The 173,719-nt window shown below is 71.7% G+C and carries 155 protein-coding genes and 6 pseudogenes (1 of these 161 running past the window's edge); 59 read left to right on the top strand and 102 right to left on the bottom strand.

Annotation, left to right across the window (positions count from 1 at the left end; translation table 11 throughout):
* The 7 genes from ACFYPJ_RS21380 to ACFYPJ_RS21410 form a co-directional block, all read right to left on the bottom strand.
* Positions 1 to 43 carry the 5' end (the start) of a sugar ABC transporter ATP-binding protein gene (locus tag ACFYPJ_RS21380; protein WP_389019297.1) on the bottom strand. Its footprint begins 1,475 nt before the window's first position, so 43 of the gene's 1,518 nt are visible here — the first part of the coding sequence; it begins with the start codon at positions 41 to 43; its stop codon lies beyond the left edge, outside the window.
* 122 nt (positions 44 to 165) lie between these two features.
* Entirely contained in the window at positions 166 to 1,347 is a 1,182-nt protein-coding gene (locus ACFYPJ_RS21385) for an ROK family protein (RefSeq protein ID WP_389019300.1), read from the bottom strand.
* Between the two features lie 403 nt (positions 1,348 to 1,750).
* Positions 1,751 to 2,596 carry an alpha/beta fold hydrolase gene (locus ACFYPJ_RS21390; RefSeq protein ID WP_389019303.1) on the bottom strand — a complete coding sequence of 282 codons (846 nt, stop codon included), beginning with the start codon at positions 2,594 to 2,596 and terminating at the stop codon, positions 1,751 to 1,753.
* A gap of 155 nt (positions 2,597 to 2,751) precedes the next feature.
* Positions 2,752 to 3,429 carry a GntR family transcriptional regulator gene (locus tag ACFYPJ_RS21395; protein ID WP_389019306.1) on the bottom strand — a complete coding sequence of 226 codons (678 nt, stop codon included), beginning with the start codon at positions 3,427 to 3,429 and terminating at the stop codon, positions 2,752 to 2,754.
* Between the two features lie 175 nt (positions 3,430 to 3,604).
* Complete coding sequence (locus ACFYPJ_RS21400) at positions 3,605 to 4,552, bottom strand: beta-ketoacyl-ACP synthase III (RefSeq protein ID WP_389019309.1); 948 nt, start codon at positions 4,550 to 4,552, stop codon at positions 3,605 to 3,607.
* A 134-nt stretch (positions 4,553 to 4,686) separates the two neighbouring features.
* Positions 4,687 to 4,815, bottom strand: a complete 129-nt coding sequence (locus ACFYPJ_RS21405; RefSeq protein WP_389019311.1) for a hypothetical protein — start codon at positions 4,813 to 4,815, stop codon at positions 4,687 to 4,689.
* Positions 4,790 to 6,121, bottom strand: coding sequence for an OFA family MFS transporter (locus ACFYPJ_RS21410; protein ID WP_389019314.1), 1,332 nt, complete (start codon positions 6,119 to 6,121; stop codon positions 4,790 to 4,792). Before ACFYPJ_RS21410 ends, ACFYPJ_RS21405 begins: the two co-directional genes overlap by 26 nt.
* 204 nt (positions 6,122 to 6,325) lie before the next feature.
* Here ACFYPJ_RS21410 and ACFYPJ_RS21415 point away from each other — a divergent pair, with 204 nt between their 5' ends.
* The 4 genes and pseudogenes from ACFYPJ_RS21415 (at position 6,326) to ACFYPJ_RS21430 (ending at position 10,858) form a co-directional block, all read left to right on the top strand.
* Positions 6,326 to 7,297 (top strand): 2-dehydropantoate 2-reductase, encoded by a 972-nt coding sequence (locus tag ACFYPJ_RS21415; protein ID WP_389019316.1) that lies wholly within the window; start codon positions 6,326 to 6,328, stop codon positions 7,295 to 7,297.
* A 170-nt stretch (positions 7,298 to 7,467) separates the two neighbouring features.
* A pseudogene (locus tag ACFYPJ_RS21420) lies at positions 7,468 to 7,583 on the top strand (Fe-S-binding domain-containing protein); the annotation flags it as partial.
* A gap of 4 nt (positions 7,584 to 7,587) precedes the next feature.
* Positions 7,588 to 8,475, top strand: a complete 888-nt coding sequence (gene fdhD / locus ACFYPJ_RS21425) for a formate dehydrogenase accessory sulfurtransferase FdhD (RefSeq protein ID WP_389019319.1) — start codon at positions 7,588 to 7,590, stop codon at positions 8,473 to 8,475.
* Positions 8,476 to 8,899: 424 nt separating this feature from the next.
* Positions 8,900 to 10,858 carry an exo-alpha-sialidase gene (locus ACFYPJ_RS21430; protein WP_389019323.1) on the top strand — a complete coding sequence of 653 codons (1,959 nt, stop codon included), beginning with the start codon at positions 8,900 to 8,902 and terminating at the stop codon, positions 10,856 to 10,858.
* A gap of 18 nt (positions 10,859 to 10,876) precedes the next feature.
* Here ACFYPJ_RS21430 and ACFYPJ_RS21435 read toward each other — a convergent pair whose 3' ends face one another.
* Positions 10,877 to 11,893, bottom strand: coding sequence for a bile acid:sodium symporter family protein (locus tag ACFYPJ_RS21435; protein ID WP_389019695.1), 1,017 nt, complete (start codon positions 11,891 to 11,893; stop codon positions 10,877 to 10,879).
* 172 nt (positions 11,894 to 12,065) lie between these two features.
* Here ACFYPJ_RS21435 and ACFYPJ_RS21440 point away from each other — a divergent pair, with 172 nt between their 5' ends.
* Both ACFYPJ_RS21440 and ACFYPJ_RS21445 read left to right on the top strand, forming a co-directional pair.
* Positions 12,066 to 12,935, top strand: a complete 870-nt coding sequence (locus ACFYPJ_RS21440; protein WP_389019326.1) for a LysR substrate-binding domain-containing protein — start codon at positions 12,066 to 12,068, stop codon at positions 12,933 to 12,935.
* 345 nt (positions 12,936 to 13,280) lie between these two features.
* The gene (locus ACFYPJ_RS21445) at positions 13,281 to 15,107 is read left to right on the top strand and encodes an AMP-dependent synthetase/ligase (RefSeq protein ID WP_389019329.1); all 1,827 of its coding nucleotides are present in this window, start codon (positions 13,281 to 13,283) and stop codon (positions 15,105 to 15,107) included.
* Here the strand turns inward: ACFYPJ_RS21445 and ACFYPJ_RS21450 are convergent.
* From ACFYPJ_RS21450 to ACFYPJ_RS21460, 3 genes are read right to left on the bottom strand one after another with little or no spacing between them, the layout of a single operon-like run.
* Positions 15,007 to 15,321: a PQQ-dependent sugar dehydrogenase gene (locus tag ACFYPJ_RS21450; protein ID WP_389019332.1), complete on the bottom strand. Its 315-nt coding sequence runs from the start codon at positions 15,319 to 15,321 to the stop codon at positions 15,007 to 15,009. The genes ACFYPJ_RS21445 and ACFYPJ_RS21450 overlap by 101 nt on opposite strands.
* Positions 15,322 to 15,343: 22 nt before the next feature.
* Positions 15,344 to 16,132: a Tat pathway signal sequence domain protein gene (locus ACFYPJ_RS21455; protein WP_389019334.1), complete on the bottom strand. Its 789-nt coding sequence runs from the start codon at positions 16,130 to 16,132 to the stop codon at positions 15,344 to 15,346.
* Positions 16,133 to 16,136: 4 nt separating this feature from the next.
* A complete protein-coding gene (locus ACFYPJ_RS21460; RefSeq protein WP_389019337.1) occupies positions 16,137 to 17,303 on the bottom strand; it encodes a glycoside hydrolase family 105 protein in 1,167 nt (388 codons plus the stop codon).
* 445 nt (positions 17,304 to 17,748) lie between these two features.
* On the opposite strand from ACFYPJ_RS21460, the gene ACFYPJ_RS21465 reads away from it, so the two are divergent.
* Positions 17,749 to 18,582, top strand: coding sequence for an aldo/keto reductase (locus ACFYPJ_RS21465; RefSeq protein ID WP_389019340.1), 834 nt, complete (start codon positions 17,749 to 17,751; stop codon positions 18,580 to 18,582).
* Positions 18,583 to 18,686: 104 nt separating this feature from the next.
* Here the strand turns inward: ACFYPJ_RS21465 and ACFYPJ_RS21470 are convergent, their stop codons facing one another.
* Positions 18,687 to 19,301: a hypothetical protein gene (locus tag ACFYPJ_RS21470; RefSeq protein WP_389019343.1), complete on the bottom strand. Its 615-nt coding sequence runs from the start codon at positions 19,299 to 19,301 to the stop codon at positions 18,687 to 18,689.
* 217 nt (positions 19,302 to 19,518) lie between these two features.
* Here ACFYPJ_RS21470 and ACFYPJ_RS21475 point away from each other — a divergent pair, with 217 nt between their 5' ends.
* Positions 19,519 to 20,217, top strand: a complete 699-nt coding sequence (locus ACFYPJ_RS21475; protein WP_389019346.1) for a glycoside hydrolase family 75 protein — start codon at positions 19,519 to 19,521, stop codon at positions 20,215 to 20,217.
* A 109-nt stretch (positions 20,218 to 20,326) separates the two neighbouring features.
* Here ACFYPJ_RS21475 and ACFYPJ_RS21480 read toward each other — a convergent pair whose 3' ends face one another.
* The 3 genes and pseudogenes from ACFYPJ_RS21480 to ACFYPJ_RS21490 all read right to left on the bottom strand — a co-directional run bounded on the left by ACFYPJ_RS21480 (position 20,327) and on the right by ACFYPJ_RS21490 (position 22,048).
* Positions 20,327 to 21,232 carry a class I SAM-dependent methyltransferase gene (locus ACFYPJ_RS21480; RefSeq protein ID WP_389019349.1) on the bottom strand — a complete coding sequence of 302 codons (906 nt, stop codon included), beginning with the start codon at positions 21,230 to 21,232 and terminating at the stop codon, positions 20,327 to 20,329.
* Positions 21,233 to 21,497: 265 nt separating this feature from the next.
* Positions 21,498 to 21,737, bottom strand: a pseudogene (locus ACFYPJ_RS21485) (methyltransferase domain-containing protein); the annotation flags it as partial.
* Between the two features lie 5 nt (positions 21,738 to 21,742).
* Positions 21,743 to 22,048 (bottom strand): 4a-hydroxytetrahydrobiopterin dehydratase, encoded by a 306-nt coding sequence (locus tag ACFYPJ_RS21490; RefSeq protein ID WP_389019352.1) that lies wholly within the window; start codon positions 22,046 to 22,048, stop codon positions 21,743 to 21,745.
* Positions 22,049 to 22,420: 372 nt separating this feature from the next.
* Between ACFYPJ_RS21490 and ACFYPJ_RS21495 the strand changes: the two genes are divergently transcribed.
* The 5 genes from ACFYPJ_RS21495 to narI all read left to right on the top strand — a co-directional run bounded on the left by ACFYPJ_RS21495 (position 22,421) and on the right by narI (position 30,002).
* Positions 22,421 to 23,284 carry a helix-turn-helix domain-containing protein gene (locus ACFYPJ_RS21495; RefSeq protein ID WP_389019355.1) on the top strand — a complete coding sequence of 288 codons (864 nt, stop codon included), beginning with the start codon at positions 22,421 to 22,423 and terminating at the stop codon, positions 23,282 to 23,284.
* Positions 23,285 to 23,489: 205 nt separating this feature from the next.
* Positions 23,490 to 27,185 (top strand): nitrate reductase subunit alpha, encoded by a 3,696-nt coding sequence (locus ACFYPJ_RS21500; protein ID WP_389019358.1) that lies wholly within the window; start codon positions 23,490 to 23,492, stop codon positions 27,183 to 27,185.
* Positions 27,185 to 28,789 (top strand): nitrate reductase subunit beta, encoded by a 1,605-nt coding sequence (gene narH / locus ACFYPJ_RS21505; RefSeq protein ID WP_389019360.1) that lies wholly within the window; start codon positions 27,185 to 27,187, stop codon positions 28,787 to 28,789. Before ACFYPJ_RS21500 ends, narH begins: the two co-directional genes overlap by 1 nt.
* Positions 28,789 to 29,283: a nitrate reductase molybdenum cofactor assembly chaperone gene (narJ, locus tag ACFYPJ_RS21510; protein ID WP_389019363.1), complete on the top strand. Its 495-nt coding sequence runs from the start codon at positions 28,789 to 28,791 to the stop codon at positions 29,281 to 29,283. The genes narH and narJ overlap by 1 nt, the downstream gene beginning before the upstream one ends.
* Positions 29,280 to 30,002: a respiratory nitrate reductase subunit gamma gene (gene narI, locus ACFYPJ_RS21515; protein WP_389019366.1), complete on the top strand. Its 723-nt coding sequence runs from the start codon at positions 29,280 to 29,282 to the stop codon at positions 30,000 to 30,002. The genes narJ and narI overlap by 4 nt, the downstream gene beginning before the upstream one ends.
* Positions 30,003 to 30,033: 31 nt before the next feature.
* Here the strand turns inward: narI and ACFYPJ_RS21520 are convergent, their stop codons facing one another.
* From ACFYPJ_RS21520 to ACFYPJ_RS21560, 9 genes and pseudogenes are all read right to left on the bottom strand, one after another.
* Positions 30,034 to 30,543, bottom strand: a complete 510-nt coding sequence (locus ACFYPJ_RS21520) for a shikimate kinase (protein ID WP_389019369.1) — start codon at positions 30,541 to 30,543, stop codon at positions 30,034 to 30,036.
* A complete protein-coding gene (aroC, locus tag ACFYPJ_RS21525) occupies positions 30,540 to 31,724 on the bottom strand; it encodes a chorismate synthase (protein ID WP_389019371.1) in 1,185 nt (394 codons plus the stop codon). Before aroC ends, ACFYPJ_RS21520 begins: the two co-directional genes overlap by 4 nt.
* Positions 31,721 to 32,125 (bottom strand): annotated as a pseudogene (locus ACFYPJ_RS21530) (3-phosphoshikimate 1-carboxyvinyltransferase); the annotation flags it as partial. The gene aroC and the pseudogene ACFYPJ_RS21530, both read right to left, overlap by 4 nt.
* A complete protein-coding gene (locus ACFYPJ_RS21535) occupies positions 32,098 to 32,391 on the bottom strand; it encodes a hypothetical protein (RefSeq protein WP_389019373.1) in 294 nt (97 codons plus the stop codon). The pseudogene ACFYPJ_RS21530 and the gene ACFYPJ_RS21535, both read right to left, overlap by 28 nt.
* Before the next feature lie 85 nt (positions 32,392 to 32,476).
* Entirely contained in the window at positions 32,477 to 34,486 is a 2,010-nt protein-coding gene (locus tag ACFYPJ_RS21540) for an anthranilate synthase family protein (RefSeq protein ID WP_389019376.1), read from the bottom strand.
* A complete protein-coding gene (locus ACFYPJ_RS21545; RefSeq protein WP_389019379.1) occupies positions 34,483 to 35,160 on the bottom strand; it encodes an isochorismatase family protein in 678 nt (225 codons plus the stop codon). Before ACFYPJ_RS21545 ends, ACFYPJ_RS21540 begins: the two co-directional genes overlap by 4 nt.
* A gap of 50 nt (positions 35,161 to 35,210) precedes the next feature.
* Complete coding sequence (locus tag ACFYPJ_RS21550) at positions 35,211 to 36,413, bottom strand: 3-deoxy-7-phosphoheptulonate synthase (protein ID WP_389019698.1); 1,203 nt, start codon at positions 36,411 to 36,413, stop codon at positions 35,211 to 35,213.
* A gap of 410 nt (positions 36,414 to 36,823) precedes the next feature.
* Positions 36,824 to 38,014, bottom strand: a complete 1,191-nt coding sequence (locus tag ACFYPJ_RS21555; protein ID WP_389019382.1) for an IS701 family transposase — start codon at positions 38,012 to 38,014, stop codon at positions 36,824 to 36,826.
* Between the two features lie 516 nt (positions 38,015 to 38,530).
* Complete coding sequence (locus ACFYPJ_RS21560) at positions 38,531 to 39,913, bottom strand: MFS transporter (protein ID WP_389019701.1); 1,383 nt, start codon at positions 39,911 to 39,913, stop codon at positions 38,531 to 38,533.
* Between the two features lie 266 nt (positions 39,914 to 40,179).
* Between ACFYPJ_RS21560 and ACFYPJ_RS21565 the strand changes: the two genes are divergently transcribed.
* From ACFYPJ_RS21565 to car, 3 genes are all read left to right on the top strand, one after another.
* Positions 40,180 to 40,800: a TetR/AcrR family transcriptional regulator gene (locus ACFYPJ_RS21565; RefSeq protein ID WP_389019385.1), complete on the top strand. Its 621-nt coding sequence runs from the start codon at positions 40,180 to 40,182 to the stop codon at positions 40,798 to 40,800.
* A gap of 87 nt (positions 40,801 to 40,887) precedes the next feature.
* Positions 40,888 to 41,700 carry an aminotransferase class IV family protein gene (locus tag ACFYPJ_RS21570; RefSeq protein WP_389019388.1) on the top strand — a complete coding sequence of 271 codons (813 nt, stop codon included), beginning with the start codon at positions 40,888 to 40,890 and terminating at the stop codon, positions 41,698 to 41,700.
* 279 nt (positions 41,701 to 41,979) lie between these two features.
* A complete protein-coding gene (gene car, locus ACFYPJ_RS21575; protein WP_389019704.1) occupies positions 41,980 to 45,489 on the top strand; it encodes a carboxylic acid reductase in 3,510 nt (1,169 codons plus the stop codon).
* Positions 45,490 to 45,558: 69 nt separating this feature from the next.
* Here the strand turns inward: car and dnaK are convergent, their stop codons facing one another.
* From dnaK to ACFYPJ_RS21595, 4 genes are all read right to left on the bottom strand, one after another.
* Positions 45,559 to 47,439, bottom strand: coding sequence for a molecular chaperone DnaK (dnaK, locus tag ACFYPJ_RS21580; RefSeq protein WP_389019391.1), 1,881 nt, complete (start codon positions 47,437 to 47,439; stop codon positions 45,559 to 45,561).
* A gap of 131 nt (positions 47,440 to 47,570) precedes the next feature.
* Positions 47,571 to 47,996: an OsmC family protein gene (locus ACFYPJ_RS21585; protein WP_389019394.1), complete on the bottom strand. Its 426-nt coding sequence runs from the start codon at positions 47,994 to 47,996 to the stop codon at positions 47,571 to 47,573.
* A 185-nt stretch (positions 47,997 to 48,181) separates the two neighbouring features.
* Positions 48,182 to 50,362 (bottom strand): phage holin family protein, encoded by a 2,181-nt coding sequence (locus tag ACFYPJ_RS21590; RefSeq protein ID WP_389019397.1) that lies wholly within the window; start codon positions 50,360 to 50,362, stop codon positions 48,182 to 48,184.
* Positions 50,363 to 50,478: 116 nt separating this feature from the next.
* Positions 50,479 to 50,880: a hypothetical protein gene (locus ACFYPJ_RS21595; RefSeq protein WP_389019400.1), complete on the bottom strand. Its 402-nt coding sequence runs from the start codon at positions 50,878 to 50,880 to the stop codon at positions 50,479 to 50,481.
* Between the two features lie 85 nt (positions 50,881 to 50,965).
* Between ACFYPJ_RS21595 and ACFYPJ_RS21600 the strand changes: the two genes are divergently transcribed.
* Positions 50,966 to 51,739: an MBL fold metallo-hydrolase gene (locus tag ACFYPJ_RS21600; RefSeq protein WP_389019403.1), complete on the top strand. Its 774-nt coding sequence runs from the start codon at positions 50,966 to 50,968 to the stop codon at positions 51,737 to 51,739.
* Positions 51,736 to 52,386: a DedA family protein gene (locus ACFYPJ_RS21605; protein WP_389019406.1), complete on the top strand. Its 651-nt coding sequence runs from the start codon at positions 51,736 to 51,738 to the stop codon at positions 52,384 to 52,386. The genes ACFYPJ_RS21600 and ACFYPJ_RS21605 overlap by 4 nt, the downstream gene beginning before the upstream one ends.
* Before the next feature lie 154 nt (positions 52,387 to 52,540).
* On the opposite strand, the gene ACFYPJ_RS21610 is transcribed toward ACFYPJ_RS21605, so the two are convergent.
* The 3 genes from ACFYPJ_RS21610 to ACFYPJ_RS21620 form a co-directional block, all read right to left on the bottom strand.
* A complete protein-coding gene (locus ACFYPJ_RS21610; protein WP_389019408.1) occupies positions 52,541 to 53,602 on the bottom strand; it encodes an MBL fold metallo-hydrolase in 1,062 nt (353 codons plus the stop codon).
* The gene (locus tag ACFYPJ_RS21615) at positions 53,599 to 54,846 is read right to left on the bottom strand and encodes an aminotransferase class I/II-fold pyridoxal phosphate-dependent enzyme (protein ID WP_389019411.1); all 1,248 of its coding nucleotides are present in this window, start codon (positions 54,844 to 54,846) and stop codon (positions 53,599 to 53,601) included. Before ACFYPJ_RS21615 ends, ACFYPJ_RS21610 begins: the two co-directional genes overlap by 4 nt.
* A gap of 189 nt (positions 54,847 to 55,035) precedes the next feature.
* The gene (locus ACFYPJ_RS21620; protein WP_389019414.1) at positions 55,036 to 55,905 is read right to left on the bottom strand and encodes a hypothetical protein; all 870 of its coding nucleotides are present in this window, start codon (positions 55,903 to 55,905) and stop codon (positions 55,036 to 55,038) included.
* A 298-nt stretch (positions 55,906 to 56,203) separates the two neighbouring features.
* On the opposite strand from ACFYPJ_RS21620, the gene ACFYPJ_RS21625 reads away from it, so the two are divergent.
* Positions 56,204 to 56,587, top strand: coding sequence for a DUF2795 domain-containing protein (locus ACFYPJ_RS21625; RefSeq protein ID WP_389019417.1), 384 nt, complete (start codon positions 56,204 to 56,206; stop codon positions 56,585 to 56,587).
* A 201-nt stretch (positions 56,588 to 56,788) separates the two neighbouring features.
* Here the strand turns inward: ACFYPJ_RS21625 and ACFYPJ_RS21630 are convergent, their stop codons facing one another.
* The 3 genes from ACFYPJ_RS21630 to ACFYPJ_RS21640 all read right to left on the bottom strand — a co-directional run bounded on the left by ACFYPJ_RS21630 (position 56,789) and on the right by ACFYPJ_RS21640 (position 59,687).
* A complete protein-coding gene (locus ACFYPJ_RS21630) occupies positions 56,789 to 57,046 on the bottom strand; it encodes a DUF6158 family protein (RefSeq protein WP_389019420.1) in 258 nt (85 codons plus the stop codon).
* A 114-nt stretch (positions 57,047 to 57,160) separates the two neighbouring features.
* A complete protein-coding gene (locus tag ACFYPJ_RS21635) occupies positions 57,161 to 58,780 on the bottom strand; it encodes an ABC-F family ATP-binding cassette domain-containing protein (RefSeq protein WP_389019423.1) in 1,620 nt (539 codons plus the stop codon).
* A gap of 193 nt (positions 58,781 to 58,973) precedes the next feature.
* Positions 58,974 to 59,687: a histidine phosphatase family protein gene (locus tag ACFYPJ_RS21640; RefSeq protein WP_389019426.1), complete on the bottom strand. Its 714-nt coding sequence runs from the start codon at positions 59,685 to 59,687 to the stop codon at positions 58,974 to 58,976.
* 300 nt (positions 59,688 to 59,987) lie between these two features.
* Between ACFYPJ_RS21640 and ACFYPJ_RS21645 the strand changes: the two genes are divergently transcribed.
* Complete coding sequence (locus ACFYPJ_RS21645) at positions 59,988 to 60,809, top strand: class I SAM-dependent methyltransferase (RefSeq protein WP_389019429.1); 822 nt, start codon at positions 59,988 to 59,990, stop codon at positions 60,807 to 60,809.
* Between the two features lie 42 nt (positions 60,810 to 60,851).
* Entirely contained in the window at positions 60,852 to 61,028 is a 177-nt protein-coding gene (locus ACFYPJ_RS21650) for a hydrophobic protein (protein ID WP_389019432.1), read from the top strand.
* 247 nt (positions 61,029 to 61,275) lie between these two features.
* Here ACFYPJ_RS21650 and ACFYPJ_RS21655 read toward each other — a convergent pair whose 3' ends face one another.
* Both ACFYPJ_RS21655 and ACFYPJ_RS21660 read right to left on the bottom strand, forming a co-directional pair.
* A complete protein-coding gene (locus ACFYPJ_RS21655) occupies positions 61,276 to 63,123 on the bottom strand; it encodes a transketolase (protein ID WP_389019435.1) in 1,848 nt (615 codons plus the stop codon).
* Positions 63,120 to 64,487, bottom strand: a complete 1,368-nt coding sequence (locus ACFYPJ_RS21660; protein ID WP_389019438.1) for an NAD(P)/FAD-dependent oxidoreductase — start codon at positions 64,485 to 64,487, stop codon at positions 63,120 to 63,122. Before ACFYPJ_RS21660 ends, ACFYPJ_RS21655 begins: the two co-directional genes overlap by 4 nt.
* A gap of 381 nt (positions 64,488 to 64,868) precedes the next feature.
* On the opposite strand from ACFYPJ_RS21660, the gene ACFYPJ_RS21665 reads away from it, so the two are divergent.
* Positions 64,869 to 65,216: a VOC family protein gene (locus ACFYPJ_RS21665; protein WP_389019440.1), complete on the top strand. Its 348-nt coding sequence runs from the start codon at positions 64,869 to 64,871 to the stop codon at positions 65,214 to 65,216.
* A 35-nt stretch (positions 65,217 to 65,251) separates the two neighbouring features.
* Here ACFYPJ_RS21665 and ACFYPJ_RS21670 read toward each other — a convergent pair whose 3' ends face one another.
* Positions 65,252 to 67,213 carry a DUF5107 domain-containing protein gene (locus ACFYPJ_RS21670; protein WP_389019443.1) on the bottom strand — a complete coding sequence of 654 codons (1,962 nt, stop codon included), beginning with the start codon at positions 67,211 to 67,213 and terminating at the stop codon, positions 65,252 to 65,254.
* A 218-nt stretch (positions 67,214 to 67,431) separates the two neighbouring features.
* Here ACFYPJ_RS21670 and ACFYPJ_RS21675 point away from each other — a divergent pair, with 218 nt between their 5' ends.
* Complete coding sequence (locus ACFYPJ_RS21675) at positions 67,432 to 67,779, top strand: DUF6204 family protein (RefSeq protein ID WP_389019446.1); 348 nt, start codon at positions 67,432 to 67,434, stop codon at positions 67,777 to 67,779.
* Here ACFYPJ_RS21675 and ACFYPJ_RS21680 read toward each other — a convergent pair.
* The 5 genes from ACFYPJ_RS21680 to ACFYPJ_RS21700 all read right to left on the bottom strand — a co-directional run bounded on the left by ACFYPJ_RS21680 (position 67,751) and on the right by ACFYPJ_RS21700 (position 73,524).
* Complete coding sequence (locus ACFYPJ_RS21680; RefSeq protein ID WP_389019448.1) at positions 67,751 to 68,302, bottom strand: GNAT family N-acetyltransferase; 552 nt, start codon at positions 68,300 to 68,302, stop codon at positions 67,751 to 67,753. The genes ACFYPJ_RS21675 and ACFYPJ_RS21680 overlap by 29 nt on opposite strands.
* Before the next feature lie 122 nt (positions 68,303 to 68,424).
* Positions 68,425 to 69,348 (bottom strand): LD-carboxypeptidase, encoded by a 924-nt coding sequence (locus ACFYPJ_RS21685; RefSeq protein WP_389019451.1) that lies wholly within the window; start codon positions 69,346 to 69,348, stop codon positions 68,425 to 68,427.
* On the bottom strand, positions 69,345 to 71,351 hold the full coding sequence (locus ACFYPJ_RS21690) for a prolyl oligopeptidase family serine peptidase (protein WP_389019453.1): 2,007 nt from the start codon (positions 71,349 to 71,351) through the stop codon (positions 69,345 to 69,347). Before ACFYPJ_RS21690 ends, ACFYPJ_RS21685 begins: the two co-directional genes overlap by 4 nt.
* Before the next feature lie 15 nt (positions 71,352 to 71,366).
* Positions 71,367 to 72,698 carry a M20/M25/M40 family metallo-hydrolase gene (locus ACFYPJ_RS21695; RefSeq protein WP_389019456.1) on the bottom strand — a complete coding sequence of 444 codons (1,332 nt, stop codon included), beginning with the start codon at positions 72,696 to 72,698 and terminating at the stop codon, positions 71,367 to 71,369.
* Positions 72,691 to 73,524: a M55 family metallopeptidase gene (locus ACFYPJ_RS21700; protein WP_389019459.1), complete on the bottom strand. Its 834-nt coding sequence runs from the start codon at positions 73,522 to 73,524 to the stop codon at positions 72,691 to 72,693. The genes ACFYPJ_RS21695 and ACFYPJ_RS21700 overlap by 8 nt, the downstream gene beginning before the upstream one ends.
* A 195-nt stretch (positions 73,525 to 73,719) precedes the next feature.
* Here ACFYPJ_RS21700 and ACFYPJ_RS21705 point away from each other — a divergent pair, with 195 nt between their 5' ends.
* The gene (locus tag ACFYPJ_RS21705) at positions 73,720 to 73,968 is read left to right on the top strand and encodes a hypothetical protein (RefSeq protein ID WP_389019462.1); all 249 of its coding nucleotides are present in this window, start codon (positions 73,720 to 73,722) and stop codon (positions 73,966 to 73,968) included.
* Between the two features lie 114 nt (positions 73,969 to 74,082).
* Here the strand turns inward: ACFYPJ_RS21705 and ACFYPJ_RS21710 are convergent, their stop codons facing one another.
* The 4 genes from ACFYPJ_RS21710 to ACFYPJ_RS21725 form a co-directional block, all read right to left on the bottom strand.
* The gene (locus tag ACFYPJ_RS21710; RefSeq protein WP_389019465.1) at positions 74,083 to 74,814 is read right to left on the bottom strand and encodes a class I SAM-dependent methyltransferase; all 732 of its coding nucleotides are present in this window, start codon (positions 74,812 to 74,814) and stop codon (positions 74,083 to 74,085) included.
* 270 nt (positions 74,815 to 75,084) lie between these two features.
* Positions 75,085 to 77,598 carry a SpoIIE family protein phosphatase gene (locus ACFYPJ_RS21715; protein ID WP_389019468.1) on the bottom strand — a complete coding sequence of 838 codons (2,514 nt, stop codon included), beginning with the start codon at positions 77,596 to 77,598 and terminating at the stop codon, positions 75,085 to 75,087.
* A gap of 176 nt (positions 77,599 to 77,774) precedes the next feature.
* Positions 77,775 to 80,222 (bottom strand): MFS transporter, encoded by a 2,448-nt coding sequence (locus ACFYPJ_RS21720; protein WP_389019471.1) that lies wholly within the window; start codon positions 80,220 to 80,222, stop codon positions 77,775 to 77,777.
* 151 nt (positions 80,223 to 80,373) lie between these two features.
* Positions 80,374 to 80,817, bottom strand: coding sequence for an SRPBCC family protein (locus ACFYPJ_RS21725; RefSeq protein WP_389019474.1), 444 nt, complete (start codon positions 80,815 to 80,817; stop codon positions 80,374 to 80,376).
* Positions 80,818 to 80,975: 158 nt separating this feature from the next.
* Here ACFYPJ_RS21725 and ACFYPJ_RS21730 point away from each other — a divergent pair, with 158 nt between their 5' ends.
* The 4 genes from ACFYPJ_RS21730 (at position 80,976) to ACFYPJ_RS21745 (ending at position 84,566) form a co-directional block, all read left to right on the top strand.
* Positions 80,976 to 82,034 carry an Rv2578c family radical SAM protein gene (locus ACFYPJ_RS21730; protein WP_389019477.1) on the top strand — a complete coding sequence of 353 codons (1,059 nt, stop codon included), beginning with the start codon at positions 80,976 to 80,978 and terminating at the stop codon, positions 82,032 to 82,034.
* A gap of 135 nt (positions 82,035 to 82,169) precedes the next feature.
* Complete coding sequence (locus ACFYPJ_RS21735; RefSeq protein WP_389019480.1) at positions 82,170 to 83,774, top strand: alpha/beta hydrolase; 1,605 nt, start codon at positions 82,170 to 82,172, stop codon at positions 83,772 to 83,774.
* Positions 83,775 to 83,843: 69 nt separating this feature from the next.
* Positions 83,844 to 84,242, top strand: a complete 399-nt coding sequence (locus ACFYPJ_RS21740; RefSeq protein ID WP_389019483.1) for a RidA family protein — start codon at positions 83,844 to 83,846, stop codon at positions 84,240 to 84,242.
* Positions 84,243 to 84,296: 54 nt separating this feature from the next.
* Entirely contained in the window at positions 84,297 to 84,566 is a 270-nt protein-coding gene (locus ACFYPJ_RS21745; RefSeq protein ID WP_389019486.1) for a GNAT family N-acetyltransferase, read from the top strand.
* 7 nt (positions 84,567 to 84,573) lie between these two features.
* Here the strand turns inward: ACFYPJ_RS21745 and ACFYPJ_RS21750 are convergent, their stop codons facing one another.
* On the bottom strand, positions 84,574 to 85,149 hold the full coding sequence (locus tag ACFYPJ_RS21750; RefSeq protein ID WP_389019706.1) for an adenylosuccinate lyase: 576 nt from the start codon (positions 85,147 to 85,149) through the stop codon (positions 84,574 to 84,576).
* A gap of 501 nt (positions 85,150 to 85,650) precedes the next feature.
* Here ACFYPJ_RS21750 and ACFYPJ_RS21755 point away from each other — a divergent pair.
* The 9 genes from ACFYPJ_RS21755 to pssA all read left to right on the top strand — a co-directional run bounded on the left by ACFYPJ_RS21755 (position 85,651) and on the right by pssA (position 96,681).
* Entirely contained in the window at positions 85,651 to 87,456 is a 1,806-nt protein-coding gene (locus ACFYPJ_RS21755) for a 3-hydroxyacyl-CoA dehydrogenase family protein (RefSeq protein WP_389019489.1), read from the top strand.
* A gap of 130 nt (positions 87,457 to 87,586) precedes the next feature.
* Positions 87,587 to 88,420 (top strand): TetR family transcriptional regulator, encoded by an 834-nt coding sequence (locus ACFYPJ_RS21760; protein WP_389019492.1) that lies wholly within the window; start codon positions 87,587 to 87,589, stop codon positions 88,418 to 88,420.
* A 463-nt stretch (positions 88,421 to 88,883) separates the two neighbouring features.
* Positions 88,884 to 90,221 (top strand): crotonyl-CoA carboxylase/reductase, encoded by a 1,338-nt coding sequence (ccrA, locus tag ACFYPJ_RS21765; RefSeq protein WP_389019709.1) that lies wholly within the window; start codon positions 88,884 to 88,886, stop codon positions 90,219 to 90,221.
* Between the two features lie 9 nt (positions 90,222 to 90,230).
* Positions 90,231 to 92,276: a protein meaA gene (locus tag ACFYPJ_RS21770; protein ID WP_389019495.1), complete on the top strand. Its 2,046-nt coding sequence runs from the start codon at positions 90,231 to 90,233 to the stop codon at positions 92,274 to 92,276.
* Positions 92,273 to 93,271 (top strand): HpcH/HpaI aldolase/citrate lyase family protein, encoded by a 999-nt coding sequence (locus ACFYPJ_RS21775; RefSeq protein WP_389019499.1) that lies wholly within the window; start codon positions 92,273 to 92,275, stop codon positions 93,269 to 93,271. Before ACFYPJ_RS21770 ends, ACFYPJ_RS21775 begins: the two co-directional genes overlap by 4 nt.
* Before the next feature lie 5 nt (positions 93,272 to 93,276).
* Positions 93,277 to 93,801: a MaoC family dehydratase gene (locus ACFYPJ_RS21780; RefSeq protein WP_389019501.1), complete on the top strand. Its 525-nt coding sequence runs from the start codon at positions 93,277 to 93,279 to the stop codon at positions 93,799 to 93,801.
* Positions 93,802 to 93,803: 2 nt separating this feature from the next.
* Entirely contained in the window at positions 93,804 to 95,012 is a 1,209-nt protein-coding gene (locus tag ACFYPJ_RS21785) for an acyl-CoA dehydrogenase family protein (RefSeq protein WP_389019504.1), read from the top strand.
* 171 nt (positions 95,013 to 95,183) lie between these two features.
* Positions 95,184 to 95,840: a phosphatidylserine decarboxylase gene (locus ACFYPJ_RS21790; RefSeq protein WP_389019506.1), complete on the top strand. Its 657-nt coding sequence runs from the start codon at positions 95,184 to 95,186 to the stop codon at positions 95,838 to 95,840.
* Between the two features lie 22 nt (positions 95,841 to 95,862).
* Complete coding sequence (pssA, locus tag ACFYPJ_RS21795; RefSeq protein WP_389019712.1) at positions 95,863 to 96,681, top strand: CDP-diacylglycerol--serine O-phosphatidyltransferase; 819 nt, start codon at positions 95,863 to 95,865, stop codon at positions 96,679 to 96,681.
* Positions 96,682 to 96,764: 83 nt separating this feature from the next.
* On the opposite strand, the gene ACFYPJ_RS21800 is transcribed toward pssA, so the two are convergent.
* Complete coding sequence (locus ACFYPJ_RS21800) at positions 96,765 to 97,901, bottom strand: glycerate kinase (RefSeq protein ID WP_389019715.1); 1,137 nt, start codon at positions 97,899 to 97,901, stop codon at positions 96,765 to 96,767.
* Positions 97,902 to 98,050: 149 nt separating this feature from the next.
* Between ACFYPJ_RS21800 and ACFYPJ_RS21805 the strand changes: the two genes are divergently transcribed.
* Together ACFYPJ_RS21805 and ACFYPJ_RS21810 are read left to right on the top strand one after the other, a co-directional pair.
* Complete coding sequence (locus ACFYPJ_RS21805) at positions 98,051 to 99,124, top strand: ADP-ribosylglycohydrolase family protein (RefSeq protein ID WP_389019508.1); 1,074 nt, start codon at positions 98,051 to 98,053, stop codon at positions 99,122 to 99,124.
* Positions 99,125 to 99,145: 21 nt separating this feature from the next.
* The gene (locus ACFYPJ_RS21810) at positions 99,146 to 99,640 is read left to right on the top strand and encodes an NUDIX domain-containing protein (protein WP_389019511.1); all 495 of its coding nucleotides are present in this window, start codon (positions 99,146 to 99,148) and stop codon (positions 99,638 to 99,640) included.
* A gap of 32 nt (positions 99,641 to 99,672) precedes the next feature.
* On the opposite strand, the gene ACFYPJ_RS21815 is transcribed toward ACFYPJ_RS21810, so the two are convergent.
* From ACFYPJ_RS21815 to ACFYPJ_RS21825, 3 genes are read right to left on the bottom strand one after another with little or no spacing between them, the layout of a single operon-like run.
* Positions 99,673 to 100,893 carry a cytochrome P450 gene (locus ACFYPJ_RS21815; protein WP_389019513.1) on the bottom strand — a complete coding sequence of 407 codons (1,221 nt, stop codon included), beginning with the start codon at positions 100,891 to 100,893 and terminating at the stop codon, positions 99,673 to 99,675.
* Positions 100,894 to 100,923: 30 nt separating this feature from the next.
* Positions 100,924 to 102,297 carry an NAD(P)/FAD-dependent oxidoreductase gene (locus tag ACFYPJ_RS21820; protein ID WP_389019516.1) on the bottom strand — a complete coding sequence of 458 codons (1,374 nt, stop codon included), beginning with the start codon at positions 102,295 to 102,297 and terminating at the stop codon, positions 100,924 to 100,926.
* A complete protein-coding gene (locus ACFYPJ_RS21825; RefSeq protein WP_389019519.1) occupies positions 102,287 to 102,496 on the bottom strand; it encodes a ferredoxin in 210 nt (69 codons plus the stop codon). Before ACFYPJ_RS21825 ends, ACFYPJ_RS21820 begins: the two co-directional genes overlap by 11 nt.
* A gap of 176 nt (positions 102,497 to 102,672) precedes the next feature.
* Here ACFYPJ_RS21825 and ACFYPJ_RS21830 point away from each other — a divergent pair, with 176 nt between their 5' ends.
* On the top strand, positions 102,673 to 103,407 hold the full coding sequence (locus tag ACFYPJ_RS21830; RefSeq protein WP_389019522.1) for a Sir2 family NAD-dependent protein deacetylase: 735 nt from the start codon (positions 102,673 to 102,675) through the stop codon (positions 103,405 to 103,407).
* A 172-nt stretch (positions 103,408 to 103,579) separates the two neighbouring features.
* Here the strand turns inward: ACFYPJ_RS21830 and ACFYPJ_RS21835 are convergent, their stop codons facing one another.
* The 3 genes from ACFYPJ_RS21835 to ACFYPJ_RS21845 form a co-directional block, all read right to left on the bottom strand.
* Positions 103,580 to 104,062: a methylated-DNA--[protein]-cysteine S-methyltransferase gene (locus ACFYPJ_RS21835; RefSeq protein WP_389019525.1), complete on the bottom strand. Its 483-nt coding sequence runs from the start codon at positions 104,060 to 104,062 to the stop codon at positions 103,580 to 103,582.
* A 9-nt stretch (positions 104,063 to 104,071) separates the two neighbouring features.
* Positions 104,072 to 105,541: an AlkA N-terminal domain-containing protein gene (locus ACFYPJ_RS21840; protein WP_389019717.1), complete on the bottom strand. Its 1,470-nt coding sequence runs from the start codon at positions 105,539 to 105,541 to the stop codon at positions 104,072 to 104,074.
* Between the two features lie 163 nt (positions 105,542 to 105,704).
* Positions 105,705 to 106,307 (bottom strand): GPP34 family phosphoprotein, encoded by a 603-nt coding sequence (locus ACFYPJ_RS21845; RefSeq protein WP_389019528.1) that lies wholly within the window; start codon positions 106,305 to 106,307, stop codon positions 105,705 to 105,707.
* A gap of 254 nt (positions 106,308 to 106,561) precedes the next feature.
* Between ACFYPJ_RS21845 and ACFYPJ_RS21850 the strand changes: the two genes are divergently transcribed.
* Both ACFYPJ_RS21850 and ACFYPJ_RS21855 read left to right on the top strand, forming a co-directional pair.
* Positions 106,562 to 106,816 carry a hypothetical protein gene (locus tag ACFYPJ_RS21850; protein WP_389019531.1) on the top strand — a complete coding sequence of 85 codons (255 nt, stop codon included), beginning with the start codon at positions 106,562 to 106,564 and terminating at the stop codon, positions 106,814 to 106,816.
* Between the two features lie 107 nt (positions 106,817 to 106,923).
* Complete coding sequence (locus ACFYPJ_RS21855) at positions 106,924 to 107,625, top strand: MFS transporter (RefSeq protein ID WP_389019720.1); 702 nt, start codon at positions 106,924 to 106,926, stop codon at positions 107,623 to 107,625.
* A 126-nt stretch (positions 107,626 to 107,751) separates the two neighbouring features.
* Here ACFYPJ_RS21855 and ACFYPJ_RS21860 read toward each other — a convergent pair.
* From ACFYPJ_RS21860 to ACFYPJ_RS21895, 8 genes and pseudogenes are all read right to left on the bottom strand, one after another.
* Positions 107,752 to 108,042, bottom strand: a pseudogene (locus tag ACFYPJ_RS21860) (asparagine synthase-related protein); the annotation flags it as partial.
* A 248-nt stretch (positions 108,043 to 108,290) separates the two neighbouring features.
* On the bottom strand, positions 108,291 to 108,917 hold the full coding sequence (locus ACFYPJ_RS21865) for a hypothetical protein (protein WP_389019533.1): 627 nt from the start codon (positions 108,915 to 108,917) through the stop codon (positions 108,291 to 108,293).
* Positions 108,914 to 109,180, bottom strand: a complete 267-nt coding sequence (locus tag ACFYPJ_RS21870) for a hypothetical protein (protein ID WP_389019536.1) — start codon at positions 109,178 to 109,180, stop codon at positions 108,914 to 108,916. The genes ACFYPJ_RS21865 and ACFYPJ_RS21870 overlap by 4 nt, the downstream gene beginning before the upstream one ends.
* Positions 109,164 to 109,487: a cupin domain-containing protein gene (locus tag ACFYPJ_RS21875; protein ID WP_389019538.1), complete on the bottom strand. Its 324-nt coding sequence runs from the start codon at positions 109,485 to 109,487 to the stop codon at positions 109,164 to 109,166. The genes ACFYPJ_RS21870 and ACFYPJ_RS21875 overlap by 17 nt, the downstream gene beginning before the upstream one ends.
* A 271-nt stretch (positions 109,488 to 109,758) precedes the next feature.
* The gene (locus ACFYPJ_RS21880) at positions 109,759 to 110,268 is read right to left on the bottom strand and encodes an O-acetyl-ADP-ribose deacetylase (RefSeq protein WP_389019541.1); all 510 of its coding nucleotides are present in this window, start codon (positions 110,266 to 110,268) and stop codon (positions 109,759 to 109,761) included.
* Positions 110,265 to 111,674: a phytoene desaturase family protein gene (locus ACFYPJ_RS21885; protein ID WP_389019543.1), complete on the bottom strand. Its 1,410-nt coding sequence runs from the start codon at positions 111,672 to 111,674 to the stop codon at positions 110,265 to 110,267. The genes ACFYPJ_RS21880 and ACFYPJ_RS21885 overlap by 4 nt, the downstream gene beginning before the upstream one ends.
* A gap of 297 nt (positions 111,675 to 111,971) precedes the next feature.
* The gene (locus ACFYPJ_RS21890) at positions 111,972 to 112,892 is read right to left on the bottom strand and encodes an inositol monophosphatase family protein (protein WP_389019545.1); all 921 of its coding nucleotides are present in this window, start codon (positions 112,890 to 112,892) and stop codon (positions 111,972 to 111,974) included.
* Between the two features lie 86 nt (positions 112,893 to 112,978).
* Entirely contained in the window at positions 112,979 to 114,790 is a 1,812-nt protein-coding gene (locus ACFYPJ_RS21895) for a gamma-glutamyltransferase family protein (RefSeq protein WP_389019546.1), read from the bottom strand.
* 262 nt (positions 114,791 to 115,052) lie between these two features.
* Between ACFYPJ_RS21895 and ACFYPJ_RS21900 the strand changes: the two genes are divergently transcribed.
* On the top strand, positions 115,053 to 115,367 hold the full coding sequence (locus ACFYPJ_RS21900; RefSeq protein ID WP_389019547.1) for a hypothetical protein: 315 nt from the start codon (positions 115,053 to 115,055) through the stop codon (positions 115,365 to 115,367).
* Between the two features lie 443 nt (positions 115,368 to 115,810).
* On the opposite strand, the gene ACFYPJ_RS21905 is transcribed toward ACFYPJ_RS21900, so the two are convergent.
* On the bottom strand, positions 115,811 to 116,530 hold the full coding sequence (locus tag ACFYPJ_RS21905; protein WP_389019549.1) for an ANTAR domain-containing protein: 720 nt from the start codon (positions 116,528 to 116,530) through the stop codon (positions 115,811 to 115,813).
* Positions 116,531 to 116,705: 175 nt separating this feature from the next.
* Between ACFYPJ_RS21905 and ACFYPJ_RS21910 the strand changes: the two genes are divergently transcribed.
* Positions 116,706 to 117,044 (top strand): helix-turn-helix transcriptional regulator, encoded by a 339-nt coding sequence (locus ACFYPJ_RS21910; RefSeq protein ID WP_389019551.1) that lies wholly within the window; start codon positions 116,706 to 116,708, stop codon positions 117,042 to 117,044.
* Between the two features lie 88 nt (positions 117,045 to 117,132).
* Here ACFYPJ_RS21910 and ACFYPJ_RS21915 read toward each other — a convergent pair whose 3' ends face one another.
* From ACFYPJ_RS21915 to ACFYPJ_RS21980, 14 genes and pseudogenes are all read right to left on the bottom strand, one after another.
* A complete protein-coding gene (locus ACFYPJ_RS21915; RefSeq protein WP_389019552.1) occupies positions 117,133 to 118,200 on the bottom strand; it encodes an iron-containing redox enzyme family protein in 1,068 nt (355 codons plus the stop codon).
* A complete protein-coding gene (locus tag ACFYPJ_RS21920) occupies positions 118,143 to 118,361 on the bottom strand; it encodes a CDGSH iron-sulfur domain-containing protein (RefSeq protein WP_389019554.1) in 219 nt (72 codons plus the stop codon). The genes ACFYPJ_RS21915 and ACFYPJ_RS21920 overlap by 58 nt, the downstream gene beginning before the upstream one ends.
* Positions 118,345 to 119,031: a HemK2/MTQ2 family protein methyltransferase gene (locus ACFYPJ_RS21925; protein WP_389019556.1), complete on the bottom strand. Its 687-nt coding sequence runs from the start codon at positions 119,029 to 119,031 to the stop codon at positions 118,345 to 118,347. Before ACFYPJ_RS21925 ends, ACFYPJ_RS21920 begins: the two co-directional genes overlap by 17 nt.
* Before the next feature lie 113 nt (positions 119,032 to 119,144).
* On the bottom strand, positions 119,145 to 119,399 hold the full coding sequence (locus ACFYPJ_RS21930) for a Rho termination factor (protein WP_389019558.1): 255 nt from the start codon (positions 119,397 to 119,399) through the stop codon (positions 119,145 to 119,147).
* A gap of 197 nt (positions 119,400 to 119,596) precedes the next feature.
* Positions 119,597 to 119,746, bottom strand: a pseudogene (locus tag ACFYPJ_RS21935) (hypothetical protein); the annotation flags it as partial.
* Positions 119,747 to 120,014: 268 nt separating this feature from the next.
* Positions 120,015 to 120,506 (bottom strand): hypothetical protein, encoded by a 492-nt coding sequence (locus ACFYPJ_RS21940; protein WP_389019568.1) that lies wholly within the window; start codon positions 120,504 to 120,506, stop codon positions 120,015 to 120,017.
* Positions 120,507 to 121,340: 834 nt separating this feature from the next.
* A complete protein-coding gene (locus ACFYPJ_RS21945; protein ID WP_389019571.1) occupies positions 121,341 to 121,577 on the bottom strand; it encodes a CsbD family protein in 237 nt (78 codons plus the stop codon).
* Positions 121,578 to 121,857: 280 nt separating this feature from the next.
* Complete coding sequence (locus tag ACFYPJ_RS21950) at positions 121,858 to 122,130, bottom strand: gas vesicle protein K (RefSeq protein WP_389019573.1); 273 nt, start codon at positions 122,128 to 122,130, stop codon at positions 121,858 to 121,860.
* Positions 122,127 to 122,336, bottom strand: coding sequence for a gas vesicle protein (locus ACFYPJ_RS21955; RefSeq protein WP_389019575.1), 210 nt, complete (start codon positions 122,334 to 122,336; stop codon positions 122,127 to 122,129). Before ACFYPJ_RS21955 ends, ACFYPJ_RS21950 begins: the two co-directional genes overlap by 4 nt.
* Positions 122,333 to 123,151, bottom strand: a complete 819-nt coding sequence (locus ACFYPJ_RS21960; RefSeq protein WP_389019578.1) for a GvpL/GvpF family gas vesicle protein — start codon at positions 123,149 to 123,151, stop codon at positions 122,333 to 122,335. The genes ACFYPJ_RS21955 and ACFYPJ_RS21960 overlap by 4 nt, the downstream gene beginning before the upstream one ends.
* A gap of 24 nt (positions 123,152 to 123,175) precedes the next feature.
* Positions 123,176 to 123,493: a gas vesicle protein gene (locus ACFYPJ_RS21965; RefSeq protein WP_389019580.1), complete on the bottom strand. Its 318-nt coding sequence runs from the start codon at positions 123,491 to 123,493 to the stop codon at positions 123,176 to 123,178.
* Positions 123,490 to 123,738, bottom strand: coding sequence for a gas vesicle protein GvpG (locus tag ACFYPJ_RS21970; protein ID WP_389019583.1), 249 nt, complete (start codon positions 123,736 to 123,738; stop codon positions 123,490 to 123,492). The genes ACFYPJ_RS21965 and ACFYPJ_RS21970 overlap by 4 nt, the downstream gene beginning before the upstream one ends.
* A gap of 9 nt (positions 123,739 to 123,747) precedes the next feature.
* Positions 123,748 to 124,509 (bottom strand): GvpL/GvpF family gas vesicle protein, encoded by a 762-nt coding sequence (locus ACFYPJ_RS21975; RefSeq protein ID WP_389019586.1) that lies wholly within the window; start codon positions 124,507 to 124,509, stop codon positions 123,748 to 123,750.
* Between the two features lie 401 nt (positions 124,510 to 124,910).
* The gene (locus ACFYPJ_RS21980) at positions 124,911 to 125,657 is read right to left on the bottom strand and encodes a Rieske 2Fe-2S domain-containing protein (protein WP_389019588.1); all 747 of its coding nucleotides are present in this window, start codon (positions 125,655 to 125,657) and stop codon (positions 124,911 to 124,913) included.
* Between the two features lie 582 nt (positions 125,658 to 126,239).
* Here ACFYPJ_RS21980 and ACFYPJ_RS21985 point away from each other — a divergent pair.
* Positions 126,240 to 127,034, top strand: coding sequence for a SigB/SigF/SigG family RNA polymerase sigma factor (locus tag ACFYPJ_RS21985; protein WP_389019591.1), 795 nt, complete (start codon positions 126,240 to 126,242; stop codon positions 127,032 to 127,034).
* 200 nt (positions 127,035 to 127,234) lie between these two features.
* Here the strand turns inward: ACFYPJ_RS21985 and ACFYPJ_RS21990 are convergent, their stop codons facing one another.
* From ACFYPJ_RS21990 to ACFYPJ_RS22010, 5 genes are all read right to left on the bottom strand, one after another.
* Positions 127,235 to 128,374 carry an SRPBCC family protein gene (locus tag ACFYPJ_RS21990; protein ID WP_389019594.1) on the bottom strand — a complete coding sequence of 380 codons (1,140 nt, stop codon included), beginning with the start codon at positions 128,372 to 128,374 and terminating at the stop codon, positions 127,235 to 127,237.
* Positions 128,371 to 129,039, bottom strand: coding sequence for a DNA primase (locus ACFYPJ_RS21995; protein WP_389019597.1), 669 nt, complete (start codon positions 129,037 to 129,039; stop codon positions 128,371 to 128,373). The genes ACFYPJ_RS21990 and ACFYPJ_RS21995 overlap by 4 nt, the downstream gene beginning before the upstream one ends.
* A 138-nt stretch (positions 129,040 to 129,177) precedes the next feature.
* Complete coding sequence (locus tag ACFYPJ_RS22000) at positions 129,178 to 129,951, bottom strand: GvpL/GvpF family gas vesicle protein (protein WP_389019600.1); 774 nt, start codon at positions 129,949 to 129,951, stop codon at positions 129,178 to 129,180.
* Positions 129,948 to 130,382 carry a gas vesicle structural protein GvpA gene (locus ACFYPJ_RS22005; protein ID WP_389019603.1) on the bottom strand — a complete coding sequence of 145 codons (435 nt, stop codon included), beginning with the start codon at positions 130,380 to 130,382 and terminating at the stop codon, positions 129,948 to 129,950. Before ACFYPJ_RS22005 ends, ACFYPJ_RS22000 begins: the two co-directional genes overlap by 4 nt.
* Positions 130,383 to 130,438: 56 nt before the next feature.
* Entirely contained in the window at positions 130,439 to 130,810 is a 372-nt protein-coding gene (locus ACFYPJ_RS22010; protein ID WP_389019722.1) for a gas vesicle protein, read from the bottom strand.
* Positions 130,811 to 131,170: 360 nt separating this feature from the next.
* Between ACFYPJ_RS22010 and ACFYPJ_RS22015 the strand changes: the two genes are divergently transcribed.
* Positions 131,171 to 131,854, top strand: coding sequence for a GAF and ANTAR domain-containing protein (locus tag ACFYPJ_RS22015; RefSeq protein WP_389019606.1), 684 nt, complete (start codon positions 131,171 to 131,173; stop codon positions 131,852 to 131,854).
* Between the two features lie 494 nt (positions 131,855 to 132,348).
* Here ACFYPJ_RS22015 and ACFYPJ_RS22020 read toward each other — a convergent pair.
* The 4 genes and pseudogenes from ACFYPJ_RS22020 to ACFYPJ_RS22035 all read right to left on the bottom strand — a co-directional run bounded on the left by ACFYPJ_RS22020 (position 132,349) and on the right by ACFYPJ_RS22035 (position 138,875).
* A pseudogene (locus tag ACFYPJ_RS22020) lies at positions 132,349 to 133,370 on the bottom strand (SDR family oxidoreductase).
* A 47-nt stretch (positions 133,371 to 133,417) separates the two neighbouring features.
* Positions 133,418 to 133,966 (bottom strand): enolase C-terminal domain-like protein, encoded by a 549-nt coding sequence (locus ACFYPJ_RS22025; RefSeq protein ID WP_389019608.1) that lies wholly within the window; start codon positions 133,964 to 133,966, stop codon positions 133,418 to 133,420.
* Complete coding sequence (locus ACFYPJ_RS22030) at positions 133,959 to 135,767, bottom strand: thiamine pyrophosphate-requiring protein (protein ID WP_389019611.1); 1,809 nt, start codon at positions 135,765 to 135,767, stop codon at positions 133,959 to 133,961. The genes ACFYPJ_RS22025 and ACFYPJ_RS22030 overlap by 8 nt, the downstream gene beginning before the upstream one ends.
* Before the next feature lie 42 nt (positions 135,768 to 135,809).
* Complete coding sequence (locus ACFYPJ_RS22035) at positions 135,810 to 138,875, bottom strand: FAD-binding and (Fe-S)-binding domain-containing protein (RefSeq protein ID WP_389019614.1); 3,066 nt, start codon at positions 138,873 to 138,875, stop codon at positions 135,810 to 135,812.
* 563 nt (positions 138,876 to 139,438) lie between these two features.
* Here ACFYPJ_RS22035 and ACFYPJ_RS22040 point away from each other — a divergent pair.
* Positions 139,439 to 139,834, top strand: coding sequence for a hypothetical protein (locus ACFYPJ_RS22040; protein ID WP_389019617.1), 396 nt, complete (start codon positions 139,439 to 139,441; stop codon positions 139,832 to 139,834).
* A 48-nt stretch (positions 139,835 to 139,882) separates the two neighbouring features.
* On the opposite strand, the gene ACFYPJ_RS22045 is transcribed toward ACFYPJ_RS22040, so the two are convergent.
* Positions 139,883 to 140,662, bottom strand: a complete 780-nt coding sequence (locus tag ACFYPJ_RS22045; RefSeq protein ID WP_389019620.1) for a hypothetical protein — start codon at positions 140,660 to 140,662, stop codon at positions 139,883 to 139,885.
* Between the two features lie 544 nt (positions 140,663 to 141,206).
* Between ACFYPJ_RS22045 and ACFYPJ_RS22050 the strand changes: the two genes are divergently transcribed.
* A complete protein-coding gene (locus ACFYPJ_RS22050; protein ID WP_389019623.1) occupies positions 141,207 to 141,884 on the top strand; it encodes a hypothetical protein in 678 nt (225 codons plus the stop codon).
* Positions 141,885 to 141,914: 30 nt separating this feature from the next.
* Here the strand turns inward: ACFYPJ_RS22050 and ACFYPJ_RS22055 are convergent, their stop codons facing one another.
* Positions 141,915 to 142,667, bottom strand: coding sequence for a thioesterase II family protein (locus ACFYPJ_RS22055; RefSeq protein WP_389019626.1), 753 nt, complete (start codon positions 142,665 to 142,667; stop codon positions 141,915 to 141,917).
* 332 nt (positions 142,668 to 142,999) lie between these two features.
* Here ACFYPJ_RS22055 and ACFYPJ_RS22060 point away from each other — a divergent pair, with 332 nt between their 5' ends.
* Positions 143,000 to 144,067: a glucose-1-phosphate thymidylyltransferase gene (locus ACFYPJ_RS22060; protein ID WP_389019724.1), complete on the top strand. Its 1,068-nt coding sequence runs from the start codon at positions 143,000 to 143,002 to the stop codon at positions 144,065 to 144,067.
* Positions 144,064 to 145,050 (top strand): dTDP-glucose 4,6-dehydratase, encoded by a 987-nt coding sequence (rfbB, locus tag ACFYPJ_RS22065; RefSeq protein ID WP_389019629.1) that lies wholly within the window; start codon positions 144,064 to 144,066, stop codon positions 145,048 to 145,050. The genes ACFYPJ_RS22060 and rfbB overlap by 4 nt, the downstream gene beginning before the upstream one ends.
* 66 nt (positions 145,051 to 145,116) lie before the next feature.
* Here rfbB and ACFYPJ_RS22070 read toward each other — a convergent pair whose 3' ends face one another.
* Genes ACFYPJ_RS22070 through ACFYPJ_RS22095 form a run of 6 tightly spaced genes read right to left on the bottom strand, consistent with a single transcriptional unit; the run spans position 145,117 to position 152,256 of the window.
* Positions 145,117 to 146,142, bottom strand: a complete 1,026-nt coding sequence (locus tag ACFYPJ_RS22070) for an LLM class flavin-dependent oxidoreductase (RefSeq protein WP_389019632.1) — start codon at positions 146,140 to 146,142, stop codon at positions 145,117 to 145,119.
* On the bottom strand, positions 146,139 to 147,113 hold the full coding sequence (locus tag ACFYPJ_RS22075) for a monooxygenase (RefSeq protein ID WP_389019635.1): 975 nt from the start codon (positions 147,111 to 147,113) through the stop codon (positions 146,139 to 146,141). The genes ACFYPJ_RS22070 and ACFYPJ_RS22075 overlap by 4 nt, the downstream gene beginning before the upstream one ends.
* On the bottom strand, positions 147,106 to 148,755 hold the full coding sequence (locus tag ACFYPJ_RS22080; protein ID WP_389019637.1) for a dipeptide ABC transporter ATP-binding protein: 1,650 nt from the start codon (positions 148,753 to 148,755) through the stop codon (positions 147,106 to 147,108). Before ACFYPJ_RS22080 ends, ACFYPJ_RS22075 begins: the two co-directional genes overlap by 8 nt.
* Positions 148,752 to 149,666: an ABC transporter permease gene (locus tag ACFYPJ_RS22085; protein ID WP_389019640.1), complete on the bottom strand. Its 915-nt coding sequence runs from the start codon at positions 149,664 to 149,666 to the stop codon at positions 148,752 to 148,754. Before ACFYPJ_RS22085 ends, ACFYPJ_RS22080 begins: the two co-directional genes overlap by 4 nt.
* Positions 149,663 to 150,604, bottom strand: a complete 942-nt coding sequence (locus ACFYPJ_RS22090; RefSeq protein ID WP_389019643.1) for an ABC transporter permease — start codon at positions 150,602 to 150,604, stop codon at positions 149,663 to 149,665. The genes ACFYPJ_RS22085 and ACFYPJ_RS22090 overlap by 4 nt, the downstream gene beginning before the upstream one ends.
* A complete protein-coding gene (locus tag ACFYPJ_RS22095) occupies positions 150,601 to 152,256 on the bottom strand; it encodes an ABC transporter substrate-binding protein (RefSeq protein WP_389019645.1) in 1,656 nt (551 codons plus the stop codon). Before ACFYPJ_RS22095 ends, ACFYPJ_RS22090 begins: the two co-directional genes overlap by 4 nt.
* Positions 152,257 to 152,499: 243 nt before the next feature.
* Here ACFYPJ_RS22095 and ACFYPJ_RS22100 point away from each other — a divergent pair, with 243 nt between their 5' ends.
* From ACFYPJ_RS22100 to ACFYPJ_RS22115, 4 genes are all read left to right on the top strand, one after another.
* Positions 152,500 to 153,579, top strand: coding sequence for a 3-dehydroquinate synthase family protein (locus ACFYPJ_RS22100; protein ID WP_389019647.1), 1,080 nt, complete (start codon positions 152,500 to 152,502; stop codon positions 153,577 to 153,579).
* Complete coding sequence (locus ACFYPJ_RS22105; RefSeq protein ID WP_389019649.1) at positions 153,576 to 154,394, top strand: shikimate dehydrogenase family protein; 819 nt, start codon at positions 153,576 to 153,578, stop codon at positions 154,392 to 154,394. The genes ACFYPJ_RS22100 and ACFYPJ_RS22105 overlap by 4 nt, the downstream gene beginning before the upstream one ends.
* A 128-nt stretch (positions 154,395 to 154,522) precedes the next feature.
* The gene (locus ACFYPJ_RS22110; RefSeq protein ID WP_389019651.1) at positions 154,523 to 157,300 is read left to right on the top strand and encodes an AAA family ATPase; all 2,778 of its coding nucleotides are present in this window, start codon (positions 154,523 to 154,525) and stop codon (positions 157,298 to 157,300) included.
* Between the two features lie 68 nt (positions 157,301 to 157,368).
* On the top strand, positions 157,369 to 158,736 hold the full coding sequence (locus tag ACFYPJ_RS22115) for a 3-deoxy-7-phosphoheptulonate synthase class II (RefSeq protein ID WP_389019654.1): 1,368 nt from the start codon (positions 157,369 to 157,371) through the stop codon (positions 158,734 to 158,736).
* Between the two features lie 86 nt (positions 158,737 to 158,822).
* On the opposite strand, the gene ACFYPJ_RS22120 is transcribed toward ACFYPJ_RS22115, so the two are convergent.
* Positions 158,823 to 160,283 carry an NDP-hexose 2,3-dehydratase family protein gene (locus tag ACFYPJ_RS22120; RefSeq protein WP_389019657.1) on the bottom strand — a complete coding sequence of 487 codons (1,461 nt, stop codon included), beginning with the start codon at positions 160,281 to 160,283 and terminating at the stop codon, positions 158,823 to 158,825.
* A 268-nt stretch (positions 160,284 to 160,551) separates the two neighbouring features.
* Between ACFYPJ_RS22120 and ACFYPJ_RS22125 the strand changes: the two genes are divergently transcribed.
* Genes ACFYPJ_RS22125 through ACFYPJ_RS22140 form a run of 4 tightly spaced genes read left to right on the top strand, consistent with a single transcriptional unit; the run spans position 160,552 to position 165,257 of the window.
* Complete coding sequence (locus tag ACFYPJ_RS22125; RefSeq protein ID WP_389019660.1) at positions 160,552 to 161,532, top strand: Gfo/Idh/MocA family protein; 981 nt, start codon at positions 160,552 to 160,554, stop codon at positions 161,530 to 161,532.
* A 22-nt stretch (positions 161,533 to 161,554) separates the two neighbouring features.
* Entirely contained in the window at positions 161,555 to 162,856 is a 1,302-nt protein-coding gene (gene rfbH / locus ACFYPJ_RS22130; protein ID WP_389019662.1) for a lipopolysaccharide biosynthesis protein RfbH, read from the top strand.
* Between the two features lie 42 nt (positions 162,857 to 162,898).
* Positions 162,899 to 164,101, top strand: a complete 1,203-nt coding sequence (locus ACFYPJ_RS22135; RefSeq protein ID WP_389019664.1) for an acyltransferase family protein — start codon at positions 162,899 to 162,901, stop codon at positions 164,099 to 164,101.
* Between the two features lie 58 nt (positions 164,102 to 164,159).
* Positions 164,160 to 165,257 (top strand): Gfo/Idh/MocA family protein, encoded by a 1,098-nt coding sequence (locus ACFYPJ_RS22140; protein ID WP_389019667.1) that lies wholly within the window; start codon positions 164,160 to 164,162, stop codon positions 165,255 to 165,257.
* 64 nt (positions 165,258 to 165,321) lie between these two features.
* Here the strand turns inward: ACFYPJ_RS22140 and ACFYPJ_RS22145 are convergent, their stop codons facing one another.
* The 4 genes from ACFYPJ_RS22145 to ACFYPJ_RS22160 form a co-directional block, all read right to left on the bottom strand.
* Positions 165,322 to 166,497 carry a macrolide family glycosyltransferase gene (locus tag ACFYPJ_RS22145; protein ID WP_389019670.1) on the bottom strand — a complete coding sequence of 392 codons (1,176 nt, stop codon included), beginning with the start codon at positions 166,495 to 166,497 and terminating at the stop codon, positions 165,322 to 165,324.
* 10 nt (positions 166,498 to 166,507) lie between these two features.
* Positions 166,508 to 166,753, bottom strand: coding sequence for a ferredoxin (locus tag ACFYPJ_RS22150; RefSeq protein WP_389019673.1), 246 nt, complete (start codon positions 166,751 to 166,753; stop codon positions 166,508 to 166,510).
* Positions 166,750 to 167,952 carry a cytochrome P450 gene (locus ACFYPJ_RS22155; RefSeq protein WP_389019676.1) on the bottom strand — a complete coding sequence of 401 codons (1,203 nt, stop codon included), beginning with the start codon at positions 167,950 to 167,952 and terminating at the stop codon, positions 166,750 to 166,752. Before ACFYPJ_RS22155 ends, ACFYPJ_RS22150 begins: the two co-directional genes overlap by 4 nt.
* 247 nt (positions 167,953 to 168,199) lie before the next feature.
* Complete coding sequence (locus ACFYPJ_RS22160) at positions 168,200 to 169,687, bottom strand: MFS transporter (RefSeq protein ID WP_389019679.1); 1,488 nt, start codon at positions 169,685 to 169,687, stop codon at positions 168,200 to 168,202.
* Positions 169,688 to 169,771: 84 nt separating this feature from the next.
* Here ACFYPJ_RS22160 and ACFYPJ_RS22165 point away from each other — a divergent pair, with 84 nt between their 5' ends.
* The gene (locus ACFYPJ_RS22165; protein WP_389019681.1) at positions 169,772 to 170,215 is read left to right on the top strand and encodes a winged helix-turn-helix transcriptional regulator; all 444 of its coding nucleotides are present in this window, start codon (positions 169,772 to 169,774) and stop codon (positions 170,213 to 170,215) included.
* Between the two features lie 133 nt (positions 170,216 to 170,348).
* Here ACFYPJ_RS22165 and ACFYPJ_RS22170 read toward each other — a convergent pair whose 3' ends face one another.
* Genes ACFYPJ_RS22170 through ACFYPJ_RS22180 form a run of 3 tightly spaced genes read right to left on the bottom strand, consistent with a single transcriptional unit; the run spans position 170,349 to position 173,705 of the window.
* Positions 170,349 to 171,974, bottom strand: a complete 1,626-nt coding sequence (locus ACFYPJ_RS22170; protein ID WP_389019684.1) for a bifunctional 3-(3-hydroxy-phenyl)propionate/3-hydroxycinnamic acid hydroxylase — start codon at positions 171,972 to 171,974, stop codon at positions 170,349 to 170,351.
* Between the two features lie 17 nt (positions 171,975 to 171,991).
* A complete protein-coding gene (locus ACFYPJ_RS22175) occupies positions 171,992 to 172,765 on the bottom strand; it encodes an arylamine N-acetyltransferase (RefSeq protein WP_389019686.1) in 774 nt (257 codons plus the stop codon).
* A complete protein-coding gene (locus ACFYPJ_RS22180) occupies positions 172,758 to 173,705 on the bottom strand; it encodes an acyltransferase domain-containing protein (protein ID WP_389019727.1) in 948 nt (315 codons plus the stop codon). Before ACFYPJ_RS22180 ends, ACFYPJ_RS22175 begins: the two co-directional genes overlap by 8 nt.
* Between the last annotated feature and the right edge of the window lie 14 nt (positions 173,706 to 173,719).

Raw genomic sequence — 173,719 nt, forward strand, 5'->3', positions numbered from 1 at the left:
TGGTGATTTTGGACATGGTGAGCAGCGGTGGTTCTGGTGCCATGTGTGTTCCCCTCGGCGGGCGTGCGGAGCCTGAGTCAGGGTGAAGCCGCCTGGGTGTCAGGCGTGGTGGCGCGGGGCTGGCAGAGCGGGCGCTGTACGGGTCGAGGCCGGGCAGGCGGTCGGCTATGCGGGTGAGAACAGGTGGTCGCTGATGAGGCGGGCCGCGCCGATGACGCCGGCGTTCGGACCCAGTTCCCCGAGGACGATGGGCAGATTGCCGGTGGCCAGGGGCAGTGACTGGCGGTAGACCTGGGTGCGGATCGCGGCGAGCAGGGTGTGGCCGAGGCCGGTCACCCCGCCGCCGATCACCACCAGGCCGGGGTTGAAGAACGAGACGAGTCCGGCGATGACCTGGCCGACGTGGTTGCCGCCCTCGCGAATCAGGCCGAGCGCCACGGCGTCGCCCGCGGCGGCAGCGGCGGAGACGTCGACGCCCGTGAGGGTGCCGTTCGCCGCGAAGCGCGCCGCGAGCTCCGTCGACTGGCCCTGCTGGGCCGCCTCCAGTGCGTCGCGGGCGAGTGCCGCGCCGCTGAAGTGGGCTTCCAGGCAGCCCCGGTTGCCGCAGGCGCACGGCCGGCCGTCGGGTACCGCCTGGATGTGTCCGATGTCGCCCGCGCTGCCCGTCACCCCGCGGTGGACCTCACCGCCTGCGACGATGCCGCAGCCGATGCCGGTTCCGATCTTGATGCAGAGGAAGTCGCCCACGGAGCGCGCGACGCCGGCGTGCCGCTCCCCCATCGCCATCAGGTTCACGTCGTTGTCGACCATGACCGGGCAGCCGAGTTCCTGGCTGAGCGCCTCTCGTACCGGGAAGCCGTCCCAGCCGGGCATGATGGGCGGTGCGACCGGAACGCCCTCCGGGAAGCGTACCGGGCCCGGTACGCCTATCCCGGCGCCGTCGAAGCCCTCCGCGAGTCCGGAGGCCCGCAGCTTCGCCGCCATGGCCAGCACCTGTTCGAAGACCGCGACGGGGCCTTCGCGTACGTCCATGGGCTGGTTGAGGTGCCCCAGCACTTCCAGTTCGGCGTTGGTGACGGCGACGTCGACCGAGGTCGCGCCGATGTCGACGCCGAGGAACCGGAGGTTCGGGGCGAGCCGGATGTTGTGGGACCGGCGTCCGCCGCGCGAGGCGGCGAGGCCGTCGGCGATCACGAGGCGGGTCTCCAGCAGGCGGTCCACCTCGACGGCCAGTTTGGACCGGGAGAGGTCGATCTGGTCGCCGAGTTGCGCACGGGAGTTGGGACCGCCGTCACGCAACAGCTTGAGCAGGCGGGCCTGATGGGCGTTCGCGGGTCGTGCGGTCATGCGTCTCACGTGCCCCTCCCCGCCTCAAATCGGCCATCCGGGTGTGTCTTTCGAGGGGAACGTAGCAGTCACCGCCACACCTGGGAAGAAGCTGTGCACGGATTGGCGCCTACTTTTCCCACTCACAGGACAAAGCCGTATGACCTCCGACTGTGAAAAGCGCACCTCGACAGCCGCGGCGGCCGTATCGCAGCCGGGCCGCCGCGTATCGACGCCGCCTTCGCGGCCGGGCATGGCCGAGTCGTCTGCGACCAGCTCCTGCAATCTCTGCGCATCGGCTGCTCTGACGAGGCGATTGCCGACACGGCTTGCCCGGCCACCACGATCCACAGCCGCCGCGACAAGCCGAACCCTCTGAAGGATCACACGGCGGCGTCAGTCACGACCGGAGTGGATCATTCGCTCACGCCACGATGGCAGCAGCAAGTTCGCGCCTCCGGGAAGCGAACGGGCTGTGGTCGCCGGGGAGAGTACGCACGGTGAACGCGTTGTCGGGAAAGGACGTGTCGGCTTCCGCGATCATCAGATCCTGCGCCGCAGGTGTCAGGGCACGGTCCTGCGCGCATCGCAGGTAGGTCCGCGGTATCCGCCCCCAGCGTGGCGCAGTCAGCGTGATGGGGGTCACGGGGATGGCCAGCGGCAGGTCGGGGGTCAGCGCGGAGCGCCAGGGGTCGAAGCGGTCCGCGGGCGTCTCGTGGTAGTAGGTCTTCCTCAGTCCCTCGACGTAGGAGGGGTCTGGTGAGAGCGGATTGATGCGGAGGGCGCCGATCGCTTCGAGATCACCGAGGTACGCGTCCTGCCCGGACGCGGTGGCATTCTCCGGCGAGCCGAAGTAGTCGATGAACCTCGGCCGTCCGGCGGGGACGAACGCGGACAGGTAGACGATTCTGTCGACGAGTTCGGGCGCTCGCTCTGCGGCCAGGGAGGCGGGGCCGCCGCCGGCGCTGTGCGCGACAAGTACTACCGTGTGGTAGCGGCGTACCTGACGCAAGGTGGTCACGACCGCGTCGGCACAGGCGTCCATCGTCACGCCGGCGACCGGCGACTTCTCGGTCAGCAGACCGGGCTGGCCCGGCAGCAGGTAACCGGACGGCAGTTGCGCGTCGAACCCGTGCCCCGGCAGGTCTACAGACACGCTGGCCGCACCCAGCTCGGCGAGTGCCCGCTGTGTCGGCGCCCACTGCGCTGAGCTGTGCCAGGCTCCGTGTACGAAGACGTACACGGTGCTGTGCAAAAGGAATTCTGTCATGGCTGCACATTAAAACCTGTTGTGGATCGGCATCATTTCGACATCCGTTCTGGATGCCGGCTCAAGATTCTGGCCTTGGTGACTGTGAGCCGCAGCCGACGGTTGCCGCCCGGCATGGACCGCTGGTGACGTGAGCGGGCCTGCCGGTGGCGGGGTCAGGACGTCGTGCGCTCGTGGTACGAGTGGCGGGTGTGTTCGGTGTGTTCGCGCATCAACTGCGTGGCGAGCTGTTCGTCGTGGTCGGCCACTGCGGCGATCATGGCGCGGTGCTCCACCCAGGACTCCCGGCCGCGCTGCCGGGCCACCGGGGTGTAGTACCAGCGCACCCGGCGGTCGACCTGCCCGGCCAGCTCGGCGAGGACCGCGTTGCCGGCGAGTTCCATGATCTTGGCGTGGAAGGCCGCGTTCAGGGCGACGGCGGCGTCCACGTCATCGGCGGCGACCGCCTTCTCGCCCTGCGCGCACAGTTCGCCCAGCGCCTCGATCCCGGCGCTGCCCGCGTTCGCCGCGGCGAGCCGGGCCGCCTCGGCCTCCAGCAGCGTCCGCACGGTGAGCAGTTGATCGGCCTCTTCCTCCGTCGGCTCGTGCACGAACGCGCCCTGGGCCGGCCGCAGATCCACCCAGCCCTCGGTGTTGAGCCGCTGCAGCGCTTCGCGCACCGGTTGCCGGGAGACGCCCAGATGCCCGGCGAGTTCGCTCTCGACCAGGTGCTGGCCGGGCTGCAGCGCACGGGTGGTGATGAGTTCGAGCAGCGCCTCGTACACGCGGTCGCGCAGCGGGCCGGGCCGTTCGAGTCTGGGCACGGCACCCTGTGGCAGTCCGGTCGACAACATCGCGGTCCCCCTCCTGGCAGGGCCGTGCACGGCGGACGAGATTCGTGCGCGCACTTCCGTCCAGTATCAATTGTCTTTCGTCTACAGTCTACGGCGCACGAATGCCAGGGACACGCACGGTTGATCGGGTCACATCAGGTCGGTCGGCTCGGCGCGCGGCACGGCTCAGGGCGCGTCACGGGCACCGGACGACCTGCCCGGCGTAAGACAGATTGCCGCCGAAGCCGAACAGCAGGACCGGGTCGCCACTGCGGACCTCGCCCCGTTCGACGAGCTTGGACAGGGCGAGCGGGATGCTGGCCGCGGAGGTGTTCCCGGACTCGGTGACGTCCCGGGCGATCACGGCACGCGTCGCGCCCAGCTTCTCGGCGAGGGGCTCGATGATGCGCAGATTGGCCTGGTGCAGCACGACCGCGGCCAGGTCGGCGGGGGTGATGCCGGCCTTTTCGCAGGCGCCGCGGGCGAGGGCGGGCAGCTGGGTGGTGGCCCAGCGGTAGACGCTCTGCCCCTCCTGGGCGAACCGCGGCGGGGTGCCCTCGATGCGCACCGCGTGCCCCATCTCCGGCACCGATCCCCACAGCACGGGTCCGATCCCGGGCTCCGCACCCGGTGCGCAGGGCTCGACGACCGCGGCCCCCGCCCCGTCGCCGACCAGGACGCAGGTGCTGCGGTCGGTCCAGTCGGCCACGGCGGACATCTTGTCGGCGCCGATGACCAGGGCCCGGCCGGCGGCGCCCGCGCGAACGGTGTGGTCGGCGGTGGCCAGGGCGTGGGTGAACCCGGCGCACACGACGTTGACGTCCATCGCGGCGGGTCGCGGCATGCCGAGCCGGGCCGCGACCCGGGCGGCGGTGTTCGGGGAGCGGTCGATGGCGGTGGAGGTGGCGACCAGGACCAGATCGATGTCCGCGGGAGTGAGACCGGCCGCGGCGAGGGCCTTGGCGGCGGCGTGCGCGGCGAGTTCGTCGACCGGTTCGTCGGGCCCGGCGATGTGCCGCGTCCGGATCCCCACCCGGGACCGGATCCACTCGTCGCTGGTCTCGACCAGGCCCGCGAGTTCCTCGTTGGTGAGAACCTTGGCTGGCTGGTAGTGGCCGACGGCGGCGATGCGCGAGCCGATCATCTGGTCCCTCTCGTGGACGCGGGCGGCGGGAGGTCCCAGTGTGTTGGGTGACTCGCGGGTACGACGGCAGGTGAAGCCACAGGATTAGGGCGCCCGGGTTGTCGGCTTCCATCATCCCCCGGGCGCCCCGCGCGTCACCCCGTGAACAGCTGTGTCGCCTTCTGGACCAGCTCGTACAGGCCGTAGACCAGGGGTGCGCCGACCCACACCCAGGCGAGGACGATCAGGCCGCGCCGGTCAGGCGGGCTGTTCTCGTTGGACATCGGTGGCCTCCTTCGGCGCGGTGACGTGGTGGCGGGCATGGACCGGGCGGACGAGTTCGTTGGCGACGAACCCGATCACCAGCAGTCCGATCATGATGGTGAAGGACAGGCCGTACAGGGACGCGCCGTGTTTGCCGGCCGATTCCTGGCGGTCGGCGATCCAGTTGACGATCAGCGGGCCCAGCACGCCCGCGGTGGACCACGCGGTGAGCAGCCGGCCGTGGATGGCACCCACCTGGTAGGTGCCGAACAGGTCCTTCAAATAGGCGGGGACGGTCGCGAAACCGCCGCCGTAGAAGGAGAGGATCACCAGCGCGCACAGCACGAACAGCGGCTTGGCGGAGTCTCCGAACAGGGCGATCGCCAGGTACATCAGGGCGCCCACGCCCAGGTAGACGCGGTAGATGTTCTTACGTCCGATGAGGTCGGAGGCGGAGGACCAGCCGATGCGGCCCGCCATGTTGGCCGCCGACAGCAGGGCGACGAACCCGGCCGCCGCGGACGCCGAGACAGGTGTGCTGGAGTCCGCGAAGAAGTCCGTGATCATCGGCGCCGCCTTCTCCAGGATGCCGATGCCCGCGGTCACGTTCGTGCAGAGCACGATCCACAGGAGCCAGAACTGCGGCGTGCGCACCGCGCTGCGGGCCGACACCTGAACCCCTTCGACGGGGCCCGGACCCTCGTCCGCCGCCGCACGCTCCGTGGGGCGCGGCACCCGGACGAGGAACACGCCGAGCGCCATGAACACGGCGTACGACAGCCCGTGCACCAGGAAGGCGAGCGCGATCCCCGTGTGGTCGGAGCCGAAGGAGTCCAGCATCTGCGCCGACCAGGGCGAGGCGATCAGCGCGCCGCCGCCGAAGCCCATGATGGCGATGCCGGTGGCCATGCCGGGCCGGTCCGGGAACCACTTGATCAGGGTGGAGACGGGCGAGATGTAGCCGATGCCCAGACCGATGCCGCCGACGAAGCCGTAGCCGAGGACGATCAGCCAGTACTGCTGCGTCCAGGCGCCCAGGGCGGAGATCAGGAAGCCCGAGGAGAAGCAGACGAGGGCCACGGTCATCGCCCAGCGCGGTCCGTTGCGCTCCACGAGGGTGCCGCCGAAGGCCGCCGACAGGCCGAGCATCACGATCGCCAGCTGGAAGGGCAGCGCGCTCTGGGTTCCGTCGAGGTGCAGCGCGGATTCGAGCGGTGGCTTGAAAACGCTCCAGGCGTAGGCCTGGCCGATGGACAGGTGCACGGAGAGTGCCGCGGGCGGAACGAGCCAGCGGCTCCATCCCCGCGGTGCGAGAGGGGGGCTCATGATCGCGAACCATAAGGAGGGCACCCGCGAGTTGAGAAGGAGCCGGTCGATCGTATGCGGTGAGCGGTATGCGACCTGCGTTGAACGGTCACCGCCCGTCCCCTTGCTGACCCCCCTTCCATACTGTAGACAATATTTCGTCGACAAGATTCACCGTCCACCCCCCACCTCCGCGGTATCCCTCAAACCGAACGGAGTGTTCCCGTGAAAGTCGCAGTTCTCGGCGCCGGAGCGATCGGCGCCTACGTCGGTGCGGCGCTCCATCGCGCCGGCGCCGATGTGCATCTCATCGCCCGTGGACCGAATCTCGCGGCCATGAGGCAGGACGGAGTACGGGTGCTGAGCCCGCGCGGTGACTTCACCGCGCGGGCGCACGCCACCGACGACCCGGCCGACGTCGGCCCGGTCGACTTCGTCTTCCTGGGTCTGAAGGCCAATTCGTATGCGGCGTGCGGGCCGCTGATCGAACCGCTGCTGCACGAGCGGACGGCCGTGATCGCGGCCCAGAACGGCATCCCGTGGTGGTATTTCCACCGGCACGGCGGCCCTCACGACGGGCACCGGGTCGAGAGCGTGGACCCCGGCGGCACGGTCAGCGCGGTGCTCGCGCCCGAACGGGCCATCGGCTGCGTCGTCTACGCCGCCACCGAACTCGAAGGCCCCGGAGTGGTGCGGCACTTGGAGGGCACCCGGTTCTCCATCGGCGAGCCCGACCGGAGCGTCTCGCCACGCTGTCAGGACTTCAGCGAGGCGATGCGGGCCGGCGGCCTGAAGTGCCCGGTGGAGCCGGACCTGCGCAACGACATCTGGCTCAAGCTGCTCGGCAACATCTCCTTCAATCCGATCAGCGCGCTGGCCCGGGCCACGATGCGGCAGATGTGCCTGCACGGCGGCACCCGGCGGGTCATCGAGATCATGATGCGGGAGACCCTCTCCGTGGCCGAAGCCCTCGGCTGCGAGGTCGGGGTCTCCATCGAACGCCGGCTCGCGGGTGCGGAGCGCGTCGGCGACCACCGCACCTCCACGCTCCAGGATCTGGAGCGCGGCAAACCGCTCGAACTCGACGTGCTGCTCGCGGCCGTCGTCGAACTGGCGGAGATCACCGAGGTGGACGTGCCCACCCTGCGCACCGTGCACGCGATCTCGGACCTGCTGGCGGTGCGGAGCGCCGCGTGAGCGCACGGCTACCGAGCGCCTCCTCCCGGCTCGCCCGCCCGCTCGTCGCGACCTGCGCGACGAGCCGACGCGGCGAGCGGGCTGCGAGGAGGCGCCGGCACGCCCCGGCCGCAGCGGCCCGGACGACGACCGCGTGCGTCTGCCGCCGGGCGGGCCGCGACGCCGCCCCGCGCGTGCAGGACAATGAGACGGTGAAAGTCACTTCGCCGTACGACAGCCGGTGACCCACGAGAACCTCCGCATCCAGGGCCGTTTCGGCCGCCAGCACGTACAGAACCGGGGCTGATCACATGGGACGAGTCACGGAACGGCGCAAGGTGATCCGGATCCGCGAGGGGGCCGTCTCCACCCGGCCGGACACACTGGTCGCCGAGGAACCGATGGAGATCAGGCTCAACGGCAGACAGCTCGCCATCACCATGCGCACACCCGGCGACGACTTCGCGCTGGCCGTCGGCTTCCTGGTGAGCGAAGGCGTCCTGGCCACCGCCGCCGACCTGCAGAACATCGTGTACTGCGCGGGCGCCACCGACGGGGGCGGTGATCCGTCCGAGGGAAGCACAGGACTTCGCGGCGGGTCCAACACCTACAACGTGGTGGACGTGAAGACCGCGCCCGGCGTCGTGCTGCCCGACATCACGCTGGAACGGAACGTGTACACGACGTCCTCGTGCGGGCTGTGCGGCAAGGCCAGCCTGGACGCGGTGCGTACGACGGCCCGCTGGCCGATCGCCGACACTCCCCCGGTCCGGGTGGACCCCGATCTGCTCGCCTGCCTCCCCGACCGGCTGCGGGCGGCCCAGCGGGTGTTCGACCGGACCGGGGGTCTGCACGCGGCCGCCCTGTTCACCGAGGACGGGGAACTGCTGGACGTACGGGAGGACGTGGGCCGGCACAACGCGGTCGACAAACTGGTCGGCCGAGCGCTGCAGAACGGAACCCTGCCGCTGTCCCGTTCGATCCTGCTAGTCTCCGGCCGGGCCTCGTTCGAGCTGGCGCAGAAGGCCGTGATGGCGGGCATTCCGGTGCTCGCGGCGGTCTCGGCTCCGTCGTCGCTGGCAGTGGACCTGGCCGCCGAGACCGGCCTGACCCTGGTGGGTTTCCTTCGGGGCAGGTCCATGAACGTGTACGCGGGTGAGGCCCGGGTCGCTCTGCGGACCGCGGCCGCCAAGGGCTGACCGGTTCCCCGCGTCACGGCGGCGGGGCCCCCGGCGGGGAGCGCCCCCTGCGCCGACGGGCCCCGCCGCGCCTGGCCGCCCGGCAATTGCTGACGTGCGGCGGGTACGGCACCAGCTCGGTGGTGATCGTGGACGGGGACGGGCCGCTGGTCCGAGACCGGGTGGTGCGCCGGGGCACCGGTGTCCGCCGACCCGCCACCCGCCGCCCGGTCCGTTACCCGGTTCAACAGGTCCGTACGCGGGTCGCGTTCGGCGGCCGGCGGCAAGTCAACGGCGTGCGCCGGGCGCGTACCCCCCGAATGGCCGCACCGTTCTTGTGACCCGGAGCCGACGCCAACTAACGTCTGAGAGGCGCACGTTGGACGTCGGATGTCCGAATGTCCCGATGCCCGTACGGCTCGACGCAGGAAGGGACTGGCCACACATGCCGCCGAGAACCGGTGCACTCCCCCTGGGCCTCCGGCTGCGCAGGAGCAGGGGACATCGCGCGAGAACCGCTCTGGCCGCCGTCGTCACGGCGGCCACGCTGTTGCTGCTGCCCCATCCCGCGCTCGCCCAGGCGACGCACGCCGAGGCTGCGCAGGCCCGCACGACACAGGCCCGGACGGCCCCCGGGGCCCGCAGCTTCGAGCAGCAGGTCCTCTTCAAGGCGGCCCAGGACCCGGGGTACGCCTGCTTCCGTATCCCGGCGATGGTCCGGACGGCCCGCGGCACGCTACTCGCGTTCGCCGAGGGCCGGGTCCTCAACTGCGGCGACGCGGCGGACATCGACATCGTCCTGAAGCGTTCCACCGACGGCGGCCGTACCTGGGGCCCGCTCCAGGTGGTCAACCAGGGCGCGGGCGACACCCACGGCAACCCGGCGCCGATCGTGGACCGCAGGACGGGGCGGGTCCTGCTCGCTCAGACGTACAACACGGGCCGCACGGACGCCGGGAGCTGCTCCGTGCCCTGCGACCGCACTCCGCACCTGCAGTACAGCGACGACGACGGCCTGACCTGGTCGGCGCCGCGCGACCTGAGCCCCGAGATCCTGCCTGCCGACTGGAACTCCTGGTACGCGACCGGTCCCGTGCACGGTCTCCAGCTCAGCCACGGCCGGTACGCCGGACGGCTCGTCTTCGGCGTCAACACCGAGACCTGGAACGGCAGCCGGGTCACGGCCAACCACGCGGCGCTCATCGTCAGTGACGACGGCGGCGGCCACTGGCGGATCGGTGCCACGGACAGCTGGCCGATCGCCGCCGACGGCACCTTCCGGCAGAAGCCGTCCGAGATGGCGCTCGCCGAACGCGCCGACGGCTCGATCCTGGTCAGCGGCCGGGAGCAGGACGGCACCGACCTCGGCCACCGCACCCAGGTGGTCAGCAGCGACGGCGGCACCGGCTTCACCGCCCCCTTCCGGGACCTCCCGGACCTGTACGCGCCCCAGGTGCAGTGCTCGACGCTGCGACTCGGCGGCCGGCTGCTGCTGGCCTGCCCCGGCGACCCGGACCGGCGCCGCACGATGATGATCCGCTCCTCCTACGACGGCGGCCGCACCTGGGACAGCGTGGACCGCGGCACGGTCGTCACCACCGACTGGTCCGGCTACTCCGACCTGGCCGCCGTCGCGGACAACACGGTGGGGCTGCTGTACGAGGGCGGGGCGGCCGACGCCCGCGACGAGATCCGCTTCGCCCGCTTCACCGAGGGCTGGCTGCGTCCGCGCCGCGGCCCCGACCCCACCACCCGCGACCTCGCCCCCGGCGCCCCGCGCGCCGCGGTGCTGGGCGGCGCCACCCGGACGGCCGGGGTGGCGGGCGGCGCGTTGGAGTTCGACGGCGTCGACGACGCCGTACGCCTGCCGTACCGCGACCGGCTCCCGCTCGGCACCCGGGACTTCACCGTGTCGCTGTGGTTCCGCACCAAGGCGGCGGGCGGCGAGCAGCCGCTGCTGTGGATGGGCGGCATCGGCACCGGTCAGCCGCAGGTGTGGCTGCGCGGCGAGCCCGCGAGCGACCGGGTCCGCGGGCTGATCACGGTGCGGGAGGGCGCGACGGCGGTCCGGACGGCGGCGGTCGCCGCGCCCGGCGCCCACAACGACGGCCGCTGGCACCACCTGGTGCTGCGCCGCGGCAACGGACGGCTGACCCTCGTCCTGGACGGTGCGGCATCGTCCGTGGCCGATGTGCCCGGCTCGGTGAGCCGCAACTCCCCGTTCGGTGTGCACATCGGCCAGCGCATGGACGGCCGGGCCTTCTACTCCGGCGCGATCGACGACGTCCACGTCTGGGACCGGGCGCTGGCCGACGCGGAGCTGTCCGACCCGCGCGTGCTGCGCTCCGCCCGGGACACCGTGCTGTGGCTGCCCCTGGACCAGGTGGCCGGCGCCGCTCCCTGAGGCCTCGGGCGGCGGGCGTCAGCCGTGACGCGTCCCCGGGCCGACCGCGGCGGGTGCCGCCCCGGCCGGCCCGGCGTCGGCCGTCAGCTCCGCGTCGGGGTCACGCGCCCGCCGCTTGGCGATGACCGCGCAGACCATGAGCTGCATCTGGTGGAAAAGCATCAGGGGCAGCACGGCCAGCGAGGCGTGCGCGCCGAACAGGACGCTCGCCATGGGCAGCCCGGAGGCGAGGGACTTCTTCGAACCGGCGAACTGGATCGCGATCCGGTCCGCGCGTCCGAACCGCAGCGCCTTGGCCCCGTACCAGGTCAGCAGCAGCATCACGGCGAGCAGGGCGGCCTCGACGACCAGCAGGCCGCCCAGCCGGGCGGGGCTCACCTGGTGCCAGATCCCCTGGACCACGCCCTCACTGAACGCGGTGTAGACGACCAGGAGGATCGAGCCGCGGTCGAAGACGGCGAGCACCTTCTTGTGCCGGGTGACGAAGTCGCCGATCCAGGGACGCAGCAGCTGTCCGGCGAGGAAGGGCACCAGCAGCTGGAGCACGATCTTCAACAGCGAGTCGGCGGAGAACCCGCCGCCGCTGTTGCCGAGCAGCGCCGCCGCGAGCAGCGGGGTGAGCACGATGCCGACCAGCGAGGAGAAGGAACCGGCGCAGATCGCGGCGGGCACGTTGCCGCGGGCGATCGAGGTGAACGCGATCGACGACTGGATCGTCGACGGCACCAGGGTGAGGAACAGCAGTCCCTGGTAGAGCGAGGAGCTGAGCAGCACCGGCACCAGCCCGCGGGCGGCCAGCCCGAGCACCGGGAAGAGGACGAAGGTGCAGGCCAGGACAGTGATGTGGAGCCGCCAGTGGCGGAGCCCGTCGATCGCCTCGCGGGTGGACAGGCGGGCGCCGTAGAGGAAGAAGAGGAAGGCGATCGCGGCGGTGGCGGCGCCGGAGGCCGCGGTGGCGCCCGCACCCCGGGCGGGCAGTATGGCCGCGAGCCCCACCGTCCCGAGCAGCAGCAGGATGAACTTGTCGATCGGCATCCAACTCGGCCAGTGCAGGCGTCTCACGGTGCTCCACTTGCTGTGCGTCATGGCGGTGATCAAGGGTCGCAGGACCCCTCTCCATCGTCCTCTCCGGAACGGCGATCGGGAATCCGGCATACTGCTCTCACTGTCATCATGTCCCGCGATATCCTCGCGATATCCTGACGCCGTGTACGAGCCCTCCCACCTTCGGACCTTCCTCGCGGTGGCCCAGACGCTCAGCTTCACGCAGGCCGCCAGGCGGCAGGGGCTGCGCCAGTCCACCGTCAGCCAGCACGTGCGGCGGCTGGAGGACGCCACCGGACGCCAGCTGTTCACCCGCGACACCCACTCCGTGGAGCTGACCGAGGACGGCGAGGCGATGCTCAGCTTCGCGCGCCGGATCCTGGAGGTGCACGAGCAGGCGACGGTCTTCTTCACGGGGACGCGGGTGCGCGGCCGGCTGCGCTTCGGCGCGTCGGAGGACTTCGTGCTGACCCGGCTGCCCGAGATCCTGGAGGGCTTCCGGTACGACCACCCCGAGGTCGACCTGGAGCTGACGGTCGAACTGTCCGGCACGCTGCACGAGCAGCTGGCCGCCGGGAAGCTGGACCTGGTGCTGGCCAAGCGGCGGCCGGACGATCCGCGGGGCGAACTGGTCTGGCACGACGAACTGGTGTGGATCGGCGCGGAGCGGCTCCGTCTGGACCCGGACCGGCCGGTGCCGCTCATCGTGTTCCCGCCGCCGGGCATCACCCGCGCCCAGGCGCTGGAGGCGCTGGAGCGGGAGGGCCGTCCGTGGCGCATCGTGTGCACCAGCGGCAGCCTCAACGGCCTCATCGCGGCGGCCCGGGCCGGGCTCGGCGTGATGGCGCACTCACGGGGCCTGGTCCCGCCCGGACTGTTCCGGGTGCCGGACCGGGCGGGACTGCCGGAACTGGGCAACGTCGACTTCGTCCTGCTCCACGGCCGCGACCGCACCCCGGCGCGGAACGCGGCGGACGCACTGGCGTCGGCGATCCTGAGCGGCGGAGAACGCCTGCACCGGCGCGGCGCCTGAACCCTCCGGCCGCGCGAAGGGCCGAGAAGGCGCAGCTCCGGACCACCGGTCGTCCGCGGCCTGCTCCAGGCGCTTGAGGTGTGTGCTGCCGCCCGGCCGGGACGACGATCACGCGTCCTCAAACCCCCGTAATCGGGCCGTACAGATTCAGTGGAGATTACGCCACCGAGACTTACTCAACCGTAAGTAAACTGTCCGCCCCTTCCCCGTGTGCGTGTTTTCTCCCGGGCGCGACCGTACGGAAAAGGCGCATTGGCCGCTTTCGCGCCCCCTCCCATTCGGCCAAACGGTGGGGTAGCTTTCACGGCGCCGTACGGAGCGCCACCGAAGGAGCGGGAGCGGGGTTTGCGCAAGTTCACCAACCCTCCGTTGGCGTCGGCGCCACCGGTGGGTGGTCTGGCCGACGTCGTTTTCGAGCATGCCGTCCGGGACCCCCTCCATGTGGCGCTCGGGCGCAAGGACGATTCGGGGCAGTGGCGGGACGTGACCTCCGCCGAGTTCCGTGACGAGGTCCTCGCCCTCGCCAAGGGAATGCTCGCCCGGGGCGTCCGGTTCGGCGACCGGGTCGCGATCATGTCCCGCACCCGCTACGAGTGGACCCTCTTCGACTACGCACTGTGGGCGATCGGCGCCCAGGTGGTGCCGGTCTACCCCACCTCGTCGGCCGAGCAGTGCTTCTGGATGCTGTACGACGCGGAGGTGTCCGCGGCGATCGTCGAGCACGAGGACCACGCGATGACGATCGCCACCGTCATCGACCGGCTGCCTCGGCTGCGCCAGCTGTGGCAGCTGGACTCGGGCGCCGTGCAGGAGCTGTACGACGCGGGCGCGCACCTCGACGACGAGATGGTGCACCGGCACCGCCGTGCGGTCACCCCGGACTCGGTCGCCACGATCATCTACACCTCGGGGACGACGGGCCGCCCCAAGGGCTGCGTCCTCACGCACGGCAACTTCGCGTTCGAGGCGGAGACCGTCATCGAGCGCTGGGAGCCGGTGTTCCACTCCAAGAAGGGCGACGAGGCGGCGACCCTGCTGTTCCTGCCGCTCGCGCACGTCTTCGGACGGATGGTGGAGATCGCCGCGATCCGCGGCGGGGTGCGCTTCGGACACCAGCCGCAGCTCAACGCCGCCGCCCTGCTGCCCGATCTGCAGGCGTTCAAGCCGACGTTCATCCTCGCGGTGCCGTACATCTTCGAGAAGGTGTTCAACGCCTCGCGGCGCAAGGCCGAGAAGGAGGGCAAGGCCGGGCCGTTCGAGAAGGCGGTCGAGATCGCGGTGCGGTACGCGGACGCGATGGAGGCGAAGGCATGGGGCACCGGTCCCGGGCCCTCGGCCTCGTTGCGCGTGCAGCACCAGATCTTCGACAAGCTCGTCTTCGCCAAGGTCCGTGCGGCCATGGGCGGCCGGATCCGGAACGCGATGTCCGGCGGCTCGGGCATGGACCGCAGGCTCGGGCTGTTCTTCGCGGGCGCGGGCGTGCAGGTCTACGAGGGCTACGGCCTCACCGAGTCGACGGCCGCCGCCACCGCCAACCCGCCCGAGCGCACCCGCTACGGCACCGTCGGCCAGCCCATCCCGGGCATGACCGTGCACATCGCGGACGACGGGGAGATCTGGCTGCACGGGGACAACGTCTTCAAGGGCTACCTCAACAACCAGAAGGCCACCGACGGGACCCTGCACGACGGCTGGCTGGCCACCGGCGACCTGGGTGCCCTGGACGAGGACGGCTATCTGACCATCACCGGCCGCAAGAAGGAGATCCTGGTGACCTCCGGCGGCAAGAGCGTCTCGCCCGGGGTGCTGGAGGAGCGCGTCCGCGACCATCCGCTGGTCAACCAGTGCATCGTTGTCGGCAACGACCGGCCGTACATCGCCGCCCTGATCACCCTCGACCACGAGGCGATCGAGCACTGGCTGTCGATGCGCGGCAAGCCGCAGCTGTCGCCCGCGCAGCTGGTCCGCGACGCGGATCTGGAGACCGAGGTGCGGCGCGCGGTGGTGGCCGCCAACACCCTGGTCTCGCAGGCGGAGTCGATCCGTACCTTCCGCATCCTGGCCCAGCCGTTCACCGAGGAACACGGCCTGCTGACACCGTCGATGAAGCTGAAGCGCAAGGCGATCGAGAACGCGTACGCGAACGAGGTGGAGGCGCTGTACCGGGCGTGAGCCGGCACAGAGCGCCCCGGGGAACGGACCGTACGGAGTCCGCCGCGGACGGGCGGCGCCGCGGCAGCCGGCCGTCCGCGGCTGAGCTGTTGCCGAACTCCGCCTCCCACAGCCGTCCGTTGCGGTCGAGGACCAGACCCTGCGGGTTGCGGTGGCCGTAGCTGTAGACGTAGGTGCCGAACGGGTTGCCGGGGGCCGGCGCACCGTCCGTCACTCCTCGGCGTCAGGTCCGCCGCTCAGCTCAGTCGGTAGCCGTGCAGGTTGGTGAGCAGGAGATAGGTGTCCTGCAGCGAGCCCGAGGTGTCGCCGAGGGAGCGGTAGATGCCCCACTTCGGCCGGACCCGGTCGGCCAGGAAGGTGTCGACGCCGGTCAGCGACTTGTCGATGACGGTCGTGGAGCCGCTCTTGAGGATCCAGCGGACCGAACCCGCCGTCCCGTCGCCGACCTTGATCTGGAAGTCGACGTCGGTCCAGGTGTCGTGCAACGGCGCCAGATCGGTGCGTCCGACCAGGATGTCGTCGATGGCGAGCTTCAACTCGATGGTCTGGACGCCGTTCACCCGGCGCAGCGACTGCACGACGATCGGCGAGGTGCCGGTGCCGGGCTGCTTCATCTGCATGATGTGGGTGAAGGTGGTGGTCGCCTTGAGCGAGCTGGGAATGTACATCGAGTACGTGACCCGCCAGGTCTGGCCCTCGGTCCACTTGAGGTAGTCGCTGCCGCTGCCGTTGCGCAGGCCGGTGACCTCCTGGCGCTGCCGGTCGGTCGAGGTGTCCCGGTCGGCCGTGTGCATGTTGAAGCGCCAGTTGTCGCCGGTCGCGTGGATGTGGGGCTGTCCGGCCGGGTGGGAGTCGGCGCGGTCGTCCTCGACGGTCTCGAAGGCACCGAGTCCGTCGTCGCTCGCCGACGGCGACCATACGAGCTGCCAGGACGCCGCCGCGGCCGGCTGGGCCGGCAGACCGACGGCGGCCGTGGCCGCACCGCCGAGCGCGGCGCCCAGCAGCGCCCTTCTGGATGTGCTCATGACACTAATCACCTCGCATCTGCTCGTTCATGATCAGAAATGCGCCGAGTCCGTGGAAGTCGTTCACGGCCCGGCCACGGGCGACGTAGTACGCGTAGTCGCCCACGTTGGTCCCGACGGAGATGTCGGCGAGGTTCGTGCGGCCGTCCGCGCCGACCGACAGCTTCGCGAGGACGCCCGCGTAGCCGCGCCGGGCGACCGCCTCGAAGTGCGGCTGGAGGTAGCCCTGTTGCACACCGCGGTCCAGGGCGTAGGTGAACATGCTGGAACAGGACGTCTCGGTCCAGTTGTCGGCGCGGGCGCCCGCGTCCATCACCTGGAACCAGCGTCCGCTCGCCGGATCCTGGTACTTCTGCAGACCGGCGGCCAGCTTCTTGAAGATGCCGAGGAGTTCGGGCCGCCGGGGGTGGTGGGCGGGGATCGCGTCGAGGACGTCGACGAGCGCCATCGAGTACCAGCCGACCGCCCGGCACCAGTGCTCGGGGGCGAGCCCGGTGGCCGGATCGGCCCAGGCCGTGGTCCTCGACTCGTCGTAGGCGTGCCGCAACAGGCCGTTCGCGACCTGGAGATGGCCGCCGTAGACGGCCAGTTGCCGGGCCGCCTCGTCGTCGACGCGGGCGCGGTCGCCGAACTCCGCGCCGTACTCGACGAGGAACGGGTTCACCATGTAGACGCCGTCCGCCCAGAGCTGGTGGGCGCGGCTCGCGGTGTCGGCGTGCCAGAAGCCGCCGTCATCGGTGCGCGGGTAGGCGGCCAGCCTGGTGACGATCTTTTCGGCCGCCGTGCGGTAGCGCTCCTCGCCGGTCTCATGGTGCAGGATCACCAGGAGCCGGCCCGCCTGCATGCTGTCGAGGCTGCCGAAGGACTGGTTGATGGAGCCGTCCGCGGCCACGAAGCGGTCCACGTACTCCTTGAGGTAGGCGAGGTAGCGGGGCTCGTGGGTGCGCCGGTAGGTGAGGTACTGGCCGTAGAGGTAGAGCCCGACCGGGTACGACCAGCCGCCGATGGTGCTCGGCGTGTAGCGGGCCATGGTGGAGTCGACCATGGCCGTGGACCAGTCGGGGGCGGCGGGCCGGGCCGGGGCCGCGGGGGCGGCCGTGGGCAGCGCGACCAGCGCGGTGGCAGTGAGCGCGACGGTCGTCAGGGCCGCCCGCAGACGTCGGCGTGTCATGGTCCTCCTTCGCGATGGGCGTATGCGCACCCCGCGGCGGTGTCAGCAGGGCGGAAGCCGGGCCTTTTCATCCGATGTCTGCGCACCGGGCTGTTCCGTCCGACGGTCCCCGAAAGGGAGGCCGGGGCAGGATGTCGTTCATGTGCACGTACCCGCTTTCCTGAGGTGGGGGATCTCAGTGCGCAGAGAGGCGCTGGGCTCACGGGAGAGTTCACATACGTGTATCGAATTCAACATTGCGTCCGACGATGCGATACAGAGTCCCGGTACGGCTGCCCCCGGTCAATGGTCCGGAACGCTGACATCGGATGCGTTCCGGCCATTCTTTCCGGCCCTTCGGCCCTGGGGGGCGGCCGCCGCCTCCAGGAGTGCGGGTCCGCCGGTACTCGTTCACGATGGAAACGGTGGAAGCAGCCCCTGTCGGCAACCGAAGGGTCGAGAGACCGTGAGCAGCAAGGTTCCCCCGGTCGTCCTCAACAACGGCGTCGAGATGCCCCAGCTGGGGTTCGGTGTCTGGCAGGTGCCCGACGACGAGGCCGAGCGGGCCGTCGCGACGGCGCTCGAAGCCGGGTACCGCAGCATCGACACGGCGGCGGTCTACGGCAACGAGGAGGGCACCGGCCGGGCCGTCGCCACCTCCGGCGTGCCCCGTGAGGACGTCTTCGTCACCACCAAGCTCTGGAACGCCGACCACGGGTACGAGGCCGCGCTGCGCGCCTACGACGTCACGCTGGCGAAACTGGGCCTGGACTACGTCGACCTGTACCTCATCCACTGGCCGCTGGCGAAGCGGGGCACGTTCGTCCCGACGTACAAGGCGCTGGAGAAGCTGTACGCCGACGGCCGTGTCCGGGCCATCGGCGTCTCCAACTTCCTGCCGGAGCACCTGGAGCGGCTGACCGCCGAGACATCGGTCATCCCCGCGGTCGACCAGATCGAACTCCACCCCCAGCTCCAGCAGCACGCGGCCCGCGAGTACCACGCCGAACTGGGCATCACCACCGAGGCGTGGTCGCCGCTCGGCCAGGGCAAGGGCCTGCTGGAGGTGCCGGCCATCGTCGCCGTGGCACAGAAGCACAACCGCACTCCGGCCCAGGTCGTCCTGCGCTGGCACGTCCAGCTGGGCAACATCGTTATCCCCAAGTCCGTGACGCCGTCCCGGATCAGGGAGAACATCGAGGTCTTCGACTTCAGCCTGGACGTCGAGGACCTCGCGGCGATCCGCGCGCTCAACGAGGACCGCCGACTGGGCCCGGACCCGGCGACGTTCGGCAACTGAGGCTTACGCGCGCCGTGTCAGGCGCTCAGTCGGCTCTACCGTCTCGATCGGGTTGATCGAGCCATTCGTAGGGTTGGGTCGCCCAGGGGTGCTGGGTGTGGCTATCAGTCGGCTGCGTGCACGTCCGCGTACACGACCTCGAACTCCTCCAGCCCGGTCACGGTCGCGTGCGCCTTCGCCACCCCTTCGTGCCGCACCACCGCCAGGCCCGCGCGGGACGCGGCCAGCGACTCGCGGTCGACGAAGACGAAGCAGGACATGGCGCGTCCGCGCTCCGGGTCCACGAACAGGGACGCACCGGCGATGCCGCGCAGCGTCTCCAGCCGGGGCAGCACCGACGCCCGGAACACGTCGGCGAGCAGATTCGCGTCCGCCGGGTCGAACTCCAGCCGGGTGATGCGCAGTCCGCCGCCCGCCCTCGGGTGCTGGAACGCGTGAAAGGCCGCCACGTCGTAGTTGTCGACGGTCACCGTGCCCGCGAACGGCCCGAGGAGTCCGGCACGCCGCACGCTCATCACCTCGTCGCTGTTGTGCCGCTCCGCCGCGGAGGACCACCAGCTGGCCGAGAGCAGTTTGCCCAGCTCCCGGTCGACAAAGACGCTCGCTCCGCGGTAGCCGGGACGCTCCACGAGCAGGTCCCGCCCCACGGTGTTGAGGGCACGGAGCGCCGCATCGATCTTCGTGGGATCTCCGGTCGCGTACACCGTGCGGACGAACATGACGACTCGCCTCCCCAGTAGAAACAGGCAATGGTTCGGACATATTCGAACCAAAACCATGAAATGTCCCTATTGACCAGTCTTGCTGCCGGGGCGAGCCCATGCAAACGGCATCGGTGGCACGGGCTTGCGCCGAGGGACTTGACGAGGCCACGTAAAGAGGCCACCTTGTACGGCACCCGGTAAGGAAACTTTCCTAACAGAAGGGTCCCCCACAGTGCGCATGCGACCACTGACCCTCGCCGCGGCCTCCGGGGCCGCACTGCTCGCGACCGGAGTGCTCCCCGCGAGCGCCTCAGGCGCCCCCACCGCCCCGACGTCGACCCAGGAAGGCACGGTCAGCGCGGCCGACCTGCTCGCCAAGGTGACGTCATGTCAGCAGATCTCGAACGGCAAGTACAGGACCGACGAGGAGACTTCGGCCACGATCCCCGTGTGCGGCAAGAACGGCGCGGTGTTCTGGAAGGCCGACATGGACATCGACTGCGACGGCCAGCGCACCTCCAACTGCAATGAGAACACCGACCCCTGGTACCAGGACGACACGGCCTTCCACCAGTCCGACGACCAGCCGCTGCGGGCGGACACCCTGCCGTACGTCGTGGTACCCAGCTCCAGCAGCATCTGGAACTACTCCGGCGCCGGCATAAAGGGCGGCGGTGTGGTCGCCGTCATCTACAACAACAAGGTCCAGTACGCGGTCGTCGGTGACACCGGCCCCACGCAGATCATCGGCGAGGCGTCGTACGCCACCGCCAACGCGCTGGGCATCGACCCCGATCCGGAGACCGGCGGCGCCGAGTCCGGGGTGACCTACATCCTGTTCAAGAATTCCCAGGTGTCCCCCATAGAGAACCACAGCGCCGCGGTCAGCCGCGGCGACCAGTTGGCCAAGCAGTTCCTGCTGGACAACTGAGGCGGGCGGCAGGCCGGTCGGGCTCGCGCGGCCCCGTGTCTCCGTCAGGGTGCGGTGCGACGCCCTGACCGGGAACGCGGGGCCGCACGCACGGCGTCGCGGCCGGCGGTCAGGCGGGCCGGACCGCCGTGTACACCGTGTACGCGCCCAGGAGGAACACGTCCGGGCGGCGGTGGACGCTCGCCGGATCGGCCGGGTCGAGAAGGCGGCCGAGCGTCGCCCGGTCGTCGGCGTCGAGGCCGTCGGCGACCAGGTCGCGCAGCCGGCCGAGGGTGGCGGCGGCGTGGGCGCGGGCCCGGTCGGACGCCGGTGCGGGCAGGTCCAACAGGAAGCTGCGGGTCCGGGTGTGCCGCAGACCGGCGGAGGCCAGCAGCGCCGGCCAGTCCTCCCGTTCGGCGACGCTGCCCGGCAGTTCGGCTCGCATCTGCGTGAACCGCTCCTCCTGCACCACGTCGAGCCTGGCTTCCAGTCCCGGCCGTCCGATGCCGATGTCCCGGGGCAGGAACCGGCTGGGCAGGCCGCCCTCCAGCAGCGCGAGCAGGCCGCCCGGCGCCAGCCGGGCCGCGAACGCGGTGAGCGCGGCGCGCTGGTCGGCGAGGTGGTGCAGGCTGCGACTGGCCCACAGCAGGTCCGCCGGGTAGGGCAACTCGTCCAGCACCATGGGGAGTTCGCCGGCGAGCGTGCCGAAACGGTCGGCGACGCCCTGCCGGGCGGCCCGGGCGCGGGCCCGCTCAAGGAGCGGCTCGGTACCGTCCACGGCCAGCACCCGCGCGCGTGGGAACGCCTCGGCGAACAGGCACGACACCACGCCGGGGCCGCTGCCCGCGTCGACGATCAGCCCCGGTTCGGCCGCCTCCTCGGCGAGCCAGGTCATGGCCTGCCGGTACACCGGCTCGGTCAGCTCCGCCTGTGTCTCCAGCAGCGTGGCCATCTGTGCCCAGTCGATGTCGGTGCCGCGCTGCTCGTGCCCGTGGCCGTGCTGGTGTCCGTGGTGATGGTGGTGTCCGTGCGCCATGGTGGTCAGCCTCTCGTCCTGGTTGCGGCCAGCCTGCTCCGGCGCACCGCACGCGGGCCAGTCCTGTTGCCGGGACCGCAAAGTCCGCACCGCCCGGAAACGGGACGGAAGAAGCAAGAAGGAAGAAGCAGGACCAGGAACAGCAGCAGGCCGCGCGGGGCGTCGACGCGTCAGGACAGCGGCGGCGGCCCCGGCCTCATCCGTCCGTCGGCTTGGCGAAGGAACGGAGCGTGAACCGCGGGTCGGCGCGCGGCCGGTCCTGGTCGGGCAGCCGGGCCGCGGCCGGCCGCACCATGGCACCGGCCAGGTCGGTGCCGGTGACCCGCAGCCGGGGCCGTGCCGCCGTCGGCCGCCGGGTCACGATCCCGGTCCCGCAGCCCACGTCGAGGAGGCGGCCGGCGGCCACCGGGACCAGGCCGAGCACCGCGCCGGCCGCCGCCCTGGCTCTGGGCTCACCGCCGCGCGACGCGTCGTGGCCGCCGGCCTCTTCGTCGTAGTCGGGCAGGTACCTCAGCTTGCCCCGTGGCCCGGGGCGAGATCCGCCACCCGGCGGGCCAGCCGGAAGTCCAGCTCGGTGACGGCGCCGCCCACGCTGTGCGTGTTCACGCTCAGGGACACCGAGTGGTAGCCGAGGGTGAGATCGGAGTGGTGGTCCAGTTCCTCCTGGACCTGGGCGATGTGCACGACCATCGCCGCGGCGGCGAAATGCGAGCCGAGCCGGTACGTACGGGTGATCCGGTCCCCGTCGAGCGACCAGCCCGGCAGCTCGGCCAACCGGCCCTTGATCTCCTGCTGCGACAGCGGTGCGACGGCCATGGCCCGGCTCCCTTCGTGGCGGTGCCGCCCCGGCCGGCCCGGTGCGGTCGTCCTCCGCGTTCAGCCTGCCACGCCCGCCCGGCCCGTATGCCACCACGCGGACCCACTCGGGGCGGCGCGCGGGACCGCTGCCGCCATGGGCGACCGCCGGCCCCGCGGACCCGGCCCCCTCGACCACCGTCGTCGGTACGGCCGTCTCCGGCTCCGCGGTCTCCGTGGGACACTCCTGCCCGCGCATCCGGCCATGGCCAAGTACCGAGGCCGGCTGACGGGTTGGCGGGTTGCGACACCCGCCGCGCGACCGGCATGTGTACTCGGCCGTACGGCGTGACACACTTCTCGCATGCAAGGGCGCACAGGGGAGGACGTGGCGTGAGCGAGCGGCGGCCCGCGCCCACCGTGGGCCAGGTGGTGCTGGGCAGACGGCTCCAGGAGCTGCGGGAGGCGGCCGGACTCGGGCGCGAACAGGCCGCCCGGGTGCTGCGGGTGGCACCGGCGACCGTGCGGCGGATGGAACTGGCCGAGGTCGCCCTGCGGATCCCGTACGTACAGATGCTCCTCAGCGCGTACGGCGTGGCCGAGGAGGAGGCCGCCGCGTTCGTCCGGCTGGCCGAGGACGCCAACCGGCCGGGCTGGTGGCAGCGGTTCCACGACGTGCTGCCGGAGTGGTTCAGCATGTACGTCAGCCTGGAGGGCGCCGCCCGCCTCATCCGCTCCTACGAGCCGCACTTCGTGCCCGGCCTGCTCCAGACCGAGGGGTACGCGCGTGCCGTGATGGAGACCGGGACGGTCGGCCAGGACGGACCGGACTCCATCGAGCGCCATGTCTCCCTGCGCATGGCCCGGCAGCGGCTCCTGGAGCGGGACGACCCGCCCCACCTGTGGGCGGTCATCGACGAGACGGTGCTGCTGCGCCGGGTGGGCGAGCGCGCCGAGGTGATGCGCGAGCAGGTCGACAAGCTGCTGGAGTTCGCCGAGCGGGACCGGATCACGATCCAGCTCGCCGAGTTCGCGTCCGGCCCGCACCCGGGGACGTACGCGCCCTTCTCCCTGTTCCGGTTCGCCGAGCCCGAACTGCCCGACATGGTGTTCACCGAGTACCTGACCGGAGCCCTGTACCTGGACTCCCGCAAAGAGGTCTCCGTGCACCTGGAGGTCCTCGACCACATGACGGCGCACGCCGCGTCCGCCCAGCGCACCATGAAGATCCTGCGGGAGTACCGCGAGAACCTCTGAGCCGGGTCCCGGCGTCCATCGGGATCGCTGAGGTTCCGGCCGTATTCCCTGGCGTTCGGGCCTGGTTCCAGGGTGTTCCGGCCGGGTTCTCCGGCACGCGGCGGCGTGCCGCCGTACCCGGTTCTGACCCGTACGGGTGCCGTGGACGGGTGCTCTCGCCCGTCCCGCCCTAGGTTCGAAGCCACGGGTGACCGAGGGAGCGGACGTGACCGACACGCGGACACCGCCCAGGGAACCGGGCGCGGCACTACTGGGCGCAGGCCGGTTCTTCCGGCGCGGCACCGCCGCCGGCGACCTGCACAGTGTGCGGTTGACCGGCGGCCGGGAGGCGGACTCCTTCTACCGGGACCGCTGGAGCCACGACAAGGTGGTGCACTCCACGCACGGGGTGAACTGCACCGGCTCGTGCCGCTGGAAGGTGTACGTCAAGGACGGGATCATCACCTGGGAGACCCAGGAGACGGACTATCCGACGGTGGGCCCGGACCGGCCCGAGTACGAACCCCGCGGCTGCCCGCGCGGCGCCGCGTTCTCCTGGTACACCTACTCCCCCACCCGGGTCCGTCACCCGTACATCAGGGGCGTCCTGCTGGAGATGTACCGCGAGGCCCGGCGGCGGCTGTCCGACCCCGTGCTGGCCTGGGCGGACATTCAGTTGGACCCCGAGCGACGGCGCCGCTACCAGCGGGCCCGCGGCAAGGGCGGCCTGGTGCGGGCCTCCTGGGACGAGGCACTGGAGCTGGTCGCCGCCGCGCACGTCCACACCATCAAGGCGTACGGACCCGACCGGATCGCCGGATTCTCCCCGATTCCCGCGATGTCGATCGTGTCGCACGCGGCCGGGGCCCGGTTCCACTCCCTGATCGGCGCCCCGATGCTGTCCTTCTACGACTGGTACGCGGATCTGCCGGTGGCCTCGCCGCAGGTGTTCGGCGACCAGACGGACGTGCCGGAGTCGGGCGACTGGTGGGACGCCGCCTATCTGATGATGTGGGGCTCCAACGTCCCGGTGACCCGCACCCCGGACGCGCACTGGATGGCGGAGGCCCGCTACCGCGGCCAGAAGGTCGTGGTGGTCTCGCCCGACTACGCGGACAACACCAAGTTCGCCGACGAGTGGCTGCATCCGCACCCGGGCACGGACGGGGCACTGGCGCTGGCCATGGGCCATGTCGTGCTCAAGGAGTTCTTCGTCGACCGGCAGACGCCGTTCTTCGCCGACTACGTGCGGCGCTTCACCGACCTGCCGTTCCTGGTGACGCTCACCGAGCGGGACGGGGCGTACGTACCGGGGAAGTTCCTGCGCGCCGCCGACCTGGGGGTGGCCGGCGAGGGCGTCGAGTGGCAGACGGTCGTCCTGGACACGGCGTCCGGCCGTCCGGCCGTACCGAACGGTTCCCTGGGCTTTCGCTGGACCGAGTCGGGGCGGGGCCGCTGGAACCTGGACCTGGGTGACCTGGAACCGATGCTGAGTCTGCACGGCGCCGCGTCCGCCCGGCCGGTGGAGGTGCTGCTGCCGCGGTTCGACACCGAGGGCGGGGAGCACGGGCAGGGACGCGGCGAGGTACTGCGCCGGGGTGTGCCGGCGATGCGGCCAAACGGACCGGGCGGCCCGCTGGTGACGACGGTGTTCGATCTGCTGCTGGCGCAGTACGGGGTGGCCCGGGACGGGCTGCCCGGTGACTGGCCCGACGGCTACGAGGACACCCGTACACCGGGCACGCCCGGCTGGCAGGAGGTGCACACCTCGGTCCCGGCGGCCGCCTGCGTGCGGATCGCCCGGGAGTTCGCGCGGACCGCCGAACGGTCCGGGGGACGCTGCATGATCCTGATGGGCGCGGGCACCAACCACTGGTTCCACTCCGAGACGATCTACCGCGCCTTCCTCGCCCTGCTCCAGCTGACCGGCTGCCAGGGCCGCAACGGCGGCGGCTGGGCGCACTACGTCGGCCAGGAGAAGTGCCGTCCCCTCACCGGCTGGGCGACCCTGGCGGCCGCCTCCGACTGGGCCCGGCCGCCGCGGCAGATGATCGGCACCGCGTACTGGTTCCTCAACACCGACCAGTGGCGCTACGACCTCTTCGGCGCGGACGTGCTGGCCTCACCGCTGGGCGAGGGCCGGTTCGCCGGGATGACGGCCGCGGACTGCCTCGCCCTGTCGGCCCGGGTGGGCTGGATGCCGTCGTACCCGACCTTCGACCGCAATCCGCTGGAGCTGGGCGAGGTTGACGGCGATCCGGTGGCCCGCGCGGTGGCCGAACTGCGGGCGGGCACACTCCGGTTCGCCTGCGAGGACCCGGACGCCCCGGAGAACTGGCCGCGGGTGCTGACCCTGTGGCGGGCCAATCTGCTCGGCTCGTCGGCGAAGGGCGCCGAGTACTTCACCCGGCACCTGCTGGGCACCCACTCCTCGCTGCGCGCCGAGGAGGCCGGGCCCGGTCAGCGCCCGCGCGAGGTGACCTGGCGTGCGGAGGCCCCGGAGGGCAAGCTCGACCTGCTGCTGTCGCTGGACTTCCGGCAGACTTCCTCGACGCTGCTGTCGGACGTGGTGCTGCCCGCGGCGACCTGGTACGAGAAGCACGACCTGTCGTCGACGGACATGCACCCCTATGTGCACGCGTTCACCCCGGCGGTGGATCCGCCCTGGCAGGCCCGTACCGACTTCGAGACGTTCAAGGGCCTGGCGGAGAAGCTGAGCGAGCTGGCCGTCGGCCATCTGGGCGTGCGCAGGGACCTCGTCGCCGCGCCGCTCCAGCACGACACCCCGGGCGAGACCGCGCAGCCCGGCGGGGTGGTGCGGGACTGGAAGCGCGGGGAGTGCGAGCCCGTGCCCGGCCGGACGATGCCGCATCTGACGGTGGTCGAGCGGGACTACCCGGCGGTCGGCGCCAAGTTCGCGGCGCTCGGCCCGCTGGTGGAGCGCCTCGGCCTGCCCGCGAAAGGCGTCGTCCTCAGCCCGGACGAGGAGGTCGCCCGGCTGCGGGAGTCCAACGGCAGCGCGCGCGGCGGTCCGGCCGACGGCCGCCCCCTGCTCGACACGGCCGTGAAGGCGGCCGACACCGTCCTGGCGCTGTCCGGCACCACCAACGGCCGGCTGGCCGTCCAGGGGTTCCGCGTCCTGGAGCGCCGCACCGGACGGCCGATGGTCCAGTTGGCCGCCGAGCACGAGGGCAGACGGGTCGACTACGCCGACACCGAGGCCGCGCCGGTGCCCGTGATCACCTCGCCGGAGTGGTCCGGCAGCGAGTCCGGGGGCCGGCGCTACACGGCGTTCACGCAGAACACCGAGCAGCTCAAGCCGTGGCACACCCTCACCGGCCGCCAGCACTTCTTCCTGGACCACGACTGGATGCACGAGCTGGGCGAGGCGCTGCCGGTGTACCGGCCGCCGCTCGACATGCACCGGCTGTTCGGCGAACCGCGGCTCGGCCCCGACGGGCAGCGGGAGGTGACGGTCCGCTACCTCACCCCGCACAGCAAGTGGTCCATCCACTCCGAGTACCAGGACAACCTGTTCATGCTGACCCTCTCCCGAGGCGGTCAGAACATCTGGATGTCCCCCGACGACGCCGACGCCATCGGGGTGCGCGACAACGACTGGGTGGAGGCGGTCAACCGCAACGGCGTGGTCGTGGCGCGCGCGGTCGTCTCGCACCGGATGCCCGCCGGCACCGTGTACATGCACCACGCGCAGGAGCGCACGGTGAACGTGCCCCGGACCGAGACCACCGGGATGCGGGGCGGCACCCACAACTCGCTCACCCGGCTGCTCCTCAAGCCGTCCCATCTCATCGGCGGCTACGCCCAGTTGTCCTGGGCATTCAACTATCTGGGCCCGACGGGCAACCAGCGCGACGAGGTGACGGTGATCCGCCGCCGCGGCCAGGAGGTCGAGTACTGATGCGTCCGATGGCCCAGCTCGCGATGGTCATGAACCTCGACAAGTGCATCGGCTGCCACACCTGCTCGGTGACGTGCAAGCAGGCGTGGACCAACCGGCAGGGCATGGAGTACGTCTGGTTCAACAACGTCGAGACCCGGCCCGGGCAGGGTTATCCGCGCCGCTACGAGGACCAGGAGAAGTGGCGGGGCGGCTGGGAGCTGAACCGGCGCGGCGCGCTGCGGCTGAAGGCGGGCGGCCGGCTGCACAAACTGGCCGGGATCTTCAGCAATCCCCGGCTGCCGGAGATCAAGGACTACTACGAACCCTGGACGTACGACTACCGCACGCTCACCGACGCCCCGCTCGGTGACGACTACCCGGTGGCCCGGCCCGTGTCGCAGCTCGACGGCAGGCCCATGTCGATCGAGTGGTCGTCGAACTGGGACGACGACCTCGGGGGCGCCCCGGCCTACGGCGATCTCGACCCGATGGTGGAGCGCACCCGGCAGCAGGTCTCGGACAAGGTGCGGTTCGAGTTCGAGCAGACCTTCATGTTCTATCTGCCGCGGATCTGCGAGCACTGCCTCAACCCGTCCTGCGTGGCGTCCTGCCCGTCCGGCGCGATGTACAAGCGGAGCGAGGACGGCATCGTCCTGGTCGACCAGGACCGCTGCCGGGGCTGGCGGATGTGCGTGACCGGATGCCCGTACAAGAAGGTGTACTTCAACCACCGCACCGGCAAGGCCGAGAAGTGCACGTTCTGCTATCCGCGGACGGAGGTCGGGCTGCCGACGGTCTGCTCGGAGACCTGCGTGGGCCGGCTGCGCTATCTCGGGGTGCTGCTGTACGACGCCGACCGGGTGACCGCCGCCGCCGAGGTCGAGAACGAGCAGGACCTGTACGAGGCCCAGTTGGGCGTCTTCCTCGACCCTCAGGACCCCGAGGTGCGGCGGGCGTGCGAGGCGGCGGGTATCCCGGACGACTGGCTGGCGGCGGCCCGCCGCTCCCCCGTGCACACGCTGATCAGCCGGTACCGGGTGGCGCTGCCGCTGCATCCGGAGTACCGGACCCTGCCGATGGTCTGGTACATCCCGCCGCTGTCGCCGGTGGTGGACGCACTGACCGGGACCGGGCACGACGGCGAGGACGCCGAGAACCTGTTCGGCGCGATCGACACGCTGCGCATCCCGGTGGAGTACCTGGCGGAGCTGTTCACCGCGGGCGACACCGAACCGGTGCGGGCCGCACTGGAACGCCTGGCGGCGATGCGCTCCCACATGCGGGCGGTCAACCTCGGTGAGGAGCCCGACGGCCGGATCTCCGCGGCCGTCGGCATGGACCCATCGCAGATCGAGGAGCTGTACCGGCTGCTGGCCATCGCCAAGTACGAGGACCGGTACGTCATTCCGACGGCCGCCGTCGGCGACGCGGACCGGCTGGAGGAATCGGCGCTGCCGGAGGGCTGCGCCCTGGACGGGGAGGGCGGGCCCGGCATGGGCGGGGACGGTCCGTTCGGCGGCGACTCCGGGCGCCGCCAGCTGCCACTGGTGTCGGTGGAGACCTTCCACGCCCTGAGCAGACGGCAGAAGTCCGACCGTCCCGACGACGCCCGGGAGGTCTGATGCCCTCGGACGCGGTGCTGTACCAGGCGGCGGCGCTCTGTCTGACGTATCCGGACGACGACCTGGTGGCCCGGCTGCCGCTGATCCGGGAAGCCGCCCCGCAGCTGCGGGAGTTCACCGACCACGCGTCGGTGACCCCGCTGAGCGAGCTGGCCGCGCACTATGTGCGGGTCTTCGACTTCAAGAACCGGCACAGTCTCTATCTGAGCTGGTGGCGCGACGGCGACACCCGGCGGCGCGGGATGTCACTGGTCCGCTTCAAGGAGCTGTACCGGCAGCACGGCCTGGAGTTCTGTGACGAGGAACTGCCGGACTTCCTGCCGGCGGTCCTGGAGTTCACGGCCCGCACCGGCAGCACGGACCTGCTCACCGGCCACCGCGACGTCCTGGTGGAACTCCGCACCAGGCTCACCGATTTCGGCACGCCGTACGCGTCCGTCCTGGGCGCGGTCTGCGCGGCGCTGCCGCCCGCCCGGACCAGGAGGCGTCCATGAGCACACTGCTGTGGGGTGCGCTGCCCTACGTCGCCTTCGCCCTCCTCGTCGCCGGACTGGTCTGGCGGCACCGTTACGACCGGTTCGGCTGGACCACCCGTTCCTCGCAGGTGTACGAGTCCCGGCTGCTGAACATCGCCTCGCCCGCGTTCCACTACGGCATCCTGTTCGTACTCGCGGGTCATCTGATCGGGCTGTTCGTCCCGGCGTCCTGGACCGGGGCGCTCGGGGTCGGTGAGCACACCTACCACCTGTTCTCCCTGTACGGCGGGACGGCGGCCGGGGCGCTCGCGGTCGCCGGGATCCTGCTGCTGATCTACCGCCGGCGCACCCGGGCCCCGGTGCTGCGGGCGACGACGGCCAACGACAAGCTGATGTACGTCGTACTGCTCGCCGCGATCGTGCTGGGCATGACCGCCAAGCTCGCCCACACCTCGGGGAACGGCTACGACTACCGCACCACGATCGCCCCGTGGGCGCGCAGCCTGTTCACGCTGCGCCCGCGGACGGAGCTGATGGCGGGGGTGCCGGTGCTGTACCAGGTGCACGCGGTGGTCGGCATGCTGCTGATCGCGTTCGTCCCCTACAGCCGCCTGGTGCACATGTTCAGTGCGCCCGTGCAGTATCTGTTCCGGCCGTACATCGTCTACCGCAGCCGCGATCCCCGGCAGCTGGGGCCGCGGCCGGAGCGCCGGGGCTGGGAGCGGGCGGATTCCTGAGCCGGACGCCCGCCCGGCCGCCGGGTGTTCCTCACAACTCCAGTACGTCCAGGACCGCCTGGGCGACTTCTTCGGGTGTGCGACCGTCCGTCGCCACCACCGCCACGGCGACCTCCTCGTACAGGTGCCGCCGCGCCTCCATCAACTCACGCCACTGCCGACGTGGATCGACCGCGAGCAACGGCCGGGCCGCGTTCAGACCTGTCCGCCTGACCGCCTCCTCCACGTCCATCGACAGATAGACCACCCGGTGCTCCGACAACAACGCGCGGGTCTCCCCGTCGAGAACCGCACCACCGCCCAGAGCCACCACACCCCCGTGCTCCGCCAATGCCCGCCGCACCGACCGCCTCTCCAACTCCCGGAAAGCGGCCTCGCCCTCGTCGACGAAGATCTCCGCGATGGCCCGCCCCTCCCCCGCCACGATGTCCTCGTCCGTGTCCCGGTAGACGACCCCCAGCCGCTCCGCCAGCAACCCCCCGACGGTGGACTTCCCCACACCCATCGGACCCACCAGCACGATCACAGGCACGACGCTCACCGGATCACGAGACTGTCGAGGTACGAGCAGACGTTGCGGCGAGTCTCGGGCACGCTGTCGCCACCGAACTTCTCCGCAACCGCATCCGCCAGCACCAACGCCACCATCGCCTCCGCAACGATCCCGGCCGCCGGCACCGCACACACATCCGAGCGCTGATGATGCGCCTGCGCCGCCTCACCCGTCACCACGTCGACCGTGCGCAGCGCCCGCGGCACCGTCGCGATCGGCTTCATCGCCGCCCGCACCCGCAGCACCTCGCCCGTCGACAGGCCGCCCTCCGTACCACCGGAACGACCCGACGCCCGCCGGATCCCCTCCGGCGTCGCCACGATCTCGTCGTGCGCCTGCGAACCCGGCACCCGCGCCAGCCCGAACCCGTCACCGAGTTCCACACCCTTGATCGCCTGGATCCCCATCAGCGCGGCGGCCAGCCGGGCATCCAGCTTCCGGTCCCAGTGCACATGCGAACCCAGGCCCACCGGCACCCCGTACGCCAGCACCTCCACCACACCGCCCAGCGTGTCCCCGTCCTTGTGGGCCCGGTCGATCTCCGCGACCATCGCCTTCGACGCGCCCGCATCCAGACAGCGCACCGGATCCGCGTCCAGCCGCTCCACATCGGCGGGCGTGGGGCAGACACCGTACGGCGCCCTCGCCGCCGCCAGCTCCACCACATGCGAGACGACCTCGATGCCCGCGGTCTCCTTCAGATACGACCGGACCATCGCACCCAGCGCCACCCGCGCCGCCGTCTCCCGTGCCGAGGCCCGCTCCAGCACCGGACGCGCCTCGCCGAACCCGTACTTCTGCATCCCCGCCAGATCCGCATGACCCGGCCGCGGCCGGGTCAACGGCTCATTCCGCGCCAACCCCGCCAGAATCCCGGGGTCGACGGGATCGGCCGCCATGACCTGCTCCCACTTCGGCCACTCCGTGTTCCCCACCATCACCGCGACCGGCGACCCCAACGTCAGCCCGTGCCGCACCCCGCCCAGAAACGTGACCTCGTCCCGCTCGAACTTCATCCGCGCGCCCCGGCCGTATCCCAGCCGCCGCCGCGCCAGATGGTCCGCCACCATCTCCGTGGTGACCGGCACACCGGCGGGAAGCCCCTCCAGCGTCGCGACGAGTGCGGGACCGTGGGACTCCCCCGCGGTAAGCCAACGCAGCCTGCTCAACGGTGCTCCTCTGCCGGTCCGATGGGGTTCAGCGGGCGCCGGTGGCCGGGGAACAGCCGCCGCAGCTCCTCGTGGAACCCCGGGAAGGTCTTCGCGACACAGGCCGGGTCGTCCAGCGAGACCGTCCCCGGCACCGCGAGCCCGAGGACCGAGAACGACATGGCGATCCGGTGGTCACGCCTGCAGACGACATGGGCACGGCGCGGCACCCCGGGACGAACGGTGATCCAGTCCGGCCCCTCGGCGGTGTCGATGCCGCACGCGCGCAGGTTCTCCGCGACGGCGGCGACCCGGTCGGACTCCTTCAGCCGCGCGTGCGCGATACCGCGGACGGTGACCGGTGCGTCGGCCAGCGGCGCGATGGCGGCGAGGGTCATGAAGGTGTCGGAGATGTCACCCAGCACTCGTCGCGCGGAGTGCTGCGCACCGGGACGCCGAGGTCGGTCAGGGCGGTGCGGAACGCGAGGGTGTCGTCGCTGACCAGCGGGGCGTGCAGCCGTGTCGTGCCGGATGCGGCGGCGGCCAGCAGCAGGGCCCGGTTGGTGATGCTTTTCGAGCCGGGAATGCGGGCGGTCAGGACGGCGCTCCCCGGTGCGGGCGGTGCCGTGGCGGTGGCTGAAGCGAGCGGTGTGGTGACGGTGGCTGGTGCGGGCAGGTCGGTGCTCATCGGGGGTCCTTCGGCAGGCGGGGGTGCGGGAAGCGGTGGAGCGGCCGGGCGGAGTGCGCTCGGTCGCCCGCCGCCCGGCCGGGTCTCAGGTCGTCCGCGCGGACAGCACCTCGCTCGACAGCGCGGCGACGAGGCGTACGCCGTCCTCGGTGAGCAGTGATTCGGCGTGGAACTGCATCGAGGCGAAGTGCGGGCCCCGCAGTGCGTGCACCTCGCCGGTGCCGGGGTCGCGGCTCACCTGTACCGGGCCGACGCCGTCGCACCGTGCCTCGTCCTCGGCGCTGTGGGCCGCGAACGTGTTGTAGAAGCCGACGCGTTCCCGGCTCCCGAAGAAGTCGATCTCCCGCTGCACGCCCTGGTTGGGGACCTCCCGGCGGACCAGCGGGAAGCCCAGCCGGGTGCTGAGCACCTGGTGGCTGAGGCAGACGGCGAGGAACGGGCGGCGTTCGCGCAGCAGGGTGTCGACGGCGCCGCGCAGGTGCGCGATCTTCGGGTCGTCGGTCTGCCGGGGGTCGCCGGGACCGGGGCCCATGATGACGAGGTCGTGCCCGTCGAAGTCGTACGGCTCGTCGAAGCGGCGGACCGTCACCGTGAGCCCCAGCGAGCGCAGTTGGTGGTCGAGCATCCAGGTGAAGGTGTCCTCGGCGTCCACCACCAGGGTGCTGCGGCCGCTGAGGTCCGGTACGGCACACCGGCGAGCGGTGTCCTTGGCCAGCCAGAAACCGGCGAGCGTGGCGTTGCGCCGCTCCAGGACCGACCGGACCTCCGGGTGGACCGCGAACCGGACCGGCACGGCCGGGTCCGGGGTCCGGGCGCGCGTGGCCCGCGGGTCCTGGCCGGGTTCGCCGCCCGCGGCCGGGGGGTCCGGGCGGGCAGGTCCCGCATCCGCCCGGAGGGCGGCGAGCAGGCCGGCCGCCTTCGCCCGGGTCTCAGCGACCTCCGAGGCGGCGTCGGAGTGGCGTACGAGGGTGGCGCCGACGCCGATCCGCACCCGGCCCGCCGCGTCGATGTCGGCGGTGCGGATGACGATGGACGAGTCGAGCGCGGGTGCGCCGTTGGTGTCCCGGCCGATGAGGGCCAGCACGCCGCTGTAGTAGCCGCGGCCGTGCGGCTCGTACCGGCTGATGACCCGGCAGGCGCTCTCCAGTGGGCTGCCGGTGACGGTCGGGGCGAACATCCCCTCGCGCAGGATCAGGCGCGGGTCGAGTTCGCTGTGGCCCTCGATGAAGTACTCGGTGTGCGCGAGCCGTGCCATCTCCTTGAGCTGCGGGCCCGCCACGCGTCCGCCGGCCCGGCAGATCCTGGCCATCATCTTCAGCTCTTCGTCGACGACCATGTACAGCTCGTCGGCCTCCTTGCGGTCGGCGAGGAAGTCCAGGACGCCGGAGAGGGTCGGGCCGGTGGCCGGATAGCGGTAGGTGCCGCTGATGGGGTTCATGACGGCGGTGCCGCCGGTGAGGCTGATGTGCCGTTCGGGGGTGGCGCCCACGAAGGTGCGTTCCCCGGTGTGGACGACGAAGGTCCAGTAGGCGCCCGACTCCCCGAGCAGCAGCCGCCGGAAGAACGACAGCGCGCTGTGGTGGGTGTAGTCGGTGATGTCCGCGACGAAGGAGCGCTTGATGACGAAGTTGGCGCCCTCCCCCTCGCCGATCTCGTCGGCGATGACCTTGCGGACGATCCCGGCGTAGGCGTCGTCCGTGATGTCGAAGTGCTCGCCGGTCAGGGCGATCGGCGTGACCGGCAGCCGGTGCAGCGCCTCGGCGACCGGCAGTCGCCCCTGGCCGGTCACGGTCATCGCGAGGAGCGGTGCGCGGTCGTCCACGCAGGCGAAGCCGCGTTCGGCGATCTGCCGGTACGGGATGAGCGCCAGGACCTCGTGGTGTGCGGTGCCGGGGAGGGGCAGGTGTGCCGGATCGGGGAGGTCGGCGAGGGTCGCGGGGGCCGAGATGTCGCCGACGAGCACGTCCAGCGTGGCCGGGCCGGTGGCCTCCGGCCGGTGCAGCAGAGCGTAGGCGGGGGGCCGGGGGGCCAGGATCCGGTCGAGCAGTCCGGCCGCCGGGACGGTGGGCCGGGCTGCCGTCCGGTCCACCGTCATGCGGTCACCTCGGGGGCGTCGGCGAGGCGGACCGTGGTGGCCGCCTCCAGGGCGGCGACGACGGTGTCGGTGGTGGTGACCACGGCGCAGCGCTGGGCCGCGTACTCGACGGCGAGGCGGTGGCGGTCGGCGGAGAAGTCGCCGACGGCGTCGGCCACCAGGAACGGCTGGATGTCGTGGGTGAACGCGTCGACGGCGGTCATCAGTACGCCGACGTGCGCGTACACACCACACAGGAGGAGCTGGTCGCGGCCGTGCCCGCGCAGCCAGCCCAGCAGTCCGGAGCGGAAGAAGGCGCTGTAGCGCCACTTGGTGAACACCGCGTCCCGCGGAGCGGGGGTGAGCGGTTCGACCACCTCGCGGTCGGCGAGGTCGACGCGCATGCCCGGCCCCCAGAAGTCCTTCAGCAACCCGCGTTCCGATTCCGTCATGCCGCCGGGCTGGGCCGTGTAGCCGACCGGTATGCCCAGCTCGGCGGCCAGGCCGCGCAACCGGGTGGCGTTGTGCACGAGCGGGCCGCGGACGGCGTCCGGGAACGGTCGCAGGAAGTAGCGCTGCATGTCGTGGACGAGCAGGGCCGCCCGGTCGGGGTGCACGGTCCAGCGCGCGGTGTTGGGCGGCAGGTCCTGGGCCCGCGGCAGCGGGTAGGGCTCGATGGGGGGTATGCCCGCCATGTCATTCCTTTCCTGGGGTTCCTGGTCGGTGCCGGAGGTGTGCGCCGCGGTCAGGCGGCGACCGCGGGCGCCGCCTGACGGCTCACCCACCAGGCGCCGACCGCGGCCAGGGCCTGGGCGGGGTTGAGCCGCGGGTCGCAGAAACTGGTGTAGTCGGAGCCGACGGTGTCGAGGGCGGACTCGTCGGTGACGCACTCGCTGACGTCGTCGGGGGTGGTCTCCAGGTGCAGGCCGCCGGGTACGCCGCCCGCGGTCACGACCGCGGTCTGGAACCGTTCGATCTCCTGCGTGACCGTGCGGACGAGGCGGGTCTTCAGCCCGCCGGGAGCGGTGACGGTGTTGCCGTGCATGGGGTCGCTCAGCCAGATCACCGGGTGCCCGGCGGCGCGTACGGCCTCGACGAGCCCGGGCAGCCGCGCGACCACCGCGTCGGCGCCCATCCGGGCGATCAGGGTGAGCCGGCCGGGAGTGCGCGCGGGGTCCAGGCGCTCGCACAGGGCGAGGAGTTCGTCGGCCGTCATCGTGGGGCCGACCTTGCAGGCGACGGGGTTGGCCACCTGGGCGAGCAGGGTCACGTGGGCGCCGTCGACCTGCCGGGTCCGCTCGCCGATCCATGGCCAGTGGGTGGAGGTGAGCAGCGGCCGGCCGGCCGTGTTCCGGCGGACCAGGGGGATTTCGTAGTCCAGCAGCAGGGCCTCGTGGCTGGTCCAGACGGGGGCGCCGATCGGGGCGGTGCCCCGCGGGCCGTGCCGGTCGAGGTGGCCCATGACGGCGGCGGCCGCCCGGTAGGCGGTGAGGATGCGGTCCGGGTCGGGGACGCGCAGGACCGGGTCGGGCAGCGGGCTGTTGACCATGTGGCCGCGGTAGGAGGGGAGTTCGAGGCCGCCGACGGTCTCGAAGGGCTGCGAACGAGGTTTGGCGTACTGGCCGGCGATCCGGCCGACGCGCACCACCGGTCTGCCGCTCTCCATCTCCAGTGCGCCGGCCAGCATGTTGAGCAGTCCCGCCTTGCGTGCGACGTGGTCGGCGGTGCTCTCCGCGGTGTCCTCGGCGCAGTCGCCCGCTTGCATCACCTGGGCCTCACCGGCCGCGACCCGGGCGAGCAGGCCGTGCAGGGTGTCGACGTCCTCGGCGGCCACCAGCGGGGGAAGTCCCGCCAGTTCCTCGCGGACCTGTCTGAGGCGGGTGGTGTCCGCCCAGGGCGGCTGCTGGAAAGCCGTCTCGTAGCTGATGTCGAGCAGCACGTCGTCCACTGTTTCTCCGATCATGGATGGCCGTTTGGAAAAACCTTTCCGCCACTTTCCGTTCATACGGCATCAATGGCGGCTGGCAGGGAAATGAAAGAAGAACAAGCAATCGGCCACGGCGCCGGACTCGAACCCCCCGTCCAAGGCCGACGTGTCCCGTCGGCACCACCGAGCATGTACAGCGCGGAATGGGCTGCCAATGATTTCCGCTGTGATGTGTCAGGTGCCCGGAAGTCCGTCAAGTCCCGCGTTTCGTACGGGTGCCGGATGCTTTGCTCCCCACGGCCGTTGCGTTTGTCGTGGGTGGTGACGCGCTGAAATCAAAGAAGGCAGGCGGTACGCGGACCGCCTGCCTTCATGATGTGTACGCGAATGAAAATCCGGAGAAAGGGCCGGAGACAGGGAAACGGGGAATGTCAGCGGGGCCGGCAGGAGAGCGCGACAACGGTGTGCGCGGCCGAGGCGAGGGTGACGTGCCGGTGCCATCCGCCGAAGGACCGTCCGGTGAAGTCACGGATGCCCACGCCGTCGGAGATCTCCGTGACGTCCCGGTCGACCTTCTCGGTGAGTTTGCTCAGGCGTACCAGCACACCTGGTTGCGCATGGGTCATGTTGGTCAGCCACAGCCGGGTCCGGCCGCGCCGGCGCTTGTCCTGCACGCCGAGCAGGGCCAGGTCGCCGCAGCCGGTCTGCCCCGGGGCCGAGACGGGCAGGGCGACCCGTACCGTGGCCGCCAGGTGGGTGTGGCGTGCGAGGTCGAGACGGGAGTCGGTCCAGCTGGCGGGGCGCCGCAGATCCCGGGCGAGGTCCATGATCTGGGCCGCTGGCAGCACCCTGCCGCCGCTCGCGGGCAGCAGTGGATCGGTCACGGTCAGGCACAGGTCGCGGGCGGCGCGCACCATGAGGGGCACACCGGAGGCGACGAACTCCTGGAAGATCGTCGCCGTGTGGCCTTCGCAGGTGTCAACGACCAGGGGCCGCGTCGGGAGCCCCCAGCCCAGCACGGTCTCGGCACAGGCCCCGACCAGGCATTCGGTCAGGGTCTCGGGTCTCATGCCGTCGGGTATCGCGACCTGAGTGCGCCGGTGACTGTCCTTGAGCCAGGTCTTCGGCAGGTGCAGGCGCCAGTTGAGCGGTGCGGTCAGTTCGTCCGAGGCGGCCCATACGCCGATCGCCCGCTGGGCGTTGAGCACTTGTCCGAGGTCCGGGAAGAAATGCCGGTCCACGCCGACGGAATGACGTCCGGATTTCGGGATGATCATGGGTTGGGCGACCCATGCCTGAGGCTGCGCCATGGCCAGCAAATGACCGGCCAGCGCCTGCCGCATGGGCACCCAGTCCCAGGTGGAGGAGGAAATGAAATGGTGCAGGTTCTGTTCCGAGACGTGGTCTTCGAACAGTGCCGCGATGGCGCGTATGGATTTCCGCCCCTCGGCCTCCAGAAGGCCACGTAAATAGTAGATGCCCTTCCGGTACTGGTCACTTCGGGGCAGTGAGGCGAAGAGCCGGGAGCAGAGTTCGGCGAAGGTCACGTCGTGTGCGTGTGCCGGAGGTACGGGGATCGTTCCACGCCCCGTGGTCGCGGGAAGCAGGTCTACGTAGGTCACGGGTCTCCTTGTTGCCGCCTGGCTGCGAAGGATGGGCAGGCTTCGGCGTGCCGCCGGCGGCCGAAACCGGTTCGCCCCGGCCGCCTCGGACGGACGTGACTCGGAAGGACTCGGGAACCGGCTCCGCGGGCTGGCCCGGCGGGCGGCGTTCGCGGGCGGCACCCGATCCACGCGTGCGACGACATCGTTGCCGCGCCGGCAGGTCCCCCCGTACCGGACACGCCTGCCGACGGCCGCGCCGCGGCCCCGGCGTCGCATGCGTGACCTGCGACACCATCCCCTCCTCCAGGAACTGCCGTGACGTCACCCCCATGACGGCCCTCCAGACTGTAACGACCACAGATGGTGACGGCCACCATACGGAACGAGAGTGTCAAGTCGGGGTCAAGCGCACCCGTTTCCGGACCTGGATCAAGCCACCGACGCGGCGGGCGGCCTGACGCGACGGCAGCGGCCGGTCCGGCCGGGCCCGGCGAGCGCCGCGGGAACGCCAGGCCGCCGGACCGGCCGTGCGGGCTACTCGGCCGCCGCCTGCCGCGGCACCCAGCGCACCGCCAGACAGCCGAGCCCCAGCGACAGGGCGCTCGCCACCGCGATCGCCACGTGCATGCCGGAGACGAAGGCGTCCTTGGCCTCCCGGGCCGCGGCCGCGGTGATGCCCGGCGCCTCCAGCGTCTCGCCCAGGGTGCCGGCGAGGTCCGGCCCGAGGAGCCGGAAGCAGACGGCCGCCAGGGAGCCGAGCAGCGAGATGCCGAGGGCGTTGCCGAGTTCGTTGCTCATCTCGGCGATGGACGCCGCCGATCCGGCCCGCTCGGCGGGCACGGCCGCGACGGCGGTCTCCGCGACGAGACTGAAGGACAGGCCGTAGCCGATGCCCGCGATCATCGTGGAGGCGATGAACGCCGCCACCCCGCCGCCGACCCCGGCGAACAGCATCAACAACAGGCCGACGCCCATGGCGAAGTGCGAAGCGATGAGGGCCGCGCGCTTGCCGACGCGGTCGACGATCGCGCTGGTGCCGACGCAGGTCACGGTGAGGACGACCGCGCCGGGCACGGCCAGCAGGGCCGAGGCGAGCACGCTGTGGCCGAGAACCGACTGGAGGTAGACGCCGCTGAGGTAGCCGGCCGCGGCCCAGGCGACCAGCGAGAGCAGACCGGTGAGGATCGCGACGGTGAAGACCCGGTCGCGGAACAGCCTCAGGTCGAGCAGGGGGTACTCCAGGGTGAACTGCCTGCGCACGAACAGCACCACGATCACCAGGCCGACGGCGCCGATGAGCAGCTGGGACATGGAGAAGCCCGACGCGGCGGCCGACTTGACGGAGTACACGGTCAGCAGGATGCCGACGGCGGACAGCAGCACGCTCAGCGCGTCCACCCGTCCCGGGCTCGCCTCGCGCACCTCCTTCAGCAGCACGGGCGCGAAGGCGAGGAACAGGACGACGACCGGGATGTTGATCAGGAAGACGGATCCCCAGGCGAAGCGGTTGAGCAGCAGACCACCGACGATGGGACCGACCGCGAACCCGGCGGCGAAGGTCGCCGCGAAGATGCCGATGGCCTGGGCCCGCTGCTTCGGGTTGCGGAAGATGTTGCTGATGATCGCCAGGCCCGAGGGCAGCAGCGTCGCGCCGCCGAGTCCCATGAGGGCCCGGCAGACAATGAGCACCTCGGGGTTCGGGGAGAACGCCGCGCCGACCGAGCCGGCTCCGAAGACGACCGCCCCCACGAGCAGGAACTTGAGCCGGCCGTAGCGGTCACCGAGGTTGCCGAACGCGATGAGCAGCGACGAGACCACGAAGCCGTAGATGTCGAGGATCCACAGGGCCTGGTCGGTGGTGGGGGTGATCGCGGAGGTGATGCTCGGCATCGCGAGGTAGAGCACGGAGCCGTCCATCGCGACGAGGGCGACCGGACCGAGCACGATCAGGAGGCCCAGCCAGGCACGCCGGTCGGCACGCTCCGCGACTAAATCCAGGGAAGTCACGGGCAACCTTTCAAGGGAAGGTGCGAAGTTGTTCACGCAAAGTCGGACACGTTCGTCGGCACACCATGCATACGGTGTACGCGAATATCACGCGTATGGCGTACGCGAAACGCCTGGCGTACGCCGTACGCGTGATTGTGCGTACGGCGTACCCATACCGCTGGTTAGACTACAGCATGGCCATCAAGACGCAAGGCGGGCAGGCGAGTTCACTCGGACTCACCCGACGCGCCATCATCAGCGCCGCGATCCGCATCGCCGACGCGGAGGGCATCGCCGCACTCTCCATGCGGCGCCTAGCCCACGACCTCGACTCCGGGGTCATGTCCCTGTACCGGCACATCGCGAACAAGGACGAGCTGCTCACGGCGATCACCCGCTCGGTCTGTGAGGAACACCCCTATCCGTCCCCACCACCACCGCACTGGCGCGACGCCGTACGGCTCGCGGTCGAACTCGACCGGGAGGTCTACCGCAAGCATCCGTGGACCCTCGTCACCCAGGCGTCCGCCCGCCACTTCTCCGACACCACGTGCCTCGACTGGATGACGGACGCGCTCGCCGATCTGACCGACGACCCCGAGCTGGCCCGCACGCTCACCCTCACCGTCTGGTCGTATGTGCAGGGCGCCTCCATCCAGCGCGTGGCGCAGCAGCTCCTGCCCGGCGACGACGAACCCGGCCAGTCACCGATCAGACCCACCGAGGACGACTTCGCGGTGGGCCTGGAGGTACTGCTCGACGGCTTCGCACAGCAGGCCGCGAACGCCTGGCCCCGGCCCCGGCGGAGTCCGTAGCCAGGACGTTCGGCGGAGTCCGGGGCCAGGGCGCTCGGCGGGCCGCTCCGGAGAGTGTCCGCCCGGAAATCCCGTCGTTGTCCCGGTATGGCACTTCCTCAGGAATTCCTGGTCCGGCACAACGGCGAGACACCCACCGCGCAAGCCCTGGTTCCGCTCGCCTTCATGGGGTACGCCCACTTCACGGCGATGCAGGTGCGCGGGGGCCGGATCCGCGGCCTCGACCTGCACCTGGCGCGGCTGCGGCACGGCTCGCTGGAGCTCTTCGGCCGCACCACGCCCGATGACCGGGTACGGGCCCAACTGCGGGACGCGCTACGGGACGCACCCGCCGACCTCTCCCTGACGGTCACGCTCCACGACCCGGCCGGCGAGTTCACCCCCACCGACCCCGGCACCTTCCCTCACGTGCTGATCCGCACCGCGCCACCCGCGAACGGCCCCAAGGGGCCGCTGGCGCTCTCGGCGGTGCGCCACGAACGGTTCCTGCCGTCGGTGAAACACGTCGGCGAACCGGCCAAGACGTTCTTCCTGCGCCAGGCGGTGGCCCAGGGCTTCGACGACGCCGCCTTCCTCGACCGCCGGGGCCGGCTCAGCGAGGCGTCCATCTGGAACCTCGCGTTCTGGGACGGTTCCGGTGTGGTCTGGCCGTCCGCCGAGATGCTCCACGGGGTCACCATGGGCATCGTCCGCAGGCAGTTGGACCGCCTGGACGTCCCGCAGCGCGAGGCGGACATCACCCTCGCCGACCTGCCCTCACTGGCCGGCTGCGCCGTGCTGAACTCCTGGACCCCGGGCGTCGCGGTGCACCGGATCGGCCAGGTACCGCTGCCGGAGGCCCCCGCCTTCCTCGACCTCCTGCACCGCGCCTACGAGGCCGAACCCCTCGGCACCGCGTGAGCACCGCCGCAGGACGACCACCGCGAACCGCCGATTGAACACCGGCGTATGAGCACCGCCGCATGAACGGCACATGACGAGCACCGCCGCGTGAGCGGCGCCGTACGAGTACCGTACGGAACGGCCTCAGGCCCTGCGCCGGAATACCCGCGCGGGGCCCTTCTTCTCTTCCGGTATTCCGTGGCCGGGAATAGCACGCCGCCGCACCCGACCTGACGGATCCGTGGTGTTTTTCTCCGCGCGTCCGATCCGGTCTGCTTAGCATCTGGGCGGGGATCCCTGACCGGCGCTTTTTCTCGCGGATCCCCGAGGACGAACCGCTCTGCCGATGCGCATCTTTCCTTTCCCCCCACGACACCGATCCGCCAACTATGCGACGCGGAGGCAACATTGCGACTTGCGCAAGTAATGGAAGACGTCTTTGAGCGCCATGCGGACCGGCCCGCCGTCGCTGAACGCGCGAAGGAGTTCGTGCGGGACGCCCGGACCGGACGGGTGTCGGTCCGGCTGCTGCCACGCTACGCAACGACCAGCTACCGCGAACTATGGGACCGCATCCGTGCGGTGGCGAGCGAATGGCACCGCCATCCCGAGCGGCCGCTGAGCGCGGGCGACCGGGTGGCCCTGCTCGGCTTCACCAGCCGGGACTACGCGACCCTGGACCTGGCCTGCGTCCATCTCGGCACGGTCAGCGTGCCGTTGCAGACCAGCGCCCCGGTCGAGCAGCTGGCGTCCATCGTGGCGGAGACCGAGCCGTTCCTCGTCGCCGCGAGCGTCGAGCGGCTGGACGCGGCGGCCGAACTGGCCCGGCGCACGACGTCGGTGCAGCGCCTGGTCGTCTTCGACCACCACCCGGGCGCCGAGGACCAGGCGGACCGGATCTCCGCCGCCGCCGCACTCCTCGCCGAGGCGGGCCGGGACGTGGACGTGGTCGCCCTGTCGGACGTCCTCGCCCGCGGCGCAAAGCTGCCGCACGCGCCGCTGTACGCGCCCGGCGACGACGAGGACCCCCTCGCGATGCTCATCTACACCTCGGGGAGCACCGGCACCCCGAAGGGCGCCATGTACACCGAGCGGCTGGCCAGGGCGATGTGGGGCGGTGCCTGGTCGAAACTGTTCGCCGGCACCGAGGTCGTCACCGTCAACTACATGCCGATGAGCCATGTCGCCGGCCACTCCTCACTGAAGAACGCGCTGGTGCGCGGCGGTGTCACCTGCTTCACCGCCACCAGCGACCTGTCGACGTTCTTCGAGGACATCGCCCTCATACGCCCCACCGAACTGTCTCTCGTGCCCCGCGTGTGCGAAATGCTCCACCAGCGCTACCGGAGCGAGCTGAACCGGCGCACGGACGCGGGCGCCGACCCCAGGACGGCCGCGGCCGAGGCGCGCGCCCACCTGCGCGACGACGTCCTCGGCGGACGCGTCACCTGGGCCAGCAACAGCTCCGCGCCGCTGTCCGCCGAACTGACCGAGTTCATCGAGGCCCTGCTCGGCATACCGCTGCACATCGTCTACGGGTCCACGGAGGCGGCGGGCATCTCCGTCGACGGCGAACTGCTGCGCCCGCCGGTGACCGACTACAAGCTGGCCGATGTGCCCGAACTGGGCTACTTCCGCACCGACACCCCGCACCCGCGCGGTGAGCTGCTGCTCAGGACCGACGCGGTCATCCCCGGCTACTACCGGCAGCCCGAACTCACGGCGGACCTGTTCGACGCGGACGGCTACTACCGGACCGGGGACATCGTGGCGGCGACGGCGCCGGACCGGATCGCCGTCGTGGACCGCCGCAAGAGCGTCCTCAAGCTGTCCCAGGGCGAGTTCGTGGCGACCTCCCGGCTGGAGGCGTTCTTCGCGGCCGCGCCACTGGTGCGGCAGATCTTCGTCCACGGCAACAGCGAGCGCTCGTACCTGCTCGCCGTCGTCGTGCCCACCACGGACGCCCTGGCCCGGTACGGGGAGGAGAGCGGCCGTCTCGAACAACTGCTCAGCGAATCGTTTCAGCAGATCGCGAAGGACCGGGGCCTCAACTCGTACGAGATTCCCCGTGGCCTGCTCCTGGAGACCGAACCGTTCAGCCAGGCCAACGGGCTGCTCTCGGACCACCGCAAACTGCTGTGGCCCAAGCTCGTGGAGCGGTACGGCGAACGGCTGGAGCAGATGTACGCCGACCTCGCCGAGCGGGAGAGCCAGGAACTGCACGACCTGCGCCGTACGGGCGCCGGCCGGCCGGTCCTTGAGACGGTCCAGCGGGCGGCACGGGCACTGCTCGCCGGTGCCACCGCCGAGGTGAGCCCCGCCGCGCACTTCCGGGACCTCGGCGGCGACTCGCTCTCGGCGGTGTCGCTGTCCGACCTGCTGCACGACACCTTCGGCATCCGGGTGCCCGTCGACGTCATCATCAGCCCGGCGCACGACCTGCGGCAGCTCGCCGCGTACGTCGAGGCCAAGCGGGCGACCGCCACGACCCGGCCCGCGTTCACGTCGGTGCACGGCGCGGACGTCACCGAGGTGTACGCCAAGGACCTCACCCTGGACCGGTTCCTCGACACCCGCACCCTGGACGGCGCCCGGTCGCTGCCGCGCACCGAGGGCGAACCGCGCCATGTCCTGCTGACGGGTGCGAGCGGATACCTGGGCCGGTTCCTCGCCCTGGAGTGGCTGGAGCGGCTCGCCCCCGCGGGCGGCACGCTGACCGTCGTGGTCCGCGGCAAGGACGCGACGGCCGCCCGGCAGCGTCTGACCGACGCCTTCGGCACCGCCGACGCCCGGTTGACCGGACACTTCGCGGAGTTGGCCACCGGGCACCTGGAGGTCCTGGCGGGCGACATCGCCGAGCCCGGACTCGGTCTGGACGAGGCGACCTGGGACCGGCTGGCCGAGCAGGTGGACCTGATCGTCCACGCGGGTGCGCTGGTGAACCACGTCCTGCCCTACAACCACCTCTTCGACGCGAACGTGGTCGGCACCGCCGAACTGATCCGGCTGTCCCTGACCGGCCGGCTCAAGCCGTTCACGTACATCTCCAGCGTGGCCGTGTCCGCGTCCCGGGCAAACGGGCCGCTCGACGAGGACTCCGACGTCCGCGCCGCGCTGCCCGCCCAGCCGGTCGACGACGGGTACGCCAGCGGGTACGCGACGAGCAAGTGGGCCGGTGAGGTGCTGTTGCGCGAGGCGCACGACCTGTGCGGACTGCCGGTGACGGTGTTCCGCTCCAACATGATCCTGGCGCACAGCCGGTACGCCGGGCAGCTCAACGTGCCGGACATGTTCAGCCGGCTGCTGTTCAGCGTCCTCGCCACGGGCCTGGCCCCGCGGTCCTTCTACCGGGCCGCGGACGGCGGACGGCCGCGGGCCCACTACGACGGACTGCCCGTCGACTTCACCGCCGCCGCGGTCGTCGCGCTGGGTCCGGCCGCCGCCGGGTACCGCACCTTCAGCCTCGTGAACCCGCACGACGACGGCGTCTCGCTGGACACGTTCGTGGACTGGCTGGCCGAGGACGGCCACCGCGTCGAACGCATCGAGGACCACCGTGACTGGCTGATCCGCCTGGAAGCCGCCCTCCGAGCCCTGCCGGAGGCACAGCGGCAGCACTCGGTGCTGCCGCTGCTGCACGGCTTCCAGGAGCCGGAGCCGCCGGTGCCCGGCTCGGTCGTGCCGTCGGCCCGCTTCCGGGCGGCCGTCCAGGAGACCGGTATCGGCGCCCTGCGCGACATCCCGCACCTCTCCGCGTCCCTCGTCCGCAAGTACGCCGCGGACCTGCGACGCCTGCTGACCGTCTGACCGGGCGCCCCCCGCCCGGGCCCTCGCCGTCCGCGTACGCCGCGGCCCGGCGAGGGCCGCCGGCCCGGCTCAGGCGGCGCCGCCCTTGGTGTTCCGTTCGTCGTCGACGATCTCCGCGTCGACCACGTCCTCCTCGTCCGCCGGTGGGGGGTGCTCGGTGGTCCGGGCCGAGGTCTGCTGCCCGGCCTGCTCGTACATCGCCTGGCCCATGCGCTGGCTGACGGAGGCCAGCTTCTCCACTCCGGTGCGCAGGGCGGCGGTGTCGGCGCCGTCCGCGCTGTTCGCGTGCTGCTCCAGCAGCGTCTTCAGCTCCGCTGTCGCCGACTCGACCTCGGACTTGGTGTCGGCGGGAATCCGGTCCTGGTTCTCCCGGAGGAACTTCTCCGTCTGGTAGACGAGTTGCTCGCCCTGGTTGCGGGTCTCGGCGGCCTCGCGGCGCCTGTGGTCCTCCTCCGCGTACTGCTCGGCCTCCCGCATCATGCGGTCGATGTCGTCCTTGGGGAGGGCGGAACCGCCGGTCACCGTCATCTTCTGCTCGCGGCCGGTGGCCAGGTCCTTCGCCGAGACATGCATGATCCCGTTGGCGTCGATGTCGAAGGCCACCTCGATCTGCGGCACTCCGCGCGGGGCGGGCGGCAGTCCGGTGAGGTCGAAGACGCCCAGCTTCTTGTTGTACGCGGCGATCTCCCGTTCACCCTGGTAGACCTGGATGCCCACGGAGGGCTGGTTGTCGTCGGCCGTGGTGAAGATCTCCGAACGGCGGGTCGGAATGGTCGTGTTGCGTTCGATGAGCTTCGTCATGATGCCGCCCTTGGTCTCGATGCCCAGGGACAGCGGGGTGACGTCGAGGAGCAGCACGTCCTTGACGTCGCCGCGGATCACCCCGGCCTGGAGGGTGGCACCGACCGCCACCACCTCGTCGGGGTTGACGCCCTTGTGCGGTTCCTTCCCGGTGAGTTCCTTGACCAGGTCGGTGACAGCGGGCATCCGGGTGGAGCCGCCGACCAGGATCACGTGGTCGATGGCGGAGAGCTTCACTCCGGCGTCCTTGACCGCCTGGTGGAAGGGGGTCTTGCAGCGGTCGAGCAGATCGGCGGTGAGCTCCTGGAACTGGGCGCGGGTCAACTTCTCGTCCAGGTGCAGCGGGCCCGCGGCGGATGCCGTGATGTAGGGGAGGTTGATGCCGGTCTCGGACGAGGACGACAGCTCGATCTTGGCCTTCTCGGCGGCCTCACGCAGCCGCTGCCCGGCCATCTTGTCGGCCCCGAGGTCGATGCCGTTCTCCCCCTTGAACTTCTTGACCAGGTGTTCGACGACCCGCTGGTCCCAGTCGTCACCACCTAGATGGGTGTCGCCGTTGGTGGCCTTCACCTCGATGACGCCGTCGCCGATCTCCAGCAGGGAGACGTCGAAGGTGCCGCCGCCGAGGTCGAAGACGAGGACGGTCTGCTCCTCGCCGCGGTCGAGTCCGTAGGCCAGGGCCGCCGCCGTCGGCTCGTTGATGATCCGCAGCACCTTCAGACCGGCGATCTCGCCGGCTTCCTTGGTCGCCTGCCGCTGCGCGTCGTCGAAGTACGCCGGTACGGTGATCACCGCGTCGGTGACGTCCTCGCCGAGGTAGGACTCGGCGTCCCGCTTCAGCTTCTGCAGCACCCGCGCCGACAGCTCCTGGGCCCGGTAGCGGGTGCCGTCGACGGTGCCGCTCTCCGGGAAGCGCCAGTCCGCGTCGCCCATGTGCCGCTTGACGGAGCGCGCGGTGCGCTCCACGTTCGTCACGGCCTGCCGTTTGGCGACCTCACCGACCAGTACTTCACCGTTCTTGGCGAAGGCCACGACCGACGGGGTGGTCCTCGCTCCCTCGGCGTTGGCGACGACGGTGGGCTCACCGCCCTCCAGGACGGCCACCACCGAGTTCGTCGTACCGAGATCGATCCCGACCGCGCGTGCCATCTCCGTCCCCTTCCGCCCGGGCGTGCCCCCAATCCAGCACAAAACTTGAGTGCGCTGTTGTCAATGCCGGGTACCCCGAAAGGGCGGTGCCGCACCCCCTGGAGGGCGCGGCACCGTGGAACGTGGCGGCGTCAGGCGAGCTTCGCCGACAGCGTGATGGTCGTGCCGGCCAGGGCCTGGCTGACCGGGCAGTTCTTCTTGGCGTCCTCGGCGGCGGCGACGAAGGCGTCATTGTCCAGGCCCGGAACCGTGCCCTCGACGGTCAGCTGGATGCCGGTGATGCCCTGGCCCGGCTGGAAGTCCACGTCGGCCGAGGTGACGAGCCTGGTGGGCGGGGTGCCCGCCTTGGTCAGGCTGTTCGACAGCGCCATGGAGAAGCAGCTGGAGTGCGCGGCGGCGATCAGCTCCTCCGGGCTGGTCTTGCCGTTCGCCTTCTCGGAACGCGACGCCCACGACACCGGCTGCTCGCCGATGCCGGAGGAGTCGAAGGTGACGACTCCGTTGCCCTCGATCAGGTTGCCTTCCCAGACGGTGTGTGCGGTGCGCGTGGTAGCCACGGTTGTTCCTTTCGCGTGTGGTCCCGGAGCGGGGCGCCCTCTTCCCGGCGCGGGCCGGGGGGAGTTCACGGCCCATCCGATCACATCCGCGCTCACCGCACCCTGAAGACCTGGCCTTGCGAGGTGAACGGCAGGCGACGGCCCTGCGGGACCAGGCAGGCGGGCTCCCGGCGCACCGGCGGTGTTCAGGCCGCCTGGCTGTCCGAATCCGGGTCCGAGCCCGAGCCCAACACCGTCTCGGTGCTCGCGCCCCTCTTCGGGCCCGCGTTCCTCGCCGCGTCCGTGTCTCTCTTCGCGTCCGCTTCGGTGTCCGTGGGAAGGGGCACCTGGGGACCGTTGGACTCGCTCAGCCAGCGGCGCAGGACACGATGGACCTCTTCGGCGCCGACCAGGAGCCGGCCGTCGGCGGCCGGTGCGGACAGCTCGACGGGTGACAGCAGGAACGGCCGGGACTGGGCGCCGCCCAGCCCGCCGTGCGACCCGATCTGCTCCTCGAAGGCGAGGACTTCGCCGTCGTCCGGCTCGTACGCGGAGTTGACCATGATGTCGGCGGTGTGCGGGAAGGAGTGGGTGCGGCGCACGGCGTCGGCGGCGCCGGGTCCGAACCGGTCGAGCAGCCCGGGCTCGTCGTCGAGCCGGTCGAGCGGGATCTCCACGCCGTACGCGCCGAGCACCACCCCGCCGTGCTGCGCGCTGCGCACCAGCAGGAAGCCGATGCCGGGGTGGTTGGCGAGCGCGCCGAGCAGGGCGGGATGGCGGGCGTCGATCTCCTCCTTGGTCAAGCGGTGCGGCACGTCCGGGAAGGAGACCAGGCCGAGGTTGCCGGAGGCGAGGACGATCGGCTCGGAGCGGCGGCGCACCGGACGGCGCTGTTCGCCGCCCTCCTCGACCGGCCTGCGCAGGGCGGCCCGTACGGCGGCCCGTGCCTCCGTGCCGCTGCGGGTCTGATCGGCGCGGCGCGGTACGTGCAGCCCGCTGCCGGCCCGGACGAGGTCGCCGAGGGTGAGGCCGTAACGGGCGCGGAAGGTCTCGCCGGGGCTCTGTCCGTGGTCGGAGAGGACGACGATCCGGTAGGGCCGCGGGGTGTGCTCGGCGACCTTCGCGATCAGCGCGAGCGAGCGGTCCAGCCGGCGCAGCACCATCGCGGCGTCCTGGCTGTGCGGCCCGGAGTGGTGGGCCACCTCGTCGTAGGCGACCAGGTCGGCGTAGACGGCGGTGCGGCCGACGAGCATGTCGCCGACCACCGCGGCGACCACGACGTCCCGTTCGACCACGGTGGCGAAGGCGCGCACCAGCGGGTAGAGGCCGCCGCGCCCCACCCGCGGCCGCTGCTTCCCGATCCGGGCCCGGGTGGACTGGAAGATCTCGCGGCCGACCTCCGCGAAGAAGGACAGGGCGGTGCGGACGGCGTTGGCGGGGTCGGAGAAGTAGGCGAAGTAGCCTGACCGGGAGCGGTTCTCCCGGCCGCGGCGGCGGACGGCGATGGACAGCACGAGGGCCTGCTCGTCGGCCCCGCCGCTGAACAGGTTGCCGCGACTCGCGCCGTCCGCGCCGAGCAGTCCGCCGTCGCCGGTGCGGGCGACGGCGCGGCGCTGGAGTTCGGCGGCGCTGGCCGGGCGGTTGCAGACCATCACCTCGCGGTGCTCCTTCTCGTACCAGCGGAAGGCGGGTATGTCGAAGGTGCTGCCGTGCAGGATGCCGAGCTGGCTGGCGCCCGTCTGGCTGGACCAGTCGGTGCGCCAGCAGGTCAGCCGGTGGCTGGGGTTCCGCCCGTCGCCCGTGCCGAGCCAGCGGGCGGCGGTCGGCATGAGCCCCTTGGCGACGGCGTCGGTGAGCACGTCGTGGCCGACGCCGTCGAGTTGGATGAAGACGGTGCCGGGGGTCACCGGGCACGGCGGTCGGAAGCGGCCGCGCCGGTCGGCGAGCCGGTGCAGCCGGCGCCGGTACGCCTCGTCGTCCCGGACGACCAGGGCGGCGCTGGTGGCGGAGGCGACGGCGGACATCACGGCGGCCACGATCACGGCGGTCTCGGGGGCCACGGCGCCCCGGCCGGTGGGGTTGATGCGCAGCGCGAGCAGCAGCAGCGAGCCGTTGAGGAAGAAGACGAGCAGTCCGAGGACGAGCGCGGGCACGAGCAGCAGCAGCCGCACGAGGACGGGCCAGACCACGGCCGACAGCACACCGAAGGCGCCCGCGCCGAGCGCGGCGGTGACGGCGATGCGGGTGGCGCTGTCGCCGTCGGCCGACTGGAGCTGGAAGTCGGGCAGGATCGCGGCGAGCACCAGCATGGTGAGCGTGGAGACCGCCCACACCGTGACGCTCCGCCCGACCTGGCTGAGTAGTCGCCGCCACCGCCCGCCACGCACGCCCCGTACCCCTCACGTTCCGGCCCGTCGCCGCGCGGGCCCGTCCGCCCACCTTGTCATACGGCCGGTACGGCCGGACCCGGCGGCGTCGGGCCGGTGCCGTCCCGGTGCTGCGGCTACCTGCCGTCGTATCCGGCGGTGGGCATGGACAGCCGGCGGTGCACCCGGGCCTTCATCTGGGCGTCGTAGCGTGGTTCGGCCCGGCCGACGGTCTCGACGCGCACCCCGCGCCGCGCGCACTCCGCGGTGAACTGCTCCACCGAGAACAGCGCGCTCTCCAGGACCCGGCGGCTCGGTGCCACGAAGACGTCCACGCCGGGCCGCACCCCCTCCCACAGCACGCCGTGGTCGGTCCTGAGCCCCCGCACCAGCAGTTCCCGGGTGACGACGTAACCGCGTTCGGCGGCCCAGTGTGCGCACATCGCGTGCTGACTGCGGGAATCCACCAGGAAGGGATCCGCCTCCAGTTCCTCCAGCGGCGTCAGACTCGCGATCGCCGTGACCCGAACCGGTCCCATGGAGCCCCCCTCACCTCCGGGTTTCCCCGCCGACCCTACTCCTGCCCGTAGGCTTCGGGGGAGTCGCGCGAAGGAGGCGAAGAAGGTGCCGGTGGAGGTCACCTGGTGGGGTCACGCGACCTGCACGATCAAAGATTCGAACATACGTGTACTTACCGACCCACTGTTCGCACGACGGCTCGCGCATCTGCGCCGCCGCCGGGGCGCCCTGCCGCCCCCGGACGCCCACCGCGCGGACCTGGTACTCGTCTCCCACCTGCACGCCGACCATCTGCACCTGCCCTCGCTGGCCCGGCTCACCCCGGGCACGCGCCTGCTCGTGCCCCGGGGCGCACCACGGGCGGTGCCCGGGCTGCGACGGCTCGACGGGCTGCGGGTCACCGAGGTGTCCCCCGGTGACCGGATCGAGGTCGGTGACCTGGTCGTCCGCGCGGTACACGCGCTGCACGACGGGCGCAGGCTGCCGGTCGGCCCGCACCGCTCCCCCGCGCTCGGGTACGTCGTCGAGGGCCAGGCACGGACGTACTTCGCCGGGGACACCGGGCTGTTCGACTCGATGGCCGCGGAGGTCGGGCCGGTGGACCTGGCCCTGCTGCCGGTGGGCGGCTGGGGTCCGCACCTCGGTGAGGGGCACCTGGACGCCGGGCGGGCCGCGCGGGCGCTGGCCGGGCTCGCGCCGCACAGCGCGGTGCCGGTGCACTACGGCACGTACTGGCCCATCGGGATGGACGCCGTGCGCCCCCATGAGTTCCATGCGCCGGGCGACGAGTTCGTGCGCCTCGCTGCGGAGGCCGCGCCCCAGGTGGCGGTGCACAAGCTCGGGCACGGGGAGAGCGTACGGCTGGAGGTCGCGCGGTGAGCTGGCTCGCGGCCGCGACGACCACGCCGCCGCCGGAGGCCGCGCAGCAGGCGATCGGGTATCCGACGCTGTTCCTGCTGGTGCTGATCGGGGCGCTGGTGCCGGTGGTGCCGACCGGGGCGCTGGTGAGTTCGGCGGCGGTGGTCGCCTTCCACCAGACGGCCCCGTTCGCGCTGGCGCTGGTGTTCGCGACGGCCTCGCCGGCCGCGTTCCTCGGGGACGTGGCGCTGTACTGGCTGGGCCGGCGCGGGATGGGGTCGAGGAACGGCTCGCGCTGGCTGGAGGCGATCCGGGCCCGGGCTCCCGAGGACCGGCTGACCCAGGCACAGCAGAAGCTGGCCGACCACGGGGTGGCGGTGCTGGTGCTGTCCCGGCTGGTCCCGGCCGGCCGCATACCGGTGATGCTGGCCTGCCTGATGGCCGGGTGGCCTCTGCGCCGCTTCGCCCGCGGCAACCTGCCGGCCTGTCTGGCCTGGGCGGTGACGTATCAGCTGATCGGCATCCTGGGCGGTTCGCTGTTCGCCGAGCCCTGGCAGGGGGTGGTCGCGGCGGTCGTGCTGACCGTGGCGATCAGCGGGGCACCGGGCGTGTGGCGCCGGATCCGCGGGACGGCCCGGGCCCAGACGGACACCCATGGACCCGTGTGAGCCCCGTACTCGCCGTACTCGGGGGGCGAGCAGCCGTGTTCCGGGCGGGGGCGGGCGCCCGTGTTCCGGGCAGGGCGGGCCGCGCGGTCGCCCGTGTGCAGGATCGTCGGCGTGCAGGATCGCCGGTGCGTCACGGGGTCTGACCGCGGAGGGCTCAGCCGAGCACTCGTGAGCCGCCCACCGGCAGGTCCCACAGATCCGCGCGGTCCAGGCCCGCTCTCTGCCACTCGGCCCGTACCCGGGTGAGCGGTTCGAGAACGGGCTCGGCGGAGAGGACGAAAGCACCCCAGTGCATGGGCGCCATCCGGCGGGCGCCCAGGTCCTGGGCCGCGCGCACCGCCTCCTCCGGGTCGCAGTGCACGTCGCTGAGCCACCAGCGCGGGTCGTAGGCGCCGATCGGGAGCAGGGCGAGGTCGATGTCCGGGTAGCGACGGCCGATGCGGGAGAACCAGTGGCCGTAACCGGTGTCGCCGGCGAAGTAGACCCGCTGTCCCTCCGGGTCGGTGAACACCCAGCCGCCCCACAGGCTCTGGCAGGTGTCGGTGAGGCTGCGCTTGGACCAGTGGTGGGCGGGCACGAAGTCGAAACGGACGCCGGACAGTTCGGCCGCCTCCCACCAGTCCAGTTCGGTCACGGTGGTGAACCGGCGCCGCCGGAACCAGCGGCCGAGGCCCGCGGGCACGAACACCGGCGTGTCGCGCGGGAGTCGGCGCAGCGTCGGGGCGTCCAGGTGGTCGTAGTGGTTGTGGCTGATCACGACGGCGTCGACCCGCGGCAGTGCACTCCAGGCCACGCCCACCGGGGTGATGCGGGCCGGGGTGCCGAGGATGCGACGGGACCAGACCGGGTCGGTGAGCACGGTCAGGCCGCCGATCCGCACGACCCAACTGGCGTGGCCCGCCCAGCTGACGGCGATGGTGCGCGCGTCGACCCGGGGCAGCGGGCCGGGTTCGTAGGGCAGCCGCGGGATGTCGGCCAGGCCCTCGGGCGAGGGCCGCACGGAGCCCTCGCGGGCGAAGCGGGCGAGGGACCTGAAGCCGGGCAGGGGCGAGGTGAGCCGGTCGTGGAAGGACCGCGGCCAGAACCGGTGTTCGCCCAGGGCGCGGGGTTCGGCGAGCGGCGGGAACGGGGGTGCGACGGCAGCCGGGACGCCGGGTGACCCGGTCGGCGTGGTGGTCGTGGTGGTCGACCCGGACTGCGGCGTCTGCTGCGTCATCGAGGAGGCTCCCATCGCTGGGCGTCGTCGCGGAGATCGCCGAAGACCGATCTCACGGACATCAACGCGCGTTGCACGTGTGGCAGTTCCAACGGTGAGGGTGACGTGAGGCATTCCGTGCGTTCCTCGTCCGTGCCGTCCAACAGCGGCCCGGTGGCCAGCCGCACCCGCAGCGCCCCGAGGTCGTCGCCGAAGCGGTGGCCGCCGGGCGCGGGCATACCGAGCCGGGCGGTGAGGAAGTCCTCCAATTCCTGGGCGTCGCCGACCCCTTGCGCGACCAGCGCGGCGTGCAGCGGACCGAGATCGGTGTACAGGTGGCGTCCGGCCTGCGGCGGGCGGGCCAGGGCGCCCGCAGCGACCACGACGGCGTGCAGGGCGCCGGCCACGCGCGCGTGCAGGCATACGGTGGCGGCGCGGCGTACGGCGACGGGCTCGGGTTCGTCGAGCGCGTACGCGGCGGCGGCCGCGACCGGGTCCGCGACAGCGGCGCCCAGCGCGGTGAGCACGTCGAGCACGCGCGCGTGAAGCCCCTGCCCGGCCGGGCCCTCCGGGAAGCGGGCGACGGCGGCGGGCCAGCCGGGCGGCAGCAGGGCGCCCGCCAGGTCGGTGACCACGGTGACCCGGTCGGGCAGCATCTCGGCCGGGCTGAGCAGCACGGTCTCGCGCGGGGCGTGCAGGGTGTCGCGCCAGGTCTCGTCGCTGATCAGGTGCAGTCCCTCGCCCTCGGCCGCCTCGACGGCCTCGTGCACCAGTTCGGGCGGGGCGACGGTGCCGGTCGGGTCGTCGGCCACGGAGAGCACCAGCAGCCGGGGGTCGCCTCCCTCGGCCCGTACCCGGCGCACCGTCTCCAGCAGGGCGGCCGAGTCCGGGACGCCACCGCTCTCGGCCGGTGTCGCCACATGGAACACGGGCCGGCCCAGCAGGCGCGCGTACGGCGCCCACCAGGCGGCGCAGGGCCGCGGTACCAGCACGTCGCCGCCGAGTGCGGCGGTCAGCGCGTGGACCAGGGAGGCCGCGCCGGGTCCGGCGGCCACCCGGTCGGGCCCGGCCGGCAGGCCGCGCCGTGCCCAGTAGCCTGCGGCCGCGCCGAGGAGCCCGGGTGCGCCGCCCACCGGCTCTCCCCCGGCGTGCCGGGCGTGCGCGGCGAGCACCTCGGCCAGTTCCGGCAGGACGGGCAGCCCGTCGTCCGGCAGGGACGGACCGTACCGGACGGGACCGTGGCCCTCGGGGTCCGTCCGCCGCATCTCCGCCTCCGCGCAGTCCGTGGTGCCGTGTCCTGTCCCCGTGCGGTCCGGTCCGTACCGCGCACGCCTCGCGTGCGCGTCCCGTCGTCGTCCGTGTCCGTGTCCTGTCACGTGTGCCGTCGTCACGTGTGCCGTCGTCACGTGTGCCGTCGTCACGTGTCCGTGTCCGGGGTGCGGTCCCGTGCGGCGTCAGCCGTCCGTGCCCGGCTTCCGGCGCCACAACCGGTGCACGGCGGCGCCGAACGCGCCCGCGATCAGTACTCCGCCGGTGACGAGCGCCGGTACGGACTCGTTGAAGGCGCCTCCCGCCCCGGCGTTCGCGCCGCGCGGCCCGTCGGACGGTTCGCAGGCGGTGTCTGCCCGCGCATCGTCACAGGTGCGCCCGTCGCCGCACTGCTTCGTGGATCCGCACGCGTGCGCGCCGTCCTCCTGAGCGCCGCCGTCCTGCGCGCCGCTCTCCTTCGTTCCGTCCTCGTACCGGCCGGTGCCGGGCGCGCGCGTGGTGCCGTGGGGCGTGCCCGTGTCGTGCCTGCCCGGGTCCGGGGCGCCCGTGTCGTACGGGTCCGTGTACGGGGCGCCGGTGTCGTGCGCGCCGGACCGCGCCGGATCGGGGATCCCCGTCTCGGCGGGCGCCGGCTCGGCAAGGCCCGGATCGGGAAGCCCGGACCCGTCGCCGCCGGTGATCCCGTTCCCGCCGGTGAATCCGTTCCCGCCGGTGGCCGTCCCGGTGTCGTCGAGCCGGCCCGCGCCTTCCCGGGGCACACCGGGGGCCGTCGTACCCGGTGCCCGCCCCCGCGTGGCCGTCCCGCCTGCGCACTCGCCGTCGGCCGCCGGGCGGTCCTCGCCGAGCCCGCCCGCCGTGATCCGCGTACCGGTCAGGATGTCGGGGGTGACGGCGGCGTCCGGGGCGGCCCCGCCGGTGGCGGCGGGGCACGGCAGGGACGCGGCGACCGTGCCGTCGGGCCGGCCGGGGGCCGGAGCCGCGGACCCGGCCGCGGCGGTGCCCACGACGACGCCGGTCAGGGCGGCCACGGCGAGGGCACGGGCGGTGCGACGCATGAGCGGACTCCTTGGCAGCGGTGGCCGCGGGAGCACGGTGGCCGTGTCCCGGCGGGGGCACGGCGGTCATGCCCTCCGCTGCCATCACAGCCCGCCGGGCCGCACCCCGCGCGCGGCCGGACCCCATTAGCGGGACGCGAACGGCCGGGCGGGTGACCTCGGCGGGCCTGTCCTTCCGGCGCCGAAAACGGCCGACCGGCCGTTGCGGCAGCGGCCGGCCGGCCGCTGCCGCAACCGTGTGTCGGCCGACCCGCCCCGGGTACGCGGTGCACAACCCGTGAAAGATGTGGAGGGAGACATGCAGCGAGGCAGTGACCGGCTCAGCGTGCACCGGGACGACGAGATGAAGCCCGAGCTGAAGGACCTGCTCAGGTCCGGACACCCCGTCCGGACCGAGGAGTGGTACGACCCGGAACCCTCCGCGGAGGACGGCCCGGAGATCTGGCGCGGCCCGGTGCGGCCGGGGACCGCCGCCAGGACGTCCCTGGAGTCGGTGCGGCTGGAGCTGGCCAGGCTCCTGGGCCGTCATCTCTTCCCGGCCGGTCCGGGCGAGCTGTCGAACGCCCTGCGCCACGGGCGCGCGCACGACGACCTGATCAAGGCGGTACGGCGGCTGCCGCGGTCGGCGCGCTACGGCAGCGTGCAGGAGCTGGCCGAGGCGATGACCCTGCGGCGACGCTGACCGCGTCCCGCGACGGCCGCAACCGAGCGACCGGTCGCGGCCCGGTCCGCACACCGCGGCCTCCGCGTGACGGGCGGCAGACGGGACGGACGAGCGCTCCGGCGGCGCGCTCCGGACGTCCGGCGTGCCACGGTCCGTACGGCGGGGCCCGGCACTCCGGTCACCGGTCACCGGTGCCGGCCCGGAGGTCCCAGGACCGCCTCAGGTGGCTGTGACGTCGGGGGTCACCGCGCCCCCGCAGCGCCGCTCGCGCGCGCCCTCACGGGTGCGGCCCGCGACGACGGGACGGCGCGGGTTGCGGCGCAGATACTCGCCTTCGAGCTGCGCCATGCGCTCGTTGTGGGCGCGCAACGCGTCGTTCGATCCGTACAGCAGCGTGTCGTGACGCGTGCGGTGGATCGTCTCCAGTTCCTTCATGAGCTGCTGGTCGTCGAGACGGTCCGGGTCGACTCCGGTCATGGTGTGCCCCGCTCGTCGTGTCTGACGTTCCTGAATCCGCTGGTCCCTGGGATCAACTGCTCTCTGGGATCAACTGGTCCCTGGAATCCACTGTACGAACATCCGGCCGGGCCGCTAGCGCGCCCGCTCCACCCGGCGCTCGTCCCAGACCGGCTCAGAGGTCTCGCGTACCCGGCCGTCGCTGCCGAAGACCAGGTAACGGTCGAAGGAGCGGGCGAACCAGCGGTCGTGGGTGACCGCGAGGACGGTCCCATCGAAGGCTTCAAGGCCCTCCTGCAGTGCCTCTGCGGACTCCAGGTCGAGGTTGTCGGTGGGCTCGTCGAGCAGCAGGGCGGTGGCACCGGCCAGCTCCAGCAGGAGGATCTGGAAACGGGCCTGCTGCCCGCCGGAGAGCCGGTCGAAGGACTGCTCGGCCTGGTTGGTCAGCTCGTAGCGGCGCAGCCGGGACATGGCGGCGCCCCGGTCCTGGGCGTGGTCCTTCCACAGGATGTCCAGCAGGGTGCGGCCGGCCAGCTCGGGGTGCGCATGGGTCTGCGCGAAATGGCCGGGGACGACCCGCGCGCCCAGCTTCCACTTCCCCGTGTGCGCCACCTCGTCGCCGGCGAGCAGCCGCAGGAAGTGTGACTTGCCGGAGCCGTTGGAGCCGAGCACGGCGACCCGTTCGCCGTAGAAGACCTCCAGGTCGAAGGGTTTCATCAGGCCGGTCAGCTCAAGACCCACGCAGGTCACGGCCCGTACCCCGGTGCGGCCGCCCTTCAGCCGCATCCGGATGTCCTGCTCGCGCGGCGGCTCGGGCGGCGGTCCGGCCTCCTCGAACTTCCGCAGCCGGGTCTGCGCGGCCTGGTAGCGGGAGGCCAGTTCGTGGCTCTTGGTGGCCGCCTGACGCAGGCTCAGCACCAGCTTCTTCAGCTGCGCGTGCTTCTCGTCCCAGCGCCGGCGCAGTTCCTCGAAGCGGGCGAAGCGTTCGCGTCGGGCCTCGTGGTAGGTGGTGAAGCCGCCACCGTGCACCCAGGCGTCGGCGCCCGCGGGAGAGGGTTCGACGGAGACGATCTTCTCCGCGGCGCGGGCGAGGAGTTCGCGGTCGTGCGAGACGAACAGCACCGTCTTGCCGGTCTCCCGCAGCCGTTCCTCCAGCCAGCGTTTGCCGGGCACGTCGAGGTAGTTGTCCGGCTCGTCGAGCAGCAGCACCTCGTCGGTGCCGCGCAGCAGCGCCTCCAGCACGAGCCGTTTCTGCTCGCCGCCGGAGAGAGTGCGCACCTCCCGCCACTGGGCGCCTTCGTAGGGCACGCCGAGGGCGGCCGTGGTGCACATGTCCCACAGGGTCTCGGCCTCGTAGCCGCGCGCCTCGGCCCAGTCGGCGAGGGCCTGCGCGTACTGGATCTGGGCGGCCTCGTCGTCGACGGTCATGATGGCGTGCTCGGCCCGGTCGACCGCCCGGGCGGCCTCGCGGATACGCGGCGGGGCGACGGACACCAGCAGGTCGCGCACGGTCGTCTCGTCCCGTACGGACCCCACGAACTGGCGCATCACGCCCAGGCCGCCGGAGACCGTGACCGTGCCGGCGTGCGGCTTCAGCTCCCCGGAGATCAGCCGGAGCAGGGTGGTCTTGCCCGCGCCGTTGGGGCCGACCAGGGCGACTGCGGCGCCCTCGCCGACCCGGAAGGAGACGTCGCCGAGCAGCGCCCTCCCGTCGGGAAGGTAGTACTCCAGGTGCGCGGCTTCCAGATGTCCCATGGTGAGGAATTCTGCGGGCCGCCACCTGTTTGCGGCAAACGCTTATCCAGCCGTGTCCGGGCGAGCCGTCCAGCCAGGTTCCGGCCGGCCGTGCGGTCCCCTCGGCGCCCGGCCGTCCGGCCGGGCCCGGGCGGGGCTCTCGGCGACCGGGGCGCCGCTCCCGCAGGCCGGCCGGCCGGGTTCGCCGGGTCGGTCAGGTCCCATCAGGTCCGTCGGTGCGGCGGGTGCCGTCCACGCCGGGCTCCGCGGGCCCGGGTCGCACCGGTTGCGGCTCGCCGGTCGGGCCGCTCGCCCCGGCGGGCGCCAGTGCCGCGCCCTCCCAGGACAGCACCTTCCAGCCGTCGGCCGGGGAGCCCTCCAGGACGACCACGGCGGTGTTCTCCAGCGGGTGGTCGGCGACGAAGGGGACGTCGACGTTGTGCGCGCGGGCCGCCGTCCACATGCGGATCGCGGCACCGTGGCTGACCAGGACGACCGTCCCGGTGGCAGCGTCGGCGGCCTCCTCGACCACAGCGTCGAACCGGGCCAGCGCCTCGGCGCCGGTCTCCGCGCCCGGCATGCGCAGCGCCGTGTCGCCGCCCGCCCACGCGAACACCGTCCTCATGTACGCGAGGCCCGGTTCGGTGTCGCCGGGCAGCATCTCCAGGTCGCCAGCGGCCAGCTCGCGGAGGCCGTCCCGGATCCGGACGTCCAGGCCGCGGGCGGCGGCCAGCGGGGCGGCCGTCAGCTGGGTGCGGACCAGGGTGGAGACGTACACGGCCTCGATGTCCTCGTCGGCGAGCGCCATCGGCAGGGCGGCGGCCTGCCGCTGCCCGAGGGGGGTCAGACCCGCTCCGGGCACCGTGGTGTCGAGCAGTCCCTCGACGTTGGAGGGGGTCTGACCGTGCCTGACCAGGAGCAGACGCATACCGGTTTCCTCTCCGTTCCTCCCGCTGAGCGCCCCGCCCGGAGGCGGGAAACGACCGGTCCAGGCTACCCGGCGTCCCCTGGCCCCAAGCGTCCCCCGTTGTTCCGCGGCCCGGCCGGTACACCGAGCGGGCCCTCCCCCATCCCCCTTCACCGGCTCGCCTTTCACCCACCCGCTTGTCCGTATCCTGAAACGTGGGTCTCACCATTCGAGTGGCGCGCGTACGGTGATGCGTACCGCCGACCGGGGCCGCGGGTCCCGGCGGGCCGGTACGGAGCGACGACGCGAAGGAGCAGGACCATGCCGACACCGCGGGAGACCGCCGTCTACACCCACGGGCACCACGAGTCGGTGCTGCGGTCGCACACCTGGCGGACTGCGGCCAACTCCGCGGCGTACCTGCTCGGTTCGATCAAGCCCCACATGAAGATCCTGGACATCGGCTGCGGCCCGGGGACGATCACCGCCGATCTGGCGGCACTGGTCCCGGACGGGCAGGTCACCGGCGTCGACCAGGCACCCGGCATCCTGGACCAGGCCCGGGCCACGGCCACCGAACGCGGACTGGCCAACGTCGACTTCGCGGTCGCCGACGTCCACGCCCTGGACCATCCGGACGACACGTTCTGCGTGGTCCACGCCCACCAGGTGCTCCAGCACGTCGGCGACCCGGTGCAGGCGCTGCGCGAGATGCACCGGGTGACCGCTCCCGGCGGCTTCATCGCCGTCCGCGACGCGGACTACGCGGCGATGACCTGGTACCCGCAGCTGCCCGGCCTGGACGACTGGCTGGACCTGTACCGGCGGGTGGCCCGTGCCAACGGCGGCGAGCCGGACGCCGGGCGGCGCCTGAAGTCCTGGGCACGGGCCGCGGGGCTGCGGGACATCACGGCCGGTTCCGGGACCTGGACGTTCGCCGCACCCGAGGAGCGGGCGTGGTGGAGCGGGCTGTGGGCGGAGCGGACCGTGGCCTCGTCGTACGCCGAGCGAGCCGTCCGGGGCGGCCACGCGACGGCCGGGCAACTGCGCGCCGTGGCCGATGCCTGGCGGGACTGGGGAGCGCGGGAGGACGCCTGGTTCGCGGTGCTGCACGGGGAAATCCTGTGCCGCAAGGACGCCTGATCCGCGGCTACCGGGAAACCCGGCGCGCAGGAGGTGCCCCTGATGATTCCCATCCTGCTGGTCCTGCTTGTGGTACTGATCCTGTTCGGCATCGGATTCGTGGTGAAACTGCTCTGGTGGATCGCGCTTGCGTTGCTGGTCGTCTGGCTGCTGGGCCTCCTGGTCCGCGGCCTGCTCCACACGGGAGGCCACGACCCCGGCCGCCGGCACCGTTGGTGATGTCCGGCGCGTTCCCGTCCGTCGTACCGCCCCGCCGGGGAATCGGCGGGCACGCCGCGGCCGGGGCGGGCCGGCGCACGTCGACGGACCGGCCGGCCTACATCGGCGCGCGGGCCGGCCCGCACCGGCACCCGGCCCGCCCGCCTCGCCGCTCCGGCCCAGGCCCGCCCACGTCGTCCCTCCGGCCCAGGCCCGTCCGCCTGTCCCGCCTCACCCCCCTCGTCCCGCCGCTCCGCCCCCGTCCCGCTCAGCCCGGGACCGTCTCCCGGGCCAGCAGCCGGGCCGCCGTCGCGATCGCCTGGGCGTCGATGCCGGCGGCGTGCAGCTGCTCGTCGGACTCGGCCGATCCCGGCATCGTGCGCACCGCCAGCCGGACCAGGCGGGGCACCGCCCTGCCGTCGAGGAAGGCGTCGAGCACCGCGTCCCCGATGCCGCCCTCCTCGTGGTGGTCCTCCACGGTGAGCAGGCAGCCGGTCTCCTCGGCGGCCAGGCGCAGGGTCGGCCGGTCGACGGGCTTGACGGAGTACAGATCGACGACCCGGATCGCGATGTCCTCGCCCGCCAGCTGGTCGGCGGCGGCCAGCGCCTCGGGCAGGGTGACGCCCGCGGCCACCACGGTCAGCCGGTCCGCGGCGGAGGAGCGCAGCACCTTGCTGCCGCCGATCGGGAAGTCCTCGTCGGGGTCGTAGACGACCGGGCCCGCGCCGCGCGAGGTGCGCAGATAGCGGACGCCGGGCAGACCGGCCATGGCGGCGACCAGCTTGGCGGTCTGGTTGGCGTCGCACGGGTACAGCACGGTCGAGCCGTACACGGTCCGGAACATCGCCAGATCCTCCAGGCCCATCTGGGAGGGCCCGTCCTGACCGATCGAGACGCCCGCGTGCGAGCCGATCAGATTGATGCCGGAGCCGCCGATCGACGCCATGCGCACGAAGTCGAAGGCGCGCGTGAAGAACGCCGCGAACGTCGAGGCGAACGGTACCCAGCCGCGCACCGCCATGCCCACCGCGGCGGCGACCAGCTGCTGTTCGGCGATGTAGCACTCGAAGAACCGGTCGGGGTGCGCCTTGGCGAAGAACTCGGTACGGGTGGAGTCGCCGACCTCGCCGTCCAGGGCGACGACGTCCCCGCGGGCGGTGCCCAGCGCGGCGAGCGCCTCGCCGAACGCGTCCCGGGTGGCGATCCGGTCGCCCCGCGCGTACCGGGGCAGTTCCAGCACCTCCGTCGGGACGAAGCGCGAGGGGCGGGCGGTGCGTGGCTCGTGCACCTGTACCCGCAGGTCACGCTGGCCGCCCAGCTCGGCGACGGCCTCCTCCGGGTCGGGCAGCGGCTTGCCGTGCAGGCCCTCGCGGTCCTGGACGGAGGCGACGCCCTTGCCCTTGAGGGTGCGGGCGAGGATCACGGTGGGCTGTCCGCTGGTGGCCTCGGCCTCGGTGAAGGCACGGTCGACGGCCTCCACGTCGTGGCCGTCGACCTCCACCGTGTGCCAGCCGAAGGCGCTGAACCGGCGGGCGTAGGCGTCGAGGTCGTGGCCGTGCCGGGTCGGCCCGCGCTGGCCGAGCCGGTTGACGTCCACGATCGCCGTGAGGTTGTCCAGGTGCTCGTACGCCGCGTGTTCCGCGGCCTCCCAGATGGAGCCCTCGGCGAGTTCGCTGTCCCCGCACAGCACCCAGACGCGGTAGCCGGTGCGGTCCAGCCGCTTGCCGGCCAGCGCGATGCCGACGCCCACCGGCAGCCCCTGGCCGAGCGAGCCGGTGGCCGTCTCCACCCACGGCAGCCGCCGCGGGGTGGGGTGGCCCTCCAGGCGGCTGCCGAGCGCACGGAAGGTCAGCAGTTCGGCGTCGTCGACGAAGCCGGCCGCCTTGTACGCGGCGTACAGCAGGGGCGAGGCGTGTCCCTTGGACAGCACGAAGCGGTCGTTGGCGGGATGGGCGGGACGCTCGAAGTCGTAGTGCAGATGGCGGTCGAGCAGCACCGCCATCAGCTCCGCGGCGGACATCGAGGAGGTGGGGTGCCCGGAGTCGGCCGCGGCGGCGGCGCGCACGCTGTCCACCCTCAGCTGCTGGGCCAGCTCGGTGAGTTCGGCGGTGTTCATGGGGCTCCTTCGGTGGAGGTGTCGGGGCCGGGGGCGGAATGGCTCCCGGTGCTCGGCCCGGGTCCGCCCGGCACCCGGGCCAGTTCGGGGGAGGAGGTGTCCAGCGGCACCGACCAGGAGCGCACCAGCCCCAACTGGACGGCCTGCGGAGGCAGTACGGTGTCCAGGAGCCAGTCGGCCGCGACCCGGACCCGGTTGCCGGGCATCGCCGCCAGGTGGTAGCCGCGGGTGACCGCCGCGGCCGGGAGGCCGGAGAGCGGCACGCCGAGCGGGTCGGCGGCGGCCCGGGTCCCCCCGAGGTCCACGACGAAGCCCAGGTCGCGATGGCGGTAGGGGCGGCGCTGTCCGACGCCGAACGAGGCGGCCACGTTGCCGGCGGCGACCGCGCCCTGCCGCCAGGCGTGCTGGGCGGTCATCGGCGTGAGTTCACCGGGCCGTTCCAGGTCGGGCACCGCTGCCGCGTCGCCGCACGCGAAGACGTCCGGCTGCCCGGGCACCTGCAGATGGGGATCGACGATCAGCCGGCCACGCTCCAGCGGGCGGCCGACGTCCTTGACCAGCGGATCGGGCCGGACACCCACGCACCACACCAGCGTGCGGGTCTCGACGAACTCGCCGTCGGTGAGCCGGACCCCGTCGTGCGTGGCCTCCTGCACGGAGGTACCCATGCGGACGTCGACGCCCCGTCGGCGCAGCACGCGGTCGGCGGTGCGCGAGAGGTGCTCGTCCAGTTCGGGCAGCACCCGCGGCGCGATGTCCAGCAGCAGCCAGCGGGGCTGCACCCCGTCCGGCAGTGCCTGTCTGCGGGCCAGCTCCGCGGTGGACCGCTGCATGTGCGCGGCCACCTCGGTGCCGGTGTAACCGGCGCCGACCACGACGAACGTGCAGCGTGCCGCGGCGCCGCGCGGGTCGTCGTCGGCGGCCAGCTCCAGTTGCCGGGTGACGTGGTCACGCAGGTACAGCGCCTCGGGCAGGCCGCGGAAACCGTGCGCGTACTCGGCGACACCGGGCACCGGCAGCAGTTTGTTGACGCTGCCGACGGCGAGCACGAGCCGGTCGTAGCCGAGGGTGGCGGTCCGGCCCTCGGGGTCGGTGTAGCGCACGGCCCGCCCGGCGAGGTCGATGCGGTCGGCGACGCCGAGCACCAGGCGCACACCGCGCAGGGTGCGGGTGAGCGAGACGGTGACACGGCGCGGCTCCAGGATGCCCGCGGAGACCTGTGGCAGCAGGGGCAGGTACAGGAAGTAGTCGGTCGCGTTCAGCAGGGTGACGTCGGCGTGATGTCCGATGCGCCGGGACAGCGTGCGGGCCGCACGGTACCCGGCGAATCCGGCACCGACGATCACGATGCGGGGTCGGCTCACGGGGGCCTCCAGCAGTGCGACGGGTCCGAGACCTCCGCGTCCCCCCGAGCGCCGCACTCAAAACGGGAAATGTCCGGCTGGCGGGCCGGTGATCACGGCACCTGCCGGGCGGGATCGCCCGCCGGAGCCGACCTGCCGGCGACACGCCTCGGACGACTCGGACACCACGGACAGCACGAACACCGCCCCCGACGGGCACCGGCCGACCAGCAACCCGCCCCAGACACCACCCAACAGGCACCGGGCGGCGCCGTTCACCCGGCCGACGGCGTGCCCGGCCGGGCACGCCGTCCGAGCGTCTTGCGGGCGACCTGGCGGGGTACGGTGCGTGATCGGAGGAAGCGATCTCATCGGCCGGGCGGTCCAACTAGGCTCGTGACCATGGAGATTCTGGGCGCCTCACTGCGTATCTGCGTCGACGACCTCGACACCGCGATCCCCTTCTACGAACGTCTCGCGGGCGGCAGGGCCATGCGGTCCGAACGCGGTGGCGTCCAGGTCGCCGCGGTCGGTTCCTTTCTTCTGATGAGCGGCCCCGAGGCCGAGCTGGAGCTGCTGCGCAAGGTGACCGCGACCATCGCCGTCAAGGACGTGGACGAGGCCCAACGGCTGCTCACGGACCTCGGCGCACACGTCCTGGCGGGTCCGGTGCCGACACCGGCGGGCAGCATGCTGCTCGCGATGCACCCCGACGGTTCGGTGTTCGAGTACGTCGACCACCGGAGCTGACCCGACCGCCCCGCCGCCCGCGCCGCGGCGGCGGCTCAGGGCGTGGCGGGCCGCATGCGGAAGTCGTAGCGGGCGGGCAGCGGCTCGTCGGCGAGGCGGGACCAGAGCACGCCGATGGTCTCCGCCCCCTCCCTCAGGTCGGCCACCTCGAAGCCCGCGTCGAAGACGGCGCGGGCCTCGGCGGGCCGGCCCTCGGCGAGCAGCAGCCCGGCCTCCAGGAGCCGGAACCGGCCGCGCCGCCGGGTCGCCGGGTGCAGCCGCTGCCACACGGCACGGGCCTCGGCGACGCGCCCCGCCGCCAGCAGCGCCTCCAGGGCCTCACGGCCGAGCGCGGCGGTGGCGGCGGTCCACGACGGACCGTCGTCGCGCCGCTCCCGGCACAGGTCGTCGAAGGCATCGGCGTACCGGTCGGCGGCCCGCTCGTGGTGGCCGGACTCCTGGTCGGCGACGGCGAGGCAGCGCAGCAGCGGCCAGCCGGAGGAGGCGAGCGGCAGGGCCCGCTCCCAGCTGCGCACCGCCTGCGCCCGGTCGCCTGCGTGCCACTGGGCGATGCCGAGGTGGTACTCGCTGAGCGGGGTGGCGGGCGCGTTCTCCAGCAGGTCCCGCCAGTGCGCGGCGACGAGGGTGGGGTGCGGTGGCCGCACCCGCAGCGGCTCGGGGAAGGAGCCGGTGCGCAGCAGGTCCAGCCAGGGCGCCTGGGCCTCGCCGAGAGTGGACTCCTCGAAGGGCGTGCCGGGCAGTTTCCACCCGCCGGACAGCACTTCGAGCGCGCCCCAGCCGGAGCCGGTGGCCAGGATCTCGCCGGGGGCGGTGTCGGCGCACGGCCGCCAGGCGGCGTAGGCGGCTTCGACGTCGGCCCGTGGCAGCAGGGTCTCCAGCCGTTCCTCCGCGCCGCTCGTCACCGCGGGCCACGCTCCGTCGGACGGCGCGTCCAGCGGTCCGTACGCCTCCAGCCAGGACACCTCGCCCGCCGCCTCCAGGCGGACGTGTTCCAGCTGGGTGCGGGCGAGCCCGGCCTGGATCTCGCAGTAGCCGCCGGTGCCGGGTTCGGTCAGCCACTGCTGCCAGCGGCGGCCACCGGGCTGGGTGCCCCACACGAACAGCTTGCGCCCGCGCAGTACGTCGGTCGAGGTCTGCACCAGCCCGTGCCCGTCGGCGTCGAGCGCGGCGATCCAGCGGCGGCGGCCGTCGGGGACCTCGTAGAAGAAGTCGGCGGCGTGCGGGCTGTTCAGCGGGTACGTCCGGTCACTCCCCTCGTACGAGGGCACGGGCACCCGGCGCAGGCGGCGCTCGTAGCCGAAGTACCAGGCTTCGTCGGCGGGGGCGAGCACCCGGCACTCCTCGGGCACGGCGATGTTGGACCACCAGTAGAGAGGCGCGGGCCGCTCGTGCGGGTTGCGGACGCGCACGCCGACGTAGAGGAAGTCGGAGCCGTCCGGCAGCCACAGGTCCACCTGGAAGGGCAGGTCGCGCAGCCGCTCCCATTCCCACAGCCGCAGCATCTCCCCGCCGTCCGGGGCGGCGACCCGGGCGGCGTGCAGGGGCGCGCAGGACAGGGTGGTGTGGCCGGTGGCGCCGATGTTCCACTCGATGCCACCGGAGTACCAGGCGTCGTTGAGGGCGAAGTTGGCGGGCTGGAACACCGGGTTGCGGTAGAGGAGTTCACGGCCGGTCGGCAGGTGGACCAGGGAGGCGACGCGGCCGCCGAGGCCGGGCAGGACGGTGGCGCGCAGCCGGTCGTTCTCGATCACGAGCGCGTCGGTCTCGCGCGGTGCGCGCGCCCGCTCGTAGCCGTCCCTGACGGGGACCGGCAGCAGGCTGTGCAGCGGCTCGTAGCCGATCTGCCGGGCCATGTCGCGGGGCATCTCGTCGCGGTCCCGGTCCTCGATGCGGTGCATCTCGTCGAGGGGGCGCATCGGGGGCAGCGGGTTGTCCTCGCCCAGTTCCGCGGCGGGCAGCGTCAGTACCTCACGTCGGATCGTCGTCACGATCACCATGGAACCGGGCCGGACGCGAGCCGACCAGGGGCGCTGCCGGTCAGGATTGCGCAAAGGCGGCGAGCAGGGCGCCGGGCCCGGCCCGGAGGCCGGCGGCCCTCTTGCCGGGCCGCGGAGGACATGACGGGGTGCCGGGCGCCGTGAAATTCCGCATGCGGTCGGAGTCGGCCGACGTAGAGTCGGTCGTCCACCGGAGCACATGAGGGACGGAACGGCACATGAGCGAGCAGCACACCTACCGGGTCATCGTCCGGGGCACCTGGGCGGAGCTGACCGAGCAGTCCCGGGACCGGCTGCTGGCCGAGGCCGCCCAACACGGCATGGCCAGCATGCGGTTCACCGAGGAGGGGTCGCTGTCGTACGAGGCACGGCCGCTGAAGCACTTCTCGTTGCGGTACGTGGTGGTCTCGGACGCGGCCGACGGGGAGGAGATGGCGGCGGCGCTCGCGGAGGAGCGCGCCGAAGCCCACCTGACCGGTCTCGGCCACGGCTTCACGGGCCTGAAGTCGACCGTCACGGACCTGGACACCATGAAGATCAACCGGAAGTCCGCGTCTCGGCGGTGATCGCCCAGCGCTCGTGGTCCCGCCAGGCCCCGTCAATGAAGATCATCTTCGGGGAGAAGCCCTCCAGGCGGAATCCGGCGCCACGGGCGAGGGCGATGGAGGCGGCGTTGCCCGGCTGGACATTGATCTCCAGCCGGTGCAGCCGCAGCGGCCCGAACGCGTACCCGATCACGAGGTCGAGCCCTTCGCGCATCAGCCCGCGCCCGGCCGCGTGCGCGAAGGCGCCGTAGCCGAGGGCACCGCACTGGAAGCCGCCCTCGACGATGTTGTTGATGTTGATGAAACCGGCGATGTCCCCGCCGTCCCGCTCGCAGACCAGGAACCCCGCTCTGGCCGGGTCCTCGATCAGCACGCCCGCGTACGCGGCGTAGGCGGCATCGGTGACCGGCGGGAACAGCCAGGGATGGTGCAGGTCCTTGCTCTCCCGGGCCCGGGTGGTGAACTCCGGCCCGTCACCGTAGGTGAAGTGCCGTATGCCCACCCGGGGCCCCTCGGCGAGAAAACGAGACACGGTATGCGGCATCCAGCCACCCTACGCCGTGCCGGGCCCCCGGACCCCGGGGGCCGACGACGGTCCCCGGCCCGCACTCCGCCCTCCTGGCGGACGGTGCCTCGTGCAGCGCGCCGCCCGGCCGTCCACCCCGGTCAGCGCAGGGCCGGTTCGTCGAGCGTCAGGGTGCCCGCGTCGGCGTCCAGTTCGGCCGCCACGCCGAACGGGACCGTCAACGCCCCGTCGCAGTGTCCGAAGCCGATCTCCTCCAGGACGGGGACGCCGAGACCGCCGAGGCGGTCGGCGAACACCGCGCGCAGTTCCTCGTACGGACCGCACCTGGCCCAGGATCCGAGCCCGACGCCCGCCACGCCGTCCAGCCGTCCGGCGCGCAGGAGTTGGGTCAGCAGCCGGTCGACGCGGTACGGCTGCTCGCCCACGTCCTCCAGCAGCAACAGCCCGCCCCGGGCGACCGGCGGGGCGAACGGTGTGCCGAGGTCGGTGGCGAGCAGGCTCAGGCAGCCGCCCAGGGTGATCCCGCGAGCCCTGCCCGGCACCAGCGCCGGGCCGCCGGCGGTGACGGTGCGGACCGTCTCCGGAGCGAACAGGGTCGCCCGGAGGTGTTCCTGCGCCCGCGGGTTCTTGATGAAGTCGATGCCCGCCGCGGCCGGCCCGTACAGCGTGACCAGGCCCAGCCGGTCGGCGAAGGCCCGGTGCAGCACGGTGACGTCGCTGAAGCCGACCAGCACCTTCGGGCCGGCCGCCCGCAGCGCGTCCCAGTCGAGCAGGTCGACGATGCGCTGGGCGCCGTAGCCGCCGCGGGCGCACAGCACCGCGGCCACGTCCGGATCGCACCAGGCCCGCTGAAGGTCGGCGGCCCGGTCGGCGTCCGTGCCCGCCAGGTGACCCAACTCGGCGTGCCGGTCCGGCACGTGGGGCTGCACGACCGGATCGAGGTCCCAGCCGCGCAGCACGTCGAGCCCCGCCTCCAGGCGGTCGGCTTCCACCGGCCCGCTCGGGGCGATGACCGCGACCCGCGCCCCGGGGGCGAGCCGCGGCGGCCGGACGAGCTCCCTCATCCGTTCAGCTCCAGCGTGCGGATCCCGGGCACGTCCATCCCGAACGTCTGGGCGTACAGGGAGAGTTCGGCCTCCAGGGCGCGCACCATCGTCTCCGCCCTGCGGAAGCCGTGCCCCTCTCCCTCGAAGGTGAGGTAGGCGTGCGGCACGCCGCGCCCCGCGATCCGGGCGAGAAAGCGTTCGCACTGGACGGGCGGGCAGATCACGTCGTCCAGGCCCTGCAGCAGCAGGAAGGGCGCGGAGACCTTGTCGGCGTGCTCGGTCGGCGACCGGTCCGCGTACCGTTCGGGGACCTCGGCGAACGGCCCGACCAGGCCCTCCAGGTACCGCGACTCGAAGTCGTGGGTCTCCCCCGTGCCCCAGCCGGTGAGGTCGAGGATGGGGTAGAGGATCGTGCCGCACACGTAGACGTCGGTGCTCGCCAGGGAGGCCGCGCTGGTCCAGCCGCCCGCGCTGCCGCCGCGGATCGCGAGCCGGTCGCGGTCGGCGGTGCCCTCCTGGGCGAGGGCCAGCGCGACGGCGGCGCAGTCCTCGACGTCGACGACGCCCCACTGCTCGCGCAGCCGGTCGCGGTACTCGCGGCCGTATCCGGTCGAGCCGCCGTAGTTGACCTCGGCGACGCCGATGCCCCGGGAGGTGAAGTACGCGATCTCCAGGTCCAGCACCAGCGAGGCCCGGCCGGTGGGGCCGCCGTGCGCCCAGACGACGTACGGCGCCGGCCGGCCGGCGGGCGCCTCGACGCCCGGGTGGTGGGGCGGGTACACGTGGGCGTGCACGTCGCGTCCGCCGGGGCCGGTGAAGGTACGCACCTGCGGTTCGGGGTAGTAGGCCGGGTCGACCGGGTCGGTGTGCCGGGCGGCGACCGCCCGGGCCCGGCCGGTCCGGACCGTCAGCTCGACGATCTCGTACCCGCTGCGCGGACCGGCGCCGACGGTGACGACCCGGTCGCCGTACACCGCGAGCGTCGCCTCGAACTCCGACCAGGGTCCGGCCGCGTCGGCGATCTCGCCGGTCCGCGGGTCGAGCACCCCGAGGGCCTTGGCGCCACGGCCGTGCACGACCGCGATCAGCCCGCTGTCCAGCGGGGCGAACCAGCGGTGGCCGAGCTTCCACAGCGGGCCGCCGAACTCCTCCTCGCGCGGGCACAGCGGTGTGCCGTCGCGGTACAGGTTCCACCAGCCGCTGCGGTCGCTCGCGTACAGCAGGCTGCCGTCGGCCGCCCAGTCGGCCTGGGCGACGGACTCCGCCGGTCCGCCGGCGACCGTCCGGGCCCCGCGCAGGGTGCCGTCGGCCGTGACGTCGGCGACGATCAGCTCCGTGCCGTCCCAGGGCATGCGCGGGTGGTCCCAGGCCAGCCAGGCGGCACGGCGGCCGTCCGGTGACAGCCGTGGGCCGGTCACGAACCGGTGCCGCTGTGCGGTGAGTTCGCGTACGGCACCACGGTCCTCGGCGGCCGAACCGTCCAGCGGCACGGCGGCCGCGACGCGCCGCAGGTCGCCGGGCCCCTCGCCGGTGAACTCCTCCAGCACGCACCACACCTCGCCGCGTTCCAGGTCGATCCGCGGCTCGGCCCAGCGCAGTCCGCCGCCCACCGACGAGAGGGGTGTCAGCGGGCGCGGCTCGCTCCCCGGCTCGTAGCGGTACAGGCGCTGGTCGGCGAAGTTCACGAAGACCACGAGCGGCCCGTCCGCCGGCATCACCGCGGCCCAGGGCCGGCCGCCGTACTCGATGACGCGGCTGCGCACGTTCCAGGGCGCGGGCAGCAGCGACTCCTCCGTGCTCTCCGCCGCCGGCCCGCCGTCGCCCTGCGGCGGAGAGGCCGCGTGCCCCGTCTCCCGGCCACGCCGCCGCACCAGGGTCCGGCGACCGCCCTCGGCCGGCCGCGGCTCGGTCCACCAGACCTCGTCGCCGACGAAGTCCACCCACTCCGGGTGGCCGTCGTGCGCGGCGGCCAGGGCCGCGTCGATGGGCGAGGGCCAGGAGCCGTACGCCATGGTCGTCATGTGATCCCCCATCGTCTATGCCGTCCGCAGGAAGCGGTCGAGGACGCGGACGCCGAAGTGCAGGGCCTCGACCGGCACCCGCTCGTCGACCCCGTGGAACATGGCCGCGTAGTCGTAGCCCTCCGGCAGCTTCAGCGGGGTGAAGCCGTAGCCGGTGATGCCGAGCCGGGAGAACTGCTTGGCGTCCGTGCCGCCCGACATGCAGAACGGCACCACGTGCCCCTCGGGCGCGAACTCCTCGATGGCGGCCCGCATCCCGGCGAACGTCGGCGAGTCGACCGGCGCCTGGAGGGCGACCTCCCGGTGGTGGAACTCCCAGTCCACGTCCGGCCCGGTCAGCCGGTCCAAAGTGGCGCGGAACTCGTCCTCGCCGTCCGGCAGGTACCGCCCGTCGACGAAGGCGACGGCCTGCGCCGGGATCACGTTCACCTTGTAACCCGCGCCCAGCATGGTCGGGTTGGCGCTGTTGCGGACGGTCGCCTCCACCAGCCCCGCGGCCGGGCCGAGCTTCGTCAGCAGCCCGTCCACACCGCCGGGGGCGTCGAGGTTGGTGTCGATGCCGTACAGGGCGGCGAGTTCGGTGAGCGCGGCCCGCACGGTCGGGGTGAGCCGCAGCGGCCACTCGTGGTCTGCGATGCGGGTGACGGCGGCGGCCAGCCGGCTCACCGCGTTCTCCCGGTTGACCTTGGAGCCGTGTCCGGCCCGGCCGTGCGCGGTCAGTTTCAGCCAGCCCGTGCCGCGCTCACCGGCGGCGATCGGGTAGATCTGGCGGCCGGCGCCGTCGTGGAAGGTGTACGCGCCCGACTCGCTGACGCCCTCGGTGCACCCCTCGAAGAGGTGGGCGTGCCGGTCGGCGAGGTACCCGGAGCCGTCCTCGGCGCTGTCCTCCTCGTCGGCGGTGAAGGCGATGACGACATCGCGCCGCGGACGCAGCCCCTGCCGCGCCCAGGACCGGACCACCGCGAGGATCATCGCGTCCATGTTCTTCATGTCGACCGCGCCCCGGCCCCAGACGACCCCGTCGCGGATCTCGCCGGAGAAGGGGTGCACGCTCCACTCGCCGGCCTGTGCCGGGACGACGTCCAGATGGCCGTGGACCAGCAGGGCCGTGGCCGACGGGTCGGTGCCCGCGACACGGGCGACGACGTTCGTCCGTCCCGGGGTGCGTTCGAGCAGCGCGGGTTCCAGGCCCGCGCCCGCCAGTCGCTCGGCCGTGTACTCGGCGGCGGGCCGTTCCCGGCAGTCGCCGCCGCCCCGGTTGGTGGTGTCGATCCGGATCAGCTCGGAGGTGAACCGGACGACCTCGTCCAGCGCCTGCCCGTCCGCCGCCCTGTGCTGCTCAGCCATACTGTTCCTCCACCGCGGCCGAGGCGATCGTGGTGACCGCCTTGAAGCTGCGGATCGCCTCGTACATGGTGTCGCTGGTGTACGCGACCTTCCGCTCCCCGGTCCGCTCGACGCCCGGCACCACGGTGGCGGCCTGGGCCAGGTGCTCGGCGTCGAACTCCAGCGCGATGGTGAACGGGCCGCCGCGGACCGGTTCGTGGCGCACCGCCAGCGCGGCGGCCTCCTTGGCCGCCGCGTGGATGTCGGCGGCGGTCCTGGCGGGTGTGCGGCACACGGCCGCGTACCGCGACACATGGTCCTTCACCGCGACCTTGAGCGCCTGCGGCGCGTATCCGAGCGCGTCCTCGCAGGCCACGTCGTCCCCGGTGACGAGGACCACGGGCACCCCGTACTCGGCGACGACATGGGCGTTGAGGAGTCCCTCGCTGGCCCGTTCGCCGTTCAGCCACACCCCGGTGATGGAGTTGGCGAGATACGTGTGGGCGAGGACACCCTCCATGCCGGCGCCCGCGTGGTAGCCGACGAAGGCGATGCCGTCCACGTCCCCGTGCTGCACGCCCTCCACCATGGACAGGGACTTGTGGCGTCCGGTGAGCATCTGGGCGCGTTCGTCGAGCTGCTCCAGGAGCAGGTTGCGCATGGTCCAGTGGGCCTCGTTGACGAGGACCTCGTCCGCCCCGCCGTCCAGGAAGCCGCGCACCGCGGCATCCACGTCGGAGGTGAACATCGACCGGCACCGCTCCCACTGCGGTGTCCCCGGCAGCACGTCGGCCGGCCAGGTGACGCCGGTGGCGCCCTCCATGTCCGCACTGATGAGGATCTTCATGCCGCGCACGTTACGCGGTACGGCGCTTACCGGCCATGATCAGCAGGCAGAAAACCGTCGGATCCTCCGGGAACAGCGGTCCTTCACCCCGGGCGGGAACATTCCGGATCCGGCCGACGCTGTTGTCCATACCCCGCCGGGTACCGCGACGTACCCCGTCGGGAGTGACGACGGCCGAGGAAGGGCGTGGGAGTAATGACAGGTCAGGAGCGGTCCGGCCAGGGCGAGGGCGTGTCCCTCGTGACGGGCTGCGGACGGCGGATCGCGGTGAAGTGCCTCCGGCTCGCCTCACCGGAGAATCCCATCAGCCGGGTCACTCTGAACGTCGGCAAGGAACGGTACGGAGAGCCGGGCACCTGGGCCTCGCTGACCGCCGACGAGGCCCGCGGCCTGGCCCACCTCCTGCTCGCCGAGGCGTCCCGCGCGGAGCGGGCCGGCCGGTGAGGGACGGCGGGGCCGGCCGTTGCGCGGATCCGGCACCCGGGGAGCGACCGGACCGCGGGTCAACGGGCCACGCCCCTGTTCCGACGGAACAGGCCGGCGATCGGCCGGCCAGGGTCAGGCCCCCGCCCCCGCCCCCGCCACCAGCCACTTCGACGGCAGCTCGATACGGCTGCCGTCCGGCGCGGACTCGGTGGTGACCAGCGGCAGTTCGCCGCTCGCCAGGACCACCAGCCCCGCCGACCGCAGGTATTCGGGCACCGCATCGTCGGCCACCGCACCGGGGGCGATGCCGTGGCGGAAGATCGGGACGACCTTGGGGGGCGGGCCCGCCGGGCCCTGGGTCAGGCTCCGCAGGACCCCGCCTGCGGTCTCGGACGGTTCGACCAGGAAGACCCGGCCGCGCGCGCCCACCAGGGTGGCTATCCCGTCCGCCAGCGGTTGCCGGTCGTCGGGTTCCGCCTGGTGCAGCACGCCCCGCATGTAGACGTTCGCGTCGCCGAGTTCCCCGTGCAGCGTCTCGGTCTCGCTCTGGTCGACGGCGTTCAGCTGCCGGTACCTCGCCCGGCCCGCGGGGTCGGCGTGCCGGGCGTGCTCCAGGGCCGCCTCGGCTATGTCCACGCCCAGCACCCGCGGGAACCGGCCGGCGAGGAACCGGGACTGGGTGCCGTTGCCGCAGCCCAGGTCCACCAGCGGCAGGGCGGGGTCCGTCAGGTACGGTGCGAACAGGCCGAGGTGGACCGCGGCGGTCAGCGCCGGTTCCGCGTCCCAGAACACCGCCCCCGGCTCGTCGGGCGCCTCACGCCAGAACCCCTCCCAGGCCGCCCGGTGCCGACTCGTCACGCTCATGCCCAACTCCCCAGGATGCGAGGCCCGTCCGCCATGGAAGTGGCGAATTCGTACGGTCTATCGCGTGCGGGTCCCGGCGACAAGCGCGTGGCGCGTTCCTTCACCACGCACCTGTCACTCGTACGCCGTCGTGCGCCTCCCGCACCCGCGCGCGCCCCGAACTGCCCCGAGCCGTCCCTCGAACCCTTGAACGTCCCTTGAACTGTCCCTTGAGCTGTTCCTTGAACTGCTACTGAGCCGTTGAACCGCGTCCGAGCCGTCCCCGGACGGTCAACGACGCCGTGCCGTCAGTTCGAACCAGACGGTCTTTCCGGCGTTCGTACGGCTCGTGCCCCACTCCCGAGCCAGCGTGCTCACCACCCGCAGCCCGCGCCCCGCCTCGTCGTGGCGTCCCGCGCTCAGCAGGGCCGGCAAGGTGTGATCGTCGTCGTCGACCTCGCACAACAGGGTTTCGCCCCGCACCAGCCGCAGCTGGACCGGGCGACTGTGCGCATGCCGTACGGCATTGGTGACCAGCTCGCTGACCAGCAGCTCCGCACTGTCGACGAGCGAGGAGAGGCCCCACTCGTGCAGTTGCTCGCGGACCACGGCGCGGGCCCGGCCGACCTCAGCCGGGTCGAGGCCGAGCCGCCACTCGGCGACGTCCTGCGCCCCGATGCCGACCAGCCGGGCCATCAGCAGGGCCACGTCGTCCTTGCGTCCGCCGCCCGAGTTGAGGGCGCGGATGATCGTGTCGCAGGCGTCGTCCATGGAGGCGGCCGGGTGGGCCGCGGACTCGCAGAGCGTCGCGAGGCCCACGCCGATGTCCTCGCCGCGCACCTCCACGAGCCCGTCGGTGCACATCACCAGCCGGTCCCCGGGCGCCACCGGCACCCGCACCGCCTCGAAGGGCACACCGCCGACGCCGATGGGGGCGCCGGTGGGCAGGTCGAGCAGTTCGCTGCGGCCGTCGGCCCGTACCAGCACGGGTGGGATGTGGCCCGCGTTGGCGATCAGCAGCTCGCTCTCGATCGGGTCGTAGAGGGCGTACAGGCAGGTCGCCAGATAGGTGTCGCCGAGCCGCTGGGCGAGGTCGTCGAGGTTGCGCAGCAACTGGGCCGGCGGCAGGTCGAGGGCGGCCATGGTCTGTACGGCGGTCCGCAGCTGGCCCATCATCGCCGCCGAGTTGAGGCCGTGGCCCATGACGTCACCGACGACCAGCGCGGTACGCGCGCCGGGCAGCTTGACGGAGTCGAACCAGTCGCCGCCGACCCGGCCGAGCAGGGTGCCGGGCAGATAGCGGGTGGCGATGTCGCAGCCCGCCATCCGCGGCGGGATGTGCGGCAGCATGCTGTCCTGGAGGGTCTCGGCGACGCTCTCCTGGTAGGTGTACATGCGCGCGTTGTCGAGCACGAGGCCCGCCCGGGCGGCGAGTTCCGCGCCGGTGACCCGGTCCATGTCGTTGAACTCGACGCGCTCGGGGTGGCGCAGCAGGATCATGAAGCCGAGGACGACGTTGCGTGCCTTCAGCGGCACCACCAGCATCGAGCGGTGGCTGATGAGCGGCCGGATGTCACGCTTCTCGAACTGCGAGGCGATGGCGTGCCCCATCTCCTCGCTGATGCGCGGCACGAGGACCGGCTCGCCGGTGGTCATGCACTGGAAGAACGGGGTGTGCGCGGGGAACGGCATGGCCTCGCCGACCGGGACGACGTCGTCCCAGCGGCCGGGTTCGTCGGTGTGCTCCAGGGCGACCCGGTGCCACATGGTGGTGGTGTCCGGCACGCCGTCGGGAAAGCCCTCGCCGGCGACGACCTGCTCGCGCAGGTAGGTGCCGGCGACATCGGTGAAGCGCGGCACGACGGCCTTGCTGACCTCGACGATGGTCCGGGAGAGGTCGAGGGAGGTGCCGATGCGTCCGCTGACCTCGGTGAGGAATTCGAGGCGTTCACGGACGGCCGCGAACTCCAGGTCCTCGCCGTCCTCGTCGGTGAGTTCCTCCGGTACCGGCAGGCCCTGCGCCGCGACCCGGGCCGCCCGCGCGCGGCGGGCCAGGCGCTCGGTCCGCCGGGCCACACCCCAGTCGGGGGTCACCGGCACCCGGTCGTTCTGGCTGAACTCCAGGACGGGATAGCCGAGTTCGAGAACCTGCGCGACGATGCGGGCGCTCTCCCCGACGCTCATGCTGGGCAGGATCTCGGGCAGCCGGCGGGCCAGGTCGTCGGCACCGGGGAAGTCGGTGTGCAGGGCGAAGCCGGGGGCGATCCTCTCGAACGCCGCCGTCAGATGCGGGTCCTCCGGATCGCCCGGGTGCAGCCGGTCCGCGTCGGCGGCCAGCACCAGCAGCCGCTCATCACCGGGCCCGACCAGCGGGTACGCCCACCACACCACGTCCACCCGGCCACGGCCGTGGACTGTCTCCCTGACCCTGCCCCCGTTGCTTTCCCTGTCCCGGTCGCTGTCACGGTCCGGCACGGTCAGCCGGGCACGGCCCGCGGCGGGGTAGTTCAGCCGCCCGCCGAGGGAGGATCCGAGGTCGGGTCCGAGGTCGTCGTAAGCCGCGTACGCCCCGTACGGGGTGATCGCGTCGTCGTCGGGGAGCGCTCCGGAGACGGGCAGCAGGTCGAGCACGGGCCGGCCGACGGCCTCGCCCTTGGCGGCGCCGAACAGCCGGCGTGCGCCGGCGCTCCAGTGGGACACGAGGCCGTCACGGTCGACGACGATCACGGCGAGCGGGATGCGGCCCGCCGCGCCGTCACCAGCCCCGCGGCTGGGAGGTGCGTCCTGCTCGCTGCCATGGTGCATGGCCCGGGCCCTCTCTCCCCACGGCTCCGCAAAGATCTGTGCCGCCCGCCCCTACCGTACGGCGACGTCCGGTCGCGATGTGTGCCAAAGCCTGAATTGACTGTGCTTGATCACCCCGGCCCACCGGCCCGCGCGACCGGGGGTGCACGACCGCGTTCGCGCCCCCGGACGCCGGGTCAGTCCTCGTGCCCCAACTGGAGGTCACGTTCGGTGCGCCCGCCGCCGGCGACCTGGAGGACGGTGGCCACCGGCGGGTATCCGGCCGCGATGACGGTGTACTCGCCGGAGGAGAGGTCGACGAACCGGAACGTCCCGTCGGGACCGGTGGTGAGCGTGTCCACGACGTTGCCGGCCGCGTCGAGGAGGGTCACGCGCGCGTCCTCGACGGGCCGTCCGCCACCGGCCCGTACGGTGCCGCGCAGGACCGCGCCGCCCGCCAGTTCGACGTCCTGCCGGGTCTCCCGGGCCGCCTGCACGCTGACCGGCAGCGCCGCGGGCCGGAAGGCGGGCGCGCTGGCCGCCAACGTGTACTCGCCGGCGACCAGTTCGGTGATCTGGTAGCTACCCTCGCGCCCGCTGCGGGTGGTGGCGACGACCTCGCCGTGCACATTGGTGAGGGTGACGGTGGCGTCCCGGACCGGGGAGCCGTCGGCGGTCAGCACGGAGCCGGCGAGGCGCCCCGCGCCGCCGAGCACGACGTCGAGTTCGACCGGCCGCTCGCCGACGGTCACGGAGACGGCCTGCGGCTGGTGGCCGCCCGCCGCCGCGATGAGGACGTACGAGCCGGAGCCCGGCGTGGACAGCGCGTACCGCCCGTCGTCGCCGCTCGCGCCCCGCCCGATCTGCTGTCCGGACACGTCGATGAGGGTGAGCGCGGCGCGGGGCACCACGGTGCCGTCGGGGTGCTGCACGGTGCCGCAGACGGGGATCCCGGCGGCGTAGGGCGAACGGGCCTGCGGGACGGTGGCGGTCACCGGCGCGGTCTCCTGGTCGGTGGCGGGGGCGTTGTGGGACACCAGAGGTTTCTCCTTGAGGAAGAAGGCGATGAGCAGGCCGAGCGCGAGCACCGGGACGAGGTAGAGGAAAATCCGGGGCATCGCGTCGGCGTAGGCGCGGATGTAGGCGTCGCGCAGCGCCGGGGGCAGGGCGTGCACCAGCTGCGGGGTGAGCGACTCGGGGTCCGGCAGCTTCGCGCCGGACCCCGCGGGCAGGCGTTCGCTCAGGGCGTCGCCGAGCCGGCCGGCGAAGAGGGTGCCGAAGACGGCGGCGCCGACGCTGCCGCCGATCTGCCGGAAGTAGTTGTTGGCGCTGGTCGCAGTGCCGAGGTCGGCGGGGCGCACGGAGTTCTGCACGGCCAGGACCAGGACGGGCATCACCATCCCGATGCCGGCGCCGAGGACGGCCATCCAGATGCTGTAGTGCAGCCGGGGCGTGTCGATCTCCAGCCGGGACAGCAGCCACATGCCGGCCACCGACAGGACGCCGCCGAGGATGGGGTGGATCTTGTAGCGGCCGGTGTGGCTGATGAGCTGTCCGGAGATGATCGAGGCGCCGACGATGCCGCCCATCATGGGCAGCATCAGCAGGCCGGACTCGGTGGCGCTGGCGCCGTCGACCATCTGCAGGAAGGTCGGCAGATAGCTGGCGGCGCCGAACAGGGCGACGCCGACGACCAGGCCGACCAGGCCGGTGACGTTGAAGACGGAGTCCCGGAACAGCCTGAGCGGGATGAGGGGTTCGGCGGCGAAGCGCTCGGCGACGAGGAAGAGGGCGGTGGCCGCCGCCGCGCCCGCGCCGAGGCCGATGATCTGGCGCGAGCCCCAGGCGTACTCGGTGCCGCCCCAGGTGGTCAGCAGCACCAGGCAGGTGGAGGCGGCGGCGAGCAGCAGCGCGCCCAGCACGTCGAGCCGGGCGCGCACCCGCTGCCTGGGGAGTTTGAGGACGACGGTGATGACGGCCAGGGTGATCAGGCCGAAGGGCACGTTGATGTAGAAGCACCAGCGCCAGGAGAGGTGGTCGGTGAAGTAGCCGCCGAGGAGGGGTCCGGCGACCGAGGCGAGGCCGAAGGCGGCGCCGATCAGGCCCATGAACCGGCCCCGTTCGCGGGACGGCACGATGTCCGCGATGATGGCCTGTACGCCGATCATCAGCCCGCCGGCGCCGACGCCCTGGACGGCGCGGAAGGCGATCAGCTGGTCCATGCTCTGCGCCCGTCCGGCCAGCGCGGAGCCGATGACGAAGACGAGGATGGCGAACTGGAAGACGGCCTTGCGGCCGAGGAGGTCGCCGAGCTTGCCGTAGATCGGAAGTCCCACGGTGGACGTGAGCAGATACGCGGTGATCGCCCAGGACATCTTGTCCAGGCCGTGCAGCTCGCCGACGATCTTCGGCAGCGCGGTGGCGACGATCATCTGCTCCAGGGCGGCGAGGAGCAGCGCGAGCATCAGCCCGAGGAAGACCAGTCGGATGCGGCTCCTGCTCAACTCGGCGGCAGGGGCGGGGGCGGACGGCGGGGCCACCGTCGCAGGCGCCACGACCGGCTCGGCCGGCTCGTGCTCCACCGGCTTCTGCCCGACCGGCCCGTGCCCGACCGGGTCGTGCTCCACCAGAGTCGTCCCGCCCACGTACCGCTCCCCTCGTCGCGCTGCCACACAATTCCCGCGTAAGGCGACAACTGCGAGCAAGCGCGACGAGTTACGGATTCATGCCGGGCGGCCCAGAGATCCACTCGAATCGGTGAGGAGGCCAACGCCCCTTCACGGTCTGCCTCTTGGGCTACTTCTCGACCTCGGCGGCGAGCTTGGCGAGCATCGCGTCGTAGATCCGGCCGAGCCCCTTGGGCGCGAAGGTCTTCTCGAAGAAGCCGCCGATGCCGCCGGCGCCGGTCCAGGTGGTGGTCACCACGACGCGGGACCTGCCCTCGCCCGCCGGGGTGACCCGCCAGACGGTGACCATCGAGGAGTTGCGGTCCTTCTCGACCAGCTCGCCGTCGGTGGGCTCGGTGACCTCCAGGAGGCAGTCGCGGACGCGCTTGCTGGTGGCCTGGAGCTTCCAGTGGACGAGGGTGCCCTCGCCATCGCCGCCCTCGCGCACCTCGTACTCGCTGAACTGCTCGGGCAGCGTGTTCGCGCGCGCGCCGCGGTAGTCGGCGAGCGCGTCGAACACCGTCTCCGCGTCCGCCGCGACGACCCGCTCCGTAGTGGCCTCGACCTGCGCCATTGGCTTCCTCCAGGACCTGAGTTCTCGGGGTTGGGGCAAGCCAACCACCCCGCTCCCCGGCCACCAAATCGGGGTGCCGGAAGCGATCGAAAACCACCGCCGCACGATCATGCGAACGGATGTTCTATTCTGGGGGCCGACGCTACCGAGGAGGCGTGATGCGCTGGGAGAACCTCACAGCGGTGCCGGCACGGCCCGCACACGGCAGGACCGATGCCGCGCTGTTCGGCACGGACGCGGTGACCACCCTCACCTTCGACACGCCCGAGTTTCGCGGGATCACCTTCCACGAGATCCGGGCCCGCTCGATCATCAACCGGGTGCCGGGCGCCTCGCGCATGCCCTTCGAGTGGACCGTCAACCCGTATCGTGGTTGCGCGCACGCGTGCGTGTACTGCTTCGCCCGCAAGACCCACAGCTACCTGGACCTCGACACGGGGACCGGCTTCGACACCCAGATCGTGGTCAAGGTGAACGCGCCGGAACTGCTGCGCCGCCAGCTCGGCTCCCCGCGGTGGCGGGGCGAGCACATCGCGATGGGCACGAACGTCGACTGCTACCAGCGGGCCGAGGGCCGCTACCGGCTGATGCCGGGCATCATCGCCGCGCTGCGCGACCACGCGAACCCCTTCTCGATCCTGACCAAGGGCACGCTGATCCTGCGCGACCTCGATCTGCTCAAGCAGGCGGCGGAGGTCACGGACGTCGGCATCTCCGTCTCCGTCGGCTTCACCGACCCCGGTCTGTGGCGCACCGTGGAGCCGGGCACGCCCGCGCCCGAACGCCGCCTGGACGTGGTGCGGACCCTCGGCGAACAGGGCATCGGCTGCGGTGTGCTGATGGCGCCGGTGGTCCCCTTCCTCGGCGACGACCCGGCCCAGCTGCGGGCCACGGTGCGGGCGATCGCGGCCGCCGGGGCGACCTCCGTCACTCCGCTGGTGCTGCATCTGCGGCCCGGAGCACGTGAGTGGTTCATGGCCTGGCTCGGGCAGCACCATCCGCACCTGGTGCGCCGCTACGAGCGGCTGTACGCGGCGGGTGCCTACGCGCCGAAGTGGTATCAGCGCCGGATCACCCGTCAGGTGCACGAACTGGCCCAGGAGTACGGCATCGGCCCCACCCGCCCGGGGATACCGCGCCGCATCCCGCCGCCGGAACCCGTGCAACCGACCCGCGGACCGGAGACGGCCGAGCCGGTCCAACTCACGCTGATCTGAGCGCGTTCGAGCGCATCCCGCGACCCAATTGGGTCAAGTATCGACATAACAGGTTCTTCCAGGCGTCCACTCCGGGACGATGCGGCGAGGACCGCGACCCTCGCGGTCCGACCCCCTCCGTCCTGGGAGGACGCAATGAGAACACGCGCAGCCGTGCTGTGCGGTGCCGCCGCCGTCGTGGCCGGATCGCTCACGGCTCACCCCGCGGGCGCGAGCGCCGGGCAGGCGACGACGGGCGCCCCGGCCGCACCGTCCGCTTCCGTCGTCCGGCCGGCGAGTGTCACATGGAAGAAGTGCGGCACCGCCGACTATCCGACGCTCCAGTGTGCGTCCTTGAAGGTGCCCCTCGACCACGCGCACCCGCAGGGCAGGCAGATCACGCTCGCGCTCTCCCGCGTCCCGCACACCGCCAAGACCGATCAGGGCCCGCTGCTGGTCAACCCGGGCGGACCCGGCGGCAGCGGCCGGACGCTGGCCGGATTCGTGGCGTCCGCGCTGCCCAAGGCGGTGGCGGCCCAGTACGACGTGATCGGCTTCGACCCGCGTGGCGTCGGCCGGAGCACGCCCGCGCTGGACTGCCGCCCCGGCCACTTCGACCCGGTGCGCCCGGACTCCGTGCCGGGCACGCCCGCGGTCGAGAAGGCCAACCTCACGCGCGTGCAGGAGTTCGCCGCCGCCTGCGGCAAGAAGTACGCGGACGTGCTGCCGTACATCGACACCGTGAGCGCCGCCCGGGACCTGGAGACGGTCCGGCAGGCCCTCGGCGCGCAGCGGATCAACTACTTCGGCTACTCGTACGGCACCTACCTGGGCGCGGTCTACGCGAAGCTGTATCCGCAGCGCGTGCGCCGGCTGGTCCTGGACTCGATCGTCGACCCGACCGGTGTCTGGTACGGGGACAACCTCAGGCAGGACGTCGCCTTCAACGACCGCCACCGCGCGCTGATGGCCTGGATCGCCCGGCACGACTCGGTCTACCGGCTCGGCACGGATCCCGCGGCGGTCGAGGCCAAGTGGTACGCGATGCGGGCGGCGCTGGCCGCGAAGCCGGCGGGCGGCAAGGTCGGCGCCGCGGAGCTGGAGGACATCTTCATGCCGGGCGGCTACTACGACGGCTACTGGCCCCACCTCGCCGACGCGTTCACGGCGTACGTGAACGGAAAGAAGAGTGACCCGCTGGTCAAGGCGTACGGTGCCCTCGCCGCCGTCGACCGCTCCGGGGACAACGGCTTCAGCGTCTACTCGTCGGTGCAGTGCCGCGACGCCCTCTGGCCGCGTGACTGGGACCGGTGGCGCCGGGACACCTGGGCGGTGTACGACAAGGCGCCGTTCATGACCTGGAACAACACCTGGTACAACGCGTCGTGCGCCTTCTGGCCCACGGCCCCCCGCCAGCCGGTGGACATCGCCAACAGCGAGCTGACGCCGGCACTGCTGTTCCAGGCGACCGACGACGCGGCCACCCCGTACGAGGGCGGTGTGACGGTCCATCGGCTGCTGGGCGGCTCCAGCCTGGTGGTCGAGCGGGGCGGCGGCAACCACGGCATCACGCTGAGCGGGAACACCTGCCTCGACGACCATCTGGCGAGGTATCTGACCGACGGCACGGTGCCGCACGGGGCCGGCACGGCGGACGCGGAGTGCGAGCGGACGCCCGATCCGGAACCGCAGACCACCAAGGAGGCGCCCGTCGCGGCCGGCGGCGCGGCCCTGCACGGTCTGCTCGGCTTCCGCGGCTGAGCACTGCGGGGGCGGACGGGCCGACGGGCGGCCGGGGACGTTGTCAGAGGCGTGGTCCATCATGGGCGCATGACCCAGCCGATCAGGATTCCCGCTCCCGCCGGCGTCGCCCCCGCCGCCCAGTACAGCCATGTCGTGGCCGCCGCCGGCCGGTTCGTCGCCGTCTCCGGCCAGCTCGCCCTGGACGGGGACGGCGCACTCGTGGGCGCGGGCGACCCGGCGGCCCAGGCCCGCCAGGTGTTCGAGAACCTGCGGCGCTGTCTGGCCGCCGCCGGAGCGGACTTCACGGACGTCGTCAAACTCACCTACTTCGTCACGGACATGGCCCACATGCCCGCGATCCGCGCCGCCCGCGCGGCGTACATACCCGACGACCGGCTCCCGGCGGCCTCCGCCGTGCAGGTGGCCGCGCTGGTGGGTCCGGAGTTCCTGATGGAGGTCGAGGCGCTCGCGGTGGTGGGCGAGTGACCGCACCGCTGGTGCGGCGGCTGGGCGGCGCACGGCCCGTCCCGGGACGGTGAAGTGCGCACCGCTGACACCGAGTCGTACGCGTTGGAGGTCTATCCCGCGCGGCTGCGAAGCGGTGTCGGCCGGACGCTGCTCGCCCAGTCCGTCGAGCAGTGCGCGGTCGCCGGCCACCCCCGGATGCCCCTGTGCGTGCTCAAGGAGAACGTGACCGCCCGACGCTGCTACGAGCGGTGCGGGTTCCGGGCCGACGGCGCCGCGGAGCCCTTCGACGTGGACGGCATGCCGGTGCCCGGGGTCCGGTACGCGCGGACGCCGACCGGCTGACCCGGCGTCACCTTTTGCCGGGGATCCGGGCCAGGGCGTGCACGGCGGCCTCGGCGAGCACCGGATGGGCCAGTGCCTCGTTGAGCACGCGCCGGGCGCGGACGTCCCCGAGGGTCCCGAGCCCTTCCACACAGGCGAGGGCCACCCGTCGGTAGGGATCGTGCGGGCGCAGCCGCCGCTCCAGGGTGGTGATCAGCGCGGGCACGGACTCGGGGGCGCGCAGCCGCACCAGGAGCCGGACCGGGTGCAGCGCGTAGGCGACGCGCAGTTCGTTGGTGGCGAGAGCGGCGGCGGCGCGGGCGGTGCGCGGGTCACTGAGGCGGGCGAGGGCGTGGGCGGCGGAGGCGCAGCGCGGCGGGTCCCGGTGGTTGAGCAGCAGGACGAGCGTTTCGAAGGCCCGCCGGTCGCCCGCCACGCCCAGCCGGAACGCGGCGAGTTCCCTGGCCCAGAGCGGCTGCCCGGCCGCGACCAGCACCTGGGCCAGTTCGTCGCCGTCGTCCGTCGCGGCCAGCCGCTCGTACGCCGCCGTTCCCCGCGACTCCTGCTGTAAGCGTTCCGTGAGCAATCGCAACTCTTCGTCCACGTGCTCCAGGTTAGGGGGCGTCATCGACACCCTGAAAGGGAGCGTGCGGAAGGGGCGCGGGCCGGTGCCGTCACGCCGCCCGACAGGGTCGCGGGGCCAGCCGTCCGCGGCTCCGCCGCGCGGGCGCGCAGCCGCCGGGCACCCGCGACCGAACGGCAAGGACGGCGGACCGCCGCGGAGCGAAGGGGCTAGCGCGCTCGTTACCCACCGGTTAAGCTCAGACGAGCGAGCAACACTCGTGCTTCAGCTCGCGGCGGTCTGGTGACGCGGCCGTCGTGGGCACAGGTCGATCCGGTACCCCGTGTACCGCTGTACGACCCGGCTTCGGGACAGAGCCGGTCGGTCCGGCCGCACCCGGGCGTCTCGCCCGCGGCGACGGCACCGGGTGCCCTGCGCACCCGCAGTCCGACAGCACCCGATCTCCTTCCGTACCCGGTCCGCTCTCGGGCGCACCGGGGCGCGATCCCCGTCGTCACCCTCATTCATCCCTGGAGTCCCGTGATGGCCACTCCCCCGCCCGACACCTCTCTGTCCCCGCTCAAGACCATCGCCGTCGTCGGCCTGGGCACGATGGGCACCGGCATCGCCGAGGTGCTCGCGAAGGCCGGCCGCGAGGTCGTCGGCATCGACGTCAGCGAGGCCGCCACCGCCACCGCACAGGCCGCTCTGGAGGCCGCGACCGCGCGGGCCGTCCTGCGCGGCCGGCTGTCCGAGCCGGAACGCGCGGCCGCCCTCGCCCGGGTCCGCACCACCACGGACCTGCGGGCCGCGGCCGACGCCGACCTCGTCATCGAGGTGGTCCCGGAGTCGTACGAGATCAAGCAGCAGGTCTTCCGCGAACTCGACGGCATCGTGCGGCCCGAGGCGATCCTCGCGACGGGCACCAACGCCCTGTCGGTGACCCGGCTGGCCGCCGACTCGGCCCGCCCGGAACGCGTGCTCGGCCTGCACTTCTTCAATCCGGCGCCCGCGATGCGGCTGGTCGAGGTCGTCTCGTCGGTGCTGACGGCGCCGCAGGCCGTCGCCGCGGTCACCCACCTCGCGGCCGAGCTGGGCAAGGAGCCGGTGGCGGTCGGCGACCGCCCGGGCTTCGTCGCGGACGGCCTGCTGTTCGGCTACCTCAACCAGGCCGCCGCCATGTACGAGTCGAAGTACGCCTCCCGCGAGGACATCGACGCCGCGATGCGGCTCGGCTGCGGGCTGCCGATGGGCCCGCTGGCCCTGCTCGACCTCATCGGCATCGACACCGCGCGCACCGTCCTGGAGGCCATGTACGCCGCCTCCCAGGACCGGCTGCACGCCCCCGCGCCGATCCTCAGGCAACTCAGCGAGGCGGGCCTGGCCGGCCGCAAGGCGGGCCGCGGCTTCTACACCTACGAGGCCCCGGGCAGTGCCTCGATGGTGCGGGACGCGCAGACCCCGCTGGAGGGCGCCCCGCTCACTCCGGGGCGCCCGGTCGGCTCGATCGGTGTCGCCGGTTCCGGCACCATGGCCTCGGGCATCGCCGAGGTGTTCGCCAAGGCCGGGTACGACGTGATACTTGCCGCCCGTGGCGAGGAGAAGGCGCGGGCGGCCAGGGCACGGATCGGGAAGTCGCTGTCCCGGTCGGTCGACAAGGGACGGCTGACGGCCGAGGCCGCGGCCGGCACGCTGGACCGGATCACCCCGGCCGGGTCCTGCGACGCCTTCGTCGACGTCGATCTGGTCGTGGAGGCGGTCGCGGAGAACCTGGAGGTCAAGCGGCAGTTGTTCGCGACGCTCGACAAGGTCTGCCGGCCGGGCGCGGTGCTCGCCACCACCACGTCCTCGCTGCCCGTCATCGCCTGCGCGCGCGCCACCTCACGCCCGCAGGACGTGATCGGCATGCACTTCTTCAACCCGGCGCCGGCCATGAAACTGGTCGAGGTGGTCCGCACCGTGCTGACGGCGGACGACGCCCACGCCACGGTCCGGGAGGTGTGCGCCACCGTCAAGAAGCACCCGGTGGACTGCGGCGACCGGGCCGGCTTCATCGTGAACGCCCTGCTGTTCCCGTACCTCAACAACGCGATCAAGATGGTGCAGGAGCACTACGCCTCCCTCGACGACATCGACGCGGCGATGAAGCTGGGCGGCGGCTATCCGATGGGCCCCTTCGAACTGCTGGACGTGGTCGGGCTGGACGTCTCGCTGGCGATCGAGAAGGTGCTGCACCGCGAGTTCCGCGACCCGGGGCTGGCCCCGGCCCCGCTGCTTGAGCACCTGGTGGCCGCGGGCTGCCTCGGCCGCAAGACCGGCCGCGGCTTCCGCGAGTATGCCCGGCGCTGAGCGTCCCGGCGACCGGCAGAGCGGGCGTGCACGGACCGGGACGGACGCCTGGGGCGCGCTGCCGCGCCCCCTGCCGCCCCCGCCCCCGAAGGGCGGGGGAAATCCCGGCCATGCGCGCCACGCTGCACACATGCAGTACGTTCGGGGCATGTCCCAGCCCGCCAAGTCCTCACGTACACCAGCTACGAACGACGCGCCGGAGAGTGCCACCGGCTCCCGCTCCGCCGCCCAGCGGCTCAAGATGCGCAGGGAACTGGCGGCCGCGGCGATGGAACTGTTCGCGGCCAAGGGCTACGAGGCGACCACCGTCGACGAGATCGCCGCCGCGGCCGGAGTCGCCCGCCGCACCTTCTTCCGGCACTTCCGTTCCAAGGAAGAGGCGATCTTCCCCGACCACGACGACACGCTGATCCGGGCCGAGGCCGTGCTCAACGCGGCCCCCGCGCACGAGCACCCGCTCGACACCGTGTGCCGCGGCATCAAAGAGGTCATGCGGATGTACGCGGCCCAGCCGGCGATCTCGGTCGCCCGCTACAAGCTCACGCGCGAGGTGCCCACCCTGCGCGAGGCCGAGATCGCGTCGGTGGCCCGCTACGAGCGCCTGTTCACCCGCTATCTTCTCGGCCACTTCGACGAGCACGCGCACGAGGACGACGCCAACGACGACCCGCTGCTGGCGGAGGTCGCCGCGTCCGCCGTGGTCACCGCCCACAACCATGTGCTCAGGCGCTGGCTGCGGGCCGACGGCCAGGGCGATGTCGAGGCCCAGTTGGACCACGCCTTCGCGATCGTCCGCAGGACCTTCGCCTCGGGCACCGGCGCGGGCCGGGCGACGGTTCCCCAGCCGGCCGACGCGCCCGCGGCCGTCTCCTCGCAGGGCGAGGTGCTGGTGACGGTCGCGCGTACCGACGCCCCGCTGGACGAGGTCATGCGGACCATCGAGAAGGCCCTGAAGGACCGCTGATCCACGGCGGGCCCCGGACCGGCCCGCGACTTTCACCGTGCCGACGGCCACCCCGACCGGGTGGCCGTTTTTGCCATGTCCGGACGTTTCTCCCACAGATTCCGCGGCTCCCCGGGGTTGTCGCGGATCATTCGATCGATCATCGCTCATCTGTTACGTAAAGAATTCATCTGAGAGAATTTTTTGGCACTCAGTGCCTTGTCATGTGACACGCGGTGTCATACGTTGGAAGAGTCCGGGCGGCCGGAGTGCGCAGACCATCGGCACACCGACTGTCCCCGCGGGCCACGGCTCGCGCGCCCGGACGCCTGCGTCACAGGCAACCTCCCGCGCCACCAAGCGCTGCCGAAGCACCACCCCGCCGGACCGACGGCACCTTCCCACCTCATCCGCAGCAGCACCGACGCCCCCCTCAGCGTCCCGCCCGCCCAGGGCGCACACCGCAGGAGGCAACACCGTGACCGTGAAGGACATCCTGGCCGCGATACAGTCCCCGGACGCCACGCCCGCCGACTTCGCCGCGCTGCCGCTCCCCGAGTCGTACCGCGCGATCACCGTGCACAAGGACGAGACGGACCTGTTCACCGGGCTCGCCACCCGCGACAAGGACCCGCGCAAGTCCCTCCACCTGGACGAGGTCCCGGTGCCCGAGCTGGGCCCGGGCGAGGCCCTGGTGGCCGTCATGGCCTCCTCGGTCAACTACAACTCGGTGTGGACCTCGATCTTCGAGCCGCTGCCGACCTTCGGTTTCCTGGAGCGCTACGGCAGGCTCTCGGAACTGGCCGCGCGGCACGACCTGCCGTACCACGTCATCGGCTCCGACCTGGCGGGCGTCGTGCTGCGCACCGGCCCAGGCGTCAACGCCTGGAAGCCCGGGGACGAGGTCGTGGCCCACTGCCTCTCCGTCGAGCTGGAGTCCTCGGACGGCCACAACGACACGATGCTCGACCCCGAGCAGCGCATCTGGGGCTTCGAGACCAACTTCGGCGGTCTCGCCGAGATCGCCCTCGTCAAGTCCAACCAGCTGATGCCCAAGCCGGGCCACCTGAGCTGGGAGGAGGCCGCCGCCCCCGGCCTGGTCAACTCCACTGCGTACCGGCAGCTGGTGTCCCGCAACGGCGCCGCCATGAAGCAGGGCGACAACGTCCTGATCTGGGGCGCCAGCGGCGGCCTCGGCTCGTACGCCACCCAGTTCGCGCTGGCCGGCGGCGCCACCCCGGTCTGTGTCGTCTCCTCCCCGAAGAAGGCGGAGGTCTGCCGGGCCATGGGCGCCGAGGCGATCATCGACCGGAACGCCGAGGACTTCCGCTTCTGGAAGGACGAGCACACCCAGGACCCCCGGGAGTGGAAGCGGTTCGGCAAGCGCATCCGCGAACTCACCGGCGGCGAGGACGTCGACATCGTCTTCGAACACCCGGGCCGCGAGACCTTCGGCGCCTCCGTCTACGTCACCCGCAAGGGCGGCACGGTCGTCACCTGCGCCTCCACCTCGGGCTACACCCACGAGTACGACAACCGCTATCTGTGGATGTCGCTGAAGCGGATCATCGGCTCCCACTTCGCCAACTACCGCGAGGCATGGGAGGCCAACCGGCTCGTCGCCAAGGGAAAGATCCATCCGACGCTCTCCCGGGTCTACCCCCTGGAGGAGACCGGCCAGGCCACCCACGACGTCCACCGCAACGCCCACCAGGGCAAGGTCGGCGTGCTGTGCCTGGCCCCCGAGGAGGGCCTGGGCGTCCGCGACGAGGAACTGCGCGCCCGGCACATCGACGCCATCAACCGCTTCCGGAACATCTGAGGGGCGCACATGAGCGAGCGTCAGCCGCGGGAACCGCGGGAGAAGGACCGGCCATGGCTCATGCGGACCTACGCGGGCCACTCCACGGCCGAGGCGTCCAACGAGCTGTACCGGCGCAACCTCGCCAAGGGCCAGACCGGTCTGTCCGTCGCGTTCGACCTGCCGACCCAGACCGGCTACGACCCCGACCACGTCCTCGCCGCCGGCGAGGTCGGCCGGGTCGGCGTGCCCGTCGCGCACCTCGGCGACATGCGCCGCCTGTTCCAGGGCATCCCGCTGGAGCGGATGAACACCTCGATGACGATCAACGCCACGGCCATGTGGCTGCTCGCGCTGTACCAGGTCGTCGCCGAGGAACAGGGCGCGGACATCACCAAGCTCCAGGGCACGACCCAGAACGACATCGTCAAGGAGTACCTGTCCCGCGGCACCCATGTCTTCCCGCCGGGGCCCTCGCTGCGGCTGACCACCGACATGATCGCGTACACGGTCTCCCACATCCCGAAGTGGAACCCGATCAACATCTGCAGCTACCACCTCCAGGAGGCCGGGGCCACGCCGGTGCAGGAGATCGCCTACTCCATGTCCACCGCGATCGCGGTCCTCGACGCCGTGCGCGACTCGGGGCAGGTGCCGCAGGAGCGCATGGGCGAGGTGGTGGCCCGCATCTCCTTCTTCGTGAACGCGGGCGTCCGCTTCATCGAGGAGATGTGCAAGATGCGGGCGTTCGGCCGTATCTGGGACCGCATCACCCGGGAGCGCTACAGCATCGAGGACCCCGGACAGCGCCGCTTCCGGTACGGCGTCCAGGTCAACTCCCTGGGCCTGACGGAGGCCCAGCCCGAGAACAACGTCCAGCGGATCGTGCTGGAGATGCTGGCGGTGACCCTGTCCAAGGACGCACGCGCGCGTGCCGTGCAGCTTCCGGCCTGGAACGAGGCCCTGGGCCTGCCCCGGCCCTGGGACCAGCAGTGGTCGCTGCGTGTCCAGCAGGTCCTCGCGCACGAGAGCGACCTGCTGGAGTACGACGACATCTTCGAGGGCTCGCACGTCGTCGAGGCGAAGGTCGCGCAGCTCGTCGAGGAGTCCTTGGTGGAGATCGAGCGGATCCAGGGCATGGGCGGCGCGCTGGCGGCCGTCGAGTCCGGCTACCTCAAGTCGCGGCTCGTGGCGTCCCACGCCGAGCGCCGGGCCCGGATCGAGTCGGGCCAGGAGAAGATCGTCGGCGTCAACGTCTTCGAGACGACCGAGCCGAGTCCGCTCACCGCCGACCTCGACACCGCGGTCCAGACGGTCGACCCGGCGGTCGAGGCCCGCGTCGTCGACTGCCTGCGCCACTGGCGCGACACGCGCTACCAGCCGCCGTTCAACCACCAGCGCCCGGGCAAGGCGCTGGAGTGGCTGAAGGAGGCCGCCAAGAGCGGCGACAACCTCATGGAGGCCACCCTGGAGTGCGCCCGCGCGGGGGTCACGACCGGCGAGTGGGCCGGAGCGCTGCGCGAGGTGTTCGGCGAGTTCCGGGCGCCGACCGGGGTCTCCTCCGCGCCGGTGTCCGTGCCCGCCGAGGAGGGCTCCGCGCTGGCCGCCGTCCGCGCCAAGGTGGCGGCCACCGCCCGTGACCTGGGCACCGGCAAGCTGCGCTTCCTCGTCGGCAAGCCCGGTCTCGACGGGCACTCCAACGGCGCCGAGCAGATCGCCGTGCGGGCCAGGGACGCCGGGTTCGAGGTGGTCTACCAGGGCATCCGGCTCACCCCGGAGCAGATCGTGGACGCGGCCCTCGCCGAGGACGTGCACGCGGTCGGTCTGTCCGTGCTGTCCGGTTCGCACACCCGGCTGGTGCCGGACGTGCTGGAGCGGCTGCGCCGGGCCGGCGCGGCCGACATCCCGGTGATCGCCGGCGGGATCATCCCGAGCGGTGACGCCGAGCGGCTGCGGGCCGCCGGAGTGGCCGCGGTCTTCACCCCGAAGGACTTCGACATCACCGGGATCATCGGCCGTATCGTCGACGAGATCCGCAGAGCGAACCACCTCGACCCTCTGGAGGTCCCCGCATGACCACGCCCGCCCCCGCGACGAACGGCTCCGCCGCGCACCCCGCCGGCCGGCTGCGCCCGCGGCGCTCCTGCCTCGCGGTCCCCGGGAGCAACCCCCGCTTCCTGGAGAAGGCCCAGGGCCTCCCCGCCGACCAGGTGTTCCTGGACCTGGAGGACGCGTGCGCGCCGCTCGCCAAGCCCGAGGCGCGGCACACCATCGTGAAGTTCCTCAACGAGGGCGACTGGACGGGCAAGACACGGGTCGTGCGGGTCAACGACTGGACGACCGAGTGGACGTACCGGGACGTCGTGACGGTCGTCGAGGGCGCCGGAGCGAACCTGGACTGCATCATGCTGCCGAAGGTGCAGAACGCCGAGCAGATCGTGGCGCTGGACCTGCTGCTCACCCAGATCGAGAAGACGATGGGCTTCGAGGTGGGCCGCCTCGGCATCGAGGCGCAGATCGAGAACGCGCGGGGCCTCAACAACGTCAACGAGATCGCCGCGGCCAGCCCGCGCGTCGAGACGATCGTCTTCGGCCCCGCCGACTTCATGGCGTCGATCAACATGAAGTCGCTGGTCGTGGGCGAGCAGCCGCCCGGCTACCCGGCGGACGCCTACCACTACATCCTGATGAAGATCCTGATGGCGGCCAGGGCCAACGACGTCCAGGCGATCGACGGCCCCTACCTGCAGATCCGTGACGTGGACGCCTTCCGCGAGGTGGCCGGCCGCGCCGCCGCCCTCGGCTTCGACGGCAAGTGGGTGCTGCACCCCGGCCAGGTCGACGCGGCCAACGAGGTCTTCTCGCCCTCCCAGGAGGACTACGACCACGCCGAGCTGATCCTCGACGCGTACGACTACTACACGTCCGAGGCGGGCGGCAAGAAGGGTTCCGCCATGCTCGGCGACGAGATGATCGACGAGGCGAGCCGCAAGATGGCGCTGGTCATCGCGGGCAAGGGCCGGGCGGCCGGCCTGCGGCGCACCGGCTCCTTCGAGATCCCGGAGGGCTGACGGCCATGCAGTTCGGACGCATCTACGAGGAGTTCGAGGTCGGGGCGGTGTACAAGCACTGGCCCGGCAAGACGGTCACCGAGTACGACGACCACCTCTTCTGCCTCCTCACCATGAACCACCATCCGCTGCACCTGGACGCCAACTACGCCGAGAACACGACGGACTTCGGCAGGAACGTCGTCGTGGGCAACTACATCTACTCGCTGCTGCTCGGCATGTCGGTACCGGACGTGTCCGGCAAGGCGATCGCCAACCTGGAGATCGAGTCGCTGCGGCACGTGGCGCCGACCTTCCACGGCGACACGGTCTACGGAGAGACGACCGTGCTCGACAAGTGGCCGTCCAAGTCGAAGGGCGACCGGGGCATCGTGCACGTCGAGACCAGGGGCTACAAGCAGGACGGCACGCTGGTGTGCGTCTTCCGCCGCAAGGTGATGGTGCCCACCGAGACGTACGTCAAGGAGCGCGGCGGGGAGCAGCCCGGCCGCCCGGAGCCGGCCGCACCCGCGCAGAAGACGGAGAAATAGCGATGGCCCGTCTCGCCCAGACCGCCGGTCTCAGCGACGTCCAGCAGGAGATCGTGTCCACCGTCCGCGACTTCGTGGACAAGGAGATCCTTCCGGTCGCGACCGAGCTGGAGCACCGCGACGAGTATCCGCAGCAGATCGTGGACGGCCTGAAGGAGCTGGGGCTGTTCGGGCTGATGATCCCCGAGGAGTACGGGGGGCTGGGCGAGTCGCTGCTCACCTACGCCCTGTGCGTCGAGGAGATCGCCCGGGGCTGGATGTCGGTGTCCGGCATCATCAACACCCACTTCATCGTGGCGTACCTGCTCAAGCAGCACGGCACGCGGGAGCAGCAGGACCACTTCCTGCCGCGCATGGCGGCCGGGGAGGTGCGCGGCGCCTTCTCCATGTCGGAGCCGGGCCTCGGCTCCGATGTCGCGGCGATCACCTCGAAGGCGGTCAGGGACGGCGACGAGTACGTCCTGACCGGCCAGAAGATGTGGCTGACCAACGGCGGTACGTCCTCGCTCGTGGCCGTCCTGGTCCGCACCGAGGAGGGGGAGGCCGCGGCGGGGACGGCGCCGCACAGGTCGATGACGGCCTTCCTCGTGGAGAAGAAGCCCGGCTTCGGCGAGGTCCGGCCCGGCCTGACGATCCCCGGCAAGATCGAGAAGATGGGGTACAAGGGCGTCGACACCACCGAGCTGATCATGGACGGGCTGCGGATCCCGGCCGATCGGGTGCTCGGCGGCGTCACCGGCCGAGGTTTTTACCAAATGATGGACGGAGTGGAGGTCGGCCGTGTCAATGTGGCGGCGCGGGGCTGCGGTGTCGCCCAGCGCGCCTTCGAACTCGGGGTGGCCTACGCCCAGCAGCGGCGCACCTTCGGCAAGCCGATCGCCCAGCATCAGGCCATCCAGTTCAAGCTCGCGGAGATGGCCACGAAGGTCGAGGCCGCGCACGCCATGATGGTCAACGCCGCCCGTAAAAAGGACTCGGGCGAACGAAACGACCTGGAGGCGGGCATGGCGAAGTACCTCGCCTCCGAGTACTGCAAGGAAGTCGTGGAGGACTCGTTCCGCATCCATGGCGGCTACGGCTTCTCGAAGGAGTACGAGATCGAGCGACTCTACCGGGAGGCACCGATGCTGCTGATCGGTGAGGGCACCGCCGAAATCCAGAAAATGATCATCGGGCGCAGGTTGCTCGAAGAGTATCGAATCCAGGGCTGATTGTCCGGGTACGGGGAGTTTTCTTCGAGAAGAAGATCACACCCCGTCAACGGTCTTCGGCCGCCGACTCGGCTTCCTGGCTTGCCCAGTTGTGGCCCGCGACCGGTACGATCCCGGGAAAGCCGCCGTCCCCAGATCGAAGCGCGGCATCATTCGCTACGAAGGTCATCCATGCCCCACAGCCAAACCTCTGCACCACGCGACAGCCTGGTCGGCGTACGCCTCGCGCGCGGAGCATCGCCGTGGCTCCTCCCGACCGTCGCCACCGCAGCCCTCAGTCTGATCCGCGCCCGCCGCTCCGGCGCCGCCAAGGCCGTGGCCGTGCCCGCCACCGCGCTCGCGGCGGGCATGCTGTGGTTCTTCCGCGACCCCGAGCGTGAGATCGCCACGGGCCGGGTCATCTCGCCCGCAGACGGTGTGGTGCAGAGCATCATGCCGTGGAAGGACGGGCGCACCCGCGTCGCGATCTTCATGAGCCCGCTCAACGTCCATGTGAACCGTGCACCGCTCTCCGGCACGGTCAGGTCGGTCGAACACGTCCCCGGAGGTTTCGTTCCCGCATTCAACAAAGAAAGCGAGAACAACGAGCGCGTAGTCTGGCATTTCGACACCGAACTCGGCGACATCGAAATGATCCAGATCGCAGGTGCGGTGGCCCGCCGCATCGTGCCCTACGTCCCGCAGGGCACGAAGGTCGAGCAGGGCGACCGGATCGGTCTGATCCGCTTCGGCTCGCGTGTCGATCTCTACCTGCCCGAGGGCGTGGAGGTCGCGGTCGAGGTCGGACAGAAGACCGTGGCTGGGGTGACTCGCATTGACCGTGGTTGATCCGGAGACACAGGCGGGCTGGGTGCCCGAGGCCGAGGCGGCCGACGAAGAGGAGGAGATGCCCCTCTCGCTCCGCCTCTCAATAGCGGACACCCTCACGCTCGGCAACGCGACGTGCGGCTTCATGGCGGTGTACTTCACCACCACCGGCATCCTGATCCCGCACCTCACCGGCAGCCAGGAGAACGGCATGGCCCGCCACAGCGCGGCCACGGCGGTCATCCTGATGCTCTGCGCCGCCGTCTTCGACCTGTTCGACGGCCTGGTGGCACGCAAGCTGCGCTCCTCCCCCATGGGCGCGGAACTCGACAACCTCTCGGACCTGATCAGCTTCGGCCTGGCGCCCGCGTACTTCGTCCTGGTGTACGGCATGGTCGCGGACGACGCGCACCAGCGGATGGCGGCGCTGGGCGCGATCGTCGTCCTGCTGGCGGTGGTGCTGCGGCTGGCCCGCTTCTCCTGCGTGACGCCGACGAGCGGCATGTTCCAGGGCATGCCGAGTCCCTTCGGCGCGCTGACCGTGGTCTCCATCGTCCTGTTGGAGCTGCCCTTCGTGGCGACGCTCCTCGCCATCCTGGGCACGGCCTGGCTGATGGTGAGCCGGGTCGAGTACCCGAAGCCGCGAGGCCGGCTCGCCGGGGCGATGCTGTGCTGGATCGTGCTGTCGATGGGGCTCCTGGCCGCCTGGGCGTTCGACGCGCCGAGCGGTCAGCTGCTGCTCCAGACCGGCTGCGCGCTCCAGCTCGTGATGGGCGCGGTGATCCCCCTGTTCGCCACCGCGCGGCGGGTGAACAACTTCCGCGACAACCGGCGCGAGGCACGCGCGGCACAGCTGCCGTAGCCCGTAGCCGTACGACGGAGAGGGGCTCCCGGGACCGGGACCGGGGCCCCTCTCCGTGTACGTGGGGTGTGCGGTCCGCGGTCTCAGGTCAGGAAGTCGTGCGCGATCCGGGCGGCGACCCGCTCCAGGATCGGACCCGCCTCGGCGATGCACCGCGTCACGTCCGGCTCGACCTCCGTGAGCGGATACGCCCGCCGGATCCCCGCCTCGCCCAGCGCCTTCGGCGACAACGCCAGCCGGCCGCAGACCGCGACCACGTCCCGGCCCGCCGCACGGGCCGCCGCAGCGACCCCCGCCGGAGCCTTGCCGTGCAGCGTCTGCTCGTCCAGTGAGCCTTCCCCGGTGATCACCAGATCCGCCCGCTGCAACGCCGGTGCGAACCCCAGCACGTCCAGCATCACCTCGATACCCGGCCAAAACCGCGCCCCCAGCAGCAACGCCCCGAACCCCATACCCCCCGCCGCACCCGCACCCGCCGAAGCCGCGAACCCGGCCGCGCCCGGACCCGCCGCACCCTCCAGCACCTGCGCGAAGTGCGCCAGCGCGGCATCCAGGACCGCCACGTCCTCCGGCGACGCCCCCTTCTGCGGCCCGTACACCGCCGCCGCGCCCTTCGGGCCCGTCAGCGGATTGTCCACATCGCTCGCCAGCACCAGATCGACACCGGCCAGCCGCCCGTCCAGACCCGACAGATCCGCCCGCACCAGGCCCGCCAGCCCCCCGCCGCCCGGTGCCACCGGTTCACCCCCCGCATCCAGGAACCGCGCACCCAGCGCGGACAGCATCCCCGCCCCGCCGTCCGTGGTCGCGCTGCCACCCACACCGAACACGATCCTTCGGGCACCCGCGTCCAGCGCCGCCAAGAGCAGCTCCCCCGACCCGTACGTCGACGCCGTCAGCGGCGCGAAGACCCCCGCAGGCAACCGCTGCAGCCCGCTGGCCTCCGCCATCTCCACCACCGCCGTGCCACCCCGCACCGCGAACGCCGCCGTCACCTCCTGCCCCAGCGGGCCGGCCACCCGCACCTGGCGCCGCTCGAACCCGGCCGCCACCGCCGCGGCCACCGTCCCGTCACCCCCGTCCGCCACCGGCAGCGCTTCCACCTCGACCGCCGGCACCACCCGGCGCAGCCCGGCCGCCACCCGCTCGGCGACCTCCACGGCCGTCAACGAACCCTTGAACTTGTCCGCGGCCACCAGCACCCGCCGGATCCCGCCCACAACAGCCTCCGCCACTCGCCATCCCCTTGCTTCCGGGCCCGCGCACGTCAGGCCAGTCGCGCCGCTGCGACCATAGCCGGAGGACCACCCGGCCGTCATGCCCCGGCGAGCCGCGACCGGCCGTGGCCGAAACCGGGTAGACCCATGTCATGACCCCCATGGGCACCGAACCGGATCTCGCCGACCGGATCCTCGGCGGCTGGCTGGGCCGGATCGCCGGCAACATGCTCGGCAAGCCGGTCGAGCAGGGCGACGTGTGGACGCGCGAGCGCATCGACCGCTATCTGCGGCGGGCGTCGGCCCTGCCGCTCACGGACTACCTGCCCGAGCCCGCCGACGAACGCGACCGCGCCGAGCTGCGCCCCGAGTGGCGGCAGTGCGTACGCGGCCGTGTCCACGGCAGCTGCCGCGACGACGACGTCGACTACACGCTCCTCGGGCTGCTCCTGCTGGAGACCCACGGCTTCGGCTTCAGTACCGAGCAGGTCGGCGAGCTGTGGCTGCGCAGGCTGCCGTACCTGCAGACGTTCACCGCGGAGCGGGCGGCCTACCGCAATCTCGCCAACGGCCTGACACCGCCGCTGACGGCGACCTGCGACAACCCGTACCAGGAGTGGATCGGCGCGCTCATCCGCGCCGACATCTACGGCTGGACCCAGCCGTACTCCCCGGACCGCGCCGCCGCGCTCGCCCGCCGGGACGCCGTGCTGTCGCACACCGGGAACGGGGTGTACGGCGCGATGTGGGCGGCGGCGCTGGTCTCGGCGGCCTTCACCGCGCCCGGCGTGCGGGACGCGATCGACACCGCGCTGACGGTGGTCCCGGCGGGCAGCCGGCTCGCCCGTACCGTACGCCGGGTCCGCTCGCTCCACGCGACCGGGCTGGCCTGGGAGGACACCGTGGCCACGGCGGCGCAGGAGACCGCGGGGCACGGCTGGATCCACACCGTCCCGAACGTGGCCGTGCTCACCGCGGGTCTCCTGTACGGCGACGGCGACTTCACCCGCACCGTCGCACTCACCGTCCGTGGCGGCCTGGACACCGACTCCAACGGTGCGACGGCCGGTTCGGTGGCCGGTGTGCTGACCGGCGCGGCGGCCATCCCGGCGCGGTGGACGGACCCGCTTCAGGACACGGTGCGCAGCGCGGTGTCCGGCTTCGACGGGGCGCGCATCAGCGACCTGGCCGCCCGCACGCTCCGGCTGGCCGGTCCGGCGCGGTAGAAGGCTGGCTAGGCTTCGGGGATGGCCACCACACAAGACTTCGCCACGTACATCGCGAGCCTCCCCAGGATCCTCGCCGGGGCCGCCACTCTGTTCCGGGACACCGAGGGCCGGGTGCTGCTCGTCGAACCCAACTACCGTCCGGGCTGGGCGCTTCCGGGCGGCACCATCGAGTCCGACGACGGGGAGACGCCCCGCCAGGGCGCCCGCCGGGAGACGGCCGAGGAGATCGGCCTCGACGTAGAGCCGGGCCGGCTGCTCACCGTGGACTGGGTGCGTGGCGAGGGACGGCCGCCGCTGGTGGTCTACCTCTACGACGGCGGTGTCCTGTCCGCGGACGACCTCGGCTCGATCCGGCTCCAGGAGGAGGAACTGCTGTCCTGGCGGCTGGTGCCCCGTGAGAACCTCACCGAGCACCTGCCCGGCGCCCTCGGCCACCGCGTCCTGGCCGCGCTCGACGTCCTCGCCGACGGCGCGGGCACGGCCGAGCTGGAGAACGGCCACCGGGTGGGCTGACCCGGTGCGCCCGCGCCGCGGCGGCGTGCGGGTCAGCCCGCGTCGAAGCGCACCGGGAGGTGCCGGGGGCCGCGGAGCATGACGTTGGTCCGGTACGGGGGCGGGTCCTGCACCAGCGAAGCGGCACCGAGGTTCGGGATGAGCGCGCCGAGCGCGGTCTGCGCCTCGACGCGGGCGAGCGGCGCACCGAAGCAGACGTGGACTCCGCTGCCGAAGCCGATGTGCTCATTGTCCGGGCGGGTCGGATCGAACCGGTCCGGGTCGGTGAAGCGTGCGGGGTCGCGGTTGCCCGATGCCATCGCGAGCAGCACCCGGGACCCCTTGGGCAGGGTGGTGCCCGCTATGTCCACGTCGGCGAGGGGGAATCGCTCGCGCATGTGGACCGGGGGCTCGTAGCGCAGGAGTTCCTCCACCGCACGCGGCAACAGGCCGGGTTCGCGGCGCAGCAGGTTCAGCTGGGCGGGCTGGCGCAGCAGGGTGAGCACGCCGTTGGTGATCAGGTTGACCGTGGTCTCGTGCCCGGCGATCAGCAGCAGCACGGCGTTCGTGGCCAGTTCGTCGGGGGTCAGCCGCTGCTCCGGGTCCGGTTCGTTGACGAACGCGGAGAGCATGTCGTCCGTCGGGCGGCCCTTGCGCCGGTCGGCGAGGTTCAGCAGGTACTGGCCCATCTCCTGCCGGGCCAGGACACCCGCCTTGTCCCGTTCGGCGGTGTCCTCGTCCTCGGATCCGATGTCGGCGGCGGCGACGATCACATCGGTCCACTCCCGGAACATCGGCTCGTCCTCGCGCGGCACGCCGAGCAGCCGGCAGATGACCGTGACGGGCAGCGGATAGGCGAAGTCGTCGACCACGTCGACCTGCTCGCGGCCCTGGAGCGACACGAGCAGTTCGCCGGTGATCCGGCTGATCTCACCGCGCATGGAGTCGACCCGGGCGGGGGTGTGCGGCGGGCCGAACGGCCGCATGGTGCGGGTGCGCAGCCTGTGGTGCTCGGGGTCGTCGAGCCGCAGGAACGGCGGCTTCGGCAGCTCGCCGGAGGGCCGTTCGGTGGAGGGGATGATGCGGTTGCGGGGATCCGCACTGATCCGCGGGTCGTGGAGCAGAGCGACGATCTCGTGGTAGGTGCCGATCAGGTGGCTGCCGTCCGCCTGCCGCACCACGGGCCCGGCCTCCCGCAGTTCCGCGTACAGCGGCCAGGGGTCGGGGCGGCTGGCGTAGTCGGTGATCCGCTCCAGCAGGGTGTCGGCGGTCATGACGGACTCCTCGTGGACGGGGGCGGTGGGTCACCGCGTGGGCGGCATCCTGACCAGTCGGCGGTCCGGCAGGTGACCGGTGAGCGCGACGGTGGGGCCGTGGTAGAGGGTGGCGGGGTCCGGCACGTCGGAGGGCACCGGGACTTCGGCCGCCATGGGACGGTCCGAGGCACCGGGCGCGGGCGGGAAGGGCGCGGCGGTCTCGATCAGGTTCTGGTAGTACTCCAGCGACTTGGCCATGTCGACGGTGACCGCCGCGGTCACCCGGCCCCGGAAGCCGTAGACCATCGCCAGCCTGCGCGCCTCCAACGACCCCTGGGCGATGACCACTTGGTCGGAGTAGGTCGGCACGCCCACCGACTTGATGTTGAGTCCGAACTGGCTGGACCAGAACACCGGGACCGAGAGGTGCGGGCGGCGCAGGGGTTCCGGACTGACCATGTTGTGGGCCGCGACCTCGGCCTGCTCGACCGCGTTGCGCCAGTGTTCCAGGGACAGCAACTGGTAGTCGAACAGTGGGTGCGGGAAGCGGGAGACGTCGCCGGCCACGAAGACGTCGTCGGTGACGATGCCGTACATGTTGAAGGCGCGGCATCCGGCGTCGCAGGCGATGCCGCGCGGCCCGGCGGCAAGCCCGGAGTCCGCCAGCCACTCGACGTTGCGGACCGCTCCCATCGCGACGACGCACACGTCGGCGTCGACGCGGCTGCCGTCGGAGAGTTCGGCGCCGGTGAAGTGGCTGTCGCCGTCGCTGGTCAGCGCGCCCACCGTGACGCGGCAGCGCAGGTCCACGCCGTGGTTGCGCTGCATGGCGGCGGCGAGTTTCGCCAGTGTCCCGCCGAGCGCACCCACCAGCGGCGCGGGCCCGCGTTCGGCGACCGTGACGGCCAGGTGGCGTTCCCGGCAGGCCGAGGCGATCTCCGAACCGGTGAAGCCGCCGCCGATCACCAGCACCCGGCGCGGTCCGGCCTCCAGCCGCTCGGCGAGGAGCGCCGAATCGTCGCTGGTGCGCAGGGTGATCACACCGTCGAGGGCCGCCTCCTGGGGTTTCGGCCACGGCCGTGCCCGCGTCCCGGTGGCGATCAGCACCCGGTCGTAGGGCAGTTCCTCCCCGTCGGCCAGCAGGATCCGTTTGCGGATCATGTCGAGTCCGGTGGCGCGCACGCCGAGCCGCCACTCCGCCTGCGGATCACGGCGCATCGGCAGCCCGGTGGAGAACGCGGGTACCTTGCCGAACAGCACCTGCTTGGAGAGCGGGGGACGGTCGTAGGGCGGATGGGGCTCGTCCCCGACGATCGTCAGGGAACCGGTGAAGCCCTCGTCGCGCAGCGTCTCGGCGGCCCGCAGTCCGGCGAGCGACGCGCCGACGACGACGATCCGGCCCTGCCGGAGGTCACCGGGCACCGGGGCTCACCTCCTCGCCCAGCAGAATGGCCTGGACGGGACAGGCCGCCGCGGCCTGCCGGACGCGTTCGCGCTGCCCCTCCGGGACAGCCGGGTGGTACAGCAACGCCTCCTCACCGTGCATTTCGAACATCTCCGGGGCGAGGAACGCGCACTGTGCGTAGCCCTGGCAACGGGTGAGGTCCACCACGATCTGCATCGCTGGTCACTCCCTCCGGCACGCCGGCTCCTCCTTCCTTTCTAGACCCGGTGGGAGCCATGCGCGCGCTGTGCGCCGGGCAGCGGTCACGCGGGCACGTCGCGCAGGGGACGACGGGGCCCCGCTGCCCCGATATCCGTTCGCCCCGCCGGGAACACCCGCCCTACGCTCGGCCCATGAACAAGCCTCTCGTCGCCCTCCTCACCGGCGCCGGCATCTCCACGGATTCCGGGATCCCCGACTACCGCGGGCCGAACGGTGTGTGGCGGCAGGATCCCGAGGCCGAGAAGCTCGTGACGTACGACTACTACATGGACGACCCGGAGATCCGGCGGCGGTCCTGGCAGCTGCACCGCAGCAACCGCACCCTGCTGGCGCAGCCCAATGCCGCGCACCGGGCCGTGGCCGGGCTGGAGCGCTCCGGGACGCCGGTGCGGGTGATCACGCAGAACGTCGACGGCCTGCACCAGCTCGCCGGCCTGCCGGCCCGCAAGGTGCTCGAACTGCACGGCACGGCACGCAGTGTCATCTGTACGAAGTGTGCCGCGCGCGGGCCGATGGCGGACGCGCTCGCCCGGGTCGAGGCGGGCGAGCCGGATCCGCCGTGTCTGGAGTGCGGCGGGATCCTGAAGGCGGCGACCGTGATGTTCGGGGAGCGGCTGGATCCGGTGGTCGTCGCCGAAGCAATGGCGATCACCAAGGCGTGCACGGTGTTCATCGCGGTCGGCAGCAGCCTCCAGGTCCAGCCGGCGGCGGGCCTGGCCGCAGTCGCCGCCGACCACGGCGCCCGCCTGATCGTCGTCAACGCCGAGCCGACTCCGTACGACGACCGGGCACACGAGGTGATCCGCGAGCCGATCGGCACCTCACTGCCCGCGCTGCTGTCCCGGCTGGCGAACTCGGCGTCCTGACGAGGACGGTGACGAACGTTCCGAGGATTCGGATCCGGCCTGCCCGCCACCGGCCGGCCCACCACCCCCGGCGCCCGGCAGCGTTCGTCACGGCGTGAGCGTGCAAGTTCGTCACCCGCGTGACCGTGCAAGGCGGACGGACGGGCCGTCGGCCCGTCCGTGCGGGGCCGGCTCAGAACAGCGCCGTGCCCCGCTCGAAGTCCAGCAGGCGCCGCTTGCGTTCCAGGCCGCCGCCGTACCCGGTGAGGCTGCCGTCGGCGCCGACGACGCGGTGGCAGGGGACGACGATGCCCACGGGATTGCGGCCGTTGGCCAGGCCGACCGCGCGGGAGGCACGGGGATTGCCCAGGGCGTCGGCGAGGTCGCCATAGCTGCGGGTCTCGCCGTACGGGATCGTCCTGAGCTGTTCCCAGACGCTGCGCTGGAACGGGGTTCCGGGGAGCCTGAGTTCCACGGTGAATTCCTTCAACTCGCCCCTGAAATAGGCCGCGAGCTGTTCCTTCGCCGCGCGGAGGAGCGTGTCGTCGCGGTCCCCGAAGGTCTCTTCAAGGGGGCGGTGACGCTGTCCGGTCATGTAGAGCCCGCACAGGACGCCGTCGTCGGCGACGAGGGTGAGGGGGCCGTAGGGGCTGTCGATCACGGTGTGCTGTTTCACGGTAGATCCTTACACCGGCAGGAAGTTGATCGGGTGGCTGTCCGTCGCCCACAGGTACTGGACCGCGTACGCCCGCCAGGGCCGCCAGGCCGCGGCGCGCGCGGTGAGCGCGGACGGGGTGGCGGGCAGACCCAGTTCCTGGGCGGCACGCCGGATCCCGAGGTCCGTGGCGAGGAAGGCGTCGGGGTCGCCGAGGGCGCGCATGGCGATGACGTCGGCCGTCCAGGGCCCGAAGCCGGGCAGGGCGAGGAGCCGGGCCCGGGCCTCGGCCCAGTCGCTCTCCACACCCAGGTGGAGGGTGCCGTCGGCGAGCCGGCCGACGAGCGTGGTGAAGGTGGCCCGCCGGGTGCGGGGCATCGCCAGTGTCTCCGGGTCGACCTCGGCCAGCGCCTCGGGCGCGGGGAAGAGATGGGTGAGACCGCCCTCGGGGTCGTCGATGGGCGCGCCGTACGCGGTGACCAGGCGGGCGGCGTGGGTGCGGGCGGCGGCCGTGGACACCTGCTGGCCGAGGACCGCGCGGACCGCGAACTCGGCGCCGTCGACGGTGCGCGGCACGCGCCTGCCGGGTGCCTTGTCGACCAGCGGCAACAGGACCGGGTCGGTGCGCAACTGCTCGTCGACGGCGACCGGGTCGGCGTCCAGGTCGAGCAGCCTGCGGCAGCGGCTGCCGGCGACGGTCAGGTCCCGCAGGTCGCTGAGGACCAGGCGGCAGGCGATGTGGTCGGGCTTCGGGGTGAGTGCCACGATGCCGTGCCCGTACGGCAGCCGCAGCGTGCGCCGGTAGGCGCCGTCCCGCCACTCCTCCACGCCCGGTACGGCGGTCGCCGCGAGGTGGCCGAAGAGGTTGTCGGGGTTGAGCGGGGCGCGGAACGGCAGGCGCAGGGACAGCACCCCAGGGGTGCCCGCGGTCTGCCTGCGCGGGGCGCGGGCGCGCAGCTCGCTCGGGGCGAGCGCGAACACCTCGCGGACGGTGTCGTTGAAGGTGCGGATGGAGGAGAAACCGGCCGCGAAGGCGATCTCCGCCATCGGCAGCGCGGTCGTCTCGACGAGGATCCGGGCGGTCTGGGCGCGCTGCGCACGGGCGAGCGCGAGGGGGCCCGCACCCAGCTCGGTGAGGAGTTGGCGTTCGACCTGCCGGGTGCTGTACCCGAGGCGGGCGGCGAGCCCGGGCACGCCCTCGCGGTCCACCACGCCGTCGGAGATCAGCCGCATGGCGCGGGCCACCAGGTCGGCGCGCTGGTTCCACTCCGGGGAACCGGGGCTGGTGTCGGGCCGGCAGCGTTTGCAGGCCCGGAAACCGGCCTGCTGGCAGGCGGCGGCGCTGGGGTGGAACGTCATGTTCTCCGCTTTGGGCGGGACGACGGGACAGCTGGGCCGGCAGTAGATGCGGGTGGTCAGGACGGCCGTGAAGAACCAGCCGTCGAACCGCGCGTCCTTGGACTGCACGGCCCGCACGCAGCGCTCCCGGTCGAAGTGCATGCCTTTCTGCATGCCTCCAGCATCGGCCACCGAACGGGTCGGAGCTGGCGAGAATCCGACATCAACGTGCCCTGTCCTGGTCCGCCCCGGATCACCCCGGGTGCCTTCTACGGCATCCGTCGCCCGCCGGGCCCGTCCTCACGCCCGCCGTTCCCGGCACCGGTCAGGGCGCGCGCCAGATGTTGTCGAAGGCCGCGTCCTCGATGCTGCGCCGCTGCCGGACCGCCTCCAGTTCCACCACCGCGCCGTTCACGGCGGCCAGGACGGTGACGACCGGCTCGGCGAGTCCCGCCGTGCCCTCGGCCGGTTCGTCCCGCAAGCCCAGGGCGGCCCCCAACTCGGCCAGGACCGGCTCGCCGGAGGTCCAGCGCTCGGCCGCACGACCGCGCTCCGCCGGATCGCCCAGCCGGGTCCGCTCGGTGCGCAGGCCGATCCGGTGCCCGCGTCGCCTGCCGTCTTCGCCCGCCGCCTCCAGGGCGTCCACGTACGCGGCGGCCAGGGCCTGGCCCCGGCGCCACAGCCAGTCCTCCACGGACTCGTACGGCTGCGCGCGCACGAGCGCCGCCACGGCGTCGTCCAGCAGCCGGTCGCCCATGCCCAGCGGCGGCCCCGGCACGATCAGGTCGCCGTCCAGGGCGACGGCCTCGGCGCGCACGAGGTCGATCAGTTCCGCTCCCGCGAGGGCCAGCGAGAGGTCGCCCTGCCCGACCGGGCGGTCGGCGGGGGTGTCCAGGGCGACGATCAAGAGGTCCCGCGGTGTGGTCATGTCGACTCCTTGTCAGGTGCGTGGGCGGCGCTGCGGCGCCCGGGCGGCGGGGTGCCGCGTCGGCCCGGCCCGTCGGCCGGCCGGAGCCCGTCGGCGGGGCGGTCGGCCACGTCGGCACGGCTTCCCGCACCACCACCTTGTGGTGCGCGAGGCCGATACGCAGCACGGCGACGACCGGGGCCGCCCCGGTGACCACGCCGGCAGCCAGGACGAACGCCTGGCCACAGGGTCGCACAGCAGCCGGACGGCCGGGGATGCGGGGACGGGTCCGCGGGTCCGGCCCACGCGGCGACCGCCGGCCCGCGGCACCACCGAACGGGGGCGCCCGCGCCCTGCTCGCCCACGAACCGCACCGGCCGCCCGCGGTCGAGGGCGACAACGACGGCGAGGAGGGCGCCGGCGACTGGCTGGTCGGTGGCGGCCGGCAGCCCGGCCCGCCTCGGACGGCCGACGGCGTCCGCCGTGACGGGCCACCGTGCGGCGGGCAGCGCCTGACGGGCAGCGCCTGACGGGCATCGCCGCCGCCCGCCCGGAGCGGGCTGGGCGGCGTGACGGCCCGACGTCCGCCCCGACTCACCACGACGGGAGTCCGCCGACTGCGCTTGCCGTGGTGACCATGTCCCTCATCGCGGCAGCCACCCTCCCCTTCGCTCTCCGCCACACCCACCGCGGCCCGGCACACCCGTGTTCGCGGGGAGCGGGAAGGACACGGCTGCCGGTCGGCCCGCTGGCCGTCATGTTCCTGGCGATGGTGGCGGTGGGCGCGGTGTTCGGCTCGGTCCAGACGGCCGTCACCGTGTACGCCGACACGATCGGCAGTCCCGGCGCCTCGGGGCTCGTGTACGCCGAGTTCGGGATCGGCAGCGCGCTGGCCGGTGCCGTCTGCACCTGGCTCCCCCAGCGGTTCTCCCTGCGCGCCCGCTACGTCTCGGGGGCCGCGCTCCTCTGCGCCGGCATGCTGGTCCTGTTCGCCGGGGCCCGGCTCGTGTCCCTGCCGGCCGCCGTCGCACCGGCCGGTTTCACCGTCGCGCCCTACATGATCAGCCTGTACGCGTTGACCGAGCGGCTCGCCCCTGCGGAGCGTGCCACGGTGGCCATGACCGTCCTGTGCGCCGGCGGTCCGCTCGGGACGGCCGGCGGGCAGGCCGTGTCGGGTGGTCTCGCGCAGACCCATGGCGTGGCGGGGGCCCTCCTGGTGGCACTCCTCGTGGCAGCCGGGGCGCTGCTGCTCGCCCTCTGGTGGCTCGTGGCCGACCGCGGCCATGTCCTCACCTCACGAGGTGCGGAACCTCAGGGGGTGACCGCGCACTCGGCCTGAACCGCGCAGCACGCCGACCGGACGGGGCGAGGTGCGGGTATGCACCCCGCCGTCAGCTCCCGCCGACCAGCCAGTCCCGTCCCGCACGGCATGCGCATGTCGCGGCGACGTCTGCCGGAATCCGGTTCACAGGCCGTACGCCCGCAGCCACAGGTCCAGCGTGAGCACCAGCCACAGCTTGCCGCCCTGCCGGGGCAGCAGCGAGCCCTGGCCGCGCATCCAGGTCCGCACGGTGTCCGGCCGGAACAGCCCGCGTTGCCGCGCGGCCCGGCCGAGCAGCAGGTCACCGCCCAGTTCACGCAGCGGCCCGGTCAGCCACTGCTGCACCGGCACCCGCGTCCCGCTCTTGGGCCGGTCCACGACCGTGGCGGGCAGCAGATCGCGTACGGCCTCCTTCAGCACCCATTTCTGCGCCGCGCCGCGGAGACGGAATCAGCGCGCCGGTGGTGCGGGGCGGCGGCCGCACCGGCCCGCTCGACGGCCCGGGAGACGACAGCGAGCAGCTTGGCGGGCTCCATTCCGACCAGCGGGAAGCCCCAGAACGTCGGCGTCGTGGAGCACCGGCACGGGTCCCCTGTCCGACGGACCGGACGGACCGGACGGACCCGAGGCCAGGGTGGGCAGTGCGGCCGGGTCGGCGACGAGGGTCAGTCCGTGACGGACGGTCAGGCCGCGTCCAGGAAGACGGCGATGGAGCGGTCGGGGCAGACCAGCACGGGCCCGCCGGCCGGCCCCGCGGTGCCCGGCGTCCCGTCCGGGACCGAGCCGGCCCGGTCCCGGACCGGGCGGACGGCCGCCCGCGGACAACTGCTGTCGTCGACCACCCCGGGCGGCAGCCCGCCGTAGACGCTCCGCCAGTCCGCCAGCAGACCGGTGCGGAAGGCGTCCCGGGCGACCGGCGGGCGGCCCCGGCCCATGCCCGCCAGCCGTGCGAGGACGAAGTCGGCCGCCGTGAGCAGCATGAGGCCGCTGACGACGGTGAAGACCACGGCGTCCGCACCGAGGCCGATGAGTTGGAGGACGACCCGGACGAGGGTCAGCGCCGCGGCGCAGCCCGGCTGGACACCGCTGTCCGGCAGCGACTTGCGGGACAGCGCGTCCCACAACCGACCACAGGCACACGGCACTTGGCCGTCCCGGGTGAGGACGTGGGCGATCCGGCGGACCTGGAGGTCGCTGAGTTTCAGTGGGTTGGACTTGGGGTCCAAGGCATATCCGCATCCGCACTTGCTGGAAACGTTGCCGGTCCGCTCCCGGCGCAGCAGGGACTTTTCGCAGTGCGGGCAGATCACCGGCGGCCCTCCAGTCCCTGCGCGAGCCAGCGCAGCCGGGCGGCCAGCCGCTCCCGTACGATGGTGACGCCCGGCCCCCGCAACCGCTGGACCCGCTCGATGTCGCGCAGGGCGGCGGCGAGTTCGAGGTGGTCGGTGCGGGCGAGGGTGGCCGCGTGCCCGCCGTCCGGCGCGGGCGTGCGGTACGCCCGTCCGGCCGCCCTGCGCTCCGCCTCCGGGCGGTGATCGCATAGTCCTCGTGGTTGATTAGTCCTCGTGGTCAATGCCGTAGCCGGTGTTGGCGGCCAGGATGGCCAGCGGGGCGCTGTCCCGGTTGACGAAGGAGTGCGGCACCATCTCCGGAATCCTGATCAACTCACCCGGACGGAGCCGGACTTCGGCGACCCGGTCGCGCTCGCTGTCGTACAGGCCGCAGGCCGCGTAGCCGAGGCTGAGGACGAAGTGCTCGCCGCCGTGCGCATTCGGGGTGAAGGCGCTGCACGGGCTGACGACGCCCCGTTTGACGGTGGCGTTGGAGGGACCGTCCCCCTGCCAGCCGGTGAGCCGGCGGGCGACGGTCTGGCGGCGCATGCCCCGCAGGCTGTCGGCCTGCGCCCGCGGCTCTCGGCGACGGCTTCCGCCGGCTGCGGCGCACGGGGCCGGCTCCGGGCGCCGGCCAGGCGGCACCCGAGGTTCCGGCTCACCCGTCGGAAGAACGTATGCGCACATCAGAGTCCACCAGGTGACCGGGTCCTGGGCTTGCCCGGCCCGTGCGGCGCACCGCCGGACGGCCGGCGGCCGGAGCTTCGGTCCGCGCGGGAGCCGGTGGCCGGCGGGGCCGCCCCCGTAAGCTCCGCTTCCGTCAGGGGAGTTGCGCGGCGAACGCCGTGTAGGCCCGCTCGTCGAAGAGGACGAACCTGACCTCCTCGACCTCCGTCTCCGCGGCCCGCACCGTCTGCACCGCGATGCGCGCGGCGTCCTCCATCGGCCATCGGTAGACACCGGTGGAGATGGCCGGGAAGGCGACCGTGCGCGCGCCGAGGGCGTCGGCCACCCGCAGCGACTCCCGGTAGCAGGAGGCGAGCAGCGTCGGGTCGCCGCCCGAGACCTGGTACACCGGGCCCACCGTGTGGATGACCCAGCGGGCGTCCAGGTCGCCGGCCGTCGTGGCGACCGCCTGGCCGGTGGGCAGGCCCTTGCCGTACTGCGAGGCACGGAGCCTGCGGCACTCCTCAAGGATGGCGGGGCCGCCGCGCCGGTGGATCGCGCCGTCGACGCCTGAGCCGCCCAGCAGCGAGGAGTTGGCCGCGTTGACGATCGCGTCGGCGGTCTGCAGGGTGATGTCCCCCTGGACGAGCGTGATGGCGGTCATGCCTGTCTCAGCCTCCTCCAGACGGCCTTCGCCGCGTTGTGTCCCGACATGCCGTGCACACCCGGGCCCGGCGGGGTGGCCGACGAGCAGATGAAGACCGCCGGGTGCGGCGTGTGGTACGGGAACAGCGACAGTTTCGGACGCAGCAGTATCTGGAGGCCGGAGACCGCGCCGCAGGCGATGTCACCGCCGACGTAGTTGGCGTTGCGGACGGCCAGTTCGGGCGGGCCCGCGGTGGCACGGGCCAGGACCCGGTCACGGAAGCCGGGAGCGAACCGCTCCAACTGGCGCTCCACGGCGTCGGTGAGATCACCGGTCCAGCCGCTGGGCACATGTCCGTACGCCCAGAAGACCTGGCGGCCGGCCGGTGCGCGGGTCGGGTCGGCGACGCTGGGCTGCACGGTGATCAGGAACGGCTTGTCGGGCGCCCGGCCCTCGCGGTACACGGCACGCAGGGCGGTGCCGATCTCCGCGCTGCTCGCACCGATCTGCACGGTCCCGGCCGAGCGGGCTTCGGGCGCGGTCCACGGCACCGGGCCGTCCAGGGCGTAGTCGATCTTGAAGACGCTGGGTCCGTACCGGTAGCCCTCGTAGTGGCTGCCGAATCCGGCGATACGGGCCAGGGCGGTCGGCGAGGTGTCGAAGACGTACGAGCGGGCGGGCGGCAGGTCGTCCAGGCGCTTGACCTCGTAGTCGGTGTGCACGCTGCCGCCGAGGTCCTTGAGGTAGCCGGCGAGGGCGTCGGAGATCGACTGGGATCCGCCGCGGGCCACGGGCCAGCCCCTGGCGTGTGCGGCGAGCGCAAAGACCAGGCCGACGGCGCCGGTCGCGAAGCCGCCCAGCGGGGCCATGACATGGGCGACGAGCCCGGCGAACAGGGTCCGGGCCCGTTCGTCGCGGAACCGTCTCATCAGCCAGGTGGAGGGCGGCAGGCCGACCAGCCCGAAGCGGGCGAGGGTGACCGGGTCGCGTGGGAGCGCGGTGAGGGGCAGGGACATGAAGTCTCGGGCCAGGGTGTCCCACTTGGGCAGGAACGGCGCGACCAGTCTGCGGTACGCCCCCGCGTCGCGCGGCCCGAACGAGAGGGCCGTCTCGGCGACCGACCGGGCCAGCACGGCGGCCGTGCCGTCCGGGAACGGGTGCGCCATGGGCAGGTCGGGATGCAACCACTCCAGGCCGTACCGCTCCAGCGGGAGGGCACGGAAGGCCGGTGAGTTGATCCCCAGGGGATGCGCCGCCGAGCAGGGGTCGTGGCGGAAGCCGGGCAGCGTGAGTTCTTCGGTGCGGGCCCCGCCGCCCACCGTGTCGCGGGCCTCGAACACGGCCACGGAGAAGCCGCGGCGGGCCAGTTCCACGGCGGCCGTCAATCCGTTCGGCCCCGCTCCCACTACGACCGCATCGAGCATCGACGGCACCTTCGGACCCCTTCGTCAGCCGATGGCCACTCGGAGTCAGCATATGCCGGGGCACTGACAATCCCGACGGCGTGGGGTGAGTACCGGCCGCCGGGCCCCGCGGGGACGGTCAGGACCGCCCCGGTGTCCACGCCCTGAACCCGGCCCGGCGCCCGAGCCCAGCCCGGCGTCCGGCCCCTGCCCGACGTGCGAGCCCCGCTTGACGTCCGTGTCCGGCCCGGCGGCCCGGCAGCGCCCGCACCCCGCCCCGGCATCCCGGCGGTGTCCGTGCCCGGCGCCGCGGCCGGGTCAGTCGCCGCTGCCGCGCAGCAGTTCCCGTACCCGGCGGGCCGTGGCGGCGTCCCGGGCCGCGGTGAACGGCAGGGCGTTGCCGCCGGTGATGCGGAACGGTTCGCCGGTGAGCGTGCAGTGGGTGCCGCCCGCCTCCTCGACCAGCAGCAGGCCCGCCGCATGATCCCAAGCGGCTTCCCAGGTGAACGCGGTGGCTTCCGACTCACCCTGGGCCACGGCCAGATACTCCAGCCCCGCGGAGCCGCAGGCGCGCGGGGCGACGCCGTCCGCCCGGAGCCCGAGCAGCGCGCGCTTCTCCTCGTCGGTCGTGTAGTCCGGGTGCGAGGTGGCGACGCGCAGGTCCCGGCCGGGCGCGGGTGCGCCCGCGACGAGCCGTTCACCGTCGAGGAAGGCGCCCCCGCCGCGTACGGCGGTGGCGAGCCGGCCGAGGGCCGGTGCGTAGGTCCACGAGGCGAGCAGGACGCCCCGGTGGGCGAGCGTGACGAGCGTGCAGAAGCCGGGGTCGCCGTGCACGAACTGGCGGGTGCCGTCGACCGGGTCGACGATCCACACGGGCGCGTCGCCGCGTATCGCCTCGTAGGTCGCGGGGTCGGCGTGGACCGCCTCCTCGCCCACGACGACGGAGCCGGGCAGCAGGGCGGCGAGGACCTGGGTGAGGTACCGCTCCGCGAGGCGGTCGGCGTCCGTGACCAGGTCGTGCGGCCCGCTCTTGTGCGCGACCTCGTGGTCGGCGAGCCGGCGGAAACGGGGCAGGATCTCGGTCGCCGCGGCCTTGCGGATCGCCTCCTCCACCTCGGCCGAGCGGCTGGGGAGGAATTCCGTCAGAAGGGCTCCGGCGAGGCTGTCCTCACCGGCCTCTGCGCGCTGTCCGTGGCCTTCGTCCAGGGGGCACCCCCAGGTCCTGGTGTCTTCGATCATGTCTCCATGAGAGCATGCGGCGCTGACAATCCACACCGGTCCGGTGTATCCCAGGTGGAATCGAGACGAACAGCCGGTGCCCTCGGTCAGCGACCCACCGCGTAGCCCTGCATCCCGCGCGGGTTGGCCGCCGCCGACAGGATGCCGGTCGCGGGGTCCCGGGCCACCGCGCACAGCCGGCCCTCGGACCAGTCGGGGCCGACGGTGACGTCATGGCCCCGCCGCCGGAGTTCCGCGACCACCGCCGGGTCCATGCGGGACTCCACGGTGACGCTGCCCGGGTTCCGGCCGCGCGGGTAGAAGGAACTGGGGAAGCTGTCGTTGTGCCAGTTCGGGGCGTCGATCGCGCCCTGTAGGTCGAGGCCGCCGCGCACCGGGGCGCGCAGTGCGAGGGCGAGGAAGAAGTGCAGCTGCCATTGGTCCTGCTGGTCACCGCCGGGCGTGCCGAAGGCCAGCACCGGGTTTCCGTCGCGCAGCGCGACGGACGGAGTGAGGGTGGTGCGCGGGCGACGGCCGGGGGTGAGGGTGCCCGGCAGGCCCTCCTCCAGCCAGGTCATCTGGAGCCGGGTGCCGAGCGGGAAGCCGAGTTCGGGCACGACCGGGTTGGACTGGAGCCAGCCGCCGCTCGGCGTGGCCGCGACCATGTTGCCCCAGCGGTCGACGACGTCGAGATGGCAGGTGTCGCCACGGGTGGCGCCGTCGGCACTCGTCTCCAACCCGCCGGGGAGCCGGGCGACGGTCGGCTCGCCGACGCCCAACGGATCGATCCCGGGCTCCGCACCGACCGCCACGCGCGCGTGGTCGCACAGCCGGGGCGGGCGCCCGCCGGGGCTGCCGGGCCGCAGTTCGTACGAGGCGCGGTCGCCGACCAGCGTCCGCCGCCCGGCGTTGTACGCGTCGGACAGCAGCTCGGTGACCGGTACGTCGGCGGCGTCGCCGTACCAGGCCTCGCGGTCGGCCATGGCGAGCTTGCAGCCCTCGATCAGCAGGTGGTGGTAGTCGGCGGAGCCGTACGGGGGCAGCTCGGGCGGCAGCAGGGCCAGTTGTTGCAGCAGGGCGGGGCCCTGGCTCCAGGGGCCCGCCTTGCACACGGTCCAGCCGTGCCAGTCGTACGTCACGGGGGCCTCGTAGCTCGCGGACCAGCCGGCGAGGTCGGCGGCGGTGAGCGTGCCGCTGTGCCGTTCGCCGCTGGTGTCCAGGGTGGGCCGCCGGGCCTGCCGTACCAGTGCCTCGGCGATGAACCCGCACCGCCACACCTCGCGGGCGGCCTCGATCCGCGCCTCCCGGTCCCCCGCGCCCGCGGTCTCCGCGAGCAGCCGCCGCCAGGTGGCGGCGAGAGCCGGGTTGCGGAACGGCCGGCCGGGCCGGGGCGCCTCGCCGCCGGGCAGGTACACCTCGGCCGACGAGGTCCACTCGGTCTCGAACAGCCGGCGCACGCTCTCGACGGTCCCGGTGAGGTTCTCCACGGGCGGGTGACCGTGCTCCGCGTACCCGATGGCGTACTTCAGGACGTCGTCGAGGGACCTGGTGCCGTGGTCGCGCAGGAGGAGCAGCCAGGCGTCGAAGGCGCCGGGCACGGCGGCCGCGAGCGGTCCGGTTCCGGGCACCAGGTCCAGGCCGAGTCCCCGGTAGTGCGCGACCGTCGCGCCCGCGGGCGCCACCCCCTGCCCGCACAGCACCCGCACCTCACCGCCCGCCGGGGCCAGGAGGACCGGCACCTCGCCGGCCGGGCCGTTGAGATGCGGCTCGACGACGTGCAGCACGAACGCGCCCGCGACGGCGGCGTCATAGGCGTTGCCGCCGTCCTCCAGCACGGCCATGGCGGACTGCGAGGCCAGCCAGTGCGTGGAGGACACCATGCCGAAGGTGCCCTGGAGAGTGGGTCGGGTCGTGAACACAGGACCTCTCACCTCGCTGTTTCCGTGCATCGGCCTGCATGATGGTCGTTCAGGACGGGACCTGGGGAGAACCTGGGGAGTTTGCGCCAGGGATCTCCTTCTCCCGCCCTTCCGGAAGGCTGTCGATCGCCCTGCGCCCCTTCTTCCCTGCCTCCGGCATGAAGCGAGCGTAGTGGTCGAGGGTGATGGTCGGCGACGAGTGCCCCAGCCACTTTGCGAGGGTTACGACCGACTCTCCTGCCTCAAGGACGAGGACGCATATGTGCGCCTCAACACGTGGAACCCGTCCTTCGGCGCGGCTTGCCACTGCCACGGCTTCGCCCCCTTGGCCTGCGGCAGGATGACGCCTGCCCTGGCCAACGCGGGCTTCCAGATCTCGGTGTTTCACGTGTTGGCAGCGATCGCGTTCCCGTACTTCGTCGTCAGTACGAGGCTGAACTTCTTCCGCTCTTTGCCGTGTTCCGGGCCGCCCCACTGTCAGGTCCTCTCGGTGAAGAACCAGCTCTTCGCGCATGCGTTCAGGGAAAAACGGCACTTTCATGGACCGTCCCGTCCACATCACCTCAACATCCGGTGACAGGTTCCGTGCAATCGTCTCGGTCACCTCGACAAGCCGTCCGCACCGGTGAAGGAAGGCAGACCAGAGCTGCCCCGGCTCAGTCAATTTCCGACAGGGGATCTCACCATCGAACCCCCGAGTTGCTACCGGCTCGCCTGTCATGTGGGCGGCGAGCACCCGGGCCAGTTCTCGGCGTTGCCCGTCTGGTGGATCAGGATGTCGCGGGCGGTCCATGCCGCACACCAAGTGCCGTCATCGGACAGACGCGACTGGACGGCGCGGGCACATACTTCCAGTTCAGGAAGGACCTCTTTGGCACGGGTCGAAACCATGCGGAGACGGGCATCCGAATGGCCGGTCGCATGAACGCGCGGTTTGTTCGACCCGCGCCGACGCCGTGCTCCGGCCGGAGCGGCTGCCTCAGCGTGGTGGCCGGTCAGATGTGCGGCGAGCAGGGGCAGTCACCGAAACTTCGGTCGCCGGACAGGAGACCGACGTCCCCGCGGCGTGACACGCGACTCGGCGCACACCCTCGCGACCGCTGTCGTCAGTTGTCGTTGCAGGGGTCCAGCCAGGGGGGCACCGCCTACTGTGGTCACCACCTCTCCGGCCACGCGGTGCACTTTCGTGTTCGTGTTCTGGGACGCGTCGACCAGCACTTGCCAGGCTTCGTCGGCGCTCAGGCCGAAAGATGCCATGAGGATGCCGCGGGCCAGGTCGATGGCGGGCCGGGTCTGCAGGGCGCGCTGCATCTGGATCAGCTCGACGCGCAGGTCTTCGTCGACAGTCTCGGGCCGCCGGCGGCCCGCCGACGTAATCGAGACTTCTACTTCGGCAGCCTGCCGGTGGCAGAAGAGCGCGCGCGTGTCAGTGAGCGCCAGAATCCGTTCGACGGCGGGGCCATCGGCGACGATGGTGATCGACTTGTTCCGTGGCTGCGCCTCGCGGCGTGCATTGAGCAGGATATTCAGCATGGAGCAGTCGCAGTGGTCCACCTTGGAGAGGTCGAGTTCGACGCGAGTGGCCGAGCTGTTCAGGGCGCCGGTCAGGGCTTTCTGGAGGGATTGGCAGGAGTCAAGGGTGAGGTCGCCGCGCACGCTGACGAGCGTGTGGTCGCCCTCCGCGCTGGGCTCGATGACCAGGTCGGGCGGCGGCGTGCGATACGCGTGCGCGCTGGTCATATCGGCCCGACCGTCGACTGCTTCTCGTGCTCAGGTTCCGGCATGACTACCCCTCTGCGTGGAACCCGTCAGTCGTCACTTCAAGCTCACCCTGACCCCGGACCGCACGTCAAGAGTTACACGAAACAAAATTCACCCTTTTGGAAACATGAATTCACGAACATAAGGTTTCGTTATGGATGCAGCGCCTGAGTCGCACTTCGGTTGGACGTTTCTGACCAACCACGCCCGAGTGCTGGCCGTCATCGCCGACAAACGCAACGTGCGCATCCGCGACATCGCCCTGCATTGTCGACTTACGGAACGTGCCGTACAGAAAATCATCTCCGATCTGGAGGAGGACGGTTATCTCTCGCACAGCCGGAAAGGGCGCGGCAATATCTACCGGGTCGATTCCAGCAAGGTTCTTCGGCACCCGGCCGAAGCGGGGCTGACCGTCGCCGCACTGCTGTCGTTGCTCGTCCGGGACGAAGCGGACCGCAATCGTGTCCTCCAGGATGCGCGGCGGAGGTGATGCGGGTGTTGTCGGTCGTCCGGGTGGATCTGATCAATGGGTCGAAGAGAGGGAGGCACAGGACACGCAGCTGACCGGCCGGCCGGAGTCAATGTCGCCTCGGCTGCGCGCGCAGGGCGCTGCGCCGCTGCCGCCAAGCGCCCAGCAGACGCGCGCCGAGCCGGTCCTCCAGGAAGCCGGTGGCCCGGATGCCGAAAACCACGTCCGGCTCCAGTGCGGGTTCGGCGGCGAGCAGCCCGCCGACCACATCACGGCGTACGACCTGCTCGTGGACGGCGTCCGCCTCCACATGCTCGTCGTAGAAGCGCTGGGCCGCCGGGCCCGCGCCGGTGCGGCGCAGGGCCTCGGCCAGCCGTCGCGAACCCGGTGGAGAGGTCACCTCGACGGCTGCGAAATGCCCGACCAGCGCACCGCGCAGGGCCCGGTGCAGGCCGAACAGCGACATCAGGTTCACCGTCGCCAGTCCCTCGGCGGGGGTGGCGTCGAGGTAGTGGCCGTACGCCGTTTCCAGGGCGAGGTCCGCCATGAGATCGGCGTAGAGCCGGGCATGGACCTCGTCAGCCCGCCCGGCGCCGAACTCGTCGAACTCGATCGCCGCCATGGCCGCCTTCGCCTGTCCGTGCAGCCGGGGGATGACCCAGGCATGCGGGTCGGCCTCCTTCAGGTGGTACAGGGAGCGGACCGCCGCGTACCCCCTCAACTGCCATGGCTCGCCCTCCTGTTGGAGATAGCGGCTGACGCTCGTGTCCGGGCATCCCAAGGAGTCGACCAGGAGGCAGGCGAAGGCCGCCTCGGCACCGGCCGACGCCGGAGTGTCGGCGCGCAGGGCCGTGAGGAACGGTTGTTCCAGCGAGCGTCGCAGAGCCAGCAGCTCGGGGTCCCACTCGCGGTCGTCGGCCACACCGTCGAAACCCTGGTAGTGAAGTTCGTAGAGGACGTAGAGAGCCAGTTGGAGATCGTCTCCGTAGGGATCGGCGAACCGGGTCAAGGACGGGGCCGCGGTGCCGGTGCTCAGCGCGTTGATGACTCCGTCGGACAGCTCCCCGCGCGGCGAAGGGAGCGCGGGGCTGTGCAAGCGTGACTCCTGCTGCGCCCGGGTCACTTCGTACCCTCCCCCCGGAGGGTCGCACGGAGCCGGTGACTGGTGTCGCACCATGGGTATCGGCGGCTTCTGCCGCATGCGCAGACGGCCACCACGAAGCGGTTCGAGGTGAAGACCCTGCCGTCGGCGGTGACCACTTCGACCGGTCCCTCCACGAGCACCGGCCCACCGGGGTCGGCGATGACACGCCGGGGTCGATCAGATGCGTTCCGCACGGACCACCACCAGCCTCTCCAGCCCGTCGTCCGGTTCGCCCAGTAGGCCCTGCCGGCGCAGCCAGGTACGCCTGGAGCGCAACACGGGGCCGAAGGGAATGAGGGCCTGTTCGGTCACCGAGGCGCACAGTCCGGCGTCCGCCAGGCGTTTGAGGGTGGCCTCGACACCGCACAGTGCGGAGTGGACGAACAGCAGCACGCCTTTCGGCCGCAGTACGGCCGGTGCCTCGTCACAGATCCTGTCCACGATCGCGCGGCCGTCGTGCCCTGCCTCCCAGGCGCGTGACCAGCCCCGGTGCGGCAGGCTTCGGGGCGGCGAGGGCACATAGGGCGGATTGCTCACCACGAGGTCGTACGACCGGCCGGAGACGGCGTCGGTGAGGTCGCCATGGCGTACGGTCAGACGTCGTCGTGCCAGGTGTGCGTTCAGGCGAGTGGTGAGTACGGCGGGCCAGGCTATGTCGATCGCGGTGACGCGAGCGCCCAGCCGTGCCGCCCTGAGGGCAAGCACGCCACCGCCGCTGCCGAGGTCCAGTATGTCGGTTTCAGGGCCGACACGTTCGCGGCTCATGGCACGGCCGAGCAGTTCGGTGTCGTACTGGGGCGTATAGACGCCCGGCGGGGTGAGCAGACGTTCCGTCCGCACGGCTGCCGGCGCTTGGCTGACCATGGGTCCCCTCTTCCCTGTTTTGCCCGTCGCCGCATCCCACGTCCGTCGCCCGGGCCGCGGTGAACGGGATCTGCATCGCCGGCGGACGTCCGGCCCGGCCCGGGAAAGTCACCTCAGTGATGGCGGAGGGCGTCGATCAGTTGGTTCTTGCTCATCTGGGAGCGTCCTTCGATACCGACCTTCTTCGCTTCCCGGTAGAGGTCGTTCTTGGTCCGGTCCTCGTACTTGCCGGCTTTGCCGCCCTTGCGGCCGGTCCGGCTGCGCGATCCGCCGTCGGCATTGGCGATCCGCGCGGCCTTCTCCTTGCTCTCACCTCGGCGGCGCAGCGCCTGGTAGGTCCCCTCGTCCTTGATCTGTGCCCTGGGCATTGGCGCTCACCTCGCTTTCGGGCGACGAGTACCCCGTTTCGTCTCTCAGACGTCGCAGTTCCGGCCTCTGGCCCTCGACGCTGCGGGCCACATGCAGGGGCGCACTCCGAGGATCGGTACGGCGTCCGGCGCCTCAGGGTGTGCTTCCCGGGTCTGTCGCCCGGCGCGGGGTCTCGAACTGCATGACCCGCGTGTCGTACCGCTTCCGCGAACGGGGCGCCGGGGACCGCAGCCGCGGTGACAACAGCGACGGAACCGTGCGGGATCGCCATGACTTCCTCGGCGTAGTGCTGGAAGGAACTGCTCAGCGGTACGGGAGTGACCAGCACGTCGCCGGGCTGCGTCAACCAGATCTTCGCGCGAGGCTTGCTGCGCCCAACGGTCCAGCACGTCCTGGGCGGACCGGCTCACCGCGAGGTTCGGTGACGCCGAGCACGAGAAGAACCGCGAACCGGCGGACCTGTTCCGCACGGCCCAGGCCGACGGCCGCAAAGGCGTCAAACTGAGCAAGGGCCGGCTTGGCGTACCTGAACCGCCTCGGCAGGCCCGCCCGCAACGATCCGCGCACCGTCTTGCGGTAGCCGGCGGGCGGCGCCGTGCCCGGTCCGGTTCCCATCAGCCACCGCGACTTGCCAACGCCTCCTGCGCCGCGGTGTCGTGCAACGCGTCCACCGTCTTCATCTGTGACGTCGCCCGGTCAAGGAGCCGGTGCAGCCGCGCCTCGTCCGCTTGGTTCAGTTCTCCCGCCACCGGGAGCAGCGCCTGCCACAACTGTTGCTTTCCCTGTATGCCCAGACGCAGGGACTCCAGCTCGATCAAGGTGCTCAGTCCGGAGCGCCGCCAGAATCGGCCGTTCGGCTTCAGTCGGGTGATCTTCTCGGCGGCCCACCCGCCGTACACCTTGTGCCTTCTCGGCGGCACGTGCAGCGACTGCATCAGCGCCAGCAGGCTCAGCCGGTCCTGGGAGACGTCCTCGGCCAAGCGCCTGAAGTCTCCTCCGGTGGCACAGGACTTGTGCTCCCGTGCCATGCGCCACGCCAGGTCCTGCCCGAAGGTGGCACCGGACAGGTGATCATTGAGGTAGATGCTCAGTGCTTTGTGTTCCATGGTCCTTCTCCAGTCCGCTGCTCGTGGGGCGGGGCAGCATCCCCTTCTGCTGCCCGCGCAGGCCGACCGAGTCGCCCCCGGCCCAGGTCAGCCGTGGCAGGGGCGCGGGGACGGGATGGTGAGCCGTCACGGAGTCCGAGTACCCGTTGCGGCCGTTTCCAGCTGGGCAAGGCTCACCGGGCACGACCTCGCCTGGATTCTTCGCGACGGACGACATTCACAGGGGAAAGCGAGCCGCTTGGCGCACTCACGTACCTTGCGAATCGATATAGGGCGCGAATTCCGGCCAGGTCGTCTGGACCGTGCGCAGAAAGATGGCGACGGCCCGTGGGCCCGAGCCCCGGAATCTCCCGAAGTGCGATCTTGGGGTCGTCCGTCTCACGCAGCTTCCGCGTAGAGCGGACGAGGAGTGTTGCACAAACTGACATCCGCCTGTGTCAGATAAATTCCTGACGGTCGAGCAACGCTCGCGCGACCGCCTTTTCCACGCGGTTGCGGGAGCCCGTTCCGTGGGCGGAGTTCATGCCCTCGCATCGCTGACAAGGACCTGGGTGCCGTCCGAGGGCCGTCTGCGGGCTTCAGGGGTTCGGCAGCCGGAAAATCGGACGCAAGGACTTCGACAGCAGCAAGCGGGGTGGCAGGGAGCCCTCCGACCAGTCGGCATCGGACCGCGTCGTGTCGCATGTGGCGTCCGCCACGCGGGCAGGTGACCGGACCGCTTTCCCGCTGCGGAGGTGGCTCTCCATATCCGAGTCCGGGCACGCCATGGGCCCATCCGGCTGGAGTTCGTGCACAGCGGCCGGCTGGGCCCATCGCCCCACTCGCAAATACCCATTACATGTTCTTGCGAGTCTTGCCCTTCAGCTGTTCCGCCTTGCCTTTCAGTTCTTCCTTCGTCCCGCGCGCCGTCTTGGCCGCCTCACCCGCCGCCTCGCGGGTCTTTCCCACGGCACGGTCGCGAGCGCCCTTGAGGTGCATGCTCTCGTCACCGACGAGGTCTCCGGTCGCTTCCTCGACCCTGCCCTTCATTTCCTGGGCCTTGCCATGAATCTTCTTTCCCTGACCAGCCACGGGTATCAGCTCCTCGATCGGCGAATTTCGTTCTCGCCTACGACTACCTTCGAGGAGGGAGTCAAAACTTCACACGTCCACCTTTCTCCGCTTCCCTGTTTCTTCTTTCGCCGCTCCGTCCGTGGCCTGGCCCGGCGGACTCCGGCATGAGCGCAGGTCTCGGTCCGGAACCTCCGGCCAAGTGGCTCCGTCGGGTACTCCGGTCTGCTTTGGCGTGGCCGCACGCGCCGCCCGAGTCGGCGCCTCTGTCCTGGCCGGGAGCGGGCCACCGCGCCTTGCCTCATCGAGGAAGCAGCGGGCCCAGTGGCCCGAGGTCCAGGTTGAGGTCCTCGGGCCGCAACCCGTAATGATCTCGGAGTTCGGCCATGCGTTCCTCAAGGAGCATGAGTGTGAGGCCGATACGTTCCTCCTGGTCCTCACTGAGGGTTCCGCTCTCGAAGCGGCGCAGCGCTTGGCGTTCCATCAACTGCCGCAGCAGTTCCACCACAGTCAGGACGAGCTTCACCAGATCGCGTTCCACGGTGTCGGGTTCGAGTTCGAGGCGTTTCGTCATGACGGCTCCTCCGGTCCGGCCGTGCCTTCCGGCCAGGGCGCGGGGACCTTCTGGTTCACCGAGCTGATCAAGGCGTTGAGATCGATGCGTACGAGGTCGACGTCCGCGATGTTCAGAGTGAGGTTGCCGACGACCACCACACCACCGGCGAGCAGCCGGTCCAGGATGTCGACGAGGCTCACCTCCCTGCCCTCCACAACGGTCATCGCCCCGTCCCTCCCTCTCCTTCGCGCCGGTCTTCCCGCTCCAGCCCCTCGTCACCGCTGAATGAATAGGCAGCCCAGGGACCCGTGAGTTCCACTCGGAGTCCTTGCGGACCACCGGCCATGGCCACGGTCTCGTCCTTCTTCTCTTCGACGATCTTGGTGAACTCGCCGGATCTCACCCGGTCCACCAAGTAGGCGGCGTTCAGTACGTTTCTCCCCCGGGCACCGGAAAGGACCGCTCCCTGAGGGCGGTGGAGCCGGGTGGCCACCGCATGCCGGGCCAGTTCTGCGTGCAACGTCTCCGAGACACCCTCCGCCTGCTGCCACTGCGTTTCCCGCGCCGTGTGCCGGTGGGACCGCTGCCGGAGGTAGTCACGCCCGGTGGCGGCCCTCTTCTGCTCTGTTTCCGGCGTTGTCTCCGGGAGATACATGTAGACCTTCACGCCCCATTCGACCCGGCCGTCCACCTGGCCCAGCAGCTCCAGAAAGCGGTCCTTCTGCGTCCGGAGCATGGTGTGCACCCCGTCGTCGTCGTGGAAGACGGTCCCGAGCCGCAACGGCAGCGGACTGGTCACCGTCATCAGCGCGGCGACGACGGCCTCGTGGGCGCGTGCCGTGCTGCTGACCCAGTCGAGATCCTCCAGACGCTTGCGCAGCGCGGACTCGGCGAAATCCGCTTCCCCCACGTCGCTGACGATCGCGACCAGGCCCTCATCCGCCAATAGCCGGGGCGGAGCGCCGGCCACGCCGGTGAGGGCGGGCACAGGCGCGTCGAAGGGCAGGCACACGGCGTAGACGTATCTCAGCTCACCCACCGTCTTTCCCTCCTCGCGTTCCGTTCACCGCTGGCCCTCCGCCTCCTCCAGTTCCTGAAGGCGTTCCCGCAGTCGTGCGTTCTCGCGGGACAGCTCGTTGCGCCGAGCGCTGGACGACAAGGCGGGATCGGTCTCCCACCAGTCGATTCCCATCTCCTTGGCCTTGTCGACCGAGGCGACGACGAGCCGCAGCTTGACCGTGAGCAGCTCGATGTCCAGGAGATTGATCCGGATGTCGCCCGCGATGACGATGCCCTTGTCCAGGACCCGTTCCAGAATGTCGGCGAGGTTGGAACCCGGCGCGGACCGGTACGGCTCCGGAAATCTGCCGGCGGTCGTCATCGGAACTCCCCGCCGATGGGGCCGGCTGCCTGCAATCGGTCGAGCAGTTGCTCCTCCAGACGATCGAAGGTCTCCTCGTCGATGTCTCCCGCAAGTAGCCGCTGCTCAAGCTCCGCGAGTTCCCGTCGAACGGTCGCGGGGTCGTAGTGCTGGCGCTCGGCCTCGGCCGCGATCTGTTGCAGCACCCAGAGGCTGCCGCGGACCGGCGCGAGGGGGAGCAGCAGAATTTCTTCGACAAGTCCCATGACCTCACCTCAGGCGGTCTCTGCGTCGGCCACGGCACCGGCCCGGCCGGCCGGTACGGGCTCGACGAAGCTGTACGGCGGTAGCGGACCGGTGATGCGGATGTCCAGGTGCGGGTTTTGCTTGCGGACCCGCTCGACCGCGGACAGGAACTCCTCGACGGACGTACGGCCGACCAGGAAGGAGATGTTCACCAGCCATGCCGTGTTCTCCGGGCCGACGCTGACCGCCTCGGTCAGCGGCACCAGTGCGTGCCGCACCTGACGGGCATCCTCGGCCTCGCGGGCTTTCACGGCACCTGCTACCAGCTCACCCAGACGCATCCGCTGCTGCTGGCCGTCACGTCGGGCGCCTCGATTCTCGTCCAGCAGGGCGCGGATCTCCGGATGGCCGGCCAGAACGCGGTGCAGCACCGACTCCGCCAGATGCGCGGCCTTCACGTGGTACTCGGCCCTGCCGTCGAGCGCGTGCAGCCGTTCGATGAACTGTTCCGCGTACTCGGCGAGGGCTGCCGTCACCGCTGCGTCGTCCGCGCTGACGCCGCCGAAGCTCATGGGCAGCACCGGACCCGACACCGCTGACTCGTGGACGACGGTCTGGTGAGCCCGCAGATCGTTCCCGCTCGGCCGGAGGCGGAGGGGTGCGTCGCTGACCACTGCCGCGAGATCACCCTCGGTCACGACACGTACCGCGGGCGGCGGATCTCCTACGCCGGCCAGCCCCTCGGGCACGGCGAGACCACGGTGTCCGATGCAGTAGACATACGTACTCATTCGCCTCCACCTCCTGCGTGCGCCTCGGTGCTTCCGGCGACTGGTGGTGGACCTGCGGCGCGGGTGGCGCCTGATACCGGGGCCGGCCGCGTGCTGTCTTCCTGCTCGCATCGTGCCGACCCCGTGGCCCCGCCAAGACGTCGAATTCCGCTCACGTCGCCCATCGAGTGACCCCGACCGCCTCGGGCAAACGCATGACGCCATACGGTCGGAAAGGCCCTGGCCGTACGGTCGGTGAGGACCTGCTCGGCCTGTGTAAGGCGACGAGGGAAAGGGCCTGCTCAGCCTGCGTGGAGCGACTGGGGAAAGGGCTTGCTCCGCCCTGCGCGCACGCGGGCGGTGCGACGTCGCAGCGGGGCAGCCGAACACGATCCTTCCGCGACCGGTGGTGGCTCGATCCCTCAGGATTGCTGCGCGAGGCGGACGTCGACAGATCCGTCGGAGGACACTCGGCAGTCGAACCGCGGCTGGGGCGCCGTCGCCGGGCCCTGGACGTTCGAGCCGTCCGACAGCCGGAACTGGCTTCCGTGCCAGGGGCATTCGATGCAGCCCTCCAAAACCTTGCCGGCGTGGAGCGGCCCGTCCATGTGGCTGCACCGGTCGGCGAGTACGTTCAGCACTCCGTCCCCGTCCCGTACGACGACCAGCGCCACTTCGTCGGCCGTCCGCCGTACGGGCTCGCCCGTCGGAAAGTCGTCCAGGGTTCCGACCCGGTGCCAGCCCGGCTCGACCAGTACGGGAACGGCTTCCGCGTGGTTGACGCCGGCGGCCTGCCGATAGGCGAGGTGGCCGCCGAGCAAGCCCCCGGCCGTGGCGATCGACAGCCCACCGAAGCCGAGTGTGCGGCCCAGTACCGGGCGCCCCTTCGTCCGCGCCGACAGCGAGGCGGCGTACGCGGTGACCGCTGCGAGGTTCGCCGCGGCGTGGACCAGGCCCACACGGGCCTGCCGCGGGCGCTGCTCCGCCCAGTCCACCCAGCCGGCCAGGGCGGCCGGTCCCGCGGCGGCCAGGCCGACCGCCACCAGACGGCGCGCGGCCCGGCTCTCACCCGGGAACACGTCCAGGACCGCGGCAGAACTCCAGGCGCCGATGGGCAATTGCACCAGGACGGGGTGGAGGGGATGGCCGAGCCAAAGCCCCCGCAACACGTCTCTGCTCTTTCCCAAGGGAAGTGCGCGAACCGCCGTGCGTATCGATCCCGAGATACCGTCGAGCCGTTCCTGCCCTTCGAGGGCGTCCATGACCGTCGTGAGCGTGCGGCTCAGCGGTCCGTGTGATGCGGTCGTGTGTCTCATGGGTCTCATGCGAACCGACTTTCCCTTCCGAAACACAACAAACCAGACGGGCGATCTGTTCGGTTCTGTCGTGAGCAGCGTGAACAGGAGCGGCGGTTCCCGGCACATCTCCGGCTCCGGTCGGCCTCTGGGGCGACCGGAGCCGTCCGGCGTGCCATGCAGAAACGATGGATCGGCTCGACGTCGGTGACCCTGCTGGAGACGAAAACAGGCCCGTGTCGTCGGTTGTGACACCGAAAAAATCATGCTACGGATTGCCGGAAATCCACTTCCGGAGTTTGCGTTCCGGTGAAAGGGGCATGCGGGACCATACAGGTGTTTCGGACCAGAGGCACGCCCGTGGGAGCGACGTCGGCTCACCCGGCCGCGGCTGTCCGGAACACGGTCGCACTCCCATGGAGATCGCTCATCCACACATGAGAGTGGCGACGCATCATGCGAACTCGACCAAACACGCAACACCACCCGCACGACGACGCCCCCGACACTGCGGACGCGTTCCGCAGGCTCGCCGGGCTCCCGGCCGGCCGACAACGTGACACGCTGCGCGACGAGATCGTGGAAGCCTGGCTGCCGATGGCCGAACGCATCGCGGGCCGGTTCTCCGGCCGGGGTGAAGCCTATGAGGATCTGCGCCAGGTCGCGGCCCTCGGGCTGGTCAAGGCGGTCGACCGGTACGACCCGACGCGTGGGAAAGTCTTCGAGAGCTATGCCGTGCCCACAGTCACGGGGGAGATCAAGCGGCACTTCCGCGACCACATGTGGACCCTGCACGTGCCGCGCCGGGTCCAGGAACTACGCAACCGGGTCCGGGCCGCCTGCCAGGAGCTGTCCTGGAGTGCGCCGGACCGCTGGCCCAGCGTCGCCGAGATCGCCGAGTGCGCGAACCTGAGCGAGAAGGACGTGCAGGTAGGTCTGGACGCGCTGGACACATTCAACGTTCTGTCCCTTGACGCCGGGCTGCCGAGCGGGGACGGCTGCTGTCTCGGTGACACCCTCGGTGCGGCCGATGCCGCGCTGGACACCGTCGTGGACCGTGAGGGGGTCAAGTCCCGTCTGCAGGCTCTCCCGGAGCGGGAACGCGCCATTCTCTACCTGCGGTTCTTCAAGGACATGACCCAGAGCGGGATCGCCGAGCAGCTCGGGCTGTCGCAGATGCACGTCTCGCGGCTGCTCAGCAAGTGCTGCCGACAGCTCCGGGAGGAAGTCCTCGCGGACGCTGCTGCCTGATACCGCCCGAAAGGAAGGCCGCATGGCTACCGATAGGCAGCCATGCGGCGGCGACAGCACCGACGCCACGGCCTCGAACTCGCGGCCTCCGCGGGTCCGAACGGTCAAACCGTTGGTGCTGTTGCCAAGCGCTGAGTGAGAGCGAGGGAAGACGCCGACGGCGCGCGCGTGAGAAGTGCCCGGCGCGACCGCCGCCTTGCTCATCGCTCGCGACGGCCTCCTTCCCCGGCGTACTCGTACTCGTTCTCCGACTCCTCGCTCTCGGGTTCTTCTCCCTCCCCCTCGTACTCTCCTTCCGCCTCCCCCTCGTACTCTCCTTCGTCCTCTTCCTCGTAGTCGCCTTCGTCCTCCTGTGCGTACGGCTCGTTCCCCTCCGCTTCCTCTCCTTCGTACTCGGCCTCGGCCTCGGCTTCGTCCTCTTCGCCGTACTCGGCCTCCTGCTCCTCCTGGTCGAGCGCGTCCTCGTGGCTGAGGACGACCTCGCCGTCACGGATCTCACCGCGCCAGCTGTCCTTGGCCTCGCCCTTGAGGCTGATGAAACGGGCGAAGTTCTTCAGATCCAGTCGTGCGCGACGACCTTGGGCACGCCAGATGTTGCCGGTCTTCTCGAACAGGCCGCTGGGGTAGTACTCCATGACCAGGAGGACCCGGGTGAGATTTTCAGCGAGGGGATGGAAGGACACCACGCCCTTTGCGGTGCCCTTCGCGCCTTCCGAGACCCACGCAATGCGGTCGTCCGGCACCTGCTCGGTCGTGTGCGCCTTCCAACTGCGATTGGACCAGAAGACCTTCAGCTGCCAGTCGGAGTGTGTGTCGTCCGCGCGGTTGGCACTCTTCACACCCTTGGCGAAGGTGCTGAAGTCCTGGAACTGGGTCCATTGGTCGTACGCCGTGCGCAGGGGTACGCCGATGTCGATCTGCTCGAAGATGGTGGTGGGCTTGTTGCCCACGCCCTTTCCCTTCGCCTTTCCCTTGCCCTTGCCGACGCCCAGGTTCTTCAAGGCGCCCATGACATTGTCCTTGGCGTGGGAAGCACCGACTTCGAGGACCGAGCGCAACGGGGATTTGCCTTCCGCGAGTTTGCGGCCGCCCTCCAGGGCGAAGTGGATCAGACCCGGGCTGTTGCCCTCGGCGATGTCATTGAGCCTGGCTGTGGCCTTGCCGAGCTGCTGCCCGACGCCGACCAATGCTCGCTGGGCCTGAACCGCAAGGAACTCCTGTGCCTCCGCCTTCAGCCGGTCGGCGGCCTCGCTGTGCGCCAGGCCGCTCAGCATGTCGTCCTTCGCTCCCCTACGAGCGCCGTCCACGGCGGACGTCGCGGAGCCGAGAGTCTCGGTCATCGTCCTCCGCCACCCTTCGGTCGCCGGGCCTGGCCGGTGGAACCGCTACCGGCCGCGGCTGTCTTCCTGGCCGCGGTCTTCTTCGGGGCCCCCTTCCTGGCGGGGGCCGTCCTTGCCGCATTCCGGGCCGTCGTCCGGGCCGGCGCCTTCTTGACGACTCTCTGTGCAGGCCCCTGCGCCTCTTCGTCCTTGCTTTCCGGTTCTTCCCTGCGGCCTGCTTCGTCCTTGCGTTCTGGTTCGTCCTTGCTTTCCGGGACTTCCTTGCGACCCGACTCGGTCTCCTCGTCGGGCTCGCCCGGCTCCTCGTTCTCGCCCTCGTCGGCGGCGGGGGCCGAGGTATCCGGCAGCACACCGGCGAGCTGGTCGCGCATCTGGGCGGTCTGCCCGTGGAGGCGGTCGGCCAGCGCGTTCATCTGCCGCTCGACCATCGCGCCCGACGCTGCCTTGCCGACGCCCTCGAGGTCCTCACGCAATTGGCTGCCGATCTCCTTGAACTGCGGATTGTCCCGCAGCTGCTGGTTCACCAGGTCAGCGACCGCCCGTGGGCCGAGATTCAATCGCTTGCCGGCCATGAGCGAGCCGATGGCGAACGCCAGTTTCATCTTCTTCGTACGTCCAAGGACGTATCCGGCCCCCATAGCCAGGCCGAGTCCCACTCGGTTCATCACGCCGTCCTATCGTCTGGGCCTGCCTCGCAGTGCAGGCCGCTCTCCACTCGGTCGAGGATCCGAGGCCCGGTGCCGACCGAACTCCTTCTCGTCGGCCACGCACCTGGCCGCGCACCTCTGACCGGTTCCATTGCGCTACCTCGCTCCTGGGTAGGCGCTGTCGGGCGCACGGTCCATGGGCTCCGACGGGCCGGGCTCCACGAAGCTGTACGGCGGCAGCGGACCGGTGACACGCAGTTCCAGGTGCGGAAGTGCCTTCCGGACGTCCTCCACGGCCGCCAGGAATGCCTGTGCCGTGTTCCGCCCCACCAGGAAGGACCGGTTGACCAGGCAGTCCGTCGACTCCGGACCGGCGCTGACGGCGACGGCCTCCGGTTCCAGGGCCCGCGTCGCTGTTGCGACGTCCTCGGTCTGCTGGGCCTGTACCGCGGACACGATCATCTCGCCGAGCTGGACCTTCTGCTCGTAGCTTCCGCCTCCCGCCTGGCGGTTGGCCTCCGCCAGGTCCCGGATCTCCGGGTTCCTGCTGATCACGCGGCGCAGTACGGCCTCCTCGACGGGGAGGGCCTTGACGTTGTACTCGACCGTGCCGCTCAGCGCCCGCAGGCGCTCCTGATAGTGGTCCGCCCGCTGCGCGAGCACGTCGGTGACGGTGCCGTCGTCGGGCGCGACACTGCCGAACCGCATGGGGAGCACACAGCCCGCCGTGCCCACCTCGGCGAGCACGTTCTGATGGGCCAGGAGGTCCTTCCGCTTGGGACGCAGACTCTCGGGCGCGTCACTGACAACAGCCGTCAGCTCACCCTCGGTGAGCGTCCGGACCGGCCGGGCCGGATCGCCGACGCCGGCGATGCCCTTCGGCGGCGCGGGGTGCGAGGCGGCCGTGATCCCGTAGACGTAGGTATTCACTCCTGCTCCTCTTTCCTTCGTGCTTCGGTGCTCCTGCGGGGCCGCGGGCGGGGCTCGCCCTGTTTGGCCGAATGCTCCTCACGCGCTTCGTGGAAGGCGTCGGAGACGGTCTGGGCGGCTCCGGAGAGTGCACCCTTCGACTTGCCCCGCGCACCCGACTCGGTGATCTCTCCCACCAGGTCCGGCAGTCCGGGGCTCTTGCGCGGGCCGGCCTCAAGGTCGAGGCGGTTGCATGCCTCCGCGAAGCGCAGATACGTGTCGACGCTGGCGACGACGACACGGGCGTCGATCTTCAGGATCTCGATGCCGACCAGGGACACACGGACGAACGCGTCAATGACGAGTCCCCGGTCGAGTACGAGTTCCAGCACGTCGTAGAGGCTGCTGCTGGTGCCTCCGGCGGCGGGTTGCTGTGCCGGTACTACAGTCATGCGCCTCTTCCTCCCTGTCCGTTGTGAGGTTCGTGGGGCCGGTCGCGAGAACGGCCCTAGCGGCCGTCCGATCCGCGTGGGTCGGCTCTGCCGCGTTCGTAACGTCGGATGCGCCGGTAACCCGTGAGCTGCCCTTCGGTGTCAAGATCGACCTGGTAGCTCGCCATCAGGCTCGTGGTGTCGGGCACGCGGGCGAGCTCCCGGATCTCCACTTCGAGGGACCAGCCCTCTTCCGTCCGCTCGAAGGACGACACGGTCTCGGCATCCATGCCGGTGAGCTCAGCGAGCTGGGTACGTGCCTCACGCAGCAGTTCCGGGGGCCTGGGCCGACCGCTGGTCCTGTCGTTCTCGGTGGACCGGCGCGCAGTCCGCGCAGGGCTGCCCTGCTGCGGATCATGTGGCTTTGATCTGCCGTCTGTGTTCGACATGGCCGCCTCATATCCGGGCCGCACAAGCGCGGCGGTCATGAGTTCGGAGTTCCAGAGGGCGAAGCGACGCGGGCCTGCGCTGTTGAAGCCGAGGGTGGCGGCCATTGCGCCCGCCGTCCCTCGTGCGTCCGCACCCTCTCGGCGGTCCTTGGAGCAGTTGTTCCAAGTTCTGCACGTCGAGTCCCCGCCGACCTGCCGCACAAACACCCGGGCGACGTCCTGGACCGACCACGGCGCGGGCCCCTTGCCGCGTGGAATGTGAGTCAGGCAAGGATCTCCGGGCGTACCGCGGCGGTGGGTCGTCCGTGGAATGCTGGATACATGGAGCGACCACCGGGACGGACCGGAGGTGGCGGAGCCGTGCAGTGGGCGCGGTTCGCGCAGCAGATGGCATCGATGGCGCGGGATCTTCTGGCTCAACCGTCGGTCGGTTCCACCCTGGAAAGAATCACCGATTCGGCCATCGATCTGGTGGAGGGCTGCGACGCGGCCGGCATCCTGGTGCTGCACGGCACGAAAGTGCAGACGCTGGCACCCACCGACCAGCTGGTGATCGACAGCGACCGGCTTCAGGAGCGGTTGAAGGAGGGACCGTGCTTCGACGCTGCTCGTACCAAGGAAGGCGTGTTCCGCATCCCGGACTTCACGGTGGAGCAGCCGGACTGGCCCTCCTACGCCCCCAGGGCGCACCAGCTCGGCGTCGGCAGCATGATGGGCTTCCTGCTCTACACCGATGACGAGGATCTCGGTGCTCTGAACCTCTACTCCGGCAAGCCCGGCGCCTTCACCGAGGCCAGCGAACTGGCCGGCTGGCTGCTGGCCTCCCATGCCGCGGTCGCCTTCTCCAGCGCCCGCAGCCACGCCCAGCTGGAACACGCCGTCGCCACCCGTCACACCATCGGTGAAGCCATGGGCATTCTCATGGGCAGCCACCAGCTCACCGAAGACCAGGCTTTCGACGTGCTGCGCCGCTATTCACAGGAGCAGAACGTCAAACTCCGTGAGGTCGCACGGCTGGTCTGCGAGCGGGGCAGCCTGTCCTGACGGCGTTGGCGACCCCTCCGGCTCAGGTCCGAACCAGAGGGGCCCGGTCGGGCCCGGCCCCCCGGGGGAAAGCTGCTGAACCCGGCCTGTATGCCAAGTATCCGGCTCCGCTCCTTTCACTCGGATGTTCCCGGAACGGGCCGTGGTGCAGCCGCCGCGGACGACCGCTGTCTCCGGTGCGAAGGCCGTACAGGGCGCCCTGCCCTTCGGTGTGATCAACCTCCCGGGCGCCTGCGCCCCGTTGATGGGTATCGGACTGCTGTACGCCCGTACCGGCGAGCTGCCATGGCGAAGATCGGCCGCGGCCCGCGCACGGCAGGCCCGACGCGCTCGTCCTCGCCGCGTTCGTCCTGGCCGTCACCGGGCCGCTGTTCGCCGCGGCCGGTGAGGGGGAGCACGCGTGGTTCGTCGGCTCGGGCCGCGCGGCGGCCCTGGACGGCTGCGTGGTGACGAGTCGGCCGCGGTTCGTCTTCGCCCGATCGCCCCGGGCTCTCCTACGGGTTTCCGGGTCCGCCGTGGATCCATTGCCGTGCGCCGGCCGCCGCTGCCGCGAGGCCGGCGCCCGCGGCGGCGGTGGCCACCGCCGGATGGCGGGCGAGGGCGGCTTGCCAGGAGCGGGGGTGGGAGATGTCGTCGAACTCGCCGTGCGCTCCGTAGTCGCCGCCTGGTGGTGCGTCGGCCGGGTGGAACAGGTTGTCCGGACCCGGTTCGGCCGGCCTGTCCGTCTGCTGCGCGTCGAAGCCGGTGCGGGCGAGGTACCGGTCCAGCAGGGCGGGGGCGAGGCGGTTGGCCCAGATGGTCGCCTGCGTCGAGGCTCCGATGTAGTACTGCTTGCGCCTCGGGTGTGGTCGGCGGCGTACAGCACGCCGCGGGCGGCGACCTCGGGCTGGTAGATCGGCGGGACCGGTTGCGGATGCCTCGGCAGCCGCGACCGTACCCAGGAGAACTGCGGGGTGTTGACCGCGGGCATGTGCGCGATGGTGACGTGGACGCCGCTGTGCCGGTGGAGCAGTTCGACGCGCACGGACGACGTGAAGCCGTTGATGGCGTGTTTGGCACCGCAGTACGCCGATTGCAGCGGGATGGCGCGCTCACCGAGTGCGGAGCCCACCTGCACGATGGTGCCGCGGTCACGGGGCAGCATACGGCCGAGAGCGGTCCGGGTGCCGTTGACGAATCCGAGGTAGGTCACCTCGGTCACGCGCCTGAACTCTTCGGGCGGGATGTCGTCGAAGGGCGCGAACACGCTGGTGAAGGCGCAGTTGATCCATATGTCGATGGGGCCGAAGGTTTCCTCGGTCAGGTCGGCGACGTCTTCGACCTGCCGCGCGTCGGCGGTGTCGGCCTCCTGCACGAGGGGGCGTCCGCCGAGTTCCACCACTTCGCGGGCGGCCGCGTCCAGCCCGGCCCGGCCGCGGGCGACGAGGGCGACGTCGGCACCGCGCCGGCCGAAGAGACGTGCCGTGGCGCGGCCGATGCCGGCGCTGGCGCCGGTGATGACGATGGTCTGAGACATGGTCCCTTCCTTAGGGCTCGGCGCGCTCGGTGGCGTCGCCGTGTCGTTCACCGGGTCCGGAACGGCTGTCCGCGTTCGGTGTTGAGGCTCAGGCCCAGGCCCGGGGGGCGGTCACCGCGCGGGGTGACGCTGCCGCCTCGGGGGTCCAGAACGCCGTCGAAGAGGAGGCGTTCGACGCGGACGTGGTCGTGGAACCACTCCATGTGCCGCAGATTGGGGACACCGGCGGCGGCGTGGGCGTGGGCGTGCGGGGCGCAGTGCGCGGAGATGTCCAGGCCGTGGGCCCGGGCGAGGGCCGCGACGTGCAGCCATACGGTGAGGCCGCCGCAACGGGTGGCGTCGGCCTGGAGGCAGTCGACGGCGTCGGCGGCCAGCATGTGCTGGAAGTAGGGCAGGGTGTAGCCGTACTCCCCCGCGGTGACGTCGGCGAGGATCCGGTGGCGCAGCGCTGCCAGGGTGCGCAGGTGGTCGGACGAGACGGGTTCCTCGAACCAGGTCACACCCTGGTCGGCGAGGGTGCTGTCCGCTTCGGGTGCGTCGGTCGGAACGGTGTACACGGCGCTGTCCACACGTCCCACGACGTCCTCGTCACTCACGGGTGCGCCTCGGGTGCCGGTGGCCGGGCAGGAAGTCCTGGACCTTGGCCCGGAACCCCTGCCGGACCATGGCGGCGCGGTCGCTGTCACCGCCCAGCACACTCGCCGCCGCGGCCTCGATCTGGTCGAGGGTGGCGTGCGGCGGGATGGGCGGCACCGCGGGATCGGTGACGAAGTCGAGCACGCTGGGCCGGTCCGCGGCGAGGGCGGAGTGCCAGGCGCCTTCCACCTCGTGGGGTTTCTCGATGCGGATGCCGTGCAGACCGAGCGAGCGGGCGAAATCGGCGTAGGCGACGTCGGGGATCGACTGGGAGGGCAGGAACTGGGGTGCGCCCTCCATGGCGCGCATCTCCCAGGTGACCTGGTTGAGGTCCTGGTTGTTGAACACCGCGACGATCAGCCGCGGGTCTTCCCATTCCCGCCAGTACTTGGCGACGGTGATCAGCTCGGCCATGCCGTTCATCTGCATCGCGCCGTCGCCCACGAGCGCGATGGCCGGCCGGTCGCCGTGCGCGAACTTGGCCCCGATGGCGTACGGGACGCCGGGCCCCATGGTGGCCAGTGTGCCCGACAGCGAGCCGCGCATGGCGCCGCGCAGCTTGAGATGGCGGGCGTACCAGTTGGCGGCCGACCCGGAATCCGAGCTGAGCATCACGTTCTCGGGCAGCAGGCCGCTGAGCGTGTGGGCGACGTACTCCGGATTGATCGGGTCGGCTTCGACGGCGGCGCGGCGCTGCATGATCTCCCACCAGCGGGCCACGGCGTCCTCGATCCTCCTGCGCCAGCCGCCGTCGGTGTTCTGCTCCAGCAACGGCAGCAGCCGGCGCAGTGTCAGCGCGGCGTCGCCGACGAGATTGACCTCGAAGGGGTAGCGCAGGCCGACCATGTGCGGGTCGATGTCGATCTGGACGGCCCGCGCCTGGCCGAACTCGGGCAGGAACTGCGTGTAGGGGAAGGACGATCCGACGACCAGGAGGGTGTCGCAGTCGCGCATCATCTCGTACGACGGCCGAGTGCCCAGCAGGCCGATGGCGCCGGTGACATAGGGCAGATCGTCGTCGAGCGCGTCCTTGCCCAGCAGTGCCTTGGCCACGCCGGCTCCCAGCCGGTCGGCGGTCTGCACCACCTCCGCCCGCGCTCCGCGCGCGCCCTGCCCGATGAGCAGGGCGATGCGGTCGCCCGCGTTCAGGACCTCGGCGGCCCGCATGAGGTCGTCGTCGTCCGGCACCGGCGCGTAGTGCGGCATGCCGAGGCTGGAAGGCACCATCTTGAAGGCGTGCTGGGGCGGGGTGTAGTCCAGTTCCTGGACGTCGGCGGGGATGATCACGGCGGTGACCGAACGCCGTGCCATCGCGGTGCGCAGGGCCCGGTCGAGCACGTTCGGAAGCTGCTCGGGGACGGTGACCATCTCGCAGAAGTCGGAGGCGACGTCCTTGTACAGGCTGAGCAGGTCGATCTCCTGCTGGTAGGAGCCGCCCATGGCGCTGCGGTTGGTCTGGCCCACCAGCGCCACCACGGGCACGTGGTCGAGCTTGGCGTCGTAGAGCCCGTTGAGGAGATGGACGGCGCCGGGCCCGGAGGTGGCCGCGCAGACGCCGACCCGGCCCGAGAACTTGGCGTAGCCGACCGCTTCGAAGGCGGACATCTCCTCATGCCGCGACTGGATGAACCGGGGGTTGTTCTCCGCCCGGCCCCAGGCGGCCAGCAGACCGTTGATGCCGTCGCCCGGGTAGGCGAAGACACGCTCCACCTGCCACTCGCGCAGCCGCTTCAGGACGTGGTCGGAGACTTTCGGCGACATCTCTTGGATCCTTTCCGGTGTGGCTGTCTCACCTGCGCCGGATCAGGGACGGCGCAGGCGCCGTACGACGCCGAGGCCGGCGGCGGCCGAGACCGCCGCTGCCCCTGCGGTGGCCGACCAGCGGGCCGTGCGGGACGGGACGGCCGGCCGCCGGGCCAGGCGCTCGGGGCGGTCGACCGGCAGGGTGCCGTCGAGTCCGAGGGCCAGTGCCTCGGCGAGGTGCAGGGCACGTCGGCCCGTCCCGCCCTGCTCGATCTGGGTACGGCAGCTGAAGCCGTCGGCGAGCAGCAGGCTGTCGGGAGCGGCCGCACGGACGGCGGGCAGGACACCTTGCTCCGCCACGGCCATGGAGAGAGCGTGGTGACCGCGTTCGAAGCCGAAGTTGCCCGCCAGACCGCAGCAGCCCTCGTCGAGGACGTCCGCGTCCAGGTGGGCACGCCGCATCAGCTCGCGGTCGGCGTCGGACTTCATGACGGCGTGCTGATGACAGTGGGTCTGCACCGTCGCCTGCCGTGCCAGTCGGGGCGGACGCCAGCCCCGGGAAGCGTGCCGGACGAGGTGTTCGGCGAAGGTACGCACCTGGCCGGCCAGCCGCCGTACGTCCTCGTCGTCCGGCAGCAGTTCGGGGGCGTCGGCCCGGAAGACGGCGGTGCAGGAGGGTTCCAGGCCGATGACGGGTGTGCCCGCGTCCAGGTAGGGCCGCAGGACATGCAGGGTATGGTGCAGTACCCGTTCGGCGACGGCGAGTTGTCCGGTGGAGATCCACGTCAGGCCGCAGCACACGGGCGCGTCGGGTACGGCGACCTGGAAGCCCGCGTCCTCCAGTACACGTACGGCCGAGATCGCCACCGACGGGTGGAAGAAGCTGCTGAAGGTGTCCGGCCACAGCATCACCGTCGCCGGATCCGCCGGGTCCGGCCGGGGGTTCTCCCGGGCGTGCCACCACCGCGGGAAGGACTCCCCGGCGAACACCGGCGCCGGCCGGGCCCTGTCCACGCCCGCCAGCCGCTTACCCGCCGGGGCCAGGCCCGGCGCGTGCAGCACGCTGTTGACCAGTCCCGGGCGGATCTGCGCCAGCCGTGCCCACACGGGCAGCCAGCCCATCGAGTAGTGCGCCGCGGGCCGCAGCCGCCCCGCATAGTGGTGGGCGAGGAACTCGGCCTTGTAGGTGGCCATGTCCACCCCGGTCGGACAGTCCGACCTGCAGCCCTTGCACGCCAGGCACAGGTCGAGCGCGTCGCGCACCTCGGCCGACCGCCAGCCGTCCGTGACCGGCGAGTCGGGGTGGCCGTCGAGCATCTCGAACAGCAGCCGGGCACGCCCGCGCGTGGAGTGCTCCTCCTCCTTCGTGGCCCGGTAGGAGGGACACATCACACCACCGCGGTGGCTGCGGCAGTTCCCGATGCCCACGCAGCGCAGCACCGCCCGGTTGAAGGAGTGGTCGTCGTGCGGATAACCGAAGTACGTGTCGGCCGTGGCCGGCCGCCAGGAGGAGCCGAGCCGCAGTTGTCCGTCGACCGGATTCGGGTCGACGACCTTCCCCGGGTTCATCCGGTTGCCCGGGTCGAACACCGCTTTCAGCTCTGCGAAGGCGGCCACCAGCCGCTCGCCGAACATCCGGGCCAGCAACTCGCCCCGGGCCTGCCCGTCACCGTGCTCGCCCGACAGCGAACCGCCGTAGGAGGCGACGAGGTCCGCCGCCCGCTCCACGAACCGGCGGAAGTCCGCGACGCCCTGCGCCGTACGCATACCGAACGGGATGCGCGTGTGCACACAGCCCTGCCCGAAATGGCCGTACACCGAAGGATGGTCGTAGTCGAACTCCGCGAACAGCTCTTTCAGATCGCGCAGATAGCTGCCCAGCCGTTCGGGCGGGACGGCGGAGTCCTCCCAGCCCTCCCAGGTCTCCCGGTCGTCCGGCGGACGTGCGGTCACACCCAGCCCGGCCTCCCGGGCCCGGAGCATCTCCTGCTCCCGGTCGGGATCGTCGGAGAAGGCGACCGAAGTGTCCTTCTCACCGCGGCCGATCGACTCCAGCAGCGCGTGCGCCTGCTCGTCGACGTCCTCCTGGCTGTCACCGGCGAACTGCACCAGCAGCCAGCTGTCGCCCTCGGGAAGGGCGTCGAGCGAGCCGAGATAGGCGTGCTCCTCGCGCATCAGCTGGGCCATCCGCCCGTCCAGCGCCTCCAGTTGGCCGGGAGAGCAGTGGTCCAGCAGCCGGGGCACGTCGTCGGCGGCGCGGCAGATGTCGTCGTATCCGAGGACCAGCAGCGACTGGCGGGACGGCACGGGTACGAGGGCGAGTTCGGCCCGCAGCACGGTCACCAGGGTGCCCTCGCTGCCGACCAGGGCCTTGGCGAGGTCGAGGTTGTTCTCCGGCAGCAGGGAATCGAGGTTGTAGCCGGACACCCTGCGCGGGATCTTGGGGAAGCCACGCCGGATGTCCCCCAGATACCTGGCGACGATGCGATCCACACCGTCGTAGATCTCGGCCCGGCGCCCGCCCTCCGCGGCGATCCTCGCCCGCTCCGCCCGGGACGTCGGCCCCACCCACATCCGCAGGCCGTCGTACGTCTGGACCTCCAGTCGGCGCACGTTGTCCACCGTCTTGCCGTACGCCTGGGCGGAAGCCCCGCACGAGTTGTTGCCGATCATGCCGCCGAGGGCGCAGTGGCTGTGGGTGGAGGGCTTCGGCCCGAACTGCAGGCGGTGGTCGGACAGGCGCCGGTTGAGCTCGTCCAGGACGATCCCCGGCTCCACCACACAGATGCGGGTCTCGGGGGCAACGGAGACGAGGGCATGGCAGTACTTGCTCCAGTCCACTACCACGGCCGTGTTCGTCGCCTGGCCGGCCAGGCTCGTGCCCCCTCCTCGTGACAGGAGGGGCGCCTGGAACCGCGCACACACCTCTGCCGCCCGCGCACCGGCCTCCACACTGCGCGGAACCACGACGCCGATCGGCACCTGCCGGTAGTTGGAGCCATCCGTGGAGTAGGCCCCTCGGGTGCCGGGATCGAAGCGGACCTCCCCGTCGGTCTCGTCCCGCAGGGCCGCGGCCAGCCCAGCCGTGTCCATGGCGGCCGCGCGGCGTTCAGGCGCGGAACTCATCGACGGGACCGGCCCGTCACTCCGGCGGCGCCGGTCCACTCAGGGCGACGGTCCGCCGTCCGAATCCGCACATGTCCCGGACGCTTCTCACCTGCACGTTTACTCATGATCGGTCTCCAGCCCTCGTCCTGGAATCCGCACACGGCACTGCCACCGGGTACCCCGGCAGGACGGAGCAAACGGCGTTCCGGCGGCGTACTTGAGGCCACGGATGACGTGAGGAGACTGCGGCGGCGGAACGGTCGTGGACGCCAGAGTGCAGCGCCGTACCCGGAGCCGGGCTCCTTCTCCTTCTCGCGGGCCGCCGCTCGCCCCGGGTACCGGTCCGGCGCCCGCACCCATGGGCCGTGCGGCCACCCGGTTGCGGTGGCGCGGACGGCAGCCGACCCCGAGCGGACCGATACCGGGTCGGGCGGGGCGCGTCGGCCCGGTTCGACTGCCGTGCGACGGGGCCGACACCCGGAGGGGTGAACCGGCGTGAGATCACTGGCGCGTCGCCTTGTGTAGTCGCTTAGCTTCTCTCCGTATCCGGTACCTCCGGGCTGCTTCCAAGGAGGAAGTGCATGTTCCACAGCAAGAGGACCCGTTCCCTGACCCTCGGTGCCGCGGGGCTGGCGGTCGTGGCCGCGACCGCCGGCGTGGCGGTCGCGGTCGCCGACAACGTCCGGGCACCGTACGCGGAAGCCGGCGCGACCGTCACCGCCGGCGGCGAAGTGAGGAACGCCAAGGGCATCGAGGATGTCCGGCGCCTGGGTCCCGGGGAGTACTGCGTCACCTTCTCGGACCCGAAGTTCGACCCGGCCAAGGTCCTGCCCAGCGTCTCCTCGCTCCAGCGGGGCCGGATCGTCAACTACACCTGGGCCGGCGGCTGCGACGCGAGCAACCACTCCGCCAAGGTGTGGGCGACCAATGAGAACGGGCAGGTGGCCGACTCCTGGTTCGCCATCGTCATCCACTGACGAACCGGTGCGGGCCGGAGCACGGCTCCGGCCCGCACGCGGTCGGCCTCACCGCTGCACGTCCCTCCGGGAGACAGCCAGGTATCCGACGCAGCAGGCGATGGCGACGGTCCAGGCCAGGGTGACCGGCCCCAGTCCCAGCCCGAGCCCGCCCCGGGCCTGCCCGGCCGCCGTCCAGTCGGCGAGGGAGGCACCGAGGGGACGGGTGATGACGTAGGCCGTCCAGAAGGCGGCCACGGCGTTCATGGCGGCGACGCGGTGGGCGACCGCGGGCACACAGATCGCGGCGGCGAAGATCAGGACCGACCCGGCGTAGCCGAAGCCGGCGGTGGCGGTGAGGTCGCCGGCGGCGGTGCCGAGGGCGAACGTGGCGAGGACCGCCGCCCAGTAGAAGATCTCGCGGCGGCGGGTCCGGATGCCATGGACGGACAGCGTCCGCTCGACGGCGTACCAGAGGGCGAAGACGGCGGCCAGCACGACGAGGAAGACCGGTGTGGACACCGCGTAGGGCACGTCGAGACCGATGTGCAGGACATCGGCGGCCATCGTGCCGAACACGCTGACCATGACGACGGCGTTCCAGTACACCCAGGCGACGTACCGGCGGACGGCGAACTGCACGGCCAGGGAGACAGCCAGGGCGAGACCACCGAGCGCGACCGCGGGCACCGGGCCGAACACCCGGGCCAGCAGGTCCGACGCGGTCTCGCCCATCCCGGTGGTGAGCACCTTGATGATCCAGAAGTAGACGGTCACTTCCGGCACCTTGTTCGCCAGGATGCGGACGGGTACAAGGGGGCGGTCGTCGAGGAGGCGCTCTGTGGTCATGGACCGCACGATGACACGGTGAACTCCTGGTGCCACAGGGGCGTTTGCCATTGCTTTGGACCCTCTGGTGCATGACTTTCACCGCCGGGCGGACAACCTGACAGCGACCTGAACGCCTCCCCAGAACACCTGGTCAAGTGAGGTGAGTCGGTGATACGCAGAGAATTTCGCCCGGCCGCGCCACAGGGTCGCCCTCCTGTCCGACGCCGCCTCCGCCGACTCCGAGTCCGACTCCGACTCCGACTCCGCCCCCTGCCCCGCGCCATGAGCTCCGTGCTCCGCCTCCGCGCCCCGCGAAACCCCCGTCAAGCAGGTCGTCATCCGCACCGCACCGCGAGGGTGACGCCCGTCACGGCAAAGGTGCTGCGGGGCCGGGACACCCGCACGGCTTATCGACCCGGATCCGGGCGATTCGTCCGTACCTTCCCCCGTCATCGCGCAGGTGGGAAGCGAGTTGGCACTTTCGCCGCGCAGCCAGTCGTGTGACACTGTCGTCCCGCAGTGCGGACGCCCTCCGCACACCCTCCCCCACGAGAAGTACGCCGTGCGTCATCTTCCTCTGCCGCTCGCCCTCACCGCGCGTCTGTCTCCGGTCGCCGTGCTCGCCGTGGCCGGCTGGGCACTGACGTCCGGCCCGCTCGCCGCGGCACCCGCCACCGAACACCAGCCGGACCAGGAGACCGCCGCTCAGCCGTCGGCCGGCGGATCCTCGTCGGCAGACGCGTCGAAGGACACCTCGACAACGTATGCCACCGCGCCCGCGCCCTGCGGCAGCGTGCCGAAGGCGACCATCACCTCGCTGGTGCCGGGCGCCAAGACGGCCGGCAAGGAGATCCCGTCGACGGACGCGAAGCTGCGCCGCACCTGTTCCTGGAACGCGCTCAAGGGATACGACTACCGCTGGCTCGACGTCTCCTACGAGATCGCCGACACCAACAGCGCGGCACAGAAGGAGTACGAGGAGCGGGTCTCGGACAAGAGCGGCGGAGGGAACGTGCCGGGGGTCGGCGACTCGGCCTACTCGGTGGTGAACCTCACCACCGAGTCCAAGCAGCAGACCCGCGAGGGCGTGGTCGTCGTCCGCGTCAACAACGCCCTGGTGATGGTCACTTACAACGGCAGCGACTTCGAGTCGAAGAAGGCGCCGGCCACGGACGAGATCAACAAGGGTGCCATCAAGGCGGCCAAGGAAGCCGTGGCCGCGCTGCGGGACGGCGTCTGACCGCGCTGCGGGGAGTCTCCCCCTTCGGGATCAGCGCAGGCGGCGCCTGACGTGCTCGGCGACCTCCGCGCGGTGCGGACTCAGATAGAAGTGGTCACCGCCGGGGAAGACGTGCACGTCCGTCGCGGCTTCGGTGTGCGCGGACCAGGCCCTGGCCTGCTCGACCGTGACCCGGGGATCCCGGTCCCCAACCAGGACGGTGACCGGCACGGTGAGCGGCGCGGTGCCGGCCGGGCAGCGGTAGGTCTCGATCGCCCGGTAGTCGGCGCGTACGGCGGGCAGCACCATGCCTCGCAGTTCCTCGTCGTCGAGCAGTCCGGGACTGGTGCCGCCCAGTGACTCGATCTCGGCCACCAGGCCGTCGTCGTCGAGGAGGTGGACGCGTTCCTCCACGGAGAGGGACGGAGCCCGCCGTCCGGAGGCGAACAGCCAGAGCAGGGGTTCCGCCGCGGGGTCGGCGGCCAGCCGCCGGGCGACCTCGAAGGCGATCACCGCGCCCATGCTGTGGCCGAACAGCGCGAGCGGCCGGCCGGTGTAGGGGCCGAGCGCGGCCGCGGCACCGTCCGCGAGCCCACCGATGTCCTCGATCGCCGGTTCCCGCCGCCGATCCTGCCGGCCGGGGTACTGCACGGCCAGCACCTCGATCTCCGGGGAGAGCATGCCGGACAGCGGGTGATAGAAACCGGCGGCACCCCCGGCGTGCGGAAAGCAGGCGAGGCGGACCTTGGCCTCGGGCACCGGGTGGAACCTCCGGATCCACTGGGCCGACTCCTCGCTCGTCACTTCGCCTCCGGTCTCGGTTCACAGTTTTCGGCGTTCATACATCACGGCGTTCTAACATCACGGCGTTCACGCACTTCGGCTGCTGCCCGGGAATGAACGGCACGCCGATCAGGCATGGGCACACACCATTCCAGTGAGACGGTAGCACCGCCGGAATGACGACCGGGACCCCTAACCCCGTTCGACAACCCCCTAGCTCGCCGTGCGGAACCTTCGCGGACATCCGGTCGGTGATGCAATCTCCTCAAGGTTCCCAAGGCTGCGACAACGGAAGGCAGTGGCTCCAGGAGCGGACCGGCCACGGCGAAGACGACTACGTGGAGATGGCACTGGTGAAGGCGCTCATACTCTCCGGCGGCGCGGGCACGCGCCTGCGCCCGATCACGCACACATCGGCGAAGCAGCTCGTACCGGTCGCCAACAAACCCATTCTCTTCTACGGCCTCGAAGCGATCGCGCAAGCCGGGATCGTCGATGTCGGGATCATCGTGGGCGAGACCGCCCAGGAAATACAGGAGGCCGTCGGAGACGGATCGCAATTCGGGATAAAGGCTACCTATATTCCGCAGGAGGCACCGCTCGGGCTCGCCCATGCCGTGCTCATCGCCCGGGACTTCCTGGGCGACGACGACTTCGTCATGTATCTCGGCGACAATTTCATCGTGGGCGGGATCTCCGGTCTGGTCGACGCGTTCCACAAGGAGCGGCCGGACGCCGGGATCCTGTTGACGAAGGTGCCCGATCCCCGCGCCTTCGGCATCGCCGAACTCGACGTCGACGGGCGGGTGGTGGGGCTCGAAGAGAAACCCGACGTGCCCAAGAGCGAGATGGCCCTCGTCGGTGTCTATTTCCTCACCCCCGTGATCCACACCGCGGTGCGCGCCATCGCGCCCTCCGACCGGGGCGAACTGGAGATCACCGATGCCCTGCAGTGGCTCATCGACCAGCGCTACGACGTGCGCTCGACGACGATCTCCGGGTACTGGAAGGACACCGGCAAGGTCAGCGATCTGCTGGAGGTCAACCACACGGTCCTGGAGAACGTGGAGCCGCTGGTCGAGGGCGTGGTCGACGACGCGAGCGTCATCATCGGCCGGGTGCGCATCGAGGCGGGCGCGCAGGTGTCGGGCAGCCGCATCGTGGGTCCGGCGATCATCGGGGCCGACACTGTGGTCAAGGACGCCTACGTCGGACCGTTCACGGCCCTGTCGGACGGCTGCCGGATCGAGGACAGCGAGATCGAGTACTCGATCGTCCTGAAGGGATCGTCCGTGATCGGGGTGCGGCGCGTGGAGGCGTCGCTCATCGGCCGGGACGTCGAGGTCACTCCCGCGCCGCGCAATCCGGCCGCGCACCGGCTGGTGCTCGGCGACCACAGCAAGGTGCAGATATCACGATGACGACCCGGATTCTCGTGACCGGCGGCGCCGGTTTCATCGGCTCGCACTACGTCCGTACGCTGCTCGGTCCGCACGGACCCGAGGACGTGCGAGTGACCGTCCTGGACAAGCTGACCTACGCCGGGAACCTCGCCAACCTCGACGAGGTCCGTGACGCGCCCGGACTGTCGTTCGTCCAGGGCGACATCTGCGACCCGCGGCTGGTGGCCGGGCTGATGGCCGCGCACGACCAGGTGGTGCACTTCGCGGCCGAGTCGCACGTGGACCGGTCCATCGACGGCGGTGCCGAGTTCGTACGGACCAACGTCGTCGGCACCCACACCCTGGTCGACGCGGCGCACCGCGCGTCGGTCGGCAGGTTCGTCCAGGTCTCGACCGACGAGGTGTACGGGTCCATCGACACGGGCTCCTGGCCCGAGTCGCATCCGCTGCAGCCCAACTCCCCCTATTCCTCGTCCAAGGCGGCCGGTGATCTGATCGCCCTGTCGTACCACCGCACCCACGGTCTCGACGTCCGGGTCACCCGGTGCAGCAACAACTACGGGCATCACCACTTCCCCGAGAAGGTCATCCCGCTGTTCATCACCCGGTTGCTGGACGGCGGGAAGGTCCCGCTGTACGGCGACGGCCGCAACGTACGGGACTGGCTGCACATCGACGACCATGTGCGGGCCATCGAACTGGTCCGCACGAAGGGCCGGCCGGGCGAGGTCTACAACATCGGCGGCGGCACCGAGCTGTCGAACCTGGAACTCACCCGGCGGCTCCTCGACGCGTGCGGCGCCGACTGGGACGAGAGCGTCGAGTACGTCAGCGACCGCAAGGGCCACGACCGGCGCTACTCGGTCGACTGGGCCAAGATCCGGGACGAGTTGGGCTATGTCCCGCGCCGGGACTTCACGACCGGCCTGGCCGAGACGGTGCGCTGGTACCGGGAGCACCGTTCCTGGTGGGAGCCGCTCAAGGCGCGCGCGACGCTGTGAGCCGGACGGCAGGGCGCGGCGCCCCTCCCCGGTCCTCGGGGCGGGCGCCGCGCCGTCGTCCCCGGGTCATCGGCTCCCGGTCGGCCCGAACAGTTCCCGCACCCGTTCCAGGGAGCGGAGTTTCTCCTTGGTGTCGGTGACGTTGTTGGTCACCATCAGTTCGTCCGGCCGGGCGGCGTCGAGGAGTTCGGCCAGCCGGCGCCGGACGGTCTCAGGACCGCCGACGGCCTGCCCGGCGAGCAGCGTCCCGGCGTAGGTGCGCTTCTCTTCGGGCCAGTCGTAGCCGGCCGCCTCGTCGGGCGTGGGCAGCGGATCGTGCCGGGCCAGGCCGCCGATCTCCAGGGCCGAGACCACCGCGGGCAGGGCGAGTCCGGTCGCGTGGCCGTCGTCCTCGCCGCACACGGTGTGCACGGTGAGCATGGCGTACGGCGCGTCGAGCAGCGCCGAGGGACGGAAGGCGGAGCGGTAGGCGGCCAGGGCCTCCGCGGCGCCGCGCGCACCGAAGAAGTGGTGTGCGAAGGCGTACGGCAGCCCCCGTTGCCCGGCGAGGGCCGCGCTGCCGACGCTGGATCCGAGGACCCAGACCTCGGGCGGCGCGGCCGGTACGGGCATGGCGGTGAGACCGGCGTACGGGTGCTCCGGCGGGAAGCTGTCCGTCACGAAGTGGACGAGGTCGCTGAGGTCGTCGGCGAAGGCGTCCACGGGCAGCCGGCGCAGGGCCGACGCGACGGCCTGGCCGGTGGCCGGTGCCCGTCCGACGCCCAGGTCCACCCGGCCCGGGAACAGCGTGCCCAGCGTGCCGAAGGACTCGGCCACGACGAGCGGCGCGTGGTTCGGCAGCATCACCCCGCCGGAGCCGATCCTGATCGTGCGGGTCGCCGAGCCGAGCGCGGCGAGGAGCACGGCGGGTGCGACGCTGGCCACTCCGGGGGTGTCGTGGTGTTCGCCCACCCAGACCCTGAGGAAGCCCAACTCCTCGGCCCGGCGGGCCAGTTCGCCCACGGTGCCGAGGGCCTGTGCCGTGCTCCGGCCACGTTCCACCGGCGCGATGTCGAGCACGGACAGCGGGATCCGGGGCAGCGGGGCGCTCATCGGACACCGTCCTGCTGGGGCACGGAGGCGGCATTCTGCCCGGTCACGGCGGCCGCCGCGGCGCGGGCCCTGGCCAGCAGGCGGGCCGTGCGGTCTGCGTGGGCGGCGGTCTCGGAGGCGGTGAGTGCGGCGGCGCGGCGGTGCAGCGCGCCGGCCTCCTCGGACACCGCGTCGGCCTCGTCCTCGGCCGCGCGGAGTGCGGCCCCCAGCTCCGTACGGCCGCTGTGCGGGTGCCCGCCGGCGGCGAGGCGGCCGGCGGCCGCGCCCAGCGCCGCCTGGGCGAGGACCAGGTGGAGGGTGGGGACGAGGAGGTCGTTGTAGGCGCGGGGCTGGAAGACCTTGCCGACGTATCCCAGCGCCCCGCTCCACGGGATGTCCGCGTCGCGCACGGTGACGGTGCCCGAATCGTCGTCGTCGAAGGTGAGTCCGACGTGGGTGGACATGGCGAGCGAACTGACCGGGGACCCGTCGGGGAACCGGCCTTCGAGCAGGGTGATGTCGCTGACCCGGGCGGCAGTGGACGGGGTGATGCGCCCGTTGAAGACGATGTCGTCGCCCCGGTCGCGGACGGTGAGGGCGGCGCCGCGGACGTCGAGGGCACCCCCGAACAGCCACCGGGCCCGGGCCGAGACCTCGTCGATGTGTTCGGTCTTCTCCCGGGTGGCGATGAAGGAGGCGAGCCTGACCCAGACGTAGTGGCGGCCGAGGAGTTCGCCGAGCGCGGGGTCGGCGGCCGAGACGATCCGCACCACCCGGTCGGCCACCGGCCACTCCTGTGCCCCGCCGCCGTGCTCGGCGGGCCCGAGCAGAGTGATCAGACCGGAGTCCTTGAGCAGGGTCACCTCACGGTGCGGCAGCCGCGCGCTCGCCGCGCGTTCCGCGGCCGAGGCGGCGAGTTCGACCGCGACGGTACGAGCCCGCTCGCCCCAGTCGCCGGCGTCCGCCTCCGCCTTCCAGGTGGTGTCAGTCATGCACACTCCGTCGTTGTGGGATTTTCCGGGAAGGGACGGAAGCCGAAGACGGGCTCCCGTGCGGGGTGGCCTCGCCGGTGGCGCGGGACAGCTCCGGTATCGCGTCGACGAGGGAGCCGGTGTACGCGTGCCGGGGGTGGCGGAAGACGTCGCGCGTCGGGCCCTCCTCGACGATCACGCCGTCCCTCATCACGAGCACGCGGTCGCTGATCTCCTGCACCACCGCCAGGTCATGGGTGATGACCAGCAGGGCCACCCCGGTGTCCCTCTGCAACCTGCCGAGCAGGTCGAGCACTTGGGCCTGCACCGTGACGTCGAGCGCGGAGACGGGCTCGTCGCACACCAGCAGCCGGGGGCGCGGCGCGAGCGCCCGGGCGAGGGCGACCCGCTGCCGCTGGCCGCCGGAGAGCTGGTGCGGCCGGCGCCGCAGCAGCCCGGCGTCCAGTCCGACCTGATCCAGGAGTTCGGCGGTGCGCTCCGTGCGGTCCCTGCGGGTGGCGGCGGGCAGCGCCTCCGTGATGATCCGGCCCACCGTGAAGCGCGGGTCGAACGACGCGTACGGGTCCTGGTGGACGAGTTGCACCTGGTGCCGCAGGGGTCTGCGGGCCCGCTCGCCCAGGGTGCTCCAGGGCCCGCCGTCCAGGCGTACGTCTCCGGTGTCGGCCGGGAGCAGGCCGAGCAGCACCCTGGCCAGGGTGCTCTTGCCCGAGCCGGACTCGCCGACCACGCCGAGGCTCTCGCCCGCGCGCAGGGTCAGCGAGACGTCGTCCAGCGCGCGCCGGGCGGGGGTCTTCCCGTGCCCGGGGTAGGTCTTCACGAGGTGCTCGGCGGTGAGCAGGACCTCGCCGGGCGGGTGTGCGGTGCGGCGCCGCCCGGTGGGGACCGAGTCGATGAGGGTGCGTGTGTAGGGGTGCCGGGGCTCGGTCAGCAACTGTGCGGTGGGCCCCTGCTCGACCACGTCGCCGTCGCGCATCACCAGGACGCGGTCGGCGAGTTGGGCGACCACAGCGAGATCGTGGCTGATCAGGAGCAGTCCCCGCCCCTCGCCCTTGATGCGTTCCAGCAGCCGCAGGATCTGCGCCTGCACCACGGCGTCCAGGGCGGTGGTGGGTTCGTCGGCGATCAGCAGCCGGGGGTCGGCGGCCAGCGCCGCGGCGATCAGGGCGCGCTGGCGCAGCCCGCCGGACAACTGGTGCGGGTACTGGGTGCGCCGGCTCTCGGGCTCGGGTACCCCGGCGTCGGTGAGCAGTTCCACCACGCGTTCGGTGACGTCCCGGCCGGCCGCGGCCCGGTGCAGGGCGACGCCCTCGGCGATCTCGGCGCCGACGGTGCGCAGCGGATCGAGGGAGACCATCGCGTCCTGGAGCACCATGCCGATCCGCCGGCCGCGCACGGAGCGCCAGCGTCGTCCGGTGAACCGGGTCGCGTCGGCGCCCTCGATGTCCAGCCGGTCGGCGCTCACCCGGGCGCGGCGTCCGGCGAGGCCGATCAGGGCGCGTGCGGTGACGCTCTTGCCGGACCCGGACTCGCCGACCAGGGCGACGCACTCGCCGGGCGCGACCGCGAGGCTGACGCCGCGCACGACGGGCCGGTCCGTGCGTCCGAAGGCGACACTCAGGTTGTGCACGTCGATGAGGTTCATCGCACCGCCGAGGCCTGGAGGTGGCGGCCGATGGCGGTGGCGGCCACGACGACGAGGGAGATGACGACGCCGGGCGCGACCGAGATCCACCAGGCGGTCTGCAGGAAGTCCTTGCCGTCGGCGACCATGGACCCCCAGTCGGCCTGCGGTGGTCTGGGGCCGAGGCCCAGCAGGCTGAGTCCGGCTCCGCTGGCGATGGCCGCGCCGGAACCGATGGAGGCGAGGACGACGACCGAGCCGCCGATGTTCGGCAGCACGTGCCGCAGGAGGTAGCGCCACGGCGGCACCCCGAGCACCTTGGCGGCGTCGACGTACTCCGAACCGAGCACCAGCCGGGCCTGGCCGCGCACGAGGCGGGCGTAGCCGGGGATGCCGGCGAGTCCGATGGCCACGGCGACGTTCAGCGTGCCGCCGCCGAGCACGGCGACGACGAGCAGCGCGAGAAGCGTCTCCGGAAAGGCCATCAGGACGTCGACGACGCGCATGAGCAGGGCGTCCGCCCGGTGGGTGCCGACCGCTGCCAGCAGGCCGAGCAGGGCGCCGCCGCCGACGCCGATGGCGGTGGCCGCCGCGGACACCGCGACGGAGATCCGGGTGCCGTACACCAGGCGGGCGAACACGTCGCGGCCGAGCTGATCGGTGCCGAGCAGGTGGCCGGCGCCGGGTGCCCGGAACGTCTGGACGACGTCGGTCGCGTTCGGGTCGTGGTCGGTGAACAGGCCGGGCGCGGCGAGGACCAGGGCCAGCAGGAGCAGCAGGGCGCCCGCGCACAGCAGCGGGACCCGGCCCCGGCCCGCCCACCGGGCGCCCGCGCGGGGCCCGCTGGGCGACGCGGCCGCGGCACCGACCCGCACGGCCCGTCCCCTCCCCATGGTTTTCCGTTCGTCCCTCGGCCTGCCGTCGACGCTCATGGGGTCACCTTCCTCAGCCGCGCATCGATGACCGGGTGCAGCAGGTCGACGACGATGTTGATGACGACGAAGACGACGGCCGACAGCAGGACCAGGGCCGTCACCACCGGGATGTCGCGGGCCTCCACGGCCCGCACGAGGATCCGGCCCAGGCCGGGCCTGGCGAAGATGTTCTCCACCAGGACCGCGCCGCCGAACAGCCCGCCGAGCAGGAATCCGGACATGGTGGTCAGGGGCAGCAGCGCGTGCCGCAGGGTGTGCCGCAGCAGCAGCCGTGTCTCCCCGAGGCCGCGGGCCCGGGCGGTCAGCACGAAGGGCCGGCCGTCCGTCTGCTCCAGTTCCTGCCGCATGACCTGGGTGAGGACTCCGGCCAGCGGCAGGGCCAGAGCCAGGGTGGGCAGGACAAGCGCGGCGGCCGAGCCGTCCCCGGCCGCGGGGAAGACATGGAGGTGGAAGGAGAACACGGTCAGCAGCACGATGCCGAGCCAGAAGGCGGGCACGGACACCGTGACCAGTTCCACGGCCGAGGCGAGGGTCCGGGCGAATCCGCTGCGGCCCGCTGTCGCGATGGCGGCGAGCACCGCCAGCAGCAGGGCGCACACCAGGGCGCACAGCGCCAGTTGCACGGTCGGCAGCACCTGTCCCGAGAGCACCTGGCCGACGGGCTGGTTGAGCTGGTACGACCGTCCCAGGTCGCCGCTGAGCAGCGCGCCCATGCTGTGCACGTACTGGACGGGCAGCGGGTCGTCGAGTCCGCTGTCGACGAGGACCTGGTGGCGCAGCTCGGGTGTGACAGGTGTCCCGGGGCCGATCAGCGCGGCCACCGTGTCGCCGGGCACGAGGTGCACGGCGAAGAAGGTGAGGGTGGCCGCGCCCCAGACGACGAGGGCGCCGGCCGCCAGCCGCTGGAGCACGAACCGCAGCACGCCGCCCGTCAACGTCCACTCACCCAGGCGTCGTAGAGGTCCAGCTCGCTGAAGGCGTCGTAGGTCAGTCCGTGCACCCGGCTGCGTACCGCCGAGTCGCGGGAGGCGACGTACGTGGGGATCGAGTACGCCTGGTCGATCACCCGGCGCTGGACCTTCTGGTACAGCTCGACGAGCCGGTCGCGGTCGTCGGTGCGCTGGGCGCGGTCGAGCAGGGTGTCGAGCTGGGCGTCGTGCACCCGGGCGCCGTTCAGGCCGCCCTTCCCGAACTGCTTCTTGGAGTGGTAGAGGTTGCGCAGCAGGGCCGGGTCGGGGCTCTCCCAGCCGAAGGCGAACATGTCGTAGTCGCCCTTGGCGGTGCGGTCCATGCTGGTGGCCGAGTCGACCGGGATCAGGTCGAGTGCGATGCCGACCTTCTTGAGCGCGTCCTGGATCCCGATGGCGATGGACTGGTTGTCGCTGGAGACGAAGCTCTGCACGTAGGGGAACTGGGCCGTCAGCCGCCGGCCGTCCTTGGTGCGGTAGCCGGCCGCGTCGCGTGCGGTCCAGCCGGCCGCGTCGAGCAACTGCTCGGCCTTGGCCTTGTCGTATCCCCAGAGGTCCCCGAGGTTCTTGTCGTAGGCGAAGGTCGAGGGGTTCAGGGGTGATCGGGCCGGCTGGTACTCGCCCTGGAAGACGCCCTTGACGATGGCGGGCAGGTCGACGGCGCACTGCACGGCCCGGCGGACGGCGAGGTCGTCGAAGGGCGCGCGCTGGGTGTTGAGGTAGAAGGTGTACGACGTGCCGGGCACGGCGGTGCGCAGCAGGCTCAGGCCGCTCTGGGCGCGTACGGACGCCAGGCGTGCGGCGGGGATCTCCTCCGCCACGTCGGCTTGGCCGGAGGTGACCGCGCCGACCCGTGAGGCGTTCTCGGTGAGGATGTTCACCACGATCCGGTCGATCCGCGCGGCGCCGGTGTGCGCGGCCCCCGCGGGTCCCCAGCGGTAGTCGGGGCGCCGCTCGAACACCGCCTGCTGGCCCGCGATGCGGGAGACGAAGCGGAAGGGGCCGGTGCCGACGATGGCCGGGCCGCCCGAGCCGAGCTCGGCGCCGCGTTCCTTGAGCGCCTTCGGCGAGTGGAAGCCGAGGAAGGTGGAGGCGACGGACCGCAGGAAGGAGGCGTAGGGCTCCTTGAGGTGGACGACCGCGGTGAACCGGTCGGGTATCTCGGTGCGCTCGTAGGGGCCGAGCAGCGGGGCCGCGGCCTTGGAGACGGTCTTGGGCGCGACCACGTGGTCGAAGTTGGCCTTGACCGCGGTCGCGTCGAAGGGGGTGCCGTCGCTGAAGGTGACGTCCTTGCGCAGCTTGAACGTGTAGCTCAGGCCGTCGTCGGAGACCTGCCACGAGGCGGCCAGCCACGGGGCGACCGTGCCGTCCGGATTCAGCGTGACCAGGGAGTCGAGGACGGGGCGCAGCAGCCGGGCGGTGACCCCGGTGGACGCCTGGTGCGGGTCCCAGCTGTCGGGTTCGGTGGATGCCGCGTAGGTGAGGGTGCCGCCGTCCTGCGGGGTGTCCCCCACGGTGTCCTCGCCGCCGGTGGAACAGGCGGTGAGGCCCATCGTGCCGAGGGTGACCGCCGTACTGGTGGCTGCCGACATCAGCAGGAATCCTCGCCGGGACTGCATGGTCTCTCCTCGGGTCCGACTCTGTGCCGCTCCCGAGTCTGCGTCTCCGGCGTACCCCTGGCCCCCCTGCCCTCCCCCCTATACCCACCCTTATTTGCGGTTGCGGACCGCGGTGGAGCAGCGCGCACGGCGAGTCGGCGCGCGGCACGGCACTACGCTCCGCCGCAGTGCCGGCGGACCGGCGACGCGGCCGGGGGCCGAACCCGACGGGGAGTGCGACATGACCGACAGGGGGAGTGCGACATGACCGGAGTTGCGCAGGGGGCCGCCGCCGCGGACGGCTCGTCCTGGCACACGATCGAGGTCGATCTCGGCGAACGGGGCTATCCGGTGCGCATCGGCGCCGGGGTCCGGCACACCTTGCCCGAGGTGATCGCCCGGATCGGCGCCCGGAAGGCGGTGGTGGTGTCGGCCCGGCCCGGGGCGTGGACCCCCGATCCGGGGGTCGAGGCCCTGCACATCGCGGCCCGGGACGGCGAGCGGCACAAGACGCTGGCCTGGGTGGAGGAACTCTGCGTCTGCTTCGCCCAGTTCGGCCTGACCCGGTCGGACGTGGTGGTCTCCTGCGGGGGAGGCACCACGACCGACGCGGTGGGTCTGGCCGCCGCGCTGTACCACCGCGGGGTGCCGGTGGTGCACCTGCCGACCTCGCTGCTGGCCCAGGTCGACGCGAGCGTGGGCGGCAAGACGGCGGTGAACCTGCCGCAGGGCAAGAACCTGATCGGCGCGTACTGGCAGCCCCGGGCGGTGCTGTGCGACACGGACTACCTGACCACGCTGCCACAGCGGGAACGGATCAACGGCTACGGGGAGATAGCCCGCTGTCATTTCATCGGCGCCGGTGACCTGCGCGGCCTCGGCACGGCGGAGCAGATCGCGGCGAGCGTGGCCCGCAAGGCGCAGATCGTGAGCCTCGACGAACGCGACGCCGGGCTGCGGCATCTGCTGAACTACGGCCACACGCTGGGCCACGCCCTGGAGCGGGCCACGGACTTCGCGCTGCGGCACGGTGAGGCGGTGGCCGTGGGCACGGTGTTCGCCGGGCGGCTGGCCGGCGCGCTGGGCCGGATCGGTCCGGAGCGGGTGGCCGAGCACCTGGACGTCGTACGTCACTACGGGCTGCCCACCGAGTTGCCGGCGGGGGTGAGCACGGGCGAACTGGTGGCCCTGGCCCGGCTGGACAAGAAGGCGACCCGTGGTCTGGCCTTCGTGCTGGACGGGCCCGCGGGTGCCGAACTCGTCTCCGGCGTTCCGGCGGAGACGGTGGCGGCGGTCCTGGACGCGATGCCGCGTCGTGCGACGGCGGGAGCGCCGGCGCGATGACCGGTGACGCGCCCTGGAGCATCAGCGGAACCACCCGGCTGCTGGCCGTCATCGGGGACCCGGTGCGCCAGGTGCAGGCGCCTGCCCTGCTCAATCCCCTGCTGAACCGGCCCGGCACCGATGCCGTGCTGGTGCCGGTGCACGCCCGCCCGGACGACCTGCCGGACGTCGTCAGGGGCCTGCAACGGGCGGGCAACGTGGACGGGCTGCTGATCACCGTCCCGCACAAGGCGGCGGCCCGCGCGTTCGCGGACGGGCTGAGCCCGGCCGTCCGGCTCAGCGGCAGCACGAACGCGCTGCGCCGTGAACCGGACGGCCGCTGGTACGCGGAGAACTTCGACGGCGCCGGCTTCGTGGCGGGACTGCGGGCCGCCGGTCACGCACCGGAGGGACGGCGGGTGATGCTGGTCGGCGGGGGTGGCGCCGGCAGCGCCATCGCCGCGGCGCTGCTCGGGGCGGGCGCCGCCCGGCTGACGGTCTGCGAGCCCGACCGTCAGCGACGCGAGGCGCTGCTCGCCCGGCTGTCCCGGGTGTGGCCGGGGCGGCTGGCGGGCCGTGGCGTTCCCGATCCGGAGGGTGCTGACCTTGCGGTCAACGCCACTCCGCTGGGTCTCGGCCCGGGCGATCCGCTGCCGTTCGCGCCGAAAACGCTGGAGCCCGGTGCGGTGGTCGCCGACATCATCATGAAGCCCAGGGACACCGCGCTGCTGAAGTCGGCCGCCGCGCTGGGCCATCCGGTCCATCACGGCGTGCACATGCTGACCCGGCAACTCGATCTCTACCGGGAGTTCTTCCGGCTGGCTCCGGACCGGTAATCGGAACCATGAACTTCGGTTCACCAATGGGCGAGCGATTCCCGGACAGTAGGCGTGGCCCCCGCATGATGTCTTTCGCTTCGTGAATGAGAACGCGCGTACGACCGCAACAAAATGGGGGTAACGAAGTGAAACCGGTCGAACGGGACAAACAGTTGGAGCTATTGGACAAGCTCCTGTCCGAAACAGCCCAGGGGCACGGCCACGTGGCCCTGCTCGACGGAAGCATCGCCAGCGGAAAGACCGAAGTCCTGCACGCCTTCGGTGACCGGGCCGCCCGATCCGGCGCCCTGTACCTGCACGCGTCCTGCCATCCGGCCGAAAGTCCGGTGCCGCTGGGCGTGGTGAGCCAGCTCCTCGACAGCGCCCCGCTGCGGCCGGAACTCGCCGCACGGGCGCGCTCCTTGCTGCGTGACGCCGCCGCCCTGCCGATCGGGCCCGCCTGCGGACCCGTGCCGCCCGAACTCGCGCGCGTCCTGCACGCCCTGTCCCAGGTGATCCTCGAACTGTCCGCGTCCGCACCGGTGGTGCTCGGCGTCGACACGGTGCGCCACGCCGACCGGGCATCGCTCGACTGCCTGCTGAGACTGGTGCGCCGACTGCGCAACGGCCGGGTGCTCCTGGTGGTCACGGACGACACCGGAATGCTGCCGTCCGGCCCGCCGGTCCACTCCGAACTGCTGCGCCAGCCGCACGCGCACCGGATCCGTATCCCGCCGCTCTCGCAGAACGGCGTCCGCCAGTTCCTGGAGGAGCGGATGGACGCCGAGAGGGCGCGGACCCTGGCGCCGGCGGTCCATGACGCGGGCGGCGGCCATCCGCTGCTCACCCGGGTCCTCACCGAGGACCACCTGCTCTCCGGCGAGCCCCGGCCGCAGGGCTTCGGCGCCACGTTCGTCAGCTGCCTGCACCGCGGGGACTCGATGCTGCTGCGCGTCGTCCAGGCCCTCGCCGTCCTGGACGGCGGCGCCGCACCCGCCGAGCTGGGCCAGCTGCTCGGCACCGAGACCGGCACGGTCGAACGCACGCTCCGTTCACTGTCCGACAACGGCCTGCTGAACGGCGTGGAGTTCCGCCACCCGCTGGCCCGGTCCGCCGTGCTCGACTTCATGGGCGCCCAGGACGGCACGGAACTGCACCGCAGAGCGGCCCAGCTGCGCCAGGAGCAGGGCGCGACCGCCACCACCGTGGCCCGCCATCTCGTGGCGGCCGGCCGCGGCCAGTCGGTCTGGGCGACCGGCGTGCTGCTGGAAGCCGCCGAGCACGCGCTGCTCGACCACCGGTACGAGTTCGCCGCGGACTGCCTGCGGCTCGCGCACCGCTGCACCACCGACGAACGCGACCGGGCGACCATCCGGGCCCGCCTCGCCCACGCGGAGTGGCAGTACAGCCCGTCGGCCGCCGGCCGGCACCTCACCCCGCTCACCGCCGGCCGTGGCGAGCACCTGGACCGTGGCCAGAACCTTGCGCTCGTCCGCAAACTGCTGTGGCTCGGGCGCACCGAGGAGGCCACCGAGGTACTGGAGCGGCTGCGGCTGCTCAGCAGCGGCGACGAACACACCGAGGAGTCGATGGCGCTGCGCGACGCCGAACGGTGGCTGGCCCTCGCCCACCCGCCGCTGTGCCGGCGCCGGCAGCCGGCCGCACCCGCCGACCGGCGCGGCCCCCTGGTCACCCCGCGCATCGAACCGCAGCTCCAGGTCACCGCGCTGCTGGCGGACGGCCTGGTGCACGGCAAGAGCGCACAACTGGTCGACCGCGCCGAGCAGGTACTGCGCGAGCTGCGCCTGGGCGGTGCCACCCGCTGGGGCGAGGAGGCGGCCCTGACGGCGCTGCTCACCCTGGTCCAGGCGGAGGGGCACGACATCGCCGCGGAGTGGTGCGACAAGCTCCTGGACGACGCGCAGGGCCGCGAGGCACCCACCCAGCGCGCCCTGTTCGCCGGGATACGCGCCCATGTCGCGCTGCGCCAGGGCGACCTGCCGTCGGCGGTGCGTTTCGGCCAGGCCGCGCTGACCTACCTCTCCCACCAGTCGTGGGGGGTGGCGGTGGCACTGCCGCTGGGCACGCTGGCGCTGGCCGCGACCCGGATGGGCGACTACGAGGACGCGGCGAAATATCTGACCCGCGCCCTGCCCGAGGCGGTGTTCCAGAGCTGGTACGGGCTGCACTACCTGCATGCGCGCGGGCACTACCGGCTGGCGACCAACCACTCCCATGCCGCCCTCGCCGACTTCCTGGCCTGCGGCGATCTGGTCCGCCGCTGGGGCCTTGACAACGCCGACCTGGTGCCGTGGCGCACCAGTGCCGCCGAGGCATGGCTGCGCCTGGACAACCAGGACCAGGCCAGGCAGCTGCTGCACGAACAGCTCGGCCGGCTCGGCAACGAGCGCGGCCGGGTGCGCGCCCTCACTCTGCGGCTGCTCGCCGCGACCGTACCGCCACGCCGTCGGCCGCAGTTGCTCGCCGAGGCGCTGGACCTCTTCGAGGCGGCGGGCGACCGGTACGAGCAGGCACGGGTGCTGTCGGAGCTGAGCCGGGCCTGCTACGCGACCGGCGACAAACGACGTGCCCGGCTGCTGTTCCGGCACGCGCTGTACGTCGCCAACCGGTGCGAGGCGGGGCCCGTCGCGCAGGAACTGCTCGCCGTCAACGACAGCGGGATGACACGGGCGGGCTCCGCCCCGGACAGCAGCGAGGACATCGCGTCGCTCACCGGCTCCGAACGCCGGGTCGCCTCGCTGGCGGTGATGGGCTACACCAACCGCGAGATCGCCGACCGGCTGTACATCACGGCGAGCACCGTGGAGCAGCACCTCACCCGGGTCTACCGCAAGCTCCACGTCAAGCGCCGCAAGGACCTGCCGGTCGGCCTGTGGGCCGACGTCAGCAAGAAGACCGCGTGACCCCGTGTCCCTCCCCTCTCCCCCCGCCCCCTCAACCCGGCCGAGACCGACACCGAAGCAGGTGGACCATGTCCGTCGCCCCACGCGCCTCCGTCACGTCCACGCACCCGTCCGGCCCGCAGCAGCTGTCGTCCGGGCTGCGCGCCCGGCTCGACGAAGCACTGGCCAAACCGGCGCAGCAGCAGCCCCGGTGGCCCGACCCTGGCGCTGTCGAGGCGGTGCGCGGGACGCTCGGCACCCTGCCCGCCCTGGTGCTGCCCGCCGAGGTCGACGAGCTGGGCGCGCGCCTGGCCGAGGTGGCCCGTGGCCAGGCCTTCCTGTTACAGGGCGGCGACTGCGCCGAAACCTTCGCCGGCAACACGGAACAGCACATTCGGGCCAACCTTCGTACGCTGCTGCAGATGGCGGTCGTCCTGGCCTTCGGCACCGGACTGCCGGTGGTGAAGATCGGCCGGATCGCCGGCCAGTACGCCAAACCCCGGTCCGGGACGGTGGACTCGCTCGGCCTGCCGGTGTACCGGGGCGACATCGTCCACTCGTTCCTGCCCACGCCGGGTGACCGGACCCCGGACCCCGAGCGCATGCTGCAGGCCCACGCCAACGCGAGCACGACGATGAACCTGCTGCGCGCGGTCACCGGCCCCGCGGGCGACGCGGGACTGCACCATGTGCACGAGTGGAACAAGGACTTCGTCCGGCGTACCCCGGCGGGCGCCCGCTTCGAGCGGCTGGCCACCGAGATCGACCACGGCATCGGCCACCACGCCAGCACGCTCTACGGCCCCGAGGTGTACGCCGGGCACGAGGCGCTGCTGCTCGACTACGAGCGCGCACTGCTGCGCCCGCACGACGGCCGGCTGTACGGGGTCTCCGGCCACTTCCTGTGGATCGGTGAGCGCACCCGGCAGCCGGACGGGGCGCATCTCGCGCTGGCGGAGCTGCTGGCGAACCCCATCGGTCTGAAGATCGGCCCCTCCACCTCGCCCGAGCAGGCCGTGGAATACGCGCGGCGGCTCGATCCGCAGCGCGTCCCGGGCCGGCTGACGTTCATCACGCGGATGGGGAACACCCGGATCCGGGAGGTGCTCCCGCCGATCGTGGAGCGGGTCACCGCCGCGGGCCACGAGGTGGTCTGGCAGTGCGATCCGATGCACGGCAACACCCATGAGTCCCCGAGCGGTTACAAGACCCGGCACTTCGACCGGGTGGCCGACGAGGTCCGCGGCTTCCTGGAGGTGCACCGCGCCCTGGGCACTCATCCGGGGGGTCTGCACGTGGAGCTGACCGGGGACGACGTCACGGAGTGCCTGGGCGGCGCACAGGAGATCTCGGACGAGGACCTCGCGGACCGCTACGAGACGGTGTGCGACCCCCGGCTCAATCCGGAGCAGTCCCTGGAGCTGGCCTTCCTGGTGGCCGAGATGCTCCGCGGCTGACGGGCGCGAACGGACACGTGCAGGTGGCTCCCCCGCGAGACCGCGAGGGAGCCACCTTCACCTGGGAGGAAGGGCCGGGTGCGGGCTCAGCCGGTCCGCACCGCGCCGACCAGGCTGTGCGCGCAGGCGATGAGGCTGCGGGCCTCCACGTTCACGTAGTGGCTGTGCCGCAGCAGGCCGACGAGCTGGTGCAGGGTGAGCCAGCGGAAGTCCGCCGCGTCCTCGGGCTCGTAGTCCTCGTCGGCCTCGATGACCAGATAGCGGTTGCGCGCTTGGTGGAAACGGCCGCCCTCCTCGGAGAGCAGACTGTCGAAGCGGATGCGGTCCGGGGCCGCCGCCAGCACCTCACCGAGGAACCGGGGCCGGGCCTCGTCGGGCAGCACCGTGTAGTTGCCGGGTGTGGCCTGCACGGTGGGCGCGAGTTCCACCACGTCCAGATAGCCGGGCTGGATACGGGCGTTGACCAGGGCGTGCAGCACGCCGCCGATCCGTTTGACGAGGAAGGCGTTGATGCCGACGCCGACGGGTTCGACGACGGGCTGGGTCCAGCCGGCGACCTCCCGGTGCTCGGCCTGCACGGAGATGCCGATGACCCGGAAGAAGCGGCCGGTCTCGTGGACGATCTCGGCCGGGGTGCGCCGCCACTGGCCGACCCCGTCGAGCGGCACGATCCGGGTCCGCACCAGGGCCCGGGCCTTGGCCTCGGTGATCCAGCTGAGGATCTCGTCCGTGGTGTGCAGCGCGCCCTGCTCGTCGCTGCACGAACGGATCACGGCCGCACCGAAGGACTCGTCGGGCCGCGGGAAGGCGGCCGCCAGGTCGGCGCCGGAGAACGGCAGGCAGGACAGCACGGTGCGGGAGTCCATGTTGACGATGTCGTCGCCGTCGAGCAGCCGGTGCAGCTGCCCCAGCGTCAGCCAGCAGAAACCGTCACGGAGTTCGACGTCCTCGGTCACCTCGACCACGATGTTCCGGTTCCGTTTGTGGTAGAACCAGGCCCCCTGTTCGGACTGGAGGACGTCGGCCACCACCCGGTGCCGGCTGGTGTCCTGGAAGTACTCCAGATAGGGCACGGCATGGCCGCGGTGCACCTTGGTGTAGTTGCTGCGGGTGGCCTGGACCGTGGGTGAGAGCTGGACACCGTTGAAGTTGCCCGGCTCGTTCTTGGCCTGCATCAGGCAGTGCAGGACGCCGTCGAACTCCTTGACCACGATGCCGAGGATGCCGATCTCCGGCTGGTCGATGATCGGCTGGGCCCAGGAGGGCACCGCGGCGCCCGGCATCTCCACGGACAGACCGCGGACCGCGAAGAAGCGCCCGCTGTCGTGCACGAGGTCGCCGGTGTCCGGGTCGCGACCCCAGCGCTCCAGGTCGTCGAGGTCGATACGGTCGACCCGGGCCACGTCGAAGCTGCGCCGGTGCGCGAACCAGCGGTGGAATCCGGCGAGGTCCATGACCCCCTCGGCCGCCAGCGCGGATTCGGTGATCCGCAGCGCCATGCGCTCGTCCGGCCTGCGCAGTCGTACGGCGGCCGATGTGTCGAGCATGGGAACTCCTCGGCGTTGATGGGCGGCCTGTCCTCGTCCACTTCCGGGCCCACTATGCGGGAGGCCGAATGCCGGTGGCGGGCGCCCACCTCAACTCAGGGGGGAATTAGGGGATTTCCGTGGCCTGTTACCCGGTCAGCATGGGGTTGACAGGAAATGGAATTCAACATCTACGATCGGTGCGCTATCGCCGGGAATTCACCCCGGAATATCCAGTCGATGTGCGGCCGTGCCCATGGAATGCCGGTCGGCCCAGTGGAGGTCCCGAGTGAAGGCAAGTCCGTTGCGGATCGGCGTGCTCGGCTGTGCGGGAATCGCCTGGCGGCGCATGCTGCCGGCGATCGCAGCGAACCCGGCTGTGACCCTCACCGCCGTGGCGAGCCGGAGCGAGGAGAAGGCCCGGCGCTTCACCGACCGCTTCGGCGGTGAACCCGTGGAGGGCTACGAACGGCTCCTGGAACGCCCGGACGTCGACGCCGTCTACGTCCCGCTGCCCGCGCTGCTGCACGCCGGCTGGATCGAACGCGCGCTGCTCGCGGGCAAACACGTGCTCTCCGAGAAGCCGCTGGCCACCACGGCCAAGCAGGCCACCGCCCTGGTCGACCTCGCCCGGGAACGCGGCCTGGTGCTGCTGGAGAGCTTCATGTTCCTCACCCACTCCCAGCACGCCCGGGTGCGGGAACTGGTCGCCGACGGCGTCATCGGCGAACTGCGCTCCCTCACCGCGGAGTTCGCCTTCCCCGCGAAGGCGACCGACGACATCCGCTATCTGCCGGACGTGGGCGGCGGCGCGCTCACCGACATCGGCGTCTACCCGGTGCGCACGGCCCTGCTGCACCTGGGCCCGCAGCTGGACGTCCTGGGCGCCACGCTGCACCACGACCCGGCGCGCGCGGTCGATCTGGGCGGTTCCGCGCTGCTCGCCCGGGCCGACGGCGTCACCGCCCACCTGACCTGGGGCATGGAGCACTCCTACCGCTCCCGGTACGCGCTCTGGGGCAGCTCGGGCCGGATCAGCGCGCAGTGGGCGTACACGCCGCCGCCCACCCATTCGCCCGTCCTGCGGATCGAGCGGCAGGACCATCTTCAGGAGCTGACGCTGCCGGCCGAGGACCAGTTCGGCAACGTCGTCGCGGCATTCGTCGCACGGGTGGTGGACGGCGTGCCCTCGGGTCTTGAGGGCGAGTCCGTACTGACCCAGGCAGGTCTGGTCGACCGTGTGCGGGAACGGGCTCTGCTGCGCCCGTGACCATCGATCCGAGGGGACTTCGATGAGCAGGACCGAGAAAGATCTGATCCTCGAAAGCGTGCGCAAGTACCACCGCGCGCAGGAGGCGGACCGCCGGTTCGTACCGGGTGAGACACCGATTCTGCCGTCCGGAGCGACGTTCGACGAGGACGACCGCGCGGCCCTGGTGGAGGCGGCGCTCGCGATGCGCATCGCCGCGGGGGCGAGCGCGATCCAGTTCGAGCGGAAGTTCGCCCGGCTGCTGGGCCGCCGCAAGGCGCATCTGACGAACTCCGGCTCCTCGGCGAACCTCCTCGCGCTGACCGCGCTGACCCAGCGGGAGGTCGGCGACCGGCGGCTGGTGCCCGGCGACGAGGTCATCACCGTCGCGGCCGGGTTCCCGACCACGGTCAACCCCATCGTGCAGAACCAGCTGGTCCCCGTCCTCGTCGACGTCGACCTGCCCACGTACAACACCACCGCCGACCGGGTCGCGGACGCCATCGGGCCGCGCACCCGGGCCATCATGATCGCGCACGCCCTCGGCAATCCGTTCCCGGCCGCGGAGATCGCGGAACTGGCCAGGCAGCACGACCTGTTCTTCGTCGAGGACAACTGCGACGCCGTCGGTTCCTTCTACGACGGACGGCCCACCGGCAGCTTCGGCGATTTCGCCACGGCCAGTTTCTACCCGGCCCATCACCTCACGATGGGTGAGGGAGGCTGTGTGGTGACCGACAGCCTGCCGCTGGCGCGGGTGGTCGAGTCACTGCGGGACTGGGGCCGGGACTGCTGGTGCGAGCCCGCGCAGAGCGACACCTGCCACAAGCGCTTCTCGCAGCAGCTGGGCCGGCTGCCGTACGGGTACGACCACAAGTACACGTTCTCGCACATCGGTTACAACCTGAAGACGACGGATCTCCAGGCTGCCCTGGGGCTCGCGCAGTTCGAGAAGCTGCCCGAGTTCGGGGTGGCACGGCGGCGCAACTGGCAGCGGATGCGCGAGGCACTCGACGGGGTGCCCGGTCTGCTGCTGCCCGAGCCGACTCCGAACAGCGATCCGAGCTGGTTCGGTTTCGTCCTGACCGTCACCGAGGACGCGTCGTTCGACCGGCGCGAGATCGTCGCCTTCCTGGAGTCCCGCAAGATCGGCACGCGCATGCTGTTCTCGGGCAACCTCGCCCGGCAACCCGCATATCAGGACGTCGATTTCAAGGTCGTGGGCTCGCTGGAGAACAGCGACACGATCACCGAGCGCACCTTCTGGATCGGCGTCTACCCCGGTATCACCAACGAAATGATCGACTACGTCGCCCAATCCATCCGCGCGTTCACGGCGCGCTGACGAGCGGCCGGCCGCGCATCCGCCCGAAAGGGAGTACGGATCATGACAAACCGCGCCGCCTCGTCGGCCCTCGGCATCCCGGCCCAGCGCCGGGCCCCGCTCCCCTCGCTCACCGGCCTCCGGTTCCTCGCGGCCATGCTCGTCTTCCTCGTCCACTCCTCACTGCTCGCCGACCCCCTGCAACCGACGGCTCCGATCAGCTTCTTCGCCGACCAGGACATCGCGCAGCCGCTGGCCGACGTCCTGCGTCCCGCCGGATCCATCGGGGTGTCGTTCTTCTTCGTCCTCAGCGGTTTCGTCCTGACCTGGTCGTCGGTGCCCGGGGACAGACCCAGAGCCTTCTGGCGGCGCCGGGCACTGAAGATCTATCCCAACCACGTCGTGACCTGGGCGCTGGCGATGTGGCTGTACGCCGCCGCCCAGACCCCGCTGCACGCCTGGCTGCCCAACCTGTTCCTGGTGCACTCCTTCAGCAACCGGCCCGACACCTGGGCGAGCGTCAACGGACCGGCCTGGACGCTCTGTTCGGAACTCCTCTTCTACGCCCTGTTCCCGCTGTTCATCCTCCTGGTGCGGCGGATCGCGGAGCGACGGCTGTGGCTGTGGGCCGGTGTGATGGTCGTCGGCGTCGCCTCGATCCCGCTGGTGACGCGGTTGATCCCCGGGGGCGTGCAGACCCCCCTGTTCGACCAGAGCCTGAACCAGCAGTGGTTCAGCTACGCGTTCCCGCCGCCGCGGCTGTTCGAGTTCGTGCTGGGCATGATCCTGGCCCGGATCGTCGCCGCCGGCCTGTGGCCGCGGATCGGCCTGCTCCCCTCGGCCGCCGTCTTCGCCTGCGGTTACGCGGCCGCGGTCGCCGCGCCCGACCCGTACGACTTCAGCCTCACCACGATCGTCCCGGTCTCCATGCTCCTGTGCGCGGCGGCGACCTCGGATCTGCGCGGCGACGGCGGCTGGCTGAGCAGCCGGACCATGGTATGGCTGGGAAACGTCTCCTTCGGTTTCTATCTGGTCCAGGGTCTGGTGATCTGGTACGGCCGCCCCGAGGTGCTGGGGGCGCGTACCTTCGCCACCCCGGTGGCCGTCCTGCTGCTGATCGCGCTGTTCCTGGCGAACCTGCTGGCCGGCTGGCTGCTGTACACCCTGGTGGAGCGGCCGGTGATGCGCCGCTGGAGCCGCAGCAGGAAGCAGCAGCCGAAGGGAGCGCCGCACAGCACGCCCCGTACGGGCTCCCTGGCCGGGTAGCGGGCGCGGAGCGGGCGGTTGTCATGCAACACAACGATCTGAACGAAGAGGTGATGTCGTGTCGGACACGATCCGGGTAGGGGTGATCGGCGCCAACGCGGACCGGGGCTGGGCCGCGGCGACGCATCTGCCCGCCCTGGAGCAGTTGCCGGGCCTGGAGCTGACCGCGGTGGCCACCACGCGCGCGGAGGCCGCCGCCCGGGCGGCGGCGCACTGGGGTGCCCCGTACGGCTTCGCGGATCCCGCGGAACTGATCGAGCACCCGGAAGTGGACCTCGTCACCATCGCGGTGCAGCTCCCCGCCCGGGACGACCTCGTCGCCCAGGCGATCGCCGCGGGCAAGCACGTGTACTGCGAATGGCCGCTGGCGGCGGACGCCGCCGGGGCAGCCCGCTACCGCGACCTCGCCGAGCAGGCCGGCGTCCGGCACGCCGTCGGGCTCCAGAGCCGGCAGCACCCGGCCGTCCGCCAGCTGCGCGATCTGGTCGCCGACGGCCGGGTCGGGGAGGTGCTGTCGGCGACGCTGTCGTACTCGGCGTCCACGCCGACCGGCACGCTGCTGCCGCAGCGCTACGCCTGGCTCGCGGACCGCGACAAGGCGGTCAACACGCTCACCATCGTCGGCGCCCACGCCCTCGACATGTTCCGGTGCGCGGTCGGGGACTTCACCGAGCTGAACGCGACGCTCGCCACCCGCACCCCGCACCTGGTGATCGCCGAGACCGGCGAGGACGTCCCGGTGACCTCGCCCGACCACGTCCTGGTGCAGGGCACCCTGGCGTCCGGCGCGATGGCCACGGCGCAGATCCTCACCGGTGGTCTGCAGGGTTCGGGGCTGCGGATCGAGGTGTACGGCAGGAAGGGGCGGCTCGTCCTCGAAGCCGAGACCGCCGCGCTCGCGGGTTCCGAGCTGCATGTGGGCTGGGCGCGGGACGAGCACACGACGGAGCGGATCCCCGTGCCGCAGGCGCACCGCACCGTCCTGCCCGACGAGCTGCCCGCCGTCCGCAACGTCGGCCGGGTCTACGCGGAACTGGCCGCGGCGATCCGGGACGGTGGCACCGTCGAGCCGGACTTCACCACGGCCGTCGCACTGCACCGCCTGGTGGACAGCATCAACGAGTCGGCGGACAGCGGGCGTCGTACGACGCTCTGAGCGCGCCGCAAGACGCGTCGAAGGGGTGGTCTCCCGATGGGAGGCCACCCCTTCGACGTGCGGTTCAGGCGGCGGCGCTCGCTTCGATCACGTCCGCCGCGCGCCGGGTGCCGCCGGCCGCCGCGACGTGCTCGCGCATGGCCGCGACCCGGCGGCCCACCTCGTCGTCGGCCGTGAGGTCGAGCGCGGCCGCGCGCAGCCGCGGCGCGTCGAAGTCCGCCGGCTCGATGAGCCGGCCCAGGCCGAGTTCGGCGACCCGCTGCGCGTTGGGGGCGACATCGAGCCACTGCGGCACGACCACCAGCGGCACCCCGGCGAGCAGGGCCTCCATGATGCTTCCCGTGCCGCCGTGGCTGACGAACAGCGAGGCGTGTTCCAGGACCTGGAGGTGCGGGACCCACTGGTGGGCCTCCACGTTGCCGGGCAGCGGGCCGAGGTCGTCGACCCCGACCTTGTCGCCGACGGAGATCACGGCGTGCCAGGGCAGGTCGGCGAACGCGTCGACCGCGGCCCGGAAGAACCCGAGGTTGTCGTTGTGCACGGTGCCCAGCGACACCAGGGCCAGCGGCCGGCCGTCGTCCGGAGCCCGCCAGTCACCGAGGAACTCCCGCTCGCCCAGGCAGGGTCCGACGAAGGCGAACCGGTCGTCGAACGTCTCACCGCGGTACTGGAAGTTCTGCGGGAGATACACGAGGTTGCGTTCCTCGGGGCCGCGCACGGTCCACAGATAGTCCTCCAGCGGACCGTCCAGACCGTGTTCGGCGAGCAGCGCGGTCGTCTCGTCCACCGGGTCGACCAGGGTGAAGCCGTCCGCCTCCTCCAGCATTTTACGGATGAAGGAGAAGTGCTCGTTGAAGGCGAAGCTGGGCGTGGACTGCACGGCGGGCCTGCGCCACTTGCGGGCCAGGACGCGGCCCGCCTGGAAGGCCGCCTCGTCGTAGACCACGATGTCGGGCCTGCGCTGCCCGTAGTGCGCCTCGATCGCCGCCAGCATGGCGATGTTCTCGCGCAGGAACACCGCGGGCGCTCCGCCCGCCTCGGGCTTGCCGACCAGCTCCAGCGGGTTCACCGAGTCGTACGTCAGGGGCTGCGCGCCCGTCGCCCGTACGGTGTCGGCGAACTCGTCGACCGTGACATAGGTGACGGTGTTGCCGCGCGCCACGAGTTCGGTGACGACGGCGAGGGTCGGGAACACGTGTCCGCGGGCCGGGATGTTGATGAGCAGGATGCTTTTTCCCATGTCTCGCTCTCTACTGTTCGGGGGCGAGCACCGTGCCGGTCTCCAGATCCGTCACCGTCAGGGCCTCCCACGGGCAGGATTCGGCGGCGTCGAGGACGGTCTCGTCGGGTGCGATCTCCGCCGCCACGGGCTGCGACTTGCGGTCCTGCAGCCGGAACCGGCCGGGTGCCGTGCCGATGCAGATGGCGGAGCCGTTGCAGACGGTCCGGTCGACGGTGACCGACCAGCGGCCCGCCGGCGACTGCGGCACGCTCACCAGGCGACCAGCAGCGCGCTCGGGCCGCGGACGATCCGGTCCCGGCGCCAGGGCACCTGCGCGGACTCCCCGGCCAGGTGCAGCCCGGGCAGCCGGCGGATCAGGGTGCCGATGGTCACCTGGAGTTCGACGCGGGCGAGCGGGGCGCCCAGGCAGTGGTGCACGCCGTGGCCGAAGGCGATGTGCTGGTTGTCGCGGCGGTCCAGGTCGAGCCGGTCGGCGTGCTCGAAGACGGACTCGTCGCGGTTGGCGAGCAGCGGCATGGCCACGACGGCGTCGCCCTTGCGGATGACCTTGCCGCCCAGCTCGATGTCCTCCAGGGCGATGCGCGCGTTGTCCGCGCCCGCGGACAGCGGGGTGTGGCGCAGGAGTTCCTCGATGGCCTGCGGCACCAGGTCCGGTTCGGCGACGAGCCGCTGCCAGTAGCCCTCGTGCGTCAGCAGCTGGTAGGTCTGGCTGCCGATCTGGTTCGCGGTGGTCTCGTGGCCGGCCGCCAGCAGGGTCACGGCCAGCACGATCAGTTCCTGCTCGCTGAGCCGGTCCTCCTCGTCGCGGGCCTGGATCAGCCCGCTGAGCAGGTCGTCGCCCGGATTCTCGCGGCGGCTGGCGATGAGGCCGCCCATGTACGCCAGCAGTTGGTTCAGGGCGTCCGCGATCTCCTCGGGGGAGGTCTCGTTGCCGGTGGCGAGGGCGAGTCCGGTCCAGGTGCGGAAGTTGTTGCGGTCCTCCTTGGGCACACCGAGCAGTTCGGAGATCACCCGGACCGGGAGCGGCCAGGCGACGATCTTCGCGAGGTCGGCGGGCTGCCCGGCGTCGAGCAGTTCGTCGATGAGTTCGTCGACCATGATCTGCACCCGGGGGCGCAGTTCCTCGATGCGGCGGACCGTGAACGCCTTGGAGACCAGCTTGCGCAGCCGGCTGTGGTCCGGCGGGTCCATGCTGAGGATGTTCTCGGACTCCAGCGGCGGCCGCAGCCGGGGCACGTCGCTGCCCACGGTGGCCGCGCGGCTGAACCGGTGGTCGGAGAGGACGGCCTTGATGTCGTCGTACCGCGTGGCCAGCCATGCCTCGCCGCCGTACGGCATGGTCACCTTGGACAGCGGCTCGTCCCTGCGCAGTTCCGCGTAGCGGGGGTGGACGTCTAGCCGCTCCGGGGGCCCGAACGGATAACTGGGCGCGGCCTGATCTGCGGTCGTCATACCGGCTGGGTCCCTTTCTGATGCACGTACACGAAAACGGAAGAACGGCTGAAACGCTACGGGTCAAGGGGGTGTTCGCCATCCCCTAATGCCCCCCTGACCTGGGCCGGTGTCCGGGGACGACCGTGCAGGTGGCAGGGCATGGGCGAGCGCCCGGTCGCGCGCTGGGGCACGACCGGGCGCTCGTCCGGCACCGGGCGGGGGTGACCGGCGCCGGATCCGTGACCGGACCGCTCGTGGCGGTCGGTCAGTTCTGGTTCGGAGACGGCACTGCGGCGTCCTCCGCGCCCTGTCCGGCCGCGTCGGCGGGAACCGCCGCGGCCTTCGGGGCACGCAGTACGAAGGCGGCGAGGACGACGCCGACCACCTCCAGCGCGGCGGCCACCAGGAAGGACACGTGGTAGCCGCCGGTCATGGCCTCGGCCGGGTTCTTGCCCTGGCCGAGCAGGCTCTCCGAGCGGGATCCGGCCAGCGTCGCGAGGATCGCCACGCCGAGCGCACCGCCGACCTGCTGGGTGGTGTTGATCAGGCCCGAGGCGAGACCCGAGTCGGCGGGTGTCGCACCGGACATGGCGAGCCCCATCACGGCGGGCAGCGCGAGACCGGCGCCGACTCCGAGGAGGATCACCGAGGGCAGGATGTCCGGGGCGTAGGACGCGTCCACGGGCAGCCGGCCCAGCAGGCCCAGCGCGACCGCGGTGACGACCATGCCCACGAGCAGCACACGGCGCGGGCCGAAGCGGGTGATGAGCTTGGCGGAGTAGCCGAGCGAGATCACGGCGATCACGATGGGACCGGGCAGGTAGGCCATGCCGGTCTTGATCGAGCTGTAGCCGGCCACCGACTGGAGGTACAGGGCGAGCAGGAACTGGAAGCCGAACAGTCCGGCCACGAAGAGGACCATGACCCCGTTGGAGCCCGAGAGGTGGCGTGAGCGGAAGATCCGCAGGGGCAGCAGGGGGGTCTTGGCCTTGGCCTGCCGCAGCACGAATCCGATGAGCATGACGATGGCCAGCCCGCCGAAGCCGAGGGTCTGGGCGGAGCCGAGCCCGTCGCTCTCGATCCTGTTGATCGCGAAGACGAGCAGCATCAGACCGCCGGTCACCAGGACGGCGCCCACCATGTCGGCTCCGGCCCCGAAGCCGAGCCCCCGGTCGGTGTCGAACAGCCGGGAGGCGGCGAAGAGGATGACGACGCCGATCGGCACGTTGATGTAGAAGATGGAGTTCCAGCCGGCCGCCTCGGTCAGCACACCGCCGGCGATGACACCGATGGAGCCGCCGGCCGCGGCCACGAAGCTGAAGATGCCGATGGCCTTGGCCTGGTCGCGGGGCTCCAGGAACATCGTCACGATCATGCCCAGGGTCACGGCGCTGGCCATGGCACCGCCGACGCCCTGGACGAACCTGCCGAAGATCAGCATCCCCTGGCTGCCCGCCAGCGCGCACAGCAGCGAGGCCGCCGAGAACAGGGTGATACCGCCGATGAACATGCGCTTGCGGCCGATGAGGTCACCGAGCCGGCCGGACAGCAGCAGCAGTCCGCCGAACGCGATCATGTACGCGTTGACCAGCCAGGCGAGGTTGGACTGGGAGAAGTCCAGCTCCTTGCCGATGGTGGGCAGCGCCACGGTGACGACGCTTCCGTCCAGGACGATCATCAGCGTTCCCGCGCAGAGCGTGTACAACGCCAGCCAGCGTTTCCGCTCGACCGGGGCGGCCGTGTCGGCAGCCATGGGTGACCTTCTTTCTCAAAGGGAACGACTTGTTACTGGATTCATCATGTGTGACCCTGAAGCCCGGTGGAAGGAGGCACTTTTATGTCCCAGGGGAACAGCGCTGTGACCGTCCAGGTCCGGGCCGTGCCGCCGGTCGAGAAAGTCGGCGGCGGCACCTCCGACGACCACGAGAAGACAGCCTGCACGGTGCTCCAGGTCCTGGAGCGGGTGAGCGGCAAGTGGGCGATCGGCATCCTGCTGGAGTGCGCGCAGGGGCCGCGCCGCTTCACCGAGCTGGAGCGCGCGGTGCGGGGCATCAGCCGCCGCATGCTCACCCTGACCCTGCGCAATCTGGAGCGGGACGGGCTGCTGACCCGGACGGTCTATCCGACGGTTCCACCGAAGGTGGAGTACACGGCTACGCCGATGGCCGTCGAACTGTACGAGTCGCTGGTGTCCCTCGCCCGGTGGGCGGAGCGCCATCGCTCCGCGATCGCCGACGCGCGCAGGGAGTACGACACCGGCGCGGTCGATCTCGTCGGCTGACCCCGCGGCCCGGTCCGGGCCTCGGCGGCTCCGGCCGCCGAAGGCCCGGTGCCGACGTCGGCGCCCGCGCCGGGCACCAAGCACCGGGTGTCCCTGGCCCGACTTCAGGAGACAGCGCGCAGGAACCCCGGCGTCAGCCGGTTCCGGCCACCGCGAGCCGAGCGCTCAACTCGTCGACCAGCAGGGCCAGTTCGACGGAGTCCGCCGCAGCGCCGTACACATAGAAGTCCGGGCGGACGACCAGCGCCGTCGCGCCCGCGGAAGCCAGCTGCGACAGATACGTACCGTCCAGATCGCGCAGGGCTCCGGCCTCGCCGGGGACGTCCGCATGGCCGGCGGGCACCAGCCGGACGGCCCGCACACCGAGGTCCGCGAGGGTCCGCAGCCGGTCCGCGTCGAGCAGTTCCTCGACGCGCACCGTACTGAACAGGGTGAACCCGGGACCGACGACCTCGTCGAACCGCCCCTTGGCCCCGTCCCGGGCGACCCTGCCCTGCGGGCCGAGTTCCCCGGCCGGAGCGATCGGCCGGTCCTCGGCGTCCCGGTGGAGCAGCCCCTCGGTGAGCTGCTGCACGGCCGGCTCGCGGCTGGTGCGGCCGAGGCCGCGCTCCCTGGTGGCGATCATGATCGCGTCGCGGTCCCGGGCGGCCTTCGGGTCGGTCTGGCAGATGATCCGGCCGAGGTCCATCGACATGCCGATCGCATGCTGCACATGGGCGCGGCGTTCCGTGGTGTACGTGTCCAGCAGTGCCTCCCCCGCCGTGCCGCGCAGCACGCGGCCGAGCTTCCACGCCAGGTTGGCGGCGTCACGGAAGCCCGAGCACATGCCCTGTCCGGCAAACGGTGGCATGAGGTGCGCCGCGTCGCCCGCGATCAGGACCCGTCCGATACGCCATTCGGTCGCATAGCGGGCCTGGAAGGTGTAGACGGCGTGCCGCTCCAGCGTGGCGTTGCCGGGTGTGACACCGAACAGGGCGAGCAGTTTCCAGGCGTTCTCGGTCCTGCCGAATGCGTCGACGGATTCGCCCGGGATCCGCATGAACTCCCAGCGCCGGTGCCCGGGGCCGGCCGACACCTCGGTCCTGGGGCGCAGGGGGTCACAGACCTGGAGGTTGTTGGGGTGGAACTCGCGGGGTTCGTGCAGCACGACGTCGCAGGTCAGCCAGTCGTTGAAGAACCCGTAGTCCTTCAGGCCGGCGTGCACGGCCTCGCGTACGAAGCTGTTGGCGCCGTCGCAGCCGACCAGCCAGGGAGCCGTGAACTCGCCTGGTCCGTCCGGGCCGACTGTGCCGACCCGGACCCGGTCGCCGTGGTCGGCCAGCGCCACGACCTCGTGTCCGCGCAGGATGCGCAGGCCGGGCAGGGTCTCGGCGCGGGCCGCGAGCGCCGCCTCCAGAGCGGGCTGGTACATGGACGTCGAGTCGGGCCATCCGGAGCGGCCCACGTCCGCGACGTCGACGTGGAAGAGAAGCGCGCCCTCGCCGTTGCGCCAGGTGTAGTCGCGGGACGACTCGCCGAACTCGTCGACCAGGTCGCCGACTCCGGCGGCGGCGAGGATCCGCGCCGACTCCCCGTCGAAGGAGACGGCCCGCGGCATCGGATAGGGCTGCGGCCACCGCTCCAGCACGATGACCCGGAGATCCTGCCGGGCCAGCAGGAGCGCGGTGACCAGGCCGACCGGTCCGGCGCCGACGACCAGGACGTCGGCCTCGGCGGGCGCGTCCTGGGCGGGCCCGGTCACCGCTGAACTGTCGTTCATCTCGTCGTCTCCGGTTGTCAGTCGGCGGTCCGCAGGATGTCGGCCACGACCTGGTCCAGGTCGGCCCGGTCGACGAGACCGCGGATGGTCTCATGGCCGTCGTCCACGGTGAGCAGGCGCCGGCCGATGAGGATCCGTTGACCGCGGTCGAAGGCCCGGCCGCGGATGACGGTTCCGGTGTGCGCCAGTTGCCGCGCGAAGGCCACCAGGTCGGGTGTGGGGTTCTCCCACTCCGCGAACTCCCTGGGGCGCAGCCTGAACCGGTACACCGGCTGCCGGACTCCGGTGCGCCCACTGCGTTCGACGACGTGGTAGTCGTCCTGGCGCAGGATGCGGAAGTCGTTGCCGTACTGGTGCTGGATCTCGTCGTTCACCCGAAGCGGTTCGAGGTACGAGGGTCCGACGAACCCGACGTCGACGAGGACCGGTTCGCCGTCCAGCCGTACGAAGCCGAAGACGTGCTCCAGGTCGGGCCCGAAGCTGCCGTCCATCTGCCGGATGCCGGCCGCCAGTACGCCGGTCTCGAAGCCGATCCGCTCCAGGAGGAGACGGAAGATCCCGTTGAGTTCGTAGCAGACCCCGCCGCGGCCCTCGACGATCAGGTTATCGAACGTCTCGTCCGGATCGATGTCGACACCTTCCCACAGGGAGGTGCCGTTTCCGGTGTTCCGGGTGCTGTCGTACGGCACGGCGATCAGGTGTTTCTTGTGCAGGGTCCGCAGGGTTTCCCAGTCGGCGCGCACCGGACCGGTGTGGCCGAGGACCTTGAGATAGCGCTCGACGTCAAACACCGGCCCGCTCCTCGCTGTTGTCGGAGTCGTCCGCGGCGTAGAGCTCGCCCAGGTGCTCGGCGAGCGCGGCCGGGGTGGGGTGGTCGAACAGCAGCATGATCGGCAGTTCGAAGCCGGTTGCGGCGGAGAGGCGGTTGCGCAGTTCCACGGCGGTGAGCGAGGTGAAGCCGATCTGGAAGAAGACGCCGCCGCCGTCGATCGGTGCGGGGTCGTCGTGCCCGAGCACGGCCGCCGCCTCGGCTCGCACGCGTTCCAGCAGCAGTGCGGCCCGTTCCTCCTCGGAGGCCCCGGCGAGCAGGGCGGTGAGCGTCTCGGCCTGCGGCTCCTGCGCCGCGTCGGGGCCGTCGCCACCGTTCGCAGGGTCGTCCATCGTCAGGTCCTCCTTGGCTGTGTGACGGGTACGCGATGTGGTCTCAAGCCAGTAGCGGCGGTGCTGGAAGGGATACGTGGGCAGGTCCGACAGGGGTCCTCCGGCGTGCGGCAGGACGGTCGACCAGTCGACCTCCACTCCGCGTGTCCACAGCTCCCCGGCCGAGGTCAGGAACCGCCGCATACCGCCGTCGTCGCGCCGCAGTGTCCCAGTGACGACCGAGGAGACTCCTCCAGCGGTCTCCAGGGCCTCCTGTACGCCGACCGTCAGCACGGGATGCGCGCTGGCTTCCACGAACACCCGGAACCCGTCCGCGGCCAACGCTTCCATCGCAGCCCCGAACCGCACCGGCTGCCGCAAATTCCGATACCAGTACTCACCCCCCATCCGACCATCCTCAACCCACTCACCATCCACCGTCGAGAACAACGGAACCCGCGGACACACCCCCCGAACCTCGCCCAGCACCTCACCCAACTCCCCCTCCAGCAACTCCACATGCGACGTATGCGACGCATAATCCACCGCAATACGACGCACCCGCACCCCCACACCCTCACCCCAACCCACCAACTCATCCAACG

It is taken from the genome of Streptomyces sp. NPDC006012 (assembly GCF_042871185.1).
Classification (GTDB): domain Bacteria; phylum Actinomycetota; class Actinomycetes; order Streptomycetales; family Streptomycetaceae; genus Streptomyces.

Excerpts from the sequence above, each read along its gene's own strand:
- ACFYPJ_RS21760 (WP_389019492.1), top strand. The coding sequence starts at position 87,587 with ATGCAGTACGTTCGGGGCATGTCCCAGCCCGCCAAGTCCTCACGTACA.
- ACFYPJ_RS21640 (WP_389019426.1), bottom strand. The coding sequence starts at position 59,687 with ATGCGTCTGCTCCTGGTCAGGCACGGTCAGACCCCCTCCAACGTCGAG.
- ACFYPJ_RS21630 (WP_389019420.1), bottom strand. The coding sequence starts at position 57,046 with ATGACCGGAGTCGACCCGGACCGTCTCGACGACCAGCAGCTCATGAAG.
- ACFYPJ_RS22155 (WP_389019676.1), bottom strand. The coding sequence starts at position 167,952 with ATGACGACCGCAGATCAGGCCGCGCCCAGTTATCCGTTCGGGCCCCCG.
- ACFYPJ_RS21825 (WP_389019519.1), bottom strand. The coding sequence starts at position 102,496 with ATGCAGATCGTGGTGGACCTCACCCGTTGCCAGGGCTACGCACAGTGC.
- ACFYPJ_RS21830 (WP_389019522.1), top strand. The coding sequence starts at position 102,673 with ATGAACAAGCCTCTCGTCGCCCTCCTCACCGGCGCCGGCATCTCCACG.
- ACFYPJ_RS21940 (WP_389019568.1), bottom strand. The coding sequence starts at position 120,506 with ATGGAACACAAAGCACTGAGCATCTACCTCAATGATCACCTGTCCGGT.
- ACFYPJ_RS21625 (WP_389019417.1), top strand. The coding sequence starts at position 56,204 with ATGCAGCGAGGCAGTGACCGGCTCAGCGTGCACCGGGACGACGAGATG.
- ACFYPJ_RS21845 (WP_389019528.1), bottom strand. The coding sequence starts at position 106,307 with ATGACCACACCGCGGGACCTCTTGATCGTCGCCCTGGACACCCCCGCC.
- ACFYPJ_RS21535 (WP_389019373.1), bottom strand. The coding sequence starts at position 32,391 with ATGAGCACCGACCTGCCCGCACCAGCCACCGTCACCACACCGCTCGCT.
- ACFYPJ_RS21700 (WP_389019459.1), bottom strand. The coding sequence starts at position 73,524 with ATGAAGATCCTCATCAGTGCGGACATGGAGGGCGCCACCGGCGTCACC.
- ACFYPJ_RS22030 (WP_389019611.1), bottom strand. The coding sequence starts at position 135,767 with ATGTCGCCGAAAGTCTCCGACCACGTCCTGAAGCGGCTGCGCGAGTGG.
- ACFYPJ_RS21875 (WP_389019538.1), bottom strand. The coding sequence starts at position 109,487 with ATGCGCCGCCAGACCGTCGCCCGCCGGCTCACCGGCTGGCAGGGGGAC.
- ACFYPJ_RS21910 (WP_389019551.1), top strand. The coding sequence starts at position 116,706 with ATGGATGCAGCGCCTGAGTCGCACTTCGGTTGGACGTTTCTGACCAAC.
- ACFYPJ_RS21645 (WP_389019429.1), top strand. The coding sequence starts at position 59,988 with ATGCCGACACCGCGGGAGACCGCCGTCTACACCCACGGGCACCACGAG.
- ACFYPJ_RS21545 (WP_389019379.1), bottom strand. The coding sequence starts at position 35,160 with ATGGCGGGCATACCCCCCATCGAGCCCTACCCGCTGCCGCGGGCCCAG.
- ACFYPJ_RS21785 (WP_389019504.1), top strand. The coding sequence starts at position 93,804 with ATGGCCCGTCTCGCCCAGACCGCCGGTCTCAGCGACGTCCAGCAGGAG.
- ACFYPJ_RS21690 (WP_389019453.1), bottom strand. The coding sequence starts at position 71,351 with ATGACGACCATGGCGTACGGCTCCTGGCCCTCGCCCATCGACGCGGCC.
- ACFYPJ_RS21890 (WP_389019545.1), bottom strand. The coding sequence starts at position 112,892 with ATGATCGAAGACACCAGGACCTGGGGGTGCCCCCTGGACGAAGGCCAC.
- ACFYPJ_RS21665 (WP_389019440.1), top strand. The coding sequence starts at position 64,869 with ATGGAGATTCTGGGCGCCTCACTGCGTATCTGCGTCGACGACCTCGAC.
- ACFYPJ_RS22040 (WP_389019617.1), top strand. The coding sequence starts at position 139,439 with ATGTTCCACAGCAAGAGGACCCGTTCCCTGACCCTCGGTGCCGCGGGG.
- ACFYPJ_RS21655 (WP_389019435.1), bottom strand. The coding sequence starts at position 63,123 with ATGAACACCGCCGAACTCACCGAGCTGGCCCAGCAGCTGAGGGTGGAC.
- ACFYPJ_RS21670 (WP_389019443.1), bottom strand. The coding sequence starts at position 67,213 with ATGGTGATCGTGACGACGATCCGACGTGAGGTACTGACGCTGCCCGCC.
- ACFYPJ_RS21635 (WP_389019423.1), bottom strand. The coding sequence starts at position 58,780 with ATGGGACATCTGGAAGCCGCGCACCTGGAGTACTACCTTCCCGACGGG.
- ACFYPJ_RS21680 (WP_389019448.1), bottom strand. The coding sequence starts at position 68,302 with ATGCCGCATACCGTGTCTCGTTTTCTCGCCGAGGGGCCCCGGGTGGGC.
- ACFYPJ_RS21715 (WP_389019468.1), bottom strand. The coding sequence starts at position 77,598 with ATGCACCATGGCAGCGAGCAGGACGCACCTCCCAGCCGCGGGGCTGGT.
- ACFYPJ_RS21855 (WP_389019720.1), top strand. The coding sequence starts at position 106,924 with ATGTCCCTCATCGCGGCAGCCACCCTCCCCTTCGCTCTCCGCCACACC.
- ACFYPJ_RS21695 (WP_389019456.1), bottom strand. The coding sequence starts at position 72,698 with ATGGCTGAGCAGCACAGGGCGGCGGACGGGCAGGCGCTGGACGAGGTC.
- ACFYPJ_RS22170 (WP_389019684.1), bottom strand. The coding sequence starts at position 171,974 with ATGAACGACAGTTCAGCGGTGACCGGGCCCGCCCAGGACGCGCCCGCC.
- ACFYPJ_RS22115 (WP_389019654.1), top strand. The coding sequence starts at position 157,369 with ATGTCCGTCGCCCCACGCGCCTCCGTCACGTCCACGCACCCGTCCGGC.
- ACFYPJ_RS21965 (WP_389019580.1), bottom strand. The coding sequence starts at position 123,493 with ATGACGACCGCCGGCAGATTTCCGGAGCCGTACCGGTCCGCGCCGGGT.
- ACFYPJ_RS22045 (WP_389019620.1), bottom strand. The coding sequence starts at position 140,662 with ATGACCACAGAGCGCCTCCTCGACGACCGCCCCCTTGTACCCGTCCGC.
- ACFYPJ_RS21455 (WP_389019334.1), bottom strand. The coding sequence starts at position 16,132 with ATGAGCACATCCAGAAGGGCGCTGCTGGGCGCCGCGCTCGGCGGTGCG.
- narJ (WP_389019363.1), top strand. The coding sequence starts at position 28,789 with ATGCCCTCGGACGCGGTGCTGTACCAGGCGGCGGCGCTCTGTCTGACG.
- ACFYPJ_RS21410 (WP_389019314.1), bottom strand. The coding sequence starts at position 6,121 with ATGAGCCCCCCTCTCGCACCGCGGGGATGGAGCCGCTGGCTCGTTCCG.
- ACFYPJ_RS21995 (WP_389019597.1), bottom strand. The coding sequence starts at position 129,039 with ATGAACCGAGTGGGACTCGGCCTGGCTATGGGGGCCGGATACGTCCTT.
- ACFYPJ_RS21985 (WP_389019591.1), top strand. The coding sequence starts at position 126,240 with ATGCGAACTCGACCAAACACGCAACACCACCCGCACGACGACGCCCCC.
- ACFYPJ_RS21780 (WP_389019501.1), top strand. The coding sequence starts at position 93,277 with ATGCAGTTCGGACGCATCTACGAGGAGTTCGAGGTCGGGGCGGTGTAC.
- ACFYPJ_RS21490 (WP_389019352.1), bottom strand. The coding sequence starts at position 22,048 with ATGGCCGTCGCACCGCTGTCGCAGCAGGAGATCAAGGGCCGGTTGGCC.
- ACFYPJ_RS21810 (WP_389019511.1), top strand. The coding sequence starts at position 99,146 with ATGGCCACCACACAAGACTTCGCCACGTACATCGCGAGCCTCCCCAGG.
- ACFYPJ_RS22075 (WP_389019635.1), bottom strand. The coding sequence starts at position 147,113 with ATGACTGACACCACCTGGAAGGCGGAGGCGGACGCCGGCGACTGGGGC.
- ACFYPJ_RS21595 (WP_389019400.1), bottom strand. The coding sequence starts at position 50,880 with ATGGGACCGGTTCGGGTCACGGCGATCGCGAGTCTGACGCCGCTGGAG.
- ACFYPJ_RS21815 (WP_389019513.1), bottom strand. The coding sequence starts at position 100,893 with ATGACCGCCGACACCCTGCTGGAGCGGATCACCGACTACGCCAGCCGC.
- ACFYPJ_RS21405 (WP_389019311.1), bottom strand. The coding sequence starts at position 4,815 with ATGTCCAACGAGAACAGCCCGCCTGACCGGCGCGGCCTGATCGTCCTC.
- ACFYPJ_RS22160 (WP_389019679.1), bottom strand. The coding sequence starts at position 169,687 with ATGGCTGCCGACACGGCCGCCCCGGTCGAGCGGAAACGCTGGCTGGCG.
- ACFYPJ_RS22105 (WP_389019649.1), top strand. The coding sequence starts at position 153,576 with ATGACCGGTGACGCGCCCTGGAGCATCAGCGGAACCACCCGGCTGCTG.
- ACFYPJ_RS21620 (WP_389019414.1), bottom strand. The coding sequence starts at position 55,905 with ATGCGTCGCACCGCCCGTGCCCTCGCCGTGGCCGCCCTGACCGGCGTC.
- ACFYPJ_RS22120 (WP_389019657.1), bottom strand. The coding sequence starts at position 160,283 with ATGCTCGACACATCGGCCGCCGTACGACTGCGCAGGCCGGACGAGCGC.
- ACFYPJ_RS21840 (WP_389019717.1), bottom strand. The coding sequence starts at position 105,541 with ATGCACTTCGACCGGGAGCGCTGCGTGCGGGCCGTGCAGTCCAAGGAC.
- ACFYPJ_RS21970 (WP_389019583.1), bottom strand. The coding sequence starts at position 123,738 with ATGGGACTTGTCGAAGAAATTCTGCTGCTCCCCCTCGCGCCGGTCCGC.
- ACFYPJ_RS22010 (WP_389019722.1), bottom strand. The coding sequence starts at position 130,810 with ATGTCGAACACAGACGGCAGATCAAAGCCACATGATCCGCAGCAGGGC.
- fdhD (WP_389019319.1), top strand. The coding sequence starts at position 7,588 with ATGGGACGAGTCACGGAACGGCGCAAGGTGATCCGGATCCGCGAGGGG.
- ACFYPJ_RS21470 (WP_389019343.1), bottom strand. The coding sequence starts at position 19,301 with ATGTTCGTCCGCACGGTGTACGCGACCGGAGATCCCACGAAGATCGAT.
- ACFYPJ_RS22095 (WP_389019645.1), bottom strand. The coding sequence starts at position 152,256 with ATGCAGTCCCGGCGAGGATTCCTGCTGATGTCGGCAGCCACCAGTACG.
- ACFYPJ_RS21650 (WP_389019432.1), top strand. The coding sequence starts at position 60,852 with ATGATTCCCATCCTGCTGGTCCTGCTTGTGGTACTGATCCTGTTCGGC.
- rfbH (WP_389019662.1), top strand. The coding sequence starts at position 161,555 with ATGAGCAGGACCGAGAAAGATCTGATCCTCGAAAGCGTGCGCAAGTAC.
- ACFYPJ_RS21755 (WP_389019489.1), top strand. The coding sequence starts at position 85,651 with ATGGCCACTCCCCCGCCCGACACCTCTCTGTCCCCGCTCAAGACCATC.
- ACFYPJ_RS21975 (WP_389019586.1), bottom strand. The coding sequence starts at position 124,509 with ATGAGTACGTATGTCTACTGCATCGGACACCGTGGTCTCGCCGTGCCC.
- ACFYPJ_RS21790 (WP_389019506.1), top strand. The coding sequence starts at position 95,184 with ATGCCCCACAGCCAAACCTCTGCACCACGCGACAGCCTGGTCGGCGTA.
- ACFYPJ_RS22085 (WP_389019640.1), bottom strand. The coding sequence starts at position 149,666 with ATGAGCGTCGACGGCAGGCCGAGGGACGAACGGAAAACCATGGGGAGG.
- ACFYPJ_RS21930 (WP_389019558.1), bottom strand. The coding sequence starts at position 119,399 with ATGCCCAGGGCACAGATCAAGGACGAGGGGACCTACCAGGCGCTGCGC.
- ACFYPJ_RS21730 (WP_389019477.1), top strand. The coding sequence starts at position 80,976 with ATGCGCTGGGAGAACCTCACAGCGGTGCCGGCACGGCCCGCACACGGC.
- ACFYPJ_RS21725 (WP_389019474.1), bottom strand. The coding sequence starts at position 80,817 with ATGGCGCAGGTCGAGGCCACTACGGAGCGGGTCGTCGCGGCGGACGCG.
- ACFYPJ_RS21390 (WP_389019303.1), bottom strand. The coding sequence starts at position 2,596 with ATGACAGAATTCCTTTTGCACAGCACCGTGTACGTCTTCGTACACGGA.
- ACFYPJ_RS21770 (WP_389019495.1), top strand. The coding sequence starts at position 90,231 with ATGAGCGAGCGTCAGCCGCGGGAACCGCGGGAGAAGGACCGGCCATGG.
- narI (WP_389019366.1), top strand. The coding sequence starts at position 29,280 with ATGAGCACACTGCTGTGGGGTGCGCTGCCCTACGTCGCCTTCGCCCTC.
- ACFYPJ_RS21610 (WP_389019408.1), bottom strand. The coding sequence starts at position 53,602 with ATGACGCAGCAGACGCCGCAGTCCGGGTCGACCACCACGACCACCACG.
- ACFYPJ_RS22145 (WP_389019670.1), bottom strand. The coding sequence starts at position 166,497 with ATGGGAAAAAGCATCCTGCTCATCAACATCCCGGCCCGCGGACACGTG.
- ACFYPJ_RS21950 (WP_389019573.1), bottom strand. The coding sequence starts at position 122,130 with ATGACGAAACGCCTCGAACTCGAACCCGACACCGTGGAACGCGATCTG.
- ACFYPJ_RS22080 (WP_389019637.1), bottom strand. The coding sequence starts at position 148,755 with ATGAACCTCATCGACGTGCACAACCTGAGTGTCGCCTTCGGACGCACG.
- ACFYPJ_RS21385 (WP_389019300.1), bottom strand. The coding sequence starts at position 1,347 with ATGACCGCACGACCCGCGAACGCCCATCAGGCCCGCCTGCTCAAGCTG.
- ACFYPJ_RS21685 (WP_389019451.1), bottom strand. The coding sequence starts at position 69,348 with ATGAGGGAGCTCGTCCGGCCGCCGCGGCTCGCCCCCGGGGCGCGGGTC.
- ACFYPJ_RS22035 (WP_389019614.1), bottom strand. The coding sequence starts at position 138,875 with ATGAGTTCCGCGCCTGAACGCCGCGCGGCCGCCATGGACACGGCTGGG.
- ACFYPJ_RS21850 (WP_389019531.1), top strand. The coding sequence starts at position 106,562 with ATGCGGGGACGGGTCCGCGGGTCCGGCCCACGCGGCGACCGCCGGCCC.
- ACFYPJ_RS21615 (WP_389019411.1), bottom strand. The coding sequence starts at position 54,846 with ATGCGGCGGACGGACCCCGAGGGCCACGGTCCCGTCCGGTACGGTCCG.
- ACFYPJ_RS21880 (WP_389019541.1), bottom strand. The coding sequence starts at position 110,268 with ATGACCGCCATCACGCTCGTCCAGGGGGACATCACCCTGCAGACCGCC.
- ACFYPJ_RS21675 (WP_389019446.1), top strand. The coding sequence starts at position 67,432 with ATGAGCGAGCAGCACACCTACCGGGTCATCGTCCGGGGCACCTGGGCG.
- ACFYPJ_RS21480 (WP_389019349.1), bottom strand. The coding sequence starts at position 21,232 with ATGGCGCACGGACACCACCATCACCACGGACACCAGCACGGCCACGGG.
- ACFYPJ_RS22135 (WP_389019664.1), top strand. The coding sequence starts at position 162,899 with ATGACAAACCGCGCCGCCTCGTCGGCCCTCGGCATCCCGGCCCAGCGC.
- ACFYPJ_RS22165 (WP_389019681.1), top strand. The coding sequence starts at position 169,772 with ATGTCCCAGGGGAACAGCGCTGTGACCGTCCAGGTCCGGGCCGTGCCG.
- ACFYPJ_RS21435 (WP_389019695.1), bottom strand. The coding sequence starts at position 11,893 with ATGCCGATCGACAAGTTCATCCTGCTGCTGCTCGGGACGGTGGGGCTC.
- ACFYPJ_RS21565 (WP_389019385.1), top strand. The coding sequence starts at position 40,180 with ATGGCCATCAAGACGCAAGGCGGGCAGGCGAGTTCACTCGGACTCACC.
- ACFYPJ_RS21705 (WP_389019462.1), top strand. The coding sequence starts at position 73,720 with ATGACAGGTCAGGAGCGGTCCGGCCAGGGCGAGGGCGTGTCCCTCGTG.
- ACFYPJ_RS21805 (WP_389019508.1), top strand. The coding sequence starts at position 98,051 with ATGACCCCCATGGGCACCGAACCGGATCTCGCCGACCGGATCCTCGGC.
- ACFYPJ_RS21710 (WP_389019465.1), bottom strand. The coding sequence starts at position 74,814 with ATGAGCGTGACGAGTCGGCACCGGGCGGCCTGGGAGGGGTTCTGGCGT.
- ACFYPJ_RS21395 (WP_389019306.1), bottom strand. The coding sequence starts at position 3,429 with ATGTTGTCGACCGGACTGCCACAGGGTGCCGTGCCCAGACTCGAACGG.
- ACFYPJ_RS22100 (WP_389019647.1), top strand. The coding sequence starts at position 152,500 with ATGACCGGAGTTGCGCAGGGGGCCGCCGCCGCGGACGGCTCGTCCTGG.
- ACFYPJ_RS22005 (WP_389019603.1), bottom strand. The coding sequence starts at position 130,382 with ATGACTGTAGTACCGGCACAGCAACCCGCCGCCGGAGGCACCAGCAGC.
- ACFYPJ_RS21570 (WP_389019388.1), top strand. The coding sequence starts at position 40,888 with ATGGCACTTCCTCAGGAATTCCTGGTCCGGCACAACGGCGAGACACCC.
- ACFYPJ_RS22070 (WP_389019632.1), bottom strand. The coding sequence starts at position 146,142 with ATGAGCGCCCCGCTGCCCCGGATCCCGCTGTCCGTGCTCGACATCGCG.
- ACFYPJ_RS21430 (WP_389019323.1), top strand. The coding sequence starts at position 8,900 with ATGCCGCCGAGAACCGGTGCACTCCCCCTGGGCCTCCGGCTGCGCAGG.
- ACFYPJ_RS21990 (WP_389019594.1), bottom strand. The coding sequence starts at position 128,374 with ATGACCGAGACTCTCGGCTCCGCGACGTCCGCCGTGGACGGCGCTCGT.
- ACFYPJ_RS21905 (WP_389019549.1), bottom strand. The coding sequence starts at position 116,530 with ATGACCAGCGCGCACGCGTATCGCACGCCGCCGCCCGACCTGGTCATC.
- ACFYPJ_RS21735 (WP_389019480.1), top strand. The coding sequence starts at position 82,170 with ATGAGAACACGCGCAGCCGTGCTGTGCGGTGCCGCCGCCGTCGTGGCC.
- ACFYPJ_RS21460 (WP_389019337.1), bottom strand. The coding sequence starts at position 17,303 with ATGACACGCCGACGTCTGCGGGCGGCCCTGACGACCGTCGCGCTCACT.
- ACFYPJ_RS21740 (WP_389019483.1), top strand. The coding sequence starts at position 83,844 with ATGACCCAGCCGATCAGGATTCCCGCTCCCGCCGGCGTCGCCCCCGCC.
- ACFYPJ_RS21400 (WP_389019309.1), bottom strand. The coding sequence starts at position 4,552 with ATGATCGGCTCGCGCATCGCCGCCGTCGGCCACTACCAGCCAGCCAAG.
- ACFYPJ_RS21540 (WP_389019376.1), bottom strand. The coding sequence starts at position 34,486 with ATGACGGTGGACCGGACGGCAGCCCGGCCCACCGTCCCGGCGGCCGGA.
- rfbB (WP_389019629.1), top strand. The coding sequence starts at position 144,064 with ATGACGACCCGGATTCTCGTGACCGGCGGCGCCGGTTTCATCGGCTCG.
- ACFYPJ_RS21955 (WP_389019575.1), bottom strand. The coding sequence starts at position 122,336 with ATGACCGTTGTGGAGGGCAGGGAGGTGAGCCTCGTCGACATCCTGGAC.
- ACFYPJ_RS21775 (WP_389019499.1), top strand. The coding sequence starts at position 92,273 with ATGACCACGCCCGCCCCCGCGACGAACGGCTCCGCCGCGCACCCCGCC.
- ACFYPJ_RS21885 (WP_389019543.1), bottom strand. The coding sequence starts at position 111,674 with ATGCTCGATGCGGTCGTAGTGGGAGCGGGGCCGAACGGATTGACGGCC.
- ACFYPJ_RS21560 (WP_389019701.1), bottom strand. The coding sequence starts at position 39,913 with ATGGACGGCTCCGTGCTCTACCTCGCGATGCCGAGCATCACCTCCGCG.
- ACFYPJ_RS21915 (WP_389019552.1), bottom strand. The coding sequence starts at position 118,200 with ATGGTGCGACACCAGTCACCGGCTCCGTGCGACCCTCCGGGGGGAGGG.
- dnaK (WP_389019391.1), bottom strand. The coding sequence starts at position 47,439 with ATGGCACGCGCGGTCGGGATCGATCTCGGTACGACGAACTCGGTGGTG.
- ACFYPJ_RS21925 (WP_389019556.1), bottom strand. The coding sequence starts at position 119,031 with ATGGTCAGCCAAGCGCCGGCAGCCGTGCGGACGGAACGTCTGCTCACC.
- narH (WP_389019360.1), top strand. The coding sequence starts at position 27,185 with ATGCGTCCGATGGCCCAGCTCGCGATGGTCATGAACCTCGACAAGTGC.